198 protein-coding genes and 5 pseudogenes (2 of these 203 cut by a window edge) are annotated in these 226,531 nt (G+C 73.1%); 98 read left to right on the top strand and 105 right to left on the bottom strand.

Features of this window, described 5'->3' with window-relative positions; translation table 11 throughout:
* On the top strand, positions 1 to 575 hold the 3' portion of the coding sequence (locus CP967_RS04715) for a Gfo/Idh/MocA family protein (RefSeq protein ID WP_150486718.1). Its footprint begins 430 nt before the window's first position; the window shows 575 of its 1,005 coding nt (coding positions 431-1,005); the start codon falls outside the window, past its left edge; the stop codon is at positions 573 to 575.
* Between the two features lie 301 nt (positions 576 to 876).
* On the opposite strand, the gene CP967_RS04720 is transcribed toward CP967_RS04715, so the two are convergent.
* The 3 genes from CP967_RS04720 to CP967_RS04730 form a co-directional block, all read right to left on the bottom strand.
* Complete coding sequence (locus CP967_RS04720; RefSeq protein WP_150486719.1) at positions 877 to 2,049, bottom strand: cytochrome P450 family protein; 1,173 nt, start codon at positions 2,047 to 2,049, stop codon at positions 877 to 879.
* Positions 2,050 to 2,254: 205 nt separating this feature from the next.
* Positions 2,255 to 2,548, bottom strand: a complete 294-nt coding sequence (locus tag CP967_RS35185; protein ID WP_308436142.1) for a hypothetical protein — start codon at positions 2,546 to 2,548, stop codon at positions 2,255 to 2,257.
* A 453-nt stretch (positions 2,549 to 3,001) separates the two neighbouring features.
* Positions 3,002 to 3,928: a DMT family transporter gene (locus CP967_RS04730; protein WP_150486720.1), complete on the bottom strand. Its 927-nt coding sequence runs from the start codon at positions 3,926 to 3,928 to the stop codon at positions 3,002 to 3,004.
* Positions 3,929 to 4,185: 257 nt separating this feature from the next.
* On the opposite strand from CP967_RS04730, the gene CP967_RS04735 reads away from it, so the two are divergent.
* Together CP967_RS04735 and CP967_RS04740 are read left to right on the top strand one after the other, a co-directional pair.
* Positions 4,186 to 4,830: a TetR/AcrR family transcriptional regulator gene (locus tag CP967_RS04735; protein WP_150486721.1), complete on the top strand. Its 645-nt coding sequence runs from the start codon at positions 4,186 to 4,188 to the stop codon at positions 4,828 to 4,830.
* Positions 4,831 to 5,009: 179 nt separating this feature from the next.
* A complete protein-coding gene (locus CP967_RS04740; RefSeq protein ID WP_150486722.1) occupies positions 5,010 to 5,846 on the top strand; it encodes an aldo/keto reductase in 837 nt (278 codons plus the stop codon).
* 93 nt (positions 5,847 to 5,939) lie between these two features.
* On the opposite strand, the gene CP967_RS04745 is transcribed toward CP967_RS04740, so the two are convergent.
* Entirely contained in the window at positions 5,940 to 6,269 is a 330-nt protein-coding gene (locus CP967_RS04745; RefSeq protein ID WP_150486723.1) for a putative quinol monooxygenase, read from the bottom strand.
* Positions 6,270 to 6,436: 167 nt separating this feature from the next.
* Positions 6,437 to 7,789 (bottom strand): allantoinase AllB, encoded by a 1,353-nt coding sequence (gene allB, locus CP967_RS04750; RefSeq protein WP_150486724.1) that lies wholly within the window; start codon positions 7,787 to 7,789, stop codon positions 6,437 to 6,439.
* Between the two features lie 624 nt (positions 7,790 to 8,413).
* On the opposite strand from allB, the gene CP967_RS04755 reads away from it, so the two are divergent.
* Positions 8,414 to 9,214: an IclR family transcriptional regulator gene (locus CP967_RS04755; protein ID WP_150486725.1), complete on the top strand. Its 801-nt coding sequence runs from the start codon at positions 8,414 to 8,416 to the stop codon at positions 9,212 to 9,214.
* A gap of 47 nt (positions 9,215 to 9,261) precedes the next feature.
* Here the strand turns inward: CP967_RS04755 and CP967_RS04760 are convergent, their stop codons facing one another.
* Positions 9,262 to 9,945, bottom strand: a complete 684-nt coding sequence (locus CP967_RS04760; protein WP_150486726.1) for an ABC transporter ATP-binding protein — start codon at positions 9,943 to 9,945, stop codon at positions 9,262 to 9,264.
* Positions 9,942 to 11,069: an ABC transporter permease gene (locus tag CP967_RS04765; RefSeq protein ID WP_150486727.1), complete on the bottom strand. Its 1,128-nt coding sequence runs from the start codon at positions 11,067 to 11,069 to the stop codon at positions 9,942 to 9,944. Before CP967_RS04765 ends, CP967_RS04760 begins: the two co-directional genes overlap by 4 nt.
* A 110-nt stretch (positions 11,070 to 11,179) precedes the next feature.
* Here CP967_RS04765 and CP967_RS04770 point away from each other — a divergent pair, with 110 nt between their 5' ends.
* Both CP967_RS04770 and CP967_RS04775 read left to right on the top strand, forming a co-directional pair.
* Positions 11,180 to 12,511 (top strand): sensor histidine kinase, encoded by a 1,332-nt coding sequence (locus CP967_RS04770; RefSeq protein WP_150486728.1) that lies wholly within the window; start codon positions 11,180 to 11,182, stop codon positions 12,509 to 12,511.
* Positions 12,508 to 13,158 carry a response regulator gene (locus CP967_RS04775; protein ID WP_150486729.1) on the top strand — a complete coding sequence of 217 codons (651 nt, stop codon included), beginning with the start codon at positions 12,508 to 12,510 and terminating at the stop codon, positions 13,156 to 13,158. The genes CP967_RS04770 and CP967_RS04775 overlap by 4 nt, the downstream gene beginning before the upstream one ends.
* Positions 13,159 to 13,273: 115 nt before the next feature.
* On the opposite strand, the gene CP967_RS04780 is transcribed toward CP967_RS04775, so the two are convergent.
* Positions 13,274 to 13,594: a DUF5955 family protein gene (locus CP967_RS04780; protein WP_150486730.1), complete on the bottom strand. Its 321-nt coding sequence runs from the start codon at positions 13,592 to 13,594 to the stop codon at positions 13,274 to 13,276.
* A gap of 227 nt (positions 13,595 to 13,821) precedes the next feature.
* Here CP967_RS04780 and CP967_RS04785 point away from each other — a divergent pair, with 227 nt between their 5' ends.
* The 3 genes from CP967_RS04785 (at position 13,822) to aceB (ending at position 16,280) form a co-directional block, all read left to right on the top strand.
* Entirely contained in the window at positions 13,822 to 14,433 is a 612-nt protein-coding gene (locus tag CP967_RS04785; protein ID WP_190175085.1) for a nucleotidyltransferase family protein, read from the top strand.
* 98 nt (positions 14,434 to 14,531) lie between these two features.
* Positions 14,532 to 14,654 carry a hypothetical protein gene (locus tag CP967_RS35075; protein WP_280116535.1) on the top strand — a complete coding sequence of 41 codons (123 nt, stop codon included), beginning with the start codon at positions 14,532 to 14,534 and terminating at the stop codon, positions 14,652 to 14,654.
* A gap of 6 nt (positions 14,655 to 14,660) precedes the next feature.
* Positions 14,661 to 16,280 carry a malate synthase A gene (gene aceB / locus CP967_RS04790; RefSeq protein ID WP_150486731.1) on the top strand — a complete coding sequence of 540 codons (1,620 nt, stop codon included), beginning with the start codon at positions 14,661 to 14,663 and terminating at the stop codon, positions 16,278 to 16,280.
* Between the two features lie 84 nt (positions 16,281 to 16,364).
* Here aceB and CP967_RS04795 read toward each other — a convergent pair whose 3' ends face one another.
* The 4 genes from CP967_RS04795 to CP967_RS34510 form a co-directional block, all read right to left on the bottom strand.
* The gene (locus CP967_RS04795) at positions 16,365 to 18,524 is read right to left on the bottom strand and encodes a cellulose binding domain-containing protein (protein ID WP_150486732.1); all 2,160 of its coding nucleotides are present in this window, start codon (positions 18,522 to 18,524) and stop codon (positions 16,365 to 16,367) included.
* Positions 18,525 to 18,685: 161 nt separating this feature from the next.
* The gene (locus tag CP967_RS04800) at positions 18,686 to 18,910 is read right to left on the bottom strand and encodes a hypothetical protein (RefSeq protein WP_150486733.1); all 225 of its coding nucleotides are present in this window, start codon (positions 18,908 to 18,910) and stop codon (positions 18,686 to 18,688) included.
* Positions 18,911 to 18,934: 24 nt separating this feature from the next.
* Complete coding sequence (locus CP967_RS33855) at positions 18,935 to 19,096, bottom strand: hypothetical protein (RefSeq protein WP_167535329.1); 162 nt, start codon at positions 19,094 to 19,096, stop codon at positions 18,935 to 18,937.
* Positions 19,097 to 19,286: 190 nt separating this feature from the next.
* A complete protein-coding gene (locus CP967_RS34510; protein WP_229888369.1) occupies positions 19,287 to 21,152 on the bottom strand; it encodes an eCIS core domain-containing protein in 1,866 nt (621 codons plus the stop codon).
* Positions 21,153 to 21,467: 315 nt separating this feature from the next.
* On the opposite strand from CP967_RS34510, the gene CP967_RS04815 reads away from it, so the two are divergent.
* Positions 21,468 to 21,722 (top strand): DUF6332 family protein, encoded by a 255-nt coding sequence (locus CP967_RS04815; RefSeq protein WP_190175084.1) that lies wholly within the window; start codon positions 21,468 to 21,470, stop codon positions 21,720 to 21,722.
* A 160-nt stretch (positions 21,723 to 21,882) separates the two neighbouring features.
* Here CP967_RS04815 and CP967_RS33860 read toward each other — a convergent pair whose 3' ends face one another.
* Positions 21,883 to 22,056, bottom strand: coding sequence for a hypothetical protein (locus CP967_RS33860; RefSeq protein WP_167535330.1), 174 nt, complete (start codon positions 22,054 to 22,056; stop codon positions 21,883 to 21,885).
* A 527-nt stretch (positions 22,057 to 22,583) separates the two neighbouring features.
* Here CP967_RS33860 and CP967_RS04820 point away from each other — a divergent pair.
* Positions 22,584 to 23,015: a VOC family protein gene (locus tag CP967_RS04820; RefSeq protein ID WP_150486734.1), complete on the top strand. Its 432-nt coding sequence runs from the start codon at positions 22,584 to 22,586 to the stop codon at positions 23,013 to 23,015.
* A 72-nt stretch (positions 23,016 to 23,087) separates the two neighbouring features.
* On the opposite strand, the pseudogene CP967_RS04825 reads toward CP967_RS04820, so the two are convergent.
* Positions 23,088 to 23,282 (bottom strand): annotated as a pseudogene (locus CP967_RS04825) (transposase); the annotation flags it as partial.
* Positions 23,283 to 23,290: 8 nt separating this feature from the next.
* Here CP967_RS04825 and CP967_RS04830 point away from each other — a divergent pair.
* The 7 genes and pseudogenes from CP967_RS04830 to CP967_RS04860 form a co-directional block, all read left to right on the top strand.
* Positions 23,291 to 23,356 (top strand): annotated as a pseudogene (locus CP967_RS04830) (hypothetical protein); the annotation flags it as partial.
* 479 nt (positions 23,357 to 23,835) lie between these two features.
* Entirely contained in the window at positions 23,836 to 24,522 is a 687-nt protein-coding gene (locus CP967_RS04835; protein WP_150486735.1) for a fascin domain-containing protein, read from the top strand.
* 129 nt (positions 24,523 to 24,651) lie between these two features.
* Positions 24,652 to 24,724: pseudogene (locus tag CP967_RS04840) on the top strand.
* Between the two features lie 97 nt (positions 24,725 to 24,821).
* Positions 24,822 to 25,958, top strand: coding sequence for a leucine-rich repeat domain-containing protein (locus CP967_RS04845; protein WP_150486736.1), 1,137 nt, complete (start codon positions 24,822 to 24,824; stop codon positions 25,956 to 25,958).
* Complete coding sequence (locus CP967_RS04850; protein ID WP_150486737.1) at positions 25,955 to 27,715, top strand: ankyrin repeat domain-containing protein; 1,761 nt, start codon at positions 25,955 to 25,957, stop codon at positions 27,713 to 27,715. Before CP967_RS04845 ends, CP967_RS04850 begins: the two co-directional genes overlap by 4 nt.
* Positions 27,712 to 28,926 (top strand): sigma 54-interacting transcriptional regulator, encoded by a 1,215-nt coding sequence (locus CP967_RS04855; protein WP_150486738.1) that lies wholly within the window; start codon positions 27,712 to 27,714, stop codon positions 28,924 to 28,926. The genes CP967_RS04850 and CP967_RS04855 overlap by 4 nt, the downstream gene beginning before the upstream one ends.
* Before the next feature lie 6 nt (positions 28,927 to 28,932).
* Positions 28,933 to 30,105, top strand: a complete 1,173-nt coding sequence (locus CP967_RS04860; RefSeq protein ID WP_150486739.1) for a vWA domain-containing protein — start codon at positions 28,933 to 28,935, stop codon at positions 30,103 to 30,105.
* Between the two features lie 209 nt (positions 30,106 to 30,314).
* On the opposite strand, the gene CP967_RS04865 is transcribed toward CP967_RS04860, so the two are convergent.
* The 4 genes from CP967_RS04865 to CP967_RS04880 all read right to left on the bottom strand — a co-directional run bounded on the left by CP967_RS04865 (position 30,315) and on the right by CP967_RS04880 (position 34,238).
* Positions 30,315 to 31,727, bottom strand: coding sequence for an alpha/beta hydrolase (locus CP967_RS04865; RefSeq protein WP_150486740.1), 1,413 nt, complete (start codon positions 31,725 to 31,727; stop codon positions 30,315 to 30,317).
* 122 nt (positions 31,728 to 31,849) lie between these two features.
* The gene (locus CP967_RS04870; protein ID WP_150486741.1) at positions 31,850 to 32,422 is read right to left on the bottom strand and encodes a QsdR family transcriptional regulator; all 573 of its coding nucleotides are present in this window, start codon (positions 32,420 to 32,422) and stop codon (positions 31,850 to 31,852) included.
* 134 nt (positions 32,423 to 32,556) lie between these two features.
* Complete coding sequence (locus tag CP967_RS04875; protein WP_150486742.1) at positions 32,557 to 33,537, bottom strand: fibronectin type III domain-containing protein; 981 nt, start codon at positions 33,535 to 33,537, stop codon at positions 32,557 to 32,559.
* Positions 33,538 to 33,689: 152 nt separating this feature from the next.
* Positions 33,690 to 34,238, bottom strand: a complete 549-nt coding sequence (locus CP967_RS04880) for a peptidoglycan-binding domain-containing protein (protein ID WP_150486743.1) — start codon at positions 34,236 to 34,238, stop codon at positions 33,690 to 33,692.
* A 291-nt stretch (positions 34,239 to 34,529) separates the two neighbouring features.
* Here CP967_RS04880 and CP967_RS04885 point away from each other — a divergent pair, with 291 nt between their 5' ends.
* Positions 34,530 to 35,333, top strand: a complete 804-nt coding sequence (locus CP967_RS04885; protein ID WP_150486744.1) for a chitosanase — start codon at positions 34,530 to 34,532, stop codon at positions 35,331 to 35,333.
* 142 nt (positions 35,334 to 35,475) lie between these two features.
* Positions 35,476 to 36,369, top strand: coding sequence for a chitosanase (locus tag CP967_RS04890; RefSeq protein ID WP_150486745.1), 894 nt, complete (start codon positions 35,476 to 35,478; stop codon positions 36,367 to 36,369).
* An 86-nt stretch (positions 36,370 to 36,455) separates the two neighbouring features.
* Here CP967_RS04890 and CP967_RS04895 read toward each other — a convergent pair whose 3' ends face one another.
* The 7 genes from CP967_RS04895 to CP967_RS04930 form a co-directional block, all read right to left on the bottom strand.
* The gene (locus tag CP967_RS04895; protein ID WP_167535331.1) at positions 36,456 to 37,928 is read right to left on the bottom strand and encodes a nucleobase:cation symporter-2 family protein; all 1,473 of its coding nucleotides are present in this window, start codon (positions 37,926 to 37,928) and stop codon (positions 36,456 to 36,458) included.
* A gap of 241 nt (positions 37,929 to 38,169) precedes the next feature.
* Positions 38,170 to 39,558, bottom strand: a complete 1,389-nt coding sequence (locus CP967_RS04900) for an 8-oxoguanine deaminase (protein ID WP_150486747.1) — start codon at positions 39,556 to 39,558, stop codon at positions 38,170 to 38,172.
* Positions 39,559 to 39,795: 237 nt separating this feature from the next.
* Complete coding sequence (gene pucL / locus CP967_RS04905; protein WP_150486748.1) at positions 39,796 to 40,719, bottom strand: factor-independent urate hydroxylase; 924 nt, start codon at positions 40,717 to 40,719, stop codon at positions 39,796 to 39,798.
* 7 nt (positions 40,720 to 40,726) lie between these two features.
* The gene (gene uraH / locus CP967_RS04910; protein ID WP_150486749.1) at positions 40,727 to 41,119 is read right to left on the bottom strand and encodes a hydroxyisourate hydrolase; all 393 of its coding nucleotides are present in this window, start codon (positions 41,117 to 41,119) and stop codon (positions 40,727 to 40,729) included.
* Positions 41,120 to 41,172: 53 nt separating this feature from the next.
* The gene (uraD, locus tag CP967_RS04915) at positions 41,173 to 41,679 is read right to left on the bottom strand and encodes a 2-oxo-4-hydroxy-4-carboxy-5-ureidoimidazoline decarboxylase (protein WP_150486750.1); all 507 of its coding nucleotides are present in this window, start codon (positions 41,677 to 41,679) and stop codon (positions 41,173 to 41,175) included.
* A 352-nt stretch (positions 41,680 to 42,031) separates the two neighbouring features.
* On the bottom strand, positions 42,032 to 42,352 hold the full coding sequence (locus CP967_RS04925) for a helix-turn-helix domain-containing protein (protein ID WP_150491710.1): 321 nt from the start codon (positions 42,350 to 42,352) through the stop codon (positions 42,032 to 42,034).
* 116 nt (positions 42,353 to 42,468) lie between these two features.
* Complete coding sequence (locus CP967_RS04930; protein ID WP_150486752.1) at positions 42,469 to 42,720, bottom strand: YkoF family thiamine-binding protein; 252 nt, start codon at positions 42,718 to 42,720, stop codon at positions 42,469 to 42,471.
* 150 nt (positions 42,721 to 42,870) lie between these two features.
* On the opposite strand from CP967_RS04930, the gene CP967_RS04935 reads away from it, so the two are divergent.
* From CP967_RS04935 to CP967_RS04945, 3 genes are all read left to right on the top strand, one after another.
* Positions 42,871 to 43,704 carry a TIM barrel protein gene (locus CP967_RS04935; RefSeq protein WP_150486753.1) on the top strand — a complete coding sequence of 278 codons (834 nt, stop codon included), beginning with the start codon at positions 42,871 to 42,873 and terminating at the stop codon, positions 43,702 to 43,704.
* 37 nt (positions 43,705 to 43,741) lie between these two features.
* Positions 43,742 to 44,635, top strand: a complete 894-nt coding sequence (locus CP967_RS04940) for a 2-hydroxy-3-oxopropionate reductase (RefSeq protein ID WP_150486754.1) — start codon at positions 43,742 to 43,744, stop codon at positions 44,633 to 44,635.
* A 179-nt stretch (positions 44,636 to 44,814) separates the two neighbouring features.
* Complete coding sequence (locus CP967_RS04945) at positions 44,815 to 46,272, top strand: catalase (protein WP_150486755.1); 1,458 nt, start codon at positions 44,815 to 44,817, stop codon at positions 46,270 to 46,272.
* A gap of 542 nt (positions 46,273 to 46,814) precedes the next feature.
* Here CP967_RS04945 and gcl read toward each other — a convergent pair.
* Positions 46,815 to 48,599: a glyoxylate carboligase gene (gene gcl / locus CP967_RS04950; protein WP_150486756.1), complete on the bottom strand. Its 1,785-nt coding sequence runs from the start codon at positions 48,597 to 48,599 to the stop codon at positions 46,815 to 46,817.
* Between the two features lie 254 nt (positions 48,600 to 48,853).
* On the opposite strand from gcl, the gene CP967_RS04955 reads away from it, so the two are divergent.
* Both CP967_RS04955 and CP967_RS04960 read left to right on the top strand, forming a co-directional pair.
* Positions 48,854 to 49,576, top strand: a complete 723-nt coding sequence (locus tag CP967_RS04955; protein WP_150486757.1) for a hypothetical protein — start codon at positions 48,854 to 48,856, stop codon at positions 49,574 to 49,576.
* A 395-nt stretch (positions 49,577 to 49,971) separates the two neighbouring features.
* Positions 49,972 to 50,193, top strand: a complete 222-nt coding sequence (locus CP967_RS04960; RefSeq protein ID WP_150486758.1) for a hypothetical protein — start codon at positions 49,972 to 49,974, stop codon at positions 50,191 to 50,193.
* A 71-nt stretch (positions 50,194 to 50,264) separates the two neighbouring features.
* On the opposite strand, the gene CP967_RS04965 is transcribed toward CP967_RS04960, so the two are convergent.
* On the bottom strand, positions 50,265 to 51,890 hold the full coding sequence (locus CP967_RS04965) for an AMP-binding protein (RefSeq protein WP_150486759.1): 1,626 nt from the start codon (positions 51,888 to 51,890) through the stop codon (positions 50,265 to 50,267).
* Positions 51,887 to 53,563 (bottom strand): AMP-binding protein, encoded by a 1,677-nt coding sequence (locus CP967_RS04970; RefSeq protein ID WP_150486760.1) that lies wholly within the window; start codon positions 53,561 to 53,563, stop codon positions 51,887 to 51,889. Before CP967_RS04970 ends, CP967_RS04965 begins: the two co-directional genes overlap by 4 nt.
* Positions 53,564 to 53,676: 113 nt before the next feature.
* Here CP967_RS04970 and CP967_RS04975 point away from each other — a divergent pair, with 113 nt between their 5' ends.
* Complete coding sequence (locus CP967_RS04975) at positions 53,677 to 54,522, top strand: helix-turn-helix transcriptional regulator (protein WP_150486761.1); 846 nt, start codon at positions 53,677 to 53,679, stop codon at positions 54,520 to 54,522.
* Positions 54,523 to 54,687: 165 nt separating this feature from the next.
* Positions 54,688 to 55,557 (top strand): DMT family transporter, encoded by an 870-nt coding sequence (locus CP967_RS04980; RefSeq protein ID WP_190175083.1) that lies wholly within the window; start codon positions 54,688 to 54,690, stop codon positions 55,555 to 55,557.
* A 111-nt stretch (positions 55,558 to 55,668) separates the two neighbouring features.
* Here the strand turns inward: CP967_RS04980 and CP967_RS04985 are convergent, their stop codons facing one another.
* Together CP967_RS04985 and CP967_RS04990 are read right to left on the bottom strand one after the other, a co-directional pair.
* Positions 55,669 to 56,730, bottom strand: coding sequence for a glutathione S-transferase family protein (locus CP967_RS04985; RefSeq protein WP_150486763.1), 1,062 nt, complete (start codon positions 56,728 to 56,730; stop codon positions 55,669 to 55,671).
* Positions 56,727 to 58,229: an MFS transporter gene (locus CP967_RS04990; protein WP_150486764.1), complete on the bottom strand. Its 1,503-nt coding sequence runs from the start codon at positions 58,227 to 58,229 to the stop codon at positions 56,727 to 56,729. Before CP967_RS04990 ends, CP967_RS04985 begins: the two co-directional genes overlap by 4 nt.
* 265 nt (positions 58,230 to 58,494) lie before the next feature.
* On the opposite strand from CP967_RS04990, the gene CP967_RS04995 reads away from it, so the two are divergent.
* Positions 58,495 to 58,875, top strand: a complete 381-nt coding sequence (locus tag CP967_RS04995; protein WP_150486765.1) for a VOC family protein — start codon at positions 58,495 to 58,497, stop codon at positions 58,873 to 58,875.
* Positions 58,876 to 59,173: 298 nt separating this feature from the next.
* Positions 59,174 to 61,564: an endonuclease/exonuclease/phosphatase family protein gene (locus CP967_RS05000; protein ID WP_150486766.1), complete on the top strand. Its 2,391-nt coding sequence runs from the start codon at positions 59,174 to 59,176 to the stop codon at positions 61,562 to 61,564.
* Between the two features lie 45 nt (positions 61,565 to 61,609).
* On the opposite strand, the gene CP967_RS05005 is transcribed toward CP967_RS05000, so the two are convergent.
* The 3 genes from CP967_RS05005 to CP967_RS05015 are packed head-to-tail and all read right to left on the bottom strand — an operon-like array spanning position 61,610 to position 64,050.
* Positions 61,610 to 62,533, bottom strand: coding sequence for an alpha/beta fold hydrolase (locus CP967_RS05005; protein ID WP_150486767.1), 924 nt, complete (start codon positions 62,531 to 62,533; stop codon positions 61,610 to 61,612).
* A gap of 18 nt (positions 62,534 to 62,551) precedes the next feature.
* Positions 62,552 to 63,820, bottom strand: a complete 1,269-nt coding sequence (locus CP967_RS05010) for a beta-ketoacyl-[acyl-carrier-protein] synthase family protein (protein ID WP_150486768.1) — start codon at positions 63,818 to 63,820, stop codon at positions 62,552 to 62,554.
* Complete coding sequence (locus CP967_RS05015; RefSeq protein ID WP_150486769.1) at positions 63,817 to 64,050, bottom strand: acyl carrier protein; 234 nt, start codon at positions 64,048 to 64,050, stop codon at positions 63,817 to 63,819. The genes CP967_RS05010 and CP967_RS05015 overlap by 4 nt, the downstream gene beginning before the upstream one ends.
* Before the next feature lie 218 nt (positions 64,051 to 64,268).
* On the opposite strand from CP967_RS05015, the gene CP967_RS05020 reads away from it, so the two are divergent.
* The 3 genes from CP967_RS05020 to CP967_RS33865 all read left to right on the top strand — a co-directional run bounded on the left by CP967_RS05020 (position 64,269) and on the right by CP967_RS33865 (position 67,208).
* Entirely contained in the window at positions 64,269 to 65,000 is a 732-nt protein-coding gene (locus CP967_RS05020; protein ID WP_150486770.1) for a nitroreductase family protein, read from the top strand.
* A 245-nt stretch (positions 65,001 to 65,245) separates the two neighbouring features.
* Positions 65,246 to 66,793, top strand: coding sequence for a peptidoglycan-binding protein (locus tag CP967_RS05025; RefSeq protein WP_150486771.1), 1,548 nt, complete (start codon positions 65,246 to 65,248; stop codon positions 66,791 to 66,793).
* Between the two features lie 244 nt (positions 66,794 to 67,037).
* Positions 67,038 to 67,208 (top strand): hypothetical protein, encoded by a 171-nt coding sequence (locus CP967_RS33865; protein WP_167535332.1) that lies wholly within the window; start codon positions 67,038 to 67,040, stop codon positions 67,206 to 67,208.
* Between the two features lie 221 nt (positions 67,209 to 67,429).
* Here the strand turns inward: CP967_RS33865 and CP967_RS05030 are convergent, their stop codons facing one another.
* The 12 genes from CP967_RS05030 to CP967_RS05085 all read right to left on the bottom strand — a co-directional run bounded on the left by CP967_RS05030 (position 67,430) and on the right by CP967_RS05085 (position 82,718).
* Positions 67,430 to 68,185 carry an urease accessory protein UreD gene (locus tag CP967_RS05030; RefSeq protein ID WP_150486772.1) on the bottom strand — a complete coding sequence of 252 codons (756 nt, stop codon included), beginning with the start codon at positions 68,183 to 68,185 and terminating at the stop codon, positions 67,430 to 67,432.
* Positions 68,182 to 68,892: an urease accessory protein UreG gene (gene ureG / locus CP967_RS05035; protein ID WP_150486773.1), complete on the bottom strand. Its 711-nt coding sequence runs from the start codon at positions 68,890 to 68,892 to the stop codon at positions 68,182 to 68,184. Before ureG ends, CP967_RS05030 begins: the two co-directional genes overlap by 4 nt.
* Entirely contained in the window at positions 68,885 to 69,550 is a 666-nt protein-coding gene (locus CP967_RS05040; protein ID WP_150486774.1) for an urease accessory protein UreF, read from the bottom strand. The genes ureG and CP967_RS05040 overlap by 8 nt, the downstream gene beginning before the upstream one ends.
* On the bottom strand, positions 69,550 to 71,277 hold the full coding sequence (locus tag CP967_RS05045; RefSeq protein ID WP_150486775.1) for an urease subunit alpha: 1,728 nt from the start codon (positions 71,275 to 71,277) through the stop codon (positions 69,550 to 69,552). Before CP967_RS05045 ends, CP967_RS05040 begins: the two co-directional genes overlap by 1 nt.
* Entirely contained in the window at positions 71,277 to 71,618 is a 342-nt protein-coding gene (gene ureB, locus CP967_RS05050) for an urease subunit beta (RefSeq protein ID WP_150486776.1), read from the bottom strand. The genes CP967_RS05045 and ureB overlap by 1 nt, the downstream gene beginning before the upstream one ends.
* Positions 71,615 to 71,917 carry an urease subunit gamma gene (locus CP967_RS05055; protein WP_150486777.1) on the bottom strand — a complete coding sequence of 101 codons (303 nt, stop codon included), beginning with the start codon at positions 71,915 to 71,917 and terminating at the stop codon, positions 71,615 to 71,617. The genes ureB and CP967_RS05055 overlap by 4 nt, the downstream gene beginning before the upstream one ends.
* Before the next feature lie 262 nt (positions 71,918 to 72,179).
* Positions 72,180 to 75,827 (bottom strand): S8 family serine peptidase, encoded by a 3,648-nt coding sequence (locus tag CP967_RS05060; RefSeq protein WP_229888383.1) that lies wholly within the window; start codon positions 75,825 to 75,827, stop codon positions 72,180 to 72,182.
* 197 nt (positions 75,828 to 76,024) lie between these two features.
* Positions 76,025 to 77,143, bottom strand: coding sequence for an XdhC family protein (locus tag CP967_RS05065; protein WP_150486779.1), 1,119 nt, complete (start codon positions 77,141 to 77,143; stop codon positions 76,025 to 76,027).
* Between the two features lie 42 nt (positions 77,144 to 77,185).
* Complete coding sequence (locus CP967_RS05070; RefSeq protein ID WP_150486780.1) at positions 77,186 to 78,643, bottom strand: NCS2 family permease; 1,458 nt, start codon at positions 78,641 to 78,643, stop codon at positions 77,186 to 77,188.
* A gap of 174 nt (positions 78,644 to 78,817) precedes the next feature.
* Complete coding sequence (locus CP967_RS05075) at positions 78,818 to 81,247, bottom strand: xanthine dehydrogenase family protein molybdopterin-binding subunit (RefSeq protein ID WP_150486781.1); 2,430 nt, start codon at positions 81,245 to 81,247, stop codon at positions 78,818 to 78,820.
* The gene (locus tag CP967_RS05080) at positions 81,244 to 81,825 is read right to left on the bottom strand and encodes a (2Fe-2S)-binding protein (protein WP_150486782.1); all 582 of its coding nucleotides are present in this window, start codon (positions 81,823 to 81,825) and stop codon (positions 81,244 to 81,246) included. Before CP967_RS05080 ends, CP967_RS05075 begins: the two co-directional genes overlap by 4 nt.
* Positions 81,826 to 81,827: 2 nt before the next feature.
* Positions 81,828 to 82,718: an FAD binding domain-containing protein gene (locus CP967_RS05085; RefSeq protein WP_150486783.1), complete on the bottom strand. Its 891-nt coding sequence runs from the start codon at positions 82,716 to 82,718 to the stop codon at positions 81,828 to 81,830.
* Positions 82,719 to 83,080: 362 nt separating this feature from the next.
* Between CP967_RS05085 and CP967_RS05090 the strand changes: the two genes are divergently transcribed.
* Together CP967_RS05090 and CP967_RS05095 are read left to right on the top strand one after the other, a co-directional pair.
* Entirely contained in the window at positions 83,081 to 84,829 is a 1,749-nt protein-coding gene (locus tag CP967_RS05090) for a PucR family transcriptional regulator ligand-binding domain-containing protein (protein ID WP_150486784.1), read from the top strand.
* Between the two features lie 217 nt (positions 84,830 to 85,046).
* On the top strand, positions 85,047 to 85,832 hold the full coding sequence (locus CP967_RS05095; protein WP_150486785.1) for a hypothetical protein: 786 nt from the start codon (positions 85,047 to 85,049) through the stop codon (positions 85,830 to 85,832).
* Positions 85,833 to 85,856: 24 nt separating this feature from the next.
* Here CP967_RS05095 and CP967_RS05100 read toward each other — a convergent pair whose 3' ends face one another.
* The gene (locus CP967_RS05100) at positions 85,857 to 86,633 is read right to left on the bottom strand and encodes a GntR family transcriptional regulator (protein WP_229888368.1); all 777 of its coding nucleotides are present in this window, start codon (positions 86,631 to 86,633) and stop codon (positions 85,857 to 85,859) included.
* A gap of 202 nt (positions 86,634 to 86,835) precedes the next feature.
* Between CP967_RS05100 and CP967_RS05105 the strand changes: the two genes are divergently transcribed.
* Both CP967_RS05105 and CP967_RS05110 read left to right on the top strand, forming a co-directional pair.
* Positions 86,836 to 87,681, top strand: a complete 846-nt coding sequence (locus tag CP967_RS05105; protein ID WP_150486787.1) for a (2Fe-2S)-binding protein — start codon at positions 86,836 to 86,838, stop codon at positions 87,679 to 87,681.
* A gap of 227 nt (positions 87,682 to 87,908) precedes the next feature.
* Positions 87,909 to 88,994, top strand: a complete 1,086-nt coding sequence (locus CP967_RS05110; protein ID WP_150486788.1) for a DUF2637 domain-containing protein — start codon at positions 87,909 to 87,911, stop codon at positions 88,992 to 88,994.
* Between the two features lie 20 nt (positions 88,995 to 89,014).
* On the opposite strand, the gene CP967_RS05115 is transcribed toward CP967_RS05110, so the two are convergent.
* Positions 89,015 to 89,437 carry an ATP-binding protein gene (locus tag CP967_RS05115; protein ID WP_150486789.1) on the bottom strand — a complete coding sequence of 141 codons (423 nt, stop codon included), beginning with the start codon at positions 89,435 to 89,437 and terminating at the stop codon, positions 89,015 to 89,017.
* A gap of 252 nt (positions 89,438 to 89,689) precedes the next feature.
* Between CP967_RS05115 and CP967_RS05120 the strand changes: the two genes are divergently transcribed.
* Together CP967_RS05120 and CP967_RS05125 are read left to right on the top strand one after the other, a co-directional pair.
* A complete protein-coding gene (locus tag CP967_RS05120) occupies positions 89,690 to 90,088 on the top strand; it encodes a guanyl-specific ribonuclease (protein WP_150486790.1) in 399 nt (132 codons plus the stop codon).
* Between the two features lie 138 nt (positions 90,089 to 90,226).
* Positions 90,227 to 90,622, top strand: coding sequence for a barstar family protein (locus CP967_RS05125; RefSeq protein WP_150486791.1), 396 nt, complete (start codon positions 90,227 to 90,229; stop codon positions 90,620 to 90,622).
* 30 nt (positions 90,623 to 90,652) lie between these two features.
* Here CP967_RS05125 and CP967_RS05130 read toward each other — a convergent pair whose 3' ends face one another.
* Both CP967_RS05130 and CP967_RS05135 read right to left on the bottom strand, forming a co-directional pair.
* Positions 90,653 to 92,395, bottom strand: a complete 1,743-nt coding sequence (locus CP967_RS05130) for a pyruvate dehydrogenase (protein WP_150486792.1) — start codon at positions 92,393 to 92,395, stop codon at positions 90,653 to 90,655.
* A 124-nt stretch (positions 92,396 to 92,519) separates the two neighbouring features.
* Positions 92,520 to 94,067 carry a protein phosphatase 2C domain-containing protein gene (locus CP967_RS05135; protein WP_150486793.1) on the bottom strand — a complete coding sequence of 516 codons (1,548 nt, stop codon included), beginning with the start codon at positions 94,065 to 94,067 and terminating at the stop codon, positions 92,520 to 92,522.
* Positions 94,068 to 94,331: 264 nt separating this feature from the next.
* Here CP967_RS05135 and CP967_RS05140 point away from each other — a divergent pair, with 264 nt between their 5' ends.
* Together CP967_RS05140 and CP967_RS05145 are read left to right on the top strand one after the other, a co-directional pair.
* On the top strand, positions 94,332 to 95,318 hold the full coding sequence (locus CP967_RS05140; protein WP_150486794.1) for a helix-turn-helix domain-containing protein: 987 nt from the start codon (positions 94,332 to 94,334) through the stop codon (positions 95,316 to 95,318).
* A 126-nt stretch (positions 95,319 to 95,444) separates the two neighbouring features.
* The gene (locus CP967_RS05145; protein WP_150486795.1) at positions 95,445 to 95,927 is read left to right on the top strand and encodes a DUF456 domain-containing protein; all 483 of its coding nucleotides are present in this window, start codon (positions 95,445 to 95,447) and stop codon (positions 95,925 to 95,927) included.
* Here the strand turns inward: CP967_RS05145 and CP967_RS05150 are convergent.
* Together CP967_RS05150 and rsgA are read right to left on the bottom strand one after the other, a co-directional pair.
* The gene (locus CP967_RS05150; RefSeq protein WP_150486796.1) at positions 95,873 to 97,282 is read right to left on the bottom strand and encodes a bifunctional transcriptional activator/DNA repair enzyme AdaA; all 1,410 of its coding nucleotides are present in this window, start codon (positions 97,280 to 97,282) and stop codon (positions 95,873 to 95,875) included. The genes CP967_RS05145 and CP967_RS05150 overlap by 55 nt on opposite strands.
* A 179-nt stretch (positions 97,283 to 97,461) precedes the next feature.
* Positions 97,462 to 98,628: a ribosome small subunit-dependent GTPase A gene (rsgA, locus tag CP967_RS05155; protein ID WP_150486797.1), complete on the bottom strand. Its 1,167-nt coding sequence runs from the start codon at positions 98,626 to 98,628 to the stop codon at positions 97,462 to 97,464.
* A 360-nt stretch (positions 98,629 to 98,988) separates the two neighbouring features.
* Here rsgA and CP967_RS05160 point away from each other — a divergent pair, with 360 nt between their 5' ends.
* Positions 98,989 to 99,489 carry a DUF5949 family protein gene (locus CP967_RS05160; RefSeq protein WP_150486798.1) on the top strand — a complete coding sequence of 167 codons (501 nt, stop codon included), beginning with the start codon at positions 98,989 to 98,991 and terminating at the stop codon, positions 99,487 to 99,489.
* A 157-nt stretch (positions 99,490 to 99,646) separates the two neighbouring features.
* Here the strand turns inward: CP967_RS05160 and CP967_RS05165 are convergent, their stop codons facing one another.
* The 6 genes from CP967_RS05165 to CP967_RS05190 form a co-directional block, all read right to left on the bottom strand.
* Complete coding sequence (locus CP967_RS05165; RefSeq protein ID WP_150486799.1) at positions 99,647 to 100,054, bottom strand: rodlin; 408 nt, start codon at positions 100,052 to 100,054, stop codon at positions 99,647 to 99,649.
* A gap of 103 nt (positions 100,055 to 100,157) precedes the next feature.
* A complete protein-coding gene (locus tag CP967_RS05170; RefSeq protein ID WP_150486800.1) occupies positions 100,158 to 100,346 on the bottom strand; it encodes a hypothetical protein in 189 nt (62 codons plus the stop codon).
* Between the two features lie 126 nt (positions 100,347 to 100,472).
* A complete protein-coding gene (locus tag CP967_RS05175; RefSeq protein ID WP_150486801.1) occupies positions 100,473 to 100,883 on the bottom strand; it encodes a rodlin in 411 nt (136 codons plus the stop codon).
* A gap of 180 nt (positions 100,884 to 101,063) precedes the next feature.
* Complete coding sequence (locus CP967_RS05180) at positions 101,064 to 101,351, bottom strand: hypothetical protein (protein WP_150486802.1); 288 nt, start codon at positions 101,349 to 101,351, stop codon at positions 101,064 to 101,066.
* 243 nt (positions 101,352 to 101,594) lie between these two features.
* Entirely contained in the window at positions 101,595 to 101,828 is a 234-nt protein-coding gene (locus CP967_RS05185) for a chaplin (RefSeq protein WP_190175403.1), read from the bottom strand.
* A gap of 225 nt (positions 101,829 to 102,053) precedes the next feature.
* Positions 102,054 to 102,455, bottom strand: a complete 402-nt coding sequence (locus tag CP967_RS05190) for a rodlin (protein WP_150486803.1) — start codon at positions 102,453 to 102,455, stop codon at positions 102,054 to 102,056.
* A gap of 286 nt (positions 102,456 to 102,741) precedes the next feature.
* On the opposite strand from CP967_RS05190, the gene CP967_RS05195 reads away from it, so the two are divergent.
* The gene (locus tag CP967_RS05195) at positions 102,742 to 103,542 is read left to right on the top strand and encodes a chaplin (protein ID WP_150486804.1); all 801 of its coding nucleotides are present in this window, start codon (positions 102,742 to 102,744) and stop codon (positions 103,540 to 103,542) included.
* A 60-nt stretch (positions 103,543 to 103,602) separates the two neighbouring features.
* On the opposite strand, the gene CP967_RS05200 is transcribed toward CP967_RS05195, so the two are convergent.
* From CP967_RS05200 to CP967_RS05220, 5 genes are all read right to left on the bottom strand, one after another.
* A complete protein-coding gene (locus CP967_RS05200; RefSeq protein WP_150486805.1) occupies positions 103,603 to 104,538 on the bottom strand; it encodes a dihydrodipicolinate synthase family protein in 936 nt (311 codons plus the stop codon).
* Positions 104,535 to 105,542: an ABC transporter ATP-binding protein gene (locus CP967_RS05205; RefSeq protein WP_150486806.1), complete on the bottom strand. Its 1,008-nt coding sequence runs from the start codon at positions 105,540 to 105,542 to the stop codon at positions 104,535 to 104,537. Before CP967_RS05205 ends, CP967_RS05200 begins: the two co-directional genes overlap by 4 nt.
* Positions 105,539 to 107,512, bottom strand: coding sequence for a dipeptide/oligopeptide/nickel ABC transporter permease/ATP-binding protein (locus CP967_RS05210; protein ID WP_150486807.1), 1,974 nt, complete (start codon positions 107,510 to 107,512; stop codon positions 105,539 to 105,541). The genes CP967_RS05205 and CP967_RS05210 overlap by 4 nt, the downstream gene beginning before the upstream one ends.
* 1 nt (position 107,513) lies before the next feature.
* Positions 107,514 to 108,464 carry an ABC transporter permease gene (locus tag CP967_RS05215; RefSeq protein WP_150486808.1) on the bottom strand — a complete coding sequence of 317 codons (951 nt, stop codon included), beginning with the start codon at positions 108,462 to 108,464 and terminating at the stop codon, positions 107,514 to 107,516.
* 118 nt (positions 108,465 to 108,582) lie between these two features.
* Entirely contained in the window at positions 108,583 to 110,178 is a 1,596-nt protein-coding gene (locus CP967_RS05220; RefSeq protein WP_150486809.1) for an ABC transporter substrate-binding protein, read from the bottom strand.
* Between the two features lie 178 nt (positions 110,179 to 110,356).
* Here CP967_RS05220 and CP967_RS05225 point away from each other — a divergent pair, with 178 nt between their 5' ends.
* The 5 genes from CP967_RS05225 to CP967_RS05245 all read left to right on the top strand — a co-directional run bounded on the left by CP967_RS05225 (position 110,357) and on the right by CP967_RS05245 (position 115,603).
* A complete protein-coding gene (locus CP967_RS05225) occupies positions 110,357 to 111,073 on the top strand; it encodes a FadR/GntR family transcriptional regulator (RefSeq protein ID WP_150486810.1) in 717 nt (238 codons plus the stop codon).
* A gap of 135 nt (positions 111,074 to 111,208) precedes the next feature.
* On the top strand, positions 111,209 to 112,228 hold the full coding sequence (locus tag CP967_RS05230) for an acetylxylan esterase (protein ID WP_150486811.1): 1,020 nt from the start codon (positions 111,209 to 111,211) through the stop codon (positions 112,226 to 112,228).
* A gap of 201 nt (positions 112,229 to 112,429) precedes the next feature.
* The gene (locus CP967_RS05235) at positions 112,430 to 113,887 is read left to right on the top strand and encodes an exo-alpha-sialidase (RefSeq protein WP_150486812.1); all 1,458 of its coding nucleotides are present in this window, start codon (positions 112,430 to 112,432) and stop codon (positions 113,885 to 113,887) included.
* 61 nt (positions 113,888 to 113,948) lie between these two features.
* A complete protein-coding gene (locus CP967_RS05240; RefSeq protein WP_150486813.1) occupies positions 113,949 to 114,653 on the top strand; it encodes a hypothetical protein in 705 nt (234 codons plus the stop codon).
* Between the two features lie 152 nt (positions 114,654 to 114,805).
* Positions 114,806 to 115,603, top strand: a complete 798-nt coding sequence (locus CP967_RS05245; RefSeq protein WP_150486814.1) for an SDR family NAD(P)-dependent oxidoreductase — start codon at positions 114,806 to 114,808, stop codon at positions 115,601 to 115,603.
* Between the two features lie 285 nt (positions 115,604 to 115,888).
* Here the strand turns inward: CP967_RS05245 and CP967_RS05250 are convergent, their stop codons facing one another.
* Positions 115,889 to 116,596: a FadR/GntR family transcriptional regulator gene (locus CP967_RS05250; RefSeq protein WP_150486815.1), complete on the bottom strand. Its 708-nt coding sequence runs from the start codon at positions 116,594 to 116,596 to the stop codon at positions 115,889 to 115,891.
* A 164-nt stretch (positions 116,597 to 116,760) separates the two neighbouring features.
* Between CP967_RS05250 and CP967_RS05255 the strand changes: the two genes are divergently transcribed.
* The 4 genes from CP967_RS05255 (at position 116,761) to CP967_RS05270 (ending at position 120,892) form a co-directional block, all read left to right on the top strand.
* Positions 116,761 to 117,720, top strand: a complete 960-nt coding sequence (locus tag CP967_RS05255; RefSeq protein WP_150486816.1) for a dihydrodipicolinate synthase family protein — start codon at positions 116,761 to 116,763, stop codon at positions 117,718 to 117,720.
* Positions 117,717 to 118,679 carry an ROK family protein gene (locus CP967_RS05260; protein WP_150486817.1) on the top strand — a complete coding sequence of 321 codons (963 nt, stop codon included), beginning with the start codon at positions 117,717 to 117,719 and terminating at the stop codon, positions 118,677 to 118,679. The genes CP967_RS05255 and CP967_RS05260 overlap by 4 nt, the downstream gene beginning before the upstream one ends.
* Positions 118,676 to 119,356 (top strand): N-acetylmannosamine-6-phosphate 2-epimerase, encoded by a 681-nt coding sequence (locus CP967_RS05265; RefSeq protein ID WP_150486818.1) that lies wholly within the window; start codon positions 118,676 to 118,678, stop codon positions 119,354 to 119,356. The genes CP967_RS05260 and CP967_RS05265 overlap by 4 nt, the downstream gene beginning before the upstream one ends.
* A gap of 63 nt (positions 119,357 to 119,419) precedes the next feature.
* A complete protein-coding gene (locus CP967_RS05270) occupies positions 119,420 to 120,892 on the top strand; it encodes a sialate:H+ symport family MFS transporter (protein ID WP_229888646.1) in 1,473 nt (490 codons plus the stop codon).
* Between the two features lie 119 nt (positions 120,893 to 121,011).
* On the opposite strand, the gene CP967_RS05275 is transcribed toward CP967_RS05270, so the two are convergent.
* The 4 genes from CP967_RS05275 to CP967_RS05290 form a co-directional block, all read right to left on the bottom strand.
* A complete protein-coding gene (locus CP967_RS05275) occupies positions 121,012 to 121,470 on the bottom strand; it encodes a MaoC family dehydratase (RefSeq protein WP_150486820.1) in 459 nt (152 codons plus the stop codon).
* Between the two features lie 37 nt (positions 121,471 to 121,507).
* Positions 121,508 to 122,854, bottom strand: coding sequence for an MFS transporter (locus CP967_RS05280; RefSeq protein WP_150486821.1), 1,347 nt, complete (start codon positions 122,852 to 122,854; stop codon positions 121,508 to 121,510).
* Positions 122,855 to 123,024: 170 nt separating this feature from the next.
* Positions 123,025 to 124,254: an acetyl-CoA C-acetyltransferase gene (locus tag CP967_RS05285; RefSeq protein ID WP_150486822.1), complete on the bottom strand. Its 1,230-nt coding sequence runs from the start codon at positions 124,252 to 124,254 to the stop codon at positions 123,025 to 123,027.
* A 103-nt stretch (positions 124,255 to 124,357) separates the two neighbouring features.
* On the bottom strand, positions 124,358 to 125,260 hold the full coding sequence (locus CP967_RS05290) for a LysR substrate-binding domain-containing protein (RefSeq protein WP_150486823.1): 903 nt from the start codon (positions 125,258 to 125,260) through the stop codon (positions 124,358 to 124,360).
* A gap of 162 nt (positions 125,261 to 125,422) precedes the next feature.
* Here CP967_RS05290 and CP967_RS05295 point away from each other — a divergent pair, with 162 nt between their 5' ends.
* From CP967_RS05295 to CP967_RS05315, 5 genes are all read left to right on the top strand, one after another.
* Complete coding sequence (locus CP967_RS05295; RefSeq protein ID WP_150491712.1) at positions 125,423 to 126,340, top strand: CoA transferase subunit A; 918 nt, start codon at positions 125,423 to 125,425, stop codon at positions 126,338 to 126,340.
* A 68-nt stretch (positions 126,341 to 126,408) separates the two neighbouring features.
* On the top strand, positions 126,409 to 127,188 hold the full coding sequence (locus CP967_RS05300; protein ID WP_150486824.1) for a CoA-transferase subunit beta: 780 nt from the start codon (positions 126,409 to 126,411) through the stop codon (positions 127,186 to 127,188).
* 109 nt (positions 127,189 to 127,297) lie between these two features.
* A complete protein-coding gene (locus CP967_RS05305; RefSeq protein ID WP_150486825.1) occupies positions 127,298 to 128,872 on the top strand; it encodes a 3-hydroxyacyl-CoA dehydrogenase in 1,575 nt (524 codons plus the stop codon).
* 137 nt (positions 128,873 to 129,009) lie between these two features.
* Positions 129,010 to 130,821, top strand: a complete 1,812-nt coding sequence (locus CP967_RS05310; protein ID WP_150486826.1) for an FG-GAP-like repeat-containing protein — start codon at positions 129,010 to 129,012, stop codon at positions 130,819 to 130,821.
* Between the two features lie 75 nt (positions 130,822 to 130,896).
* Entirely contained in the window at positions 130,897 to 131,301 is a 405-nt protein-coding gene (locus tag CP967_RS05315; RefSeq protein ID WP_190175402.1) for a VOC family protein, read from the top strand.
* On the opposite strand, the pseudogene CP967_RS05320 reads toward CP967_RS05315, so the two are convergent.
* Together CP967_RS05320 and CP967_RS05325 are read right to left on the bottom strand one after the other, a co-directional pair.
* Positions 131,229 to 132,028: pseudogene (locus CP967_RS05320) on the bottom strand (helix-turn-helix domain-containing protein). The gene CP967_RS05315 and the pseudogene CP967_RS05320 sit on opposite strands and share 73 nt — an antisense overlap.
* 5 nt (positions 132,029 to 132,033) lie before the next feature.
* On the bottom strand, positions 132,034 to 133,233 hold the full coding sequence (locus CP967_RS05325; protein WP_150486829.1) for a YihY/virulence factor BrkB family protein: 1,200 nt from the start codon (positions 133,231 to 133,233) through the stop codon (positions 132,034 to 132,036).
* A gap of 17 nt (positions 133,234 to 133,250) precedes the next feature.
* On the opposite strand from CP967_RS05325, the gene CP967_RS05330 reads away from it, so the two are divergent.
* From CP967_RS05330 to CP967_RS05395, 14 genes are all read left to right on the top strand, one after another.
* Positions 133,251 to 134,888, top strand: coding sequence for an acyl-CoA dehydrogenase family protein (locus tag CP967_RS05330; RefSeq protein ID WP_150486830.1), 1,638 nt, complete (start codon positions 133,251 to 133,253; stop codon positions 134,886 to 134,888).
* Positions 134,889 to 135,191: 303 nt separating this feature from the next.
* The gene (locus CP967_RS05335; protein WP_150486831.1) at positions 135,192 to 136,466 is read left to right on the top strand and encodes a GAF domain-containing protein; all 1,275 of its coding nucleotides are present in this window, start codon (positions 135,192 to 135,194) and stop codon (positions 136,464 to 136,466) included.
* 163 nt (positions 136,467 to 136,629) lie between these two features.
* Positions 136,630 to 137,244: a GNAT family N-acetyltransferase gene (locus CP967_RS05340; RefSeq protein WP_150486832.1), complete on the top strand. Its 615-nt coding sequence runs from the start codon at positions 136,630 to 136,632 to the stop codon at positions 137,242 to 137,244.
* 218 nt (positions 137,245 to 137,462) lie between these two features.
* A complete protein-coding gene (locus CP967_RS35350) occupies positions 137,463 to 137,546 on the top strand; it encodes a putative leader peptide (RefSeq protein WP_349817346.1) in 84 nt (27 codons plus the stop codon).
* A gap of 116 nt (positions 137,547 to 137,662) precedes the next feature.
* Positions 137,663 to 139,357, top strand: a complete 1,695-nt coding sequence (locus CP967_RS05345) for a nitrite/sulfite reductase (RefSeq protein ID WP_150486833.1) — start codon at positions 137,663 to 137,665, stop codon at positions 139,355 to 139,357.
* A complete protein-coding gene (locus CP967_RS05350) occupies positions 139,354 to 139,533 on the top strand; it encodes an IS1 family transposase (protein ID WP_150486834.1) in 180 nt (59 codons plus the stop codon). Before CP967_RS05345 ends, CP967_RS05350 begins: the two co-directional genes overlap by 4 nt.
* Positions 139,530 to 140,246 carry a phosphoadenylyl-sulfate reductase gene (locus CP967_RS05355; protein WP_150486835.1) on the top strand — a complete coding sequence of 239 codons (717 nt, stop codon included), beginning with the start codon at positions 139,530 to 139,532 and terminating at the stop codon, positions 140,244 to 140,246. Before CP967_RS05350 ends, CP967_RS05355 begins: the two co-directional genes overlap by 4 nt.
* A 23-nt stretch (positions 140,247 to 140,269) precedes the next feature.
* Positions 140,270 to 140,815, top strand: coding sequence for an adenylyl-sulfate kinase (cysC, locus tag CP967_RS05360; protein ID WP_150486836.1), 546 nt, complete (start codon positions 140,270 to 140,272; stop codon positions 140,813 to 140,815).
* A complete protein-coding gene (cysD, locus tag CP967_RS05365; protein ID WP_150486837.1) occupies positions 140,812 to 141,747 on the top strand; it encodes a sulfate adenylyltransferase subunit CysD in 936 nt (311 codons plus the stop codon). The genes cysC and cysD overlap by 4 nt, the downstream gene beginning before the upstream one ends.
* Before the next feature lie 2 nt (positions 141,748 to 141,749).
* Entirely contained in the window at positions 141,750 to 143,087 is a 1,338-nt protein-coding gene (locus CP967_RS05370) for a sulfate adenylyltransferase subunit 1 (protein WP_150486838.1), read from the top strand.
* A 234-nt stretch (positions 143,088 to 143,321) separates the two neighbouring features.
* Entirely contained in the window at positions 143,322 to 144,431 is a 1,110-nt protein-coding gene (locus tag CP967_RS05380; RefSeq protein ID WP_150486840.1) for an aliphatic sulfonate ABC transporter substrate-binding protein, read from the top strand.
* 49 nt (positions 144,432 to 144,480) lie between these two features.
* Entirely contained in the window at positions 144,481 to 145,272 is a 792-nt protein-coding gene (locus CP967_RS05385; protein ID WP_150486841.1) for an ABC transporter ATP-binding protein, read from the top strand.
* Entirely contained in the window at positions 145,259 to 146,137 is an 879-nt protein-coding gene (locus CP967_RS05390; RefSeq protein WP_150486842.1) for an ABC transporter permease, read from the top strand. The genes CP967_RS05385 and CP967_RS05390 overlap by 14 nt, the downstream gene beginning before the upstream one ends.
* 10 nt (positions 146,138 to 146,147) lie before the next feature.
* Entirely contained in the window at positions 146,148 to 146,915 is a 768-nt protein-coding gene (locus CP967_RS05395; RefSeq protein WP_150486843.1) for a sirohydrochlorin chelatase, read from the top strand.
* 59 nt (positions 146,916 to 146,974) lie between these two features.
* Here the strand turns inward: CP967_RS05395 and CP967_RS05400 are convergent, their stop codons facing one another.
* The 10 genes and pseudogenes from CP967_RS05400 to CP967_RS05445 form a co-directional block, all read right to left on the bottom strand.
* Positions 146,975 to 147,610: a DsbA family protein gene (locus CP967_RS05400; RefSeq protein WP_150486844.1), complete on the bottom strand. Its 636-nt coding sequence runs from the start codon at positions 147,608 to 147,610 to the stop codon at positions 146,975 to 146,977.
* A gap of 229 nt (positions 147,611 to 147,839) precedes the next feature.
* Complete coding sequence (locus CP967_RS05405) at positions 147,840 to 148,757, bottom strand: S1 family peptidase (protein ID WP_150486845.1); 918 nt, start codon at positions 148,755 to 148,757, stop codon at positions 147,840 to 147,842.
* A 526-nt stretch (positions 148,758 to 149,283) separates the two neighbouring features.
* A complete protein-coding gene (locus CP967_RS05410; RefSeq protein ID WP_150486846.1) occupies positions 149,284 to 150,051 on the bottom strand; it encodes an SDR family NAD(P)-dependent oxidoreductase in 768 nt (255 codons plus the stop codon).
* A gap of 167 nt (positions 150,052 to 150,218) precedes the next feature.
* Positions 150,219 to 150,608 carry a nuclear transport factor 2 family protein gene (locus CP967_RS05415; RefSeq protein WP_150486847.1) on the bottom strand — a complete coding sequence of 130 codons (390 nt, stop codon included), beginning with the start codon at positions 150,606 to 150,608 and terminating at the stop codon, positions 150,219 to 150,221.
* Positions 150,601 to 151,149 carry a DUF1697 domain-containing protein gene (locus tag CP967_RS05420; RefSeq protein ID WP_150486848.1) on the bottom strand — a complete coding sequence of 183 codons (549 nt, stop codon included), beginning with the start codon at positions 151,147 to 151,149 and terminating at the stop codon, positions 150,601 to 150,603. The genes CP967_RS05415 and CP967_RS05420 overlap by 8 nt, the downstream gene beginning before the upstream one ends.
* 96 nt (positions 151,150 to 151,245) lie before the next feature.
* Complete coding sequence (locus CP967_RS05425; RefSeq protein ID WP_150486849.1) at positions 151,246 to 152,448, bottom strand: S8 family peptidase; 1,203 nt, start codon at positions 152,446 to 152,448, stop codon at positions 151,246 to 151,248.
* Positions 152,449 to 152,730: 282 nt separating this feature from the next.
* Positions 152,731 to 153,921 (bottom strand): annotated as a pseudogene (gene mgt / locus CP967_RS05430) (macrolide-inactivating glycosyltransferase); the annotation flags it as partial.
* A 54-nt stretch (positions 153,922 to 153,975) separates the two neighbouring features.
* On the bottom strand, positions 153,976 to 155,280 hold the full coding sequence (locus CP967_RS05435; RefSeq protein ID WP_150486851.1) for an ABC transporter substrate-binding protein: 1,305 nt from the start codon (positions 155,278 to 155,280) through the stop codon (positions 153,976 to 153,978).
* Positions 155,280 to 156,119, bottom strand: coding sequence for a carbohydrate ABC transporter permease (locus CP967_RS05440; RefSeq protein WP_150486852.1), 840 nt, complete (start codon positions 156,117 to 156,119; stop codon positions 155,280 to 155,282). Before CP967_RS05440 ends, CP967_RS05435 begins: the two co-directional genes overlap by 1 nt.
* Entirely contained in the window at positions 156,116 to 157,054 is a 939-nt protein-coding gene (locus CP967_RS05445) for a carbohydrate ABC transporter permease (protein WP_150486853.1), read from the bottom strand. Before CP967_RS05445 ends, CP967_RS05440 begins: the two co-directional genes overlap by 4 nt.
* Positions 157,055 to 157,180: 126 nt before the next feature.
* On the opposite strand from CP967_RS05445, the gene CP967_RS05450 reads away from it, so the two are divergent.
* Positions 157,181 to 158,047, top strand: coding sequence for a phosphotransferase enzyme family protein (locus CP967_RS05450; protein ID WP_150491713.1), 867 nt, complete (start codon positions 157,181 to 157,183; stop codon positions 158,045 to 158,047).
* Positions 158,048 to 158,153: 106 nt separating this feature from the next.
* Here CP967_RS05450 and CP967_RS05455 read toward each other — a convergent pair whose 3' ends face one another.
* Entirely contained in the window at positions 158,154 to 158,864 is a 711-nt protein-coding gene (locus tag CP967_RS05455) for a 3'-5' exonuclease (RefSeq protein ID WP_150486854.1), read from the bottom strand.
* A gap of 280 nt (positions 158,865 to 159,144) precedes the next feature.
* A complete protein-coding gene (locus tag CP967_RS05460; protein WP_150486855.1) occupies positions 159,145 to 160,377 on the bottom strand; it encodes an SAV2148 family HEPN domain-containing protein in 1,233 nt (410 codons plus the stop codon).
* A gap of 383 nt (positions 160,378 to 160,760) precedes the next feature.
* Here CP967_RS05460 and glgX point away from each other — a divergent pair, with 383 nt between their 5' ends.
* The 3 genes from glgX (at position 160,761) to CP967_RS05480 (ending at position 167,998) form a co-directional block, all read left to right on the top strand.
* Positions 160,761 to 162,929, top strand: coding sequence for a glycogen debranching protein GlgX (gene glgX / locus CP967_RS05465; RefSeq protein WP_150486856.1), 2,169 nt, complete (start codon positions 160,761 to 160,763; stop codon positions 162,927 to 162,929).
* Positions 162,930 to 163,070: 141 nt separating this feature from the next.
* Positions 163,071 to 165,446, top strand: a complete 2,376-nt coding sequence (gene treY / locus CP967_RS05470) for a malto-oligosyltrehalose synthase (protein WP_150486857.1) — start codon at positions 163,071 to 163,073, stop codon at positions 165,444 to 165,446.
* A gap of 521 nt (positions 165,447 to 165,967) precedes the next feature.
* A complete protein-coding gene (locus tag CP967_RS05480; protein WP_229888473.1) occupies positions 165,968 to 167,998 on the top strand; it encodes an FG-GAP-like repeat-containing protein in 2,031 nt (676 codons plus the stop codon).
* Between the two features lie 63 nt (positions 167,999 to 168,061).
* Here the strand turns inward: CP967_RS05480 and CP967_RS05485 are convergent, their stop codons facing one another.
* Both CP967_RS05485 and CP967_RS05490 read right to left on the bottom strand, forming a co-directional pair.
* On the bottom strand, positions 168,062 to 168,628 hold the full coding sequence (locus CP967_RS05485; protein ID WP_150486859.1) for a DUF1707 and FHA domain-containing protein: 567 nt from the start codon (positions 168,626 to 168,628) through the stop codon (positions 168,062 to 168,064).
* A 268-nt stretch (positions 168,629 to 168,896) separates the two neighbouring features.
* Positions 168,897 to 170,456 carry a class I adenylate-forming enzyme family protein gene (locus CP967_RS05490; protein WP_150486860.1) on the bottom strand — a complete coding sequence of 520 codons (1,560 nt, stop codon included), beginning with the start codon at positions 170,454 to 170,456 and terminating at the stop codon, positions 168,897 to 168,899.
* Positions 170,457 to 170,615: 159 nt separating this feature from the next.
* On the opposite strand from CP967_RS05490, the gene CP967_RS05495 reads away from it, so the two are divergent.
* Positions 170,616 to 171,569, top strand: a complete 954-nt coding sequence (locus CP967_RS05495; RefSeq protein WP_150486861.1) for a GNAT family N-acetyltransferase — start codon at positions 170,616 to 170,618, stop codon at positions 171,567 to 171,569.
* On the opposite strand, the gene CP967_RS05500 is transcribed toward CP967_RS05495, so the two are convergent.
* A complete protein-coding gene (locus tag CP967_RS05500; protein ID WP_229888482.1) occupies positions 171,527 to 172,999 on the bottom strand; it encodes a GH1 family beta-glucosidase in 1,473 nt (490 codons plus the stop codon). The two genes, CP967_RS05495 and CP967_RS05500, sit on opposite strands and share 43 nt — an antisense overlap.
* Positions 173,000 to 173,238: 239 nt before the next feature.
* Here CP967_RS05500 and treZ point away from each other — a divergent pair, with 239 nt between their 5' ends.
* Complete coding sequence (treZ, locus tag CP967_RS05505) at positions 173,239 to 174,999, top strand: malto-oligosyltrehalose trehalohydrolase (RefSeq protein WP_150486862.1); 1,761 nt, start codon at positions 173,239 to 173,241, stop codon at positions 174,997 to 174,999.
* Between the two features lie 41 nt (positions 175,000 to 175,040).
* Here treZ and CP967_RS05510 read toward each other — a convergent pair whose 3' ends face one another.
* The 3 genes from CP967_RS05510 to CP967_RS05520 form a co-directional block, all read right to left on the bottom strand.
* Positions 175,041 to 175,715, bottom strand: coding sequence for a hypothetical protein (locus CP967_RS05510; RefSeq protein WP_190175140.1), 675 nt, complete (start codon positions 175,713 to 175,715; stop codon positions 175,041 to 175,043).
* A gap of 110 nt (positions 175,716 to 175,825) precedes the next feature.
* Complete coding sequence (locus CP967_RS05515) at positions 175,826 to 176,965, bottom strand: aminopeptidase P family protein (protein ID WP_150486863.1); 1,140 nt, start codon at positions 176,963 to 176,965, stop codon at positions 175,826 to 175,828.
* Between the two features lie 172 nt (positions 176,966 to 177,137).
* Entirely contained in the window at positions 177,138 to 177,770 is a 633-nt protein-coding gene (locus CP967_RS05520) for a nucleoside/nucleotide kinase family protein (protein ID WP_150486864.1), read from the bottom strand.
* Between the two features lie 257 nt (positions 177,771 to 178,027).
* Between CP967_RS05520 and CP967_RS05525 the strand changes: the two genes are divergently transcribed.
* Together CP967_RS05525 and CP967_RS05530 are read left to right on the top strand one after the other, a co-directional pair.
* Entirely contained in the window at positions 178,028 to 178,414 is a 387-nt protein-coding gene (locus CP967_RS05525; RefSeq protein ID WP_150486865.1) for a VOC family protein, read from the top strand.
* A 214-nt stretch (positions 178,415 to 178,628) separates the two neighbouring features.
* On the top strand, positions 178,629 to 179,357 hold the full coding sequence (locus tag CP967_RS05530; protein WP_150486866.1) for a sporulation protein: 729 nt from the start codon (positions 178,629 to 178,631) through the stop codon (positions 179,355 to 179,357).
* Between the two features lie 57 nt (positions 179,358 to 179,414).
* Here the strand turns inward: CP967_RS05530 and CP967_RS05535 are convergent, their stop codons facing one another.
* Positions 179,415 to 180,074 (bottom strand): response regulator, encoded by a 660-nt coding sequence (locus tag CP967_RS05535; RefSeq protein WP_150486867.1) that lies wholly within the window; start codon positions 180,072 to 180,074, stop codon positions 179,415 to 179,417.
* Positions 180,062 to 181,291, bottom strand: a complete 1,230-nt coding sequence (locus CP967_RS05540) for a sensor histidine kinase (RefSeq protein WP_150486868.1) — start codon at positions 181,289 to 181,291, stop codon at positions 180,062 to 180,064. Before CP967_RS05540 ends, CP967_RS05535 begins: the two co-directional genes overlap by 13 nt.
* A gap of 181 nt (positions 181,292 to 181,472) precedes the next feature.
* Between CP967_RS05540 and CP967_RS05545 the strand changes: the two genes are divergently transcribed.
* Positions 181,473 to 182,198: an ABC transporter ATP-binding protein gene (locus CP967_RS05545; RefSeq protein ID WP_150486869.1), complete on the top strand. Its 726-nt coding sequence runs from the start codon at positions 181,473 to 181,475 to the stop codon at positions 182,196 to 182,198.
* Positions 182,195 to 184,792 (top strand): ABC transporter permease, encoded by a 2,598-nt coding sequence (locus CP967_RS05550; RefSeq protein WP_150486870.1) that lies wholly within the window; start codon positions 182,195 to 182,197, stop codon positions 184,790 to 184,792. Before CP967_RS05545 ends, CP967_RS05550 begins: the two co-directional genes overlap by 4 nt.
* 69 nt (positions 184,793 to 184,861) lie before the next feature.
* Here the strand turns inward: CP967_RS05550 and CP967_RS05555 are convergent, their stop codons facing one another.
* The 7 genes from CP967_RS05555 to CP967_RS05585 form a co-directional block, all read right to left on the bottom strand.
* The gene (locus CP967_RS05555; protein ID WP_150486871.1) at positions 184,862 to 185,767 is read right to left on the bottom strand and encodes a LysR family transcriptional regulator; all 906 of its coding nucleotides are present in this window, start codon (positions 185,765 to 185,767) and stop codon (positions 184,862 to 184,864) included.
* 143 nt (positions 185,768 to 185,910) lie between these two features.
* The gene (locus CP967_RS05560; RefSeq protein WP_150486872.1) at positions 185,911 to 187,104 is read right to left on the bottom strand and encodes a glycine C-acetyltransferase; all 1,194 of its coding nucleotides are present in this window, start codon (positions 187,102 to 187,104) and stop codon (positions 185,911 to 185,913) included.
* 58 nt (positions 187,105 to 187,162) lie between these two features.
* Positions 187,163 to 188,191, bottom strand: a complete 1,029-nt coding sequence (gene tdh / locus CP967_RS05565; RefSeq protein WP_150486873.1) for an L-threonine 3-dehydrogenase — start codon at positions 188,189 to 188,191, stop codon at positions 187,163 to 187,165.
* A 226-nt stretch (positions 188,192 to 188,417) separates the two neighbouring features.
* Positions 188,418 to 190,556 (bottom strand): bifunctional serine/threonine-protein kinase/ABC transporter substrate-binding protein, encoded by a 2,139-nt coding sequence (locus CP967_RS05570; protein WP_150486874.1) that lies wholly within the window; start codon positions 190,554 to 190,556, stop codon positions 188,418 to 188,420.
* A gap of 1 nt (position 190,557) precedes the next feature.
* The gene (locus tag CP967_RS05575; protein ID WP_150486875.1) at positions 190,558 to 192,681 is read right to left on the bottom strand and encodes a bifunctional serine/threonine-protein kinase/ABC transporter substrate-binding protein; all 2,124 of its coding nucleotides are present in this window, start codon (positions 192,679 to 192,681) and stop codon (positions 190,558 to 190,560) included.
* A gap of 9 nt (positions 192,682 to 192,690) precedes the next feature.
* Complete coding sequence (locus CP967_RS05580) at positions 192,691 to 193,518, bottom strand: hypothetical protein (RefSeq protein ID WP_150486876.1); 828 nt, start codon at positions 193,516 to 193,518, stop codon at positions 192,691 to 192,693.
* A 177-nt stretch (positions 193,519 to 193,695) separates the two neighbouring features.
* Positions 193,696 to 194,145 (bottom strand): MarR family winged helix-turn-helix transcriptional regulator, encoded by a 450-nt coding sequence (locus CP967_RS05585; protein ID WP_150486877.1) that lies wholly within the window; start codon positions 194,143 to 194,145, stop codon positions 193,696 to 193,698.
* Between the two features lie 136 nt (positions 194,146 to 194,281).
* Between CP967_RS05585 and CP967_RS05590 the strand changes: the two genes are divergently transcribed.
* The 6 genes from CP967_RS05590 to CP967_RS05615 all read left to right on the top strand — a co-directional run bounded on the left by CP967_RS05590 (position 194,282) and on the right by CP967_RS05615 (position 202,741).
* On the top strand, positions 194,282 to 194,752 hold the full coding sequence (locus CP967_RS05590; RefSeq protein ID WP_150486878.1) for a MarR family winged helix-turn-helix transcriptional regulator: 471 nt from the start codon (positions 194,282 to 194,284) through the stop codon (positions 194,750 to 194,752).
* 166 nt (positions 194,753 to 194,918) lie between these two features.
* On the top strand, positions 194,919 to 196,514 hold the full coding sequence (locus tag CP967_RS05595; RefSeq protein ID WP_150486879.1) for an MFS transporter: 1,596 nt from the start codon (positions 194,919 to 194,921) through the stop codon (positions 196,512 to 196,514).
* A gap of 224 nt (positions 196,515 to 196,738) precedes the next feature.
* Entirely contained in the window at positions 196,739 to 199,162 is a 2,424-nt protein-coding gene (locus CP967_RS05600) for a GTPase-associated protein 1-related protein (RefSeq protein WP_150486880.1), read from the top strand.
* Between the two features lie 112 nt (positions 199,163 to 199,274).
* On the top strand, positions 199,275 to 201,560 hold the full coding sequence (locus tag CP967_RS05605) for a DUF6571 family protein (RefSeq protein WP_150486881.1): 2,286 nt from the start codon (positions 199,275 to 199,277) through the stop codon (positions 201,558 to 201,560).
* A 2-nt stretch (positions 201,561 to 201,562) separates the two neighbouring features.
* Complete coding sequence (locus CP967_RS05610; protein WP_150486882.1) at positions 201,563 to 202,126, top strand: hypothetical protein; 564 nt, start codon at positions 201,563 to 201,565, stop codon at positions 202,124 to 202,126.
* A gap of 135 nt (positions 202,127 to 202,261) precedes the next feature.
* Positions 202,262 to 202,741, top strand: coding sequence for a hypothetical protein (locus CP967_RS05615; protein ID WP_150486883.1), 480 nt, complete (start codon positions 202,262 to 202,264; stop codon positions 202,739 to 202,741).
* Between the two features lie 87 nt (positions 202,742 to 202,828).
* Here CP967_RS05615 and CP967_RS05620 read toward each other — a convergent pair whose 3' ends face one another.
* Positions 202,829 to 205,177, bottom strand: a complete 2,349-nt coding sequence (locus CP967_RS05620; protein WP_190175141.1) for an ABC transporter permease — start codon at positions 205,175 to 205,177, stop codon at positions 202,829 to 202,831.
* Complete coding sequence (locus CP967_RS05625; protein ID WP_150486884.1) at positions 205,174 to 205,881, bottom strand: ABC transporter ATP-binding protein; 708 nt, start codon at positions 205,879 to 205,881, stop codon at positions 205,174 to 205,176. The genes CP967_RS05620 and CP967_RS05625 overlap by 4 nt, the downstream gene beginning before the upstream one ends.
* A 271-nt stretch (positions 205,882 to 206,152) precedes the next feature.
* On the opposite strand from CP967_RS05625, the gene CP967_RS05630 reads away from it, so the two are divergent.
* The 4 genes from CP967_RS05630 (at position 206,153) to CP967_RS05645 (ending at position 210,999) form a co-directional block, all read left to right on the top strand.
* Positions 206,153 to 207,421, top strand: a complete 1,269-nt coding sequence (locus CP967_RS05630) for a sensor histidine kinase (RefSeq protein WP_150491716.1) — start codon at positions 206,153 to 206,155, stop codon at positions 207,419 to 207,421.
* The gene (locus CP967_RS05635; RefSeq protein ID WP_150486885.1) at positions 207,418 to 208,116 is read left to right on the top strand and encodes a response regulator; all 699 of its coding nucleotides are present in this window, start codon (positions 207,418 to 207,420) and stop codon (positions 208,114 to 208,116) included. Before CP967_RS05630 ends, CP967_RS05635 begins: the two co-directional genes overlap by 4 nt.
* 131 nt (positions 208,117 to 208,247) lie before the next feature.
* Positions 208,248 to 208,796 (top strand): TetR/AcrR family transcriptional regulator, encoded by a 549-nt coding sequence (locus tag CP967_RS05640; RefSeq protein ID WP_150486886.1) that lies wholly within the window; start codon positions 208,248 to 208,250, stop codon positions 208,794 to 208,796.
* 40 nt (positions 208,797 to 208,836) lie between these two features.
* Entirely contained in the window at positions 208,837 to 210,999 is a 2,163-nt protein-coding gene (locus CP967_RS05645) for an MMPL family transporter (protein WP_150486887.1), read from the top strand.
* Between the two features lie 138 nt (positions 211,000 to 211,137).
* Here CP967_RS05645 and msrB read toward each other — a convergent pair whose 3' ends face one another.
* From msrB to CP967_RS05665, 4 genes are all read right to left on the bottom strand, one after another.
* Positions 211,138 to 211,545, bottom strand: coding sequence for a peptide-methionine (R)-S-oxide reductase MsrB (gene msrB, locus CP967_RS05650; RefSeq protein ID WP_150486888.1), 408 nt, complete (start codon positions 211,543 to 211,545; stop codon positions 211,138 to 211,140).
* Between the two features lie 9 nt (positions 211,546 to 211,554).
* Positions 211,555 to 212,949 carry a UDP-N-acetylmuramate--L-alanine ligase gene (murC, locus tag CP967_RS05655; protein WP_150486889.1) on the bottom strand — a complete coding sequence of 465 codons (1,395 nt, stop codon included), beginning with the start codon at positions 212,947 to 212,949 and terminating at the stop codon, positions 211,555 to 211,557.
* Between the two features lie 73 nt (positions 212,950 to 213,022).
* The gene (locus tag CP967_RS05660; RefSeq protein ID WP_190175143.1) at positions 213,023 to 213,475 is read right to left on the bottom strand and encodes an indole-3-glycerol phosphate synthase; all 453 of its coding nucleotides are present in this window, start codon (positions 213,473 to 213,475) and stop codon (positions 213,023 to 213,025) included.
* Between the two features lie 168 nt (positions 213,476 to 213,643).
* A complete protein-coding gene (locus tag CP967_RS05665; protein ID WP_150486891.1) occupies positions 213,644 to 214,450 on the bottom strand; it encodes a pyrimidine reductase family protein in 807 nt (268 codons plus the stop codon).
* Positions 214,451 to 214,531: 81 nt separating this feature from the next.
* On the opposite strand from CP967_RS05665, the gene zapE reads away from it, so the two are divergent.
* The 8 genes from zapE (at position 214,532) to CP967_RS05705 (ending at position 223,963) form a co-directional block, all read left to right on the top strand.
* Positions 214,532 to 215,635: a cell division protein ZapE gene (gene zapE, locus CP967_RS05670; protein WP_150486892.1), complete on the top strand. Its 1,104-nt coding sequence runs from the start codon at positions 214,532 to 214,534 to the stop codon at positions 215,633 to 215,635.
* A gap of 86 nt (positions 215,636 to 215,721) precedes the next feature.
* On the top strand, positions 215,722 to 216,147 hold the full coding sequence (locus tag CP967_RS05675) for an OsmC family protein (RefSeq protein ID WP_150486893.1): 426 nt from the start codon (positions 215,722 to 215,724) through the stop codon (positions 216,145 to 216,147).
* 310 nt (positions 216,148 to 216,457) lie between these two features.
* Complete coding sequence (locus CP967_RS05680; RefSeq protein WP_373300404.1) at positions 216,458 to 217,363, top strand: polyphosphate polymerase domain-containing protein; 906 nt, start codon at positions 216,458 to 216,460, stop codon at positions 217,361 to 217,363.
* Positions 217,360 to 218,037, top strand: coding sequence for a DUF4956 domain-containing protein (locus tag CP967_RS05685; RefSeq protein ID WP_150486895.1), 678 nt, complete (start codon positions 217,360 to 217,362; stop codon positions 218,035 to 218,037). The genes CP967_RS05680 and CP967_RS05685 overlap by 4 nt, the downstream gene beginning before the upstream one ends.
* Positions 218,037 to 219,866: a CotH kinase family protein gene (locus CP967_RS05690; protein ID WP_150486896.1), complete on the top strand. Its 1,830-nt coding sequence runs from the start codon at positions 218,037 to 218,039 to the stop codon at positions 219,864 to 219,866. The genes CP967_RS05685 and CP967_RS05690 overlap by 1 nt, the downstream gene beginning before the upstream one ends.
* Before the next feature lie 226 nt (positions 219,867 to 220,092).
* Positions 220,093 to 220,812, top strand: a complete 720-nt coding sequence (locus CP967_RS05695) for a response regulator transcription factor (protein ID WP_150486897.1) — start codon at positions 220,093 to 220,095, stop codon at positions 220,810 to 220,812.
* Positions 220,813 to 220,904: 92 nt separating this feature from the next.
* Positions 220,905 to 222,434, top strand: a complete 1,530-nt coding sequence (locus CP967_RS05700) for a HAMP domain-containing sensor histidine kinase (RefSeq protein ID WP_229888475.1) — start codon at positions 220,905 to 220,907, stop codon at positions 222,432 to 222,434.
* Between the two features lie 152 nt (positions 222,435 to 222,586).
* Positions 222,587 to 223,963: an alkaline phosphatase PhoX gene (locus tag CP967_RS05705; protein WP_150486899.1), complete on the top strand. Its 1,377-nt coding sequence runs from the start codon at positions 222,587 to 222,589 to the stop codon at positions 223,961 to 223,963.
* A gap of 213 nt (positions 223,964 to 224,176) precedes the next feature.
* Here CP967_RS05705 and CP967_RS05710 read toward each other — a convergent pair whose 3' ends face one another.
* The 3 genes in view from CP967_RS05710 to CP967_RS05720 are tightly spaced (at most 5 nt apart) and all read right to left on the bottom strand, a layout consistent with a single transcriptional unit that may run on beyond the window.
* Positions 224,177 to 224,764, bottom strand: coding sequence for a TetR/AcrR family transcriptional regulator (locus CP967_RS05710; protein ID WP_150486900.1), 588 nt, complete (start codon positions 224,762 to 224,764; stop codon positions 224,177 to 224,179).
* Between the two features lie 5 nt (positions 224,765 to 224,769).
* Positions 224,770 to 225,579: an ABC transporter permease gene (locus CP967_RS05715; protein ID WP_150486901.1), complete on the bottom strand. Its 810-nt coding sequence runs from the start codon at positions 225,577 to 225,579 to the stop codon at positions 224,770 to 224,772.
* On the bottom strand, positions 225,576 to 226,531 hold the 3' portion of the coding sequence (locus CP967_RS05720) for an ABC transporter ATP-binding protein (protein ID WP_150486902.1). 10 nt of this gene lie beyond the right edge of the window; only the last 956 of its 966 coding nucleotides appear in the window; its start codon lies off the right edge, out of view; its stop codon occupies positions 225,576 to 225,578. Before CP967_RS05720 ends, CP967_RS05715 begins: the two co-directional genes overlap by 4 nt.

Raw genomic sequence — 226,531 nt, forward strand, 5'->3', positions numbered from 1 at the left:
TGCGGGCGGTGACGTCCGACCCCGCTCCCCCGCCGGCCGGTTATCTCCCGCTCTCCGGGGGGCTGTTCAGGGACTGCCTGGTACACGACTTCGACGTGCTGCGCTGGGTGACGGGCCGTGAGGTGGAGGAGGTGTACGCCACCGGGTCCGACGCCGGGCTGCCGGCCTTCCGGGACGCGGGTGACGTGGCGACGGCGGCGGCTCTGCTGACCCTGGACGACGGCACCGTGGTGACGGCGACGGCCGGCCGGTGCAACGGCGCGGGATACGACGTGCGGATGGAACTGGCGGGTGATCTGGGGCAGGTGACGGTCGGTCTCGACCACCGTACGCCGCTCACCTCGGCGGAGCCGCAGGGCCCGCCGGCCCCCGCCGCGCCGTGGCCGGGCTTCCTGGAGCGCTTCGGCCCGGCCTACGAGGCGGAACTGGACGCCTTCGTCCGGGTGGTGCGCGGTGAGCTGGCCAACCCCTGCGACGGGCGGGAGGCCCTTCAGGCACTGCGGATCGCGGAGGCCTGCGAGCGCTCCCGCCGGGAGCGCCGGCCCGTGCGGCTGGCCGAGGTCCCCGGGGGCTGACGCGGGGCCGGCACCGAAGGCCGGTGCGGGGCCGGGCCCGGGGGCCGGGACCAGACCCCGGGGCCACGGTCCCCGGGACCGGGCGGTGGCGCGCCGTCAGCCGGCGCGGGCCGGCGGCACGGCCACCGGGCCACCGGGCCACCGGGCCACCGGGCCACCGGGCCACCGGGCACAGGATCTCGGTGGCCTCGGCGTCCCCGGACCGGGTGGGCCTCGCGCCGTGCAGCTCGCCGAACGGCCGGTCCGCCGGCACCTGCCGGGCGTTCTCCAGAATGGGTTCCGCCCTGTCCGCCTTCCTGTCTCACCACCGGACGGGCAGCCGCCGCACTCCTCTGATCAGCAGGCCCGGCAGCCAGTCCGGTGCCCCGCCGTCCGGGTCGTACCTCAGCCCGGGGCAGCGTTCCAGCAGGGCCCTGATCGCGATGCGCCCTTCCATCCGGGCCAGGGGGGCGCCCAGGCAGAAGTGCGCCCCGTGGCCGAACGCCAGGTGCCCTCGCGGATCCCGCCGGATGTCGAAGGTGTCCGGATCCGGGTAGCGGCCCGCGTCGCGGTCGCCGGATCCGAGGGCCACCAGGACCGCGTCGCCCCTGCCGATGGTCACGTCGCCGATCGTCACCTCTTCCCGGGCGAAGCGGAACGTGGCGGTCTCCACCGGGCCGTCGTAGCGGAGCATCTCCTCGACGGCCCCGTCGATCAGCTCCGGTTCGGCCTTCAGCAGGGCGAGCTGGTCGGGGTGGTCCAGCAGCGCGCGCACCCCGTTGGATATGAGGTTCACGGTCGTCTCGTGGCCGGCCACCAGCAACAGGAAGGCCATGCCGACGAGTTCGTCGGACGACAGCCCGCCGCCCTCCTCGTCCCGCGCCTGGATCAGCGCGCTCATCAGGTCGTCGCCGGGCGAGCGGCGCTTCTCCTCGATGAGTTCGGTGAGATAGGCGCCCATGGCGTGGACGGCGTCGCTCTCCGCCTCGGGCGATTCGGGGGCGACGATCGCGTTGGACAGCTTCCGGAACGCGTCCCGGTCCACACCGGGCACGCCGATGAGTTCGCAGATCACCGTCATCGGGAGCGGGAACGCCAGGGCGTCGACGAGGTCGGCGCCGCCCGTGGGGCCCATCGCGTCGAGGAGTCCGCCGGTGATCTCCTCGACGCGCGGCCGCATCGCCTCGATCCGCCGGGCGGTGAACTCCCCGGCCACGAGCCTGCGGAGCCGGGTGTGGTGCGGCGCGTCCAGCTCCAGCATGTTGGCGTTGATCGGGCTGTCCGACGCCGCCCAGTTGTCGGAGGTGCGCCACTCCTTGCTCAACCGCTGGTCGGCGAGGGCCGCGCGGGCCTCCTCGTAGCCGACGACCAGCCAGATCCGCTCGAAGTCGTCGGTGCGGATGGCGTGCACCGGCCCTTCGGCACGCATCTTCGCGTAGTACGGATACGGATTCGCCGTGAAGTCCTTCACCCCACGCAGATCGACCACGGACATCGGTCCGCCCCCTTCCGGTCTGATGCCGTCACCTTCCGGCCCGGCTCCGGTCAGCCTAAGGGCTGTCCCGTAATCCCTGGCGGGCGCGCGACGACAGTCACGGCACCTCGCGGCGTTGTCGGAACATCCGCATACATCCAGTATGCGAACGTCCCTCCGCCTTGCGATGCACCGCGCCTGACGTCGCACGCTGATCCACCACGGATTACGGGACAGCCCTTAGGACGCCGGGTGATCCGGCGTCGTCGTCCGGAAGGCCGGTGCCACGCGCCGGCAGTGCGATCCGGACACGGCCGTGGAGGCCGGGGCGGGTGGGGGTCCGGGGGGCGTACGCCTCGACGGTGGCGGCGCCCGGGTGGAGCGAGGCGGCGGTCCCCGCGTCGGGGCCGCCCCGCCCGGCGGCCGCGGCCGCCTCCCGCTCGTACTCCGCGAGCTGCGCGAACCGTTGCCGGGCGCGGGCCGGGCGGTCGTCGGGGGCGCTGCCCGCGGCGTGGGCCATGAGGCGGCGGACGACCGCTGGGGGAAGGACCGGTCCGCCGGACGCGACCCGCCGGACGGCCTCCACGATCCGGGCGGGCGGGGTGTCTTTCAGGACAAAACCCGCCGCTCCGGCGCGGATGGCCCGCAGCACCCGCTCGTCGGCGCGGAAGGCGGTGAGGACGACGGCTCCGGGGCCCCGGGTGGACTCCGCGGCGCTTCGGCCGCGGCCGGCCCGTCCGCGCCGGGCTTCGGGATGTCCATCAGTACGGCGCCGGAGCGGGGCCGGGCCACCGGTTCCGCGGCCTGCGGACCGCCGGCACCCTCACCGGCGATGCCGATGCCGCCGGCGCCGCCGGCCCTCAGGGCGAGCCCTGCTCCGGCGGGCGGGTCGGCGGCGACGGGCAGCCGGACGGGCGGGGGCCGCCGGAGGGGCGGGGCTTCCGGACCACGCCCCGGGACGGGCCGGGAGCGGTCAGGGGCTTCCCGCCGCGCTGCGCCGCCCCCAGGCGGTGCCCGCCAGGACCAGCAGCGCGCCCAGTGCTCCGAGGACGCCGAGCCGTTCGCCGCCGATCGCGATGCCGACGGCCGCGGCCCACAGCGGTTCCGTACCGAGCAGCAGGCTGACCCGGGACGGGGAGGTGCGGCGTACGGACCACATCTGGACGAAGAAGGCGAACAGCGTGCAGAAGACGGAGAGGAAGGCGAGCCCCGCCCATTCGGCCGCGCCGAAGTCCGCGGCGACCGCCCAGGGCGAGGGGCCGGTCCCGGGCAGCGCGGCCAGTACGGCGAAGACGGCGACGGCGCTGCCGAGCTGCACCGTCGTCAGGGACAGCGAGTCCGCGTCCTGAACGGCTTTGATGCGGGCCATGGCCAGGACGTGGACCGTGCGCGCCAGGGCGGCGAGCAGCATCAGCAGGTCGCCGCCCGAGGGGCTGGTGAAGCCTCCGCCCTGGGTCAGCAGCACCACACCGGCGACGGAGAGTCCGGCCGCGGCCAGGAAGGCCCGGGGCGGGCGGACCCGGGTCACGGCGGCCTCGGCGAGCGGGGTGAAGATCATGGTGAGGCTGATGATGAGGCCGGCGTTGGTGGCGGAGGTGTGGACGAGGCCGTACGTCTCCAGCAGGAAGATCCCGCCGAGCACCAGTCCCAGCAGTCCGGCGCCCCGCCACTGGGGTGCGCTCAGCGCCGCCAGCCTGCGCAGGCCCGCCGCGGCGAGGACGGGGAGCACGATCGCGAAGCGGAGCACGAGGACGGCGATCACCGTGTGGGCGGTCGTGATGCCCTTGGCCGCGAGATAGCTGGCGCCCCAGACCACGGCGACGAGCAGTACGGGGACGTCCGTGACCCAGGCGGGGCGGGCGGGGGCGGGGGTGACGGCGGGCAGCGCGGCCGAGGACACGTGGTGCTCCTGATTCTCCGGAGCCCCGGAGCTGCCCGAGGGGGCGGGGGGCACGGCGGGAAACGGTGTCGAGACCTCTCCGGCTCGCACGGGACGATCACCGTATCCGAACGTGCGCACCGATCGGGAACCTCCGTCCAGGGGGCGGACCCGTCCGCCCTCCCGCCGGGCTCCCCCACCCGGGAGTTGGCGCGGAGAGGGTGCCGGTCCCTCCTAGAATGCCGGTCTTGAGAAGTTCGCGGACACGGAGTTGGCATATGGGTGCAGAGCGGCCGGACGGACGGGTCGAGCGAGGGAACCAGACGCGGCAGCTGGTCCTGACGCGCGCGGTCCAGGTCGCCTCGACGGAGGGCCTGGAGGGCCTGTCGCTCGGGCGGCTGGCCCTGGAACTGAAGTTGAGCAAGAGCGGTGTGTTCGCCCTGTTCGGTTCCAAGGAGGAGCTTCAGCTGGCCACCGTGCGGGCCGCGGTGGCGATCTTCGTCGACCATGTACTGACCCCGACCAGGGCCGTCGCCCCGGGTCTGGGCCGGGTGTGGCGCATGTGCGAGAGCTGGCTCACCTATTCACGCACCCGGGTCTTCAGGGGCGGCTGCTTCTTCTACGCCACCATCGCGGAGTTCGACGCCCGCAAGGGCAAGGTCCACGACGCCCTCGCGGCCACGCAGACGGGGTGGGTGACCTTCGTGGAGGAGATCCTGGAGGAGGCCCGGGTACGGGAGGAGATCGCGGCGGACACGGACGTCCACCAGCTGGCCTTCGAGCTGATCGCGTTCATGGAACTGGCGAACGCCGAGTCGGTGCTGCACGACAACGCTCCCGGGTACACCAAGGCGGCGCGGGCGATCCTGGGGCGGCTGCGGGCCGTCGCGACGGACACCTCGGACCTGCCGCCGATGCCCTGAAGGGAAAAATTCGCACGACCGTTCGTGTAGTCATGCGTTCCCCTCCGGGTCCGCGCCCCCACCGGCACGGACCGTTCCGCCCGTGGGAACTCACCGGCGCGCCCGGTGCGGTCCTCGCCGCCCCTTCCCGCACCGCCCTACGCTGGGCGCGACCACACCGCGAACGAAAAGGGAGACCCATGCCCGCGACCCCGCCCCCGGTCCGCACCCTCGACGGCGGCCACGCCCTGCCCGCCGTGGGTCTCGGCACCTGGCCGCTCGACGACGCGGCGGCCCAGGAGGCCGTCTCCGGCGCGCTGGGGCTCGGTTACCGGCTGGTGGACACGGCGCTGAACTACGGGAACGAGACCGGCACCGGACGGGGCATCGCCAGGAGCGGGGTGCCGCGCGAGGAGGTCTTCGTGACGACGAAGGTGCCGGGACGGCACCACGGTTACGAGGAGACCCTGGCCTCCTTCGAGGAGTCCCGGAGCAATCTCGGGCTCGACTACGTCGACCTCTACCTCATCCACTGGCCGCTGCCCCGGGTGGACCGCTACGTGGACACCTGGAAGGCGATGATCAAACTGCGCGAGGACGGCCTCGTGCGCTCGATCGGCGTCTCCAACTTCACCGCCGGGCACCTGGACCGGCTGGAGCGGGAGACCGGGGTGCTGCCCGCCGTGAACCAGATCGAGCTGCATCCGCTGCTGCCGCAGGAGGAGTTGCGGAAGGTGCACGCGGCGAAGGGCATCGTCACGGAGAGCTGGAGCCCGCTGGCCCGGGGACGCCAGGTGCTCGACGCGCCGGAGGTCGTGGCGGCGGCCGAGGCCCACGGGGTGACGCCGGCCCAGGTGGTCCTGCGCTGGCACGTCCAGCTGGACGCGGTGCCGATCCCGAAGTCGGCCGACCCCGGGCGGCAGCGGCAGAACCTCGACCTGTTCGGGTTCGAGCTGACACCCGGGGAGATGACGGCGATCGGGTCCCGCCCACCGCACCGCTTCGGCGGCGACCCGGAGACCCACGAGGAGTTCTGAGGGCCCCGGGGAGCCCTGACGGGCGGCGCGGCCCGGGGCCGGGAGCCGCGCCGCCGGGGCCGGGCTGCGCGGCACCCGGCGCCCGCCCGGCGCTCAGCGGTTACGCGGGGTGACCTCGGCCATCCGCGACCAGTCGTCGCCGGGCACCTGGACGTTGATGATCTCCGGGATCTCCGCGACGAGTTCGGACATCGTGTCGATCGCCGCCTTGAAGTGGTCGGAGTTCACGTGCGCCACGCCGGCCTCCTCGTCGGCGAAGGCTTCGAGCAGGACGAACTGGTCCGGGTTCTCCACGCTGTAGGACCACTCGAAGAAGAGGTTGCCCGGCTCCTGGCGGGTGGCGAGGGTGAAGGCGTCGACCGCCGGAAGCCAGTTGTCGCGCTCGGCGGCGCGGACGGTGAACTTGACGGCGATGAAGATCATGAAGGCTCCCTGATCGGTCGGGTACGGGCCCGACCAGGCTGCCACAGGGTCACACAGCGGACAGGAGCGGCACACCCGTACGCCGTCGGCCCGCTCCCCCGCCCGGACCCGGGCGCACCGGCCGGCGTACGGGTCCGTGCCGCCGGTGGAGCGGGGGCGCGGGGCGGTCAGCGGTCCCTTTCGAGGAGACGGCCGGCGGGCGCGGCGAGTCCGCCGCCGTCGGCGATCCGCCGGCCGCGCAGCCAGGTGGACCTGACCACGCCGTACAGGGTCCGGCCCGCGTAGGCGGTGACCTGGTTGCGGTGGTGCAGCGCGGCGGGGTCGACGGTGAAGGCGGCGTCGGGGTCCAGGACGGCGAAGTCGGCGTCGCGGCCGGGTTCGACGGCGCCCTTGCGGGTGAGTCCGGCGAGGGCGGCGGGGGCGGCGGACATCCAGCGGGCGATGTCGTCGAGGGTGTGGCCGCGCCTGCGCGCCTCGGTCCAGACGGCGGGCAGACCGAGCTGGAGGGAGGAGATCCCGCCCCAGGCGGAGGCGAAGTCGGGTGTCTTGAGGTCGGTGGTGCAGGGCGAGTGGTCCGAGACGACGCAGTCGATGGTGCCGTCGGCGAGCCCGGCCCAGAGCGCGTCCTGGTTGGCCGCTTCCCGGATGGGCGGGCAGCACTTGAACTCCGTGGCACCGTCCGGCACTTCCTCCGCCGTCAGGGTGAGGAAGTGCGGGCAGGACTCGACGGTGACGCGTACGCCGTCGCGTTTGGCCGCGGCGATCAGCGGCAGGGCGTCGCCGGAGGAGAGGTGCAGGACGTGGATCCGGGCGTCCAGCCGCCGGGCGTGGGCGATGAGTCCCTCGATCGCGGTGTTCTCGGCGTCGCGCGGCCGGGAGGCCAGGAAGTCGGCGTAGGCGGGCCCGCTTCGCCGGGGCGCGGACGAGAGGTGGCCGGGGTCCTCGGCGTGGACGATCAGAAGGCCGCCGAATCCGGCGATCTCGGCCATGGCGCGGGCCAGTTGCTCCTGGTCCAGCTCGGGGAACTCATCGACTCCGGACGGCGAGAGGAAGCACTTGAAGCCGAAGACCCCGGCTTCGTACAGGGGACGCAGGTCCTTGGTGTTGGCGGGGACGGCGCCGCCCCAGAACCCGGTGTCGATGTGCGCCTTGGGGGCGGCCACCGCCTGTTTGGTGCGCAGGTGGCCGACGGTGGTGGTCGGGGGGAGGGAGTTGAGGGGCATGTCCAGCAGGGTGGTGATGCCCCCGGCCGCGGCGGCGCGGGTGGCGGTCCAGAAGCCCTCCCACTCGGTGCGGCCGGGGTCGTTCACATGGACGTGGGTGTCGACCAGTCCCGGCAGGACGACGTCGTCGCCGAAGTCCTCCTCCCGGGCGCCGGGCACGTCCGCGTCGTAGGGCAGGACGGCCTCGATCACCTCTCCCGCCACGACGACCGCCGCGGCGCGGGTGCCCTCGGGGGTGACGACGCGCGTCGAGCGCAGTACCAGCTTCGCGTCCGTCTCCGGCTGCGTATCGGACACCCGTGCTCCTCACTCGGACCTGGCGGGCCCCGGGGCCCGACGACCTGTTGGATCCCGTCCGCCGGGGGCGGTGGGACAGCTCTCACGACCTCGCCCGGAAGGGGCGGGAGGATCGATTTCAACGAACTGTTGAAGGAGTCTTCACTCGCCGGACCGGCCCGTCAAGACCTCTCCCCCTCCCCCTCGGGCCGAGCGCATCAGGCGCGCCGACGACTGGCCGTTTCCACAAAGTAAAAGACCGATTTCGCCTGACGGAACGTAGGATGGTCCAGGGCGGCGTCGCCGGGCAGGTGCCGACCCGCCGCGCAGGAGCGCCGGCACCGGGGCGGAACAGGTCCTGACCGGCGAGGACGCCGCACCGGGAGCAGTGGGCCGATCGGGAACAGCCCGGTAGGGTGCTGCCTCAGAGTTGTCCCGCGATCCCGGCGGGCACACGACGACAGCAACGGCGCCTCGCGACGTCGCCGGGACGTCCGTATACATCCGGTATGCGAGCGTCCCCCGCCTTGCGACGCCCCCCGCGGCCCGGACGGCGTGGGAGGTGCCCCACCGTCCGACGCCGCGTGCCGATCCGCCACGGGTCCAGGGCCGACCCTTCGCCTCCGCTTCGAAAGGACCGTTGACGTGCCGCCGTCCCACGCCAGCACTTCCGACTCCAAGCCCGCCGGCGCCAGTGGCGGGGTGCAATCCCTCGAGCGCGCCTTCGACCTGCTGGAGCGCATGGCGGATGCCGGGGGCGAGGTCGGGCTCAGCGAACTCTCCGCGAGCAGCGGTCTCCCGCTCCCCACCATCCACCGCCTGATGCGCACGCTGGTGCTCTGCGGGTACGTACGCCAGCAGCCCAACCGCCGTTACGCGCTGGGTCCGCGTCTGATCCGGCTCGGTGAGTCCGCGTCCCGGCTCCTGGGCACATGGGCGCGCCCGTACCTCCAGCGGCTGGTGGAGGAGACCGGCGAGACCGCCAACATGGCCCTGCTCGACGGTGACGAGATCGTGTACGTCGCCCAGGTGCCGTCGAAGCACTCCATGCGGATGTTCACCGAGGTGGGCCGCCGGGTGCTGCCGCACTCCACCGGGGTGGGGAAGGCCCTGCTCGCCGACACCCCCGCGGACGAGGTGCGCGCTCTGCTGGCCCGTACGGGCATGCCGGCGGCGACCGAGAAGACGATCACCACTCCGGACGGTTTCCTGGACGCGCTGGAGCAGGTGCGCCGGGCCGGGTACGCGGTGGACGACAACGAACAGGAGATCGGGGTGCGCTGCCTCGCGGTGTCGGTGCCCGACTCCCCCACGTCGGCGGCGATCTCCATCTCGGGTCCGGCGGGCCGGGTGACGGAGGCGGCGACGGAGCGGATCGTCCCGATCCTCCAGCAGACCGCCAGGGAGCTCTCCGCCGCCCTGGCCAGCAGCGGCACCGCCGGCTGAACCGCCCGGCGCGGGCCGCTGCGGGCCCCGTGCCCCGGCGGCGGGCGTCAGGCCGTGCGCCCCCCGGCGGTGAGGCGGCCGTCCTCCATGGTCACCGTGGTGTCCGCCCGGTCCGGGTGGGTCCGGTCATGGGTGACCAGGACGGTGGCCGTCGCGCGCTCCCGGGTGAGCGCGAGCAGCAGGCCGAGCACCGCGGCTCCCCGCTCGTGGTCGAGCGCGCTGGTCGGCTCGTCCACGAGGAGGACCGCGGGCTCGTTCATCAGGGCGCGGGCGATGTTGACCCGCTGGCGCTGGCCGCCGGACAGCTGGTGGGGTCTGCGGTCGGCCTGGCCGGACAGGCCGACCGCGTCGAGCAGTTCCTCCGCCCGGCCGCGGGCGGCCCGGGGCCGGATGCCCGACAGGTGGGCCATCACCTGCACCTGTTCGACGGCGGTCAGGGACGGCAGCAGGTTCGGCTGCTGGAAGACGACGCCGATGCGCTCCCGGCGCAGGGCCGCCTGCTCGGCACGGCTGAGCCCGGTCGTCTCCGTACCGGCGACGACGACGCGTCCGCGGTCGGGGGCGACCAGCGTCGCGGCGACCGCGAGCAGGCTGGACTTGCCCGAGCCGGACGGTCCGACGACCGCGGTGAGCGTGCCGGCCGGGACCTCCAGCGAGACCCGGTCGAGTGCGGTGAGCCGGGCGTCCCCGTCGGGGTAGGTGAGGGTGACGTCGGTGAGGGTGAGGGTCATCGGGCACTTCCGAGTGCGGTGAGCGGGTCGACGGCGGTGATCCGCCGGATGGACAGGGCGGCCCCGAGTGCCCCGAGGGCGGTCATGACGCCGGCCGGCACGAGGACCGTGGAGAGGTCCAGGACGAACGGCACGGCGCCGCTCTCCGGATCCTGTCCCGCACCGCCGATCAGCGCGCCGGTGCCGGCCGCGAGCGCGGCGCCCGCGGCGGTACCGGCGACGAGCATCACGACGGCCTGTCCGAGCGCGTCGCGCAGCAGATAGGGGGTGGAGGCGCCGAGCGCCTTCAGTACGGCGACGTCCCCGCTGCGCTGGATCGTCCAGACCGTGAAGAACGCGCCGACGACCAGGGCGGAGATGGCGAAGAGGAAGCCGCGCATCAGTTGCAGCGAACCGTTCTCGGCCTGGTAGGAGCCGATCGCGGTGAGGGAGTCGGCCAGGGTCAGGGTGGAGGTGCCGGCCGCCTCGTCGCCGGCCGGGACATCGGCGCCGGCGTCCGTGGTCAGGGCGATCACCGTGGCCCGCGTACCGCCCCGGTCCCCCTGCGCCTCACGCGCCCCGCCGCCCGCCGCCAGCCGCTGCCAGTCCTCCAGGGTGGTCCACACCACCGGTGTGTGGCTGTACGAGGCGTCACCGGTGACCGCGCCGACGCGCAGTCCGGTGCCGCCCAGGGTGACGGTGTCGCCGGGGCCGGCGCCGAGTGCGGCGGCGGCCCCCGTGGAGAGCACCGCCCGCCCGGGGCCGACCGTTCCGGGCGCGAGTCCGCCGCCGGGGCGTACCCCGAAGGCGGAGACGGCGGCGGTGCGCCCCTGGTCACCGGACTCCGCGTTCAGCGTCCGGATGCCGAGGGGCTCGGCGGCGCTGACGCCGGGGCGCCCGGCCCAGGTGCGCCACGCCTCCTGGGGGACGGCCGAGTCGGTGAACGACACCGACCGGCCGTCCGGCGGGGCGGCGAACGCGATGCGGTCGGCGTCCAGTCCGGTGACGGCCGAGGTGTTCTCCCTGGCCAGGCCGGCCGTCAGCCCGGACAGCAGTCCCACGAGCAGGGTGATCAGTACGACCACCGTGCCCATCAGCGCGAACCGGCCCTTGGCGAACCGTAGGTCTCTCCATGCGACGAACATGCCTCCAGCCTCGGGCGCCCGGCGCCCGGCGGCATCGGACGCCGGACGGGGCGGACATCAACCTTTCGGTTGACCGCCCGGGTCTTCGCCGCCTCTACCCTGGAATGACCATGAATGCCCGTTCGCACACCCCTGTCACCACCGGACTGCGGCTCTGCCTGCACGGCCTGCTGGTGGGGCTGCTCGTCCTCGCGGCGGCCCGCGCGGCCGGCGGGCACGCACCGCGTTCCACGGCCGTCGTCGTCCTGGCGGGTGTGATGGCGGTGCTGTACGGGGCGGGGGTGGCGGCCCGTTCCGTACAGCCGCGCACCCGGGCCTCGGCGCTGTGGCTGGCCGGGCTGGGGGCGGTCTGGCTGTCGCTGCTCGCCCTGTCGCCGGACGCCCTGTGGGTGGCCTTCCCGCTGTACTTCCTCCAGCTGCACCTGCTTCCGGCCCACTGGGGCCTGCCCGCGGTGGCGGCCACCGCCGCCGCGGCGATCAGCGGCTTCCTGCTGCACGGCCAGGAGATCACCCCGGGGACGTTCGTCGGACCGCTGCTGGGGGCGGCGGTGGCGGTGGCGACCGTGCTCGGGTACGAGGCGCTGTTCCGGGAGAGCGAACGGCGCCGGGAGCTCATCGAGGAGCTGGTCTCCACCCGGGCGGAGCTCGCCGCCGCGGAACGCACCGCGGGCACCCTGGCCGAGCGGGAACGGCTGGCCAGGGAGATCCACGACACCCTGGCCCAGGGGCTGTCCAGCATCCAGTTGCTGCTGCGGGCCGCGGAGCACACCCTGCCGGACGACGCGCCGGCCGCCGCCCACGTACGGCGGGCCCGGGAGGCGGCCCAGGAGAACCTCGCCGAGGCCCGGCGCTTCGTACGGGCCCTGACACCTCCCGACCTGGAGCACGGTTCGCTGGCCGGTGCCCTGGCCCGGCTGTCGGCCCGTACCCGCACGCCGGACCTCGCGGTCCGGTTCGCGGTCAGCGGCACGCCGGTGGAACTGCCCACGCCGTACGAGGTGGCGCTGCTGCGTACCGCGCAGTCGGCGCTGGCCAACACGGTGCGGCACGCGGACGCGCGGCGGGCGGAGGTCACGCTGACCTACATGGACACCTCGGTCTGCCTGGACGTGGTCGACGACGGCCGGGGTTTCGACGGCGGCCTGGATCCCGGCAGCGGCCGGGGCTTCCACGGGAGCCGTAGCAGGCCCCCGGACGGCGGCCACGGGACGGACGGCCACGGCGGCCACGGCGGCCACGGCGGCCACGGGCCGGACGGTGTCCGGGAGGGGCGTGGCGCGCGCGAGGACCGCGGCGGTTTCGGGCTTCCGGCGATGCGGGCGCGGGCCCGTTCGCTCGGCGGCACGCTCAGTGTGGAGTCCGCTCCCGGCCAGGGCACGGCCGTCGCGGTCACCCTGCCGCTGCCCGCCGCCACCACCTCCCCCGGAAGGAGCGCCGCGTGACCTCCCCCGGCTCCCGCCCCGCCCCCGTCAGGCTCCTGCTCGCCGACGACCATCCCGTCGTGCGGGCGGGGCTGCGCGCCGTACTGGACACCGAACCGGATTTCGAGGTGTCGGCGGAGGCCGCCACCGCCGAGCGGGCCGTGGCCCTCGCCGCGACCGGTGCCTTCGACGTCGTCCTGATGGATCTCCAGTTCGGTGCGGGCATGCACGGAGCCGAGGCGACGGAGGCGATCACGGCCGCTCCCGGGGCGCCCCGCGTGCTCATCCTCACTACCTACGAGTCGGATGCCGACATCCTGGCCGCGGTCGAGGCGGGCGCGGCCGGCTACCTGCTCAAGGACGCCCCTCCCGAGGAGCTGGCGGCAGCCGTCCGGACCGCCGCCGCGGGCCGTTCGGCGCTCGCCCCGGCGGTCGCGCACCGGCTGATGAACCGGATGCGGACGCCCGCCCGGGCGCTGACCAAGCGCGAGCTGGAGGTGCTCCAGCTGGTGGGCGAGGGGCTGTCCAACCAGCAGATCAGCAAACGCCTCTTCCTGAGCCAGGCGACGGTGAAGTCCCATCTGGTGCACATCTACGCCAAGCTGGGCGTCGACTCGCGTACGTCGGCGGTCGCGGCGGCCACCGCGCGCCGGCTGATCCGCCGCTGACCGGGCCGGCACCGGCGTCCGCACCGCCCCGGCGGCCCGGCGGCCCGGCGGGGGCGCGTACCGGACCCGGTGGCCGTCAGGACGGTGCGGTGACGCGGTGGTGCGACGGCGGCGGCTACCGGCGGGGCGGCTCGCCGAAGAGGTCGACGGCGACGCGTACCTCCCGCAGTCCGCCGGCCAGGGCACTGACCGAGCCGATCGAGCCCGCGACCAGCAGTAGCGAGCGCCGCAGCCGGGGGATCTCAAGTACCCCGGCGAGCGCCATCGCGTCCAGCGCCGCCAGTTCGTCCTCGGCTATGCCCCGGTCCGGGAACTCGGCCGGGTGACCGGCCAGTTCGCGGCGGAGCCGGGACACGGCCGCTCGCAGCCCGGCCACCCGGGGGTCCGTACCGCCGTCGTTGCCGGTCAACCGCTCCCGCCCCACGCTTCGCAACAAAGGACTCCCCCTCGCACGTCTTCGTGCCGGTGCTCCGACCTGGCGAATGAACCCCGGACCACGGTCAACTGCCCGGAGTAGTGGGCAAGTTAACGCCATGACGGGCAGTGTGCGCCACCGTGCGGACAGAGATCGGAGCTCCGCCCCCGCGGACGGCGGGGCACCGTCGGCGCCCGGGGGCGAGCACCCTTCCGCCCGCGGGCGCGCGGCAGTGGTATCCAGGGCACATGGCTCAGACACGACAAGATCCCGTGGTCGCCGGAGTAGTGCTCGCCGCGGGCGGCGGGCGCAGACTCGGCGGCCGGCCGAAGGCCCTCCTGGTCCACCACGGCCGCCCCCTGGTCGAGCACGCGGCCCGGGCCCTGCGGGACGGGGGCTGCGGCCCCGTCCATGTGGTGCTCGGCGCCGCCGCCGGGGAGGTGCGGGCCACGGCCGGCCTGGCGGGGTACGGCGTGACCGTGAACCCCGCGTGGGAGGAGGGGATGGGCTCCTCGCTCCGGGCGGGTCTCGCCGCGCTGGCCGGCACGGACGGGCCGGTGGACGCGGCGCTCGTCGTCCTGGTCGACCAGCCGGGCATCGGTGCGCGGGCGGTGGCACGGGTGCGGTCCGCGTACCGGGACCGGATGACGCTGGCGGCCGGGGCGTACGACGGGGAGCGCGGCCATCCGGTGCTGTTCGGGGCCGGCCGGTGGGAGGGGGTCGCCGAGGCCGCCGTCGGGGACCAGGGGGCGCGGGCGTATCTGCGGGCGCACCGCGACGCGCTCACCCTGGTGGAGTGCGGGGACGTGGCGCAGGCCTTCGACATCGACACGCCCGGGGACCTCGGGCGTCTGGCGTGAGGCCCGGCACCGGCCTTCTGTCGACCCGGAGAATCTCGATATCAACAAAACATTGAACTTCCACCATGAGGAAACTAATATCCACTGATCAGAAGCCCATGGTTCCGTTCCGGGACCCGGGCACCACCGCGCGGCCGTATCCCGGAGCCCTGGCACCCCGTGCCGTCCTGGGCGACCCGGCGGCCGTGGGTGGCGCCGTACCGCCCTCGCTGAAGGAGTGACAGCTCATGTCCGCACCAGCGCCGTCCCCGCTGGCCATCGTCGACGCCGAGCCCCTGCCGAGGCAGGACGAGGTCCTGACCGATGCGGCCCTCGCGTTCGTGGCCGAGCTGCACCGGCGGTTCACCCCCCGGCGTGACGAACTGCTCGCCCGCAGGAGCGAGCGGCGCGCCGAGATCGCCCGCACCTGCTCCCTGGACTTCCTGCCCGGGACCGAGGCGATCCGGGTGGACGACACCTGGAAGGTCGCCCCGGCTCCGGCCGCGCTCGACGACCGCCGGGTCGAGATCACCGGCCCCACCGACCGCAAGATGACGATCAACGCCCTGAACTCGGGCGCGAAGGTCTGGCTCGCCGACTTCGAGGACGCGTCCGCCCCCACCTGGGAGAACGTGGTCACCGGCCAGCTCAACCTGATCGACGCCTACACCCGGAACATCGACTTCACCGACCCGGTGTCGGGCAAGTCCTACGCACTGAAGCCGGCCGGGGAGCTCGCGACCGTCGTCACCCGCCCGCGCGGCTGGCACCTGGACGAGCGCCACCTCCAGCTGGACGGCACCCCGGTGCCCGGCGCGCTGGTCGACTTCGGCCTGTACTTCTTCCACAACGCCCAGCGCCTCATCGACCTCGGCAAGGGCCCGTACTTCTACCTCCCGAAGACGGAGTCGCACCTGGAGGCCCGCCTCTGGAACGACGTCTTCGTCTTCGCCCAGGACTACGCCGGCATCCCGCAGGGCACGGTCCGCGCGACCGTCCTGATCGAGACGATCACCGCCGCGTACGAGATGGAGGAGATCCTCTACGAGCTGCGCGACCACGCCTCCGGGCTGAACGCCGGCCGCTGGGACTACCTCTTCTCCATCGTCAAGAACTTCCGTGACGGCGGGGCGAAGTTCGTCCTCCCGGACCGCAACCTGGTCACGATGACCGCCCCGTTCATGCGCGCCTACACCGAGCTACTGGTCCGCACCTGCCACAAGCGGGGCGCGCACGCGATCGGCGGCATGGCGGCCTTCATCCCGTCACGGCGGGACGCCGAGGTCAACAAGGTCGCCTTCGAGAAGGTCAAGGCGGACAAGGACCGGGAGGCGAACGACGGTTTCGACGGCTCCTGGGTCGCCCACCCCGACCTGGTCCCGATCGCGATGGAGTCCTTCGACGCGGTCCTCGGCGACAAGCCGAACCAGAAGGACCGGCTGCGTGAGGACGTCTCGGTGTCGGCCGGCGACCTGATCGCCATCGACACCCTGGACGCCGAGCCCTCGTACGACGGGCTGCGCAACGCGGTCGCGGTCGGCATCCGCTACATCGAGGCATGGCTCCGGGGCATGGGCGCCGTCGCCATCTTCAACCTGATGGAGGACGCGGCCACCGCGGAGATCTCCCGTTCGCAGATCTGGCAGTGGATCAACGCGGACGTGGTCTTCGAGAACGGCGAACACGCCACGGCCGACCTGGCCCGCGCGGTCGCCGCCGAGGAACTGGCCGCGATCCGCCGGGAGATCGGCGACGAGGCCTACGCGGCCGGCAAGTGGCAGCAGGCCCACGACCTCCTCCTCCAGGTCTCCCTGGACGAGGACTACGCGGACTTCCTGACCCTCCCCGCGTACGAGCAGCTGGGCTGAGCCCGCCCGTCACCTCCGGTGCGCGGCAGGCCTCCCGCGTACCGGTGGCCCGCCCCTTCAGCGGGGCGGGCCACCGGGGGTGGATCAGGAGGTGCGGCAGACCGTGCCGTTGAGGGTGAACGCCGTCGGTGCGGGGTTGGCGCCGTCGTTGGCCCCGACGAAGCCGAAGGTGGCCGTGGAGCCGCCACGCGGGGCCAGTTCGGCGTTGGCGCCGTTGTCGGTCACATGGACGCGCGTGCCCGAGCCGGTGACGTTCGCGTTCCAGGAGCTCTGCACGGACTGGCCGGCGGACGGCCAGGTGAAGTCCAGGGTCCAGCCGTTGACCGGGGCGTCGCCGACGTTGGAGACCGTGACGGTGGCGACGAACCCGTTGCCCCAGCCGCTGTCCACCCGGTAGTTGACCAGGCAGCTGCTGTCACGCGGAGCCGTGGTGGCGAAGGTCAGCGGCTCGGAGGGGCGCGAGAGGCGGCCGTCGGCGTCCCGGGCGAGGACGTTGACCGTGTGCTCGGAACCCGGCGGCAGGTTGTGCAGCGTCGCCGAGGCGGAGGTCGAGGTGGCGAGCAACTGGGCGTTGGTGCCCAGGTGTTCGTACACCTCGTAGCGCACCGCCTTGCCGTTCGCGGGGGCCGTCCAGCTCACCGTGGCGGTCGAGCTGCCCACGGCGGTGGTCCTCGGCGCGCCGGGCGCGCCGACCGAGGCCGCGGCGGCGTGCGGGGCGACGGTGATCGTGGTGATCGAGTACGGCGGCAGCACCTGGCCGCCCCCGGCGGTGGCGGCCACCCGGGTGACATCGGTGTCACCGCGGCCGTAACGGTGCACGACCGGCGCCTGGGCCGTGGGGGTGTATCCGGCGTAACCGATGTCCGCCGTACGGGGGTTCAGCGGGTCCTTGTTGATCAGCATCACGCTCAGCGTGCCGTCGGCCCGGTGCACGGCGTGCGCGGAGACCTGGTCGCTGTCGGTGGAGGAGGCGACCATCGTGTCACCGGGGCGCCCCAGCTCGGTCAGCGACTTGATGCCGAAGTACGGGTGGAACGGCGTGTTCACGGCCGGCTGGCAGACGTCGCCGACGCAGCCGCCGCTGGAGAGCAGGCCGAAGTCGTTGAAGTCGGTGTCGCCGTCCACCGTCCCCACCTCGGTGGGCCCGTTGTGGACGTTCCACCAGTCGACGTTGAAGACGCCGTTCTCCAGCGCCGTCATGTAGGTGTCCGCGGCGAACAGGCCGTTGGGGCGGCTGTTCATCTGGACGTTGGAGTTGACCTCGGTGAGCGCGATGCCGATCTCCGAGGAGCGGTCCCCGGCGTACCGGTCGATCTGCCGGCGGACCTCGCGGAGCTGTCCGGGCAGCCGGGCGGTCCGGTCCAGGGCCTCGTCGGCGGTGGCGCCGCCCGGGTAGGAGTGCACGATGGCGAAGTCGATCGTCCCGGCGACCGCGGACAGCACGGTGTGGTTCCAGTCGGCCGAGTCACCCGGGCCGATGATGCCGTCCGGCCAGTCGCCCGGCGTGGTCAGCACGGCGCCGATCTTGATCGTCGGGTCGACGGCCTTCATCGCCTCCGCGTAGGCGAGGACGTTGCGGGCGTACTCGCGCGGGCTCTTGTCCGGGTGGTCGTCGGCCTCCCAGCCGCTGCCGTAGTGGCCGTTGCCGTAGATCTCGTTGCCGATCTCCCAGTACTTCGCCCCGTAGCCGCGGGTGACGTTGGCGTACCGGACCCACTCGGCGGCCTCCTGCGGGGTGCCGGTGCCGTAGTTGGCGATGATCATCGGCTGGGAGCCGGAGGCGCGGACGCTGCCCATGAACTCGTCGAAGGTGGTACCGGGAGCCACGTAGCCGCCGGGGGCGGTGTGGTCCTTCCAGTGGTAGATGTCGCCGTAGGAGCCGCCCGGGTAGCGCATCACGCCGATGCCCGCCTCATCCAGCAGGCCGGTCACCTCGGGGTCGTTCATGTGCGAGTCCCAGAGCGCGTGGTTGACCCCGAACGCCGCCTTGTCGATCGTGCCGAGCCCCACCCCCGCGTTGACGAAGACCTCGACGGCCGACGCGTCGTCGGCGGCCGTCGCCGCCGCGGCCGGGTCCGCGGCGGCCCGGCCGGTCGCGGCGGGCGCCGGGGGCGCGGCGGCGAGGGCGGCGACCGCGGCCAGGGCGCAGACGAGCGCGGCGGCGGGGCGTCTGCCCGCGGTCCGTCCGGCTCTGCGGGGCGGCCGGTCCGGCCGGCCGGTGGCGGGGAGGTGAGCGAGCGGCATGACGTGTCCTCCTCGGGCGGGCGTCGCGCCGGTCGGCAGGACGCCCGGTGTGAGTGGTCGGTGTGCGCCTTCGGTACGGCACGCCCGTGGGAGCGCTCCCGCGATGATGCAGGGGAGGCATGACCACGTCAATGGTGTGGACGAGGGTGGCCCGCTTCCCGTCACCCGTGCCGCCGTGCGGCGAGCCGTTCGGCCTCCGCGTGCCACCAGGCGGGCGGCGACGGACCGGTGACGCGGGCGGCCGGCTGGTCGGGGTGCAGACCCAGCCGGCGCAGGGCCTCGGGTCGGACGCGGATCTCTACCGTGCACCGCCGGGCGCCTGTCCCGTCGTCAGGGCCGGGGTGCTGGAGGAGGTCCAGGCGGACCTCCCCGGCGGCGAACGGCATCCAGTCGACACCGCGCTCGCGCAGTCAGGCGCGAAGGGCCGCCGGCGGGCGCGGGGTGCCGGCGGTGTTCCGGTGTGCGGCGACGAGGATCCACACTTCTCCGTGGGCGGCTTCGGCGGAGGCGGAGGCGTCAAAGGCGGAGGCTTCGGCAGAGACGGAGATGGAGGCGGCGTCGGAGGCACTCATACGGCAGTGATGCCCCGGACGCGCCGTGCGACGAGGCGGGTCCTGCGGGCCGGGCCGCCCCGCCCCGCAGGCGGCAGGCGCGGCTCCGGAAGCGACCGCTCCCGACCCGCCGGGCCCCCGGCCGCACCCCCGTCGGCGGGCCACCGGCCGGAAAGCCGCGTGATCCGCCGGACAGTGCCTGCCGAGCCCGTCAGGCGGAGGGCTGCCGCAGGCGGTCCGCGGCGGTCCGCAGATCCGTCAGCCACCGGTGGTAGTTCCCGAACGTCTCGACGAAGTACTCCAGCTTGCCGATCCACTCCTCCTTGCTGTTCCCGTGCTTGCTGAGCACGGTCTGCAACGCCACCCGCGTGACACCGGAGAGGCGGACGGCCGAGTTGGTGAGTTCGTACAGCTGGGCGGCGTCCCCGGCGATGAGGATCCCGCCCGCGCCGGCGGCCACCTTCCCCTGGGCCTCGGTGACCGCGTTCTGCACGTCCTTCGGCGCCTTGCGCTTCTTGACCGCCTCACCCGCACCGGTGACGATGCCCAGGTGCTTGTGGGCCAGGCCCTTGTAGACCGCACCGGCCTGGCCGAACCTCCTGTCGCCGTCGGCCGGTTCCAGGTCGAGCGGACGGCCGGAGGTCCTGCCGATGCGCGCGTCGCTCATGTCGGTCGCGGACGCCAGGACCTCCTGGCCGAGGATCTCCCAGCCGTTCGGCCCGAAGCTCAGCATGTTCGTGACCTCGGGCAGCGTCCTGTCCGCCCCGGGGCCCATGTACTCCTCGTCGCCGAACCAGTCCATGGTGCCCTGGGCATGCTGGAACTCCAGCGCGTCCGCCATCCGGCTGCCGGGTGACTGGTAGTGCCAGGCCCGGAACATACCGGGCCCCTGGGAGCTCCCGGTGACGGCGAAGGCGCACCCGTTCATCGTGGCCGTGAAGACGAGCCCCGCGCCCGGAGCGTTCCCCGGCTCCCGCGGGATCTCCGTGTGGCCCACCTGCGTCTCGGGGTTGCTCGCGCCACCCGTGAGGTAGGGGACGTACGAGGAGTGGAGATAGCTGCTCCCGGGCTGGACGGGCGGCAGGTCCGGGTGCCCGACGAGCGCCTGCAGGAACGGGTACGCCGCCTGGTACTCCTGGTCGGCCACGTACATCTCCAGGGCCGGGGTCAGCAGGTACGCCGGGCCGGAACCCTGTCGCCGCGGGTCGGCCGTCAGGACGAACCAGTGCCGGGTGAGGCCGCCCAGGATCGCCCCGAGGCTGTCGTAGGCGGCGTTCAGGGCCGGCCGGCTCCAGCGCGCCTTCATGCCCGCCACCACGTCCATGGAGAGCATGTTGGCCGCCAGGAAGCCCCGAGGATCGGCGGTCAGGTCGTCCTCCACCGTGCGCTGCACCATGACCTCGGACGGCCCCGGGACGGTCCGGAGGGGCGCGGCCTCGTGCGCGGCGTCCTCCGTCCGGCGCTGGACCGGGGCCGGGCCCGAGACGACGCGCGCCGCGTTCGCCTCGGCTTCACGCTCGAAACGGTCGGAGGGGTCCGAGATCCGCAGCCCCGAGCCGTTGTCCGTTCCCGCGACCGGGCCCCGGCTCTGCTGGATCACATGGGTCAGCTCGTGGGCCATGGTGCGCCGGTCGGCCCCGCCCTTGCCGATGACGATGTGGTTGCCGGCGGTGTAGGCGCGGGCCCCGACCTCGGCGGCCGACGCCTGGGCGGCGGCATCGTCGTGGACCCGGACGCCGGAGAAGTCCGCGCCCATCCTGGGCTCCAGATCGGCGCGGAGGGCCGGGTCCAGCGGACGGCCGGCCCCGCGCAGCACGTCGGACACGGCCGAGCGCTGCACCGCGGGCCGCTGCGCGCTCCCGTGGCCGCAGCCCGCACCGTGCCGGTGCTCCTCCTCCTGCGCCCCCGGGTGTCCCGCCTGCCGGAGCATCTGCATGACAGCCCGGTTGCCGAGGCTCGACTGGAGCGGGAGCAGACTGCCGGCGTGCGGCGCGGCGGATGGCTGACGCCGCCCGGAGTCCGCCGCCGCTTTCGTGCCGGACCGCTCGTCCGCGTTCTCCCGGCCGCCCACTCGCACAACAAACTCCTCGCTCACTGCGGCGGTCCCCGCTCGCAACCGGATCCGGACGCGCGTCAGTGTCGGACAGCACGGGTCAACTCCGAAGCCCCACCAGGGTAGCCTGCTGGAAAGCCCCTTCAGCAGGCGGTACTTGTCCCCTCGGGCAATGCCGTTCCGGAGCCGGACAGGGGAACCGGACCGGCGGTGGAACGGAAGCCGGCCGCGCTGCGGCGGAGGCCGCCCGGAACCCTCACCACCCGCACGCGCCTCGTCCGGAACGTTCAGGAGGACGACGCGCATCCGATGGCTTGACCGCGATGTGAGACTTACGGCATGGGCAGGGGACGTGAGTCGCGGTGGGAGAAGGATGCGATGACGGTGGAGATCGTTTTCGCCCTGGTGACCGCCGCCGTGGCGGCCGGGGTGGTCTTTGCCGTCGCCTGGGCTCTCGCCCTCCTCCTCGGACTCTCCGGCTCGGCGGAGAGAGGCGTGACGGCAGGGGGCGCGCTGCTCGGAGCGGCGGCCGGAGTGTGGCGTCCGGTGCGGGTGCTGCTCCGGTTCGACGAGCAGCGCCGGATGGGCCACTGATTACAGGTCTTCCCCGGGAACGCTTCCGTGGCACCGGTGCCCTTGCGGCCCCTCGGGCCGCGCTTGAGATCCGCCCACAGGGAAATCGGCCGGGGGCTACGTGTTCCACGGCACGGTCACGGCCGCAGTGATCCGACTCGGGCTCCGGCCCTGAGCGGGCTCACTCCTTCCGAGACGATGCCCGGTAGAACAGCAGCAGCACGACGAACGAAACAACGGGGTAGACGCCCGCGCTCCACGGTTGCGGCACGGTCTTCCAGGCGGCAACCACTGCCACTGCGAACAGAACCCAGCTCGCGCCCAGCCACGGACGCTTGGACAGCGTGCTGCCCACGAAGGCTGAACAGCTCCGGAAACCGTCCCCCGTCGATCCCATGGCCAGACCATGACCTCAGCGGGGAGCACCCTCCGAGGTCCGCCTGGCAGGATCTCCTGGGCTGTCCCGGGCCTACGGGTTCCAGGGGCTGCTGCGAGATCGCGGTCCGTCCGGAAAGCCGGGCCGGCCCGGACTCGGGGGTGCATGCCCCGGTTCGGGCAGGGAGTGAACGCAGCGCAGGCACGGTCTCGGTGATCATGTGAGTGCCGAAGGCCCATGAAAAATCGGCGAGTCCGTGCCTGCTTCTGCATCGTCTGAAGACCACCGCCTTCGCCCGCCTCGACCAAGGGCTGTCCCATAACCGATCTTTGTGAGCACGAGAGTGGCTGGCCGGGATCGCATCCCAGGTTCCCTTCGGGGAGGAACTGACCTCGGTCAACCCGTGCGGCCGCACGACACAACAGCGGAGGGCAGGGGCCTTCCCGCCGGCGACGTGCGCACCTATCACCGGGGAAGATGAGCACCGCCCCTGTTATCGTGCGCCGATGTCAACGATCAAGCAGTTCCAAGTGACCTTCGACTGCGCGGAGCCTGCACGCCTCGCCGCCTTCTGGTGCGAGGTACTGGGGTACGTCGTACCGACGGTCCCGGAGGGCTTTGCCACGTGGGAGGAATACCACCGCTCGCTGCCGCCCGAGGACGAGATCTACTTCGCGTGTACTGATCCCTCGGGTGTGGCCCCGCGCCTGCTCTTCCAGCGAGTTCCCGAAGGCAAGGTCGTCAAGAACCGGGTGCACCTCTGTGTGCGGGCCGGCGCCGGGCTCGTGGGTGACGAGCGCCTGGCCACACTTGAGGCCGAATGCGCGCGGTTGACGACGCTGGGTGCGAAACACGTGCTGACGCAGCGCGCCGATGGCGACAACGAGTCGTGCATCACGATGCAGGACATCGAGGGCAACGAGTTTTGCCTCGACTGATCCTCCCCAGAGCATGCGAGGCGGGGAGCCGTCTCCCGTGGCCTTCTCAGGTCCCGCATGCGGCGGAAGCCATCCCGTGAGAGCGAGGTCGTACAGGCGGGCGACGCCGTGCGTCGCGTGGTGTACGCCGTTGCCTCCCAGGCGGCGGTCGCGCAGGATCTTCCAGGTCTTCATGCGGGCGAAGGCGTGCTCGACGCGGGCGCGGACCCGTTTGCGGCTCTTGTCGTGGGCCTGTTTCCAGCACCGTCCTCGTACGCGACTCCAAGGACCACGACGGCCCCGTGCTCTCCCTGACCCCGCACGGCTGGTCCGCCTTCGTCGCCCATACCGCCGGGAACTGACGCACCGACAGTCGGCAGTCCGGTGCGCGGACGGCCGGCCCGGCAGGCGGACCGGGCCGCCTGCGCACCGCCGTGGGCCCCGTCAGGTGACGTCGAAGGAAACTCGGAATTGCGGGGAACTTAACCCGGAATTGCGGAGAAGATGATTCCACGCCGCCCCCGAAAGCCCTTTCCGAGACGCTTCGAAAACATTGGCGGACCGCGCATTCCGCGGTTAATCTGAGCTCGCTCCGCCTGAGGGCGCAGCGGCTGCCGAAGCACTCCTGGGGAGGGGTGTTCCATGCGGCCATCGGGGGGCGGGGATTCGGGGGTGTTTTCGTCGCCCGGGGCCACGCGGGGGGAAAGGCCCCGGTGCGCCGGTGTGCCTGGCTTTTCGCACCGCTTCTTCCCGGTGCGGACGGACGGAATTCACGTGCGCACCGGCCGTTTCCCCGCTCCCGGTTTCCCGGAATCCACTGGTCGAAAAGTGAGGAATACCTGTGCGTCGCACGACTTCCGTCCTGCTGTCCCTGAGCACCCTGCTCGCCGTCTCCGCTCTGGCCGCGCCCGGGGTCCAGGCCGCCACTCCGAAGGCCGACGGCCCGGTAGCCGTTCCCAGCGGCTGGGAGGCGGTGGACGGCACCGAACTGGCCCGGATCGCCGGGGAGTCCGAGGAGCCCGGAGCCGGGCGGGCCCCGTTCGCCGCCGACGGCGGTGTCTCCACGACGGCCGTCGAGCCGGAACTCCTGTCCGTGCGGTCGGCGCGCAACGGGAAGTTCGTCGCCACGGAGGCGAGCTACCCGGCTCCGGACACCGGGGTGCTGCGGGCCCGTTCCGCCCAGGTCGGCGGGGGCTGGGAGGGCTTCGCCTTCGAGTGGGACGAGGCGAGCCAGACGTACGCCCTGCGGTCGCTGGCGAACAACCTCTACGTGGCGGTGGAGAAGAACTACACCGGCAGCGCGCAGAACGCGCTGCGGGCGCGTTCCGCCACGGCGGGCGGCTGGGAGCGTTTCGCCCTGTACTACAACGAGGGGCTGGACCGCTGGGCGCTCCAGTCCACGCTGAACGGGAAGTTCGTCGCCATGGAGAACGGCTACACCGGTTCGCTCCAGTACGCGCTGCGCGCCCGGTCGGCCGAGATCACCGGTTCCTGGGAGGAGTTCTCCCTCCAGGGTTACGGCGCCTGAGGCGCCCGGTCCCTCGCGTGGCGCCGGCGCCCCGGGGCCTGAGCACCGCGCCCCGGGGGGCTTCGGCCCGCCCCGAGCGACGTACAACTGTGCGAATTGTCGGTGGGGGTCGCTATGATCACGCGTGGCAAGGCTGTAGCGCAGAGGTCGTCGCGCCCACGCATCAAGCTGGAGGACGCCGGTTCGAATCCGGCCGGTCTTGCCGCCTGTTCATGGAGGGATGGCGCCGGCGTCCTGGGCGGGATGCGGACGTCACCGTCCGTCCCTGCCGGATCCCGGCCAGGGACTGGGGAGTTGTGATGTCGCAGCCGATGCCGGTGCGCTGTCCCGTGATCGAGCACCCGGATGTGCCGCTCGCCGACACGGCCCTGCTGGAACCGCTGCTGGGGCGGCTCGCGGCAGAACCGGGTGTCGAGGCCGACGAGGTGTTCCCGGTGGGGACGCTGCGGGCGGACGGGCGGGTCGACCTGTGCAAGCAGGGGCTCGGGGCCGCCGGTGCGGCCCGGGTGGTGCCCGCGCTCGCCGCGTCACCGCACGCCGTACACGCGCTGCTGGGCACCAACTCCCTCGGGGACGAAGGGGCCCGCTCGGTCGCGGAGGCGTTGCGGGAGCCCGGTCACGGGCTGCGGACCGTCTATCTGGGGTGCAACCGCATCGGGGCCGGGGGCGCCGCGGCGCTCGCCGGTGCGCTCGGTGCGGACGACACCGTCCGGGCCCTGTGGCTGAAGCGCAATCCGCTGGGTGACGCGGGGGTCCGGGCGCTGGCGCCGATGCTGGCCCGCAACACGTCGCTGCGCACCCTGGACCTCGTCAACACCGGGGTCGGCGCCGGGGGCCTGCGGGTGCTGCTGGAGGCCCTGCGGGAGCGGGAGCGGCCCGTGGAGCGGCTCTTCCTCGGCGGCAACGGACTCGGCGCGGACTGCGCGCCGCTGCTGGCCGCGCTGGTCCGCGAGGCGGGTGTGCGGGAGCTGTACCTGCCGGCCAACCACCTGGGGGACGCCGGGGCCGCGGTGCTCGCCGGGGCGGCCGACCCGGCCCGCCCGGTGCGCTTCGGGCTCGGCGGCAACGGCATCGGACCGGCGGGGGCGGACGGGCTGGCCGGCGCGCTCGGCGGGATCGAGGCGCTGGACCTGGGCCGCCCGATGTCGCAGCGCACTCTCGGGGCGCGGGGGAACACCATCGGTGACGCCGGTGTGCGGGCGCTGGCCGGTGCGCTGGCCGGTTCGCCGCTGCGGCGGCTGGAGCTGGCCCACACCGGGCTGACGGGCCGGGGCGCGAAGGACCTGCTGGCGGCCGTCGGCGACCGTTCGCGGCTGGAGTACGTGGGGCTGGGCCCGGGTCTGCCGCGCCGGGTGAAGCGGTCCTTCGCCGCGCGGCTGCGCCCGGACTCCGGCGCGCACGCGGACCTGCGGGCGATCCGGAGCGTCTACCGGTGAACCCGCTCAGGGGGGACGGCAACCTGACGCCGGAGGAGCGGGCGAACCTGCTGCGGGTGCGGCGGTACGCGGTGCCCCGCTGGATGATCGAGCGGGCGACCGGGCGGCGGCTCGCCGGGGACTGGCGGGGGGCGCTGGCGGCGGCCCGTGTCCGGGTGGCCTTCGACCCGGCGGAGGTGGCCGGCGCCTACGGGGCCGCCGTGGCCGGGGCCCTGACGGCCGATCTCCACCACCTGGTGCCCGATCTGGTGCGCTGGCACCTGCCCCGGGTGATGGGCGGCCGCTCGACGATCGCCACCGGCCGCACGGTGGTCCTGGCGGGGTACGGCGACGGTCCGGGGGCCGGCCTGCCGCGCTCGCCCTACCTGTACGTGGTCACCCCGGCGATGCAGGACGGGCCGCAGCGCCTCGTGCTGTGCTTCGGGCCCGTCGCGGGGAGCACGCCCTCGGGCACGCTGCCGGCCTCGGCCGACGACTGGCGCCCGCTGCGCCATCTGTGGGACGCCCGGTGCACGGCCGGGCTGCGCGCGGCGGCGACCGGGGGCGCGGCGGGGCGGATCCCGTTCCTGGACGACGCGGGCGCCCCGTACTCCCACCGGGACCCCGGGGCTCCCACGGACGACGCCGCGGCCCGGTCCGAGCGGGTGACGCTGCTGTTCCAGGACACCGGGACGGCCGAGGCGTTCGCGGAGGCGGGGGTGGAGTGGGACCCGGAACCGCCGGTGACGAAGCGCAGATGGCAGAGCGTGGACCCCGGGTCGGTCATCCGTCACCTCGCACCGGACATCCCCAGGCTGGAGTGGAGCGTACGGCGCTGGACGGCGGTGACCGGCACGGACCGCTTCCGGATCGGGGCCCACTGGTCGGCCCACGTCCTGCTGGAACTGACGGACCACGCGAACGGCGGGCGGCTGCGGGTGCGCACCGTCGCGAAGGAGGCGGCGGAGGGCCTCCCCTGTCTGCCGGGTCCGGCCTGGCAGCCGCTGCCCGACCTGCGGCTGCTGCGGGCCGGTGCGCTGCCCGCGCGCTGGCTGCACCCGCTGGTCGCCGGGGCGCTCTTCCCGCGTCTGGAGGGGCCGTTCGGCGCGCCGGGTCCGACGCCGCCCGCCCCGGTACGGGTGCGGTGCCGCGGTGAGTGGCACGAGGTCGTCCTCCGGGACGGGGTGCTGCGTTCCCCGCACTCCGAGGAGGAGCGGCAGCGGGAGGCCGCCATGCGGGCGTTCGGCGGTGCGGTCGCCGGCTGCTTCGCGGCCGAGCACGCGCTGACCTCCGGCACGGGCCGCCCGCCGAAGGCCCTGCGGGCCCAGCGGCGGGAGCTGTTCCTGCGTGCCCAGCACGGGGACACCCCGGGGGTGCTGGAGATGCTGGACACCGGGATGGACGTCCGGGTGCGCGGTGGCGGGCGGCGCGGCCTCCTCCATCTGCTGCCTCTGCTCGACCACGAGGTGCTGCTGCCCCGGCTGCTGGCGGCCGGGCTGGACCTGGAGGCCCGGGACCACCGCCACCGCACCCCGCTGGCCGCCGCCGTGGGCGAGGGGGGTTCGCCCGCCCTGGTGCGGGCGCTCCTCGGCGCGGGGGCGCGGATCGACGTGGTGGACCAGTCGGACCATTCGCTGGACCAGTTGATCCGGGCCTACCGGCGGTCGGACCTGGGCTTCCTGCGTGAGCGGGTGGAGAGGGAGCATCCGGGCATCGGGGCCGACTGGTTCGAGGAGTGGCACGACGCCGATGACGACGAGGGGCACGGCACACAGTGAGCACCACCACCCGGTCCGCCTCCCCCGCTTCCCCGTCCGGGCCGCTGTCCGGTGCGGACGAGCTCAACCGGCGGTTGGGCGGCATCCGGACGGAGCCCGCCGAAAGCCCCCAGCTGGAGGCGCTGGCGCTCGCGGTGTCGGCCAATCAGCCGGTGCTGCTGTGGGGCGAGCCGGGCATCGGCAAGTCGGCCGGCCTGGGGCAGCTGGCGGCGGGGCTCGGGCTGGAGCTGGAGACGGTCATCGCCAGCGTCCACGAGCCCTCGGACTTCGCCGGGCTGCCCGTCGTGGGTGAGGACCCGGCGGCGACCGGGGTGCCGATGGCGCCGCCGGACTGGGCCGTCCGCCTGGCGCGGGCCGGGCAGGGGCTGCTCTTCTTCGACGAGCTGTCCTCGGCTCCGCCGGCCGTGCAGGCCGCCCTGCTGCGGGTGGTGCTGGAGCGGCAGGTCGGCAGTCTCCGGCTGCCTTCGAGCGTACGGATCGTGGCGGCGGCCAATCCGCCGTCCAGCGCGGCCGACGGCTGGCACCTCAGTCCGCCGCTCGCCAACCGCTTCGTCCATCTGCGGTGGACACACGACCCGCGTACGGTCGCGCGCGGCATGGCCGGTACCTGGCCCGAGCCGTCCGTACCGGTGGTGGACCCGGGCAGGGTGCCGGGGGCGGCGGCGCGTGCCCGCGGCGCGATATCCGGCTTCCTGACCGCGCGGCCCGGCCTGGTGCACCACCTCCCCGCCGACGCGGAGAACCGGGGCCGGGCCTGGCCCTCCCCCCGGACCTGGGACATGGCACTGCGGCTGCTGGCCACCGGTTACGCCACGAAGGCGGGCCGGGAAGCGGTCGCCGCCGCGCTGACGGGGGCCGTCGGGGACGGAGCAGGTCTCGAACTCCTGTCCTATCTGGAGCATCTGGACCTGCCGGACCCCGACCGGGTGCTGGCCGACCCGGACGCCTTCGCGCTGCCCGAACGCGGGGACCGCCAGCTGGCGTTCCTGATCGCGGTGGTCTCCGCCGTGCGGGACGGCCTGACCAGGGAGCGCTGGGAGGCGGGCTGGGCGGTGCTGGCCAAGGCGGTGGACGCGGGCGTACCGGACGTGGCGGCGCGGGCGGCGGTCGATCTGGCGGCGATGCGCAGTCCCAACTGGCCGGTTCCGGCCGGGATCGACGGGTTCCTGGACCTGCTGCGGCAGTCCGGTGCCCTGCCCTCGGGGGGCTGAGCCCGCGTGGCGGGTCTGGACACGACGAAGCTGCTCGCGGCCCGCTACCGGGCGGCCGCCGACCGCCCGTACCTCGCCTCGGCGCTGTACGCGCTGACGGTGGTGGAGAGCGAGCGGGTCCCGACGATGGGTGTGGACCGGTACTGGCGCTGCTACGTGTCGCCCGCGTTCGTGGACCGTACGCCGGTGGCGGAGCTGGCGGGGGTGTGGGTGCACGAGGTGGCGCACCTGCTGCGCGACCACCACGGGCGGGCCGGACGGCTGCCGGCCGCCGACCAGCGCGACCGGCTCCGGGTCAACGTGGCCCAGGACTGCGAGATCAACGACGACCTGCTCGCGGACGGGCTGGCGCTGCCCCCGGGGCGGGTGGAGCCCCGGCTGTTCGGGCTCGCGGACGGGCAGCTCTTCGAGGCGTATCTGCCGGGACTCCCGGCGTTCCCCGAGATCCATGACTGCGGGCCGGGCGCCCACGGGCAGCCGGTGGAGTGGGAGGCGGGCGGCAAGGGCGGCCCCACCCGGATCGGTCCGGCCGAGGCGGACGCGCTGCGCCGCCGGACCGCCGAGGAGATGCGCGCCCACACGCGTGCGCGGGGCACGCTGCCGGGGGGCTGGAAGCGGTGGGCGGACGAGGTGCTCGAACCCGCCGTCGACTGGCGGCAGATGCTCGCCGGCGCGGTGCGGGAGGCCGCCGCCTGGGCGGCGGGCGCCGTGGACTACACCTATCGCAGGCCGTCCCGGCGCGGTGCCGCGCTGCGGGGCGTCGTCCTGCCGGGTCTGCGCCGGCCGCTGCCCCGGGTGGCGGTGGTGATCGACACCTCGGGGTCGATGGGCGAGGAGGAACTGGGGTCCGCGCTGGCCGAGGTCACCGGGGTGCTGCGGGAGGTGGGCGTCCGGGGCAACCGGGTCACCGTGCTGGCCTGTGACGCCGATGTGCGGGCGGTGTCGCGGGTGGCGGCCACGGAGCAGATCACGCTGGACGGGGGCGGCGGGACGGACATGCGGGCGGGGATCACGGCGGCCCTGGCCGGCCCGGAGAGGCCGGGGGTGGTGATCGTCCTGACGGACGGGTGCACCCCGTGGCCTCAGGAGCCGGTCTCGTGCCGTGTGATCGCCGCCCTGATCGGCCCGTCGGCGCCCCCGCCGCCCGCGTGGGTGGAGACGGTACGCGTCCCGGCGTGAGCCGGCGGAGGAGGGCCGCGGGACACGGGCGGGGGTACGGGCGGAACGGACGCCCGGGGTGCGGGACGGCCCGCGGACCCGACCGCCCCGCACCCACGGCCCGTGGAGCTGACCACCCCGCACCCGCGGCCCGCGGGCAGGGCCGCGCCGCACCCCCCTTTGCCCGCGGGCAGGGCCGTCCGTGCCTCCGGGGCCGCTCCCGGGCGGGCCTACCCGCCGGTCAGGGCGGAGGGGATGTCCACGTAGTCCTTGAACTGGACCGAGACCGTGTGCCGGTCCGCGGACCAGTTCCGGACGGTCAGGGTCTCGCGCACGCCGTCCGCCCCGCGCGGGGTCTGGGTGACGGCTACGGAGCCGTCGGCCTGTGCGGTGGCCGGGAGGGAGAGGTCGGTGGCCGTCAGGAACGGGACCCGGTCGAAGGGCGGGAGCGCGGCGTCCAGGTGGCTCTGCCCGTCGCAGTCCTTGTCGAACGCGAACAGGCCGAGGATCTGCCGGAGCCGTGGTGAGACGGCCGGGTTGAGCACGTCCGTCCCCCCGATGCTCAGCCGGTCGTCGTCCGCCGTGCCCGACCACCACTCCTTCGCCCGGACGACGGTGAGCGCCGTACGGCCGGGGCAGGCGTCGATCCGGTCCGCGACACCGCCGGGCGGGGAGACCAGCAGCCGGACGAAGTGGTCGCTGCGTTCGAACGGTTCGGTGTAGAAGTGGTTGGTCCGCTCCCCCGGGCGGACGAAGGCCAGTTCGTAGTGTCCGCGCCCGTCGACGCCCAGCGGCCCGAAGGCACCGTCCGCGCCGGTCCGTACGACGCGCAGCGGCAGGAGCCCCCGGCGTGCTCCGGTGGCCGGGTCCAGCCGCCAGAGTTCGAGGCGGCCCGCGAGGCCGGTGTTCTGCGGGAAGTGCGCGACCCGGCCGGAGATCCGGACCCGGTCCGGCGGTTCGGGCAGGACCCGGGTCGTCAGGGGCGGCCTGCCGCGGAGGAACGCGTAGACGTGCGCGAAGCTCTCGGCCGAGGTCGCGCTCTGGGTGTGCGCGGCGTCCGGCTCGTACACGTTGACCGCTCCGCCGATCGATCCCTCCGGCTGGAGGCTCGACCAGATGGCGAGGGTGGGTACCCCGCCCGGTGGCGCGTCGGCGCTGCGGCCGTCCAGGTTCACGTATCCGGCGACCTCCGCCGCCCGTGCGGGGTCGGCGAGGTAGGCGTGCGCCACGCGGGTGCCGCGTGAGTGCGCCAGGAGGTCCACCCGGTCGGCACCGGTACGGGCCCGTACGGAGTCGACCAGGTGCTCCAGGGACTCGACGGCGTGGTCGTCGGTGGCGGCGGAGGTGTCCCACTCGTGGACGTACAGCTGGTCGTCCCGGTAGCCGTTGCTGGAGAACCGCTTCGCCTGCGACTCCCACTGCTGTGCCGAACCGTGCTGGCCGTGCACGAAGATCACCGGGTTGACCGCGGACCGTACGGCGGGAACCGGCCCGGTGACGGCGGCGGGTCTTCCGGGTGCGGCGGCTCCGGTCGCGGCGGCGGTGGGGGCGGCCGGCGCCGCGAGGGCTCCGGCGAGCGCCAGGAGCACCGCGAGCAGGGCGATCCGGCCGGGGTGGCGATGGATGGTCGGGGGTGCGGGCATGTTCTCCTCCGGGTCGCGTCGTGGGGCGCGTGTCGGAGTCGGAAACTACGGCCGGGGCCCGCCCGTCCACCAGGCGTCGGCGTGAGGCTGAGACGGCGGTCTCAGCCGGTGCGCGGTGGCGCTCAGCGGGTTTGCCGGAGCACCGCGCGGGCAGCGCGTTCGGCGAGTCCGAGGCCGAGCCGGCGGCTGCTGAGGAGTTCGGCGTAGAGCGCGGACTCGACGATCCGCACGTAGAGGTAGGCCAGTTCGTCGGCGCCGGCCGCCGTCCAGAGCGGTGTGCCGTCCCCCGCCTCCAGCAGGATGTTCCGCTGGGCGAGGACGGCCCGCCGGTGTACGCGGCCGCCGGTCAGCAGGCGCCGCGCGGTGTCGGGTTCGGCGCGCAGGAAGGACCGGAAGGGGGCGGAGCCCCGCAGGGCGGTGACGAAGTCGCGGGTGATCTCCAGGACCCCGTCGACACCGGTGCGGGTGCGTCTTCCGCGGGCGCGGGCCAGCAGCCGGTCCGCCAGCGCCCACAGCACGTCGGCCAGGAGCCGGTCCCGGCTGCCGACCACGCGGTAGAGGGTCGCCCGGCTGATCGCGAGGTCCCGGGCGACCGCGTCCATGTCGAGGGTGCCGTGCCGCACGAAGTACCGGCAGGCGCTGTGCACGACGTGGGCCCGGCTCACCACGCGCCGGGAAGGTGCCGTACGCGGCATGGCAGGCTCGCCTTCTGTGACGGCTCGCCCCGGCGGCCCCGGGCGAGGGCCGGTGTACCTTACCGTGCGCCCGCCGGCCGGTACGGGCGTTTCCCGGGCCCGCGCCCGCCGGACCCGGCTCCGCGCCGCCCCGCTCAGCCCGGCAGCACCACCGTGCGCTGGGCCGAGAAGTCGCCCCAGGTGCCGTCCGGCAGCTTGGGCCGGAGCTTCAGTGAATAGCGGGTGCCGGGCGGGTCGGTGAGGGTCAGCCGGTAGGTGGCGCGGCCGGCCGGCGGGGTGCCGCCCCAGACGATGGTGGTGGTCAGCTCGCCGTCCAGGTACAGCTGGTAGGCGGGGATGGTTCCGCCGGTGTCCGGCTGGTCCCAGGACAGGTCCACGACGTACTCCCCGCCCTCGGCCGCCGTCTTCGTCCGGAGCCCGGTGGGGGCGGTGCTCGCGGGGGCGCCCGGGGCGGACGGGGTGGTGAGGTCGAGGGGTTCGCTGTCGGGCGAGGAGCGGTCGGAGGCGTCGCGGGCGCGGACGGTGAAGGTGTAGACGGTGCCGGGCCGCAGTCCGGTGAGCTCGGCCTTGGTCGCGGTGGCCGCGACGCTGTGGATCCGGGAGTCCTCCTGGTAGACGTCGTACGAGGTGACGCCCACGTCGTCCGTGGAGGCGCCCCAGGTCAGCGTGGCCGTACGCCCGTCCTTCCCGGCGGTGCCGCGCACCTTCACCGGGGCGGTGGGCGGTTTCTCGTCGGCGGGAGCGGGCTCCGGGGTGGTGACGGAGACGGCGGCGCTGCGGGCGGAGAGGTTGCCGGCGGCGTCCCGGGCGCGGACGGTGAAGGTGTAGGCGGTGGAGGCGGTCAGCCCCTCGACGTCGATCATCCGCTTGGTGGCGGGGACGGACACGGCCTTCTCGCCCTCGCGGTAGACCTCGTAGCCGGTGACCGCCTCGTTGTCGGTGGCGTGCTCCCACATGACGTGGACGGTGGTGGCGCTGCTCGCCTGCGCGGTCACGTCCCTGGGCACCGTCGGCTTCTCCGTGTCGGCCGGCTCGGAGGTCTGGCAGGCGGTGAGCGAGGCGAGCAGCAGGGCCGTGGAACAGGCCAACGCGGTGCGCAGGGGGGAGCGTTGCATGGGGGGCCTTCCCTCGGACAGCAATGGTCCAGACCTATATGCCATGCAGGGGGCGGCGCCGACAAGGGGGTGGACCGGAACGTTCCGCAATGTCCGGCGGGGCCGGGGCCCTCCGGGGCGGACCTGGGAGCCCGCCCCGGAGGAGAACCGCGTCAGCAGGTCCGCGTGTTGTAACCGGCCGTCTCGATACCGCCGTTGGCCGAAGCGAACTCCCAGTTGCCGCCCGCGTCCGCGCGCCGGACCATGAAGGTCCAGTTCTTGCCGTGGTACCCGCCGTACCGCTTCCCTCCGCTCACTCCGTCGAAGGAGATCTTCTTGCCCGCCTTGCCCCAGGTGAGCTTGCCGGCCGAACCGTCGGCGGCCAGCCCCCGGTCCCGCTGCCAGGCCACCGTGGCGGCGCGGGTCTGCGGGCCGAACGCCCCGTCGGCACCGGAGCGGGGCAGGTAGCCGTCCGCCCACAGGATGGTCTGCCACAGGCAGGTGGCGTTGGAGAGGCGGTTGGTGGTGGTGTTGACGGCGCCCTCGTCGTTCAGGTCGTCCAGCATCGTGCCGGTCCCGTAGACGTAGGCCCGGCCGTTGTAGGAGTTGCTGGCCGCCGCGGGGGTGGCGGCCGTGGCCGCGATACCCAGGGCCAGTGTCGCGGCAGCAAAGGGAACAGCGGCTCTGCGCAGCGGACGGAACCGGCTGACGGTTGAGTACATGAAGGGTCCTCCCTGAGAAAAAGGTTTGCTGGTGCGATCGCTGAATGGACGGTACGAGCCGATCGCGCCGTCAGTGAACGGCCCGGGCCTTCTTGTTACCGGGTGATCGGCTGACGCGGACGTTCCGGGGACACGGCCACAACTCCGCGACAGACCGGGCCGGTCGGCGGCTGGAACGGGCCGGGCGGGCACCGGTGCGGGCGGTGCGGCCGCCGGTGCGGCGGGGGCGCCGCCGGTGCGGGCGGGGCGGCCGGTGCGGGCGGAGCTTGCCGGTCCTGGCACGCTGGGCGGGTGAAGCCCAGATGTCTCGTTCTCGCCGGTGCCCTGGCACTCGTCCTGTCCGGCTGCTCCCCGTCCTCCTCCGGTGCGCCCGAGAAGAACCTCGACGACCCCGCGAAGAAGGACATCGCCATGCGGCTGGTGTCCAGCGCGGAGAACTCGACCCTGGACTGGGAGGCGCAGTACGGCTACATCGAGGACATCGGCGACGGCCGGGGCTACACCGCCGGCATCATCGGCTTCTGCTCCGGCACGGGTGATCTGCTGGAGGTCGTCACGCGCTACACCGAGGCCCGGCCCGGCAACGCGCTGGAGCGCTTCCTCCCCGCGCTGCGCGGGGTGCTGGGCACCGACTCGCACGAGGGGCTCGGTGACGCCTTCACCGGCGCGTGGGCAAAGGCCGCGTCCGATCCGGTCTTCCGCCGGGCCCAGGACGAGGAACGCGACCACGCCTACTTCGGGCCGGCTCTCGTCCGCGCCCTCGACGACGGGCTCAGCGCGCTCGGCCAGTTCATCTACTACGACGCGTACGTGATGCACGGGTACGCCGACGCCAAGGGCACGGTCGGCTTCCGCACCATCAGGGCCGGGGCCGTCGAAGCGGCCGCCCCGCCGTCCAGGGGCGGCGACGAGGAGGAGTACCTGAACGCCTTCCTCGACGCACGGGTGGAGGCCATACGCCGTGAGCCCTCCCACAGCGACACCAGCCGGGTGGAGACGGCCCAGCGGGTCTTCGTCCGCGAGGGCAGGCTCCAGCTGGAGACCCCGCTGGCGTGGAAGGTGTACGGCGAGAGCTTCCGCATCGACGAGGAGTGAACCCCGGCACCGGTCCGCTCCCTGCGCCCGGCCCCGCCGGCGCGCGGCGCGCCCGGGCGTCGAGGGGGCCGCATACTTTGCCGTCAGGGCCGGGCAGAATCCCCGCAGAACAACGGAACAGCAGATTCCATTCGGAGGCCCGATGCGTCATTCCCCTCCGTGTGCCGTACGCCGTGACCGGCCGGCCCGCCCCCTCGTCCGCTCCCTCATCTCTTCCCTCGCCTGCGCCGGACTCGCGCTGACGGCCCTCGGGCCGGCGCCCGTCGCGGCGGCGGTGACCACCCGTACCGGGGCTTCCGTCCCGGCCGCACACCTGGAGGCAGCCGCGATCACGCTCGAGGACCCCGTGAAGAAGGAGATCGCCATGCGGCTGGTCTCCAGTGCCGAGAACTCGACCCTGGACTGGGAGGCGCAGTACGGCTACATCGAGGACATCGGAGACGGCCGGGGCTACACCGCCGGCATCATCGGCTTCTGCTCCGGCACCGGCGACATGCTCGACCTGGTGGAGCTGTACACCGCCCGCGCCCCGCGCAACGTCCTGGCGGGGTATCTGCCCGCCCTGCGCGCGGTGGACGGCACCGACTCGCACGAGGGGCTCGATCCCGGCTTCACCGGGGACTGGGCCGAGGCCGCGACCGATCCGGTGTTCCGGCGGGCGCAGGACGACGAGCGTGACCGGGTGTACTTCGGCCCGGCCGTACGCCAGGCCGTGAACGACGGGCTGGGCGTGCTCGGCCAGTTCATCTACTACGACGCGCTGGTCATGCACGGCGGCGGCAGCGACCCCACCAGTTTCGGGGCGATCCGCCGCACCGCCCTGGAACACGCCAGGTCCCCCTCCCGGGGCGGTGGCGAGACCGCCTACCTCGACGCGTTCCTGGACGCCCGGGTGTGGGCGATGCGGCAGGAGGAGGCCCACTCGGACACCAGCCGGGTGGACACCGCCCAGCGGGTCTTCCTCCGTGAGGGCAATCTGGACCTGGACCCGCCGCTGGTCTGGCAGGTGTACGGCGACAGCTACCGCATCGGCTGACACCGCCAGAACGCCGTGTGCGCGTACGGGGGTTCCGGGGCCCCCGGAGGTTCCGTACGCGCACCGGCCGGCGGCAGCGGCGGCCGTCAGGGGGTGACGGGCAGCGCCATGGGGTCCTTGGGCTGTCCGTTCCCCGCCGGCGCCGGGGGCGTCGCCCCGGGGTCCTCGTCCGGTTTCCGGCCGAGGTGGTTGAAGGCCAGGTTGAGCAGGATCGCCACCACGCATCCCGTGGAGATGCCCGAGTCCAGGACGACGAGCAGGTCCTCGGGGAAGGCGTGGTAGAAGCCGGGCGCGGCGATCGGTATGAGGCCGACGCCGAGCGCGGCGGCGACGATCAGCGCGTTCTCGCCCTTCTCCAGGGCGGCGGTGGCCAGGGTCTGGACGCCGCTGGCGGCGACCGAACCGAACAGGACGATGCCGGCGCCGCCGAGCACCGGCAGCGGGACGAGGGCGATGACCGAGGCCGCGACGGGGACGAGGCCGAGCACCACGAGGATCGCTCCGCCCGCCGCGACGACGAAGCGGCTGCGGACCTTGGTCATCGCGACCAGGCCGATGTTCTGGGCGAAGGCGCTGCACATGAAGCCGTTGAACAGCGGACTCAGCGCGCTGCCCAGGGTGTCGGCGCGCAGTCCGCCCTCGATGGTCCGCTCGTCGGCGGGGCGGCCGACGATCTTGCCGAGGGCCAGCATGTCCGCGGTGGACTCGGTCATGCAGACCAGCATCACGATGCACATGGAGATGATGGCGGCTGCCTCGAACTGCGGTGCGCCGAAGTGGAAGGGGGCCGGGAAGCCGATCAGGTCCGCGTCCCCGAGCGCTCCGAAGTCGGTGATGCCGACGGGTATCGCGATGAGGGTGCCGATGACCAGGCCGAGCAGGATGGCGATCTGCTGGAGGAAGCCGCGCAGCAGTTTGCGCAGGGCGAGCACGATCACGAGGGTGACGGCGGCCATCGTGATGTCGGTGGTGGAGCCGTAGTCGTCGGCCGCGGCGTTGCCGCCCTGCGCCCAGTTGAAGGCGACCGGCAGCAGGGAGACCCCGATGAGGGTGATGACGGTGCCGGTGACCACCGGCGGGAAGAAGCGTACGAGTTTGCAGAAGTAGGGGGCGAGGACGAAGCCGAGGACGCCGGCGACGATGATCGCGCCGAAGATGACGGCGATCCCGTCGTGCCCGCGGTCCTTGCCGATGGCGACCATCGGGGTGACACCGGCGAAGGAGACACCGTTGACGAACGGCAGCCGTGCGCCGATGCGCCAGAAGCCGAGCGTCTGCAGGAGGGTGGCGATGCCCGCGGTGAACAGGCTCGCCCCCATCAGGAAGGCGGTCTCCTTCGCGCTCAGGCCCACGGCGGGCCCGACGATCATCGGCGGGGCGACCACCCCGGCGTACATGGCGGCGACGTGCTGGAGGCCGCTGGTGAACATCCTCAGGGGCGGGAGCGTCTCGTCGACCGGATGTGTACCTTCCGGTACCGGCCCGGGTGGTGGGCCCGGCTCCGCTGCCGGTCCGGTTGCTGCGATTGCGTCCTTGCGAAACCTGGGCGTGGCTGCCACGGCGGCTCCTCCGGTCGGGTACACGTCGGCGACGCGGGTGTCAGGGAGGTGGTGCGGGTGGTGCGGGATGCAGGTCGTGCGGGCTGGTGCGGGCAGCTCGGATCGCCGGTCCGCGGGGCGCGCGCCTTCGGGCTGCGCGTCCCGCGGACCGGTTGCCGCGGACGTCTTCCGGGTCCACGGCGGCCGGCCGAGGGCCGTCCCCCTCGGCCGGCCGGTCAGGGGGTGTGCCGGCGGGGGGCCTTCAGGCCCCGGCGGCGATCTGCGCGAGCCGCCTGGCCTCGTCGCGGGTCGCGCGGGCGACGGCGTCCTCGTCCACCGTGGTGAGGTGGTTCTCCTCGACGACGGGTCTGCCGTCGACGAGGGAGAGGGTGACGGGGGCCGCCGCTCCGAAGACGAGCGCGGTCACCGGGTCGGCGATGGAGGCGTGTGCCAGGGTGTCCATCTTCCACAGGACGAGGTCGGCCAGCTTGCCCGCTTCCAGGGAGCCGATCTGCTCGGCGCGGCCGAGCACCCGCGCGCCCCCGTACGTACCGAGGCGCAGCGCCTGACGGGCGTTCAGGGCCTTCTCGCGGTGGGCGCCGAGGCGGTTGACCAGGAGGGCGTTGCGCAGTTCGGTGTGGAGTTCGCCGGACTCGTTGGACGCGGTGCCGTCGACGCCGAGGCCGACCGGTACCCCGGCGGCGAGCATGTCGGGGACGCGTGCGATGCCGGCGGCGAGGCGGGCGTTGGACGAGGGGCAGTGGGCGACTCCGGTGCCGGTACGGGCGAAGGCTGCGATGTCGGAGTCGTTCATGTGGACGCAGTGCGCCATCCACACGTCGTCACCGAGCCAGCCGGTCGTCTCGAAGTAGTCGGTGGGGCCCATGCCGAACAGCTCCTTGCAGAACTGCTCCTCCTCCCTGGTCTCCGAACCGTGGGTGTGCAGGCGCACCCCGCGCCGCCGGGCCAGTTCGGCCCCTTGCCGCAGGAGTTCGGTGGACACGGAGAAGGGCGAGCAGGGCGCCACGGCTATCCGGGTCATCGCGTCGAAGGAGGTGTCGTGGTGCGCGTCGATGGTGGCCTCGGTGGCGGCGAGGGCATCGTCGAGGGTCTCGACGGCGAAGTCCGGCGGGAGCCCGCCGTCCTTCTCGCCGCGGTCCATGGAGCCCCGGGCGAGCGTGAAGCGTACGCCCATGTCGCGGGCGGCGCCGATGATCGCGCCGGAGAGGTCGCCGGCTCCCCGCGGGTGGACGTAGTGGTGGTCCATCGCGGTGGTGACTCCGCCGCGGGCCATCATCGCGAGCGACCCCTGGGCGGCGGCGCGGACCATCGGCTCGTCGATGCGCGCCCAGGTGGGATAGAGCGCGACGAGCCAGTCGAAGAGGTTGTGGTCGGTCGCCAGGCCCCGGGTGATCCACTGGTAGAAGTGGTGGTGGGTGTTGACCAGGCCGGGTGTGGCGAGGTGGCCGGTGGCGTCGATCCGCCGTACGACACCGGTGAGGCCCTCCGGGGCCCGGCCGGCGCCGACGGACTCGATGCGGTTGCCCGCGACGACGATGTGGCCCGAGGCGTACTCGGTGTCCTGGGCGTCGACGGTGGCGACGGCGCAGTTCTCGATGACGGTACGCCGGAGGTCTGCCGGTGCTGCCATGGTGCTTCCTTCTCCTCGGAGGACGGCGGGCGGGCACGGCAGGACCCTGGGGATTTGAGTGCCACAGCGTGCGTGCGCGGCTGTGGGTGCCGAAGGGACGGGCCTGGGGGCCGGGCCGGGGGAACGGCGGGGCGGTGGGCCGACGGTCCGTCAGGAGCGCTTGCGGGCCGGGGGCCCGGGGTGCCCGGCCGGCTCCGCCCCCGCGGTGCGGAGGGGCGGGGCCGGCCGGGCGGCGGGTCAGAGATTGGTCATGTCGACCGGGATCCGGGGGTCCGCGCCGTCCCTGAGGACGGTCGCCTCGATGAGGCCGTAGGGCCGGTCGGCGGCGAAGTAGACCTCGTTGTCGTTCTTCAGCCCGAACGGCTCCAGATCGACGAGGAAGTGGTGGTTGTTGGGCAGTGAGAAGCGGATCTCGTCGATCTCGCTCCGGTTCTCGATGATGCGCGAACCCATCTGGTAGAGGGTCTGCTGGAGCGAGAGGGAGTAGGTCTCGGCGAAGGCTTCGAGCATGTGCCTGCGTGTCTGCGCGTAGGACTTCTCCCAGTGGGGCATGGGCTGCTCGTCGTCGGTCCAGCCGTAGCGCCACCGGGCGGAGACGTCCGTCGCCAGGATGCGGTCGTACGCCTCCTTCAGGGTGGTGTACTCGTCCTTGACGTAGCCCCAGAACTCCGAGTGGGTGGAGTTCAGTACGGTGAGGTCCTTGAGGCCGGAGACGACCTCCCACTTCTCACCGTCGTAGCGGACCTGGGCGGTGCGGGTCTCCTGGCCCTTGCGGACGAAGGAGTGCTTGATCTCGTCGGCGCCGATGAACTTCGAGTTGCCGTCGGAGGTGGCGATCCGCTCCCAGGCGTACTCCTCGATCCGGATCCGGGCGGCCTTGATCGGTTCCTGGGAGGTGACGAAGTGCCGGGCGAGGTGGATGCCGAACTGCTCGGCCGACTCGATGCCGTGTTCCTTGGCGAAGGCGAACACCGTGTTCTTGGTGGTGTCGGTCGGCAGGACGTTGGCGTTGGAACCCGAGTAGTGGACGTCGTCCATGTCGCCGGAGAGGGCGACCGAGACGTTGAGGTCCTTGATGTGGTGGGTGTCGCCGTCCCGCACGATCCTGACGACGCGGTTCTCTGCTTTGCCGTACTGGTTCTGGCCGAGAATCGTGGGCATCTGTCTGCTAGCTCCCTCGGTATACGGAGTAGCCGAACGGGTTGAGCAGCAGCGGTACGTGATAGTGCTCGCCCGGGGTGACCGCGAACGCGATCGCCACCTCCGGGAAGAACGCGCCGCTGTCCCTTACGCGGGGGGCGTCCTGCTGCGCCTCGGCTTGCTTCTCTCTGGCGAAGTACGTCTCCGTGTCGAACACGAGCCGTACGTGGGTGGTCCCTTCCGGCAGGGCCGGCAGGTCTTTGCAGCGCCCGTCCGCGTCGGTCGCGGACGTGCCGAGCGTCAGGTAGCGCCCGTCGCCGCCGCTGCGGGCGGCCAGGGAGACGGCGACGGCCTCGGCGGGGCGGCCGATGCTGGTGTCCAGGATGTGGGTGGACACCGATGCGGTGGTGTCGGTGCTCAAGTCCGTCACGCTCCTTGCTCTGTTCGGTACTCCGCCCGAAGTCCCGTGGGGCTTCAGGCGTCCTGTAGGAGGCGGGTCAGCCGGATCCGGTTGATCCTGCCCAGTTCGGCGCGCACGATCTCGCGTTCCCGTCCGGGCGGGTTGCCGAGCCGGGCCTTGAGGGCGTCGCGCATCTGCTCACCGGTGGCGCCGGTGGCGCAGATCAGGAAGACATGTCCGAACCGCTCCTGGTAGGCCAGGTTGAGTTCGAGCATCTCCGCCCTGAGGTCCTCGGACGCGCCGTCCATGCCCCGCTGTTCGCGGGCGGACGCCGGGTCCCCGGGCCTGGGCCGGCCGATCGGCGGGTGTCCCGCCATCGCCTCGTCCAGGTCCTCGCCGGTGAGCTCCGCCGTGGCGGCGTCGCCGGCCCGCAGGAGGTCTTCGGGGGTGGCGTACGGCCGCCGGGAGAGGATGGCGCTTCCCCATCGGACGCTGGCGCACACCTCGTGGAGTGCGGTGGTGGCGTCCTCGGCCGACTGGGTGTTGAACCGGGCGAGGCCCGGTATGGAGCTCGTAGTCACGGGAGCCTCCGTGGCCTGTTCTCGCTGCGCGCTGCCGGCGCGGGTCCGGCAGCGCGTCGAACCACTCGTCGGACTTTTCGTCGAACTGCTTGTCGGGCTGCGGATAGCTAACGCCCTCCGCAACACCACGTCAACAGTTTGTTGAAATTCCACGAACAGCCGATGCGGCCGCCCCGAGTTCGGGACGACGGCATCGGCACGGGCGCGGCCGGAGCGGGGACGCCCGGCGGATCGCGCCCGGAGTCGCGCCCGGAGTCGCGGCCTGAACCGCGGCCACGGCCGCAGCCGCGGTCACCCCGGGAGCCGCGGCCGCGGTGCGCCGGAAGTCCGCCCGCCGGCGCGGGTGAGGACGTCAGTCCCCCTTGGCGGCGTTCTCGCGGTTGAGGTAGTTGTACACGGTGAACCGGGAGACGCCGAGCGCACCGGCCACCGTCTCCACCCCGTGCCGCACGGAGAAGGCTCCGCGCGCCTCCAGGGTGCGCACGACACCCTGCTTGGCCTTGCGGTCGAGCTCGGCGAGCGGCACACCGTGGTGCCGCTCCATCGCGGCCAGGATGCGGTCCAGCGAATCCGAGAGCTGCGGCAGCCGGACGGCCACGACCTCCTCCCCCTCCCAGGAGAGGACCACGTCGTCCCCCTCGGCCCGTTCGGGGCCGAGCAGTTCGGCGCCCATGGCGTCGGCGAGCGGCCGCACCGCGGCGACCAGGGGGTGCCGGTCCACCGTGTGGGCGAAGGCGCGGTCCGCCGGGCGCCCGGACACCTGATCCGCCGGCCGGCCGGCCGGTACGGTCACGGGCCCTCCTCCCCGACCACGTTCACCTGGAGGGACACCCGGGTGGCACCGGAGGCCAGCGTCCGCCGCAGCAGCGAGTCCACCGCCGTGAGCACCCGGTCGGCACCGCCCTCGGCCGTGTTGCCGAAGGGGCCCACGTCCACCGCGTCGAGACCGGCCGCCTCGATGACCTCCCTCGCCACCAGGGCGTGGGCCGGCGCCTCGTCGAGATCGAAGGGCTCGGTGGTGAATTCCACCCTCAAGCGCACGGTGCCTCCCTCATGTCCCGCCGCGGACGTCGGGCTCCACGGCTCGCTTCGACCCTACGCAATCGGTACGGCCTCTTGACAGCCCAGCCACCGGCCATGCAACCTTCCATCACGCAGAAACTAACTTCCGCAATACGGAAGGAGCGCTTCATGGGTTACTCGGACCAGCGCTTCGATGTGAACCTCTCGATCCTCTTCACCGAACTCCCGCTCCTGCGGCGCCCGGCGGCGGCGGCCGCCGCGGGCTTCACCGCGGTCGAGCTCTGGTGGCCGTGGACCCGGACCCCCACCCCCGCGCGGACCGAACTGGACGCCCTGAAGAAGGCGCTCGACGACGCGGGGACCCAGCTGGTCGGGCTGAACTTCTACGCCGGCGAGCTGCCCGGACCCGACCGCGGGGCGCTCTCCCTGCCGGGCGCCGAGTCGGAGCGCTTCCGGGCGAACGTCGAGGTCGCCGCCTCGTTCGCGGCCGCGACGGGCTGCCGGGCGCTCAACGCCCTCTACGGGAACCGCGTGGAGGGCGTCGACCCCGCCCTCCAGGACGAACTCGCCCTGGAGAACCTCTCCCTGGCCGCCCGCGCGGCCCATGACATCGGCGCGACACTGCTGGTCGAGGCCCTCAACGGGCCCGAGTCACCGCGGTATCCGCTGCTGAGCGCACCGGCCGCGATCGAGGTCGTGGACCGGGTCAACGAGGCCACCGGTCTCGGCAACGCGGCGTTCCTGCTGGACCTGTACCACCTGTCCATGAACGGCGAGGACCTCTCCCAGGTCATCAAGGCGTACGCCGGCCGGACCGGTCACGTCCAGATCGCCGACAACCCGGGGCGCGGCGCCCCCGGTACCGGCTCGCTCCCGCTCGAACAGCTCCTCGACGAACTGACCGAGGCCGGTTACACGGGCAGGGTCGGCCTGGAGTACAAGCCGGGCGACGCCCCGAGCCAGGAGTCCTTCGGCTGGCTCCCCGCCGGCCACCGGGCCTGAGGCCCGCCCCGCAACCCCACTCACCGGAAGGCTCCCCATGAGCAGCAATCTCCCCAAGGTCGCCTGGATCGGACTCGGCATCATGGGCTCGCCCATGTCGGAGAACCTGGTCGGGGCCGGTTACGACGTCACCGGATACACCCTGGAGCAGGACAAGATCGACCGGCTGACCGCGGCCGGCGGCAAGGGTGCCGCCTCCGTCGCCGAAGCCGTGCGCGAGGCCGACGTCGTGATCACGATGGTCCCCGCCTCCCCCCAGGTCGAGGCGGTCGCCTACGGCCCGGACGGCATCCTGGAGAACGCCCGTCCGGGCACCCTGCTGATCGACATGTCGTCGATCACCCCCCGGACGTCCGTGGACCTCGCGGCGAACGCGCGGGAGAAGGGCATACGCGTCCTGGACGCCCCGGTCTCCGGTGGTGAGGCCGGGGCGGTCGAGGCGGTGCTGTCCATCATGGCCGGGGGCGAGCGGGCCGACTTCGACGAGGCGCTGCCCCTGCTCCGCGCCCTCGGGAAGACGATCGTGCTGTGCGGGCCGCACGGCTCGGGCCAGACGGTCAAGGCGGCCAACCAGCTGATCGTCGCCGTCAACATCCAGGCCTGCGCCGAGGCCGTGGTCTTCCTGGAGAAGTCCGGGGTCGACCTGGCCGCCGCGCTCGACGTCCTGAACGGCGGGCTGGCCGGCTCGACGGTCCTGACCCGCAAGAAGGACAACTTCCTGAAGCGCGACTTCGCGCCCGGTTTCCGGATCGACCTGCACCACAAGGACATGGGCATCGTCACGGACGCCGCCCGCGGCGTCGGCTCCGCCCTGCCCGTCGGCGCCGTGGTCGCCCAGCTGATCGCCTCGTCGCGCGCCCAGGGGGACGGCGGCCTGGACCACTCGGCCCTGCTGCGGTCCGTCGAGCGCCTCTCCGGCGACCGGGTCTGACCGCCCGCCCCCAGGGCCCCCGAACCCCGGGCCGTGGCGGCGCCGACACCTGTCCTGTCGCGCCCAGGCGCCGCCACGGCCCGGAACCACTTCCTCCGAATTCAACAAACTGTTGACGCGCTGTTCGCGCCGGACCTACGCTCCCCAGGCCGTCAGCAGCTCCCGTACGGAAGGTCCCCATGTCCCAGCGTGTGCTCACGACCGAGTCAGGCGCTCCGGTCGCCGACAACCAGAACTCCGCCACGGCCGGTCCCGGCGGGCCGATCCTGCTCCAGGACCAGCACCTGCTGGAGAAACTGGCCCGGTTCAACCGCGAACGCATCCCGGAGCGCGTGGTGCATGCCCGCGGTTCGGGCGCGTACGGCTACTTCGAGGTGACGGACGACGTCACCGCCTTCACCCGCGCCGGCTTCCTGTCCGAAGTGGGCCGCCGGACCGAGACGTTCGTCCGCTTCTCGACGGTCGCCGACTCCCTCGGCGGCGCCGACGCGGTGCGCGACCCGCGCGGCTTCGCCGTCAAGTTCTACACGGACGAGGGCAATTACGACCTGGTCGGCAACAACACCCCGGTCTTCTTCATCAAGGACCCGGTGAAGTTCCCCGACTTCATCCACTCGCAGAAGCGCGATCCCTTCACGGGTCGTCAGGAGCCGGACAACGTCTGGGACTTCTGGGCGCACTCCCCCGAGGCCACGCACCAGGTGACCTGGCTGATGGGCGACCGCGGCATCCCCGCGTCCTACCGCCACATGAACGGCTACGGTTCGCACACCTACCGCTGGACGAACGCGACCGGTGAGTCCTTCTACGTGAAGTACCACTTCAAGACCAACCAGGGCGTCCGCTCGCTCTCCGCCGAGCAGGCCGCCGAACTCGTCGGCCGGGACACGGCCTCGCACCAGACCGACCTGCTCCAGGCCATCGAGCGCGGGGTGAACCCGTCCTGGACCCTGTACGTCCAGCTGATGCCGGAGGCGGAGGCCGCCGGCTACCGCTTCAACCCGTTCGACGTCACCAAGGTGTGGCCGCACGCCGACCACCCGCTCCGGCGGGTGGGCCGGCTGGTCCTGGACCGCAACCCGGACAACGTCTTCGCGGAGGTCGAGCAGGCGGCGTTCTCCCCGAACAACTTCGTGCCCGGCATCGGCCCGTCCCCGGACAAGATGCTCCAGGGCCGGCTGTTCGCGTACGCCGACGCGCAGCGCTACCGCCTGGGCATCAACCACACCCAGCTCCCGGTCAACGCGCCGAGGGCCGCCACCGTCGACACCTACGGACGCGACGGCCTGCACGCCACCCGGTACGGCTCGCGGCACGACAAGAACTACGAGCCCAACTCGTACGCCGGACCGGCCGAGACGGGCCAGGCGCTGGCCGGCCCGCTCGCGGTGCACGGCTGGACCGGTACGCACGAGGCGCCCGCCCACACCAAGGACGACGACTTCTTCCAGGCGGGCGAGCTCTACCGGCTGATGTCGGCCGACGAGAAGGACCGGCTGATCGCCAACATCGCCGGCGGCCTCTCCCAAGTCACCCGCGACGACGTGATCGAGAAGAACCTCTCCCACTTCCACGCCGCCGACCCGGAGTACGGCAAGCGCGTGGAGGAGGCGGTCCGCGCCCTGCGCGAGGACTGACACCCCGCGCCCTCTCCCCCGAGGGCCCCGCCGTGCCGCGCATCCGGACGAGGGGTGCCGTGCGGCACGGCGGGAGGGGACCCGCGGCGGCGGACGACGCCAGTGCGGTGGCGTGGGGCCGGGCGGCCCGGACCTGACCTGAAGGACCGGACCGCCCGGCCCGCGTACCGCCGCCGCGGTCACGTGGGCGGCCCCGGCCGACCCCGGGGCCACGGAGCACGGGGAAGAGGGCGGAGCAGGGCACGGCGGCGCGGCGCACGGGCGGGACCCGTGCGCCGCGCCGCCGTTCCGCGCCCGCCCCTGTTCCGGTGCGCGCGGGGCGGGTCCGGACCGTGCGCACCGTCCGGGCCCGCCGGTCCCCAGGGTCTCTTCCGTGAACGGCACGGCCCGGACCAGGGCCTCCTCCGCCGCTCCCCACTCCCGGTGCCGCCGCAGCAGCAGGCCGGGATCCACGGCCCGCCGCCCGCCCGGACGCCGGAGCCCCCGGCCCCGGACACCGCGGGTGTCCGGGGCCGGGGGCCGGGCCGTCGCCTTCGTGGACGTCAGGAGGCGGCCAGGGGGCGGATCGCCGTAGGGGCGTGGTGGGGTTCGGTCGCGAGGTCCTCGAACTCGTTGACGGAGGCGATGTCCGTCCCGCTCATCGCGATGTTCGTGACGCGTTCCAGGATCGCCTCGACCACGACCGGCACCCGGTGTTCCGCCGCCAGTTTCTTCGCCTCCTCGAAGGCGGGCAGCAGGCCGTCCGGTTCCGTCACCCGGATCGCCCTGCAGCCGAGGCCCTCGACGACCTTGACGTGGTCCACGCCGTAGACGCCCAGCTCCGGGGAGTTAATGTTCTCGAACTCCAGGCTGACCTGGAAGTCGATGTCGAAGGCGCGCTGCGCCTGGCGGATCAGCCCCAGATAGGAGTTGTTGACCAGGACGTGCACGTAGGGGATGCGGTGCTGGGCGCCGACGGCCAGTTCCTCCAGCATGAACTGGAAGTCGTAGTCGCCGGAGAGCGCGACGACGGAGCCGTACGGGTCGGCCGTGGCGACCCCGAGCGCGGCGGGGATGGTCCAGCCGAGCGGGCCCGCCTGGCCGCAGTTGATCCAGTGGCGCGGCCGGTGGACGTGGAGCATCTGCGCCCCGGCGATCTGGGAGAGGCCGATGGTGGTGACGTAGCGGGTCTCCGGTCCGAAGGCGCGGTTCATCTCCTCGTAGACGCGCTGCGGTTTCAGCGGGACGTCGTCGAAGTGGGTGCGGCGCTGGAGGGTCGCCCGGCGCTCCTGGGTGGCGGCGGCCCAGCTCGTCCGGTCCTTCAGCCGGCCGGCCGCCTTGCGTTCACGGGCGATGCCGACGAAGAGCTCCAGGGCGGCCTTCGCGTCGGAGGCGATGCCGAGGTCCGGGGCGAAGATCCTGCCCAGCTGGGTGGGTTCGATGTCGACGTGGACGAAGGTGCGGCCCCGGGTGTAGACGTCCAGCCTGCCGGTGTGGCGGTTGGCCCAGCGGTTGCCGATGCCCAGGACGAAGTCGGATTCCAGGAAGTTCGCGTTGCCGTAGCGGTGCGAGGTCTGGAGGCCGACCATGCCCGCGTTGAGCGCGTGGCCGTCGGGGAGGGCGCCCCAGCCCATGAGGGTGGGGACGACCGGGACGCCGGTCAGCTCGGCGAACTCCACGAGGAGGTCCGGGGCGTCGGCGTTGATGACGCCGCCCCCGGCGACGATCAGCGGGCGCTCGGACGCCTCCAGCATGTCCAGGGCGCGCTCGATCTGCCTGCGGCTCGCGGCGGGCTTGTGCACCGGCAGCGGCTCGTACAGCTCGGGGTCGAACTCGATCTCGGTCAGCTGCACGTCGATCGGCAGGTCGACGAGGACCGGGCCCGGCCGGCCGGAGCGCATCAGGTGGAACGCGCGCTGGAAGACGCCGGGGACCTGGGCCGCCTCCAGCACGGTGGTGGCGGACTTGGTCACCGGGGCGGCGATGGAGGCGATGTCGACGGCCTGGAAGTCCTCCTTGTGGAGCACGGCCGTCGGGGCCTGGCCGGTGATGCAGAGGATCGGGACGGAGTCGGCGGCGGCGGAGTACAGGCCGGTGATCATGTCGGTGCCGGCCGGTCCCGACGTACCGATGCAGACACCGATGTTCCCGGCCTCGGCACGGGTGTAGCCCTCGGCCATGTGCGAGGCGCCCTCGACGTGCCGGGCCAGGGTGTGGTGCACCCCGCCGGCCGCCTTGAGCGCCGCGTAGAACGGGTTGATCGCGGCGCCCGGCACACCGAACGCGTGGGTGACGCCTTCGCGCTTGAGGATCTCGACTGCCGCGCGGGCAGCGGTCATACGGGGCATGGAGCACTCCTGCTCGGACGTGGTGGATTCGGGCTCTGTCGCGCCACCTGAGAGCACCACTTCCACAAATTCCGTATAGTGGAAGTTATGTTTTGCTATACGGAAGCAATCTAGGGCGGGCCCGAGGGAGCGTCAAGGGAAGGGAGAACACACGAAGTCGGCCAAGTCGCTGCCCCGGCCATCGCTCCTGGTGGACGATGGAGGTACGGAGAACAGGCGCCGCGGTGGCGGCGAGGGGGAAGGGGGCCCGGATCGTGGATTCCGTACCGGTGCGCTGTCCGGTCTGCCGCAGGGACCACGCGTACATCACACCGGTGTACCCCTGCCCGTGCGGCTCGCCCGTCGCCCCGCCGCTGATGCGGGGCGCGCCCGCCGAGCCGATCACCCACCGCACCTGGAACGACGACTGGGTGAGCGTGCGCTGCCACAGCTGCGGCCGCCGGGACCAGTGGCCCCACCCCGAACTCTGCTGTCCCTGCGGGGCCGTGCTGCGCGTCCCGGTCCGCCCGGTCGCCACCCGCGGCGGCGCGCACCGCCCCGCGGCCCGCCCGGCCGCCGCTCCCGTGCCCGTACCGCCGCCGCCCGCCGCGCGGGCGCGCCCGCCGTTCCGGCCGCTGGTGATACGTACGGCCCGTGACGCCGCCGGCGCCGCCGCGCTGTATCTGACCTGGCTGGGCTACCGCGACGTCGTCCAGCCGGAGGTGCGCCCGCAGTCCCGGATCGACCTGCGGGCCGCCGGACTCATCGCCCAGGTCGACCCGACCACCCGGCCGACCCCTCTGCGCGATGTCGAATGCCTGTGGCTGAACGCCCTCAACTCATCGGTGGCCGGTGTGTTCTTCTCGCTGGCCGGGTATGCGGCCGACGCCCGCGCACGGGGGGACCAGCTGGCCGTCCCCTTGTTCGTCATGGACCTCACGGGCACCCCGCAGCCGGTCAACGACCCCGCCGAGGAGCTCGTCAGCACCGGCCCCTGACGCCCCGGCCCGCCACGGCGGACTCCCGCCGCTCCGGGACACCGCGCGCCTTCGGTGAACCGCTCCGGCCGGCCGCCCGCGGACCGGGCGGGCGGGGGCGCACCTTTCGAGCACGCCTCCGCGGCACCGGCGGCCGGCCGCCGCTCCGGCCGTCCTCGCCGGGGCCCGCGGGACGCGCCGTACCGCGCCCGGCTCGGCTTCAGGCCACCGCCTCCGGACGGATTCGGCGGCGGTCTCTGCGAGTTCAGGGCCCCGGAGTCCGGACAGGGCCCGGACCGCGGATCCGTACGCGCCGCGAACCACCGGCGTACGCCGGGGCATGATTTCGGTCACCTGTGCGCTTGTGGGGGGCATATGCGCGGACTGTTGTCGGCGTGGGGACGTAGAGTGAAGGCATGGTCTTAACTCCTCGGCGTCCCGCCTTCCCCACGTCCCTCGCCCCGATGCAGCCGGTCCACCCCGCCGCCGTCGAGGCCAACGAGGCGATCCGCGCGCTCGTGGACGAGCGGGCCGGCCAGGACTGGTCGTCCGTGGAGTCCGCGCAGTACGAGGTCCTGCTCATCGAATGGGCCGCGGCGACCCGGGGCATGGCCGCCGGTGTCACCGAGGCCGCCTGAGGAGCTGCCGCCCGGTCCGCGCCCCCGAAGGCGCGCCGGGGGCGGCCCGCCCCGCGCCTCGGTGCCGGGGCCTACGCTCCGTATCCCTCCCGCAGTTCGATCTTGCGGACCTTGCCGCTGACCGTCATCGGGAACTCCGTCAGGATCCGCAGGGCGCGCGGGATCTTGTAGTGCGCCAGGCGCTCGCGGCAGTGGGCGGTGAGCTCCTCCAGTGTCGGCGGATCGGCCCGGTCGCGGGGGATGACGCAGGCCAGGATCTCCTCGCCGTACCTCTCGTCCGGGACCCCCACCACCTGGACGTCGGCGATCTTCGGATGGGTGTGGAGGAACTCCTCGATCTCACGCGGGTACACGTTCTCGCCGCCCCGGATGATCATGTCCTTGATCCGGCCGACGATCTGTACGTAGCCGTCCTCCCGCATCACCGCGAGGTCCCCGGTGTGCATCCAGCGGCCCGCGTCGACGACTTCCGCGGTCCGCTCCGGCTGGTCCCAGTAACCGAGCATCACGCTGTATCCCCGGGTGCGCAGTTCGCCCGGCTCGCCCCTCGGGACCGTCACCCCGGTGACCGGGTCGACGACCTTCACCTCCAGGTGCGGCATGACCCGGCCGACGGTGCCGGTACGCCGTTCCAGGTCGTCGTCCACGCGGGTCTGGGTGGAGACCGGGGAGGTCTCCGTCATGCCGTAGCAGATGGACACCTGGGCCATGTGCATCTCGGCGACGACCCGCTTCATCACCTCCGCCGGGCAGGGGGATCCGGCCATGATGCCGGTGCGCAGCGAGGACAGGTCCCAGGAGGCGAAGTCCGGCAGGTTCAGCTCCGCGATGAACATCGTCGGCACCCCGTAGAGCGAGGTGCAGCGTTCGCGCTGGACGGCCGTGAGCACGGCGGCGGGTTCGAAGGACGGGCAGGGGATGACGATGCACGCGCCGTGCGTGGTGGCGGCCAGGTTGCCCATGACCATGCCGAAGCAGTGGTAGAAGGGCACCGGCAGGCAGATCCGGTCCTGCTCGGTGTAGGAGACCAGCTCCCCCACGAAGTAGCCGTTGTTGAGGATGTTGTGGTGGGAGAGGGTCGCGCCCTTGGGGAAGCCGGTGGTGCCGGAGGTGTACTGGATGTTGACCGGGTCGTCGCAGGACAGCTCCGCCTCGCGGGCGGCGAGCTGCCCGGGGGTGACCGAGTCCGCGGCGGCGGTGAGCGCGTCGAAGGTCGGGTCGCCGATGTAGTGGGCGGACCGGAGCGCGGGGCAGGCGGAGCGGACCTGGTCGACCATGGCGCGGTAGTCGCTGGTGCGGTGGGTGAGCGAGGCCACCAGCAGGGAGATGCCGGCCTGGTTCAGCACGTACTCCAGCTCGTGCGCCCGGTAGGCGGGGTTGACGGTGACCATGACCGCGCCGATGCGGGCGGTGGCGTACTGGAGGAGGACCCACTCCGGGCAGTTGAGCGCCCAGATCCCGACCCGGTCGCCCCTGTCCACGCCCGAGGCCATCAGTCCGCGGGCCAGCCGCTCCACGTCGGCGCCGAACTCCGCGTACGTCCAGCGCCGTCCGGAGACCACGTCGACCAGGGCCTCCCGGTCGCCGAACGCCTCGACGGTGCGGGCGAGGCTGCGGCCGATGGTGTCCCCGAGGAGCGGGGTGGTGCCGGTGCCGTGCGCGTAGGACAGCTCGGTGGCCGTCGCGGGTGTGCTCATCGCAGGTCCCCCTCGTCGTATTCGGTGCCGGTGCCGCGGGCGGTCGCCTCGCGCAGTTCGATCCGGCGGATCTTGCCGGAGACGGTCTTGGGGAGCTCGGCGAACTCCAGCCTGCGGACGCGCTTGTACGGGGCGAGGACGGCCCGGGAGTGCTCGAACAGCACCTTGGCGGTGCCGGGTCCGGGCTCCCAGCCCTCGGCGAGGACGATGTACGCCTTCGGGATCGAGAGGCGCACCGGGTCGGGGGCGGGCACGACGGCCGCCTCGGCGACCGCCTCGTGTTCCAGCAGGGCGCTCTCCAGCTCGAACGGCGAGATCTTGTAGTCGGAGGACTTGAAGACGTCGTCGGCGCGGCCGATGTAGGTGATGTAGCCGTCCTCGTCCCGGGAGCCGATGTCCCCGGTGCGGTAGTAACCGCCGGCCATGGCCTGGGCGGTGCGTTCCGGGTCGCCGTGGTAGCCGGTCATCAGGCCGACGGGGGCGGTCGCCAGGTCGAGGGAGATCTCGCCCTCGGCGGCACCGGGTTCGCCCGTCACCGGGTCCAGGAGTTCGACCTTGTAACCGGGGCTGGGACGGCCCATGGAGCCCGTCTTCAGGGGCTGTCCCGGGGAGTTGGCGACCTGGACGGCGGTCTCGGTCTGTCCGAAGCCGTCCCGGATGGTGACGCCCCAGGCCCGCCGTACGGAGGTGATGACCTCCGGGTTGAGCGGCTCGCCCGCGGCGACGACCTCGCGGGGCGGTGTCCTCAGCTGGGAGAGGTCGGCCTGGATCAGCATCCGCCAGACGGTCGGCGGCGCGCAGAAACTGGTCACCCGCGAGCGGTCCATCTCGGCCATCAGCCGGGCCGCGTCGAAGCGGGTGTAGTTGAAGATGAAGACGGTGGCCTCGGCGTTCCACGGCGCGAACAGGTTCGACCAGGCGTGCTTGGCCCAGCCGGGCGAGGAGATGTTCAGATGGACGTCGCCGGGGCGCAGGCCGATCCAGTACATGGTGGAGAGGTGGCCCACGGGGTACGACACATGGGTGTGCTCGACCAGCTTGGGGCTGGCGGTCGTGCCCGAGGTGAAGTAGAGCATCAGGGGCTCGTCGGCGTCGGTCTCCCGCTCCGGCGTGAACGTCCGCGGCGCGTCGGCCGCCCCGGCGTAGGACGTCCAGCCCTCGACGTCGTCACCGACGCAGATCCGGGTGTAGCCGCCGGGCACCTCGTCGAACTTGGCGGCGTCGGCCGACCGTACGAGGACGTGGCGGACGGCGCCGCGCTCCACCCGGTCGCGGAGGTCGAGCGGGCCCAGCAGGGGGGTCGCGGGGATGACGACGGCACGCAGCTTCATCGCGGCGAGGGCGGTCTCCCACAGCTCGGCCTGGTTGCCGAGCATCACCAGGATCCGGTCCCCGGCCCGGACCCCCCGGGCGTGGAGCCAGTTCGCGGCCCGGTCGGACCGGGCGGACATCTCGGCGAAGGAGATCTCGGTGCGGGTGCCGTCCTCCTCGACGATGTGCAGGGCGGTGCGGTCGTTGTCCTCGGCGATGACGTCGAACCAGTCGAGCGCCCAGTTGAAGTGCTGCGGCCGGGGCCAGCGGAAGCCCTCCGCGGCGGCCGCGTAGTCCTCCCGGTGTTCGAGCAGGAAGTCCCGGGCCTTACGGAACTGCTCCGTCGCGCTGGTTGCCGACATGTGTCCTCCTTGGTGCGGACCGGCCTGTGGGCCGAGGCTTAACATCATGTGAACAGTGACCTGGATCTCACCACCCCCGGACGGGGGTACCACCGGGAGGGCGGGGCGGCGCCGTGGGCGAACCGGGCGAGGCGACGGAAGTACGGGCGGCGCTGCTGAGGCTGCGGCGCACGAGCGGGCTGCCGGTGGTCTTCGGAGGGCTGCTCTCCGACGCCCGCCACGCCCGCATCGCCGAGCTGAACGGCGCGCAGACCTCGGCGCTGCGCGGTCTGGTCATCGCGGCGGGCAGCGGGCTGGGCGGCAAGGCGATCGCCCTGTCCCGGCCGTGCGCGGTGACGGACTACGCGACGGCCCGGCACATCAGCCACGAGTACGACAGGGCGGTGGCGGCGGAGGGCCTGCGCTCGGTGGTCGCGGTACCGGTCGTCGTGCGCCGCAGGGTGCGCGGAGTGCTGTACGGGGCGCTGCGCGCGCCGTTCGCCCTGGGGGACCGCACGTTCGACGCGGCGGCGTCGGCGGCGCGTGACGTGGAGCAGGCGCTGGCCGTACGCGACGAGGCGCACCGGCTGCTGGCGGCCACCCGGGAAGAGGCGACGGGTGCGGCGGCGGGCGGCGGGGGCTGGGAGGACGTACGTGAGGCGCACCGCGAGCTGCGTGCGCTGGCGCCCAGGATCGCCGATGCCGCGCTGCGGGACGAACTGCTGGCGGTGTGCGGGCGGCTGGCGTCGGTGACGGGGGCCGCCCGGCCGGCCGGGACGGCGTCCGTACGGCTGGCACCGCGGGAGGTCGACGTGCTGGCCTGTGTGGCGTCGGGCGCCACGAACGCGGCGGCGGCCGGGCGGCTGGGGCTGCGCCCGGAGACGGTGAAGGCGTATCTGCGCTCCGCGATGCGGAAGCTGGGGGCGCACACCCGGCTGGAGGCGGTGGTGGCGGCCCGGCGGGCGGGCCTGCTGCCGTGAGGGACGGAGGGCGGCGGGCCGGGGCTCCGGGTCCGCCGCCCTGAGTGCACGTCACCCCTTGGCCACCCGGTACGGGTGCGTAACTGGAGGAAACCGGCGGATCCGACACTCGCGCCTGCCCGTGGTGCCACGGGTGCGGGCCTGTCCGCCCTCATGATGGTGCGGGTGATCAGTGTTCTGTTCGCCGTCCTGACCGCGCTCAGCAACGGCTCCGCGTCGGTCCTCCAGCGCAGGGCCGCCCAGAAGGTCCCCGACAGCGAGGCGATGCACCTGTCGCTGTTCGGGCATCTGCTGCGCCAGAAGGTGTGGCTGGCGGGTATCGGGCTGGTGATCGTCGCCGCCGTCTGCCAGGCGGTGGCGCTGGCCACCGGGCCGATCGCCGTGGTGCAGCCCATCTTCGTGATCGAGTTGCCGGCGACCCTGCTGATCGCCGGGTTCGTGTGGGGCGCCGGGGTCTCGCGCCAGGTGTGGGCCGGGGTGGCCGCGGTGACGGCCGGGCTGGCCGTCGGTATGGCGTCCGCCGCGCCGGTCGGCGGCCGTGAGGAGGTCTCCGACGGGACCTGGCTCTGGGCCCTGCTGGCGACCGGCGCCTTCGAGGTGGTGCTGATCGCCGCGGCGCGCGGCGCCCGGGGCGACGCGCGTGCCGCCCTGCTGGGTCTCGCGGCGGCCTGCGGGTACGCGCTGACCGCGGCGCTGATGAAGGACGCGGTGGCCCAGCTGGACCACGGGGGCGCCGCCGCGCTGCTGAAGGCCTGGCAGCTGTACGCCACCGCGGTCGCCGGGGTCGGCGCCCTGTTCCTCCTGCAGAACGCGTTGCAGGCGGGTTCGCTGGTGGCGGTGCAGCCGATGCTGACGCTGGGGGACGCCCTGATCAGCATCACCTACGGGGTGACGCTGTACGGCGAGCATGTGCGCACCGGGTGGTGGGTGCTGCCGCAGCTGGCCGGCCTGGCGCTGATCGCCTGCGGCTGTGTGGTGCTCGCCCGCTCCCCGCTGGCGTCCGGGGCGCCGGAACCCGCGCCCCGGGTCAGATGACCGGCCCGTACGGACACGGGCCGGGCGTCCGGCCCGGACCCGGCCCGGCGGCACGGCACGCCCCGGTCCGGGCCAGGGCGGGGCGGGACGGCACGGACCGGAGGGCCCGGGTCAGGGACGCCCTTCCGCCGGTACCTCCTCGCCGGGCGCCACCGGGCCCGGTGGTGTGCCGTCGCCGAACGGGCGGCCGCCGAGCTCCTCGCGGTGGTGCGGGGTCAGCCAGCCGGACAGGGCGGGGCCGAGCGGCACGATGCCGGTGGGGTTGATGCCGGTGTGCACCCGGTAGTAGTGCTGCTTGATGTGCCGGAAGTCGACGGTGTCGCCGAATCCGGGGGTCTGGTAGAGGTCACGGGCGTACGCCCACAGGACGGGGTCCTCGCTGATCTTGTTCCTGTTGCACTTGAAGTGGCCGTGGTAGACGGCGTCGAACCGCACCAGGGTGGTGAAGAGCCGGATGTCCGCCTCGGTGACGGTGTCCCCGACCAGGTAGCGCTGCCGGGTGAGCCGTTCGGAGACCAGGTCCAGGCGGCGGAACACATCGGCGTACGCGGCCTCGTACTCGCCCTGGCCGTCGGCGAACCCGGCGCGGTAGACGCCGTTGTTGACGTCCCGGTAGATGCCCTCCATCACCTCGTCGATCTCGGCGCGGAGGTGTTCGGGGTAGAGGTCGGGGGCGCCGGGGCGGTGCAGCGCCGTCCACTCGGTGGCGAGGTCCAGGGTGATCTGCTGGTAGTCGTTGGTGACCAGGGTGCGGGTGGGGATGTCGACGATCGCGGGCACGCTGACCCCGCCGGGGTAGCCGTGCTCGCGTGCGTCGTACGCCTCGCTGAGGTAGCGGATGCCGAGCACCGGGTCCCGGCCGCCCTCGTCGAGGGTGAAGCGCCAGCTGCGGTCGTCCTGGAGGGGGTCGGCGACGGCGAGGGAGAGGGCGCTCTCCAGGCCGAGGAGCCTGCGGGAGACCAGGGCGCGGCTCGCCCAGGGGCAGGCACGGCTGACGACGAGGCGGTAGCGTCCGGCCTCGACGGGACGGCCCTCACGGCCGTCGGCGGTGATCCGGTCGGCGAAGTGGCTGCGGGACCGTTCGAAGGGCTTGTGGCCGTACGAGGCGTTCCCGTTCGGGTCGTGTACGGCCGGGTCCCGGTCGTCGGGGGCGTTGCCGGGGGTGTCGTTCATCGGGTGCTCCTCGTCGGGCCGGGGGTTCCGGCGTTTTCCTGGGGGCCGCCGTCCCGTCCCCGGCCGCCGGCCACGACGTCGGCGAGGGCGACGGCGAGGGCGGCGACGACGAACGCGACGGAGACGATCAGCCCGTGGTCGTAGGCGTCGGCCCAGGCGTCGCGGCCGAGCCCGGCGAAGAAGACGGAACCGGCGGCGGCGATACCGATGGCCGAGCCGACCCGCTGGCTGGTCTGGAGGGTGCCTCCCGCGCTGCCCGCGTTGCGCACCGGCACCTCGGACAGGGTGAGGGTCTGGTTCGGGGCGATGACCAGTCCGCTGCCCAGTCCGGCGAGGAGCAGCGGGGCCGCCATCGCGAGGCCGGCGCCCCGGCCCGGCACCAGGTGGGCGGCCAGGGCGGTGAGCCCGAGTCCGGCTGCCACCATGACGAGTCCCACGACGATGAGCGGCCGTCCGAAGCGGTGGACGAGCCGCCCGCCGACGCTCGCGGACCCGCCGGCGCCGAGGGCGAACGGGGTGATGGCGAGCCCGGCCTCCAGGGCGCTGTAGTGGAGGCCGGACTGGAGGTAGAGCGTGGTGATGAAGAAGATCGAGGTGAAACCGGCGAAGTACAGCAGGATCATCAGGGAGCCGAGCCAGAAGGCGCGGATCCTGAAGAGCGCGAGGTCCAGGACCGGCTGCACGCTCCGCCGTGAGCAGCGCGACTCCCAGAGCGTGAACGCGGTGAGCAGCAGTACGGCCACGGGCACGAGCAGCCATTTGGTGTTCCCGGTCCACTGCTGGGCCTGGACGAAGGGCAGCAGCAGGGCGAGCACGCCGCTGCCGAGCAGCAGGACGCCGAAGGGGTCCAGGTCCCGGGGGCGGACCCGGCCGGCCGAGGGGGTGTCGGGGAGCAGCCGGTGGGCCAGCACCAGGCAGAGGACGCCGATGGGGAGGTTGACGTAGAAGACCCAGCGCCATCCTTCGGCGGGCCCGGCGGCCTGGATCAGCAGTCCGCCCAGCAGGGGTCCGACGGCGGTGGAGATCCCGACCACCGTGCCGAACATGCCGAAGGCGCGGCCTCGTTCACGGCCGGAGAACATCTGCTGGATCAGCGCGGAGATCTGCGGGGAGAGCAGCCCGCCGGCCGCGCCCTGGATCAGCCGGGCGACGACGAGCCAGGTGCTGGACTGGGCGGCCCCGCAGGCCGCTGAGGACAGGGTGAACAGGGTCAGTCCCGTCATGAACACCGCACGGCGCCCCCGGGCGTCCCCCAGCCTGCCGCCGGGGATGAGGACCAGTCCGAAGGCGAGCGCGTAGCCGGACAGCACCCACTGGAGGTCGGATTCCGGGGTGTCGAGCCCCTCCTTGATGGAGGGCAGCGCCACATTGACGATGGACACGTCCAGCAGGGTCATGAACCCCGCGACCAGGCAGACGCCGAGGGCACGCCAGCGGTGTGGGTCCGACGGGCCGGGTCCGGACGTGCCCGTGCCACGGTGCTCCGCACTCTCAGCCATGATCCGCACCTTAAGGGCTCGGCCGCGCTCCCCCGTGGATCAGCGCGGCGCTCGACAGGGTGGCGGGCCAGGACGCCCGGACCAGGACGATCCGCGCGTATCCGGCTGCCGCGGCCCGCCTACCCGCTGCCCGGGCCGTGAACCGTCGGTCCGGCGGCCGCCCCGGGGAGGGCGGGGAGCAGACGGGTACCGGCCGGTCACGGCGACTTCCCGCCTCCTCGGAGCGGTACCGCGTATGACGCCCTGTCAGGGGTATCCGTCACCCATGACTGTCGGGAAGACGAGTGTTCTGGTCCTGGACTGCGCCGAGCCCATGGAGCTCGCGGAGTTCTACGCCGCCCTGCTGGACGCCGAGGCGCACATCGGCCGCGACCCCGACTTCGTCGAGGTCGTCGGCAACGCCGGTGTCCATCTGGCGATCCGCCGCGATCACGGGTACGCGCCGCCGAGCTGGCCGCGTCCCGAGGACTCCCAGCAGGCCCATCTGCGCATCCTGGTGGACCGGGGGGACATGGACGAGGCCGAGCGGGAGGCGGTGGGCCTGGGCGCCCGGCCGGTGGACGCGAGGGACAACAACGGCCCGCGGGACGTCCGTGTCTACTCGGACCCCGCCGGGCACTCCTTCTCGCTGGCGGTCCGTCCCTGACGGCGGGGGCCTGCGCGATCCCGGCCCCCGCCCACCGGGGAGCGGGCCGTCAGGTCCCGCCCGGGAGCGGACCGTCAGGGCCTCTCCCGGCGGACGGGGAGCAGCCCCTCTCCCCGGGAGCGGTGCCGGCCGCCGGCGTCCCCGGAGTGTCACCGCGCGCGTGCGCTCACTCCCCCGGGGACGGTTCGCACAGACAAGCGACGAGGTGTTGCCAGGATTTAACCTCGTGATGCCTTGTCACCCGCGGTCTACGCGCATAGTTTTTGCCCCCTCACTTACCTACTTGGGGGCTGTTCCCGTGCACATAGCCAGATCCGGCTCCGCCCTGCTGGCCGGCGCCGTCGCCGTGACCCTGTCGGTGACCGCGCTTCCCGCCGCCTCCGCGGCTCCGTCGTCGACCGCCGTGATCTCCGAGGTGTACGGCGGGGGCGGCAACTCCGGCGCGACGCTCACCCGCGACTTCGTCGAGCTGGCCAACGCCTCGTCGGGCCCGTTCGCCCTGTCCGGCCTCAGCGTCCAGTACCTGCCGGGCGCCCCCTCGGCCGGTTCGCTCTGGCAGGTCACCCCGCTGTCCGGTTCCCTCGCGGCGGGCGGCCGCTACCTCGTCGCGCAGGCGGCCGGCACCGGCGGGACGGTGGCCCTGCCCACCGCCGACGCCACCGGCACCACTGCCATGTCCGCGACGAGCGGCACGGTGGCGCTGGTCTCCGGCACCACCCCGCTGACCTGCAGGACCGCCGCCGACTGCGCGGCCGACACCCGGATCGTCGACCTGGTGGGCTACGGCTCGGCCGTCGTACGCGAGGGCAGCGGTCCGGTGGCCGGGGCCTCCGCCACCGCCTCCGTGTCCCGTGGCGCCTCCCTGGCGGACACCGACGACAACGCCGCCGACCTGACCGCGGGCGTCCCGGCCCCGGTCAACGCGGCGGGCGAGACCTCCGGCGGTTCCGGTCCGGGCGAGCCCGAGGGGCCGACGGAGCCCGGCACCGTACGCGTGCACGACATCCAGGGCACGACCCGTGTCTCCCCGCTCGTGGGCCTGCCGGTGACCGGCGTCCCGGGCGTCGTCACCGGCGTACGCACCAGCGGTTCGCGGGGCTTCTGGATCCAGGACACCGCCCCGGACGCCGATCCCCGCACCTCCGAGGGCCTGTTCGTCTACACCGGCTCCACCGCGCCCACCGTCGCGGTGGGCGACTCGGTGCTGGTCAGCGGCAAGGTCGCCGAGTACTACCCGGCGGCCGGAACCCAGTCGCTGACCCAGCTGACCGGCCCGCTCACCACCGTGCTGTCCTCGGGCAACGCCCTGCCCGCGCCGGTGGTCCTCGACGCCCGCTCGGTCCCCGGCGCGTACGTGCCGACGGCGGGCGGCGGCTCGATCGACGCGCTGCCGCTGGAACCGGGCACCTACGCCCTCGACCTGTACGAGTCGCTGGAGGGCGCCCGGGTCACGATGTCCGACACCCGCGTCACCGGCGCGACGACGGCGTACGACGAGGTCTGGGTCACCGTCAAGCCGCAGGAGAACCCCACCCGGCGCGGCGGCACGCTCTACCGGTCCTACCAGGACCAGAACACCGGCCGGCTCAAGGTGATGTCCCTGGACGCCGCCCGGCCCGTCCCGGAGGCGAACGTCGGTGACGTGATCTCCGGCACCACCACGGGGGTCGTCGACTACGCCTCGTACGGCGGTTACAACGTGCAGGCCACCGAGCTCGGCACCCGTGTGGACAAGGGTCTGCGCCGCGAGGTCACCCGGAAGCAGAAGAAGAACGAACTGGCCGTCGCCACCTACAACGTGGAGAACCTCGACGCGCACGACGACCAGGCGAAGTTCGACACGCTCGCCGAGGGCGTCGCGGTGAACCTGGCCTCGCCCGACATCGTGTCGCTGGAGGAGATCCAGGACGACAACGGAGCGGTGAACGACGGCACCGTCGGCTCCGAGGCGACGCTGAAGCGGTTCACCGACGCGGTCGTCGCGGCGGGCGGCCCGCGCTACGACTGGCGTTACGTCGCCCCCGAGGACGGCAAGGACGGCGGCGAGCCCGGCGGCAACATCCGCAACGTCTTCCTCTTCGACCCGGAGCGGGTCGACTTCGTGGACCGCGCGGGCGGCGACGCCACCACCGCCGTCCGGGCCGTACGGACGAAGAAGGGCGCCGCCCTCTCGGTCTCCCCCGGCCGGATCAACCCGCTGAGCACGGCCTGGAACTCCAGCCGCAAGCCGCTGGCCGGCGAGTTCCGCTTCCGCGGCAAGCCGGTCTTCGTGATCGGCAACCACTTCGCGTCCAAGGGTGGCGACCAGCCGCTGCACGGCCGCTACCAGGAGCCCGTCCGCGGCTCGGAGACCCAGCGCGTACAGCAGGCGACGGAGGTCAACACCTTCGTCACCTCGCTGCTGAAGGCGGACAGGTCGGCCCGCGTGGTCGTCCTCGGGGACCTCAACGACTTCGCGTTCTCCCCGGCCGTGTCCGCGCTGACCGGCGGCGAGGTGCTCAAGCCGCTGATCACGACGCTGCCCGTGGGCGAGCAGTACAGCTATGTGTACGACGGCAACTCGCAGACGCTGGACCACATCCTGACCAGCCCCGCCGTCCGCCGCTTCGACTACGACGTGGTGCACATCAACGCGGAGTTCGCCGACCAGGCGAGCGACCACGACCCGCAGGTGGTGCGCATCAAGTGACCGTACGGGGGCGGCTCCCGCACCGGGTCCCGCCCCCGTGCCCCGTCAGCCGTGCCCGGCGGAGTGGACGGCCCGGCCGCCGGGGGCCTGGCGCGGGAGGCCGGGGCGGGCGGGTGCGCTCCCGGGCTCCCGCCCGGTGAAGAAGCCGGTGACGAGCGCGGCCACCTCCTCGGAGCGCTCCAGGATCACCCAGTGGTCCGAATCCGGGATCGTCAGGAAGCGGCTGCCCTCGATCGTCCCGGCGAACTCCCGCTGGCGCCCGGGAGAGGTCACCGTGTCGTGCTCCCCCGCGAAGACCAGCGCCGGCACGCCCGACAGCCCGCCGGAGAAGTCCGGCCGGTCGCCGAGTGCCCGGTGCAGGGACTCGGCGGTGTGCGGGGAACCGCTCCGGACCTCGTGCAGGAACGAGCGGCGCACATAGCGCCGGGCCAGTTCCCGGCGGTGGACGGGGCGTTCCGGGTCCAGGCACATCAGCCCGTCGGCCGCGAGTGCGGCGAACCCCTCCTCGTCCCCCGCCTCCAGCCGTGCCCTCGCCCGGTGCCAGTGCTCGCGCTGGACCTCACCGATGTGCACGGGCACGCCGCCGAGGACGAGCCGGGCGACGCGCTCCGGGGCCTGCCGGGCCCAGCCGAAGGCGATGGCCGCGCCGTAGGAGAAGCCGAACAGGTTGATCCGGGGCGCGCCGAGGTCGTCGGTGATCGCGGTGACCGCGTCCCGCAGCAGGGCGGCGCCCGGCCCGGGCGGCAGCGGGTCGGCCGTGCCCATGCCGGGCAGGTCGGCGGTGACCACGTCGGTGACGGGTCCCAGGTGCTCGTCCATCTGCGGCCAGCCGAACATGCCCTGGAGCGCGCCGCCGAGGACGAGGGCCGGCTCGGTGGCCGGAGCGCGGCCTCCGCGCTCGCACGGCAGGACGCGGTAGGCGAAGCGCAGCCCGTGGACCGTCAGGTGCCGGATGATCTCCTGTGCCATGGTGTTCCTCCCCTCGTCTCAGGCCCGGGTCAGCACGAGGGCCGCGTTGTGCCCGCCGAAGCCGAGCGAGGTCTTGACGGCGCAGTCGAACCGGCCGTGCCTGGCCTCCTTGCTCACCACGTCCACCACGATCGCCGGGTCCGGGGCGTCGAGGTTGGCGGTGGGCGGTACGAGCTGGTGCTGGAGCGCGAGGACGGTCAGGGCGGCCTCGATGCCCCCGGAGGCGCCCAGGGTGTGTCCCGTCATCGCCTTGGTCGAGGTGACCAGGGGGTCTTCGCCGAGGACGCGGTGCAGCATCGTCGCCTCGATCAGGTCGTTGGCGACGGTGGAGGTGCCGTGCGCGTTGACGTGCCCGACGTCGGACGTGTGGAGTCCGGCGTCCGCGAGCGCGGTGCGCAGCGCCCGTTCGATCCCGCGTCCGCCGGGGTCGGGGGCGACGGCGGAGTAGGCGTCGCTGGAGGCCCCGTAACCGGCGATGTGGGCCCGGACGGCGGCACCCCGGGCGCGGGCGTGTTCGGGCCGTTCCAGGACGAGGAGGCCGGCGCCCTCCCCGACGACGAAGCCGTCCCGGTGGGTGTCGAAGGGCCGGCAGGCCGCCCGGGGGTCGTCGCGGCGGGTGGAGACGGCCCGCATCTGGCAGGCGCTGGCGATCAGCAGCCGGGAGCGGACCGATTCGGCACCGCCCGCGACGACGATGTCGCACGCCCCGGAGCGCAGCATCTGGTGGGCCGTGCCGAGGGCGACGGTGCCCGAGGAACAGGCGGTGGAGACGGCGAGGCTCGGCCCGTGCACACCGAGGTCCGTGGCGACACTGCTGGCCGCGCTGTTGACGACGGTGAGGGGGGCCAGTTTCGGTGAGACGCGGCGCGCGCCGCGTTCGGTGAGGACGGTGTGCTGTTCGTCGTAGAAGGGCAGACCGCCGTGGGCGGAGCCGATGACCACGGCGACCCGCCCGCTGTCCCAGACCGACGGGTCGAGGCCCGCGTCGGCGACGGCCTCGCGGGCGGCGATCACCGCAAGCTGCGAGAAGCGGTCCATCAGCCTCCGGGCGGCGACACCGAGCACCGCTTCCGGGTCGGTGCCGGTCACGGTGTACATGAAGTCGCAGGGGAGGCCGGCGAGTTCATCGACCGGGTGGACCGAGGGGGCGGCGGCCGGGTCGCAGACCCCGCGCCAGGCCGCGTCGGTCCCCGCGCCGGCGGCGGTGACCAGGCCGATGCCGGTGACCGCGGCGGCGAACGGCGCGGGCCGGTCCGCCTCGCGTGCGTGCGGCACCCGGGCGGTCACGCGCCGGCCTTGCCGCAGACGGCCTCGACGAGCCGGCCGACGGTGTCGCGCGAGGTGAGGACGACGTCCTCCAGGTCCACGTCCAGCCGGTCCTCGATGAGCAGCCGGAGTTCCTCCAGGGCCAGGGAGTCCAGGCGGAGCTGGCGCAGGGGGACCTCGGGCCGGATGGCCTCGGGATCCGTACCGAACCTTGCGACGAGCAAGGCGTTGATCTCTTCCGAGGTACCCATCCGACAATGCTCCTGCGCTCTCGCACGCGGTGGCGCCGGCCGCGTGGGTGGGGGACGAGGCCATCGGGGGCGCCGGCTGCTCCGGAGCCACCCTTTATACGCCCTTGTGGGCGGGGCCCCGGTACGCGTTCCCCCGGGAGAAGTGCCGGGCGGCCAGACGTGCGATTCCCGCGCCGCGCGGCACCGTCGCGCGGCGTCCGCCCGTACACTCCGCGCTCATGACCTTCGAAACGGTTCAGGCCGGCCCGGGCCCGTCCGACGGGCCCGCCCTCTTCTCCGTCATGTCCACCATGCGCGCGATGCGCCGCCTCAAGCCGGACCCGGTCCCGGACGAGGTCGTGGACCGGCTCATACAGGCCGCCGTCTGGGGCCCCAGCGGCGGCAACATGCAGGCGTACGAGTACGTCGTGGTGACGGACCGACAGGTGATGGCCCGTCTGGCACCGCTCTGGAAGCGGTGCGTGGACGCCTATCTGGCGACGACCGGCAAGCATGCTCCCCAGGGCATGGACGGGGCCGCCTACGGGCGGATGGTGGCGGCCATCGAGTACCAGCGCGACCACTTCGCCGACACCCCCGTGCTGATCGTCCCCTGCTACCGCTTCCCCGAGGCCCGGTTCGACGAGGAGGGGCTCGGGGTGTACGCCGAGTCGCTCGGTCCGGCGGGCCTGGAGCGCATGGCGGCCACCGAGCAGCGCTTCCAGGCGCTGGCGGAGGGCTCCTGCGTCTACCCGGGGGTCCAGAACCTGCTGCTCGCGGCCCGCGCGCTGGGGCTGGCCGCCAACATCACCATCTGGCACCTGATGCTGGAGCAGGAGTGGAAGGAGGCCCTCGGCATCCCGGAGGACACGCACACCTTCGCGGCCGTCCCCGTGGGATGGCCGCTGGGCAGCTTCGGGCCGGTCCGCCGCCGCCCGGTCTCCGAGGTCGTCCACCGGAACCACTGGTGATCCCGGGGGCCGCACCGCCGCGCGGCGGGGCGGCCCCCGAGCCGCACCCGCCACTCCCCCGGAAATTGACAGAGCGTCAGTTTTCATCAACTCCATTGGAGTGAAAGGGAGTTGAACACACCGAACACATCATTGTCATGCGCTAATCACATCGATAGCCTGTGCGAGCGTCACGGCCCTCGGCCCACCCCACCGGGTCCGGGGGCCTTGCTGTCCCCTCCACCCCCCACCCGACTGGAGCAGGTATGCCCCGACGTCCCGCAGGCCACACGGCAAGACGATCGGCGTTTCTGGCCGCCGCCGTCGTCACCGCCCTCGTCGCCACCGGCCACCCGGCCCCTGCCGCCCCGGCCGGCGCCCCCGGCCCGATGAACCAGGCCTTCGAACGGGCGGCCGAGCGATACGGCGTGCCCCGCGACCTGCTCGCCGCCGTCGGCTACGGCGAGACCCACCTGGACGGACACGCCGGACGCCCCAGCCAGGCGAACGGTTACGGCGTGATGCACCTGGCCGACAACCCCGAGAACCGCTCCCTGGAGAAGGCCGCCGAGCTGACCGGCAGGTCCAGGGCCGAGCTGCGGAAGGACACCGGCGCCAACATCCTGGGCGGCGCCGCCGTGCTGCGCGGCCACGCCGACGCGCTGGGGATGGACGCGGAGGACCGGGCGGACATCGACGCCTGGTACCCGGCGGTGGCCCGCTACAGCGGCGCGGACTCCCCGGTCGCCGCCCTGTACGCGGACACGGTGTACACCTTCCTGGCCCAGGGCTGGGCCACGACCGTCACCGGCGGCGAGCGCGTCTTCGTCACCTCCCGGCCGGTGTCCCCGCTCAAGGGCGACCAGGGTGCCGCCAGGGTCACGGCGCAGAGCCCCGACTACCCCTCGGCGCTCTGGGTCCCGGCCGACCCCGCGAACTACGCCACGGGGCGGACCGCGACGGTCGACAAGGTCGTCGTCCACGTCACCCAGGGCTCGTACGCCGGGACGATCAGCTGGTTCAGGAACCCCTCGTCCCAGGTCAGCTCCCACTACGTGGTCCGCTCCTCGGACGGCGAGATCACCCAGATGGTGCGCGACAAGGACACGGCGTGGCACGCCCGCAGCGCCAACGCCTCCTCACTGGGCATCGAGCACGAGGGCTGGGTCGACGACCCGTCGTGGTTCACGGACTCGATGTACCGGTCGTCGGCGGCCCTGACGGCGTACCTGTGCGACCGGTACGGCATCCCGAAGGACCGGTCGCACATCATCGGGCACAGCGAGGCACCGGGCAACGACCACACCGACCCGGGCGCCAACTGGAACTGGTCCTCCTACATGCGGCTCGTCGGGGGCAGTGACTCCGGCAGCGACGGCCTGACGTTCCCCTCGTACGCGGTGCAGCAGTCCGGCTCGACGGGCGCGCAGGTGCAGGCGGTCCAGCGGCTCCTCACCGACCAGGGTTACGAACCCGGCGCCGTGGACGGCGAGTTCGGGCCCGGCACCGAGGCCGCGGTACAGCGGTTCCAGACGGCGCGCGGACTCACCGCCGACGGGAAGGTCGGACCGAGGACCTGGACGGCGCTGCTCTCGGCCGGCACCACACCGACGCTGGTGACGGGCGCTTCGGGCGAGGCGGTGAAGCGGCTCCAGCGTGCGCTGACCGCCGCCCTCGGCACGACCGTGGCGGTGGACGGCGCGTTCGGGCCGGCCACGGACGCGGCGGTGCGCGGCTACCAGGAGGCCCGGGGCCTGGACGTGGACGGCAGCGTGGGCCCGGACACCTGGGGAGCCCTGCAGACCGGCCGCTGAGCCGCGGCAGGGCGGGGCGGCCGCCCGTCCGCCGTCTGGGCGGCGCCACCGGCCGCCGTGCGGTCGCGCGCGGCGCGCGTCCGGCGCGTGGGAGCCCCCCGCCCTCCCCGGCCCCGGTCCGGCGCCGTCCGCGCTCCGGAGTGCCCCGGCCGGGGCCGGCCGCGCCTTCCCGGGGGCGGGGCCGGCGGCTGATCCTGGGGCCTGTCCGGCACCGGGCCGGGCGGACGGCGAGGGGCGGGACGAAATGGCTCGTACGCAGCCGAAATGCGGGGCACTCACCCAGAAGGGCGCCCGCTGCGCGCGGCTGGCGATGCTGGGGGCCTCCCGGTGCGACCGGCACCGGGGCGACTGGTCGAAGTACACGGTGGAGCGGCGCAGGGCGCGGGAACGGGCGGCCCGGAACCGTCGCGGCTGACGGTCCGTGTGCCACGCGGACGGGCCCGCGGGCCGTCACGGGCGGGCGTCCGCGGGCCGTCACGGACGGCGGGGCCAGCCGCTCCTGTGGCGGCCGTGGCGCACGGCCCCGGGAGCGGGGGCGGGGGCGCGGGCCCCGGGAGCGGGGGCCCCGGGAGCGGGGGCGGGGGCGCGGGGCCGTGCGCCCCCGCACGGCCCGCGCGGGCCGTGTGGCCGCAGCGGTCACGGGGCCGCGGGGCCGCCGCCGTGGACGCCGGGTTCCCGCCAGCTCCGCCAGACGGCCGTCAGCTCCCGTTCCACGGCCGGTGCCCCGGTGGCGAGCAGCCGTACCTGCGCACCCGGGCCGGCGAGGTCCATGCGGGAGGGGTGCGGGGGGCCGCCGGGGTCGGCGCCGAGGGCGGTGACGGCGCCGATGACCCGGTGCGGGCCGAGGATGCCGGGGAGTTCGCGCAGGTCCGGGTCGGTGAGGTCCAGGTCCTCCACCAGCAGTTCGCGGCCGTCGTGGACGGCACGCGTCCTGGCCCGGATCCGGCCGCCGCGTTCGCCGGAGCGGCCCAGCACCAGGGTGTCGCGCCAGAGCATCCGGGCGCCCGGGGCCAGCGTCACGTCCATGTCGCGGGTCACGTCGGCCCCGGTGGACACCACGAACGGCTTCGAGTCCCAGGTGAGTTCACCGCCTTCGGCGATCTCCACCACGGCGTTCCAGGAGGAGCTGCCGCCCCGGTGGTCGTACGCGACCAGGCCGGCGGGTTCCCTGAGGTGCAGCCGGGCTCCCGGGCCGACGCTGATCCGGATGCGCAGGTCGTCACCGGCGAGCAGGCCCGCCGTGGTGCCGACCAGGGCGAGGTGCAGCCCGTCGGCGGACGGGGTCAGCGGGCGCGGGGCGAGGAAGGTGCCGGGGCTCAGGTCCCTCGCGACGTCCCGGCCGCCGCCGTCCCGGTGGACGGTGACGACGGTCGGTCCGCCGGCCGGGGTCACGGGTGCGGGTGGCTGTGGGGTGCCATCGGGCCCGGGTCGCTGGGGACGTGGCTGCCGGCCCGGTGGCGGGCCAGCACCGACCGCACCCAGTCCGCGAGCCGTGCGACGGAGTCCGTGTCGTGCTTGGACAGGGCGAGGACCGGAAGGCCGTCGCGTACGGAGGAGGCGTCGGCGACCATCCGCTCCACGTCGACCTCGACGTGGGGGGCGAGGTCGGTCTTGTTGATGACCAGCAGGTCGGCACCGGTGATGCCGGGGCCTCCCTTACGGGCCACGTCGCCGCCGCCCGCGACGTCGATGGCGAAGATCTGGGCGTCGGCGAGGGCCGGGCTGAAGGTGGCGGTGAGGTTGTCGCCGCCGCTCTCCACGAGCACCAGGTCCAGCGGGCCGTACGCCTCCTCCAGGTCCTCGACGGCGTCCAGGTTGGCGCTGACGTCGTCGCGGATCGCGGTGTGGGGGCAGGCGCCGGTCTCCACCGCGCGGATGCGTTCGGTGGGCAGGACGCCGGCGGAGCGCAGGAAGCGGGCGTCCTCGTCGGTGTAGATGTCGTTGGTGACGACCGCCATGGAGAGTTCTCCGGCCAGTTCGCGGCAGAGGGTCGCCAGGATGGAGCTCTTGCCGGTGCCGACGGGTCCGGCGACGCCGATGCGCAGGGCGCGGGGCTGGTTGAGGGGTGCGTGGAAGTGCTGGTTGTTCTGCTCAGGCAAGGAAGAGTCTCCGTTCGCTTCGTTCGTGGTCGAGTGCCCCCTGCTCGGTGAGCGGGGCGGTACGGGCGGGCAGGGTGTCCGGGGTGCGTACGGCGAGGGCGGTCCTCACCGCGTGTGCCGCGTCCGGTTCGGCGGCCAGGATCCAGGCGACCGAGTCGAGCGGGTCTCCGGGGAGCAGTTTCAGGGCCGCGGAGGTGATGGTCTGGAGTTCGTCGTAGACGACGGTGTACGCCAGGTCCTCCTCCGCCACGCCGAGCGCCGCCCCGAGCGCGCCGAGCGCCACCGGGCGCAGGGGTCTGGGCCGGACGTCCGCCAGGGCGAGGACCGCCGGGTGGTCCGGGGCGAGGCGCCGGGCGAGGCGGTGCACGCCCCGGCCGAGCGTGGTGGAGGCGGCCCGCAGCGGGGCCGCCGGGGTGCGGGCCTCCAGTGCCGTCTGGACCGGCCCGAAGTCCACCGGTTCCCGCCCGGCGGCCCGCAGGGCGAGGACGGCGGCGGCGGCCTCGGTGACGGCGGTGGTGTGCAGCCGGGCCCGCAGCAGGGCGGGGATCCGGTCGCGGGTGAGGCCCGCGGCGACGGCGGGTTCGAGTCCGGCGCTGTAGGTGTACGCGCCGACCGGGAGCCGGCCGTCGGCCAGGAGCAGGGGTCCGAGCGCGCCCATCAGAACATGCTGTACCGCTGGGCGAGCGGCAGTTCGGTGGCCGGGGCGGGTTCGACGAGTTCGCCGTCGATGCGGATCGCGAAGGTCTCGGGGTCCACGTCGATGGCGGGCAGCGCCGTGTTGTTCGGCAGGTCCGCCTTGGTCAGGTGGCGGGTGGGGCGCACGGCGACCAGCTCCCGTTCCAGGCCGAGCCGTTCGGCGAGGCCGTCCTCCAGGGCGGCCGGGGCGACGAAGCTCACCGACAGGCGGGCCGCCGCCCCGGCGGCGGCGGTGGGGCGCAGCAGGACGGGCTGGGTGGTGGGGATGGCCGCGTTGGCGTCGCCGAGCGGCGCGTGGACGACCATGCCGCCCTTGATGACGGCGGCGGGACGGATGCCGAAGAAGGCGGGGTCCCAGAGCACCAGGTCGGCCATCTTGCCGGGTTCGACGGAGCCGACGACATGGTCGATGCCATGGGCGACGGCCGGGCAGATGGTGTATTTGGCGACATAGCGGCGGGCGCGCGCGTTGTCGGCGGGGAGGGCGGGGCCGCCCGGGACCACTCCGGCCCCCGGGAGTACGCCGAACCGTTCCTTCATGACGTGGGCCACCTGCCAGGTCCGGCAGATGACCTCACCGATCCGCCCCATGGCCTGGGCGTCGGAGGAGGTGATGGAGAGGGCGCCGATGTCGTGCAGGACGTCCTCGGCGGCGATCGTGGTGGCGCGGATACGCGACTCGGCGAAGGCCAGGTCCTCGGGGACGCGCGGGTTGAGGTGGTGGCAGACCATCAGCATGTCGAGGTGTTCGGCGACGGTGTTGACGGTGTGCGGAAGCGTCGGGTTGGTGGACGCCGGGAGGATGTGGGGGTGCGAGGCGACGGTGATGATGTCGGGCGCGTGGCCGCCGCCGGCGCCCTCGGCGTGGAACACGTGGATGCCGCGTCCGCCGATCGCGTCGAGGGTGCCCTCGACGTAACCGGCCTCGTTGAGGCTGTCGGCGTGCAGGGCGACCTGGAGCCCGAAGGTGTCGGCGGCGCGCAGGGCGGCGTCGATCGCGGCGGGGGTGGCCCCCCAGTCCTCGTGGACCTTGTAGCCGCCGGCACCGCCGAGCGCGGCCTCGCGCAGGCCCTCCTCGCCGACGGTGGAGCCCTTGCCGAAGAGCATGACGTTGAGCGGGACCCGGTCCAGGGACCGGTGCATCATCGCGAGGTTCCACGCACCGGGGGTGACGGTGGTGGCCTTGGACCCTTCGGAGGCCCCGGTGCCGCCGCCGATGACGGTGGTGGTCCCGGTGGCGAGCGCCTCGTGGAGGGTCTCCGGCATCAGGAAGTGGACGTGGGTGTCGACGGCGCCGGCGGTGAGGATGCGGCCCTCGCCGGAGACGACGTCGGTGCCGGGGCCGATGACCAGGTCCGGGTGGACGCCGTCGCTGACGTCGGGGTTGCCGGAGCGGCCGAGGGCCACGATCCGGCCGGCGCGGACGCCGACGTCGGTCTTGACGACGCCCCAGTGGTCGAGGACGACGACGTTGGTGACGACGAGGTCCAGGGCGCCGCCGGCGCTCGGTGTGGTGGCCTGGGCCATCGACTCGCGGATGGACTTGCCGCCGCCGAAGACCGCTTCGTCGCCGCCGAAGCAGCGGTCCTCCTCCACCTCGATCCACAGGCCGGTGTCGGCGAGCCGGATGCGGTCACCGGCGGTCGGGCCGTAGAGCGCCGCGTAGGCGGCGCGGGTCAGCTGGGCCATCAGCCCTCTCCCGTCTCTTCGTCCTCGGTACGCGGGCTCCGGTACGGACGGGTACGCGGCACCAGGCCGGGCACCTCCCGCCGGCCGCCCAGGGCGACGAGCGCCACATCGGCGCCGACCCCCGGTTCGAAACGCAATGACGTTCCGGATGGAATGTCGAGGCGGAATCCTTCGGCGAGTACACGGTCGAAGGAAAGCGCGGGATTGGCGTCGGGCAGATGCAGGTGGGAGCCGATCTGAATGGGCCGGTCGCCTTTGTTGACGATGGTGACGTAACAGATCTCCCGGCCCGCATTGATCTCCAGAACTCCGGATCCGGTCCGGATCTCGCCGGGGATCACGGAATCGGGGAGGTGATCGTGACCAGCTTGCGCCCGTCGGGGAAGGTCGCCTCGACCTGGACGTCGTGCAGCATCTCGGGGATGCCTTCGAGCACGTCGGAGCGGGTGAGCACGGTACGTCCCGCGGTCATCAGCTCATGGACCGAAGCGCCTTCGCGAGCCCGCTCCAGCACCCAGCAGGAAAGCAGGGCGACGGCCTCGGGGTAATTGAGCAATACGCCGCGCTCCCGCCGGTCGCGGGCAACCATTCCCGCGACACTCAGCAGCAATTTCTCCGTGTCGGACGGAGTGAGAAACATGGGAAACCTCCATGGCGACATTTCCCGGAATCCCCGGAAGCGCCTGTGCCACGCTCCTCTTATAAGCCTCCGGACACGCCTCTGGCAACTCGCTCCGCACCGCAAAAAATCCCTTTCTGGGGTTATGACCCACCATATACGGGCGAAGTGGGCAAAATTTGATCTTCAAGAGCGCGTAAAAAGAGGTGGTCCCGCACCCCTGCGCGGGATGCGGGACCACCTCGACCAGGCGTTTCAGCCGGTCATCTCACAGCGGGTACCGTCACTTCAGGCCGAAGGCGCTGATGATCTCCTGCTCGACGGCCAGCCCGCCCGGTCCCTCGGCACGGGCCCTGAGCGAGACCGAGTCCGCGTGCCCGGGCGTCTTGAACTTCGCGGTCCACTCACCCGCGGCGCCCTTGCGCAGCTCCACCTCGCTCCAGGTGGCGCCCTCGTCGTAGCTGACCGACAGCGAGGCCCTCGTCGCCTTCACCACGCCGTCCAGCCACTCCTGGGTGCCGGAGGAGAGACCGATCTCGGTCTTCTTGCCGGCCTTGACGTCGCCCGCCAGGTCCGTGTCGACGTCGTAGTCGAGCTGGAGCAGCGGGATGTCCGCCCTCTGGGTGCCCTCGGGCAGGGCGCCGGAGACGAAGTCCCACGCGGTGTGCGTCCGCGTGGAGGTCTTCCAGGCGGCCTCGTCGCGCTCCGAGTCGACGACCAGGCGGTAGGGCAGGGCCTTCGCGGAGAGGTCCCAGGCGTAACCGGCCCGGCCCGCACCGTCCTTGATCAGGGTGTCGCCCTGGTAGAAGGCGTAGGAGGTGGTGTCGTACTCGTCGTCGGGCATGGCGCCGGAGTGGCCCTCGCCCGAGTCGGTCCAAGGGCTGATGTTGAACTGGACGTCGTTGTACGAGGTCCGGAACGGTCCCCAGTAGCCGGTGCCGAGCCGGGGCCGTGCCACCGGGGCGAACCAGTCGTCGCGGTAGGTCCGGCCGGCCGTGTAGTCCGTGTCGGTTCCGCGTACCTCCAGGGCGGTGCCGGAGCCGCCGGCACCGAGCACGGAGTGGTTCTCGTACCAGAAGGAGGCGCCGGGCAGCGGGGTGACCCACTCGGTACGGGTGCCCGGGAACTTCTCGTACTCGTCGAAGCCGACGCCCGGCCCGTACTCCGGGATGTCGTAGCGGTAGCCGGCGCCGAGCGCGTCCTGGTGGCCGTAGAAGGTGTTCTCCACCTTCGCCAGCTGCCGGGACGACGGGGCGAAGGACAGCGGGCGGTCCGGGACTGCACCGTCGTGGCGGTCCACCAGGTCGTAGACGTAGGAGGCGAACTTCTTCTGGTCGACGGAGAGCTTCTTGCCGCGCTGCGCCGCCTTGATCAGGGTCTCGCCCGCGGTCCTGCGCACCGAGGCGATCGGGATGGTGCTCTCCTCGCCGTAGGGCAGGTAGCTCTCCATCGCGACGCCGCGCCCGTCGTTGACGACGAAGAGCGCCCGGGCGCCGGCGGCCACCGCGTTGGCCAGCCGCTCGGCGGGTGTGACGGTCTCGCTGCGGGTGATCACGACGGCCTTGCCCTTGACGTCGAGGCCCTTGTAGCCGGCGGCGGCACCGTTGCCGGCGTAGGCGGCGGTCAGCTTGCGCTCGCTGTCCTCGGCGACGGCCGAGCCGCCCTGCACGGCGACGGGGATGTCCTTGCCGTCGGCGGTGAGGCCGATCAGTTCCTCGCCCTGGCGCCAGCGGGTGAGGAAGCTGAAGCTGCCTTCGGTGACCTTCTCCGTGGGGCTCGCCCACAGCTGGTCGTAGACCGGCGGGATCTGGTAGGCGTCGCGCTGGACGAAGCCGTCGGGCGAGACGCGCGCCATGTCGTACCGCAGCTGCCGGGTCTCGGTCTCCTTCGGGGTGCGCACGTCGATCTTGTGCGCCTTCGAGGCGTCGAGGGCGACGGTGGTGGAGCCGTCCAGCTTGATCTCGGGGGCCGAGAGGAAGGCCAGGCCCTGCGAGTCGGCGGTGTCCCCCTCGACGTCGGCGGCGCTCCAGGCGGTGTAGTTGCCCGGGGGCAGCCGCAGCGTGGTCTTCCCGGACACCGGGATGCCGGTGAGCTGCGGGTCGCCGAGCGCGCCGAAGACGATCTGTCCGTCCATCGGCTCGCCCGCGCGGTCGCGGAGTTCGAGCGTCAGGTCGTACAGCTCCTGCTCCTTCTGGAGGGCGAAGCCGGTGTGCGCGACGGTTTTCCCGGAGGAGTCGGTGGCGACGACCTGGCCGGAGAACCGGGTGTCGTTCGCGACCTTCGACGGGTCCAGGGTGAGGACGGCCTCGGCGGTGGAACCGGCCGGCACGGTCAGTGTGGGGGCCGACAGGGTGTAGGCCCCGGCGTCCGTGTCGGTGGCCAGGTTCAGCGTGACGTCCGTGTCACCGGTGTTGCGGTAGGTGATGGTGCGTTCGGCGGCCGGGTCCTCGGGGCTGTGCGGCCAGTCGTAGGCGGCGACCTCGACGGAGCCGGTGGCCTCGATCGTGGTGTCGATCGCCGCCTTCACGTCGAGCCGGCCGGTGCCCTGCTCGTACGGGGTGTAGGCGGGCAGTTCCCCGGAGGAGCTCATCAGCGCGTCCTTGATGCGCTGGCCCGGCCAGTCGGGGTGGCGCTGCTTCAGGATCGCGGCGGCGCCGGCGACGTGCGGGGTCGCCATCGAGGTGCCGTTCATCGACTGGTACATGCCCTCGATGCCGGGCACCGACTGCGAGGCGGCGGCGTTGATGCCGACGCCGGGCGCGGACAGGTCCGGCTTCAGGCCGTAGGAACGCACCAGCGGGCCCATGGAGGAGAAGTCGGCCCGGTTGTCGTCCTTGTCGACGGCGGCGACGGTGAGCGCCTTGTCCGCCGAGCCGGGCGAGCCGATGGTGCCGGCGCCGTAGGCGTTGCCCGCGGCGATGACGAACAGCGGACCGCCGTCGGCCGACAGGGCGTTGACCGCCTGCGCCATGGGGTCGGTGCCGTCGTCGGCCACCGGGGATCCGAGGCTCATGGAGACGATGTCGGCGCCTTCGGCCTTCGCCCACTCCATGGCCTCGATGATGCCCGAGTCGGCGCCCGATCCCCCGTCGCTCAGGACCTTTCCGACCATCAGGTCCGCCGCCGGGGCGACCCCCTTGTTGTCACCGCCGGAAGCGGCGCCGGAGCCGGCGATGGTGGAGGCGACGTGTGTGCCGTGGCCGTGCTTGTCGTCGACCTCCTCGCCGGGCACGAAGCTCCTGGCCGCGACGATCCGGTCCTTGACGTCCGGGTGGTCGACGTCGATCCCGGTGTCCAGGACCGCGACCTTGGTGCCCTCGCCGTCGAAGCCCTCGGCCCACGCCTGGGGGGCGTTGACCTGCGGCACGGATTCCTTGAGCAGGGCCTCGGAACGGCCGTCCAGCCAGAGCTTGGCGATGCCGTTGTCCAGCGAACGCGCCTTCGGCGTACGGGAGATGTCCTCCCAGAAGACGCGGGCGGTGTCCTTGCCCGCCGAGAGGGCGGCGCCGTGCACGGACTCCAGGGTGCGGACCTTCTTCGCACCGCGGGGGGCGGCGGGCAGCGACCTGGCTTTGCCCGCCGGGTAGGTGGCGATGAGGGGTATGCCGTCGGTGGCCTCGTCGGTGTAGCCCATCTTCACGAGGGCCGAGACGTTGAACAGGCGGCGGTCCAGCTTGCCGGCCGCGAGCAGCGCGGTCGCCTCGTCGGGCAGGACGAAGATCTCCTCGCCCGCCTGCTGGACGTGCACACCGCCGGTGGCGCCGTCGGGGCGGTCCACGGTCACGGTGTCCTGGGAGCCGGGCCCGTCCACGTAGTGCACGACGTCCCCGGTGACGAGGGTGACGTCATGGGTGCGTACGGAGGCCCCGGAACGGTCCTCGGCGGTGAGCGGCTGGGGGGCGGCGGTGGCGGACCCGGCGACGGGAAGCATCACACCGCTCACCAGGGCGACGGAGGTCGCCAGGAGCAGGGCTCTGCGTCCCGTACGGGCGGGTCGCGCCCGGCCGGAGCCGGAGGGGGAAAATGTCATGCAGCTGATCTATCGGTAAACCGGGGGCGGCAGACAGGTTCTCCCCTGGCGTGAAGCCGCCGTGGCGGCTACCCGCCTGACAGGCCCGGCCGGGCTGTTCAGACGGACTCGTGGTGGATCGGGGTATGCGCACCGGTCAGCGGCGCCCCACTGCCCCCGCGCCGCTCGGCGACGATCTCCGCGACGATCGACAGGGCGGTCTCCTCGGGCGTACGGGCGCCGAGGTCCAGGCCGATCGGCGAGTGCAGGGCGGCGAGCCGGTGTGCGCCCACCCCCGCCTCACGCAGGCGTGCCTCCCGTTCCAGGTGTGTGCGGCGGGAGCCCATCGCGCCGACGTATCCGACCGGCAGGCGCAGGGCCAGCTCCAGCAGCGGGATGTCGAACTTGGGGTCGTGGGTGAGGACGCAGAGCACCGTACGGGCGTCCACCTCGGTGGCGGCGAGGTAGCGGTGCGGCCAGTCGGTGACGACCTCGTCGGCTTCCGGAAAGCGGGCCTCGGTGGCGAAGACGGGCCGGGCGTCGCAGACGGTGACGCGGTAGCCGAGGAAGCGGCCGGCGCGCACCAGGGCGGCGGCGAAGTCGATGGCCCCGAAGACGATCATCCGGGGCGGCGGGACGCTCGACTCGACGAGCAGGGTGAGGGGGCTGCCGCAGCGGGAGCCCTCGGCGCCGATGGCGACCGGCCCGGTGCGGCCCGCGTCGAGCATGGCGCGGGCCTCGGCCGCGGCCGTCCGGTCCAGTTCGGGGTGTCCGCCGAGCCCGCCCTCGTACGTACCGTCGCCGTGGACGAGCAGGGGCCGGCCGAGCAGGTCGTCCGGTCCCTCCACGACCCTGGCCACCGCTGCCGCGACGCCTTCGGCGGCGGCGGTGAGGGCGGCGGTGAACACCGGGCGCGCGGGGTCGTCCGCGCGCACCGGGGTCACCAGGATGTCGATGACTCCTCCGCAGGTCAGACCGGCCGCGAAGGCGTCGTCGTCGCTGTAGCCGAAGCGCTCGCGCACGGTGGTCCCGTCCTCGATCGCCTGTCGGCACAGCTCGTACACCGCGCCCTCCACACACCCGCCGGAGACCGAGCCGACGGCCGTGCCGTCGCTGTCCACGGCGAGGGCGGCCCCCGGCTGCCGGGGGGCGCTGCCGCCGACGGCCACCACGGTGGCCACGGCGAACACACGTCCCTGCGCGGCCCACCGGTGGAGCTCCTCGGCGATGTCCAGCATGGCGTGGCTCCTTCTGACAGGGGTACGGGGGCGCGGCGGGCGTCAGCTGACGCCCAGCCAGCTCTCGATGGGGTGGAGGGCGAAGTAGACGGTGAAGACCAGTGTGAGGACCCACATGAAGGCGCCGACGTCACGGGCCCTGCCCTGGGCCAGCTTGATCGCGGAGTACGAGATGACGCCCGCGGCGACACCGGTGGTGATGGTGTACGTGAACGGCATCAGGACCACGGTCAGGAAGACCGGCACGGCGACGGAGCGGTCTGCCCAGTCCACGTGCCGGGCGTTCTGCATCATCATGGCGCCGATGACGACCAGGGCGGCCGAGGCGACCTCGGCCGGCACGATCGCCGTGAGCGGGGTGAAGAAGAGGCAGGCGGCGAAGAAGAGGCCGGTGACGACGGAGGCGAGCCCGGTGCGGGCGCCCTCGCCGACCCCGGTCGCCGACTCGACGAACACGGTCTGGCCGGAGCCCCCGGCCACGCCGCCGATCGCACCGCCCGCGCCGTCGATGAACAGCGCCTTCGACAGGCCCGGCATCCGGCCCTTGTCGTCCGCGAGTCCCGCCTCCGTGCCGACCCCGATGATGGTGGCCATCGCGTCGAAGAAGCCGGCCAGGACGAGCGTGAACACGATCATGCCGACGGTCATCACACCGACGTCGCCCCAGCCGCCGAACTCGACGTTCCCGAAGAGCGAAAAGTCCGGCGAGGAGACCGCGCCGCCGCTCAGCTCGGGCGGGCCGCTGCTCCACGCCCCGGGGTCGATGTCACCGACGGCGTTGACGACGGCCGCGGCCAGGGTGCCGGCGACGATCCCGATCAGGATCGCGCCGGGGACGCCGCGCGCCTGGAGCATGAAGATGAGCAGCAGGGTCACGGCGAAGACGAGGACGGGCCAGCCCGCCAGTTCGCCGGCGGGCCCGAGGGAGAGCGGGGTCGCCTCCCCCTTGTGGACGAAGCCCGCCTTGAACAGGCCGATGAGGGCGATGAAGAGCCCGATGCCGATGGTGATGCCGTGCTTCAGCGCGAGCGGGATCGCGTTCATGATCATCTCGCGGAGGCCGGTGACGACCAGGAGGCAGATCACCAGCCCGTAGACCACGCACATGCCCATGGCCTGGGGCCAGGTCATGGCGGGGGCGACCTGGGAGGCGAGCACCCCGGAGACGCTCAGCCCGGCGGCGAGCGCGAGCGGCACCTTGCCGGCGAAGCCCATGAGCAGGGTGGTGGCCGCCGCCGCGAGCGCGGTGGCGGTGATCAGCCCGGACCTGCCGAGCAGGTTCCCGTCGACGTCCTCGCCGCCCAGGATGAGCGGGTTGAGCAGGAGGATGTACGCCATGGCCATGAAGGTCGTGACGCCGCCGCGCACCTCGCGCGCGAGCGTCGATCCTCTTTCGGATATGTGGAAGTACCGGTCGGGCCAGGACCGTCCGGCGGGGACGCGCGGGCCGGGGCCCGCGTCCTCCGCGCTCGTCCCGGGTTCCACTGACTGCTGGGTCATGTTGCCTGACTCCCAAGGTTCACAGGGGCGCCCGCGTGAAGCTCTCGTGACCGCGGGACCCGGGATGACTGCGAGGCGCACGACCCGGGGGACGGCCCGAGGCGAACTGGTCTTGCGGGTGGGGCGGTGGTGCCCGTGGGCGGTGCGCGTACGGCGCGTACCGCCCACGGTCCGTCAGGCGCCGGTGATGTGCTCGGGGCGCACCGGTGTCCTGTCGAGTTCCAGCCCCGTCGCGTTCCGGATCGCCGCGAGGACGGCCGGGGTGGACGACAGGGTCGGGGCCTCGCCGATGCCGCGCAGCCCGTACGGGGCGTGGTCGTCGGCGAGTTCGAGCACATCGACCGGGATGGCCGGCGTGTCGAGGATGGTGGGGATCAGGTAGTCCGTGAAGGACGGGTTGCGTACCTTCGCGGTCTTCGGGTCGACGATGATCTCCTCCATGACGGCGATCCCCAGCCCCTGGGTGGTGCCGCCCTGGATCTGCCCCTCGACCGACAGCGGGTTGAGGGCCTTGCCGACGTCCTGGGCGCAGGCGAGCTCGACGACCTTGACCAGGCCGAGCTCGGTGTCGACCTCCACGACCGCGCGGTGCGCGGCGAAGGAGTACTGGACGTGGCCGTTGCCCTGCCCGGTGCGCAGGTCGAAGGGCTCGGTGGGCCGGTGGCGCCACTCCAGTTCGATGTCGACGGCTTCGTCCTGGAGGACCTCGGCGAGGGAGGCGAGCACCTCGCCGCCGTCGGTGACGACCTTGCCGCCCTCCAGGAGGAGTTCGGCGGTGGCCCAGGCGGGGTGGCAGGTGCCGAACCTGCGGCGGCCGATCTCCAGGACGCGCTCGCGGACGGCCTCGCAGGAGTGCTTCACGGCCCCGCCGGTGACATACGTCTGCCGGGAGGCGGAGGTGGAGCCGGCGGAGCCGACCCGGGTGTCCGCCGGCTGGATGGTGACCTGGCTGACCCCGAGTTCGGTACGGGCGATCTGGGCGTGGACGGTGACCCCGCCCTGTCCGACCTCGGCCATCGCGGTGTGCACGGTGGCGACGGGTTCGCCGCCCACGACCTCCATCCGCACCCGGGCGGTGGAGTAGTCGTCGAAGCCCTCGGAGAAGCCGACGTTCTTGAGGCCGACCGCGTAGCCGACACCGCGTACGACGCCTTCGCCGTGCGTGGTGTTGGAGAGCCCGCCGGGCAGGGCGCGTACGTCGACGGAGCTGCCCTCCGCGTCGGCCGAGAGCCACTGCCGTTCGGGCGGCAGGGGGCGGGCCTTGACGCGGCGCAGCAGTTCGGCGACCGGGGCCGGCGAGTCGACGCGCTGGCCGGTGGGCAGCAGGGTGCCCTGCTCCATGGCGTTGAGCCGGCGGAGCTCGACCGGGTGCATGTCCAGCGCGGCGGCCAGTTTGTCCATCTGCGCCTCGTAGGCGAAGCACGCCTGGACGGCGCCGAAGCCGCGCATGGCACCGCAGGGCGGGTTGTTGGAGTAGAGGGCGATCGCCTCGATGGCGACGTCGTCGACGGCGTACGGTCCGACCGCCAGCGAGGCGGCGTTGCCGACGACGGCCGGGGAGGCGGAGGCGTAGGCGCCGCCGTCCAGCACGATCCGGCACTTCATGTGCGTGAGCTTGCCGTCCTTGGTGGCGCCGTGCTCGTAGTGGAGCCTGGCCGGGTGCCGGTGGACGTGTCCGAAGAAGGACTCGAAGCGGTTGTAGACCATCTTGACGGGCTTGCCGGTGCGCAGCGCCAGCAGGCAGGCGTGGATCTGCATCGACAGGTCCTCGCGGCCCCCGAAGGCGCCGCCGACGCCGGAGAGGGTCATACGGACCTTGTCCTCGGGCAGGCCGAGGACGGGGGCGATCTGGCGGAGGTCGGAGTGCAGCCACTGGGTGGCGACGTACAGCTCGACACCGCCGTCCTCGGACGGCACGGCGAGGCCGGACTCCGGGCCGAGGAAGGCCTGGTCCTGCATGCCGAAGACGTAGTCGCCGGTGACGACGACGTCGGCGCGCCGGGCGGCGGCGTCCGCGTCGCCGCGGACGACGGGCTGGCGGTGGACGATGTTGGGGTGCGGGACGTGGGCGATGTGGTGGTCGGTGCGGCCCTCGTGGACCAGGACCGCGCCGGGTGCGGTCGCGGACGCCTCGTCCGTGACGAGGGGCAGTTCGGCGTAGTCGATCCTGATCTTCGCGGCGGCGCGGCGCGCCGTCTCGGGATGGTCCGCGGCGACCAGGGCGACCGGTTCGCCGTGGTGGCGGACCTTGCCGTGGGCGAGGGCGGGCGTGTCCTGGATCTCCAGGCCGTAGTTCTTCGTCGCGGCGGGCAGGTCCTCGTAGGTCAGCACGGCGTGGACACCGGGCGTGGCGAGGGCCTCGCCGATGTCGATCGACCGGATCTCGGCGTGCGCGACGGTGGAGCGCAGCGTGTGGCCCCACAGCATGTCCTCGTGCCACATGTCCGAGGAGTACGCGAACTCGCCGGTGACCTTGAGGACGCCGTCGGGGCGCAGCGTGGACTCGCCGATGCCCCCGCTGGTCCCCGATCCCTGGGTGAGCGTGGTGGGGACGCCGGCCGGGACGGACGCGGTGGCGGCTCGCGGGCGCGGTGCCGTGGTCATCGGGCCGCCTCTTCCTGCCGGGCGGCCGCGAGGCGGACCGCGTCGAGGATCTTCTCGTAGCCGGTGCAGCGGCAGAGGTTGCCGGAGAGCGCCTCGCGGATGTCCTGGTCGGACGGGGAGGGGTGGCTCTCCAGCAGTTCGTCGGCGGCGACCAGCAGGCCGGGGGTGCAGAAACCGCACTGCACCGCGCCCGCGTCGACGAACGCCTGCTGGACCGGGGAGAGTTCGCCGGCCTCGGCGCTCTGACCGTCCCCGGGTGCGCCGGCCGTCGCGCCGGCGGCGCAGGAGCGGGTGGCGCAGCCGGCGCCGGGGTGCGCGCTCTCGCGGTGGCGGGCGTAGTCGGCGAGGCCCTCGACGGTGACGACCTCGCGGCCCTCGGCCTGTCCGGCGGCGACGAGGCAGGAGCAGACCGGGACGCCGTCCAGGCGGACCGTGCAGGAGCCGCACTCGCCCTGTTCGCAGGCGTTCTTGGAGCCGGGCAGCCCCATCCGCTCCCGCAGGACGTAGAGCAGGGACTCTCCCTCCCAGACGTCGTCGACCTGCTGCTCGCGGCCGTTGACCGTGACGTTGACTCGCATGATCAGGCGGCTCCTTCGAGGGTGCGGCCCGTGGAGCGGTACTGCTCCCAGGTCCAGGTCAGCGTGCGGCGCGCCATGACGCCGACGGCGTGCCGGCGGTAGGCGGCGGTGCCGCGTACGTCGTCGATGGGGTTGCAGGCGCCCGCGGCGAGCTGGGCGAACTGCCTGGCCACGGACGGGGTGATGATCTTCCCGTTGTCCCAGAACCCGCCCTCCTCCAGCGCGGCGGCCAGGAACTCCTCGGCCGCGGTGGCCCGTACGGGCGTGGGCGCGGCCGAGCCGATGCCGGTGCGCACGGTCCGGGTCCGCGGGTGCAGGGCGAGGCCGAACGCGCAGACGGCGATGACCATGGCGTTGCGGGTGCCGACCTTGGAGTACTGCTGCGGTCCGTCGGCCTTCCTGATGTGCACGGCGCGGATCAGTTCGTCCTCGGCGAGGGCGTTGCGCTTGACGCCGGTGTAGAAGTCGTCGATGGGGATCATCCGGGTGCCGCGCACGGACGCGGCCTCGACCTCCGCGCCCGCGGCGAGCAGCGCCGGGTGGGCGTCCCCCGCGGGTGAGGCGGTGCCCAGATTGCCGCCGACCCCGCCGCGGTTGCGGATCTGGGGCGAGGCGACGGTGTGCGAGGCGAGCGCCAGGCCGGGCAGTTCGGCGCGCAGGTTCTCCATGATCGCGCTGTAGGGCACCGAGGCCCCCAGGCGTACGGTGTCCTGCCCCGTCTCCCACGCGGAGAGTTCGCCGATGCGGTTCAGGTCCAGGAGGTACTCGGGCCGCCGGTGGTCGAAGTTGATCTCGACCATCACATCGGTGCCCCCTGCGATGGGCACGGCCGTCGGATGCTCGGCCTTGGCGGCGAGCGCCTCCTCCCAGCTGGCGGGGCGAAGGAAGTCCATGCGCGGCTCTCTTCTTCTCGGTCGGGACGTTCGGGCGCCGGGATCCGGGCCGGGGCCCGGCGGGCGGGCCCCGTGGCCGGGATCTGCGGCCGGGGCGGGGGACGGCCGGCCCTCGGAATCGTTCTTGTGTTGTTCACGCGGCGTGTGGCCCAGTACACAAGGCTTGCTCCAGTCGGTGCAGTCACCGAAACCATGAAGGAATTCGCTGGTCGACCTCGTCGTCTTGTAGATTCGAACGAATGGCGGATGCCGGTAACCTCTCCGCAATCCACAGGTATCAGCCATCACCCCCGCACCACCTGAACCACGGTCCGAACCACCGGCGAACCACTCCCCACGAAGAAGAACGGCGGCTAACGACGATGCGGCTGCGCGCCCTCCTGGACACCGATGCGCTGGGCCTGCGGCTGCTCGGCGGCGAGGACGAGCTGGACCGGGCGGTCCAGGGCGTCATGACGACCGACCTGCGCGACCCCAGTCGCTACCTCTCCGGTGGCGAACTGGTGCTCACGGGGCTCGCCTGGCGCCGGGACGCCGCCGACTCCGAGCCGTTCGTACGGATCCTGGTGGCCGCCCAGGTCGCCGGGCTGGCGGCCGGCGAGGCGGAACTCGGTCCGGTGCCGGCCGATCTGATCGAGGCGTGCCGCCGTCACCGGCTGCCGCTCTTCGCGGTCAGTGAGACCGTCGCCTTCGCGACGATCACCGAGCACGTGGTGCGCCAGGTCTCCGGTGAGCGGGCCGGTGACCTGGCCGCCGTCGTGGACCGCCACCGCCGGCTGATGACCTCGGGTCCGGCGGGCGGCGGCCCCGACGTGGTCCTCGACCTGCTCACCACCGACCTGGACCTGCGGGCCTGGGTCCTGTCCCCCACCGGCCGGCAGATCGCGGGGTCCGGCCGGCCGCTGCCCGCCCCGGTGGGCGCGGCGCTGGCCGGGCAGCACCTCGCGGCGGCCCGCGCGGGCCGTCCCGGCCCGCACCGGGCGGAGGCGGAGGGCACCACCTACTCGCTGTTCCCGGTACGCGGTGAACGCGGCACCCTGCCCCCGGCGCCCCAGGACGCCCGCGCGGCGGCGCTCTCCGACTGGCTGCTGGCGGTAGAAGCGGATGCCGGGGACTGGCCGGCGGCCCGGCTGGACCTGCTCCAGGGCGTCACCCAGCTGATCGCGGTGGAACGCGACCGCCGCGACGCCGCCCGCACGGTACGCCGCCGGCTCGCCCAGGAGGTCCTGGAGCTGGTGCAGACGGGCGCGGCCCCGGCGGAGATCTCGGGCAGGCTGCGGGTGGCCGCTCCGGTCCTGCTGCCCGGCCTCGGCTCGGCACCGCACTGGCAGGTGGTCGTGGCCAAGGTCGAATGGGCGTCCCAGGAGGACGGCGGCCGGGAGTCCGGGGCCAACGGCGGCGAGGCCGCCCAGGCGGTGCTGGAGGAGATCCTGGCCGGCCCGTCGGCGGCCGGCTTCGACCCGGCGGAGCGGATCGCCGTCGCGCACACGGGCGGCGAGGCCATCGCGCTCGTCCCGCTCGCCGCGGAGGGCGCCTCCCGCGGCCCCCTGGACACCGCGCCGCGGGAGGCGGCGGCACCGGGCGCCGCGGCGGCGGACCCGGCGCAGGGGGACGCCGCGCTGCACGCCGGGGCGCTGCTCGACTCCGTCCGGGGTCCGCTGGCCGCCGGGCTCGGTGAGGACGGCCGCCTGACACTGGGTGTCAGCGCCGCCGTGCACTCCGCGGAGGGGCTGCGCGGCGCCCTGGAGGAGGCCCGGCACGCCCGCCGGGTCGCCGCGGCCCGGCCGGGCCGGGTCTGCGCGGCCGGCCACCACGAACTGGCCTCCCACGTCCTGCTGCTGCCCTTCGTGCCCGACGACGTGCGCCGCGCGTTCACCGCGCGGCTGCTGGACCCGCTCCGCGACTACGACCGGCGCCACCGCGCGGAACTGATCGAGACCCTTGAGGCGTTCCTGGACTGCGACGGCTCCTGGACCCGCTGCGCGGCCCGGCTGCACCTCCACGTCAACACACTGCGCTATCGCGTCGGACGTATCGAGCAGTTGACGGGACGTGACCTTTCCCGGCTGGAGGACAAGCTCGATTTCTTCCTCGCCCTGCGTATGAGCTGAGCGTTCGGCGATATCACGGCCCCGCGCCGGTCCGGGCGATTGTGAAATTTTTCACCTGACATCGATCCCGCCTCTTGGCCCGGCGTGCCAATCCGTGCTGAGATGCGCGCAGACCCGGAAACCGTGGCCCGGCTCACACAGGGGTCCCGGGGGACGGGTGGCAGCTTCTCAACAGCTCGATGGCGCGCTCGGGGAGGGCAATGTGGCGCATACCGCCATGTCTGGTTCCGGAACGACAGCAGATGACGATCCGCCGCTCCAGACCGCGGTATGGCGGCTGCGCTCACGCGCCTGCTGGACCGACGCGGCGGCGCTGCTCGAACCCCACGCGGCCACCGATCCCGCCCTCGCCCTCCAGCGCACCGCCCTGCTGACCGAGCGGTGCCTTTACACGGGCACGGGCTGGACCGACGCGGACGAGGCGCTGCGTACGGCCGAGGCGCTCGCCCACGACGACACCGGACGCGGGGCGGCCGCCTGTGAGCGCGGCTACCTGGCGTACGCCTCCACCCTGCTCGGCGCGCGCGACCGGGCCGACGAGGCGAGCGTGGCGCTGAGCCGGGCGGCGGCCCTGCTCCCTCCGTCGGCCCCCGGGCGTGCGCTGCTGTACTTCCGCCGGGGGCTGATCGCCCAGAACCTGGCCGGGGCACCGCAGTCGGCGCGGGCCGCCTACACCAGGGCGCACGCCGGGGCCCTGGACCAGCGGGACACGCTGCTGCTCTCCTTCACCTGGCGGCAGCTGGCCTCGCTGGCCTTCCAGGAAGGCGATCTGGCCCAGGCCCGGCACGGGTTCGCGCAGTCGCTGCGGATAAGGGAGGAGCTGGGCTATCTCGTCGGTACGGCCCCCGCGCTGATCTCGCTCGCCGACACGGAGACGGAGCCCGCGGAGGCGGCCCGGCTGCGGGCCGAGGCGGGCCGTCTCTTCCGTCTGCTGGGCGGGGTGCCGACCTGGCTGGCCCCTCATCTGGAACCGCCGGACCCGCACACCGCCGAAGCCAACTGACCCGGGCACGGGCCCGTGCGGGCCTCAGCCCTCCGCGCCGCCGAAGTGGTCGCGCACCAGCGTCCGGACGGCGGTCAGGTCGCCGGCGACGAGCGCGTCCAGCAGCGCGGTGTGCTCAAAGGCGTCGGCCACCAGGTCCGCCCGCCGTCCGGCCGGGCCGCCGGCCGGCCACTGGGAGCGGCGGTGAAGGGCGTCCGCGACCGCCAGGAGCTGTTCGTTGCCCGAGAGGGCGAGGACGGAGCGGTGGAAGGCGCGGTCGCGCTCGGCGTAGCCCGCCAGGTCCCCGGTGGCGGCCGCCTCGACCGTGGCCTCGGCCATCGGGCGCAGGGTGTCCCACCGGCCGGACGGGACGGTACGGGCGAGCCGCAGCATCACGGGGACCTCGATCAGCGCGCGCACCTCGGCCAGTTCGGCCAGCTCACGGGGGCCGCGTTCGCTGACCCGGAACCCCCGGTTCGGTAGGACCTCGACCGCGCCTTCGAGGGCCAGCTGCTGCATCGCCTCGCGCACCGGGGTGGCGGAGACGCCGAGGCGGGCGCCGAGCGCGGGTGCGGAGTAGACCTCACCGGGGGTCAGCTCGCCCTCGACCAGGGCGGCCCGCAGGGCGTCCAGGACCTGGCCGCGCACCGAGTGGCGGCGCACGGCGCCGGACGCCGCACGGGGCGCGGGCGGCTCGCCGTGGGCGTGCTCGCCGCGCGCCTGTCCGGGCACCCGGCCACTCGCCCGGTCCGGCCCGGGCGAGTGGCCGGCGAGGACGCGCGCCGGCGTGGCGGCGTCCCCTCGCGTTCCGGCCTGCTCCACCGGTACCTCCTCGATCGTGTCCGCACGCTTCCCGTCCGCCCGCGGGCCGGGACGTCGCGGGCCCGATCCGGCCCTGCCGGGACCGGCTCGCGTGCCTCCGGTCCCCTGTGCACGATAGGCGGAGCGGCCCTCAGTTCAAACACCGGTCGATTCGGGTAAGGTAAGGCTTACCTGTAAACGATCGCGATTCGGTGGTCCCTGCATGGCCGTCCCCGCACTCCTCGCCGCCGCCCCGTCCCCTGTGGCACCGGCCTACGCGCGCCTGACCGAGGTCTTCCCCGGGCTCCGCGCCGAGGTACTCGCCGACGACGCCGGCGCACCCTCGGACAGCGGCTGGGTGAGCGCGTCCGGCCTCGCCGCGGGCGGCGCCGCCCTGGACGCCTTCCTGGCCTTCGACGAGGCCCAGGTGCTCCGGGACTACGGCACCCGGGCCCGCCCGGACGTGGTGGCCAGCTTCGGCCTCCACCGTTACGCCTGGCCGGCCTGCCTGCTGGTGACCGTGCCGTGGTTCCTGGACCGGCGCGTCCCCCGCATCCCGGCGGAAGGCGTCTTCTTCCACCGGGCGCTGGGCCGCCTCGCCGTGCGGACCCCCTCTTTCGCCTGCCTGCCCGACGACCCCGCGGCGGCGCTGCCCGGCGCCCGGGTGGTGCCCGACGAGGCCGCCCTGCGGTCCGAGGCGCTCGCCGCCGTCGCGGAGCACCTCGGACCGGTGCTGGACGGCTTCGGGCCCCGGATGCGCCGCGGCAGGCGGGCGCTCTGGGGCATGGCGACCGACGAGGTGGTCGAGGGCCTCTGGTACATCGCCCATCTGCTCGGCGAGGAACGCCGCGCGATGGCCGAGCTGGAGCTGCTGCTGCCCGGCACCGTCAAGCCGTACGTGGGCACCGCCGGCTTCCGCGAACTGACCGGCCCGAACGGCGAGTCGCTGCCCACCCGCGACCGGGCGAGCTGCTGCCTCTTCTACACCCTGCGGCCCGAGGACACCTGTGTGACGTGCCCCCGCACCTGCGACGCCGAGCGCGTCCGGAAACTGACGCCCGCCCCCTGAACCAGCGGTCCGCCCGCCCGGCCGGCCGGCGGCTCACGCCGCCCTGCCGGGTGACATCGACTCGAACACAACACGGTTGACTCGTTCGGAAGTTCGAGAAGATTCCGCCCATCGGTACAGGGAATCACCACGATGGCGTTCACTTACCCCGAAAGTCCCTGAGCGAGGCGGTCTCTTCCGTCACGATGGCGCCCGAAAAGCCCTTCCGTGACAACAAGGAACCGCGCATGAGACTGACCGACATATCGCTTGACTGGCTGCTTCCGGGCGCCGTGCTGCTCGTAGGGGTCATGGCGGCGGTGACGGTGGTCGCGCGCGGCAGGCGCGCCGCTGAGAAGGCCGCGGCCGACGACAGCTGGGAACGGAGCGAGGAGCGCCGCAGACGCAAGGAGGCGCTGTACGCCACCGCTTCGTACGTTCTGCTGTTCTGCTGTGCCGCGGTCGCCGCCGCCCTCTCCTTCCACGGGCTCGTCGGCTTCGGCCGGCAGAATCTGAGCCTCTCCGGGGGCTGGGAGTACCTCGTGCCCTTCGGGCTCGACGGGGCCGCGATGTTCTGCTCGGTGCTCGCCGTCCGGGAGGCCAGCCACGGGGACGCCGCTCTGGGGTCCCGCCTGCTGGTGTGGACCTTCGCGGGCGCCGCGGCCTGGTTCAACTGGGTGCACGCACCGCGCGGCCTGGACCACGCGGGCGCCCCGCACTTCTTCGCGGGGATGTCGCTCTCGGCCGCGGTGCTCTTCGACCGCGCGCTGAAGCAGACCCGCCGTGCGGCGCTGCGCGAACAGGGCCTGGTACCCCGTCCGTTGCCGCAGATCCGTATCGTCCGGTGGCTGCGGGCCCCCCGGGAGACCTTCGGTGCCTGGTCGCTGATGCTCCTGGAGGGCGTACGCACCCTCGACGAGGCGGTCGACGAGGTGCGTGAGGACCGCAGGGAGAAGGAGCAGGACCGGCACCGCCGACGGGACCGGGCGAAGCTGGAGCGTGCCCGCATCAAGGCCCTCAACCGGCAGAACCGGGCCTGGGGCCGCGGCGGGCGCGGCGGACGCCAGGTCGAGGTGCAGCAGGCCATCGCGCCTCCGTCCGGCGGCACACCGGCCATAGCGGAGCCGGCCATAGCGGAGCCGGGACAGCTGCCCCTGCGCCCCCGGCCGTCCCTGCAAGCCGTGAACGGCCCCGACTCCAGAAGCACTTCGGCCCGGGGGGCGGGTGGTGACCCCGTGACCGTCGACCTCACCGCCGAGGACGACACCCAGACCCTGCCCCGGCTCGACTCGCTGGAGCAGAAACTGAAGGATCTGGAGCAGCAGTTCGGCTGAGAGTCCATGTCCCGCGCCTGTCAGGCCCTCCCCCCGGTCAGTTCGAACCAGACCACCTTCCCCAGCGTCTGGGCCAGGACTCCCCAGGAGTCCGCCAGGCTCTGCACCAGGAGCAGCCCCCGGCCGTGCGTACCGTCGTCGGCGTTCGGTACGTACGGCGCGGGCTGCCCCTCCGTCATGAAGTCGCGCACTTCCACCCGTAGCCGTCCGGGCGCCGAGGTCACCGTGACGGCGGCCCCGTTGCGGGTGTGTATCAGCGCGTTGGTGACCAGTTCGCTGAGCAGCAGTTCGGCGGTGTCGGTCTCCTCCGGGCCCGAGCGGTGACGCAGGAATCTCCGCAGTTCGCCCCGCACCTCGCCCACGGCCGAGAGGTCGGTGTGCCCGACCCGCCGGTACAGCCGCTCCGGCCGGCTCCTCCCCCGTGGTGCCGCGTCCCCTGCCATGAGCCGTTCCGTCTCCCCCGCTCGCACCTGTGTGCACACTCCTTCGTTTCCGTCAGTTGTCGAACGCCTACACGGGATGCATGCCCCACCGGCGGGCGCTCACGCGTTCCCCGACGCCAAGCCCTGAACGCGGCGGGCGCCGGCCCGGGTGCGGACACACCGGCGGCACCGTTCGTATTCACAGACAACTCCCAGAAGATTCACATGGGTTGGCGTTGACGAACCGATGTCTACGCGCGTCATCATGGATACATGCGAATCCCCCCACGGTTCACCACCCTCGGCGGCGTCGCCGCCCTCCTGTCCGTGTTCCTCGTCGGCGCCCCCACCGCCGCGACGGCCGCCACCGCCCCTTCCGCCGCATCGGTCGGCAGCGTCTGCTACTCCGCTCTGCCCTCCCAGGCGCATGACACGCTCGGCCTCATCGAGGAGGGCGGCCCGTTCCCCTACACCCAGGACGGCACCGTCTTCCAGAACCGGGAAGGCGTCCTGCCGAGCCGGTCGACGGGGTACTACCACGAGTACACCGTCATCACGCAGGGCTCGGACACCCGTGGTGCCCGGCGGATCGTCACGGGCGAGGCGGCCGAGGAGGACTACTACACCGCGGACCACTACGAGTCCTTCGACCTGGTCGACCACGGCTGCTGACGGCACCGCCCCGGTCCGGTCCGCGCCGCCGTCCCCCACCGGCGGCGCGGACCCGCGGGTCCGGCGCCCGGCCGGAGCCGTGGCCGTCCGCGCCCGTTCACGTCCGTCCGCCGGCGGCCCTCCCTGTACCCTCGCCGCATGACCGCGACCGTGACCTATGTGATCGAAGGCTCCGAGGTCACCGGCCTGGCACGTTTCTTCGAGCTGTTCGGCGAGGCGGTGAACGGCCCAGGAGGCTACTTCGGCCGGAACCTCGACGCGTTCGCGGACTGTCTGGGCGGTGGCTTCGGTACTCCGGACGACGGTTCCTTCACCATCGAGTGGCGCGACCACGCGCTGTCCGCCCGTGCCCTGGGGCACGAGGAGACCGCCCGCCGGCTGGAGGCCCTGCTGCCCCGTGTCCATCCCGCGAACAGGGCGCGGACCGAGCGGGAGCTGGCCGAGGCCCGGGCGGGCCGGGGGCCGACCCTCTTCGACGTCCTGGTGGAGATCATCACCGACCGGACCGCGCCCGGGACCCTGCGCCTGCGCTGAGGCCGTCCGGCGGCGGCCCGGCCGCGGAACTCAGGGGCGCGGCACGTTACGGAGGTTGGAGCGGGCCATCTGGAGCATCCGCCCCACTCCCCCGTCCAGCACGATCTTGCTCGCCGAGAGGGCGAAGCCGGTGACCATGTCGGCGCTGATCTTCGGCGGGATGGAGAGCGCGTTCGGGTCGGTGACCACGTCGACCAGCGCCGGACCCTTGTGCTTGAAGGCGTCCCTGAGCGCGCCTTCCAGCTGCTTGGGCTTCTCCACCCGTACGCCGTACGCCCCCGCCGCCCGGGCGACCGCCGCGAAGTCGGGGTTCTTGTTAATCGTGCCCGAGGACGGGAGGCCGGCGACCAGCATCTCCAGTTCGACCATGCCCAGGGAGGAGTTGTTGAACAGCACGATCTTCACCGGCAGGTCGTACTGGACGAGGGTGAGGAAGTCCCCCATCAGCATGGAGAACCCGCCGTCGCCGGACATCGACACGACCTGCCGGTTCCGGTCGGTGAGCTGGGCGCCGATGGCCTGGGGAAGGGCGTTGGCCATCGAGCCGTGGCTGAACGAACCGATGACCCGGCGCTTGCCGTTGGGCGTGAGGTAGCGGGCCGCCCAGACGTTGCACATCCCGGTGTCGACCGTGAACACCGCGTCGTCGTCGGCCAGTCCGTCGAGCACGGACGCCACGTACTCGGGGTGGATCGGCACGTGCTTGTCGACCTTGCGGGTGTATGCCTTGACGACGCCCTCCAGCGCGTCGGCGTGCTTCTTCAGCATCCGGTCGAGGAACTTGCGGTCCTTCTTGACCTGGACGCGGGGCGTCAGGCAGCGCAGCGTCTCCTTCACATCGCCCCAGACCGCCAGGTCCAGCTTGGAGCGGCGGCCCAGGCGCTCGGGGCGCACGTCGACCTGCACGATCTTCACATCGGTGGGGAGGAAGGCGTTGTACGGGAAGTCGGTGCCCAGCAGGATGAGCAGGTCGCACTCGTTGGTCGCCTCGTAGGCGGCGCCGTAGCCGAGCAGTCCGCTCATCCCGACGTCGTACGGGTTGTCGTACTGGATCCACTCCTTGCCGCGCAGCGCGTGTCCGACCGGGGCCTTCACCCGTTCGGCGAACTCCATCACCTCCGCGTGCGCCCCGGCGGTACCGCTGCCGCAGAACAGCGTCACCCGGTCGGCGGCGTCGACCAGCCGGCAGAGTTCGTCGATCTCCTCGTCACCGGGCCGTACGGAGGGCCGTGAGGTCACGAGGGCGTGCTCGACGGACTTCTCGGGGGCCTGCCGGCCGGCGATGTCCCCGGGCATCGAGACGACGCTGACCCCGCCGCGTCCGACGGCGTGCTGGATGGCCGTCTGGAGCAGCCTCGGCATCTGCTGCGGGTTGGAGATCATCTCGTTGTAGTGGCTGCACTCCTGGAAGAGGAGTTCGGGGTGGGTCTCCTGGAAGTACCCCAGCCCGATCTCGCTCGACGGGATGTGCGAGGCCAGGGCGAGGACCGGGGCCATCGAGCGGTGGGCGTCGTAGAGGCCGTTGATGAGGTGCAGGTTCCCGGGCCCGCACGATCCGGCGCACACCGCGAGGTTCCCGGTGATCTGCGCCTCGGCACCGGCGGCGAACGCGGCGGTCTCCTCGTGCCTGACCTGGATCCAGTCGATGGCGGCGTTGCGCCGAACGGCGTCGACGACGGGGTTCAGGCTGTCGCCGACGACGCCGTACATCCGCTTGACGCCTGCTCGGACCAGGATGTCGACGAACTGTTCCGACACGTTCTGCTTGGCCATGGGTGCGCACCCTCTCTGCCTGTGTTCCGTGCACATGCGGCTGTCCCGGCTCCGGAGCCCGAAACACCGGCCCGGGAAACCGTCCGGGCGGACTCCGTTGTCCATCAACCCATGGTGTGCGCGGTTACGCCTCCCAGACCGCGGCGGCCGTACGGTCCTCCGCGTACCCCTTGGTCCGCAACTGGACGTCGGCGAGATAGGCGGGCAGTCCCGGCGGTTCGCCGGCCGTCCAGCGGCGGGCGAGTTCGTCGGAGAGCGCCGGGACGTCGTGCATCGGCTCGGCCAGCCCCCGGCCGCAGAGCAGCAGGATGTCGCCGGGCGCGGCGACGGAGGCACGGAACCGGAAGGGCTCCGCGGGCGGTGGCGGCGGGCCCCCGGCGTACGGGGACAGGGGTGTGGTGATCCGCAGGTCCATCGTCAGCCGGTCGCCGCCGGCCGTCTCCTCCCGCTCGTCCGCCGTGGCGGGGACGAGGGGTTCCAGGTCCTGCCAGGTGCCGTTCCGCAGCCGGAAGAGCCCTCCGGCGCCGACCCCGAAGAAGACCCGGGTGCGGCAGCCGGGGTCGGCGGACAGCAGCAGGCAGCGCAGGCCGGCGGTGTACCCGGACGGTTCCAGGCCGAGATCGGCGGCACGGGCGCGCAGTCTGCCGTAGGTGCGGTCGGTGAGCCGGTGGAGCCCCGACTTCAGGTCGCCCCGGCGGCCGGCCCGTATGTCGTCGGAGAGCCGGGCGTGGCTGCGGGCGACGGAGCCGCCGATCCACCGGCAGGCGTCGGTGGCGGCGAGGTGCGTGTGGGCGGTCCCCCGGGCGCCGCAGGCCACCGCGACCAGGACGAGGGCGCTGTCGCCCGTGCCGAAGCGCGCGGTGAGCAGGGCTTCCCGGCGGGGCTCCCCGCGGAAGCGGGCGGAGTCACCGCGTACGGAGGCGGCCCGGAGGGTGTACGTCCCGTACCGGGCGCCGTCCAGGGCGGTGTCCGGTACGAGCCCGTCCAGGTCGTCGGCGCCGGACACGGGCAGGGCGGCGGGCTCGGCGTCGTAGGTGGGCGGCCGGTCCCCCACGTGTCCGACGACGGGCCGCGGGCCGGCCGGGGGTCCGGTCCCGCTCCCCGCGCCGGCCTCGGCATCCGCTCCGGAACCGGACCGGGCGGAGGGCGGCGCGGGCGGTGGTGGCGCGGCGAAGGTCCGGGGCCCCGGAGCCGCCCCCCGGGCGCCGGGTGCCTCCCAGGGCGCGGGCGGGAGGGCCGGCGCGGCGGTGGGCGGTACGGGCGGCGGCGCGGCGGTGGGCGGGGCCGGGGGGAGTCCGGCGGCCGCGGGAGGCGGGGCGGGGGGAGGCGGAACCGCTGAGGGAGGCGGAGGTACCGGTGCGGGCAGTGGTGCCGGGGGTGGCGGCGGGGTGCGCGGGCCGGGAACCGGTGTCGCCGTGACCGGGTGGTCCAGCGGGTCCGGCGCCCCGCCCTCCTCTTCCGCCTCCCCCTCGGCTCCGGCGTCCCCGGCCGCATCCGTCCCGCCCGCCGCGTCCGTCCCGCCCGCCGCTGAGTCGAAGCGGTCGTCGGTGCTGCCGGTGCTGCCGGTGCTGCCGGACACGCTGCTCGGTTCTGTGTCCGAAGTGGACTCCTCGTACAGCCGGCGCCACCAGTCGTCCTCGTGGGCGGCGGGCTTCTCCCCCTGCTGGCTCATGCCCCCCAGTGTCCACCGCACGGCCCGTGGGCGGCCTCGCCATCCGGGAAACCGGGCCGGAATTGACGCACCGGCAGGTGACCGGGCAGGTCCGTGCCCCCGGGCCGTCGCCGCGCGCCGCGGTGCACGGGCGCTGACCAAGGGCCGGACGGCACGGGGCATGATGGGCCCCCGGCGGGTTTGTGCCGTGGCTGTTTTCCGCCACGGCCTGTGGCCGTACGAGCGCGGCGACGCGTGCACCGACACCTGGGGAGGGCCGGGAAGATGCTGGCAGCGATAGGTCTCGACGAGAGGCAGGAAGCGGCCTACCGCGCCCTCGTCGCCGTGGGCGCGGCGGAACTCCCCGATCTGGCGCGCCGGCTGGCCCTGCCCGAGGGGGAGACGGAACGGGCGCTGCGCGGGCTGGAACAGCAGGGGCTGGTCGCCCAGTCCTCCGCGCGGGCGGGGCGCTGGGTCGCGGCGCCGCCCGGGGTGGCGCTGGGTGCTCTGCTGACACAGCAGCGGCACGAGCTGGAACAGGCCGAACTGGCTTCCGCCCTGCTGGCCGAGGAGTACCGGGCGGAGAGCGCCGAACCCGCGGTGCACGACCTGGTGGAGGTGGTGACCGGGGCGAGCGCGGTGTCCCACCGTTTCCACCAGTTGCAGCTGGGGGCCACCACGGAGGTGTGTGCGCTGGTCACGGGCAAGCCGATCGCGGTCTCCGGCATGGAGAACGAGTCGGAGGAACGGGCCGCGATGCGCGGGGTCTCCTACCGGGTGGTCGTGGAGCGCGACGTGCTCGCGCTGCCGTCCGGGATCATCGAGCTGTCCGCCGCGCTGGGCCGCCACGAGCAGTGCCGGGTGGTGGACCGGGTGCCGACGAAGCTGGTGGTCGCCGACGGGACGCTGGCGATGGTCCCGCTGACGAGCCGGGCCGCCGAGCCCGCCGCGCTGGTCGTCCACGCCAGCGGGCTGCTGGAGTCGCTGACGGGGCTCTTCGAGGCGGTGTGGCGGGAGGCGATGCCGCTGCGGCTGGGCGCAGGCGGTGTCCAGGAGGAGTCCGGCCCGGGTCCTGACGCCACCGATCTGGAGATCCTCTCCCTGCTGCTGGCCGGTCTGACGGACGCCAGTGCGGCGAAACAGCTGGACCTGGGTCTGCGGACGGTGCAGCGGCGGGTGAAGGGGCTGATGGAGCTGACGGGCGTCTCGACCCGGCTGCAGCTGGGCTGGCACGCGTACGAACGGGGCTGGGTGGCCCGCGCGCCCCGCTGACCGGCCGCCGGGCCCCGGCCGGTCCGTCCGCTTCCCGCGCTCCTCCCGCCCGGGGCCGCGCGGCCCGCCCGGTCGCCGCCGCCCCGCTGACAGGCAGGACCGGCCCGGCTCCGGCACGCTGGTCGGATGAGTGTGTGGCAGCTCGTTGCCGTCGCCGCGGTGATGCTGCTCGGCCTGGTCGGTGTGCTGGTGCCGGGGGTCCCCGGGCAGGCGATCGTCTGGGCGGCGGTGCTGTGGTGGTCGTTGACGGACCCGTCACCGGTCGCCTGGGGCGTGCTGATCGGGACGACGGGGCTGCTGCTGCTGAACCAGGCGCTGAAGGCGCTGCTGCCCGCCCGCCGGCCGAGACGGTCGGGGGCGCCCCGCAGGACCTTGCTGCTGGCCGGTCTCGTGGCGGTCGCGGGTTTCTTCGTGGTGCCGGTGGCCGGCGGTGTGCTGGGGTACACCGGCACGGTCTACGGCGCGGAGCGGCTGCGGCTGGGCAGCCACGGCGCGGGGCGCACATCGCTCAGGTCGGTGATGCGGGCGTCGGGGTACTCGGTGCTGCTGGAGCTCTACTGCTGTCTGCTGCCGGTGGGGGCGTGGCTGGGCGCGGAGATCTGGGCCTGAGCCCGGCCGAGCCGCAGATGGCGCACGGCGTACGAACGCCACGGCCGCAGCCCCCCGGTGCCCGGCGTGCCGTACGGGTCCACGTCCGGGTCGCCCAGCGCCCGCATCCGGATCAGGGCCGCGGTCCGCGGGCCGGTCCCCGGCAGGCCGCACAGCGCCCGCTCGGCCCCGTCCCTCTCGGCCCCGGCGTCCAGCCGCACCGTGCCGTCGGCCAGCGCCGTCGCCAGGGCCCGCAGCGCGGGGTCGTCCGCCGCGTCCGCCAGTACCGCCGGCTCCGGGAACAGGTGGGTCAGCCCGCCGGTCGGCGCGTCCAGCGCCTTGCCGAACCGCTCCACCAGGCCGCCGGCGGCCGCCGGGCCCACCAGGGCGCGTACGGCGAACTCCTCGGGGTCGGCGGTGCCCGGGGAGCGCAGCCCCGGGCGGGCGGTGACCAGCGGTGCCAGGCGCGGATCGGCGGCCAGCGCCTGGTCCACGGCGTACGGGTCGGCGTCCAGGTCGAACAGCCGGCGCAGCCGCTGGACGGCGGTCGTCAGGTCGCGCAGGTCGGTGAGGTGGATCCGGGTCTCCAGCCAGGGGCCGGCGGCGGACTCGGCGACGGCCGCCACTCCGGTGCCGTACGGGAGCCGCAGGGTGCGCCGGTACGTACGGAAACCGGTGGTACCGGTGACCTCCTCGATCCGGGGCACGGCCTCTTCGGCCAGCAGGTCGAAGGTCTCGCGCACCGCGTACGGGCCCCGGTGGGCGAGCCTCAGCGGCACACCCGCCCCGCTCCCGGCGGAGGTGCCGGGGCGCGTACCGCTCCCGGTCTCGGAGCGCAGGGCGGTGGGGGTGCGGGCGTAGATCTGCCGGATGGTGTCGTTGAACTGGCGCACGCTGGCGAACCCGGACGCGAAGGCGATCTCGGTGACCGGCAGGTCCGTGGTCTGCAACAGGACGCGGGCGGTGTGGGAACGCTGGGCGCGGGCCAGGGCGACGGGACCGGCCCCCACCTCCGCGGTGAGCTGGCGCTGTACCTGCCGGGCGCTGTAGCCGAGGCGGTCCGCCAGTCCCGGGACGCCTTCCCGGTCCACCACGCCGTCGCCGATCATCCGCATGGCGCGGCCGACGACATCGGCGCGGACGTTCCACTCGGCGGAGCCGGGCACGGCGTCCGGGCGGCAGCGTCTGCACGCCCGGAAGCCGTGGCCCTGCGCCGCGGCGGCGGTCGGGAAGAACCGCACGTTCTCCCGTTTGGGGGTGACGGCGGGGCAGCTCGGCCGGCAGTAGATGCCGGTGGTCGCGACGGCGAAGAAGAACTCCCCGTCGAAACGCGCGTCGCGGCTGCTCACCGCCTCGTACCTGGTGCGTTCGTCCATCACACCGTCCAGTGTGCGCCCGTCGGCCGAGCCTCACCAGCGGTTTCCGGACACCGTGTACAGGGTGCCGACCAGCGGTTTCCGGACACCGTGTACGGGGCGCCGGCCCGCGGTTTCCGGACACCGTGTGCGGGGCGCCGCCCGCCCCCGGGGGGCTGCCGGCGCCCCGGCCGGTCCCGCTACCGGAAGCGGCCCCGCTTGGCCTTCGCGGCGGCCTTCCCCTCGGCGCCCCGGCGCTTCCACTCGCGCAGCGTCTCGCTGCGCAGCCTGGCGTCGGACCTGGCCTCGATGCGCCGGTTCTCCCGGAGCAGCTTGCGGTAACTGTCCAGCCGCCGCTCGGCGAGGGTGCCGTCCTCGACGGCGCCCAGTACCGCACAGCCCGGCTCGGTTTCGTGGGCGCAGTCGTGGAAGCGGCACCGGGCCGCCAGTTCCTCGATCTCGGAGAAGACCTGCCCGACACCCGCCCCGGCGTCGTAGAGACCGACACCGCGCAGCCCGGGGGTGTCGATGAGCACGCCGCCGCCGGGCAGGACGAGGAGGTTGCGGGTGGTGGTGGTGTGCCGTCCCTTGCCGTCCACGTCGCGTGCGGCCTGGACCTCCATCGCCGGCCGGCCGAGCAGGGTGTTGGCGAGGGTGGACTTGCCCGCGCCGGAGATGCCCAGCAGGACGCTCGTGCCGTCGGCGACGACCGCCCGGAAGTCGTCCACGCCCTCCCCGGTGACGGAGCTGACGGGGAGCACCCGGACGCCGGGGGCGACGCGTTCGACGTCCTGGACGAGATGGGACAGCGTCGTGGCGTCCGGCACCAGGTCCGCCTTGGTCAGCAGCACGATCGGGTGCACCTCGTGCCGCCGGCCCCCGGCCCCGTCACCGAGCAGCGCGGCGCCGTCGGTGCTGGACATGGCCAGCGCGAGGAAGCGTTCCAGCCGTCCGGGGTCCAGCTCGACGGCGAGCGAGGCGCAGATGACGACACGGTCGATGTTGGTGGCCAGCACCTGGCCCTCGGACCGCTGCGAGGAGGTCGAGCGGACGAACGCGGTACGCCGGGGCAGCAGGGTCCGGACGAATCGCGGATCGCCGTCGGGGTCGACGGCCACCCAGTCGCCGGTGCACACGATCCGCATGGGGTCGCGGGGCACCACGAACGCGGTGTCCGCACTGAGCGTGCCGTGCGCCGTGACCACGTCGCACCGCCCGCGGTCCACCCTCACCACACGGCCCGGCAGGAGTCCCCGCTCGGCGTAAGGGGCGAAGACCGCGGCCAGGTCCGCGTCCCAGCCGTACGGAACCAGCGGGTGCGAAGCGGCGGAAGGAGAAGAGGAAGCCGGAAGAACGGGGAGAGACAAGGGAAACCCTTCACAGGGTGGCCCCGGCGACGCGCGCTCGGGCGCGAAGGAACGAAGGTCGGTCAGCCGGCGGCCACGGAGGTGGGAACGGTGTGCTTCGGGTCGTGGGCGGTGCCCACCGCGACGACGGTCATCACTGTCCTCACCTCCGGTCCTGTCGGATCTCCTCGAACTCGGCACACCATAACGGGGAACGGTCCGCCGGCGTCAACGCGTTTTTTCCGGCCGCCCTCCCGCGGATACCCCGGCGCCCGCGCTTTGCGGTCCTGAAGTACGGTTTGACTCCGGTATCGGCAAATCTCCCTCGATCAGGTGATAGCCACATACATGACCTGGTCCAGGAGCATTAGGGTGCCGGACATGACCTCTTCTCGGACCGCCACCAGCACATTCACACAAGCCCAGTTGGGCACCCAGGCCCTGATCGGCTGGAGCGGTGAGCACCCGGACGGCGACCGCGGTGTCGCCTTCCTCCTCGCCTACTCGCTCGGCGACGGCCAGGACGGCCCGGAGACCGGCGAGCTGGCCCTGCGTGCGGCTCTGGAACGCAGCGGACTGCGGATCGGCGGCGAGACACTGGACGGCTCCCAGCAGCCGGGCCTTCCGGTGAAACTGGTCGTCCAGGCAGGCCAGGCGGTGCTGACGATGCCTCACTTCAAGGCCCAGTACACCGTTCCGCGGGAATGGCTGGCGGTTGCGCGGTCGGAGGGCGTGGTGCACGGCATGTTCGCGACGCGCCCCTGGCCCGCGGCCGTCCCCGGGCAGCCGGTCGGCGAAGAGCTGCTGCGCTCCTTCGTCTGCGACCCCGAGACCGTACGGACCTCCGCGCACTGCCTGCTGCCGGTACGCAGCCTGGGCTGACCACCCGGCCATGACGGACAGGGCGGCGCATCCCCGCGCCGCCCTCACGGACACGACGATGCCCACCACCCCCGTGGGGTGGTGGGCATCGTCGTGAACGGCGCCGTACGACGGGGAGGCGGGCCGCTCCGGAGCGGCCCGCCTCCCGGGAACGGCGTCAGCCGTTGGCGATACCGTTGCCGGAGAGGAGCGGGATGTCCGACAGGATGTGCGACAGCGGCTCGTCGCCCTTGGCCTGGGTGGAGTTGTCCGTGCACTGCTGGTTCTGCGGGTTCGACAGGACGTTGACGTCCTGGACCGTGATCGGGACGAGGCCGATCAGCGACCCGACGTTGGCCTTGGCCGGGACGCCGAGGCAGAGCTTGTTGAGCGAGCCCTGCACCAGGCTGAGCTGCGGGCTCATGTCGCCCTCGGTCTCCGAGGTGCCGAACTCCGACTCGGAACCGTTGCCGTTGACGACGGTGGTGCCCATGTCGTTGCCGATCGCCATGGCCGAGGGGGCCGCGGCGGCGGAGATACCGAGCAGGGACACGGCCACGGCTGCGCCGGCCATCATCTTCTTCATGACGTCTCACCTTTCGACGCGTCCTGTGGGGACGCAGTAAATGAACCGGGACCGGCGCCCCGTCGCACCGGTCGATGTGGTGCCGGCGTTCCCGGCTGCGGACCTACGTCCTGCGGGCTGCCGGGACGAAGGCCCTTGTGTGCTCCTGTGCCGCCACCGCCGGTGTCTCCCGCCCGGGTTCACGCCCCTTCTCCCGCCATTCGGCGAGCAGCCGGTCGTAGATCGGCGTGGGCGTGGGGTGGCGGGAGACCCCGGCGGTGGCACGCCGGAGCTGTTCTTCGTACGGGTCCATGGGGTGGCCCTACCCGGCAGGCCGGGCCTCGTCTGCCGCGGATACGGCAACCGGACCAATGCCCGCACCAAAGGACTACTCCGCTCACACGGCCGGCCCCACGTACCGGCGGCCGTGCGCCGGGCGTCAGTTGTTTCCGGCGCCGTTGGCCGAGAGAATCGGGATGTCGTTGAGGATGTGCGACAGCGCCTCGTCACCCTTGGCCTGGGTGGAGTTCTCGGTGCACTGCTGGTTCTGCGGCGAGGACAGGATGTTGATGTCCTGGACCGAGATCGGAACGAGGCCGAGGAGGGAACCGATGTTGGCCTTGGCCGGCAGCGCGATGCAGGGCTTGTTGAACGACCCCTGGATCAGGCCGATCTGAGGGCTCATGTCACCCGAGGTGCTGCTGTTTCCGTAGTACTGCACGGCACCGTTGCCGTTGACCGCCGTGGTGCCCATGTCGTTACCGGTCGCCATGGCGGCGGGAGCCGCGACGGCGGACACGCCCGCGACGGACGCGGCCATGGCCGCCGAAGCCAGAATCTTCTTGATCATGAGAGAGCCCTTCTGGATGTGCTGTTGCTCGGCCGGACCGGACACGCGGAACACGCGCGCCGCACTGGCCGAAGTGATGCCACTTCACTCGGACGGTGCCGTCTTCGGCCGGGCGGGAGTGCCTGGCCTGGCACCGGAGAACATGCGCTGAATGGAGGGATGCTGTGAGGGGTGCGGGAGTCAGCCCCCGACGGGCAGGCCGCCGAGCAGCGGGGCGGCCTCCGCGGCCACACCGGTCGCCTCGTCCGCCAGCCTGCTCACGGTGCCGTCCTCGTGGATCTGGCGTGTCACGCCGCCGACCGTGTCGACCAGCGGGTCGACGGCCTGCGGGGTGCTGGCCATGAGGTGGTTCACGCCGGTGGTGAGACTGAGCGTGGGAGAGGTGGGAGCAACCGCGAAGGCGGGCGCAGCCGTTCCGAGGGCGGCCACGGAACCGGCAACGAACGCGGCGGTCTTCGCGTACTTCACTTCTGTTCTCCTTCCACAGCGGCGTGGTTTCCGGTCGCGTTCCCGCGCCGCACAAGCCTTCTGCACCTGTGGCATCCACCGCTTTCACCAGGTACAACGATCGGAGCACGTACCGGAAACTGTGCGATGCGCATTTTTTTCGCGAAGTTCATGAACCGGGATGATGCGGGCACGGAAACGCCCCGCGACCGGTTGCGCGGTCCGGGGCGTTCCGGTGACTGCGATCGGCTCGGTGCGAGCCGGTCAGCTGTTGACGCAGGTGTTGCCGAAGGCGGGGTTCAGCAGACCGATGATGTTGATGCTGTTCCCGCAGACGTTCACCGGGATGTGGACCGGCACCTGCACGACGTTGCCGGACAGCACGCCCGGGGAACCGGCCGCGATGGCACCGGCGCCCGCGTCGGCCATGGCCGGGGTGGCGGCGCCCAGCGCCATGAGGGCTCCGGCGGCGATGGCGGCGACCTTGGTGTACTTCACTTTTCGTCCCTTTCTGCTGCGGAGTCCTGACGCGGACACGTCTTTCGTACCGCGCGGGCGCCCTCAGGAGGGACACATCCGTGACTCCGGAGCTGCAATCCGTAACGAATCAGCGGGCGGCGGGTGACTCCCCGGAGGGGGTTTCCCGGAAATCCGCCCGAATGCCACAGGACCGGGCCGCACGATGGAGGAATGTCGGCGGCCCGGACCGGTCGTGGAGGCTGCTCAGCTGTTGCCGGCGCCGTTGCCGGAGAGGAGCGGGATGTCCGACAGGATGTGGGACAGCGGCTCGTCGCCCTTGGCCTGGGTGGAGTTGTCCGTGCACTGCTGGTTCTGCGGGTTCGACAGGACGTTGACGTCCTGGACCGTGATCGGGATGAGGCCGATCAGCGACCCGACGTTGGCCTTGAGCGGCAGACCCACACAGGGCTTGTTGAGCGAGCCCTGCACCAGGCTGAGCTGCGGGCTCATGTCGCCCTCGGTCTCCGAGGTGCCGAACTCCGACTCGGAACCGTTGCCGTTGACGACGGTGGTGCCCATGTCGTCGCCGATGGCCATGGCGCTGGTCGCGGTGAGACCGAGGATGGAAGCGGCGACGGCACCCGTAGCCAGAACCTTCTTGATCACGATTAACCCTTCTCGTACCGAGTGCTCCGCGGCGGAGCTTCCTGATCAACTCCCGGCCCCGCGTTTGGTTTCCCCCATTCATCCGAATGCCGGGCACGCGACCGGCGCACGACAGGGCGCCCGGAGCGCACGAACGCGCGCACTTAACTCTTTCGAGTGGTTACAAAATTTCCACGACTCTCCGAGTTTCCCCGTAGCCCCTCGATCGTTATGCAGTCGTCCGCGTACATGGGAATGACTTTCCATCCGGGTCACCGCCCGCGCGAATTCCAATGAAGGGCAAGTAATGCGACAGGTTCTGAACAAAAGCATGGTCGTCATGGCGGCCGCGTCGGGGATCCTGGCCGCCGCCGGCGGCTACGCCCACGCCGATGCGTCGGCCGACGGTGTGGCGGCGGGTTCGCCCGGCGTCGGCTCGGGCAACGCGGTGCAGGTGCCGGTCCACATCCCGGTGAACGTCTGCGGGAACACCGTCGATGTGATCGCGCTGCTGAACCCCGCATTCGGCAACACCTGCGCCAACGTCGGCTCGGGTGACCAGCACGGCTCCGGCCACGGTCACGGCTCCGGCCACGGCTCCGGCCACGGTCACGGCTCCGGCCACGGCTCCGGCTCCGGCTCCGGAGCGGACGCCGAGGCGGTGGCCGCGGGTTCACCGGGCGTGCTGTCGGGCAACCTGGCCCAGGTCCCGGTGGACGTCCCGGTCAACGCCTGCGGCAACTCGGTGGACGTCGTGGGTCTGCTCAACCCGGTGTTCGGCAACACCTGCGTCAATGACAGCGGCCACGACGGTGGTCACGAGATCCCGCCGGTCGACCCGCCCTCCCCCGAGCCGCCCACCACCGAGCCCCCGGCCCCCGAGCCGCCCACCACCGAGCCCCCGACCAGCGAGCCGCCCACCAGCGAGCCCCCGGTGCAGGAGCCCCCGGTCAAGGAGCCCCCGGCCGACCCCTCCGTGCCGAACACCCCCGACACGCAGCTCGCCGAGACCGGTGCCGGGCAGATCGGCCTGGCCGCCGGTGCGAGCGCCGCACTGCTGCTGGGCGGTGCGGTGCTGATGCGCCGTAACCGCGCCGCACGCGACTGACACCGCACGCGCGAAGGGGCCCCGGCATCGGGTGATGCCGGGGCCCCTTCCTTCGTACCGTCAGACGCGGGAGAGTCCCGCGCGGTCCAGGTACGCCGCGATCATCGCGGTCTCCGTCCCGTCCAGGCGGCGCATCGGCGGGCTCATGACGTTCGTGGCGATGACGCCGCGCAGCATCAGGGCCGTCTTGAACGCGCCGAGACCCGCCGCGGTGGCCGATGCGGTACCGGGGACCGCCGCCCCCACGATGTCGAACAGGGCCACGAGCCGGTCCTGTTCGGCGGCCGCGGCCGCCCAGTCACCGCGTACGGCGGCCTGGTGCAGCCGTACGTAGCCGTGCGGGTCCACGTTGCCGAGGCCGGGGACGGAGCCGTCCGCACCGCTCAGCATCATGGCGTCGACGACGAGTTCGTGGCCGGTCAGGACGGAGAACCCGGGCAGGTCCCTGGCTCCGATGGCCAGCCGCCGGAAGGCTCCGTCGTCACCGCTGGAGTCCTTCACCCCGGCGAGCACCCCGTCCGCGGCGAGCGGCAGCAGCAGCTCCGGGTCCAGTTTGCTGTGGACGCAGACCGGCACGTCGTAGGCCAGCAGCGGGGCGTCCACCGCGGCGGCGATGTCCCGGAAGTGCCGGTCGATCTCGGTGGGGTGGGTGCGGGTGTAGAACGGCGCGGTGGCGACGACGGCGTCGGCACCGAGGGCGATCGCCGCGCGGGCCCGCTCGACGGCCCGGTTGGTGGTGGTCTCGATGGCGCCGACGAGGACGGGCACCTGGCCCGCCGACGCCTTGGTGACGACCTCGATGACCTCGTCCTGCTGGGAAGGGGTCAGATAGGCGGTCTCGCCGGAGCTGCCGAGGGCGAAGAGGCCGTTGACACCGCCGTCCAGGAGGTGGCCGACGACCCTTTCCAGGGATCCCCGGTCCAGTGCGCCGTCCGCGGTGAGCGGGGTGACGACGGGCGGGATCACTCCGGTGAAGGGGGTGGCGGGGGCGGTCATGCGGTGCTCCTTGCGGGCGGTACGGGGGCCCGGTCCCCGGCGGGGGACCCGGGGGTCTGGGGGTGGACGCAGTGCCAGCGGTGTCCGCCGGGACCGGAGGTGTTCGGAGGGAAGACCGTGGCGCACGCGTCGTCGGCCTTCCAGCAGCGGGTGCGGAAGGGGCAGCCGGACGGCGGGTTGGTGGCCGAGGGCACCGGTCCGGTGAGGATGATGCGCTCGGTGGCCTCCATCAGGCTGGGGGTCGCGGAGAGCAGTGCCTCGGTGTACGGGTGCCGGGGCGCGCCCGCCACGTCCGCGGCGCGCCCCTCCTCGACGATGCGGCCGAGGTAGAGGACGGCGATGCGGTCGGCGAGGTAGCGCACGGTCTGGATGTCGTGCGAGATGAACACCATGCCGAGGCCCAGGCGTTCGCGCAGGTCGACCAGGAGGTTGAGCACCTGGGCGCGCACGGAGACGTCGAGCGCGGAGGTCGGTTCGTCGGCGACGACGATCTCCGGTTCGAGGGCGAGGGCGCGGGCGATGGCGACGCGCTGGCGCTGTCCGCCGGAGAGCTGGCCGGGCAGGGCTTCGAGGGTGTGTCCGGGCAGTCCGACGAGGTCGAGGAGTTCGGTGACGCGGGCTTCGCGGGCCTCACGGGTGCCGCGCCGGTGGACGTCCAGGGGGTCCCGCAGGATCTGGCGTACCGTCAGTCTGGGGTTGAGCGCGGTGGAGGGGTCCTGGAAGACGACGCCGACGGCGGATCCGAAGTCCTTGCGGCGTTCGGCGGCCGGCATGTCCCAGAGGTCGCGGCCGTGGAAGAGGACCTCGCCCTCGGTGGGCTTCTGGAGGCCGGTCAGGACCCGGGCGAGGGTGGACTTGCCGCAGCCGGACTCCCCCACCAGGCCGACGATCTCGCCGCGGGTGACCTCCAGCGTGGCGTCGGTGAGCGCGTGCACGGCGTCGCGGCTGAAGAGTCCTCCCCCGCGTGCCTTGTGGCGTACGTGAACGCCGTCGAGCCTGATCACAGGGCGCTCCCTTCCAGCTTCTTCGCGGCGGCCCCGGCCGGGTGGTGGCAGGCGTAGCCGTGGTCCGTGGTGGTGGTGTGTCCGGTGAGTGCCGGGGCGGTGGTGCGGCAGAGGCCGGTGGCGGCGGCGCAGCGGCCGGCGAAGCGGCAGCCCTCGCCGAAGCCCTGGGGGGCGGGGACGACGCCGCGGATCTGGTGCAGGCGCTCGGCGCCGGCTTCCAGGGAGACGACGGAGCCCAGGAGGCCGCGGCTGTAGTGGTGGGTGGGGGCGGTGAGGACGGACCGGGTGGCGCCGATCTCGGCGAGGCGTCCGGCGTACATGACGGCGACGCGGTGGGAGAGGTCGCCGACCAGGGCGAGGTCGTGGGAGACCAGGACCATGGCGAAGCCGAGTTCGTCGCGGAGCTCGACGAGGAGTTCGACGACCTGGGCCTGGACGGTGACGTCGAGGGCGGTGGTCGGTTCGTCCGCGATCAGCAGGCGCGGGCTGCGGGACAGGGCCATGGCGATGAGGACGCGCTGGCGCTGTCCGCCGGAGAGCTCGTGCGGGTAGCTGCGCAGGATGCGTTCGGGTGAGAGGCCGACGAGTTCGAGCAGTTCGGCGGGGGTCTTGGTGCCGCCGCGTGAGGTGAGCTGCTTGAGCTGGGTGCCGACGAGGACGGAGGGGTTGAGGGAGGAGAGCGCGTCCTGGTAGACCATGGCGATCTCGGGGCCCATCAGGGCGCGGCGCTCCCTGGGCGGCAGCTTCAGCAGGTCCCGGCCGCGGTAGAGGATCTCGCCGCTGACCTCGGCGTTGCGCGCGAGGAGGCCCATGACGGCGAGGCTGGTGATGGACTTCCCGCAACCGGACTCGCCGACGAGGCCGAGGGTCTCGCCCTCGTGGACGGTGAAGTCGAGCCCGTCGACGACGGGGATGTCGCCGTAGCGGTCGGGGAAGCGGATGGCGAGGTCGCGTACGACGAGGAGTTCGGCGGCGTCCTCGCGTACCGGGGTGAGGGCGGGTCCGGTGGCTTCGATGTGCCGGGCGAGCCTGGCGAGGGCCGCGTCGACGTCGACGGTGGAGGCGGCCTCGACCGGGTCGGGGGCCGTGGTGCTCTCGGGTCCGGCCGCGGGGCGGGCGCTCTTCGGTGCGGCGGAGGCGTCGGTGAGGCCCTCGGAGAGGACGTTGAGCGCGAGGACGGTGACCAGCAGGGCGAGGCCGGGGAAGAAGGTGGCCCACCAGCCGCCCGCCAGCAGGATCTGCCGGCCGTAGGCGAGGACGCTGCCCCAGCTGGGGTCGGGGTCCTGCACGCCGGCGCCGATGAAGGAGAGGCTGGCCTCGAAGATGATCGCCTCGGCGACCATGACGGTGGCGAACACCATGACGGGGGCCATGCAGTTGACGGCGACGTGGCGGAGCACGATGTAGCCGCGCCGGGCGCCGATGACCTTCTCCGCGGCGACGTAGTCCTCGCCGTACTGGGCGAGGACGTTGGCGCGGACGACGCGGGCGAGGGAGGGGGTGTAGACGAAGGCGATGGTGAAGATGATCACCGGGATGCTGGTGCCGAAGACGGCGACCAGGACGGCCGCGAGCGCGATCGGCGGGAACGACATCACGATGTCGAGGGTGCGCATGACCGATTCGTCGCCCAGCTTGCGCGAGGTGGCGGCGAGCGAGCCGAGGACCGCTCCCGCGACGAGGGCGACGGCGGTGGCGCCGAGGCCGATGACCAGCGAGTAGCGGGCGCCGTGCACCACGCGGGCGAAGACGTCGCGTCCGGCCCGGTCGGTGCCGAACCAGTGGTCGGCGCCGGGTGCCTGGACGGGCGTGCCGGTGGTCAGCGGGTCCTGGGTGAGCAGCGGGGCGAGTACGGCGCCGAGGAGGACGAGGACCAGGACCCCGAGGGCGACGCGGGAGGTGGCCGGGAGCGCGCGGAAGGCGATGCCGGGTCGGGAGAGCTTTTTGGCCAGGCGGCCCGTGGCGAACATGTCACACCGTCCTGATGCGCGGGTTGACCAGCAGGTAGAGCAGGTCGACGATGACGTTGACCACCAGGAAGGCGATGGCGATGGTCAGTACGGTGCCCTGGACCAGGGCGACGTCGCCTCCGGTGACACCTTCGAGGATGAGCTTGCCCATGCCGGGCAGGTCGAAGATCGCCTCGATGACGACGGCGCCGCTGAGCAGGTAGCCGACCTTGACGCCGAGCACGGTGAGCGGGGTGACGAGCGCGTTGCGCAGCACCGAGCGGATCACCAGGAAGACCGGCAGGCCGTTGCCCCGGGCGGTGCGGACGTAGTCGCGGTCGAGTTCGGCGACCATCGAGGTGCGTACGAGGCGGGCGAGCGACGCGGCGACGGGGACGGCGAGCGAGATCGCGGGCAGGGCCATGGTGGTGAGCCAGCCGCTGAAGGAGTCGGCGGGGTTGGTGTAGCCGCCGGTCGGGAAGATCCGGGTGTTCAGCGCGAACTGCTGGATGAGCAGCACCCCGAGCCAGAAGGAGGGGATGGCGACCCCGGCCATGGACAGCACCCGGAAGAGCTGGTCGGGCCAGCGGTCGCGGTACATCGCGCCCAGTACGCCGCCGGCGACCGCGAGGACGACGGCGAGGAGGAGCCCGAGGAGGGTGAGCTGGAGGGTGAGCGGGAAGGCGGCGGTGATCCGGTCGATCACCGGCTGGCTCGGCGGGACGGTCATGCCGAGGTCGAAGTGGAGCAGTTGGCCGAGGAAGTCGAAGTAGCGTACGGGCAACGGGTCGTTGAGTCCGTTGGCCTCGGCGAAGGCTTCCCTGGCCTCGGGACCGGCGCTCTCCCCGAGCGCGTTGTAGGCCGGGTCGGCCGGCGAGAACTGCAGCACCACGAAGACCAGCAGCGCGATGCCGAGGATCATCACCGGCATCATCGCGACGCGGCGCAGCGCGAGCCGGAGAAAAGCAACCATCGTCGGGTTCCTTGCGGTTGGGCGGGCGGCGGGTCCGGGCCGCCGGGGGGTGGCGGGCCCGGACCGGTGGGCCCGGGCCGCCGGGGGGAGGCGGGCCCGGGGGCCGGGGGGGCGGGCGTCAGGCGCGGCCGACGTCCACGAACGACAGGCCGGTGGTGGGCAGCGGTTCGAAGCCGGGCAGGGCCTTCTCGTTCCAGGCGGTGGGCAGTTTGCGGTGGAGGACGGGGTAGAGCGCGGCCTCGTCGGCGACGAGGTCGGTGGCCCGGCCCCACAGCTCCTTGCGGGTGGCCTCGTCGGCCGCCTTGGCCGCCTTGTCGAGGAGCTGCTTGACCTGCTTGTACGCGGGGGACCTGGACCAGGCGTAACGCTTCTCCGGCCAGAAGCCGTAGTAGAACCAGCGCATCAGCAGGTCCGTGTCGTTGCCGAAGACGGAGGGGTCGCCGGGTGCGACGAGGACCTCGAAGTCGCCGCTGTCGACCTTGGCGTACTGGGCCGGCGACTGGGCGATGTCCAGGGTGGCCTCGATGCCGGCGGCGGCCCAGCTCTCCTTGAGCAGCGGGGCGATGTCCTTGACCCAGCCGGTGTCGGTGGTCAGGACGGTGAAGGCGAGCTTGCCGACGCCGGCTTCGGCGAGGAGCTTCTTCGCCTTGGCCACGTCGTGGGTGTAGACGGTGGCGGCCTTGTGGTACTCGGGGTGGGTCGCGGGGACGTATCCGGTGGCGGCGGCCGCGTTGCCGACCATCGCGGTGGAGATGATCTTCTCGGTGTCCAGGGCGTAGTGCAGGGCCTGGCGGACCCGCTTGTCGGCGAACCGCTCGTCGGCGGTGTTGAACATCAGGAAGAGCAGGCCGAAGGACTGCACGGACTCGGTCCTCGCGGTGGCGGAGAGCCGCTTGACGTCGATGTACGGGACGTCCTCGATGGCCTGGACGCGGCCGGACTCCATGGCGCTGACGCGGGCCGACTGGTCCGAGATCAGGCGCCAGATCATCTTCTCGGCCTTCGCCGGGTGCGGGCCGTTGTACGCCTTGTGCTTCTCGAAGACGATCTTGTCCTCGCGGGTCGCCGAGACGAACCTGTACGGGCCGGAGCCGACGGGCTCGGCGTCGAAGCCCTTGACGTCCGCCTCGACGATCTTCTTCGGGACGATCCGGACGACGGCGATGCGGGAGGGGAAGAGGGCGAAGGCGTGCTTGAGCTTGAACTCGACCGTGGCGGCGTCGACCGCGGTGACCGTGTCGACGAACGGCACGAACTGGGCCATCAGGGAGGCGTTCTCGGGGTCCAGGACGCGTTCGAAGCTGAACACCACGTCGTCGGCGGTGACCGGCGAGCCGTCGTGGAAGGTGGCGCCGTCACGGAGGGTGGCCCGGTAGGTGGTGGCGTTGATCTTCTCCGGCATCCCGGTGGCGAGCGCGGGGCGGGCCACGAGTGTGGCCGGATCGAGATCGACCAGGCCCTCGAAGATGTGCATGTTGGCGGCGTACGGAGTCGCGCCGGAGGTGATCATGGGGTCGAACCCGGTCGAGAGAGGGTAGGAGAGGCCGGCTTCGATGGTGCCGCCGCCCTCCCCCTTGCCCGCGGCGCCGTCGGCGGTCGAGGAGGGTCCGCCGCACGCGGAAAGGCTCGCCGTGATGGCGGCGGCCGCGCCGATGACGCCGGTGTAACGCAGGAAGGTGCGACGCTCGACACCGGCTGGCCTCAGCTCGGGCACGGGTCCTCCAGAGGGGAAGTCGAAAAGGGCAGAGGGGGGCGTGGGCGGGAACAGCTGGTTCGGCCGTGATCGCGACGGCCGCCGCCCACTTGGCATCAGACGTCAGATGTCTGATGCCTTGATAGCGTGGGAACGTAGCTTGACAATCGAGAGGGGTCAAGAGGTGGGGAGTTCACATATGTCCGGCACCCGGTCCGGGCGCACCCTGCTGCGGCAGGAAGTCGTCGAGGGCATCAAGCGGTACATCCTCGACGAGCGGCTGCGCCCCGGCGACCCGCTGCCCACGGAACCCGCCCTGTGCGAGGCGCTCGGCGCCAGCCGCTCCAGCGTCCGCGAGGCCGTCAAGATCCTGAACGCGCTCGACATCGTGGAGGTGCGCCACGGCCACGGGACGTACGTGGGCCGGCTGAGCCTCTCCGCCCTGGTGGAGAGCCTCACCTTCCGCGGGCTCCTCTCCCCCGACGACGACTTCCAGGTGATGGCCGACCTGGTGGACGTACGCGAGCTGTTCGAGCGCGGGATGGCCGACCGGATCGTCTCCTCGCTGAACACCGAGCAACTGGACACCCTGGACGGGCTGGTGGAGACCATGCGGGCCACCGGGTCGGGCGACGGGCACGGCTTCGTGGCGGCGGACCGGGCGTTCCACGCCCTGCTGGTGGCACCGCTGGGCAACGACCTGATAGGCCAGCTCTCGATGGCGTTCTGGGACGTCTACGCGATCGTCGCCCCCCACCTCGACGGATTCACGCACGCCGACGAGCGGGAGACCGTCAACGCGCACCAGGCCATCGTGGACGCGGCCCGGGCCGGTGACATCCCGGCGTTCCTGACGGCGGTCGGCGAGCACTACGCCCCGGTCAGGCGGCGGATCGCGGAGGCCCGGGCCCGCTGAGCGGGCCGGGCCGCACCCCCGTCCCGGCCGGGCGCCTCTTGACGTCCGGCCGCGGCGCTCCCTAGGGTCCGGTTGCCACCAGGACATCTGACGTCTTCTGTCCTGTCGCTTCCCGTACCCCTGGAGGGCACAGCCATGCCGTCGGCCGATCTCACCCTCGCGGAATGCCGCGCCTACCGGCCCGAACTGCCGCTGCCCGGCGACTTCGACGCGTTCTGGGACCGCACCCTGGGCGCCGGTCCGCACGGAAGTGGCCCGGGCGGGGGCGAGCCGGAGAAGCCGCGCTTCGAGGAGGTCGACGCCGGGCTGTCCCAGGTGCGCGTCCACGACGTGAGCATCCCGGGATACGACGGCCGGCCGGTCCGCGGCTGGCTGCGGATGCCCGCGGGCGCGACCGGACCGCTGGGCTGTGTCGTGGAGTTCCTGGGGTACGGGCGCGGCCGGGGCCTGCCCCACGAGCAGTTGACGTGGGCCTGCGCCGGTTACGCCCATCTGGTGATGGACACCCGCGGCCAGGGCTGGTCGTCGGCGGGCGGGGTCACCGCGGACACCGACCCGGGTGCCTCCGGTACCGTGCCGGGCTTCCTGACCCGGGGTGTCGAAAGCCCCGGGACGCACTACTACCGGCGGGTGTTCACCGACGCGGTCCGCTCGGTCGAGGCGATGCGCGAGCACCCCGGGGTGGACCCCGGCCGGATCGTGGTGACCGGGGTCAGCCAGGGCGGCGGTATCGCGCTGGCCGTGGCGGGGCTGGTGCCGGGGCTGGCCGGGGTCATGCCCGATGTGCCGTTCCTCTGCAACATCCCCCGGGGCGCCCGGATCACGGGGCTTCCCCCGTACACCGAGATCGCCGCATACCTGCGGCTGTACCGCGACCGTACGGACTCGGTGTTCCGCACGCTGTCGTACTTCGACGCGGCGCACCACGCCACCCGTGCCACGGCGCCCGCGCTGTTCTCCATCGCGATGATGGACGAGATCTGCCCGCCCTCCACGTGCTTCACCGCCTACAACCGCTACGCGGGCCCCAAGGACGTACGCGTCTACGAGTTCAACGGGCACGAGGGCGGTACCCAGCACCACCAGGCGGAGCAACTGGCCTGGGTCCGCTCCCTGTTCGCCGGCCTGTCGGCCGGGCCGGCCGCCCGCACCTGACCGGAGGTCGCCCCGCCCTTCCCGCCACGGCCGCGGGGCCGCCGGTCCGCCCGCCCCGGCGGGTGCCCCGGCCCCGTCGGCCAGGGGTCCGCACCCCGTCCGCCCCCCGACCCGCGCGGGCACCGCACTCCCGCGCGCTCTGCTCCACCCGCGTCACGCACGTCTCCCCCTCACGCCCCTCCACGAGAAGAGAGATCGTCCATGCAGCGCAGAGTCACCGTCTCCCTGCTGTCCGCCGCCGTGATGGCGGCCACCGCCGCCACGGCCCACGGCGCCCCCGCCGCCGGCGCGGCGGCGACCGCCGCCCCCGGTCAGCTGACCTCCCAGGACATCGCGACGCAGGGCGCCGGGTCGCCGTACTACCGCATCCCCGCCCTGACCACCTCCACCGAGGGGACCCTCCTCGCCGCCTACGACGCGCGTCCCACGCTCGGGGACCTGCCCGGCAACCTCGGTGTCGTCCTGCGGCGCAGCACCGACGGCGGGACGACCTGGCAGACCCAGCAGGTGGTCCGCAAGGAGGCCGCGCCGAAGGGCTTCGGGGACCCGAGCCTGCTCGTGGACCGCATCACCGGCCGCATCTTCGTCTTCTACGCGGCCTCCGTGAACCAGGGCTTCTTCGGCTCGGCCACCGGCAACGACGAGAGCGACCCGGACGTCCTCCAGGCCGACTACAGCTACTCCGACGACGACGGGGTCACCTGGACCCACCGCCGGATCACCGGGCAGATCAAGAACCCCGCGTGGGCGGGGATGTTCGCGGCCTCCGGCGAGGGCATCCAGCTGCGCCACGGCACGTACAAGGGGCGGCTGATCCAGCAGTACGCGATCCGGAACAACGGGGCGAACTACGCGGTCAGCGCCTACAGCGACGACCACGGCGCGACCTGGAAAACGGGCACCCCCGTCGGCCCGGGCGGCGACGAGAACAAGACGGTCGAGCTGAGCGACGGCCGGATCATGCTGAACAACCGCTCGAAGCCGTACCGCACGATCGCCCACTCCACCGACGGGGGCGTCACCTACACGCCCTTCACCCAGGACAAGAACCTGCCCGACCCGGCGAACAACGGCTCGGTCATCCGGTACGCCCCCGACGCGGCGCCCTCCGATCCGAAGTCCTCGTGGCTGCTGTTCAGCAACACGGAGAGCACCTCCTCCCGGAGCAACCTCACCGTGAAGATGTCCTGTGACAACGGGAAGTCGTGGCCGATCAGAAAGGTCGTGGATTCCGGCAGCGCCGCGTACTCCACGCTCACGCCCCTGCCGGGCGGCCGGGTCGGACTGCTCCACGAGCGCGACGGCTACAGGAACATCACCTACTCCTCCTTCGACCTCGCGTGGCTCGGCGGCACCTGCGCGGACATCACGATCACCCCGCCGGCCACCCTGAAGGCCGGTACGGACACGGAGGTGACGGTCCGGGTGGTCAACAGGATGGATGTGACGCGCGACGCGGGCACGCTCGGCCTGACGGTGCCGTCCGGATGGGCGGCCCGGCAGGTCTCCTTCCCGGCGCTCCGTCCGGGCGAGGGTGCGAACGTCAGGGTCCCGGTCACGGTGCCGGCCGGCGCCTCGGGCGAAGCCGTGCTCACGGCCGTCTACCGCTCCACCGGCAAGCAGGCCTCGGGGAGCCGGACGGTGACGGTCACGCCGTAGGAGTCCTGCCGTTCCCGCCGGCCCGGGCGGTACCGCGCAACCCGCTGATAACGTCGGACACATGTCCGCACCGGCCGTCCCTCCCACCGTTCCTGAGGCAGCGTCAGGCGGTGCGCTGCCTCTCCGGCATCTGACCGTCGTCCTCGGGCTGCTGCTCCAGTTCGGCGGGGCCACCCTGCTCATCGAACTGTTCAGCAGGGTGGGCGATCCCGCGGACTGCGGATACCGGGCCTCCGGTGCCTGCGAAGCGGGGACCGCGATACTCGCCCTCGGGGCCCCGGCCTTCCTCGCCGGCGTCCTGGTCCTCGGCCTCCTCGACCACAGGCCCGGGTGGTCGGGGCCCGCGATGCTCTTCGGCGGGTTCTCCCTGATCTACGGATCGGCGGGAGCCGGGGCCGCCTTCGCCTGGAGCGCGTTCACCGCCGACAGCGTCCCCTTGTCGGTCCTGACGGGGCTGGTCGCCCTTCTTCCGCTCTGGGCAGCCGCGTTCCTGGTCAAGGGGTTCCTCAAGGGCATCCTGCGGAACGGTGTCGGGCCATGGGCGAGGGAAGCCTTCTGGATACTCGAGGAGCTGCCCCGATCGAAGCGCCGGCGGAGGAAGATGCTCCGGGCCAGAGGGCTGGGGGCCGCTCGCGGCCACAACGGCCGGCTGGTGCCCGAGACGCCCCGGGAGAAGGCCCAGTGGGCGCTGTTCGTCGGCGAATCGTGCGTGGCCCTGGCGGGAGGCGTGCTGGCCGGGTGGCTGTGCATCGTCCACCTGGCGTGAGGGGCGGGGTCCTCCCGCCCGGTCCCGCCGGGGCCTCCCGCCCGGTCCCGCCGGGCCTCCCGCCCACCGGGACCGGGCCTGCCGCACGCCGTCGTGCGGGTATGGGATGGGGCTCCCGTCCGGCGCGCGACCGGCGGGAGAGAGGGGGCCTCATGCGGCTCGGAACCACACCTCCCGGCGGTGACCGGCTCGAAGGGCGGGTCGCGGTCGTCACCGGGGCCGGTGCCGGTATCGGTGCCGCGGTCGCCCGGAGGCTCGCCGCCGAGGGGGCCAGGGTGCTGGTCGCGGAGAGGGACGAGGAGACCGGGCGGGCCACGGCCGAGGAGATCGGCGGCCGCTTCGTGCGCACCGACGTCAGCGACAAGGCGCAGGTGCTGGCCATGATCGGCACGGCGGTACGGGAGTGGGGCGGTGTGGACATCCTGGTCAACAACGCCTGGGCGGCCGGTGATGTCGGCCGGGTGGAGAACAAGACCGACGCGATGCTGGCCCACGGCCTGGGCATCGGTTTCTACGGGCCGTTCTGGGCGATGCAGGCGGCCTTCGGGCACATGCGGGAACGCGGATGGGGCCGGGTCGTCAACATGTGCAGCCTCAACGGCGTGAACGCCCACATGGGGACCCTGGAGTACAACGCCGCCAAGGAGGCCCTGCGCACCCTGACGCGCACCGCCGCCCGGGAGTGGGCCCCCTCGGGGGTGGTGGTCAACGCGGTCTGCCCCGGCGCGAAGAGCGCGGCCTACCGCCTGAGGATGAGCGAGCATCCCGAACTGGAGGCCCAGGTCGGGGCCATGAACCCGATGGGGCGCATCGGTGATCCCGACGAGGACATCGCCCCGGTGGTCCTGTTCCTCGCGGGCGAGGGCGCGCGCTACCTCACCGGCAACACCCTCTTCGTCGACGGCGGTGCGCACATCAACGGTGTCGCCTGGGCACCCGAGCTGCCGTGACCCCGTCCTGACCCCGTCCTGACGGACACCGCGACGGCCGGGTGCCCCGGCTCCGGTCGCGGTGTCCGCCTGCCGTCCGGCCCCCGGGGCTGCGAGGACGCGCGCCGGTGTGCCCCGGAGCGCGGGCGGTGCCGGACCTGGCCGGGGCGGAGGCGTGGCGCCGGGCCGCACCGGCGGGACCGGTCAGCTGTCTCTCCGGGCGGCAGCGGCGGCAGCGGCGGCGACGGCCGCTGAGCCCTCCCCCGCCGGCGGCCGGTCCGTGCCCGTCGGCGGCCACCTCCCCCGTCAGCGGCCGGTCCGCGCCCGCCGCGGTTCCAGCCGGCTCCGGATGCCGTCGAAGTGGGTGCGCATGGCGCGTGCCGCGCGCTCGCCGTCGGCCGCCGCGAGCGCCTCGACGATCTCGTGGTGCTGGGCACAGGTGACGGCAGGGTCCTGGTGCCCGTCGTCCATGTCCGCGCGTACCCGGTCCATGGCCGCCCAGAACGCGTCCAGCACCTCGCTGAGCAGGTGGTTGTCGAGGGTGGCGTACAGGGCGAGGTGGAAGGCGCGGTCGGTGGCGCGGGCGACCCGGCCGTCCCGGCCGGCCTCCGTCTCCATCGCGGCGACCAGGCCGCGCAGGACGGCCAGGTCCTCGTCAGGTACGCCGGCGGTGACCGCGCCGACCAGGCCGGTCTCCAACGCCTCGCGCACCCGCATCAGTTCGAGGAGGCCCGGTTCGCCCTGGCACTGGCGGACGGCCGCCCGGAAGGCCAGCCCCTCGGCGAACGCCGAGAGGGAGAGCGGGCCGACGAAGGTGCCGAAGCCGCGCCGGATCTCGACGACGTCCACGGCCTGGAGCGCCTTGAGCGCCTCGCGCACGGAGACCCGGCCGACGCCGAAGAGCTCCATCAGTTCGGCCTCGGTGGGCAGCGGGTCACCCGGGCCGAGTCCGCGCTCCAGGATCAGCTCCTTGATCCGGCGCTCGATGTCCTGGGCCATGGTAGGGCGCGCCACAAGGGTCCTCCTGGGGTGTCGCCGGCGGCCGGCACCTCTTGACCGGCCGCCGGGGCATCTGTTTAAGGTACGTCGAGACATAGGACATCTTACGTCTCATGTCTCGGCCACGTCTCCTTTTCCGGGCGGCGGACCGGCCTCACCGAACGAGCTGGAGTCCCACCATGTCCCTGACCGCACCGCTGCACGGTGTCGTACCGCCGGTCTGCACCCCGCTGGACGAGCGCGGGGAGGTGGACACGGCCTCCCTCACCCGGCTCGTCGGGCACCTCGTGGACGGCGGTGTGCACGGCCTGTTCGCCCTCGGCTCGACCAGTGAGGTCGCCTACCTGACGGACGCGCAGCGCGCCACCGCCCTGGAGACGGTGGTCGCGGCGGCGGACGGGCGGGTCCCGGTCCTCGCCGGGGTCATCGACACGACGACGGCCCGGGTGGCCGAGCACGCGCGGACCGCGGCCCGGCTGGGCGCGGACGCCCTCGTGGCGACGGCGCCCTTCTACACCCGTACGCACGCCAAGGAGATCGCCGGGCACTTCCGGCGGCTGCGCGCGGAGGCCGGTCTGCCGCTGTTCGCCTACGACATCCCGGTGGCGGTGCACTCCAAGCTCTCCCCCGCCCTGGTCCGCGAGCTGGCCGAGGACGGCACGCTGGCCGGTCTGAAGGACAGCAGCGGCGACGAGGGCGGGCTGCGCAGGCTCGTCGTGGAGCTGGGGGGCCGGGAGGGACGGGCCGAGGGCCCCGCACCGCACTTCAGCGTGCTGACCGGTTCCGAACTCACCGTGGACGCGGCCCTGCTGGCCGGTGCGGACGGGGTCGTCCCGGGCATCGGCAACGTGGACCCGGCCGCGTACGTGCGGCTGTACGAGGCGGCGCGGGCCGGTGACTGGGCGCTCGCCGCACACGAACAGGAGCGGCTGGTCCGGCTGTTCGCGATGGTCGACGCCGGTCCGGAGCCGGACATGGGCCGCAGCTCCTCGGCGCTCGGGGCGTTCAAGGCGGCGCTGTACCTGCTGGGTGTCATCGAGAACGGCGCCACCGCCCTCCCCCAGGTCCCGCTGTCCGCCGAGTCCGTGGCCCTGGTCGCGCAGCGGCTGCGCGGCGCCGGCCTGACACCGGTCCGATGAGCGGTACCCCCGTGACGGCCGCTCCCGCCACGGGCACCGTGGTGACCGGTCTGGACCTGGGCGGCACGAAGATCGCGGCCGCCCTCTTCGCCGCCGACGGCACCGTGCTGGCACGGCACACCCGCCCCACCCCCGCCCGTGAGGGCGCGCCCGCGGTGCTCGACGCGCTCGCCGCCGCGGCGGCGGCGGTGGACCCGGGCGGGCTGGCGGGCGTGCTCGGGGTCGCCGCGGCCGGGGTGATCGACCCGCGCAGCGGCATGGTCACCAGTGCCACCGACTCGATCCGCGGCTGGGCGGGCACCGCGCTCGGCACCGGCCTCGCGGACCGTACGGGCCTGCCGGTGGCCTGCGACAACGACGTACGCGCCACCGCGGGGCCGGAGCTGGCCGCGCTGCCGGGCGGCCGGGGGTCCCTGCTGTTCGCGGCCGTCGGCACGGGGGTGGGCGGCGCGCTCGCCGTCGACGGCCGGATGCTGCACGGCGCGTCCGGGGTCGCCGGTCATCTCGGGCACCTGCCGAGTGCGGAGGCCGCCGGACTCCCCTGCACCTGCGGCGGTTCGGGGCATCTGGAGGCCATCGCCTCCGGTCCCGGCATCACCGCCCACTACGAGCGGCTCACCGGCACCCCGGTGGACCGGCTCGAAACCGTCGCCGTCCGCGCCGCGGAGGGCGACGAGGCCGCCGTACGCGCCGTCACCACCGGTGCGGCGGCGGCCGGGCGGGTCCTCGGCGGTCTCGCCAACGCGCTCGGCCCCGACCGGGTCGTCGTCGGCGGCGGTGTGCCGCGGATCGGCGCGCTGTACGGGGACACGCTGGCCGCGGCCTTCGCCGCCGAGCTGATGGAGCCGCTGCGCGGGCTTCGCCCCGAGCCTCCGCTGTTCGGGCACGACGCCGCCGTGCTGGGCGCGGCGGCCCTGACCACCACCCTTCCCCTCCATCACCCGGGAGCACACCGATGACCGCACAGGATCTCGCCGACACCCTGAAGGGCCGGCTGATCGTCTCCTGCCAGGCGCCCCCCGGGGACCCGATGCGGGAGACCTCCACCCTGGTCCGCCTCGCCCTCTCGGCCGCCGCCGGCGGCGGCGCGGCGATCCGCGCCAACGAGCCGGAGGTCGTCGCCGCGATCGTCCGGGCCGTGGACCTGCCGGTCATCGGCCTGTGGAAGGACGGGGACACCGGCGTCTACATCACCCCGACCGTCCGGCACGCCCTGGCGGTCGTCGAGGCGGGCGCGGCCGTCGTCGCCGCCGACGCCACGGACCGGCCGCGCCCCGACGGCTCCACCTTCGCCGAGCTGGTCGCCGCCGTGCACGGGGCGGGCGCCCTGGTGATGGCCGACGTCTCCACGCTCGCCGAGGGGGTCGCCGCCGCGGCGCAGGGGGCGGACTTCGTCTCGACGACCCTGTCCGGCTACGTGCCGGGCACCCCGGAGCAGACCGGTCCGGACCTGGACCTCGTGGCGTCCCTCTCGGCCGCGGTCTCCGTACCGGTCGTCGCCGAAGGCCGTATCCACACCCCCGAGGAGGCGGCCGAGGCCGTCGCCCGCGGCGCCCACAGCGTCGTGGTCGGTACGGCGATCACCGCACCCACCGCCCTGACCTCCCGCTTCGTCGCCGGGCTCGCCCGGCCCTGAGCGGCCCCCACCACGCGGGGCGGCCTCGCCGACGAGCCGCCGCCCCGCCCCCTGGAGCGCACCGTGCAGAAAACACACCCCGCCCTCCCCTGGTACCGCGAGGTGAGCGGCACCCAGTGGAAGTCCTTCTTCGCCGCCTGGATCGGCTACGTCCTCGACGGCTTCGACTTCGTCCTGATCACGCTCGTCCTCACCGAGATCAGTGACGACTTCGGGCTGAGCACGGTGCAGGCGGCCAGTCTGGTCTCCGGCGCCTTCATCACCCGGTGGCTGGGCGGGGCGGTGCTGGGCGCGCTCGGCGACCGGTACGGGCGCAAGCTCTCCATGGTGCTGAGCATCCTGCTGTACTCCCTGGGCACCTTCGCCTGCGGGTTCGCCTGGAACTACCACAGCCTCTTCGCCGCCCGCCTCGCGATCGGCATGGGCATGGCCGGCGAGTACAGCGCCAGTGCCACGTACGTCATGGAGAGCTGGCCGGCCCGGGTGCGCGGCCGGGCCAGCGGCTTCCTGATCTCCGGCTTCTCCGTCGGCTCGGTCCTCGCCGCACAGGTCTACGACTGGGTGGTGCCCTCGCTCGGCTGGCGCTGGATGTTCTACCTGGGCCTGATACCGATCGCGGTCGCGCTGTGGATGCGGCGGGCCCTGCCCGAGGCCGAGGAGTGGACCGCGGACGTCGCGGAGCGGGGCGCCAGGCCCAACCCCTTCCGGCCGCTGTTCCGGACCCCGCGCCTGGCGCTGGTCAACACCGTCCTGGCGGTGGCCGCCACGCTCTGCCTCTTCATGGCCTTCACCCCGGGCGGCGCGGGCATGGTGCCGGTGCTGTCGGTGGTCGCGGGACTCTGTCTCGTCGCGTTCGCGGTGCAGATGGGAGGGCGGCGCGGCTGGCTGCTGTACGTGTCGATGATCGTGACGCTGTTCTTCGCCTTCCTCTACTCCTGGCCGATCCAGGCGCTGCTGCCCACCTATCTCAAGTCCGACCTGGGCTACAGCACCGAACAGGTCACCGACGTCCTGTACTTCGCGGGCTTCGGCACCATGGCGGGCTGCTGGGCGGCGGGGTTCCTGGGCGACCGGATCGGTGCGAGGAAGGCGTACGCGCTGACCCTGCTGGCCTCCCTCGCCTTCGTCTTCCCGGTCTTCGCGGTGGACGACAACCTGGTACTGCTGGGCTGCCTGCTCTTCCTCCTCCAGGCGACGAGCTTCGGGATCTCGGGGCTGCTGCCGCGCTGGATCGGCGGCCACTTCCCCACCGCGAGCCGTGGTGCCGCGCTGGGCTTCACCTACAACGTGGGGGCGCTCGGCGGGGCCGTGGCCCCGGTCCTGGGGGCGCACCTGGCGTCCGGGATGGATCTGGGGCAGGCGCTGGCGGTCCTGACCTTCGCCGGGACGGTCGTCGTGGTGCTGCTGGTGGGCCTGGGCGTACCGGCCCGGCTCAACCGGCTGGCCGACCCGGACGCGGTGGAGGACCACCTGGCCGCCGCTCCGGGGCACACCGCACGGCCGGCCCGGGAGCCGGACCGGGACCCGTCACGGTGATCCCGGTGCGGTGATGCCGGTGCGGTGATGCCGGTGCGGTGATGCCGGGGAGACGCCGGGCGGTGGAAGACGCCCGGCCGCTCCCGGGCCGCTGTGTTCCCGGTACGCGGGCGCGGGTCTCACGGCTGGAAGTGCGTGAGCGACTCCGCGACGCAGGCCGGTTTCTGCGAGCCCTCCAGTTCGAAGGTGAAGGACCGGGTCATCCGGACGCCGCCCCGGGCGGCCTCCTGCACCCCGGTGACCGTGGCGTGCAGGCGCACCCGGCTGCCGACGGGCACGGGGGCGGGGTACCGCACCCGGTCGAGCCCGTAGTTGAGGGCGCGTCCCACGCCGGTCACCTGGAGCAGTTCGCCGAACATCGGGATGCCCCAGCTCAGCACCATGTAGCCGTGGGCGATGGTGCGGCCGTACGGGCCCCGGGCGGCGCGTTCCACGTCGGTGTGGATCCACTGGTGGTCCCCGGAGACGTCCGCGTAGGCGTCGATGAGTTCCTGGGTGATCTCCTTCCACCCGGAGTGTCCGAGGTCGCGTCCGCCGAGGGTGAGGATCTCGTCGATGCCGTGCACGGTGAGGGGCATGGGCCGTGGGCTCCGTTCTGTTCGTACGGGGAGGTGGTCAGGCCGTGGCGGGGGTGGTGGCGCGGGGCGCGGCCACCGGCGTGGCGGCCTGCTCGTCGTGGTCGGGGCGCTTCAGCAGCAGGAGCATGCAGCCCAGGGTGAGGGCCACCTGGAAGACGGCGTACGCGATGACGGCGGTGATGGATCCGGTCCGGTTGAGCAGGAACTGGCCGATGATCGGGGTCGTTCCGCCGAGGAGGGTGCCGCAGAGCTGGTAGCAGAGCGAGATGCCGGTGTAGCGGACGTGCGCGGGGAAGCGGCTGGCGAGCATGCCGGCGAGGGCCGCGTAGTAGAGGCAGTGCGGGATGGTGGCGACGGAGACGCCGAGCATGGCGAGGCCGTAGTTCTCGGTGCTGATGAGGACGAACATCAGCGGCATCAGGATCAGTTCGGGCACCAGCATCACGGTGACGGCCCGCGACCAGCTCTTCATCCTCGTGGCGATGACCGCGCCGAAGGGCTGGACGATGATCTGGGTGATGTTGGCGACCAGGATGATCGTCAGGAACGAGCTGCGGTCGAAGCCGAGGGAGCTGGTGGCCCAGGACAGGGCGAAGGTCGACTTGAAGTAGGTCGCGGAGAGGCCGATGGTGCAGGCGCCGATGCCGAGGACGATCAGCATGGGGTGGCTGCGCAGGACCTCGGACAGCGGGAGCTTGGCGACTGCCTTCTTCTTGATGAGTCCGGCCATGGCGGGCGACTCGGCGACCTTCAGGCGGACCAGGAGACCGACGAGGACCAGGGCGGCGGAGGCGAGGAACGGCACCCGCCAGCCCCAGGAGACGAAGGCCTCGTCGGGCAGCTGGCTGATGGCCAGGAAGCTGACCGTGGACAGGGTGTTGCCGACGGGCGAGCCCTGCTGGGCGAACGCCCCGTAGAGCACCGACTTGCCCTTGGGGGCGTGTTCGGAGGCGATGAGGACGGAGCCGCCCCACTCGCCGCCGAGTCCGATGCCCTGGATCATGCGGATGCAGACCAGCAGGATGGGGGCGGCGATGCCGATGGAGGCGTAGCCGGGCAGCAGGCCGATGGCGGTGGTGGAGACGCCCATCATCAGCAGGGTGATGACGAGGGTCTTCTTGCGGCCGAGGCGGTCGCCGTAGTGGCCGAAGATGATGCCGCCGAGGGGGCGGGCGAGGAAGCCGACCCAGAAGGTGGCGAACGCGACGAGCGTGCCTATGGCACCTTCGAGTTCGGGGAAGAACACCTTGTCGAAGACGAGGGCCGCCGCGGTCCCGTAGATGTAGAAGTCGAACCATTCGATGGTGGAGCCGATGAAGGCTCCGAATCCGGCACGGTTGGCGGCTTTCGTCTTCTCGCGTGCGGTTGCGGTGGACGCACTCATGGGTGGCTCCCGGGCATCGTTGATCGAGACGGATGGGTGGGGCTGATGGGGACGGTGGGGCCGCCGGCCGGACGCCGCCCCGGAACGCCCCGCGCCGCGGGGGTGGGGGTGGAAAGGGGACGGCGACGGGCCGGCGGGAAGGGGAGGCGGTCCCAGGCGGGGACGCGGTCTCAGGCGGGGATGCGCTCGAAGACCGCGGCGAGGCCCTGGCCGCCGCCGATGCACATGGTCTCCAGGCCGTAGCGGGCCCGGCACCGGTGCATCTCGTGGGCGAGGGTGGCGAGGATGCGGGCGCCGGTGGCGCCGACCGGGTGGCCGAGCGAGACCCCGGAGCCGTTGACGTTGATCCGCTGTTCGTGGTCCTTCTCGCCGAGGCCGAGTTCGCGGGTGCAGGCCAGGACCTGGGCGGCGAACGCCTCGTTGATCTCGATCAGGTCGAGGTCGGCGAGGGTGAGTCCGGCGCGGCCGAGCGCGGCGTGGGTGGCCGGTACGGGGCCGAGGCCCATGGTGGCGGCGGGGACGCCCGCGCGGGCGAAGGAGACGAGGCGGACCATCGGGGTGAGGCCGAGGCGTTCGGCGGTGGCGGCGGAGGTGACCAGGCAGGCCGCGGCGGCGTCGTTCTGGCCGCTGGCGTTGCCCGCGGTGACGGTCGCCCCGGGGTCGCTGCCGGCCATGATCGGGCGCAGCGCGGCGAGTTGTCCGGCGGTGGTGCCGGGCCGGGGGTGCTCGTCCGCGGTGACGGTGGTCTCGGCCCCCTTACGGGCGCGTACGGTGACGGGCACGGTCTCCGCGTCGTAGCGGCCCTCCGCGAGGGCGCGGCCGGCGCGGGCCTGGGAGCGCAGGGCGAGGGCGTCCTGGTCGGCGCGGCTGATGGAGTAGGCGCGGCGCAGGTTCTCCGCGGTCTCGATCATGCCGCCGGGCACGGGGTGGTGGACGCCCCCGGCGGTGACCCGGCCCCGGGCGAGGGAGTCGTGGAGCTGGAGGCCGGGGCCCTTGATGCCCCAGCGGCCGTCGTGCGTGTAGTAGGGGGCGGCGCTCATCACGTCGACGCCGCCCGCGATGACGACGTCGCTGAAGCCGGCCCGGATCTGCATCGCGGCGTCGAGTACGGCCTGGAGGCCGGACCCGCAGCGGCGGTCGGTCTGGAGGCCGGTCACGGTGTCGGGCAGGCCCGCGTCCAGGGCGGCGACCCGGCCGATGGCGGGGGCCTCGGAGGTGGGGTAGGCGTGACCGAGGATCACCTCGTCGACCCGGTCGGGGTCGATCCCCGTGCGGGCGACGACCTCGGCGATCACGCGGGCGGCGAGCGCGGCCGGCGTCTGCTGGGCGAAGGCCCCGCCGAAACGGCCGATGGGGGTGCGCAGCGGTGCGCAGATGACGACGTCGCTCTGTTCGGGCACGGCAGGACACCTTTCGGCGGTTCGGGTGTGTGGGCCGACCTTCGCACCCGACCACTGAGTCGGTCCAATATCGAATTTCCCGGTCTTTGAGACGTCTGCTGTCTCAATCGACGGGCGGAGGCGTCGGCAGGGCCTGTTCGGCGACGGCGAGTACGGCCCGGAGCGCGGCCGAGGGGTTGTCGGTGCGCCAGGCGAGGGCCGCCTGGCGCCGGACGGGCGCCCCGGCGAGGGGCCGGTAGACGAGCCCGCCCTGCTGGATGTGGCGGACCGAGGAGACGGTGAGGGTGACTCCCACCCCCGCCGCGACGAGGGCGAGGATCGTGTAGGAGTCGGGGGCCTCCTGCACCACCCGGGGGTGGAACCCGGCCGCCTCGCAGACCTGGACCGTCGTGTCGCGCACCGAGGAGCCGGAGTTGGCGGGGAAGGAGACGAAGGGCTCCCCGGCGAGGATGGGGAGGGGGATGCTGTCGAGACCGGCCAGATGGTGGTCGGAGGGCAGGGCGCAGACCAGCTCCTCCTCGTCGATCACCCGGCAGGCCACGCCCGGCTGGCTGACGGGGAGACGGACGAACCCCAGGTCGAGGGTGCCGTCGGCGACCCGGGACAGGGCGACGTTGGCGTAGGTCTGGCCCTTCATGACCAGTTCCAGGGCGGGGTGGGCGGCCCGCACGGCCCGGGTCAGCCGGGGCAGGGTCTCGTGGCTGGAGGCTCCGGCGAAGCCGATGGTGACCCGTCCGTACTCGCCGCGCCCGGCGGCCTTGGCCGCCCGTACCGCCGTGTCGAGGTCCTCCAGGACCGTGCGGACGGGTTCCAGGAAGGACTCCCCCGCGCTGGTGAGCCGCACCGAGCGGGTGTTGCGTTCGAAGAGCTGGACGCCGAGCTCCTTCTCCAGCTGGCGGATCTGCTGGCTGAGCGGGGGCTGGGCCATCTGCAGCCGCTTCGCGGCCCGGCCGAAGTGCAGTTCCTCGGCCACGGCGGTGAACGCGGTCAGATGTCGCAGTTCCATCAGGCACCCATTCATTACTCAGCGGTCTTGATCCGACCTTAATTCGGTATTGGACAGCAATCAATGCTCCTGGAAGCGTAGGGGCGACCCGCACGCACTCGCCGAGGAGCACCGTTGAGCACCGAGGAACGGACGGACACGGCCGACGGAGCCGGCAAGGTCATGCCGATGAGGGAGGCCATCGCCTCCTTCGTGCACGACGGCGCCACCGTCTGCATCGAGGGCTTCACCCACCTCGTCCCCACCGCCGCCGGGCACGAGATCATCCGCCAGGGCCGCCGTGGCCTCACGGTGGTGCGGATGACGGCGGACATCGTGGTGGACCAGATGATCGCCGCGGGCTGCGTCTCCCGGCTGGTCTCCTCCTTCGTGGGCAACTCCTCGGCCGGTTCGCTGGGTGAGCTGCGCCGCAGGGTCGAACGCGCCGATCCGGCGCCGCTGGCCTTCGAGGAGTACAGCCACTACGGGATGGTCTGCCGCTACCTCGCCGGATCGCAGCGGCTCCCCTTCTACCCGCTGCGCAGTTACGGCGGGAGCGACCTCCCGGGCGTCAACAGCGACCTGCGCAAGGTGACGTCGCCCTATCCCGGGCCGGACGGCGAACCCGAGCAGATCTATGTCGTACCGCCGGTCAACCCGGATGTGACAATCATCCACGCGCAGCGCGCGGACCGCCGGGGCAACATCCAGATGTGGGGCCTCACCGGCGTCCAGGCGGAGGCGGTGTACGCGGCCCGCAAGGCGGTCGTCGTCGTGGAGGAGCTCGTCGACGACGCGGTGATCCGCTCGGACCCCAACCGCACGCTGGTGCCGGCCCACGCGGTGGACGCCGTCGTCGTCTGCCCGCGGGGCGCGCACCCGTCCTTCGCCCAGGGGTACTACGACCGGGACAACGCCTTCTACCGCGCCTGGTCGCACATCAGCAAGGACCCGGTCCGGCTGCGGGAGTGGCTGGCGGAGTGGGTGTACGGGACGGCGGACCACGCCGGGTACACCGCGAAGATGGGTGAGGAGTCCTGGGCGCGGCTCGCGGTCGGCGAGGCGCTGAGCGAGCCGGTGGACTACGGGCGGCGGCTGTGAGCGCACCGCGGCACGGGCAGGACCGGACACCGCAGGAAGAACGACCGCGACAGGGAGGGGAACGGGCCGTGAGTGTTGTCCAGGCACCGGACCAGGTGACATCGTCCGAGCTGCTCTCCGTCGTGGCCTCCCGCGAACTGGCCGCGCGGCGGACCGTGTTCGCGGGCATCGGGCTGCCGACGCTCGCCACCGAGCTGGCCCGTCTGACGGTCGCCCCGCGGATCGAGGTGGTCTACGAGTCCGGGGTGTGCGGCGCGCACCCCTCGCACCTCCCGGAGACCATCGCCGACTCGGTGCTGATCACCGGTGCCGAGGCGGTGCTGTCGATGCCCGCGCTGTTCGGCTGCGTGCTCCAGGGCGGGCACATCGACGTCGGTTTCCTCGGGGCCGCGCAGATCGACCGGTGGGGCAACCTCAACACCTCGGTGATAGGGGACTGGGAGCGCCCGGACGTGCGGCTCCCCGGCTCCGGCGGCGGGGTGGAGGTGATGGCCAACTCGCGCGAGGTGTTCGTGGTGATGCGGCGGCACAATCCGCGCTCCTTCACCGCGGAGCTGGACTTCTGCACCACCCCGGGCCCCGACCGGGCGCTGGCCGAGGGCATCCGCCCGCTGGGCGTCGGGGTCACCCGGGTCATCACCGAACTGGGCATCCTGGCCCGTGAGGGCGTCGGCGAGGAGCTGCGCCTGGTGGCCGTGCACCCGGGGGTGACGGTGGATCAGGTGCGGGAGGCCACCGGCTGGGAGCTGAAGACGGATGAGACGGTGGGGACGGTCCCGCCGCCGGCCGCGGCGGAGCTGCGGCTGCTGCGCGAGGACGTGGACCCGGGGCGGGTCTACCTGCGCTGACCCTTCTCCGCTCCGCCCCGCCACTCCGCTCCTTGCGCCTGCTCCACCCGCTCCGCCCGTTCCACCCGTTCCGCCCGTTCCGTCCGTTCAACGAGAGGACCCACCCGTCATGCGAATCAGGATCGTCGGCGCCGGGGCCATGGGCCGTGGCATCGCCCAGTGGGCGGCCACCGCGGGGCACACCGTCGAGCTGTGCGACGTACGGCGGGAGGCGGTGACCGCGGCCGTGGACTTCGTCGGCTCCATGCTGGAACGTGCGGTGGCCAAGGGGCGGATGTCCGACGAGGACCGGACGGCCGCCCTGGAGCGGCTGGTCCCGCTGGACGACCCGTGGGCCGCCGGACCGGAGGTCGGCCTGGTCGTCGAGGCGGTACGCGAGGACCTGGACACCAAGGCCGAGGTCTTCGGCAGGCTGGCGCGGGTCCTGCCCGCATCCACCGTCTTCGCCACCAACACCTCGTCCCTGTCGGTGACCAGGATCGCGGCGACGCTGGAGGACCCGACACGGCTGGCCGGGCTGCACTTCTTCAACCCGGTGCCGCTGATGAGGATCGTGGAGGTGGTGCCGGGCGCGGCCACCCGGCCGGACATCCCGCCGCTGCTGACCGAGCTGGTGACCGGTTGCGGGCACCGGGCGGTCACGGTCTCCGACACGCCGGGCTTCCTGGTCAACCACGCGGGACGGGGGCTGGTCACGGAGGCGCTGGCGCTGCTGGAGGAGTCGGTCGCCGAACCGGTGGACGTGGACCGGATCGCCCGGGACGTCCTGGGGCTGCGGATGGGCCCGTTCGAGCTGATGGACCTCACGGGACTCGATGTCACGGCGGCGGTGATCGACTCGATCTGGGAGGGCTTCCGCCACGAGGACCGGCTGCGCCCCTCCTACCTCACCCCGAACCGGGTGGCCGCCGGACTGCACGGCCGCAAGACCGGCCGCGGCTGGTACGCCTACGGGCCCGACGCCCCGGCGCAGGCCCCCGAACCGGCGGTGACCGGCGACCCGGACCGCCCGGTCTTCGTGGCCGGCACCGGTACGGACACCGGTGCCGCCGCCGTGCGGGAGGCGCTGGCCGCCGCCGGGGCCACCGTCGAGGACGGCCCGGAACCCTCCGGCCGCGCGGTGGTCCTGGTGCCCGTGTGGGGCACCACGGCCGCGTCCGCCGTCGCCGCGCTGGGGCTGCCCGCCGCCCGGACCTTCGGGGTGGACCCGCTGCCCGCGGCGGGCAGGCGCCGGGTGCTCGCGGTGACGCCCGCGTCCGATCCGGCCGCCGCCCGGGACGCGCGCGCGGTGCTGGCCCGTGCGGCGGCCGGGGACGAGCCGTACGCGGTGTCGGTGGTGCGGGACACCGCGGGCTCCGTGGCGCAGCGGCTCCTGGCCTCGGTGGTCTCCGTCGCCGCGTCGATCGCGGAGCGCTCCCTCGCCGCCCCGGCCGACATCGACCTGGCCGTGACGGCCGGGCTGGGCTATCCGGTGGGGCCGCTGGCCTGGGGCGACCGGATCGGTGCCGCCCGGGTGCTGGAGCTCCAGCGGGCCCTGTACGCCACGACCGGCGACCCGCGCCACCGCCCGGTCCGCTGGATCACCGAGCGGGCCCAGCTGGGGCTGGGGCTGACGGAGCCGGGCACCTCCCCCGCCGCCTGCTCGGAGACCGCCGCCCGCCCGGACGCCGCCGTGTCCCCGTGAGATCCGGCGGCATGTGACGCGCCGTACGCCCCGTCGGGGCCGGCCCGCCGTCCCTATACTCCCCATGATCCGGGGCGGGGGACACCGCTCCGAAAGGACTGTCCGCGGCCGGCACGGCCCCGGACCGGGGGGAACAGATGAGAAGAGTCATCGGGGCGGCGGCGGGCCTGGCGGTCGCCGGGTCCCTTCTGTTCGGCGTACAGGTACAGGCGACGGCCGCGGACGGCACCGGCGTACGGGCGACGCCCGCGGACAGCACCGGCGTACGGGCGGCCTCGCCGGCCACCGCCCCGTACCCCGGCGAGCTGCGCGTCGTCACCTGGAACATCTGCGGGGAGGCGGGCAGCCCTCGCGGGCAGTCGGGTTACTGCGCCTACCGGAACGAACCGGACCGCAAGGCCGAGCAGGTCGCGCAACTGGCGGACGAGCACCGGGCGGACGTCCTGATGCTCCAGGAGGTCTGCGGGTACGACGAGGCGGTCCCGGAGGCGGAGCGCCGCCCCAACTGGGCCAGGAGCCACATGGCCCTGCTCAAGGAACGCCTCGGTGAGGGCTGGTCCTTCGCGCACGCGCCCGGCAACAGGGAGTCCGACCTCGACTCGCGCTGCCGTGGTGACGCCCTCGGCGGTGACCTGGGGGTGATGCTCGCCGTCAGGGGGACGTTCGCGGGCGGGATCGAACGGGTCGAGACCGTGCCCGCCGGCCTCTCGTCACGCGAACTGCCGTTGCTGTGCGTGCGGATGGCCGGCCGGGCCGGGAAGATCTGCACGACCCATCTCGTCCCGGGCGAGAGCGCGCTCGCGCTGCGCCAGTCGGAGTTCATCCGCGACTACCTGGAGGACGACGCCTCCGGCGGGGTCGTCCTGGGCGGCGACTTCAACCGCAACCCCGCGGCCCCGGAACTGGCGCCGATCACCGATGCGCTGGACCTCTGTGTCAACGGCGACCACACCTACCAGTACTGGGCCGCGGACGCGGCGGCCCCCAGCCGGCACCGGCTCGACCACGTCTTCACCACGAAGCGTGCCGCGGGCCCCCGGTTCGTCGCCTGCACGGTCGACCGGTCCCGGATGGACACCACGCGGAACACGGGAACGGACGCGAGCAACCCGCCCGACGGTTACTCCGACCACGCCCCCGTCATCGCGTATCTGCGCGACGCCCCCGTCCCGGGTGACATGACCGGCGACGGCCGGCCGGACCTCGTGGCGGTCGACGACGAGGGGAAGCTGAGGCTCTACCCCGGCACGGGCACGGGCGGTCTCGGTGCGTACGGCCTCATCGGTTCGCGCGGGTGGACCACCGCGTCCGTGGCGCACCGGGGCGACTGGACCGGTGACGGCACGGAGGACGTGGTCGCCCGGGTCGGCGGTGAACTGCGCCTCTACCCCAACACCGGGGGCGGTGCGCTGGACGCTCCGGTCGTGCTCACCGACGGGCTGCCGTCCGGCGCGAGGGTCGTGGGCGTCGGCGACGTCACCCGCGACGGGCACCCGGACGCGGTCGTCGCGTCCGACGACAGGCTGTGGCTCTACGCGGGAGTGCGCGGCACCACGCCGTCCGTCGCCGTGCCGGTCCTCGTCGGCAACGGCGGGTGGGACGTCATGACCCTGGCCTCTCCCGGCGACGCCGACCACGACGGCCGGGCCGACCTCCTGGCCCGGGACACCCGCAACGGCGACCTGTGGCTCTACAGGGGCCGCGACGGCGGCCGCTTCGATGACCGCACCCGGTACGGCCACGGGTACGGCGTCGCCAACCGGCCGCTGCTCGCGGGAGCGGCCGACGCCGACCGTGACGGGGTCGCCGACATGTGGGCCACGACGGACGACGGGACCGGCACCCTGATGTACTACGCGGGCGGGACCGGCTCCGCGGGCGACCCGGTGGACGGCGCCCGTACGACGGTCGGGCAGAGCGGCTGGAACACCATCCGTTCCATCAGCTGACACCGGTCCCCCGCCCCGCTCCTCATGACCGTTTTCTGCAAGACGGCCATGAGGAGCCCCGCGTACGTTCGGGGCATGACTCCACGACTCGACGCCTTCTCGATCACCACCGCCGACCTGGCCGCCTCGCTCGCCTTCTACCGCCGGCTGGGCATCGGCATCCCCGACGGGGCGCAGGACGCGCCCCATGTGGAGGCCGTGCTCCCCGGCGGGCAGCGGCTGCTGTGGGACACCGAGGACGTCGTCCGCTCCTTCGACCCCGGCTGGGAGGGGGCGAAGGGCGGTGAGCGTCTCGGTCTCGCCTTCCTCTGCGACAGCCCGGAAGAGGTGGACGCGGTGTACGCCGATCTGACGGGCGCCGGCCACGAGGGCCATCTCGCCCCCTGGGACGCCGTCTGGGGCCAGCGCTACGCGGTCGTGCTGGACCCCGACGGCTCGGCGGTCTCCCTCTTCGCCCCCTCGGCTCCGCAGGGGTCCTGACTCCCCTTTCCGTCCGGGGTTCTCAGCCGGTCGCGGCCAGGTACCCGCCGAGCGTGGTCCCGGTCAGGTCCTTCATCTCCCGGGCCAGATGGGCCTGGTCGGTGCACCCGACGGCGTACGCGGCCTCCGCGTACGCCGTCCCGGCGCGTACGAGGGCCAGCGCGCGCTGGAGCCGCAGGATCCGGGCCAGCGTCTTCGGGCCGTAGCCGAAGGCGGCGAGGGACCGGCGGTGCAGCTGCCGGGCGCCGAGGCCGGCCTCGCGGGCGACGGCGGCGACGGGGCGCCCCTGTCCCAGCCGGAGAGCGGCCAGGGCCGTCAGCGGGTCCGGGGGGCCCGCGTCCACGGCCCTGCCCAGGGCGATGTCCTCCAGGACGGCGGACGGGTCGGCCGCGTCCCCGGTCCGTTCGGTGAGGCGGCGCACCCGGGCGCCCGGCCAGAGCGCGTCGAGCGGCACGCGCCGGTCGCGCAGTTCGTGCGCCGGTACGCCGAGGAGCGCCGGGGCCGTGCCGGGCGCGAAGCGGATACCGGCGCGGGTGGCGCCCTCGGCCCCGGCGGGGTGGAAGGCGCGGGTGTCGGGGCCGGCGACCAGCAGAACGCGGCCGGTCCAGAGCAGGTCCATGCAGCCGTCGGGCAGGACGGGCCGGGCGGGGTCGCGGGGGCCGGACCAGGTCCACAGGACCGCCCCGTCCAGACGGGAGGCCCGCTCGGCGTACGGTGTACCGCCCATGGGCCTCAGTGCCCGCGTCCGTCGCGGCCCTCGCGCGGTTCCCTCGTCTCACGCGCCTCCCGGGGGTCCTTGCCGTCCCGCCCGGTGTGCAGCCGGGACTTCACGTCGTCCGGGGGCAGGAAGCGCGACCAGCGCTCGGGGAACTCGGAGGGCATGGAGACGTCCTCCTCCTCGTCGCCGTCCGGGTCGTCGTCCGCGTAGGCCGTCCAGCTCGCCGCCTGGGCGCGCGCGACGAGTTCCGCGGCCTGGGCGGTGCGGGCGCGTTCGGTGGCGGCGCGGGCCAGCGCCGTCGCCATCGACGGCCAGACGTGGTCGATCGCGGCGTTCACCGCGGCGCCGACGAGAACGGCGAAGGCGGAGATGCCTATCCAGAGCAGGACGGCGATGGGCGCGGCCAGCGAACCGTAGATCGTGGGGCCTTCGACCGTGCTCGTGAGGTAGATCCGCAGCAGGAAGCTGCCCAGCACCCACATCGTGAGCGCGACGAGCGCCCCTGGTACGTCCTCTATCCAGGGGGAGCGGACGGGCACGGACACGTGGTAGAGCGTCGTCAGGAACGCGATCGACAGCACGATGACCAGCGGCCAGTACAGGACCGACAGGACCTCGGTGCCCCAGGGGACGAACTCCACCACCCGGTCGGGTCCGACCACCAGCAGGGGCAGCACCACGGATCCGAGGACCAGCGCGACGACGTACAGCAGGAAGGCCAGCAGCCGGGTCTTGACGATGCCCCGGTGGCCGTCGAGGCCGTACATCACGGTGATGGTGTCGATGAAGACGTTGACGGCCCGCGAGCCCGACCACAGGGCGATCGCGAAGCCGATCGAGATGACGTCGGGGCGCGCCCCGTTGGTGACGTCGTCCATCAGCGGTCTGGCGATGTCGTTGACGCCGCGCTCGGAGAGCACGGTCTGCACGGCGTTGAGGATGTTGCGCTCGATGGACTCGACGGTGGCCGTGTCCGTCCAGGCGTCGACGTACCCGAGCAGCCCGATCAGTCCGAGCAGCAGGGGAGGCAGGGACAGCAGGGTGAAGAAGGCGGCCTCGGCCGCAAGGCCGAGGATGCGGTACTCGATGCACGAATTGACCGTGTCCTTGAGCAATTGCCACGCCATCTGCCGCTTGGACACGTTGCGGTAGAGGACGCGGGCCCGGTGGAGCCGACCTGGTGGGCGCTCAGGTGTTTCATTTGCTGCCTGCACCTCTTTACCGTATCGGCATGGCAGCAACCACCCACACAGTGACCAACCAGGTCCCGCCGCTGGTCGGCTACGACGTCTTCGCCGCCGACCGGGTGCTGGCGGAGGCCGTCGGACGGCATCTGGAGCCCGGACTCCTCGACGAGGCCCGCCGGGAACTCGGAGAACTCGGCCGCGCGGCCGGTTCGGCCCAGGCACAGGCATGGGGCGGGCAGGCGAACGAGTACCCGCCGAAGCTGCGCACCCACGACCGGTACGGGCACCGCCTCGACGAGGTGGAGTTCCACCCCGCCTGGCACCGGCTGCTGGGGCACGCCGTGTCGGCCGGGCTGACCGACGCGTGGGGGCGCCCCGGAGGGCATGTGCGGCGGGCCGCCGGGTTCCTCGTGTGGACCCAGGCCGAGGCGGGGCACGGCTGCCCCCTGTCGATGACGCACGCGGCCGTGCCGGCGCTGCGGACCGACCCGGTGCTGGCCGCCGAGTGGGAGCCCCTGCTGACCTCGCACGTCTACGAGGAGGGGCTGCGGCCCGCCCGGGAGAAGCCCGGGGTGATCTTCGGGATGGGCATGACGGAGAAGCAGGGCGGCACGGACGTACGCGCCAACACGACCCGGGCCGAGCCGCTGTCCGTGGACGGGGAGTACCTCCTGACCGGGCACAAGTGGTTCTGTTCGGCGCCCATGTCCGACGGGTTCCTCGTGCTGGCGCAGGCGCCGGGCGGGCTGAGCTGCTTCCTCGTCCCGCGGGTCCTGGCGGACGGCGCCCGGAACGTCTTCGCGATCCAGCGGCTCAAGGACAAGCTGGGCAACCGGTCCAACGCCTCCGCCGAGGTCGAGTTCGACGGGACCTGGGCCCGCCGGGTCGGTGAGGAGGGGCGCGGGGTGCGCACCATCATCGAGATGGTGGCCGCGACCCGGCTGGACTGTGTGCTCGGGTCGGCGGCACTGATGCGGCAGGCGGTGGCGCAGGCCGTCCACCACAGCGCGTATCGCAGCGCGTTCGGCGGGCTGCTGATCGAGAAGCCGCTGATGCGCAACGTGCTGGCGGATCTCGCGGTGGAGTCGGAGGCGGCGACGACCCTGGGGCTGCGGCTGGCCGCCGCCTACGACGCGGACACCGAGCAGGAGCGGGCGTTCCTGCGGATCGCCGTGCCGGTCGCCAAGTACTGGGTGACGAAGCGGTGCTCCGCGGTCGTCGGCGAGGCGCTGGAGTGCCTGGGCGGCAACGGTTACGTCGAGGAGTCCGGGATGCCCCGGCTGCTGCGGGAGGCGCCGCTCAACTCGATCTGGGAGGGTTCGGGCAACGTCCAGGCGCTGGACGTGCTGCGGGCGATCGGGCGGGAGCCCCGGGCGCTGGACGCCTTCCTCCAGGAGGTGGGCGAGGCCCGCGGCGCGGACCACCGGCTCGACGCGGCGGTCAGGGACCTGCTGACCGACCTGGCGGACCTGGGCTCCGCCGAGACGCGGGCGAGGCGGCTGGCGGAGCGGATGGCGCTGGTGCTCCAGGGTTCCCTGCTGCTGCGCTGGGCTCCGGCCGGGGTCGCGGACGCGTTCTGCGCCTCACGGCTGGGCGGGGACTGGGGTTCGGCCTTCGGGACGTTGCCGCACGGTCTGGACCTGGCCTCGGTGGTGGAGCGCGCGCGGCCGGTGGCGGACTGACGGTCCGAAGAGCGGGGCGCGGGGCCGGGAGCCCCGGGGGAGGCGGACAAACGACGGAGGGTGATGCTGCGCCGACACGGCACCACCCTCCACGCTTGTGCAACGCCGTGCGGCGGAGTCGAGGACGCCGTCGCAAGGCGTTCTGACACTCTCGTACGGTCCGCGCCCTCTCACCAGAGTTGCAAAGGGTTGCAACCATTGTGCGGAGTGCGAGGTGGGAAGGGTCCCGGCGCGGCAGGATGGGCCCCGAGTCCGGCACGTCGCTGCCGGACGGAGCACGTACTCGTGTTGGGGGAAGCCGCCATGGAGACACGTCCTGCCGTCCGGCCCGCCGTCGGTGGCCCGGACCGCCCGGTGCACCGGGCCCGTGAGGCCAGGCTGGGGGGTGACCGGAGGGTGCCGGCGCCGCGTGCCGAGATCGACGCGTCCTGGGAGCGGATGCTGCGCAGCGGTGTCGACCCGGAGAAGTCCCCGGAGAGCGAGCTGCTGGAGGCCGACGAGATCGAGCACCGGCGCAGGAGCACGGTGCTCGGCGAGGTGATGCCGCTGCTGCGTGAGGGGCTGGCCTCGATCGCGGACGCCGCGCAGCAGATCCTGGTCGTCACCGATCCCGAGGGGCGGGTCCTGTGGCGGCAGGGCCACCCGGCCGTGATGCGGCTGGCCAAGGACATCTGCCTGGAGGAGGGGGCCGCCTGGTCGGAGACGACGACCGGGACGAACGCCATCGGGACCTCGCTCGCGACCCGGACGCCCGTCCAGGTCCATTCCGCGGAGCACTTCGTCCGCGCCCTGCACGGCTGGACGTGCGCGGCGGCCCCGATGCGTGACCCGCGGGACGGGCGGCTGATCGGCATCGTCGACATCAGCGGTCCCGCGTCCACCTTCCATCCGGCGACGCTCGCCCTGGTCGGCTCGGTGGCCGCACTCGCGGAGAGCGAGCTGCGCGCCCGGCACCTGGTGGCGATCGAGCGGCTGCGTTCGGTGGCCGCCCCGCTCCTGTGCCGGCTGGAGGGGGGCGCCATGGCGGTGGACACCCACGGCTGGCTGGCGGCGGTCAGCGGGATGCCGCCCGTGGACCGGCTGCCGCTGCCGAAGTCGCTCCGGCCGGGCCCGGTCTGGCTGGCGTCCCTGGGGATGTGCCAGGTCGAGCCGCTGCCGGGCGGGTGGCTGGTCCGGGTGGCGGAGGACCGGGACGAGCCCTCCCCGCGCCGGGTGGTGCTGGACCTGAGCCGGGACCGGGGGTTCTCGGCCCATGTGGTGGGGCCGGTGGGCACCTGGACGGTGCGTCTCTCGCCCCGGCACGCGGAACTGCTGTACGCGCTGGCACTGCACCGCCAGGGGCGTACCGCCTCGGAGCTGGCCCAGGACCTGTTCGGCGACCCGACCAGGACGGTCACGGTGCGGGCGGAGATCTCGCGACTGCGGCGCAGCATGGCCGAGGTGCTGTCCCACCGCCCGTACCGTTTCGGGGAGGGGGTCGAGGTGGAGGTGGTCCACCCCGACCAGCCGGCCGACCTGTTGCCGCGTTCGACGGCCCCGGTGGTGGTCAGGGCGCGTACGTCCGCGGAGCGGGTCTGAGGCGGGGCGCCCGGCGAAGGGCCCGGCCGTACGGATGCCGGTGCGGGGACGCCCCGTACGCACGCCCGGCATCCGGCCCCCGTACCGGGCTCGGGGCCGGGGCACCGGTCCGGACCGGTGCCCCGGTGGCGGCCGGTGCGCCGGGGCGTGGTTGTCTGACGGCATGAGCGACAGCACCGCCCCCGCCTCCCCCGGGGTCCCCGCCTCCGAGGTGACCGTCTGGTCACTGGAGCAGACCTCCCCCTCGGATCTGCGCCCGTCCGCCGCACCGGGCGACGGTGTACGGATCGTCCGGTCACAGACGCCGCTGCCCGAGTTCAGCCGCTTCCTCTACACGGCGGTCGGCGGGGACATCCGGTGGACCGACCGGCTGGGCCTGACCTACGCCCAGTGGGAGGAGATCCTGCAGAGGCCGGGCGCCGAGACCTGGGTGGCCTACGAACACGGCACGCCCGCCGGCTTCATCGAACTGGACGCCCAGGACGACGGCGTGGTCGAGGTGGCCTACTTCGGGCTGATCCCCGCCTTCCGGGGCCGCCGGATCGGCGGGCACCTGCTGTCGTACGGCGTGGCCCGCGCGTGGGACCTGGCCGAGCGGCACGAAGGCCGGAAGCCGACGGCCCGGGTCTGGGTCCACACCTGTTCCGACGACGGTCCGTACGCGATGGACAACTACCTGCGCCGGGGGTTCCGGCTGTTCGACACCAGGACCGAACCGGAATCCGCCGCCGCCGCCCCCGGCCCCTGGCCCGGTGCCCACCCCGCCGCGGACGCCTGAACCGGCCAACGGGGCCGAAGGGCCCGCCTGGTGACGCCTCCCCCGTCGGGCCGCCGTGGCCCGTCGGGCCGCCGTCCGGCCACAGCTGTCCGATTGAACCGGCTTTGTCGATCGAGCCGTACGTGACAGAGACCACAACGTCTCATCCTCCGAGACCATCGCGTCCACATGATGGATCGTGGTGGACTGGCCAGAGATGCGCGTGACACGCTTCCGTCATGTCTGGAACTGGAATTGCCTTGGTGAGTCGGCGGCACGTCGACCTCGGCCGCATGTCCAGCGCCATCTGTCCGGTCCGCTGAGAACGTCCAGCACCGCCGCGATCCTCCTCTCCGTCTGACCCCTGCGCACCGCCGCGCCTCACCGCGAGTGTGCAGTTGAAAGCCGCCCTCCTGCAGTCCCGAAGGACGTATTTGCCATGGCCAGCACCGAACAGCCTGCCTCCGTCACGCCCCGCCGCAAGGCCGGGCGGCATCGCGGTGAGGGTCAGTGGGCCATGGGGCACTTCACCCCGCTCAACGGGAACGAGCAGTTCAAGAAGGACGACGACAGTCTCAATGTGCGGACACGTATTGAGACGATCTACTCCAAGCGCGGCTTCGACTCGATCGACCCCACCGACCTCCGCGGCCGGATGCGCTGGTGGGGCCTGTACACGCAGCGCCGGGCGGGCATCGACGGCGGGAAGACCGCGATCCTGGAGCCGGAGGAGCTCGAGGACTCGTACTTCATGCTGCGGGTGCGCATCGACGGCGGGAAGCTGACGACCGCTCAGCTGCGGGTGATCGGTGAGGTCTCCGAGGAGTACGCCCGCGGCACCGCCGACATCACCGACCGGCAGAACATCCAGATGCACTGGATCCGCATCGAGGACGTCCCCGCGATCTGGGAGAAGCTGGAGGCGGTCGGCCTCTCCACCACCGAGGCGTGCGGTGACTGCCCGCGTGTGATCATCGGTTCGCCGGTGGCCGGTATCGCCGCGGACGAGATCATCGACGGCTCCCCGGCCGTCGACGAGATCCACGAGCGGTACATCGGCAGCCCGGAGTTCTCCAACCTGCCGCGCAAGTTCAAGACCGCGATCTCCGGTTCCCCCGTGCAGGACGTGGTGCACGAGATCAACGACATCGCGTTCGTCGGGGTCGACCACCCGGAGCACGGCCCCGGCTTCGACCTCTGGGTCGGCGGCGGCCTGTCCACCAACCCGCGGCTGGCCGAACGCCTCGGCGCCTGGGTGCCGCTGGACGAGGTCGCCGACGTGTGGGCCGGTGTCGTCGGCATCTTCCGCGACTACGGCTACCGCCGGCTGCGCAACCGGGCGCGCCTGAAGTTCCTCGTCGCGGACTGGGGCGTCGCGAAGTTCCGCCAGGTGCTGGAGGACGAGTACCTGAAGCGCCCGCTGCTGGACGGCCCGGCCCCCGCGGAGCCCTCCTCCCGCTGGCGCGACCACATCGGCGTCCACCAGCAGCAGGACGGCCGCTTCTACGTGGGCTTCGCGCCGCGCGTCGGCCGGGTGGACGGCTCCACCCTGGCCAAGATCGCGGACCTGGCCGAGGCGCACGGGTCGGGCCGGGTGCGGACCACCGTGGAGCAGAAGCTGATCGTCCTGGACGTGGAGCAGGACCAGGTGGAGTCGCTGACCGCGGGCCTGGAGTCGCTGGACTTCCAGGTGCACCCGTCGCCGTTCCGGCGCGGCACCATGGCCTGCACCGGCATCGAGTTCTGCAAGCTGGCGATCGTCGACACCAAGGGCCGGGGCGCCTCGCTCATCGACGAACTGGAGCGCCGCCTCCCGGACTTCGACGAGCCGATCACCATCAACATCAACGGCTGCCCCAACGCCTGCGCACGTATCCAGACCGCCGACATCGGTCTGAAGGGCCAGCTGATGCTGGACTCCGACGGCAACCAGGTCGAGGGGTTCCAGGTGCACCTCGGCGGCGCCCTCGGCCTCGACGCCGGCTTCGGCCGCAAGGTCCGCGGACTGAAGGTCACCTCCGCCGAACTCCCGGACTACGTCGAGCGGGTGCTCGGGAAGTTCCAGGAGGAGCGCGAGGAGGGCGAGCGCTTCGCGACCTGGGCGGCCCGCGCCGGTGCGGAGTCGCTGTCGTGAGCGGACGAGCCGCGCCGTTCCACTGCCCGTACTGCGGCGAGGAGGACCTGCGCCCGCACGAGGCGGGTCACGGCGCCTGGGAATGCGCGTCCTGCAATCGTGCGTTCCAGCTGAAGTTCCTGGGCCTGCTGACCCGAGGACTCGCGCGCAACGACGTTGAAGAGGACGGGACATGACGAACACTCAGGTCACCGGCGAGCTCACCGACGAGGCCCTGGAGGAGCTGGCCGCACAGGTCGGCCGCGAGCTGGAGGACGCCTCCGCGTCCGACATCCTGAAGTGGGCCGCCGACACCTTCGGGGCGCGCTTCTGCGTCACCTCCTCGATGGAGGACGCGGTCGTCGCACACCTCGCCTCGCGGGTGTTCCCCGGGGTGGACGTGGTGTTCCTGGACACCGGCTACCACTTCGAGGAGACCATCGGCACCCGTGACGCGGTCGACGCCGTGATGGACGTCAACGTCATCACGCTGACGCCCCGTCAGAGCGTGGCCGAGCAGGACGCGGAGTACGGCCCGGAGCTGCACGACCGGGACCCCGACCTGTGCTGCGCGCTGCGCAAGGTGCGGCCGCTCCAGGACGGGCTGAGCGGTTACACCGCGTGGGCGACGGGTCTGCGCCGCGACGAGTCCCCGACCCGGGCGAACACCCCGGTGGTCGGCTGGGACGCCAAGCGCCGCAAGGTCAAGGTCTCCCCGATCGCCCGCTGGACGCAGGACGACGTGGACGCCTACGTCGCCGAGCACGGGGTGCTGACCAACCCGCTGCTGATGGACGGTTACACCTCCGTCGGCTGCGCGCCCTGCACCCGCCGGGTGCTGGAGGGCGAGGACGCGCGGGCCGGCCGATGGGCCGGACGCGGCAAGACCGAATGCGGGCTGCACGGCTGATGACGACTGATCAGGAGATACCGATGAGCGTGACGGAGACGGGAGCCACCGTGTGGCTGACCGGTCTGCCGAGCGCGGGCAAGACCACCATCGCCTACGAGCTGGCCGCCCGGCTGCGCGGCGAGGGCCACCGGGTGGAGGTGCTGGACGGTGACGAGATCAGGGAGTTCCTCTCCGCGGGTCTCGGCTTCTCCCGCGAGGACCGGCACACCAACGTGCAGCGCATCGGCTTCGTCGCCGGACTGCTCGCGGCCAACGGTGTGAAGGTGCTCGTCCCCGTCATCGCCCCGTACGCCGACAGCCGTGACGCGGTCCGGGGGCGTCATCTGACCGAGGGCACCGCCTATCTGGAGGTGCATGTCGCGACTCCGGTCGAGGTGTGCTCGGTCCGTGACGTGAAGGGGCTGTACGCCAGGCAGGCGGCGGGTGAGATCAGCGGGCTGACCGGGGTCGACGACCCCTACGAGGCCCCCGAGTCGCCGGACCTGCGCATCGAGTCGCACCGGCAGACCGTGCAGGAGTCCGCCGCGGCGCTGCACGCGCTGCTCACCGAGAGGGGTCTGGCGTGAGTGCCGTCGTCACCGTGCCGGAGGGCACCGATCACCCGTACGCGCTCAGTCATCTGGACTCGCTGGAGTCGGAGGCGGTGCACATCTTCCGTGAGGTGGCGGGGGAGTTCGAGCGGCCGGTGATCCTGTTCTCCGGCGGCAAGGACTCGATCCTGATGCTGCATCTGGCGCTGAAGGCGTTCGCTCCGGCGCCGGTGCCCTTCTCGCTGCTCCATGTGGACACCGGGCACAACTTCCCCGAGGTCCTGGAGTACCGCGACCGTACCGTGGCGGAGCACGGGCTGCGGCTGCACGTGGCCTCGGTCCAGGAGTACATCGACGCGGGGAAGCTGCGGGAGCGTCCCGACGGGACGCGCAACCCCTTGCAGACCGTGCCGCTGACCGAGGCGATCCAGCACCACCGCTTCGACGCGGTGTTCGGCGGCGGGCGGCGTGACGAGGAGAAGGCCCGCGCGAAGGAGCGTGTCTTCTCGCTGCGGGACGAGTTCTCCCAGTGGGACCCCCGCCGTCAGCGCCCCGAGCTGTGGCAGCTCTACAACGGCCGCCACGCCCCCGGGGAGCATGTGCGGGTCTTCCCCCTCTCCAACTGGACCGAGCTGGACGTGTGGCAGTACATCGCCCGGGAGGGCGTCGAGCTGCCCGGCATCTACTTCGCCCACGAGCGCGAGGTCTTCGCCCGTAACGGGATGTGGCTGACCGCCGGCGACTGGGGCGGCCCCCGGGACCACGAGAGGACCGAGGTCCGCCAGGTCCGCTACCGCACCGTCGGCGACATGTCCTGCACCGGCGCCGTCGACTCCGACGCCACCACCCTGGACGCCGTCATCACCGAGATCGCCGCCTCCCGGCTCACCGAACGCGGCGCCACCCGCGCCGACGACAAGATGTCCGAAGCCGCGATGGAAGACCGCAAGCGCGAAGGGTACTTCTAGCCATGACCGTCACCGAGCAGCTCTCGGCCACCACCCTCCTGCGCTTCGCGACCGCCGGTTCCGTCGACGACGGCAAGTCCACCCTGGTGGGACGCCTGCTCCACGACTCCAAGTCGGTCCTGACCGACCAGCTGGAAGCCGTCGAGCACGCCTCCCGCAACCGCGGCCAGGAAGCCCCCGACCTCGCCCTGCTCACCGACGGACTGCGCGCGGAACGCGAACAGGGCATCACCATCGACGTGGCCTACCGCTACTTCGCCACCCCCCGCCGCCGGTTCATCCTCGCCGACACCCCCGGCCACGTGCAGTACACCCGCAACATGGTCACCGGCGCCTCCACCGCCGAACTCGCCGTCGTCCTCGTCGACGCCCGCAACGGCGTCGTCGAACAGACCCGCCGCCACGCCGCCGTCGCCGCACTCCTGCGCGTCCCGCACGTCGTCCTCGCCGTCAACAAGATGGACCTCGTCGACTACGCCGAACCCGTCTTCGCGAAGACCGCCGAGGAGTTCACCGCATACGCCGCCTCCCTGGGCGTACCCGAGATCACCGCCATCCCGATCTCCGCACTCGCCGGCGACAACGTCGTCGAACCCTCCGCCCACATGGACTGGTACGGCGGCCCGACCGTCCTCGAACACCTGGAGACCGTCCCGGTCAGCCACGACCTGACGGAGTGCCCGGCGCGCTTCCCGGTCCAGTACGTGATCCGCCCGCAGACCGCCGAGCACCCCGACTACCGGGGATACGCCGGGCAGATCGCCTCCGGTGTGCTGCGGGTCGGCGAGCAGGTCACCGTGCTGCCCTCGGGACGTACGTCGACGATCGCGGGGATCGACGCCCTGGGCGAGAGCGTGGACATCGCCTGGGCCCCGCAGTCGGTCACCCTGCGGCTCACCGACGACCTGGACATCTCGCGCGGCGACCTGATCGCGCCGGGTGCGGACGCCCCGGCCGTCACCCAGGATGTCGAGGCGACCGTCTGCCATGTCGCGGACCGGCCGCTCACCGTCGGCCAGCGGGTGCTGCTCAAGCACACCACCCGCACCGTCAAGGCGATCGTCAAGGACATCCCCTCGCGGCTCACCCTGGACGACCTCTCCCAGCACCCCGCCCCCGGACAGCTGGTCGCCAACGACATCGGCCGGGTCGTGATACGCACCGCCGAACCCCTCGCCCTCGACGCCTACGCCGCCTCCCGGCGCACCGGCTCGTTCCTCCTGATCGACCCCGCCGACGGCACCACACTCGCGGCCGGCATGGCGGGCGCCTCGTTCGCCGCCGTGACCGGCCAGGACGCCGACGGTGCCGCCCTCGACGACGCGGAGTGGGATTTCTGATGCGCAAGGACTTCTTCTCGACCTTCGCGAAGGAGGGCGGCCGCGTCGGCAGCGGTGCCCTCGGCAGCGGCCAGGGCGGGGTCGGGCGATGTGCGGCATGACGTACGCGCACTGCCTGCGCGCCCGCCCGTACCACCCGCATGACCGTGTCCGACGAAGACCAGCCGACGACCCGGCCACGCCCCCGCCTTCCCGGGGGACGTGAGGACCGGGCCGACGAGAGGAAAGCCTCCCGTGTCTGTCCCCCGTACCACCCTGCGCCGCAGCCTCGCCGCTGCCGCCGCCCTGCCGCTGCTCGCCGTGGCGCTCACCGCCTGCGGTTACGGTTCCGAAGCGGAGGAGGACGACACCAAGACCGTCTCCTCCGGCGGGAAGAAGCTCTCCGCCGACACCGTGAAGATCGGGTACTTCCCGAACCTCACGCACGCCACCGCCCTGGTCGGCATCCAGGAAGGCATCATCGCCAAGGAGCTGGGCGGCACCGAGGTGAAGGCCTCGACGTTCAACGCCGGCCCCTCCGAGATCGAGGCGCTCAACGCGGGTTCGATCGACATCGGCTTCATCGGCCCCTCCCCCTCGATCAACGGGTACACCAAGTCCAAGGGCCAGAACCTGCGTATCATCGGCGGTTCGGCGTCCGGCGGTGTGAAGCTGGTCGTGAACCCGGACAAGATCAAGACCCTGGACGACCTCAAGGGCAAGAGGATCGCCACCCCGCAGCTCGGCAACACCCAGGACGTGGCCTTCCTCAACTGGATCTCCGAGAAGGGGTGGAAGGTCGACGCGCAGAGCGGCAAGGGCGACGTCTCCGTGGTCCGCTCGGACAACAAGGTGACGCCGGACGCCTACCGGTCCGGTTCGCTGGACGGCGCCTGGGTCCCGGAGCCGACCGCGTCCAAGCTGGTCTCCGAGGGAGCCGAGGTGCTCCTCGACGAGTCGACGCTGTGGCCCGGCAACCAGTTCGTGATCACGAACATCATCGTGTCGCAGAAGTTCCTCGCCGAGCACCCGGACGTCGTGGAGGCCGTGCTGCGCGGCACGGTCGGCACCAACAAGTGGATCAACGCCAACCCGGAGGAGGCGAAGGCCTCCGCCAACAAGGCGCTGGAGAAGCTGACCGGCAAGCCGCTGGCCGCCGGGATCCTCGACCCGGCCTGGGAGTCCATCGAGATCACGGACGACCCGCTGGCCGCGACCCTGGACGCACAGGCCGAGCACGCGGTGAAGGCGGGTCTCCTGGAGAAGCCGGACCTGGCCGGCATCTACGACCTGAAGCCGCTGAACAAGATCCTCAAGGCCGCGGGGCAGCCCGAGGTCGCCGACGCCGGCCTCGGCGTCAAGTAACCCACCCACTCCCCGACCGGATTCGCGAGATTCCCAGGAGGTGACGACCATGGCGACCACCACCCTCACCAAGGCCGAGGACCGTACGGCGGTCGAGCACGCCGCTCGTATCACGCACGTCTCCAAGTCCTTCGCCGGCCCCTCGGGGCAGCAGCTGGTCCTGGACGACATCACACTCGATGTCGCCCCGGGCGAGTTCGTCACCCTCCTGGGGGCCTCCGGGTGCGGTAAGTCGACGCTGCTCAACCTGGTCGCGGGGCTCGACCGTCCGTCCGCGGGGTCCATCGAGACCCCCGGCGGCCGGCCGGCCCTGATGTTCCAGGAGCACGCCCTGTTCCCGTGGCTGACCGCGGGCAAGAACATCGAACTCGCCCTGCGGCTGCGCGGGGTGCCGAAGCCGGACCGCCGCACCGAGGCGGAGCGGCTGCTCGAACTCGTACGCCTGGGCGGGGCGTACGGGAAGCGGGTGCACGAGCTCTCGGGCGGTATGCGCCAGCGGGTGGCGATGGCGCGGGCGCTCGCCCAGGACAGCCGTCTGCTGCTGATGGACGAGCCGTTCGCCGCGCTCGACGCCATCACCCGCGATGTGCTGCACGACGAACTGACCCGTATCTGGCACGAGACGAACGCGGCGGTCCTCTTCGTCACCCACAACGTGCGCGAGGCGGTACGGCTCGCCCAGCGGGTCGTCCTGCTGTCGTCGCGGCCCGGCCGGATCGCCCGTGAATGGACGGTCGGCATCGAACAGCCGCGCCGTATCGAGGACCCCGCCGTGGCGGAGCTGTCCGTCGAGATCACCGAAGAACTGCGTGGGGAGATCCGCCGTCATGGCCAGCACTGACACCAAGTCCGACGACCTGGCCGGCCTGGAGGCCGGGCTGGACGCCCTGGACGCCGTACAGGTGCGGCGCACCCCCGTCCGGGAGGTGCTGGTCAGGAAGGTCCTGCCGCCGGTGGTCGCGGTGGTGCTGGTGGTCCTGGTCTGGCAGCTGCTGGTCTGGGCGGAGGTCACCGACGACTACAAGCTGCCACCGCCTTCGGCGGTCTGGGACAGCCTGAAGGACATGTGGCTCCAGGGCACCCTGCTGGAGGTCGTCTGGACCAGTGTGTCCCGCGGTCTGCTCGGCTTCCTGATGGCCGTCGCGATCGGTACGCCCCTGGGTCTGCTGGTGGCCCGGGTGAAGGTGGTCCGGGCGGGCATCGGCCCGATCCTGTCCGGGCTGCAGTCCCTGCCCTCGGTGGCGTGGGTGGCGCCGGCCATCATCTGGCTGGGGCTCAACGACAAGACGATGTACGCGGTGATCCTGCTCGGCGCGGTGCCGTCCGTGGCCAACGGACTGGTGTCCGGGGTCGACCAGGTGCCGCCGCTGTTCCTGCGGGCCGGCCGTACGCTCGGCGCGACCGGGCTGCGGGGCACCTGGCACATCGTCCTGCCGGCCTCCCTGCCCGGCTACCTGGCGGGGCTCAAGCAGGGCTGGGCGTTCTCCTGGCGTTCGCTGATGGCCGCCGAGATCATCGCGTCCTCGCCCGATCTCGGCCTGGGGCTCGGGCAGTTGCTGGAGAACGGGCGGAACAACTTCGACATGCCCGGGATCTTCCTGGCGATCCTGCTCATCCTGTTCGTCGGTATCGCGATCGACCTGCTGATCTTCAGTCCGCTGGAGCGGCGGGTGCTGCGCGGCCGCGGTCTCCTGGTGAAGAGCTGAGCCGGCCGGTATGACCGCTCCCGTCCTCCTCGTCGTCGCCCACGGCAGCCGCGACCCCCGGCACGCGGCGACCGTGCACGCGCTCACCGCGCGGGTACGGTCGCTGCGGCCCGGACTGCGCGTGGAGACGGGCTTCCTGGAGTTCAACGCCCCGTCCGTGCCCCGGGTGCTGGAACGCCTGGCGGCAAAGGGCGCGGGGGAGGCCGTCGCGCTCCCCCTGCTGCTGACCCGGGCCTTCCACGCCAAGTCCGACATCCCCTCGGTCCTGGAGGGGGTGCGGACCCGGCTGCCCCGGCTGTCCGTCCGCCAGGCCGCCGTCCTCGGTCCGTCGCCGCTGCTGAACGCGGCGCTGGAACAACGGCTGTACGCGGCGGGCCTCTCCCCCGCCGACAAGGGTTCGACCGGGCTCGTCCTGGCCTCGGCGGGCTCCACAGACCCGGAGGCGATCGCAGTGATCGCTGAAATCGCGCGGGAGCTGCGGCACACCGGTTGGTGCGCCGTGCGGCCTGCGTTCGCCTCCGCCTCCCTTCCCCGCACCGCCGACGCGGTCCGCGCCCTGCGGGCGGAGCAGGGCGTACGGCGGGTGGCGGTCGCCCCGTACGTCATCGCCCCCGGCCGCCTTCCCGACCGCATCGCCGCCGGTGCGGCCGAGGCCGGGGCCGAGGTGCTCTCCGGGGTGCTGGGCGCCTCGCCGGAGCTGGCCCGGCTGCTGCTCACCCGCTACGACGAGGCCGTCCGGACCCCGGCGGGCAGGGCCGCGGAGCCGCTGAGCGCGTAGGGCCTGACCCGCCGGACGGGGCCGGTTCTCCGGTCAGGGGCCCGGGACCGGGCCGCCCGTCAGTCGATGACGAGGCTGCCGGTGCGTTCCCGCTTCAGCTCGAAGAAGTCCGGGTGCCCGGCGAGGACCCGGAAGCTGTCGAAGAGCCGGGCCGCCTCCTCGCCGCGCGGCACGGAGTTGAGGACGGGACCGAACCAGACGGTCCCGTCGACGTGGACCGTCGGCGTGCCGACGTACGACCCCGCTGCCGGGTCCATGCCCCGCTCGTGGCTGAGGCGTACGGCCTCGTCGTGGGCATCGGTGTGCGCGGCGGCCGCGAGTTCGCCGGGCAGGCCCAGTTCGGCGAGGGACTCGGCGACGACGGCGTCGAAGTCCTCGTTCTTCTCCCGGTGGATGCGGGTGCCCAGGGCGGTGTAGAGGTCGCGGAGGACGCCCGGTCCGTGCGCGGCCTCCGCGGCCGCGGCGACACGGACCGGCCCGACCGACCGGTCGACCAGGTCGCGGTACCAGCCGGGGAGTTCGTTGCCCGCGTTGTGGAGGTGGAGGCTCATGACGTGGAAGCGGAGCTCGATATCGCGGTGCCGTTCCACCTCCAGCATCCAGCGGGAGGTGATCCAGGCGAAGGGGCAGGCCGGGTCGAAGTAGAGGTCCACGGCCGTGGCGCCGCCGGCCGTGCTGTTCACGTGGGTGCTCATGCCAGGATCCTAGGAAGGCGGTGGCCCGCCGTCCTGGGCCATTGGGCCGCCGTCCCGCTGGGCCATCGGGCCGCCGCTCCGTTCACCGGCGGGTTCGCGGTCCCGGAGGAACGCGACAGCGGGCCGCGCTCGCCGAGCGCGGCCCGCCGGGGGTGAGCCGGGTCGATGGTGCCGGGGTCCCGCCGGGGAGGGTCTGGCCCCTCCCGGCGGTTTCACCCCGTCGCACTGCTCAGAAGACGCTCACACCGTAGGCGTTGAGGGCCTCCACGACGGGCTGGAAGAAGGTCGTTCCGCCCGAGGAGCAGTTGCCGCTGCCGCCGGAGGTGAGGCCGAGCGCGGTGCTGCCGGAGAAGAGCGAGCCGCCGCTGTCGCCGGGCTCGGCGCAGACGTTGGTCTGGATCATGCCGTAGACGATGTCACCGCTGCCGTAGTTCACGGTGGCGTTGAGGCCGGTGACCGTGCCGCTGTGCACACCGGTGGTGGAGCCGGAACGCTTCACCGCCTGGCCGACCGTGGGGTTGGCGGCCGAGGTGATGTCCTGGTAGGTGCCGTTGTAGAGGTAGACCCGGCCGTCCGCGTTGGCGGAGTTGGAGTGCCGGATCAGGCCGTAGTCGTTGGTCGGGAAGCTGCTGCCCGCACGCGAGCCGAGGACCGTGGTCCGGCCCGAGTTGGTGTACCAGGTGCTGCCGATCTCGGTGCAGTGTCCGGCGGTCAGGGCGTAGTAGGTGCTGCCGCTGCGGACGTTGAAGCCGAGTGAGCAGCGTCCGCCGCTGGCGTAGATGGCTTCGCCGCCGGCGATGAGCTTGTTGAACGTGCCTTCGGTGCGGTTGATGTCGACCTTGGCGCCGGAGCCGGTCACCGACTTCTTGATGGTGGCGATCTCGGCGTCGGAGACGGTGCTGTCGACGGTCACGACGAGCTTGCCGGTGTCCGCCTCGGTGTACCAGGCGGTGCCCGCGATGTCGGCGCTGCGTACGGCGGAACTGGCGGACGCGAGTTCGGCCTTGGTGACGGTGGTGTCCTGGGCGGGCTGGGCGGTCGCGGTGGGGGCCGCGAGCGCGACCGCGGCGGCCATGCCGGAGGTGACGGCGATGAGCCGTGCGCGTCTGGAGACGGAGCCGAGGGGGGCGAAGCGCTTGAAGGTCACAGATCCTCCAGGTGTGGGGGTGTCGCGGTCCGCTGGGGACGGGCCGCGGATGCGCGGCCGTACCCGACCGGGGAACCCTGGTCGTGCACCTGCCAACCGCACGTCTCGAATCCTCGGCTCCGCCCGATCCGCTGACAAGGCCGCGTCCCCGGCCCGTGACGGAAAACGGACGGTGGACTCCGATACACGGCGAGAGCGTCCCGGGATGATCCCGTCCGGTGAACGGACGGGCCGCACCGGCGCGTTGCCGCGAGCGCCGCACCACCGCCGCGACGACGGCGCGCGCCCGTCGGCGGCGCGGACACGCGCCGTCCGGCGGGCCGCCCGGCACGGGCCGCGGTCCGCCCGGGACATGATCGCGCCCACAGGGTGAGACACCCTCGCGCCGGTCCCCACCGGCCCGGCACACGGCTGCGATTGGCCGAAACGGGGCGGTTCCGGAACCGGCCTCACGGATCGCTCCGGAGGGGTGCCGAAAGCCCCGGGGGGTCACCCCGCCCGGGGCCCGTACGGCGGGTGCGCCGGCTCAGACGGCCGCCCAGCCGTTGTCGACCGGAAGGATCACACCATTGATGTTGCCGGCCGCCTCCGAGGCGAGGAACACGATGGCGGCGGCCTGCGTCCCGGCACCGGCCGGCTGCCCCACATTGCCCATGTACGCCCGCAGGGCGCGCGGGCCGAGCGCGTCCGGGTCGGCGTTCACCTGGATGTTCGTCGCGGTGCCGCCGGGCGCGATCGCGTTGGCCCGGATGCCCGACTGCCGGTAGGTCACGGCGATCGACTTCGTCAGGCCCGCGATGCCGTGCTTGGCGGCGGTGTAGGCGGCCCCCGCCGCCGAGCCGCGCAGCGACGCCTCGGACGCGGTGAACACGATCGAGCCGCGCCCCGCCTCCAGCATGTGCGGGAGGACGGCCCTGGTGAGCAGGAAGGGCGCGGTCAGGTTGACGCGCAGCAGCCGCTCCCACTCGGCGTCGGTGACGTCGCCCGCGGCGGACATGCTGTCCATGATGCCCGCGTTGTTGACCAGGACGTCGACGCCCCCGAAGGTCTCCACGGCCGTGGTGACGAGTCCGTCGACCACTTCCTGGCCGCTCAGATCCCCGACGACCGCGACCGCTTCCCCGCCCGCCGCCCCGATCTCGCGGACGACGTCCGCGGCGCCCTGGGCGTTCAGGTCGGCGGCGACCACCCGCGCGCCCTTCTCGGCGAAGGCCAGGGCGGTGGCGCGGCCGATGCCGGACCCGGCGCCGGTGACGATCACACTGCGGCCGGCGAATTCCTTGTTGCTGCTCATGAGCTGTCCGATTCGTGAGGGGTGACCGGTCGGACACGCGGGCCCAGGACGCCCGGGGCCCACCGCCGACACGCGTGCACCATACACTTCATATGCATAAAGCATGCGTAATGCATCATGCACACAACAGACCGGCGCTCTCCGGTCCGCGGGGGCCGGTGTGCCGCTCAGACCTCCGCAAACGGGTCGTCGATGAACGGGGTGGCCTGGTGGAAGTAGAGGCGCCAGCCGGTGCCGGTCAGCCGCCACAGGGAGCTGCGGTGCGAGCGCAGCCCTCCGGTCTCCGTGTCGAAGGTCAGGTGCACCAGGTCGTCGGCGAGCTGTTCGCCGTGCATCCGGGAGGCGGTGAGCGGGCCGGGACGCGGGGCGCCCGGGGCGGGGACGGTGAGCGCCTCGATGATGGTGTCGCGGTCCCAGAGCCGGCCGCTGGTGCCGATCTCCCGGAAGTCGGGGTGCAGCATGGCGGCCAGGATGGCGGCGGACTCGCGCACGACGGGATCGAGGAGGCGCAGCTCGCCCTCGATGGCCGCGGCCACGGCGGGCGAGGGCTCAGTCATCGGTCATCTCCACCAGCTTGACCACGGTGTTCCAGTTGCGTGAGGTCGCGACGAGCCCGCGGTTGAGGGCGGGCCGTCCGAGCACGTCGGCCAGCTTGGAGCGGCCGAGCCCGTCGGGGGCGTACAGGTAGAGCGCCCGGTCGCCGAGGCCGAACTCCTCGGGGAGGTGGGCGGACCGGTCCACGGAGGCGAAGCGGTCCGCTCCGGGAGGGGCGTCGAAGAAGGTGACGTGCAGTTGCCTGCCCTGGAGCCGGCCGGCCGGGAAGGGGCAGGCGTCGACGATCGCCGCGAAGTAGCGGCCGGGGCGCACGATGATGTCGGCCCGGAAGCCGAAGTGCGCCTCGACGGCCCGCTCCAGTCCGGTCCGCAGCGCCTCCTCGTCGTCGAGGCCGCTGCGGAAGACGGCGTTGCCGCTCTGGAGGTGGGTGGCGACGTCCTCGTGCCCCAGCCCCTCGATCAGCGTGCGGAGTTCCGGCATCGGGACCTTCCGGTGCCCGCCGACGTTGATCCCCCGCAGCAGCGCCGCGTACTTCGTGCTCATGACCCCACCCTAGGACGGTCCGGCGTGACGGTGACGGCCGCCGCGCCCCGTGGGGGGAGAGCGCGGCGGCCTCGGTCACCTTCGGTCTCGGTCCGGTTATTCTACGATCTTGAGGAGCTTGTTCGGAGTGCCCTCGGTCGCGTCGGAGACCGCGCCCGGGGTGGCCCCCTCGGTGAGCGCCGAGGCGACCTCGTCCGGGGCCGCCTCCGGGTGGCCCGCGAGGTAGACGGCCGCGGCACCGGCCACGTGCGGGGCCGCCATGGACGTACCGGAGATGGTGTTGGTGCCGTCGTCGCTGTCGTTCCAGGTGGACGTGATGTCCGAGCCGGGCGCGTAGAGGTCCACGGCGGGACCGTGGTTGGAGAACGAGGACTGCCGGTCGTCCACGGTGGACGAGGCGACCGTGATGGCCTCCGGCACGCGGGAGGGGGAGCCCTCGCCCGCGTCGCCCGACTCGTTGCCCGCGGCCACCGCGAAGGTGACGCCGGACGCGATCGCCTCCTGGACGGCGGCGTCCAGCGCCGGGTCCGCGCCGCCGCCGAGGCTCATGTTGGCGACGGAGGGGCCCTCGTGGTGGGCGGTGACCCAGTCGATGCCCGCGATGACCTGCTCGGTGGTGCCGGAGCCGTTGTCGTCGAGGACCCGGACGGCGACGATCTTCGTCTTCTTGGCGACCCCGTGCGAGGCGCCGGCGATGGTTCCGGCCACGTGGGTGCCGTGGCCGTTGCCGTCGTCCGCGTCGTCGTCGTTGTCCACGGCGTCGAAGCCCGAGGCGGCCCGGCCCTCGAAGTCGTCGTGGGTGACGCGGACACCGGTGTCGATGACGTACGCCGTGACGCCCTCACCGGCGGCGTCCGGGTAGGTGTACGCGCCGTCGCCGGCGGTGCCGGTCTGGTCGATCCGGTCCAGGCCCCAGGACGGCGGGTCGTCCTGGGTGGCGTCGATGTGGAACTCCTTGTTCTGCACGACCTTGGCGACGGCCGGGTCGGCGGCGAGGCGTCGGGCCTCGGTCTCCGAAAGGCCGTCGGCCGAGAAGCCGTTGATGGCCGAGCTGTAGTCGCGCCGGAGCTCGCCGCCGTACTCCTCGGCGAGCTCGGACTTGTCGGCCTTCTCGTCCAGCATGACGATGTAGCTTCCGGCCACGGCTGTGGCCGCGTCCGCGCCGTGGACGATGCCCGTCGCGGGGGCCGGGGCGGCTCCCGCGGACGACGCGCCGAACAGGGTGACACCCGCCGCCGCCGCGACGGCGGTTATGGAGGCGGTGAGCTTGGTCCGGCGTACGCGCTTGTGAATGGCCATGAAGAGAGGGCCTCCTCGTCATTCTTTGTGGGGGGATCGGCCCCCGGCCGGAAGATCTCCGGGGGCTGCTTCGAAACCCTGGTCGATTGACGCGCACAGATCAAGACCTTCATGTAGCCGTCACGCAGTCGGCCGCTTCTCTCCACAGGAAGGACAGGAACCCTCCCGATCATGACCGGAAGCAGGCCCGGACGGGCCCGGCCCGGCCCGGCCCCCGGGAGGCTTCAGCGGCCGGACGGGCCGGGCCCGCCGGGCGGGCGGCGGCCCGGGTCCCCGGCCGGGCAGTTCCGCCTCGATCAGATCGGCGGCCCGCCGGGTGCCGCCCTCCCGCGCCATCCGCTCCCGGATCCGCGCCAGCCGGGCCGCCACCCCGGGGTCGTCCACCAGGGCGAGGACGGCCTCGCGCAGCGCCTCGGCACCGGCCTCCTCCTTCGGCAGGTGCCGGGCCACCCCGAGCGACCGGAGCATGTCCGCGTTGCCGAACTGGTCGACCGCCTGCGGTACCGCGACCATCGGCGTACCGGTGGCGAGGCCCTCCTGGCTGCCGCCCGCGCCCGCGTGGGTGATGAAGGCGTCCGCCTGCCTCAGCACGGACAGCTGCGGCACCCAGGAGTGCACCTCCACGTTGTCCGGCACCCGGCCGAGTTCCGCCGCGTCGACGTGTGCGCCGATCTGGAGCACGACGTGCCAGCCGGGCAGGTCGCCGAACGCCTTCACACAGGCGCAGTAGAAATCCGGCTCGTCGGTGAAGGAGGAACCGAGCGAGACCAGCAGCACCTTCTCCGCGCCGGCCGGACGCACCCACTCCCCCTGGTCGGCCCGGTCGCCCTGGCAGGCGCCGACGAAGGTGTAGACGGCGCGGTCCACCCGGTCGGCGTTCGGCTGGAGCGCCTCGGGGATGAGGACGAGGGCGCGGCGGGGCCGGGAGACGAAGTCGTCGGCGGCCAGGTCCCCCAGGCCGTTCCCGGCCAGCCAGTCCTGGAAGCGGGTGTAGTACGCCCTGCCCCGTTCGGTCTGCCGCAGCCCCTCGGCCATCGGGGCGGCGATCTCCTCCTCGTACCCCTCCCACGGCACGAGGTTGGGCCAGAGGGACACGGCGGGGACGCCCCAGCGGTGGGCGAGGATCCTGGCCGGGTAGGAGGTGATGTCGTGCAGCACCAGGTCCGGCTCGTCCCCCGCGAAGGCGTCCGCCAGTTGCGGGAGGGCCTGGATGCCGTCCTCCAGGAACGGCTCGATGTTGTCGATGAGTTCGGTGCCCCACTCCTCGGGGCTGTCCTCGGTGGGCAGTACGGAGGTGTAGATCACGGGTTCGGCGCCGGTGGCGGCGACCTTCCGGGCGAAGGAGGCCGGGACGGCGTAGCTCACCCGGTGCCCGCGGGCGACGAGTTCCCGGATCACTTCGAGACTCGGGTTCACGTGCCCGTGGGCGGCGATGGAGAACATGGCGACATGGGCGCGCGGCGAGGTGGTCATGCGCACACCTTAGGCGAGACGAGACGTCTCGTGCAATGTATTGCCGCCGTCCGCTCAGCGCTGGTAGCGGGCCAGCACTCTGTTCCCGTCCTCGACCAGGCGCTCCTCCAGTTCACCGATGCCGATGGCTCCGCTGTAGTACTCCTGGAGCGCGGGGGTGGCGACCTTGTCCTTCCACTCCGGGTAGCCGCGCACGGTCTGCGCGGGCGCCGGCCTCAGCGCGGCGGCGAGTGCCGTGCCGGTGGCCCAGCCGTTCTCGGCGGTGTGCAGCGCGGGGTCGGCCAGCGCCTTCGTGCCGGTCGGCAGCATCCAGTCGCCCTTGGCCAGCCGGACCATGTTCTCCGGGCGCAGCAGGAAGTCGATGAACCGCACGGCCTCCTTCTTGTGCGGGCTCTCCTCGGCGACCGAGAGGGTCTGCGGGCTCACCCCCTGGGCGAGGCCGTCGCTCCCGGCCGGGGCTGGCAGGACGCTCCACTCGAAGCCCTCGGGTGCCTGCTCGGCGACCTGCTGGCGGTAGGAGAAACCCAGCGGGACCATGGCGTACCTCCCGCCGAAGAAGCCGGGCAGGGTGTCCGAGCCGCTCATGCCGAGGGCCGTACGGGCGGCGCTGCGGTCGGTGCCGACCTGGTCGTGGACGGTCGCGGGCATCACCCGGTCGCCCTTCTCGAAGCGGATGACGGCCTTGCCGTCCGCGTCCCGGTGGAAGAGCCGCCCGCCCGCCGAGAGTCCCAGGTTGAGGGTCACCGAGACGGGGTCCTTGAGCGGCCAGGCGACCCCGTACCGGCCCTCGCCGGTCAGTTCCCGGGTGACCTGCCGGAACTCCTCCCAGCTCCAGGGCCGTTGCGGCGTCGGGATCCGGACGCCGGACTCCCGGAGGATCCCGGTGGCGGCGATCAGGACGCGTGGTTCCTGGAGGAAGGGGACGCCGTAGACGCCTCCGTCGAAGGTGGTGGTGCTCCAGGACCGCTCGGGGATGTCCTCGGTGAGCCGGCCGGGCAGCAGGGGCCGCAGGTCGGCGAGGTAGCCGCCGTAGGCGAAGTCGGCGAGGTCGTCGGAGGCGTCGTGGATGATGTCGGGCGCCTCGCCGCCCTCGAAGGAGGTGAGCAGCTGGTCGTGCACGTTGTCCCAGCTGCCCTGGACGTAGTCGACCTGGACGTCGGGGTGGGTGGCGTTCCACTCCTCCACCAGGGCCTTGTTGGCGTCGACGGACTCCTTCTGCCAGGCCAGCGACTGGAAGCGGAGGCGGATCGTGCCGTCGGGGCCCCGCCCGCCGTCCGGTCCGCCGGAGCAGCCGGCCAGCAGGAGGGCGAGGGCCGCGACCGTCGCGGTGACCGCCGCCCCGAGGCGGGAGCGGCGCATCAGTCCTTCACCGCCCCGGCCGCCAGGCCGCCGGTGATCCGCCGCTGGATGAGGGCGAAGACGACGAGGGAGGGCAGGGTGGCGAGGAAGGCTGCGGCGGCGAGCGGCCCGAGGTCGGCCACCCCCTCCGCGCCGAGGAAGTGGGTGAGGACGACCGGCAAGGTCTGCTTCTCCGGGGTCTTGAGCAGGACGAGTGCGAAGAAGAACTCGTTCCACGCGGTGATGAACGCGAAGAGGGCGGTGGCGACGATCCCGGGCGCCAGGAGCGGTGCGGTGACCGAGACCAGGGTGCGCGCCTTCCCCGCCCCGTCGACGGCGGCCGCCTCCTCCAGTTCGGGCGGCACCGCCCGTACGTAACCGGTCAGCATCCAGAGCGCGAAGGGGAGCGACCAGACGACGTAGACCAGGATCAGCCCGGCGAGCGAGTTGATCAGGTGCAGCTTCTTCAGGACCAGGAAGAGCGGGATGATGATCAGGACGAAGGGGAACGCCTGGCTGACCACCACCCAGCCGGTGGCCGCCCTGGACAGCCGCCCCCGGTGGCGGGCCGTCACATAGGCCATGGGGGTGGCGATCACGACGGTGATCAGTGCGGCGCAGAGCGCGGCGGTGAGCGAGTTGCCGGCGGCCCCCAGCAGCGGCTGTTCCTCGAAGGCCTGCCGGAAGTTGTCCAGGGTGGGGTTCTCGGGGATCCAGGACGGATGCAGCGAGCCCAGTTCCCGGGCGGGCTTGAAGGCGGTGGAGACCAGCCAGAGGAACGGGAGGGCGAGGAAGAGGAGGTAGCACAGCAGCGCGGCGTACTGTCCGGTCCGCGCGGCCTTGCCGGTACGGGTGTTCACGTCTCCTCGCCTCCTTTGAGCCGGCCGGCGAGGTGGACGGCGAGGAGCACCGCGATCACGGCGACCATCACACAGCCCATGGCGGCGGCGTAGCCGAACTGGCCGTAGCGGAAGGCCTCCTCGTAGGCGAAGAGCATGGGCAGCCGGGTGCGGCCGCCCGGCCCGCCGGCGGTCAGCACGTAGACCAGGGCGAAGGAGTTGAAGTTCCAGATGAAGTTGAGGGCGCTGATCGCGAGCGCCACCGGCTTGATCGCGGGCCAGGTGACCGTACGGAAACGGCGCCAGGCGCCGGCGCCGTCGAGGGCGGCCGCCTCGTGGAGTTCCTGGGGGGTGTTCTGGAGTCCGGCCAGCAGGGCCACCGTGGTCTGCGGCATGCCCGCCCAGACGCCGACCAGGATCACGGCGGGCAGCGCGGTCGCCAGTCCGGTCAGCCAGTCGCGGCCGTCGCCGAGGTGGAGGTCGCGCAGGGTCTCGTTGAGGATGCCGGCGTCCGGGTTGTAGATCAGGCGCCACATGATGCCGACGACCACCTCGGGCATCGCCCAGGGGATGATCGCCAGCGCTCTGGCCAGCCAGCGCATACGCAGGCGCGCGTTCAGCAGCAGGGCGAGGCCGAGGGCGAGCACGAACTGCGGGACGGTGACGCCGACCGCCCACAGCAGGCCGATCCGGAAGGACTCCCAGAACAGGGTGTCGTGCAGCAGGTCCTGGAAGTTGAGGGTGCCGACCCACTGGGTGGAGCGGGTGCGGCCCGACTGGGCGTCGGTGAACGCCAGCACGATGCCGTACAGCAGGGGCCCGACGCTGAGGATCAGGATCGGGATCAGCGCGGGCAGGACGAGGAACCAGGTGGCCGGGTCACCGCGGCGGCGGCCCGGCGGACGGCCGCGCGGGGCCGTGCGGCCCGAGGAAGCCGTCAAGCCCGTTAACGTCATGAATTCGCCCCCTTTTCACAGTTAGGCATACTTCACCCGTGTATGGCCGAATGCGCGGCCCTCGTCATCGTGCTGACGGGCGGTCCGTTCGTCAAGGTGGCCTGCACGGGTGCGAAAATCGGGTGTATGGACGAGACGCGTGCCCGTGAGGTACTGACCGCCGCCGGGCTGCCCGCCGGAGCCGAACTGCTGGCGCTCGGCGAGAACGCCGTGTTCGCCGTCGGTGACTTGGTGGCCAAGGTGGGTCGGGAGGCCTCCACCTACCCGGAGCTGCGGGAGCGGGCCGAGCGCGAGGTGGCCGTCGCCGAGTGGCTGGCCGCCTGCGGTGTACCCGCCGTGCGCGCCGCCGAACCGGCCGCCCGGCTGGTCGAGGGGCACCCCGTGACACTCTGGCACCGGCTGCCGGAAGCCGTGCGCCCGGCCGAGCCCCGGGACCTGGCGCCGCTCCTCACCCGGATCCACGCACTGCCCCTCCCCGAGCACTTCACGCTGCCGCGCCGCGAACTGCTGGGCGGGGTGGAGCGCTGGCTGCGGCTGGCGGGCGACGCCATCGATCCGGCCGACGCCGACTACCTGCGGGGCCGGCGCGACGGCTTCGCCAAGGCCGCCTCGGCCCTGGCTCCGCACCTCACCCCGGGCCCCATCCACGGCGACGCCCTGCCCCGCAACGTCCACATCGGCCCGGACGGCCCGGTCCTGGTCGACCTGGAGACCTTCTCCGCCGACTTCCGGGAACACGACCTGGTCGTCCTCGCCCTCTCCCGGGACCGCTACGGCCTGCCCGCCGGGGCCTACGACGCGTTCACCGCCGCCTACGGCTGGGACGTACGCGAGTGGGCGGGGTGCGCGGTGCTGCGCGGCGCCCGCGAGACCGCGAGCTGCGCCTGGGTCTCCCAGCACGCGCCGGACAACCCGAGGGCACTGGCCGAGTTCCGCCGCCGGGTGGCCTCGCTGCGCGAGGACGACCCGGAGGTGCGGTGGTATCCGTTCTGAGGGCGGCGGGGCTCCTCCCGCGTACGCGCGCCGGGAGGGCGGGCGGCCGGGCCCCGGGCACCCGGGGCCGCACCGGCACCGGGCCGACGGGCGGCCCCCTTCCCGCTCACCCCTTCCGCGGGACCAGGGGCCAGGCGGCCTCGACCACGGCGGAGGGGTCCGTACGCCGGAAGTACGCCTGGAGGGAGGCGGCCTGCTCGGCCGCCGCACGCACCTGAAGAGCGTGCAGTTCGGCCAGCGGCATCCCGCCGAAGGACTCGTACTTCTCGCCCATGCGCCGCACCACCCGGGCCGCCGCCACAGCGTCCGCCCGCGCGTCGTGCGCGTCGTCGAGCGCCACGCCGTAATGCGCGCACAGCGCGTGGAGCGCCCGCTTGCCCCTCCGGTACCTGTCGACGTGCTTGTCCATCACCAGAGGGTCGATGACCGGCAGCGGGGCACCGCCCAGGCGTTCGCCGAGCGGCTCGACGCCGTACCGCCCGCACTCGCGGTCGAGCAGGGACAGGTCGTACCGGGCGTTCATCACCACGAGGGGTGTTCCCCTGAGCATCCCCTCGGCCACCGCCGCGGTGATCTCCTCGACCGCGGTGGCGGGCGGCGCCCCGTGGCTGCGGGCGCGCTCCGTGGAGATGCCGTGGATCGCCGACGCCTGCTCCGGTATCTCCACCCCCGGGTCGAGCAGCCAGGTCCGCTCGTGCGCGACGGCGCCGTCCGGGTCCAGCCGGACCACCGCCGCGGTGACGATGCGGTCGGTCTCGATGTCGGTGCCCGTGGTCTCCAGGTCGAAGGCCACCAGGGGCCCGCTGAGCCAGCTCATCGCACGGCCCCCGTCCCGGCGCGCGCCACGGCCCGCGCGCCGGTGGCCGAGGGCCCTCCGGCGGGCCCGGCCGGCACCCTCGCGCGGGCGGCCCCCCGGCCCCTCCCGCCTCGGCGCTCCGTGTACCGGTTCATCGGCATACCTCCTCCTGTGACGCTTTCCCCCGTATGACGACCACCTTCGCACGCGCCACTGACAACAGAGGAGAGGGCCTCGGCGAGCGGGGCGGGAAGAGAGGCGGGGAACAGGGCGGGAAGAGGGGCGGGGAGCAGGGTGAACGTCAGGACACAGGGCGTGAATCGGTCCAGACCGACTCGAATTCCTCACGGTAGGTCTCGAAGAGCCCGTGCTCGCTGTCCTGGCCCGCCCGGACCACGGCACGGCCGCCGCCCCGCAGGACGAACACGGGCGCCTCCATGCCCCGTGCGCGCCGCAGATAGGGCTGCACGACCCCGACGGCGTCCGGCCCGTCGCCGTCCACCAGATAGGCGGTGAAGCGCGGCGTCTCGTCGAAGACCTGGATCTGGAAGGCTCCGGGGTCGCGGAGCCTGGAGCGGACCCGGCGCATGTGGAGGATGTTCATCTCCACGGTGCGGCTCAGCTCGCCCTTCTTGAGCCCGAGCTCCCGCTCCCTGCGCTTGACGGCACTGCTGGCCGGGTTGATGAAGAGCAGGCGCACCCGGCAGCCCGACTCGGCGAGCCGGACCAGCCGGCGGCCCGAGAAGTTCTGGGTGAGGAGGTTGAGGCCTATCCCTATGGCGTCCAGCCTGCGGGCCCCGCCGAAGAGGTCCTCGGCGGGCAGCTGGCGCTGGAGGCGCACCCGGTCGGGGTGGACGGAGACCACGTCGGCGTACCGGTCGCCGACCAGTTCCTCCACGGCGTCCACCGGCAGCCGGTCCGCGGAGGGGACCGCGGCGCCGCTGCCGAGGATCTCCAGCAGCCGGGCGGAGGCCCGCTCGGCCTGGGCCAGTACCGCCTCGTTCAGGGCGCGGTTGCGGGAGACGACGTTCCGGGCCACCTCCAGCTCGTCCAGCGCCAGCTCCACCTCGCGGCGGTCGTCGAAGTAGGGCTCGAAGCACGGCCAGTGCTGGACCATCAGCTCCCGGAGCTGGGGAAGGGTCAGGAAGCTGAGGACGTTGTCGTCGGCCGGGTCGAGGAGGTAGCCCTTGCGGCGCGACACCTCGCGCACGGCGACGGCCCGCTGCACCCACTCCTGGCCGGCGGGACCCGCGGCGGCCACCACCCAGTCGTCGCCGTGCACCGGCTCGTAGATGGGCCGGATCACGGCGGAGACCACGGCACGCAGCCGCTGTTCGACGAGATTCAGCCAGATATAGGCCCGCCCGGCCCGCTGGGCCCGGGTGCGCACCTCGTTCCAGGCGTCCGCTCCCCAGTCCAGCTCCACGCCGATCTCCATGGGCTGTGCGAGGGATACCGCCCCCGGCGGGGTATCGGTCGGCTCCCCCTCGTGACCTGTGTCACCTGGGGGCAGCTCGAACCCTCCCGAGCTCACCCGCGTACCGCCTTCCACTCCCCCACCAATCGATCAAGGAAGGGTACTCCGGGAGCGGGAGCCGGTGCAGCCCGATGCACAGGACGCTTTCTCAACCCGCCCGGGGAGCAGGCGGGTTCCCCGAGGCGAGATCGGGGGGAGTGAGCCGATTCATAGGGTTGTGCAACCCCCTCGCACCCGGCATACCGGGCACAGGGGGCGGCCCCGCCGCCCGCGTCACCCTCCGGGCGTCGCGGCGGTGTCCGAAGTTGACCGGCCGGACACCCCCGCCATCGCCGGAACCCGCCCGTACGGGTCGGCGTACTAGGTACAGAGGCCACTTTCGGGGATCATCGGGGCGACGACCCCTCAGCACCCGGATCAGAAGTGGAAGGGGCCCATCGATGCAGGTCTGGCCGGGACAGGCTTATCCCCTCGGCGCGACGTACGACGGCGCCGGCACGAACTTCGCGGTCTTCTCGGAGGCCGCCGACCGGATCGAGTTGTGCCTGCTGCACGACGACGGTTCAGAAACGGCGGTGGAACTCCGCGAGACGGACGCCTTCGTCCGGCACGCCTACCTGCCCGGTGTGATGCCGGGACAGCGGTACGGCTTCCGGGTGCACGGCCCGTACGAGCCGCAGCGCGGGCAGCGCTGCAACTCGGCGAAACTGCTCCTCGATCCGTACGCGCGTGCGATCTCCGGGAAGATCGAGTGGGGCGAGGCGGTGTACGGCTACCCCTTCGGCAGGCCGAACGAGCGCAACGACCTCGACTCGGCCCCGCACACGATGAGCTCCGTCGTGGTCAACCCGTACTTCGACTGGGGCGACGACCGCCGCCCCCGTACGGACTACCACCGCACCGTGATCTACGAGGCGCACGTCAAGGGCCTGACGATGCTTCACCCGGCCCTGCCCGAGGAGCTGCGCGGTACGTACGCGGGGCTGGCGCACCCGGAGATCATCGCCCATCTGACGGAGCTGGGGGTCACCGCGATCGAGCTGATGCCGGTGCACCAGTTCGTCCAGGACCACCGGCTGGCCGACGCGGGCCTCGCGAACTACTGGGGCTACAACACCATCGGCTTCTTCGCCCCGCACAACGCCTACGCCTCCTGGGGCGACCGCGGCGAGCAGGTGCTGGAGTTCAAGCAGGCCGTGAAGGCGCTGCACCAGGCGGGTATCGAGGTGATCCTCGACGTGGTCTACAACCACACCGCCGAGGGCAACCACCTGGGGCCGACGCTCTCCTTCCGGGGGCTGGACAACGCCTCGTACTACCGGCTCACCGACGACCCGCAGTACTACATGGACACCACGGGCACCGGGAACTCGCTGCTGATGCGCTCCCCGCACGTGCTCCAGCTGATCATGGACTCGCTGCGCTACTGGGTGACCGAGATGCATGTGGACGGCTTCCGCTTCGACCTGGCGGCCACGCTGGCGCGCCAGTTCCACGAGGTGGACCGGCTGTCGTCCTTCTTCGACCTGGTGCAGCAGGACCCGGTGGTCAGCCAGGTCAAGCTGATCGCCGAGCCCTGGGACGTGGGCGAGGGCGGTTACCAGGTGGGGAACTTCCCGCCGCTGTGGACCGAGTGGAACGGCAAGTACCGGGACACGGTGCGCGATCTGTGGCGCGGCGAGCCGCGGACACTGGCGGAGTTCGCGGGCCGGCTCACCGGTTCCTCCGACCTCTACCAGGACGACGGCCGCCGCCCGCTGGCCTCGATCAACTTCACCACCTGCCACGACGGCTTCACCCTGCACGACCTGGTCTCCTACAACGACAAGCACAACGAGGCGAACGGCGAGGGCAACCGGGACGGCGAGAGCCACAACCGCTCCTGGAACTGCGGTGCGGAGGGTGACACCGAGGACAAGGAGGTCCTGGAGCTGCGCAGCCGCCAGATGCGCAACTTCATCGCCACCCTGATGCTCTCGCAGGGGGTGCCGATGCTGAGCCACGGCGACGAGTTCGCCCGCACCCAGCGCGGCAACAACAACGCCTACTGCCAGGACAACGAGCTGTCCTGGGTGCACTGGCCCGATCCGGCCGCCGCCCGCGGGCGGGACGCCGGGGGGAAGGACCCGAAGGCCGCGGCGGACGGCTCGGACACCAGCCTGCTGGAGTTCACCCGGTCCATGGTCTGGCTGCGCCGCGACCACCCGGTCTTCCGGCGCCGCCGGTTCTTCCACGGACGGCCGGTGGAGGGCACCCACGACGAACTGTCCGACATCGCCTGGTTCACCCCCCGGGGTGAGGAGATGACGCAACGGGACTGGCAGGCGGCTCATGCCAAGGCCATGACGGTGTTCCTGAACGGGCACGCCATCTCGGAACCGGGGCCGCGGGGCGAGCGGATCTCTGACGACTCGTTCCTGCTGATGTTCAACGCGAGCGCGGACACCCTGGAGTTCACGGTCCCGGTGCATCACGGGCGGCGGTGGCAGGTCGTCGTGGACACGGCCGTCCCGGACGGGGTGCCGCCGGGGGCGGGGCCGAAGGTGTCGGCGGGCGAGCGGGTGACGCTGATCGGACGCAGCCTGACGGTGCTGAAGCGCCCGGCGTGAGGCCGGCCGCCCCTCCCGGGGAGGCGGCCGGCCCGGTTCTTCACCCGTTCGGGTCACCGGTGCGGGCCCGGCCCTGGACCGGTCGGCTCCCGTACCCCGTCGGGTGACACAGAACCCGCGCGGCTGGGTACGTACGGCTGTATGACCCCCACCGCCACCTACCGGCTCCAGCTCCAGCCGGACTTCCCGTTCGCCGCCGCGGCCGAGGCCGTGCCCTATCTCGCCGGGCTCGGTGTGTCCCATCTGCACCTGTCCCCGGTCCTGGAGACCGTGCCCGGTTCGCGGCACGGGTACGACGTGGTCGACCACGGCCGGGTGCGGGCCGAGCTCGGAGGTGAGGAAGGGCTGCGGGAGCTGTCCGCCACCGCCCGTGAACACAGTCTCGGGCTGGTCCTGGACATCGTGCCCAATCACATGGCGGCCGCGCCCCGGTACAACCGCCCGCTGCGGGAGGTGCTGCGGGACGGCCCGGAGTCGGCGTACGCCCGGTGGTTCGACATCGACTGGGAGGCGGGCGGCGGCAAGGTGCTGCTGCCCGTCCTCGCCCGCCGGATCGGTGAGGAGGCCGGCCGCTTCGAGGTCGCCGCCGGGGACGACGGCTCCCCCGTGCTCCGTTACGGCGAGCAGGAGTTCCCGCTGCGGGCGGGCACCGACCGCCTCCCGCTGCCCGCCCTGCTGGATGCCCAGCACTACCGCCTGGGCTGGTGGCGCCTGGCGCGTACGGAGCTGAACTACCGGCGGTTCTTCACCGTCTCCGATCTGATCGGGGTCCGGGTCGAGCATCCCGAGGTCTTCGAGGCCACGCACGCCAAGATCCTCGGACTGGTCGCCGACGGTGTCGTCGACGGGCTGCGGGTGGACCACCCGGACGGGCTGGCCGACCCGGCCGCGTACCTGGAGCGGCTGGACAAGGCCACCGCCGGGCGGTGGACGGTGGTGGAGAAGATCCTCACCGCCGAGGAGAAGCTGCCGGCCGGCTGGCGGGTCGCGGGGACCACCGGGTACGACGCCCTGCACCGGATCGACGGGCTGTTCACCGATCCGCTGGGTGCGGCGGACCTGCTGGGCCGCTACCGGGACTTCGCCGGCCCGCCCGGGGACCGCGGCGGTTACTGGACGGCGACCGTGCGCCGGGCCGCCTACCGGGTGGCCACCCATGAACTGGCAGCCGAGACGAAGTGGCTGACCCGCCTCGCCGTCCGGGTCTGCGCCCAGGACCTCGGCCTGCGCGACCACGCCCCCTGGGCACTGGACACGGCGATCCGGGAGCTGCTGGTCCGGGTCCCGGTGTACCGGCCGTACGTCACGGCGGGCGGTCCGCTGTCGGAGGCGGCTGGATCGACGCTGCCGCCCGAGGCGGTACGCGACGCGAAGGCGGCCTTCCCGGTGCCGCAGGAGGCGACTGCGGTGGACGTGGTCCGCGAGCTGGCGCTGGGCAGGCTCGGCGACGGGCCGGAACACAGCGCGTTCTGCGCCCGGTTCGCCCAGACGGCGTCGGCCCTGCACGCCAAGTCGGTGGAGGACACGGCGTTCTACCGCTACGTCCCGCTGGTCTCCGCGACCGAGGTGGGCGGGGACCCCGGCCGGCCGGCGGTGAGCACGGAGGAGTTCCACGCCTACTGCGCACGTGTCGCCCGTGACTGGCCGGCCACCGGCACGGTGCTGACCACGCACGACACCAAGCGCAGCGGTGACGTGCGGGCCCGGATCGCCGTGCTGTCGGAGTGTCCGGAGCGGTGGTCCGCGCTGGTGGCACGGCTGACCCGGGCGACGGGGGTGGCGGCGCCGGACCCGCAGCTGGCCTGGCATGCCTGGCAGACGGCGTTCGGCTGCGCGGGGCTGCCGGCCGGGGAGAGGGCGGGCCGGCTGGAGCCCGCGCTGCTGAAGTCGGTCCGTGAGGCGGGGCTGTTCACCAGCTGGACGGAGCCGGACCCGGCGTACGAGCGGGCGGTGACCGACTTCGTGGCGGCGGGCCCCGGCAGTGACACGGGCGAGGCCCAGGAGGCCCTGGCCCGGTTCACGCGGGAACTGGAGCCGTATCTGCGCGCCAATGTGCTGGGGGCCGCACTGGTGCACCTGACGATGCCGGGGGTACCGGATCTGTACCAGGGCACGGAGCGGGAGTACATCGCGCTCGTCGACCCGGACAACCGGCGCCCGTTCGCCCGGCCGTCGGAGCGTGACGCCAAGGCGGAGGTCACCGCAGCGGCGCTGGCGCTGCGCCGGGACCGTCCGGAGCTGTTCGACGAGTCGGGGACGTACGCCCCGCTGCACGCGCGGGGTCCCGCGGCGGCCCACTGCGTGGCGTTCTGCCGCTCCGGCGAGGTGGTCACGGCCGTGACCCGGCTGTCCCTGCGGCTGGCCGAGGACGGCGGCTGGCGCGACACCGCGCTGTCCCTTCCCGATGCCGGGCCGTGGCGTGATCTGCTGGCACCGGGGCGGGAGTTCGCCGGGGCCGAGGTGGCGGTGCGTGAGCTCTTCGCCGGGCGCCCGGTGGCGCTGCTCGTACGGGCCTGAGCGTACGGCGGGGTCCGGGCGGGCCCCGCCCGGCGTGCACCACCCGGCCTTCGGCCGATCCCGTGCCGTACGCGAGGCCGAGGCCGTCGGGCGTGCTTCGGGCAGCATCCGGCCGCCGGCGGACGGCGCGCCGCCCTTTCCGAGGGCGCGAACGGCGCAGGGCCCGGTGAGAAGGCGGAGCTCCTCGTCGTGACCGCCCCCGGGGCCGAGCGCTCCGAGCGCTTCCGGCCTCTCGAACGCATCGCCTCCGGTGGGATCCCGCCGGAAAGCCCGCCGGAGGACCAGGAGTTGTACGACGTCTGTTCCCCGCGGAGCGACGCCTGGGCCGCCGCCCGCGACGGTGACCCGGCCACCGGCGGTTTTACCGAATCAAGGGGGTGGTTCCCGGCAGGAAGATGATCTCCTGTGGGACGGCGGAACGGAGCGCGCCCGCGGAAGCCGGGCGCGTTCTTCCGTGCGCCGGGAGTGTTCCATCAACAGCGACAAGGGACTTGGACAACCGGATGAAGAGACCGTGGGGAATGAAGAGACCGCTGGGGACGACGAGCGCCGTTGTCGTGTGCGCCCTGCTCGCCCTGCAGGCGGGCGCGGGAGGCGCGAGCGCCGTGACGGGCGGGGAGCCGGCGGCGGCTGTCGCGTCCGCCGCCGGCGACCCGGACGGAGCGCGGTGGCCCGAGGTAGCCGCCGCCCCCGCCCGGCCCGGTGACGGGGCGCGAATAACCACCGTACGGGCCGACGGCACCGCTCCCCGCCACGATTACGACGGCGACGGCCGGAGCGACATGGCCGCCTGGTACGACTACTCCGAAGGCGACGACGCCGTACACACCTTCACCGCCAGGGCGGACGGCGGCTTCCTTGCGCCGGTGGCGGGCTGGAGGACGGGCACAGGCAACTTCTGGGCCGAGCACATGAAGCGTGTCACCGGCGACTTCAACGGGGACGGCATCGGGGACATCGCCGCCTTCTACGGCTACGACGACGGGCGCGTCTCCCTCTTCACCTGGCTCGGCACGGGCGACGGCTCGTTCGCCGACTACACCACCTCCTGGGCCGTGCCCTCCGGCCAGTGGGCCTTCGACGCCATGACCGTCCAGGCCGGTGACTTCGACGGCGACGGCCGCGACGACGTCGCCGTCTGGTACGACCACCGCAACGGCGACAAGCTCTTCACGTTCCTGGCCGACGCCGACGGCGGTTTCGCCGCCCCCTTCTCGTCCTTCGAGCGCTCCGCCGCCGACGGGTGGGAGGTCGGGCACATGAAGTTCGCCACCGGCGACTACGACGGCGACGGCCGCGACGACATCGGTGTCCTGGACAGTTACACCGCCGGCACCGTGAGGCTGATGCACTTCCCCGCCGGGCCCGACGGAGGGTTCGGCGAGCCCGTGCGCGGCTGGGAGTCCACCGGCTGGCAGTTCGTCCGGACGAGCGTGCACTCCGGTGACTTCGACGGCGACGGCCGCGACGAACTCGCCGCCTGGTACGACTACGCCGACGGACACGACGCCGTGTTCGGCTTCGGCCTCACCGCCGCCGGTGCCTTCGGCGGCAAGCACGAGATGCTGAACTCTCCGGAGGGCTGGTACACCCGGGCCCGGATGTACCTCGTCACCGGTGACTACGACGGCGACGGCCGCGACGACCTCGGTGCCCTCTACGGCTACACCGACGGACGGGTGAAGACCCTCACCTTCACCGCCGGGGCCGACGGCACCCTCGCCGAAGCCCTGCACAGCTGGGAAACGCCCCGTCCCACCGACTGGACCTTCGGCCGGGCCCACATGATCGAGCGCCACACCAACCCCCTGCCCCTCTGCCCGACGGTCTACGGACACGGCGGCTACCCCACCGGGGCGAACGCCGGGGAGCGGGACCAGATCCGCCAGCCCAACCACCCGACGGGCCTCGCCCAGCAGAAGAGCTGGGGAGCCGGCGGTGTGGAGGCTGACCTCCGGCTCACCAGGGAGGGCACCAAGGCCGTGATGTGGCACAACGAGTCGACCAGGGGTCTGACGGGCACCCAGCGTCCCGTCGCGGACATCTGGTGGGCCACCGGTACCGACCGGCTCAAGGGCCGCACGATCGACACCGGTCCCTACAAGGGGGAGACCGTGTACACCTTCCGTGAATGGCTCGACAGCGCCCGGGCGCAAGAAATGGCCGCTTTCGTGGAACTCAAGAAGGAGAACAAGCCGACGCTGACCAGCAATGACACGGCCATACGCGAGAACGCGTGGAACGAGGTCATCGCTCCCATCACGGAGCGCGCCTCCCGGCAGAAGATCATGATCTACGCGTCCGACGTGACTCTGCGGGCCGAACTCACCGAGCGCATGGAGGCGGCGGGTCTCGGCGCCGCCCTCGCGGACCACCCCCGCTGGATCGACGACGGTTCGGTCGGCTGGGAGGAGCCCCCTCCGTCGGTCCGCGGCCACTACGCCATGTGGCACGAAAAGCTGAACCAGTACGGTTCCTCGATCGCCCCGGCGCAGATGGTCACCACATGGACGAAGGAATTCACGGCCTGGCTGGACGGGAAGTGCCGCTGAGGGCTGCTCCATGGCCGGTGAGGAGTGATCCTCCACGGCTCCGCGGGACGCTGCCGGGACCTCTCACGCGGGTGGTCCCGGCAGCGGTGCGGAGAGCAGGAAGGTCATGTGGCCGAAGCTCACCTGGTCGCCGTCGCGCACGGTCACGGCGCCGATGACCCGGTGGCCGTTGACACAGGTGCCGTTCGTCGAGCCGAGGTCCCGCAGGATCCACCGGCTGCCGTGCGCGGTCAGTTCGGCGTGCCGCCGGGACACCGTCTCGTGGCTGAGCCGCAGCCCGTTGCCCGGGTCACGGCCGATGTGCAGCGGGTGGGGCCCCGGTTCGGGCAGCAGCAGTTTGGGCAGCCGCTCGGACTGCCAGGCGCGGCGCAGTCTCGCGGGGAACGCCGAGACGCCCCCGACGGCGCGGAGCAGTCCGCCGGACCAGCGTCCCCTGTTCTCCAGGTCGGCGGTGAGCGCGAGGAGTTCCTCGGAGCGCCGGGCGGCCAGGGCTATCTCCATCCGCCGCAGGAAGGTGTCGTGGGAGAGCTTGCCCTGGGCGGCGCCGTCCCTGAGCACACCCAGGACGCGGTCGCGCTGGGCGTCCGACAGCCGCGCGGGGTGCGTGGAGTGCTCGAAGGAAGAGGTCACGGTCCGATTGTCGGTCCGACAGGCCGGGGGTGTCCAGAAGGGACCCTGTTCCGGCCCCGCCGGCCCGGAACGCTTGGCGGGCACGCTCGTTGACGGCGGGTGGACGTGCCGGCGCCGGCGGAGGCTCCCCCGTGCACCACGGGATGACGGTCCGGCCGTCGAAGGCGGCGTCCACGGCCGGCGTCCCGTCCGTACCCCGGAGGGAGTCCGTACCCCGGAGGGAGCGTCCGCGGACCGGGGGGAGCGTCCGCGGACCGGGGGACGGCGGTCAGCGGGTGCGCAGGGCACGCTTGTCGATCTTTCCGGCGCCGGTTCTCGGCAGGCTGGGGACGAGCACGATCTCCCGGGGGGTGTAGAGCTCGCCCAGCTCAGCGGTGATGGCCTCGGCGACGGCGGCGGTGTCCGGGCCGGTGCCGTCCTCGGCGACGAGGAAGAGCCGGACCGCTTCACCCACCGCGTCGTCCGGCACCCCCACGGCGGCGGCCTCCCGTACTCCCGGCAGGCCGGAGGCGACGTCGTCCAGGAGACCGGAGTAGACGTTGCCACTGCCGCGGCCGGTGACGATGACGTCCCGTACCCGGTCGACGAGGTACAGGTACCCCTCCTCGTCGAGGAACCCCGAATCGCCGGTGCGCAGCCAGCCCTCGCGCACGGCCTCCCCGGTGTTCTCCGGGCCCTCCAGGTATCCGAGCATCATCGCCGGGCCGCGCACGCACACCTCCCCGGTCTCTCCGGCCCGCAGGACGGCGCCCTCCGCGTCGCGGATCTGCACCTCGGTGCCCGGAAGCGGGCGCCCGCAACTGCGCCACCGCGGGGACTCCCGGTCGGCCGGCAGTTCCCGCGCGGGAAGAGAGGTGATGCCCAGGCACTCGGACTGCCCGTAGCCCTGGCTGATGACCGGTCCGAACACTTCCACGGCCTGCCGCAGCCGGGCAGAGCTGATGGGCGCGGCCCCGACATGGATCTGCCTCAGGTCCGGCAGGGCCCCGGGGCGGCAGCGGGGATCGTCCAGCAGGTCGCCCAGCATGGGCGGAACCAGCGCGGCGGCGGTGATGCGCTCGTCGCGCAGCACGTCGAACGCCGCGGCCGGGTCCCACGCCGGGAGCACCACGAGGCAGGAGCCGGTCAACAGGGTGTTGAGCATGACCAGATGCCCGCTGCCGTGGGTCAGCCGGGTGGCGGCGAGGACCCGGCCCCCGCCCGGCGCCGTCGCCGCGGACGCGGCCATGGCGTCGTACAGCGTGCGTCCGTGCGCCGGGAGTTTCGGCCGGCCCAGGGTCGTCCCTCCCGTGTACAGCACCGTGACGGCGTCACCGGGGAGGGGGCCGGGCACGGTCTCCGGAGGGCCGGCCGGGCAGGCGGCCGCAAGCGCCGGCAGATCGTCCGCGCCGGGCGGGCCGCCGGGGCCCATGCTCAGCAGTACCGGAGCGGTGCGGCAGCGCCCGACGGCCTCCTGGGCCTTCTCGGACAGGAGCGGGTCGACCACGACCGTGCGGCAGTCCGACCGGTCGATCAGTGCGGCCAGTTCACCCGGGCCCGGTTCCGGCGGCAGGAACACCAGGCGGCAGCCGATCAGATGCACGGCCAGGTGCACCAGGACGGCCTCCGCCCGGTTGGAGGTGAACGCGCCCACGCTCGCGCCCGGGCGCAGGCCCTGCCGCCGCAACGCTGTCGCCGTCCGGAAGAGCTGCCGGCGGGCGTCCACGCGCCGCAGCCGCTCGCCGCAGCCCACCAGGGTCTCGGCTTCGTCATCGGCCGCCCAGTGGGACAGGATGACGTCGAGATACGAACCCCGGGTTTTCGTAGGGTGATCAGTCACGTACGCCATGTAACCACGCACCCCTGTCACCCGGTTGCCCGTCGTGCGCGGGTGCTCCGGCGGCCGGGAGGAGCTCCGGGCAAAAGAACGCGCGCGCGGGAGAAGGGGTTGTTACCGTCACGCGCGCCGCGTGCCGACCGTACGCGGCACGCACACCGAGGAGCCTTTGTGACGCCTGTACCACCGGAACTGACCGCCCGTCCGCTCAACGGAGCCGACGAGCTGGGTCTCTTCCTCCGTCTCACCTACGTCCTGGACCACGAGCTGGCCGGCGACCTCGCCGCCGGCCGCCGCCGGCCGGAGTGGATGTGGGTGGCCCTGCGGGGTGAGCGGGTCGTCGCCCGGCTCGCCTGGTGGACGAACGAGCGCGGCGGCGCCCCGATGTTCCTGGACTTCTTCGATCTGGACGACACCCTCCCGGAGCCGGAGCGCGGCGAGACGGGGCTGCGGCTCCTGGAGACGGCGTCGGCCGCCGTCCTGCCCGCGGGGGCGCCCCGCCCCGAGTACGGCCGGTACGTCCCGCCCGGCTGGCGGGAGGATCCCGCCGTCCGGGAGGCCGTGGAGGCGCGGCAGCGGGTCATGGAGGCGAGCGGCGCCCGGGTCCTGGTGGAACGGCTGCGTCTGGAGTGGCGGGCCGGCACCCCGGTCCCCGCGGACACGGGGCGCCTGAGGTTCCGTCGGGTGCGGGACCGGGAGGACCTCCTCGCCCTGATGGCACCGGTGATGGAGGGCACCCTGGACGCGCACGGGCAACAGGACCTGGCGTCCGGGCTGACCGCCCGCGAGGCGGCGGAGAAGCACTACGACGAGGAGTTCGCGGGGCTGCGGACCCCGAAGGAGTGGTGGCGGATCGCGGAGCTGCCGGACGGTACGCCGGTGGGCTTCGTGATACCGGCCCGGAACAACTACCACCCGATGATCGCGTACATCGGGGTGCTGCCCGCCCACCGGGGGAAGGGCTACGTCGACGACGTCCTGGCCGAGGGCACCCGGGTGCTCGCGGCCGAGGGCGTCGAACGGATCAGGGCCGCGACGGACCTGGGCAACGTCCCGATGGCGAAGTCGTTCGCGCGCCTGGGCTACGTCAACTTCGAGCGCGCCATCGACATGGTGTGGGACTGACCGGCGAGACGGACCCGGCCCGCGGGTGACGCCTGGCCCGCGGCCGGTTCCAAACCCGCGGGCGCCGCCCCCTCGGGCGCCGTCGCCGTGTGCTGGGCGCGGATCACGTCGCGGTACCAGGCGTACGACTCCTTGGGGGTGCGCCGGAGCGTCTCGTAGTCGATGTGGACGAGCCCGAAGCGCTTGCTGGCGCCCTCCGTCCACTCCACGTTGTCGGTCAGCGACCAGGTGAAGTACCCGCGTACGTCGACCCCCGCGTCGATGGCGGTGCGCAGCGACTCCAGGTGTCCTTCGAGGAAGGCGATGCGGCGGCCGTCGGCGAGGGGTTCGTCGACGGCGCAGCCGTTCTCCGTGATGTAGACGGGCGGCAGCCGGTCGCCGAAGCGGTCCTTCAGCCGGCCGAGCATCTCGGAGAGTCCTTCGGGGACGACGGGCCAGCCGAAGTCGGTGGTGTCGTAGCCCTCGATCTCCCGGATCCCGAAGGGGAGCCCCTCCGGGATCGTGTAGCCGGAGAAGGCGGCCGGCGCCTCGGGCTCCGGGGCGCCCACCAGGGTGGGGTTGTAGTAGTTGACCCCGTACCAGTCGAGCGGCGTGGAGATCACCTTCAGGTCGTCCTCGACCGGTCCCGGCATGAGGGCCGCGAAGCCCTCGTCGGGGTAGCGGCCGGTGAGCACCGGGTCGGCGAACAGCCAGTTGGTGAGGGTGTCGTAGAGCTCCGCGCCCATCCGGTCCTCGTCGGAGTCCCCGGCCGTCCAGACGGGGCTGTGGGAGAGGGCGAGGCCGATGTTGCCCGCACCGGCGGCGCGCAGCGCCCGTACGGCCAGGCCGTGGGCGAGGAGCTGGTGGTGGGCGGCCGGCAGCGCGTCGAAGAGCAGGGTGCGGCCGGGAGCGTGCTCGCCGAGGGCGTAGCCGAGCAGGGTGACCTCGGCGGGTTCGTTGATGGTGATCCACATGGGCACCCGGTCGGCGAGGCGCTCGGCGACCATGCCCGCGTACTCGGCGAAGCGGTAGGCGGTGTCCCGGTTGAGCCAGCCGCCCTCCTTGTCGAGGTCGAGCGGGGTGTCCCAGTGGTAGAGGGTGGGGGCGGGCGTGATGCCGTGCGTACAGAGCTCGTCGACCAGGCGGTCGTAGAAGTCCAGTCCCGCCGGGTTGAGGGAGCCGCTGCCGCCGGGGACGACCCGGGGCCAGCTGATGGAGAAGCGGAAGGCGTCCGCGCCGAGTCCGGCGAGCAGGGCGACGTCCTCCCGGTAGTGCTCGTGGAAGCCGGTGCCCCGGGTGGTGTCGGTGCCGTCCTTGATCCGGCCCGGCTGCGCGGCGAAGGCGTCCCAGCCCGAGGGCCCCTTGCCGTCGGCGTCGTAGGCCCCTTCCGTCTGGAAGGCGGACGCGGAGGCTCCCCAGAGGAAGCCCGGTGGGAACGTCGGCACGGTCATCTCGGCCTCCAGCAGCCGTCGGGTGGACCTGGTGGTTCTCTCCTCTGTCACCGCCCGGCAATCCGGTATTACTGCCCGGGTCCCTCACGTATGAGCGGAACCCGGTAGGGCAATGATCAGGACCAGACCCTAGACGCCGGTTGCGGCATCGCTCCAGCGTCCCAGGTGAGCGGGCCCGGTGTCGCCGGTCACGGGGATCCGGGGCGGCCTTTCACGGACGAGTGGACGAGGAGTGGCGGATGCTGTTCGAGGTGTGGGCCCCGAGGGCCGGGTCGGTCCTGCTGAAGACCGCGGACGGGTGTCGGCCGATGGAGTGCGATCCGCTGCGGGCCGGCTGGTGGACCGCGGAGGCCGAGGCGGCGGACGGCGACCGCTACGGCTTCGTCCTCGACGGCGGCCCGGTGCTCCCCGACCCGCGCTCCCGCCGCCAGCCGGACGGCCCGGACGGCGAGAGCGCGGTGGTCGACCAGGAGGCGTACACCTGGCGCCACCCGTGGGCGGGGCGGGGGCTGCCCGGCGCGGTGCTGTACGAGCTGCACATCGGTACGTTCACCGGGGCGGGCACCTTCGACGCCGCCGCGGCCCGGCTCGGGCACCTGGCGGACCTGGGTGTCACCCATGTCTCGCTGATGCCCGTCTGCCCCTTCCCCGGTACGCACGGCTGGGGGTACGAGGGGGTGTCGCTGTGGGCGGTGCACGAGCCGTACGGCGGCCCCGCGGGGCTGAAGCGTTTCGTGGACACGGCGCACGGTCTGGGGCTCGCCGTCGTGCTGGACGTGGTGCACAACCACCTGGGGCCCTCGGGGAACCACCTGCCGTCCTTCGGGCCGTACTTCACCGACACCCACCACACGCCCTGGGGCTCGGCCGTCAACCTCGACGCCCCCGGTTCGGACGAGGTGCGGGCCTTCCTGCTGGGCAGCGCGCTGGCCTGGCTGCGGGACTACCGGCTGGACGGGCTGCGGCTGGACGCGGTGCACGCGCTGGCCGACGGGCGGGCGCTCACCTTCCTGGAGGAACTGGCGGCCGGTGCGGACGCGCTCGCCGCGGAACTCGGCCGCCCGCTGCCCCTGATCGCCGAGTCGGACCTGTGCGACCCGCGGACGACCACGCCCCGGGCGGAGGGCGGGCTCGGGCTGCACGCCCAGTGGAACGACGACTTCCACCACGCCCTGCACACCGCGCTGACCGGTGAGTCCCAGGGGTACTACGCGGACTTCGCGGCCGCCCCGCTGGCCGCCCTGGCCAAGACGGTGACGGCCGCCTTCTTCCACAACGGCACGTACTCCAGTTTCCGGGGCCGCCGCCACGGGCGGCCCGTCGACATCACCCGTACCCCTGCCCACCGCTTCGTGGGTTACGCGCAGACCCATGACCAGATCGGCAACCGCGCCCTCGGCGACCGGCTCTCCGCCTCCCTCTCCCCCGGCCTCCAGGCGTGCGCGGCGGCCCTGGTGCTCACCGGGCCGTTCACCCCGATGCTCTTCATGGGCGAGGAGTGGGGCGCCCGCACCCCCTGGCAGTTCTTCACCGACCACACCGACCCCGCCCTCGCCGAGGCCGTCCGCGAGGGCAGGCGCCGGGAGTTCGGGGCACACGGCTGGGCCGCCGAGGACATCCCCGATCCGCAGGACCCGGCGACCCGGGACCGTTCGTGCCTGGACTGGGAGGAGGCGGAGCGCGAACCGCACGCCGGGCTCCGCGCCTGGTACCGCGAGCTGATCGCGCTGCGCCGCGCCCTGCCCGACCTGTCGGACCCGGACCTGGCCTCGGTACGGACGGCGTACGACGAGCGGGCACGCTGGTTCGTCTGCCGGCGGGGCGACCTGCGGATCGCCGTCAATCTGGCGGGGGCGGCGGCCGCGATCCCGCTCGGCAGCGGCCGGCACCGCTCGCGTACGGGCCGGGTCCTGGCCGCGTGGGCACCGGTCGAGGCGCCGGGCGCCGACGGTGTGCTGCACCTGCCCGCCGAGTCGTGCGTCGTGCTGGCCGACGAGTGAGGACGCGGGTCCGTCCCGGGGCCGGCCCCGGGACGGGCGGGTCAGTCCTTCCGGTCGTCCCAGGGGGTGCCGATCCAGCCGTCGAAGGACGGGAGCAGCGCCGCCAGGGCCGCTCCGAGCCGCCAGTCCAGCTCCGGCGCGTGCAGGCGCACCCCGTCGTCGGAGGACCTGAACTCCAGCGGGACCCGTCCGCCCGCGCGCCAGATGACGCGGCGCGGGCCGCGCGGGAAGTCGCCGCCGCCCCCGCCGAACAGCGCGCCCACGAGCATGAGCGGCACCAGGGGTGAACAGAGCCACCACAGGCCCCACCAGAAGAGCCGCCCCTTGTACCCCACCGCTTCGAGGCCGCCGGGAGCGCTCACCGTCCAGCGCGTCCGCAGGCCCCGGCTGAACGCCTTGTCGCGGGTGACCGTGCCGAGGAGTTCACCGTGCGCGCCGAGCACCTGGAACTGTGCCCGTCCGCCGTGCGCGGCGACGGTGACCAGGGTCGCGACCCGGTCCCGGCGGTGCGGGTCCGCCCACAGGACGAAGGAGCGGGCACCGCTCTTCCGGGCCGCGCGGTAGGCGGGGACGCCGCCCGGCGGCAGCTCGCGTTCCACATGGGCGACCGGCCGCGCGGTGTCCGGCCCGTCCGAGAAGTCGACCCGGCAGTCGAGGTACCCCTCGGGACGGTCTCTCAGCGATCGCAGTATGCGCAGGGTCAGGGTACTGGTCACCCGGCGGGCTCCTTCGGAGGTTTTCTGTGCGGGGGGTCAGCACCAAGGAACGCCTGTACGCCCCCGGTGGTTCCGCCTCCGCCCGTCCGGCCTCCGGCGGGGCCCCGCGGTCACTCGACCTGTGCCAGCTCCCGCGCGGTGGTGTTCAGCCTCCGGCCGCCGTCCGGGGTGACCGTGACGATGTCCTCGATACGGACCCCGAACCGGCCGGGGAGGTAGATGCCGGGCTCCACCGAGAAGCACATGCCCTCCACCAGCGGCTGTTCCTCGCCCTCGATCATGTAGGGCGGTTCGTGGGTGGTGACGCCGATGCCGTGGCCCGTGCGGTGGATGAAGCGCTCGCCGTACCCGGATCCGGTGATGACGGCTCGGGCCGCCCGGTCGATGTCCTGGCAGGCGGCCCCGGGGCGTACGGCGCGGACGCCGGCCTCCTGGGCCTCCCGCACGATGTCGTGGACCCGCTGTTCCTCGGCGGTGGGCTCGCCGACGTGCACCGTACGGGAGGTGTCGGAGCCGTAGCCGTGCTTCAGGCCGCCGAAGTCCAGGACGACCATGTCGCCGTGCCCGATGGTGCGGTCGCCTGCCTCGTGGTGCGGGTTCGCGCCGTTCGGGCCGGATCCGACCACGGTGAAGTCGACCTGCTCGTGTCCGTGTTCCCGCAGGAGGGATGCCAGGTCGGCGGCGACGTCGGTCTCCCGGCGGCCGGAGAACCGTACCTTCAGGATCTGCTCGTAGGTGGCGTCGGCGGCGGCCCCCGCGGCCGCGAGGCGCGCCAGTTCGGCGGCGTCCTTCACCGCGCGCAGCATCGGGAGCGCCTCGGTGAGCGAGGCGTAGGAGGTGTCGGGGAGGCGCTGTTGCAGGGCGAGCAGGTGCAGGGCCCAGGTGTTGTCGCTGACTCCGAACCGCCCGTCGGGAGCGAGCAGTTCGGCGGAGAGGGCGTACGGGTCGGCGGCGTCGGTCCAGTCCCGCAGGGTGAGGGCGCCGGCGCCCGCGGCGTGTGCGGCGTCGGCCGCCTCCAGCGCGGGGACGACCAGGACGGGGTCGTGTCCGGCCCGCAGGACGAGCAGGGTGAGGCGTTCGGTGGCGGCCGTGGGCCGGTAGCCGGTGAGGTGGACCAGGTCGGGGCCGGGTGCGACGAGGACGCCCGCGAGTCCGGCGGCGTCGGCGTCCTCGGCGGCGCGGGCCATCCGGGCGCGGTAGTCGTCGGCGGTGAAGGGGGCGAGGGGCGCGGGCCGGTCGGGGCTGGTCATGAATCCTCCTGGCGGGTCGGCGGGATCGGCAGGGCAGCGGGTCGGCGGGGCAGGGCAGCGGCGGGGCAGCCGGTCGGCAGACAGCATCCTGCCCTTCCGCCCCGGCGGAGGCGAGCACAGCGGGGCACCTCAGGGCCCCTCAGGTCCCCTCAGGTCCCGGACCGGTGCGGCCTCACCCCACCCGCACCACCAGGTCCGCGCGGTCACGGCCGCGCTCCACGAGCCGGGCGTTGCGTTCGTCGGAGCCGGCGACCCAGTGTTCAGCCTGCGGGCGGGGCCTGCCGAACCGCACGTGCCGGTCCACCAGCCGGCGCACCCTCGTCCCGGGGTCGGCGTCCAGGAACCAGACCTCGTCCAGCAGCCCGTGCACCTCGGCCCAGGGCCCTTCGTCCAGCAGCAGGTAGTTGCCTTCCGTCACCACCAGCGGTACGCCGTCCCCCACGGCCACGGACCCGGCGACGGGTTCCTCCAGCCGCCGGTCGAACACGGGCGCGTAGACCGGTTCCGGGCCCCGGGGGTGCCGCAGGCGGCGCAGCAGTGCGACGTATCCGGCCGCGTCGAAGGTGTCGGGGGCGCCCTTGCGGCCGGACCGGCCGAGCCGTTCCAGCTCGGCGCCCGCCAGGTGGAAGCCGTCCATGGGGACGAGGACGGCGTCCCCGTCGAGCGCTTCGACCAGCCGGGCCGCCAGGGTCGACTTCCCGGCTCCGGGCGGCCCGGCGATCCCGAGGACGCGGCGTGCGCCGGGGGCGGTGAGGCGCCGGGCGCGGGCGGTCAGGGCGGGGAGGCCGGGGTCGCTGGTGTCCATGCGGGGCATTCTCCCGCGCACCGGCGCACCACGTTAAAGGCTGTCCCGTAATCCGTGGTGGAGCAGCGTGCGGCGTCAGACGCGGTGCATCGCAAGGCGGAGGGGCGTTCGCATACTGGATGTATGCGGACGTTCCGACAACGCCGCGAGGTGCCGTGGCTGTCGTCGCGCGCCCGCCAGGGATTACGGGACAGCCTTTAGTGTTACGTATGACTTACGCGGTGGGACCCCGCCGTCCCGAGGAAACCGGAGGACCCATGTCCCTTGTCGCCCTGGTCACGCTCGTCGTCCGCGATTACGACGAGGCCGTCTCCTTCTACACGGGCGCGCTCGGGTTCGAGCTGGTCGAGGACACCGGCCGGGACGACGGCTCCCGGTGGGTCGTGGTGCGTCCGCGTGGCACAGCCGGTACCGGGCTGCTGCTGGCGCGCGCCGACGGCGAGGCCCAGGCCGCCGCAGTCGGCGCGCAGACCGGCGGCCGGGTCGGCTTCTTCCTGCACACGGACGACTTCGCGGGCGACCACGCGCGGATGACGGCCGCCGGAGTCCGCTTCCTGGAGGAGCCCCGGCACGAGGCGTACGGCTCGGTGGCGGTCTTCGAGGATCTGTACGGCAACCGGTGGGACCTGTTGCAGCCCGCGTGACCCCTTCCCGGACGGTGACGGACCGGCGTGACGGCTCGACGTGACGGACCGGCGTGACGGACCGGCGTGACGGCCTCGTGTACCGGCTCCGTGGGACGGCCCGGGGACGCGGTGTCCGAAGGTGCGGGCGCCGGCCGGCCGGGGGGCGGGGGGCGGCCCAGGGGCGGGCGGATACAGTGCGCGCGGAACATACGTGCCGGACAGGGGGGTTCCCATGGCATTCCGCAGGTTTCTCAGTTCGCTCGGCGTCGGCGCGCCCGAGGTGGAGACGGTCCTCGACCGCCACCAGGTGCGTCCGGGTGAGCGTGTGACCGCGACGGTCACGGTCAGAGGCGGCGACGCCGACGTGGAGATCGAGCACCTGACGGTCCGTCTGGCTGTCCGGTTCGAGTCCCACGGGGAGAACGAGGTCCGTTACATGCACCCGATGGCGGAGCGGACCCCCGCGCGGGACTTCACCCTGGGAGCCGGTGAAGTACGTACCGAACAGGTGCACTTCGACCTCCCCTTGGGGATGCCTCTCACCCACACCGACGGGCGCCCGCTGCCGGCCGCGTACTCCGCGGTGGTCACCGAGCTGGCCGTCGACCGTGCGGTCGACCGCGGGGACGAGGACGTGCTGGAGGTCCACGCCCTGCCCGCGCAGGCCGCCGTGCTCGGGGCCCTGGACGGCCTCGGCTGCCGGATCCACCAGACGGAGGTCAAGCACGGCCGTGCCAACGCCCGCCAGGAGGTGGACTGGTGGCAGGAGCTGGAGATGAGATTCCCCGCCGCCTACGGTGTGGGGAACGTCGAACTGACCCTGGTCACCCTGGAGTCGGAGCTGGACGTCTGCCCCGGCAGCTATGCCGCCCCGCTCGCCCTCACCTACGCGGAGACCGAGGACAGGGCGGAGCTGGCCGGCCGGATCGACGCCTATCTGCGGAAGACCTTCCCGGCCTGACGGGCCCCGGGGCGGGGACGGGTCCCCGGCCGCCCGGTCCGCGCGGCGGGCGGGGCCTCAGCGGCCGTCCCTGCCCTCCAGGTAGGCGAGGACGGCGAGCACCCGCCGGTGCACGGTGCCGTCGTCGGCCTCCAGGCCCAGCTTGGCGAAGATCGAGCCGATGTGTTTGCTCACCGCCCTTTCGGTGACGACGAGTTCGGCGGCGATCGTGCCGTTCGCCTTGCCCTGCGCCATGTGTTCGAGGACCTCGCGCTCCCGTGCGGTGAGGCTCCGCAGCGGCTGGGCGGACGCCTTGCGGGTCAGCAGCTGGGAGACCACTTCGGGATCGAGGGCCGTACCGCCGTCGGCGACGCGCTCCAGGGCCTGGAGGAACTGGTCGACGCGGCCGATCCGGTCCTTGAGCAGGTAGCCGATGCCCTGGGCGCCCTGGGCGAGCAGTTCGGCGGCGTAGGTCTCCTCGACGTACTGGGAGAGGACGAGGATCGGCAGGTCCGGCATCTCGGCGCGGGCGGCGAGTGCGGCGCGCAGGCCCTCGTCGCGGAAGGTCGGCGGCAGGCGTACGTCCAGGACGGCCGCGTCGGGACGGTGCTCCAGCAGGGCGGGCAGCACCTCGGGGCCGGTGGCGGCGTCGGCGACCACCTCGTGCCCCGAGCTGGTGAGCAGGAGGACGAGCCCCTCCCTCAGCAACGCGTTGTCCTCGGCGATCACGATCCGCACGGCAGCTCCACCTCGATGTCGGTCGGGCCCCCTGCGGGGCTGCTGATCCGGGTGGTCCCGTCCAGGGCGGCGATCCGCCGCCGGATCCCGACCAGCCCGCTGCCGGCGCGTTCGTCCGCGCCGCCGCGCCCATCGTCCCCGACGCGTACGCGCAGGACACCGGCGCCCCTGCTGATCCGTACGCTCGCCGTGCTCGCCCCGCTGTGCTTGCTGATGTTGGTGAGGGCCTCGGCCACGACGAAGTAGGCGGCGGCCTCGATCGCGGCGGGCAGGCGGCGGCCGTCCTCCACCTCGCCGAGTTCGGCCTCGACGGGGACGCTCGCGTCGGACGCCAGCGCCCGTACGGCGCCCGCCAGTCCACGGTCCGTCAGGATCGGCGGGTGGATGCCGCGCACCACGTGGCGCAGCTCGGCCAGGGCCGCGTCGGCGCCGTCCTGGGCCTCCTCCAGGCGGGCGCGTGCCGCCGCCGGGTCCCGGTCCAGGAGCTGTCTGGCGAGGCCGATCCGGAGCGACAGGGCGACGATCCTGGCCTGGGCCCCGTCGTGGAGGTCCCGTTCGATGCGGCGCAGTTCGGCGCCGTGGGCCTCGACCGCCCCGGCGCGGCTCTCCGTCAGTTCGTCGATGCGTTCGGCGAGGTCCGCGGTGCCCCGGGCGGTGAGGAGCGCGCGGCTCCAGCCCGCGCAGAGGTCGGCGAGGAAGGGGTGCCAGCGCAGCACCCAGCCGGGACGGGCGGGCGGCGGGGTGCCGTATTCGTCGGTGCTCCGCCGGTCCACGAGGCGGACGGCGGTCAGGGCCGCTCCGTCCACCAGCAGCCCGATGGGCCACAGCACCATGGCGAGGCAGGCGGCCGCGGTGCTGGCGAGGGCCTGGAAGGGCAGCCAGAGGACGTCCCGCCAGGCCGTCGGATCGGTGAGGACGCGGCGTACCCGCTCGGAGAGTTCCCCGGAGCCGGCGGACGGGTACGCCGCCGGCCGGCAGGGGACGCCCAGCCGGGCGGCGGCCCGGCGGCGCTCGGACTCGGTGACCCGGCGCAGCAGCTTCATCGCCTCGGGCAGGGCGGGCAGGCCGATGAGGACGGCGGCGAAGAGCAGGGCCGCCACCACGAGGGCGGCGCCGAGGTAGGCGAACAGGCCCAGCAGGAGGCCGGTGAAGAGGTAGCGCGAGGCGTCCCACGAGCGTATGAGGGCGCTCGTCAGCGGGGCGGGAGGGTGACTCATGGCAGACCACCGTACGGGGGTTCTCCCCCGGGCGGAGTGGGGTGCTCCCCCCGCCCGTGGTGGTGCCTGCTGAACCCCGGTTCCGGGAGCGCGCACCCTCGCCCGCGCCCCCTCCCCCCGACTAGCGTTTACGCAGGTCAGGACGGATACGAGAAGCATCGAGCAGGACGGGAAGAGACGGGTGGAGTCGACGGTGGACACGCTCACGGCGGTGCGGGCGGCCGCGCTGAGTCTGGAGTCGGTGAGCCGGCGGTACAAGCGCCGCGGGCGCGGCGGCCGGGAGGCGACGGCGCTGGACGCGGTCAGCTGCGCGGTGCCGGTGGGGAGTTTCACCGCGGTGGTGGGGCCCTCCGGGTCGGGGAAGAGCACGTTCCTGCAGTGCGCCGCGGGCCTGGACCGGCCGACGTCGGGGACGGTGCGGATCGGCGGTACGGATCTCGGGTCGCTGTCCGAGGCGGCGCTGACCCGGTTGCGCCGGGACCGGGTCGGTTTCGTCTTCCAGTCCCACGCGCTGAACCTGGTGCCCTCGCTGAGCATCGAGGAGAACGTCGTGCTCCCCCTGGTCCTGGCGGGCGCGGACCCCGGGTCGGCCACCGTGCTGGACCGGGGCCGGGCGCTGCTGACCCGGGTCGGCCTGGCGGGGCGCGGGTCCGACGGGCCCTCGACGCTGTCCGGCGGGCAGCAGCAGCGGGTGGCGGTGGCGCGCGCGCTGGTCACCGAACCCGACGTGATCTTCGCGGACGAGCCGACGGCCTCGCTGGACCCCGAGTCGGCGGGGCTGGTGCTGGGCCTGCTGCGGGACGCGGTACGGATCGACGGCCGCACGGTCGTCATGGTCACCCATGATCCGGCGGCGGCCGGCTGGGCCGACAGGGTGCTGACGATGGACGGCGGGCGGCTGCGATGAGTACGACGGAGGCGCGGGCCGGGCGGGAGCGGGAGGCGGCGTCGCTGCCCGTGGCGCGGGCGGGGTCGCGGCGGGCGTCGGCGTTCCTCGCGCGGCGTTCGCTGAAGGCTCACCGCCGGGCCTGGGCGGCGGTGTTCGCCGCGGCGGGTGCCGCGGCGGCTCTGCTGGGCGCGTTCGCGCTGGTGATCGGTTCGCTGCTGCTGGCGCAGCCGCCGGTGGAGCGGTACGCCGGGGCAGACGCGGTGGTCGCGGCCGGGCAGAAGGTGTCGTACACCGCGAAGCCGTGGGGCGGCGAGCCGGCCACCGTGACGGCCTATCTGCCGGAGCGGGTGCGGCTGGACCGTGGCCTGGTGGCGAAGGCCGCGGCGGCCGAGGGGGTCGCCTCGGCGGTGGCGGACGACTCGGTTCCGGTGGTGCTTGGCTCCGGGGCCGCCGCGACCGGCCGGTCCTGGCCGTCGGCGGCGCTCACCCGGTACGAGCTGACCGGGGGCCGGGCGCCGGGCACCGCCGACGAGGTGGTGCTGGACACGGCGCTGGCGCCGGCGGGTACGGGGCCGGGCGACACCGTGCTGCTGCGGGCGGGCGGTCCCGCCCGGCCGTACACCGTCAGCGGGCTCGCCCGGTCGGACCGGGACGCGGGTCCCGCGGTGTTCTTCACCGAGGCGCGGCTGACGTCGCTGGGCGGTCATCCCGGGACGGTCGACGCGATCGGTGTCGTCGCCGCGCCGGGAGTCTCGCCCGCGGCGCTGCGGGCCTCGCTGGACGCCGCCCTGCCCGGGAGGGCCGGCGGCGGTGAGATCCGGGTCCTGACGGGCGCGGAGCGCGGTGAGGGCGAGCACCTGGACGCGCTGGGCGGCCGGGGCGACCTGCTGGCGCTGCTCGGTTCCGTCGCGGGCACGGTGGTGATGGTGGCCCTCCTGGTGATCTCCTCGACGCTCGCCCAGGCCGTGCACCAGCGGTCGGCCGAGCTGGCCCTGCTGCGCGCGGTGGGCGCCTCGCCGCGCCAGCTCAGGTCGGCGATCGGCCGGGAGGCGGGCAGGGTGGCGGTGTCCGCCGCGGTGCTCGGCGGGATCGGCGCGGTGCCGCTGGGGTTGCTGATGCGGTCGGTGCTGACCACCGAGGTGCTGCCGCTGCCCGTCCCGGTATGGCTGCCGTTCGCCGCCGGCGCGGTGGGTGCGGCGCTGGTCGCGCTGGCCGCGCGTCCCGTGGCGATGCTGGCCGCGCGCCGGATCACCCGGCTGCGGCCGTCCGTGGCGATGGCCGCCGCGGGCGCTCCCGAGCCGGGCGATCCGGGACGGGTGCGTACGGTCGCCGGGCTGCTGCTGGCCCTGGCCGGGGCCGGCTCGGCGGGGTTCGCGACCACGCAGGGCGGGCAGGCGGCGGCGGTCGCCGCGTCGGGTTCGGCGACCTCGCTGGTGATCGCCGTGGCGTTGCTGGGGCCGCGGACGGCCCGGGTGGCGGTACGGGTGCTGGGGGCGCCGCTGCGCCGGGGTGCCGGGGTCTCCGGGTTCCTCGCGGCCAGGTCCACCGCGGCGCACGTCCGGAGGCTGGGCGCGGCCCTGACCCCGGTGGTGCTGGTGACGGCCTTCGTCTGTGTGCAGCTGGGCGCCTCCTCGACGCTGGAGCGGGCCGGGGACCGGCAGGCGGCCGCCGCGCTGCGGGCGGACCTGATGGTGACGGGGCCGGCGGGCGGGCTGCCGTCCGGGGCCGCCGACGCGGTACGCGCCACGCCGGGGGTGGCCGCGGCGACCGGGGTGCTCCGGTCGGCCGTGGTGCTCGCCCACCGCGAGGCCGGCGAACCGGTGCTGGAGCGGCTCCCCGTCCTGGGGGTGACGGCGGATCAGCTGGAGGGCACGCTGGACCTCGGCGTCACCGCGGGCGGCCTCGGGGCCCTCAGGGGTCCCGGGACGGTCGCGGTCGGCGCGGACCGTGCCGGTTCCCTCGGCGCGGGCGTCGGTGACACCGTGGAGCTGCGCCTGGGCGACGGCACCCGGGTCGCGCCGAAGATCGTCGCCGTCTACGAACGGGCCCTGGGCGTGGGTGACTTCGTCTTCCCCCGGGAGGCGCTGACGGCTCATGTGTCGGCCGTCCGCGACCAGGCGGTGCTGATCCGCACGGACGGTCCGGGCAGCGGCCCGGTGGCCTCGGCGCTGCGCGAGGCCCTCACCCCGTACGGCGCGGTCCGGGTCGGTCCGGCGAGCGACGGCGCCGTGCGTGCCGCGCCCGCCACCTCCGGCGAGGACGACGCGATGATCGTGATCGGGGTCGGGGTGATCGGCGGCTTCGCGCTGCTGGCGGTGGTCAGCACCCTGGCACTGATCTCCGTGGGCCGGCGCCGTGAGCTGCGGCTGCTGCGGCTGGTGGGCGCCGGGCGGGGGCAGGTCACCCGGATGCTGCTCCTGGAGACGGCGCTGGTGGCGGGGGCCGGGCTGGCGCTGGGCACCCTGGTCGCCGCGGTCCCGCTGACGGCGTTCTCGGTGGCGCTGGCCGGCTCGGCACCGTACATGGAGCCCGCCCGATACGGGGTGCTGGTGCTCGCGGTGGTGGTGGCGGCCGCGGCCGGGACCCTGCTGCCGGGCCGCCGGGGGCGCTGAGCCCGGCCGGCGGCGGGGGCCGGGTGAAGGGGCCGACGGGGCCGGGCGAAGGGGGCCGGCGGGGCCGGGCTACGCCGGTCCCGCCGCCGCCCGCAACGCGTCCAGGACCGGTTCGATCAGCGGGTGCCGCTCCGTCCCGCGCCGGACCGCGGCGAACACCCGCCGGGTCGGGGCGGCGCCCTCCACCGGGCGTACGACGACCCCGCCGGCCTCCGTGCCGCGCAGCGCCGACCGGGGCACCAGGGCGACCCCGGCGCCCGCCCCGGCGAGGGCGACGACCGCGTGGAAGTCGTCCGAGGAGTGCTCCAGCCTCGGCTCGAACCCCGCGTACTCGCAGGCCAGGACGACCACGTCATGGCAGGGGTTGCCGGGGTAGGGGCCGATCCACGGGTCCTCGGCGAGGTCGGCGACGGCTATCTGCGCCCGGTCCGCGAGGCGGTGGCCGACCGGCAGCACCGCGTCGAACGGTTCGGAGTACAGCGGCAGGCGGACCAGCCGCCGGTCGTCGTCGCCGGGCGCGCCCCGGTATTCCACGGCGACCGCCACGTCGACCTGCCGGTCCAGCACCATCGGGACGCTCGCGTCGCCCTCGGCGTCCTGCACCCTGACCCGGATGCCGGGGGCGGTCCGGGCCAGCCCGGCGATGGCGGGGGCGAGGACGAGCCCGATGCCCGTGGCGAACGCGGCGACGGTGACCGTGCCGGCGCTGCCCCCGCTGTAGGCGGCGAGTTCCGCCTCCGCGCGCTCCAGCTGGGCGAGCACCTCGTTGGTGTGGGTGAGCAGGATGTCCCCGGCCGCCGTCAGCCTGGCCCCCCGCGCGCCGCGTTCCACCAGCCGGTGGCCGGTCTCCTGCTCCAGCGCGGCGAGCTGCTGGGAGACGGCGGACGGGGTGAGGTAGAGCGCGGCGGCCGCGGCGGTCACCGTACGGTGGTCCGCCACCGCACGCAGGACGCGCAGCCGCCGGGCATCGATCATGGGCCCATTCTCCCAGGTCGCGGGGGCCGCCCCGGCCACCCGCCGGCCCGGCCCGCTCCCCGGCCGTCCGCCGCCCCGGCCCCGCGCCGGCCCCGCGCCGGTCCGCCGGGGCGTGCCCGTGCACCGGCGGGCGGGGCCGTGTCTCAGGCCTCCAGAGCCGCGCGGGCGGCGACGAAGGCGTCCACGGCCCGGTCCACGTCCTCGGTGGAGTGGGCGGCGGACAGCTGCACCCGGATCCGGGCGGCGCCCTGCGGGACGACGGGGTAGGAGAAGCCGATCACGTACACACCGCGTTCCAGGAGCAGTTCGGCCATGCGGGCCGCCTTCGCGGCGTCCCCGATCATCACGGGGGCGATCGCGTGGTCGCCGGGCAGGATGTCGAAGCCCTCCGCGGTCATCCGGGAGCGGAAGAGCGCGGTGTTGGCGTCGAGCCGCTCGCGCAGCTCGCCGGCGGACTCCAGCAGGTCGATGACCTTGAGGGAGGCGGCGGCGATGACCGGAGCCAGCGAGTTGGAGAAGAGGTACGGGCGCGAGCGCTGGCGCAGCAGGGCGACGATCTCGGCGCGCGCCGCGACGTAGCCGCCGGACGCGCCGCCCAGTGCCTTGCCGAGGGTGCCGGTGATGATGTCGACGCGGTCCATGACGCCGTGCAGTTCGGGGGTGCCGCGGCCGCCGGGGCCGACGAAGCCGACGGCGTGCGAGTCGTCGACCATGACCATGGCGTCGTAGCGGTCGGCGAGGTCGCAGATCTCGGCGAGCGGGGCGACGTAGCCGTCCATGGAGAAGACGCCGTCGGTGACGATCAGCCGGCGGCGGGCACCGGACGCCTCCGCGAGCCGCTGCTCCAGGTCGGCCATGTCGCGGTTGGCGTAGCGGTACCGCTTCGCCTTGGAGAGGCGGATGCCGTCGATGATGGAGGCGTGGTTGAGGGCGTCGGAGATCACCGCGTCCTCGGGGCCGAGGAGGGTCTCGAAGACGCCGCCGTTGGCGTCGAAGCAGGAGGAGTAGAGGATCGTGTCCTCCTGGCCGAGGAAGGCGGAGAGCCGCTGCTCCAGTTCCTTGTGGACCTCCTGGGTGCCGCAGATGAAGCGGACGGAGGCCATTCCGTAGCCCCACCGGTCCAGGGCCTCGTGGGCGGCGGCGACGACCTCGGGGTGGTCGGCGAGGCCCAGGTAGTTGTTGGCGCAGAAGTTGAGGACCTCGCCGGCGCGCCCGCCGGAGGTGACGGCGACGTTCGCGGACTGCGGGGTGCCGATCACCCGCTCGGGCTTCTGGAGTCCGGCGTCGCGGATCTCGTCGAGGGTGGTGCGCAGGCCGTCGCGGACGGAGTCGAACATGGGGCGGTCTCCCGGGGGTCGTGGGCGCGGGTGTGCAAAGGGGTGGCGCGGGGCCGGTTCAGGCGGTCCAGTCCAGGATGACCTTGCCGCCCAGGCCGCTCGCGGCGTCGTCGAAGGCGGCCTCGTGGTCGCGGTAGCCGTACCGTCCGGTGATGACCGGGGAGAGGTCGAGCCCGGCTTCCAGGAGGACGGACATGGCGTACCAGGTCTCGTACATCTCGCGGCCGTAGATGCCCTTGATGGTGAGCATGGAGGTGACGACGCGGGCCCAGTCGACGGGGAACTCGCCGGACGGCAGGCCGAGCATCGCGATCCGCCCGCCGTGCGTCATGTTCGCGATCATGTCCCGCATCGCCTCGGGGCGGCCGGACATCTCCAGGCCGATGTCGAAGCCCTCGCGCAGGCCGAGCCGGCGCTGCCCGTCGGCGATGGTCTCCCGGCCGACGTCCAGGGCGAGGTCCACGCCCACCTTGCCGGCCAGTTCGAGGCGGGCCCGGCTGACGTCGGTGATGACGACGTTGCGGGCACCGGCGTGCCGGGCGACGGCGGCGGCCATGATGCCGATCGGGCCGGCGCCGGTGATCAGGACGTCCTCGCCGACCAGCGGGAAGGACAGCGCGGTGTGCACGGCGTTGCCGAACGGGTCGAAGATCGCCGCGACGTCGAGGTCGACCTTGTTCCGGTGCACCCACACGTTCGACGCCGGGAGCGCCACGTACTCGGCGAACGCGCCGTCCCGGCCGACACCGAGGCCGAGCGTGGAGCGGCACAGATGGCGCCGCCCGGCGAGGCAGTTGCGGCACTTCCCGCAGACCAGGTGGCCCTCGCCGCTGGCCAGGTCGCCGACCTGGATGTCGGCGACGTCCGCGCCGGTGCGGACGACCTCGCCGACGAACTCGTGGCCCAGGACGAGCGGGGCGCGTACGGCCTGCTGCGCCCAGCCGTCCCAGGCGCGGATGTGCAGGTCGGTGCCGCAGATACCGGTACGCAGGACCTTGATCAGGACGTCCCCGGGGCCGGTCTCGGGTTCCGGCACGTCCATCAGCCGCAGTCCCGGCCCGGCCTTGTCCTTCACGAGTGCCTTCACGGCTGCGGCTCCTGTACCTGTCGCACGGTGGTGGTGTCCCGGCCGGCGGGCATGCCGGAGGCGGCCCGCGGGCCGGGTGGTTCGAGGGGTGGCGGGCGTGCGCGGAGAGCGGGGGTCCGTCCCGTGGACCGCCGCGATCGCCGCCTTGCGCCGCCACGGAGAAATCTGCCGCACCACGGGCCGCCCGGTCCATCGAGGATTTCTTAAGCACCGCCGCAGCTGTGCTTCACACCGGGCCGGGCCGGTCCGCCGTGACCTCGGCGTACGGGCCGAGCCAGCGGGCCCGGCCGTCCTCGATCCGGTAGAGGAACATGCCGGTCTCGGACCGTACGGTGCGGGTGCTGCGGAACGCGATCGGTCTGCTGACGCCCCGGTGCTCGGTGAGGAACAGCCGCTGGGCCACTCCGCCGCGTCCGGCGTCCGCCCCCGCGCTGGTGTCCGCCGCGGCCCGGGCGATGAGCCCGACGGCGTCGTACGCCTCGGCGGCCCAGTAGGCGGGCGGGGCGCCGAAGCGGCGCCGGTGGGCCTGCGCGAACCTCTTCGCCGAGGGGGCTGCCGACGGGTCGGTGTATGCCTGGGCGAAGACCCAGCCCTCCGCCGCCTCCCCGGCCTCCCGGAGGAAGACGGGTGAGAGGACGGGGCCCGAGGAGAGCCGGGTGCCGGTGTAGCCGGCGGCGGCGAGCGCGCGGGCGCACCGGGCGGCCCGCGCGGGGGAGCCGCCGGCGTGGACGACGGCGTCCGCTCCGGCGGCGACGGCCCGGCCCGCCGCCGGGCCGAAGCCCTGGTCCGCCTCCACGGGGTCCACGGTGACGGTGGCCGCGCCGAAGGTGACGTCCCGGACGGCGTGGGCGATCGCCCAGCTCAGCTCCTCGTCCTCCCGGTCCTCGACGACCCGGATGCGGGTGGCCGGGCGGACACGGGCCAGGTAGTGGATCAGGGCGGTGGAGAGCTCCTCGTCGGCCGGCCGGATCGCGCAGGGGAACCCTCCCGGTTCTCCGGCGGAGGTGGCTGTGGAGACGGTGACCACGGCGAGGCGGCTGCTCCCGTACCGGTCGGCGACCGTCTTGGGGACGGTGTCCAGGGTGGGTCCGACGACGGCGAGGACGCCCGTGTCGCGTATCAGCCGGGCGGCGGCCCGCTCCGCCCCGGCGGTGGTGCCCCCGTCGTCCTCGGTGCGCAGGGCGAGCCGGAAGGCCGCTTCGGTACGGGAGTTGTGGTCGGCGACGGCCAGCAGGACGCCACGCCGGTGGGCCAGCCCGAGCGCTCTGCCTGGGCCGCTCAGGTCGGCGTGGAGTCCGATGGTCCAGGTGGGGAGGGTGCCGGCGGTACCGGATGTGCCGCCGGTGCCGCGCCGGGCGGTGACCAGGGCCGCCGTGCCGCCTCCGGCGAGCAGTACGGCCCCCGCGGCACCCGCCAGCAGGAGGCGGCGCCGGGTGGCCGGCGGCGTGGCGGGCGCGGGGGGTCCGGAGGGTTCCGGGGGGCCGGGGTCCGGCAGAGCCAGGGCGGCGGCGGAGCGTTCGGCGATCACGGCGGACAGGCCGGGCACCCGCCATTCGGTGCCGGATCCGAAGGCCGCCAGCAACTCCTCGGCCTGCCGGGCGGTGGGCCGGGCTCCGGGGTCCTTGGCCAGGCAGGCGGTGACCGGGCCGCGCAGGCAGGGCGGCAGTCCCCGCAGGCGGGGCTCCTCGTGGACCGTGCGGAAGAGGACGCCCGCCGCCGGTCCGTCGCCGAAGGGGCGGCGGCCGGTCGCGGCGAAGGCGAGGACGCAGCCCAGCGCGAACACGTCGCACGGGGGCCCGCTCCTCTCTCCGGCCGCCTGTTCCGGGGCGAGGTAGCCGGGCGTGCCCAGCAGGGCGCCGGTCGCGGTCAGCGCGGTGGCACCGAGGTGGCGTGCGATACCGAAGTCGATGAGCCGGGGGCCGTCCCCGGTGAGGAGCACGTTGCCGGGTTTGACGTCCCGGTGGACGAGGCCCTCGCCGTGGGCCGCCGCGAGGACCCGGGCCAGCCGGACACCGAGGGTCCGCACGGTGCCGGGCGGCAGGGGGCCCTGGGCCGCGACCGTCTCCGCGAGCGAGGGGCCGGGGACGAACTCGGTGGCCAGCCAGGGCTGTCCCGCCTCGGTGTCGGCCCCGGTCACCGGCACCACCCCGGGCCCGGTGACACGCCCGGCTGCCTCGGCCTCACGGCGGAAGCGGGCGCGGAACGCCGGGTCGGCGACGTGCCCGGCGTGGATCACCTTCACGGCGGCCAGTTCCCCGGCGGGTGAGCGGGCCAGGTAGACGACGCCCATGCCCCCGGCTCCGAGCCGGGCCAGCGGGCGGTACGTGCCGATGGCCCGCGGGTCCTGCGGGGTGAGCGGCCGCATGTCAGGTGGCGGTGACCGGCGCGGGGCCGAGGTAGCGGTAGGCCCCCCGCTCGACGCCGTGGAGGTGGAGGCCGGAGGGGACGAGCAGCCGCTCCTTGTCGAAGGCGTACGTCCGGGAGACGCCCCGGTACGTGCCGGCGGCTATCCGGGCCACGAGGCCGGTGCGGGTGGGCCGCCCGCCCCGGCCGGCGGCGGCCGTGAGGGCCTTGATGACGAGGCCGGCCGCGTCGTACGCCTCGGCGGCCCAGTAGGCGGGCCCGGCCCGGAAGGCCCTGCGGTGGGCGGCGGCGAACTCCTCGGCGCCGGGGGCGGTGGCTCCGGTGTACGGGGCGATGAACTCCCAGCCGTCCGCGGCGGCACCGGCCTCCGCCAGGAACAGCGGGTCCATGGCGTTGTACATCGCCATCCGGGGCCCCTCGAACGGGGTCGCGGCGAGCGCGCGTGCCGCACGGGCGGCTCCGGCGGCGTCCCCGGCGTAGAAGAACGCGTCGGCGCCCCGGCCGAGTATGTCCGCGACGACCGGGGCGAGGTCCTCGGTCCCCGCGGGCACGACCCGGGGGTAGGACGTGCCGGTGGTGAGGATCGGGACGGAGAAATGGGTGAAGTAGCCGCCCGAGTAGGCGACCTGGCCGCCGGAGCGGTCGAGGAGCACACCGAGCCGTTCCGCCCCGGGCCGCAGCAGCAGCCGGTTGACGACCGGCGCGGCCTGCACCGCGTAGGAGGGGCCCGCCTGGAAGAAGGAGGCGCGGGAGCGGGGGGCGTAGGCGATCGCCAGCGAGGAGACGGTGACGAGGGGGAGCGCCGCCTCGTCGTACGCGGGCAGAGCGGCGGCCGTCTCGGCGTCCCCGGTCGGGCCGATGACGGCGAGCACGTCCCGGTTCCGGGCGAACTCCTCGGCGACGCGTGCGGCCCGCGCCGCTTCGCCCCGGTCGTCGAGCGCCGTGACTTGGAGGGTGAAGGCCCTGTCCTCACGGGAGTTGTGCTGCTCGGCCGCGAGCCGCACACCGCGTTCCTGTGCCTTGCCCGCGGCGCTCCGGGGCCCGGACAGGTCGGCCTGCACCCCGATGACCCAGTCGCGTCCGGCGGGTGCCGCGGCGGGTCCGCCGCCCAGGAGTCTCCAGGCCGCCCAGCCGCCCCCGCCCGCCACGGCGGCCGTACCGCCGGCCACCAGGGCGAGGACCCGGCGCCTGGCCGGAGGATCCGCCGGCGGGTCCACGGCGGTGGGTTCGGTTCCCGGCAGGGCGAGCAGCGCGGCGGACCGGTCGGCGATCAGCCGTACGACGTCCTCGGGCAGCCAGCCGGCGGAGCCGTCCGGGGCGTCCTCGGGGATGCGCGCGCCGGCCCGGGCGGCGGCCGGCCGGGCCGCCGGGTCCTTGTCGAGGCAGTCGGTGAGCAGTCCGCGCAGTTCGGGGTCGTCGATCCCGGTCAGATCGGGTTCGTCGTGCACGGTGCGGTACAGCAGCGCCTCCGCGGCGCCGCTGCCGAAGGGCGGCCGGCCGGTCGCCGCGTAGGCGAGGAGGCAGCCGAACGCGAAGACGTCGCCCGCGGGGGCCGGCGGGGTGCCCTCCCCGGCCGCCTGCTCGGGGGCGAGGAAGCCGGGGGTGCCGACGACGAGGCCGGGCCCGGTGAGCGCGGTGCCCTCGCCGGTACGGGCGATGCCGAAGTCGATGAGCCGGGGGCCGTCCGCGGTGAGCAGGACGTTGCCGGGTTTGACGTCCCGGTGGACCAGTCCGGCCGTGTGGACGGCGTCCAGGGCGCGGGCCAGCAGCCGGCCCAGCACCCGCACACTGCGGGCGGGCAGCGGCCCGCAGCGGGCGACGGCTTCGGAGAGCGCGGGTCCGGGCACGAACTCCGTTGCCAGCCAGGGCTGTTCGCCATCGGTGTCGGCGCCGGTGACCTGTGCGACCCAGGGGCTGCGCACGCTCCGGGCGGCTCGGGCCTCGCGGCGAAACCGCGCCCGGAACTCCTGGTCCTCGGCGTGTTCGGGCAGGATCACCTTGACGGCGACGGGTTTTCCCGCGTCCGTACGGCCGAGGTAGACCACTCCCATGCCGCCCGTGCCGAGGCGTCCGAGCAGCCGGTGGCCGCCGATGCGTGAGGGGTCGGTGGGGAGCAGCTCGTCCATCGGGCGGCCTCAGTCCTGCTTCTCGACGTCGGCTTCGAGGCGTACGAGCATGGCGGCGATCGCGTGGACCAGGAGCTCGGAGATCTCCGGCTCGGTGCGCCCGGCCGCCCCCTTGCCCGTCACCGCCAGGGTGAAGGGGCCGCTCTGCGCCTGCTGCCAGAGGTAGGGGTGGGGCCCGCCGAGGGCGGTGGCGTGGTAACTGCCGGACTCGGTCAGGCTGTCGTCCGAGGTGTGCTGGGCGCCCTCCCCGCTGAACAGCACCCCGGAGACGAGCGAGTCGACGCGTTCGTCCCGCCGCAGCCGCTGCGCGGGGCAGCGCATCGACTCCTCCAGCGACCGGGCCATCTCCCATCGCGCGCCGTCCGCGGTGCGGTGGACGGTGACGACCGCGGAGAGCCGCAGCGGCCCCTTGCCCCCTTCCGCGGGCACCTCGAAGGAGCGGGTGAGGGTGGCGAGCACCCCGTCCGGCGGTTCCGCCAGGCGCCAGACGCAGTCGGCGCCCAGCACCGGCCAGGTGTCCGGGGCGCTCTCGTAGGGGGTCCGCCGTACGACGCCGGGGCCGAAGCTGTCGGGGTCGGCGGCGACCCTGCCGATGAGCGCGCGCGCCGCGGCGCGGTCCCGGGGCAGCCGGGCGGGATCGGCGTCGAGGACGCCCCGGGACTGGTCCGCGCCGGGCGCCGGGGAGGCCGCCTTTGAGGGGCTGGGCTCCCGTCCGGCCCCTCCCGGGGGACCGGAGCCCTCGTCCGTGCCGCCGGAACACCCCGTCAGGAGCAGCAGGGACACCAGTGCGGGTATGCCGTGCCCGCGTAAGAAATCCGCGCCGCCGTGGTCTTTCATCGGTCCGCTCCCCCGTCCGCCGGCACCGCTCAGATCATAGGAGCCCGTACCCCGCGTGTACGGGAACCGGCCGGACCGGTACACACCGGTGCGGGAACCGGCACCCGCCCGTGACGTACGGCCGCCCCCGGCCGGGAACAGCGCCGGGCCGGGGGCGGGGCAGGGCCGAAGCCCGGGTCAGGGCCGGGGCCAGGGGCGCCCGTCGAGGTTCTCGATGCCGGTGTTGAAGCGCCTGAGGTACGCGGCGAAGCCGGCGACCTCCTCCGGTGTCCAGTCCGCCATGACCCGCTCCAGGCCGCTGACGTTCCCGGACCGGTCGGCCTCCAGGCGCCGTTCCCCCTCGTCGGTGATGCGGAACTTGCGGGCGATACCGCCCTCGGGGTCGGGGATGCGTTCCACCAGCCCCGCGCGCAGCATGGCGGCGGTCTGCCGGTTGAGGGTGGAGGTGTCCAGGCCGAAGGCGTCGCGGAGCTGGCCGATGGACATCGGCCCTTCCATCCTGATCCGGCTGAGCAGGGTGTACGCGCTGCGGTCCAAGTGCGCGCCGCTCCGTGCGCCCGCCTGGACGTACCGTCCGAGGAGCATGGTCTCGAACTCGACCAGGTGTGTGGGCTTGGGCTTGTCCATGGGGCCTTCTCCCGACCGTCCTCACGTGCACCGGGCACGTATCAGGGCTCTCACGTGCAGATATACCACTCCTGCCCGCCTGACAGGACTTTTAGGTATGTTGACATAGCTATATTGGTGTACCTATACTTCCGGCATGCCCGACTCCCGTGCGCCTCTCCAGGACATCGACCGCGTAGCCTCCGCGCTCGTGGCGTGCCTGCCTGCGCTGCACCGGGGTCTGGAGCGGCGGGTCGGGCAGGAGTTCCCGCACCCCCGGCTGCCGGACGGCCAGCTCGCCCTGCTGTTCCTCGTGGAGGAGCGCCGGGGCATCACCGTCCGGGAGGCCGCCGAGGCCCTGCTGATGAAGCCGAACAACGTCAGCGCCCTGGTGTCCCAGCTCACGGACCAGGACCTGCTGGAGCGCCGGCAGGACCCGGCCGACAAGCGGGTCGCCCATCTGCACCCGACCGCCACGGCACGGGAGCGGCTCGCCGAGGCGCGGCTGCTCAAGGAAGAGCACCTGGCGCGCGCCCTGCGCACCCTCACCGACGGTGATCTCGACGCCCTCGGTGCCGCCCTGGGCGCCCTGGAGTCCCTGGCCGGGCGCCTCCACCCCGCCGGCTGACACCCGCTGCTCCCCGGCCGGGGCCCGGCCGGCCCCGGCCCTCCGGCGTGCTCCGCCACGGCCCGGCGCGTCCCGCGCGCCGGGGCCCCGGCAGGTCCCCGCGGGCGGCCGTGAACCCCCAGAAGTACCCGGATCTCCGAAGTACCCATACAGACAAGGCACCTCCATGTCCTCCACCACCGTGGACACCTCTCCCCCGCCCGCGGGCTCCCCGCCGGGCGCCCCGAAGAAGAGCCGGCGCGCCAACCCGTGGCTCACGCTGATCGCCGTCGCCATCGGCCTGTTCATGGTCAACCTCGACGGTTCCGTCGTCGCGATCGCCAACCCGGAGATCGGCCGCGACCTGGGCGCGTCCACCGCCGATCTCCAGTGGGTGACGAACGCCTATCTGATCGCGATGGCCGCGCTGCTGATCCTCGGCGGCAAGCTGGGCGACCGCCTCGGACGGCACACCGTCTACATGGTCGGGACCGTCGGCTTCACCCTGGCCTCGGTCGCGATCGGCCTCGCGGGGTCGATCGAGGGCGTCATCGCCTTCCGGGCGGCGCAGGGCGTCTTCGCCGCCCTGCTCATCCCGAACACCCTCGGCCTGCTGCGCGCGGTCTTCCCTCCCCGGAAATTCGGCATGGCCGTGGGCCTGTGGGCCATGGTGGCGTCCTGCTCCACCGCGCTCGGACCGATCGTGGGCGGTCTGCTCATCGAGCACGTCGACTGGGAGTCGGTCTTCTACATCAACGCCCCCATCGGCGTCTTCGCCCTGGTCTTCAGTCTGCTCGTGCTGCCGAAGAGCAAGGACTCCACGGGCCACCACCGCTTCGACGTCCCCGGCGTGCTCCTGCTCGCCCTCGGTCTGGTCGCCCTGATCTTCGGCGTGGTCAAGGGGGAGACCTGGGGCTGGACCTCCGGCGGGACGCTGGGGTCGATCGCCGCGGGCCTCGCGGTACTGGCCGTCTTCTGCTGGTACGAGACGCGCCAGGAGCACCCGCTGCTCCCCATGCGCCTCTTCCGTAACCGTTCGCTGACCATCGGCACGCTCGTCACCGCGATCAACTTCTTCGTGATGCTCGGTGTCATCTTCTTCGTGATGCTGTACCTGCAGAACGTGCGTGGTTTCTCCCCGGTCGAGGCCGGTGTCCGGACCCTGCCGTTCAGCCTGGCGACCGTGGTGGCGGCGCCCCTCGGTGCCGCCCTCACCCAGCGTTTCGGCCCGCGGGTCACCATGCCCGCCGGCATGGTCCTCCAGGCCGCCGCCTCCCTGTGGATGCTGACCTGGGACGCCGGTTCCGCGTACACGGCGATGTGGCCGCCGTTCCTCGCCATCGGCCTGGGCGTCGGCATGGTGATGTCCGCGTCCTCCGACGCCATCGTCGGCAACGCCCCGAGGAAGGACGGCGGTGTGGCCGGCGGCCTGCAGGCCACCTCCCTGCAGATCGGCGGCGCACTCGGTACGTCCGTGCTGGTCTCCCTGATCAGCAGCAAGGTGGGCTCCACCCTCACCGGTGAACTGACCTCCGCGGGCGTCCCGGCGAAGGCCGCGGCCGGCTTCGGGGAGGCCAAGGACGCGGTGGCCATGGGCGTGTCCCCGGTCACCGGCTCCATGCCGGCCCAGCTGAGGGCCGCCGTCGTCGAGGGCAGCGGCAACGCGTTCATGAACGGTGTGCACAGTGCCGTCCTCGTCACCGCGGCGCTCTGCGTCCTCGGCGCGCTGCTGGCCGGGTTCGGCATGCACCGCAGCAGCGCACAGGCCCCCGACGGGAGCTGACGCCCCTCACCATCGCGGCCCGGCCGGGTGCGGAAGTCCCCGGACTCCCGTACCCGGCCGGGCCGTTCGCGTGAGGGCGGCCGTCCCGTCCGGATCCCGTCCGGGCCGGGAACACCGGCCCCGCCCCTTGATAGCGTCGCCCCCACGACAACGGACCGCTCCCCTTCGCGGAGCTGTGACCGTGGCGGGCCCGGACGGGCGTGGCAGCGAAAAGGACCAGGCAGATGAGCCTCGCGCAGTTGCACTACACCTCCACGGTCACGTCCGGGGCAAAGGACGGGGGCGCGGAAGGCCGGTTCACCGCGGCGGACGCCTCAATACCGGGGCCGGTGCGCGCGGAGGCCGCGGCCCTGCTCCGCTACGAGACCCCGGCCGGCGCCCCGGGCCACCCCGCCACCGGCGGACTCCTTTCCCCGCCGGTCGCGTTCAGCTTCAGCGCGCTGGCCGACGGCAGCCATCTGCTGAGCCGTACGGTGGCCTCGGGGGCGGGCGGTTTCCACGCCCACGCGGTCCATCTCCCTGCCGGTACGGCACTGCCGGGGCGGGCGCTGCCGGTCGACGCGTGGGGCGCGGCCGGGTGGCTCTCCTCGACCCCGGACCGGACGGTGCCGAGCCCGCTGAGCACTCCGGCGGACGGCCCGGCCCCCTCGCACGGCTTCCCCCGCGACGGGCTGGGTGACTTCGCGGTCTCGCGCGGCCCGTGGCTGGCCACCGTCCTCGGCGATCTGCGCCGGGCGAGCGAGGACGCGTCCGCGCCCGCGGTGGTGCTGGTGGAGCGGTACAGCGCGGACGTGGCCCGGTGGGTCGCCCTGGCCTGCGCCGCGCTGCCCCGGGAGTACGCGGAGCGGCTGACCTTCACCACGTACACCCGGCGGCCCGGCGCGGTTCCGTACCGGGTGCTCGGCGTCCTGCCCCAGGACGCCCCGGCGGACGGTGACGCGCGGTTCAGGGTGCACCGGATCGCCGGGCCGGCCCCGGCCGGGCCGGTGGACGACGCCTGGGCCCGGGCCGCCGCCCGGATCTGGCGCGGCCGGGCCCCGGAGCTGTTCGCGCGGGCGGCCGGGCTGCCGGGGGAACCGTTCGCCGCCGGCCCGCTCGCCGTGACGGCCCTCGGCGCGGGTATCGCGCTCGGCTCCGGGGAGCGGGCCGCCGCGGCCGACTGGGCGGCCCGGCGGCCGTACGCCCTGGACGACGCGGGGATGCGTCTGCTGACCGACGCGCTGACGGCGCCCGGGGAGCACCGCACCCCGGCCGAGTGCGCCGCCGCGCACCGGCTGCTCACGGCTCTCGACGGCCGCTCCCCCGCCTCGGTCACCGCCCCGCTGGCCGCGCTGCTGGTGACCGAGGCGGTACGGGGCGGTGACACGGCCCTGGAACCACCCGCGCGTTCCGCGTTCGCCGGGGATCCCGGCCGGGAGGCGGTCGCGGCACTGGTCACGGAGCTGGGCGACGATCTGCTGGCCGGACTCGCCGCCGGCACCGCGGGCGGCGTCCCCCGGACCGTCCAGCTGCTGCGGCTCGCACGCCTGCTGGACCTGGACTGCGAGCACCTCCTCCCGGGCGTCGTGCGGCGCCTGGCCCTGGCGCTGCGGGCCGACCCGGAGGCCGGAGCGTGCCCGGCGCTGACGGAGCTGCTGGACGAACAGTTCGACGTGCGTACGTCGCTGCTGGGCGAGCTGGACGCACTCGCCCCGGACGACCCGGCCGGCACGGAACGGCTGCTGGCCCGGGTCGACCTGCCGTTCACCGGCACCCAGTCCCTGCCGCACCTGCGGATGTGCGTGGCGGCGCCCGCCGCGAAGGCGCGGAGCGCCGGGAGGACGGCCGCCCTGCACACGGTCCTGCGGGCCGCGGGCGTGTCCCCGTTCGCCGAACCGCTGGTGCTGCGTACGGCGGTGGGCCTGGTGTGGGCCGGGGAGACCCCCACCCCGGGCGAAGGGCGGGCGCTGCTCGACGGGGCGACGTCGGACGCCCACCGCGCGGCGGGGACCTGGCGCCGCCTGGTGGACGCCGCGCTCACCGCCCCGGTCGGTGACGAGGACGGCCCCGCGCTCGCCCACGACCTGCTGCGGGGCTTCCCGCGGGAGCTGGACGAGGGGACGCGCACCGGCCTGCTCCTGCTGGACTTCGCACGCGGGATGCGGTCCGGCGACACCGGTCCCGGCTGGACGGACCGGGTCCGCGCCCTGCGCGAGGGCGCCGGCCCCCCGGCGTCCCGGGCCCTGGAGCACGCCTATGACGCGCTGGCCCGCCGGCTGCTCGAACCGGACCGGCCGGAAGCCGAGCTGTACGCGTTCGTGCACAGTGACGACCCTGAGCTGGCCGACGCGTACGACGCTGCGGCGCGCGGGGACGACGTGCGGTCCCGGCTGCGTACGGACCCCGCGTACACGGCGGACTGCTTCACCGTCTGGTCCGCGCACCCGCACGCCGGCCCGGCCTGGGCCCGGACCCGTACCGGGCTGCTCGACGAGGTGCTGCGGCCCGCCGTCCGCTCGCTGCCGCCGGACGGGGTCGCCGAGGTCGAACGGTACGTGCGGGAGCAAGGCACCAGCCGCACCCTGGACGCCTTCCGGGCCTGGAACCGGCCGTCCCGCTCGCTCGGCGGTCTGGGCCGGCGGATAGCGGGGCGGGTGCGCCGGGGATGAGCGGCCGGTAATCGCCCACGCTTTCCCCTTCGTGACGCTCCGTCATTAGGGTGGTGCGCACCGTTGATCGAACTGTTCGATCAGTTGGGCGACCATCCGGGGGGACACGGTCATGGAGTTCGAGGACGTCGTCAACGCACCCGTCGGCAGGCTCAAGCAGGCCGCCGACGACTGGGCGGAGATGGCCGCCCAGCTGGTCACGCTGGCCGAGGACGCCCGTACCGGCATGAAGGCGAAGTCGGACGGGGCCGACTGGAACGGCGTGAACGCGGGGGTCACCAAACCCTTCATCACCAGGACGGCCGCGGAGTTACGGGACGCGGCGGCCGAGGCCGAGGGCGTCAAGGCACTGCTCGCGGACGCGTACGCCTCGTTCAAGGCCGTCAGGGACGAGCTCGTCAGGATCAGGGACGAGGAGGCGGAGAGGGCCGGGGTCGTGATCAGCGCCACGGGGAAGGTGTCACCCCGGCACGACCTGAGGAACGACGCCGGCGCCCGCAGGGACCCCGGCTACCCGGACGCCCTGCACCAGCAGACGGCCGCCGTGGCCGCCTGGCAGAAGCGGATCGACCGGCTCGTGGAGGACTGCTCCGACGCCGACGACTCGCTGAAGCGCGCCCTTCTGGCCAATGTGCGGGAGGACAAGGACTTTGGAGCGCCCAAGTTCAGCAGCCTGGACGCGGAGCAGGTGGACCGCGCCGCCGGCCTGCTGAAGAAGGTCACGGGCGAGGGCGGCACCGCGCGCAACGTGGAAGCGCTCAGGGCACTCGAAGAGATCATCGACGACAACCGCGACGATCCGGAGTTCGCCACCGGTTTCTACCGCAGGCTCGGCGCGGAGGGAACGCTCGACGCCTACACGAGGATGTCGCTGGACGCGACGTCGCTCGGGCCGCAGGGCCAGGACCGGGTGGCCATGGTCCGCAACCTGCAGAACGACATGGGCGCGATGCTCGGCCTGGCCACCCAGCCCTCGTCACCGAACCATCTGGACGCCACCTGGACCACGCAGCTCCTGAGGGCGGGCCGCAAGGAGATCGACGTGTCGGGCTTCGCGGGCGTCAGCACCAAGGTCTACGGCTACCAGGCGCTCGGCGCCCTCCTCCGGGAAGGCACGTACGACAAGGGCTTCCTCACGGCGGTGGGCCGCGACATGGTGGCCATGGACAGGAAGGACCCGGAGATCTGGTCCCGGAACCTGCCGTACGACCTGGAGATGGCCGTCAACCTCGGCGAGTCCGGCGGCAAGGGCTTCAACCCGATGACCGGCCTCATGGAGGCGATGAGCAACAACCCCGCGGCATCGGCGGAGTTCTTCAACGAGCCGGTCCGCGAGGACACCGATGAGGACGGCATCGTCACCCTGTCGGACGCCAAGACCGAGGGCGAGGACGCCCTGAGCGTGGTCGATTACATGCTCGACAAGAAGCCGGCGGCGGACTGGTACGACACGGTGGCCGACGGGGAGTACAACCTCGGCCAGACGGCCATGGGCAACGCCCTGGAAGCGGCGGTCACCGGCCGGGTACCGGGTGACGACGACGCCCCGCCGGTCTCCCACAGCAAGGCCATGGCCGAGGTGATGGAGAAGGTCGTGGAGAAGATCGGAGCGAACCCCGCGCTGGTGTCCGCCACGCCCGGCGACCCCCCGGGACCGCTCAGCGGACTCGCCCCGCAGTTCGGCAACATGGCCGCGGAGTACATGCCGGACCTGCAGGCAACGGCGGAGAACGGGGCGGGCCAGATCAAGCCGTTCGGCGTGCCGGCGGAATTCGACAAGGGCCGGATGGCGGGCTTCCTCGGCAGCGTCGCCCAGGACCCGCAGGCGTACGGCGCCATCACCATCGCACAGCAGGCCTACACCACAGCCCTCGTGAGCGACGCGTTCAGCCATCCCGAGAAACACCCGGACATGGGAGAGGCGGTGCGTAACGCCGTCCATCCCGGGGGCGAGATCGCGGGGATGATGACCGAGGCGAGGGCTTACGCGGTGCATGAACTGCACGCCCATGAAGATGCAGAGTACAACAAGGCCACGGAGGAAAATGCGAATTGGACCAACCGCATCATATCGGCTGCCGGTGGGAAGTACCTCGAAATGATTCCCGGCGGGGGTGACGTGGCGGAATGGATGCAGGAAGACATCACGGAGGATTCCTTGGAGCGCGCGAGAAAGGACTCCTCGGCGGAAGGGAGCCGCGATTCGCTGGAAAGGTACGCTGAAGCAGAAAGGGCCATGAAGACCGCTGCCGCCGCCTCCGTCGAAACCGCAGGCAGAGCGGCTGGCCTCACACCCGATCAGTACAGGGATTACATGGGATCAGCTTCGACTGCGGCCGCCGGCGCACACTCCATAGGGCGCGACATGGTCAGCAGCTCTCACCCCAGGGGGAATTAGCCATGCGGCAACTCGCGAGGGTGGCAGCCACGTTGGCATCGACAGTGCTGGTCACGCTTCTCACCGGATGCTCCGAAAAGGTCGAGGCGGCCCCGGAACTTCCCGCGCGGATCTGCTGGGACGCCTTCGCCTCGAAAGAGGTGTCACCGCTCCTGCCACCCGGGAAAGAAGCCGAGTTCGACACCTACAGCATGCGCCCGTTCTTCCCTGTGGAGGAATCGGAGTACGCCACATGCGTCCTACAGATCGACGGTGCGGCAAGTTTCACGGCCGATGCCCGCAGGGTTGACTTCGAGGAACTGGTCGATTGGACCACATGGGAAAAATTGGGACCTGCCCCGATCGACGCCGGAAAGAAAGGCATCGTCTGGCACAACGGGGCCGCTTCGTACATCGTTTGCGAGCCCTCCAAGGGACCCGACACCCCGGGTAAGTATATCGACATGAGCCTCTACGTACACGATCTGCCGAAAAAGGGAGATCGAGCGGAGGAATCCCGCCGCATTTTCACCGACCTGATGAAACAGTTCGTCGCCTTCACCCAGAAAGAACTGAAATGCGGCTGACCTGAAGCCGGTGCGGGCCCGCCGCACGCAGGCGGGCCCGGAGCCAGGGACGGGTGCGGCGGCGTCGGCGGGTACCGTGGTCAGGACGATTTCGTGGGCCTCCTGACGGGCTGCGCGCGACCCAGGAGGACACGCATGACGACGAACCGCGGACGCAAGGACGTCATCAGGGACCGGATGGCCGCGACCGGCGAGTCGTACAACGTCGCGGCGCGCAATCTGAAGGCGATGAAGGACACGGCCGCAACCCGCGCCGCCGTACTGGTCCAGCGGTGGGAGCCGGCCGAGTCGCTCGATGTGCCCTGCCCGTGCGGCAGCACCTGCGAGCCGGGCGGGACGTGCGACCGCTGTCACGCCCGGCACCGGCATGTGAAGCGCTACCCCGGCAGTGTCACGGACGTGGAGGTGTGGGCGGACCGCTACGAGTGCCTGGGCTGCCCGGCCTCGTACACGCTGGCCGTCCGCCTGCCCGGCCGGCCGTGGGGCGTCGCCGGGGCGGCGGTCCGGGGCGGCGCGGGTGAGGAGGCCGTGCAGGCGCGGGTGTTCCCGGGGGTCGCTCATCCGCTGCTGCGGGCCGAGGTGGGTGCGGAGCGCGACGAGGACCGGGGGCGCTGACCCGCCCGGCAGGCCCTCCCCGGCCTCCCGGAACGGCAGGCCCCCCTGCCTTCCGGCGCCGGGCCCTCCCCGGCCGGGACCGGTCTTCTATTCGGTGCGCAGGGCCGTCGCGGTCCTGGTCCCGGCGGCCCAGCCGGCGGGCAGGAGCGCGCCCAGGACGGCGATGAGCAGGCCGCCGAGTGCGAGCGCGACCAGTTCGGTCCCGTGGTACACGGCGATGACGGAACCGGGGAGGCGGAGTCCCACGCTGTCGCCCATCGCGGGGAGGACCCAGCCGTGCAGGGCCACGCCCAGCGGCACGCCCAGTGCACCCGCGGCCAGTCCGGTCACGACGACCGAGGTGAGGACCGTCGTGACGGTCTGCCGGGGAGTCATGCCGAGGGCCTTGTGCACCCCGGTCTCCCGGACGCGCTCACGGGTGTCGAGCAGTACGCCGTTCAGCACGCCGAGCGCGGCGACGGCGACGAGCATCAGGGTGAGGAACACGGACAGCGCGTCGATCGTGACGACCATGTCACCCCCGGCGCCGAGCCCACCGGTACGGGCGGTGGCCCCCAGCGGTTCCAGTTCCTCGTTCAGCGCGTCGACGTAGCGGGACACATCGGTGCCCGGGGTGACCGCGATGTGATGGCTCGTCTCCGTCAGGCCGGGGCGCGCGGCCGTGAGTGTCGAGACGTCGGTGAAGACCTGCATACCGTCGTTGCGGGGGTCGAGGACCTCTCCGACGATCCGGACCGTGACCGGCTCGGCCATGCCTTCCAGGGTGAGGGTGTCGCCGGTGCGGGTTCCGGTGGCGGCCAGGAAGGGGGTCGGGACCACGGCCTCACCGGGCTTGCCGGTCCAGCGGCCCGAGACCATCGTGTAGCCGCCCCAGGAGGCGTCACCGGTGAAGGCGACCACGTCGACGGTACCGGTCAGGCCGGTCACGGCCGCCCGTACCCTGGCGGCACTGTAGTACCGCCCGGTCCCGGCGGCGGCTTCGAAGGCCGCGGCGACCGCTGCGGGATCGGCCTCGGACGGCTTCCCGGCGCGGGGGCCCCCGGGGCCGGAGTCCGGCGGGGGCGGGGGTACGACGACGTCGGCGGCCGCATGGGCCTTGGCCTTCATCACCTGGCCCAGTGAGGCGACCATCCCCGCGGTGAACGTGACGGCGACGGTGCCGAACAGGATCGCCGTTCCCATGGCCAGCGCGCGGGCGGGCCGAGCGAAGGGCCGGGCCAGGCCCAGGGCGACGGGCTGCGGCAACGGCAGCCGCCCGGCCAGGCGGGCCGCCCGTCGGCCGTACCCCGCCGGCGCGGTACGGCCGACGGCGAGTGCGTCGACCGTGCGCAGCCGCCCGGCCCGCCAGGCACTCGCCCACGCGGTCACCGCCACCAGTCCGAGCACCCCGGCGGTCACCGCCAGGTCGACCCGAAAGTCGATGCCCAGGGAGGAGGTGCCGTAGACCTCCCCGGCCTCGGCCAGTACGGGGACGGCGAGCAGGTGGCCCGCGAGGACGCCGAGAACCGTGCCGGCGGCGGACGGGATCAGCGCCTGAGCCGCGTAGGCCCGTACGACCTGGGCCGGGGTGAAGCCGACGGCCTTGAGGATGCCGATGCGGCGCGTTCCGGCGCCGACGGCCGACGCGACGACGTTGCCGACGACGAGCACCGACATGACCAGGCCCAGGGCCCCGAACGCGATGAGGAACGGGACGTAGAGGGCGGTCTCCTGCTCGGCGTTCTTCCTGACGGTGAGCCATGACTGCTCGCCGGCGGCCGCCCCCGGCGGCAGGGACGCGGTCACGGCCTCGCCGCCCGCGGCGATGTGCCCGGCGGTACCCGCCTCGGCGAAGCGGTAGAGCATCTGGTAGCCGCCGCTGCCGGACGCGGTGAGCGCGGGCATCTGGGACGGGACCACCCAGGCGTCGGCGGTCCGTGTGACCGAGCGGGCCACGCCGACCACCGTCAGCGCCGGATCGCCGGGCAGGGCGGGGAAGGTGACCCGTGCGCCCAGGACCGGGACGAGCGCGGAGTCGGCGGACAGCGCGATCTCACCGGTGCGTGCGGGCCACCGCCCGTCGAGCAGCGCCACCGCGTCCACGTCCCCTCCGGGTCCGCCCCGTCCGGCCACCGTCATCGGCCACCCCGGGTTCGGCCCGTCCGGCCGGGGGGTGACCGTCGCCGTGCGGAACGGCCCGGCCGCACCGCTGACCCCCTCGGCGTCCCCGGTCTCCTCCAGCCGCCCGGCGCTCACCTCGTCCGCGTCGAACCGCACGGACAGGTGCGCGCCGCGCTGTGCGGCGAAGGCGTCGTCGAAGGGCTCGCCGGAGACCACGAGCAGGGTTCCGCCGAGGACGGAGGCGGCCACCGCCATCATCGTGGCGAGCCCGGTCACCAGTGTCTGCACCCGGCGCCGTCCCACCCCCGAACGCACCACCCTGCCGAGCGCGCTCATCGGACGGCCCCGGGGGAGACGGTCCGCGTCCGGACGTCCTCGGTGATCCGGCCGTCGGCGATCCTGACCGTACGGTCCGTGCACGACCGGGCCAGGGCCGGGTCGTGGGTGACCACGAGGACGGTCTGACCCTCGGCGTTGAGGTCGGTGAGCAGCCTGCTGACGTCCTCCCCGGCAGCCGTGTCCAGGGCCCCGGTCGGCTCGTCGGCCAGGAGCAGTGCCGGCCGGTTGACCAGCGCCCGGGCCACCGCGACGCGCTGCCGTTCGCCGCCGGACAGCCGCCCGGGGTAGGCGCGGGAGTGCCGGGCGATGCCCAGCAGGTCCAGGAGTTCCGCCGCCCTGCGGTCCGCCTCGCCGCGTGCCGTACCGGCGAGGCGGGCGGGCAGGGCGACGTTGTCGGCGACGGTCAGGTCGTCGAGCAGGTGGAAGAACTGGAAGACCATGCCGACCTTCGACCGCCGGTAGAGCGCCGATCCGGCTTCGCCCAGCCGGTCCACCCGCACCCCGTCGACGGTGACGGTCCCCGTGTCGGGCCGGTCCAGGCCCGCGATCAGGTTGAGCAGCGTGGACTTGCCACTGCCGGAGGGTCCGAGGACCGCGACGGCCTCGCCGGGCCGCACGGTCAGCGACACCTCGTGCAGGGCGGGCGGGCCGTCGTCGTACCGGCGGCTCACCTCCCGCAGTTCGATCACCGGCATGGTCATGAGCGTCTCCTCGGTCACGGTCGGCAGGCCGGCCGGCAGACTGGGCCGGTCGGTCGGTCGCGTGAACGCTAGGAGCGGGCACGTCCCGCGCGCGTCGGCCGCCCGGACCCTTCGCGGTACCGCGCCGGGACGAGTGCCGGGGAGGTCATCCCTGCGATGTAGGCGGACGAGGTATCCGGTGCGGCGGGAACGGCCGCCAGGGCGGACGCCGGCGGGTCCGCGCGGCGGTGACAATGGACCGGTGACGGACGTGCGTACGACGCTGGAGCGGCTGCGGGAGGCCGCCCGCCGGGCGGTCCTCGGCGCCGGGCTCCCGAGCGGTCCGCCGTTGCGGCCCACCCGGCGCGCCTGGCGGTTCGACGTGCTGATGGCGCTGGCGCTCGCCGTCACCACCGTCTACTACGGCATCGACAACGCGGGCAACGTCGTGGTGCGGGAGATCGCCCCCGGTGTGCGGTACGTCGTGCCGCGTCCGGCCGGTACCGGCGGCCTGGTCTTCATGGTGGCCCTCGCGGTCGTCGCCTCGGGCGCCCTGGCGCTGCGCCGCCGCTGGCCGCTCGCTGTGCTGTGCGTCGTGACGGCCGCGACGCTGGCGACCCCGCACAGCGTGTCGCGGCTGACCTTCTACGCGTTCGTGGTCGCCGTCTACAGCGCCGCCGTGTACAGCCCGTACCGGGTGGCGACCCTGGCGGCGCTGCCGGTGTCGGTGGTCCTGGTCGGCACCACGGGGAGCCCGGTGACACCGATCGTCCCCAACGAGTACATCGCCCTGCTGATCCTGGTCCCGATGGCCGTGGCCGCCGTCGGCCTGCGGACGTGGAAGCTCCGGACCGACGAGGGCCGCACCCGGCTCTCCGCCCTGGAGCGCGAGCAGGCCGAGGCGCTTCGCCGGGCCGTCGAGCACGAGCGGGCCAGGATCGCCCGCGAACTGCACGACGTCGTCACGCACAACGTCAGCGTGATGATCATCCAGGCGGGCGCCGCCCGCAAGATCATGGGCACCGCCCCCGAGCAGGCCGGGGAGGCACTGCTCGCCGTGGAGGCGGGCGGGCGGGCGGCCATGACCGAGCTGCGCCACGTCATGGGTCTGCTCACCATGGACGACGAGGGCGCGGAGGCGGGCGCCGGCCCGGCGGACACCGCGGTGCCGGCCCCGCAGCCCGGCCTGGACCAGCTGGAGACACTGGTCGGACGGGTCCGGGACGCCGGACTGCCCGTCGGCCTGAACGTGACCGGCCCGTCCCGTCCCCTTCCGCCCGGCCTCGAACTCGCCGCCTACCGGGTGGTCCAGGAAGCCCTCACCAACACCGTGAAGCATGCCTCGGGCGCCACCGCCGCCGTGACCGTCGAGTACGGTCCGAAGCGGCTCCGGGTGGAGGTCACCGACACCGGCGGGCGTCCGGGCGGGGCCGCCGGGAGCGGCCGGGGGCTGATCGGCCTGCGGGAGCGCCTCGCCGTCCACGGCGGGAGTCTGAACACCGGCCGGCGTCTGACCGGCGGCTACCGTGTGGAGGCCCTGATCCCCTTGGAGACCCCGTGACCGAGCCGCTGCGTGTGCTCCTCGCCGACGACCAGACCCTGGTCCGCACCGGGTTCCGGCTGATCCTCGGAGCCGACGGCATCGATGTCGTCGCCGAGGCGACCGACGGGGCCGAAGCGGTCGAGGCGGTGCGCCGTACCCGTCCCGACGTGGTCCTGATGGATGTGCGGATGCCCGGGACGGACGGTCTGGAAGCGACCCGCCGTATCCTCACCGGCGCCCCCGGTGAGCCCCGTGTGATCATCCTGACCACCTTCGACCTCGACCGGTACGTCTACGCGGCGCTGTCCGCCGGGGCCAGCGGCTTCCTCCTCAAGGACGTCACCCCCGAGCACCTGACCGCGGCCGTCCGCACGGTCCGTACCGGCGACGCCCTCCTCGCGCCCGCCATCACCCGCCGCCTCGTGCAGCGGTTCACCCGGCGGGGCGGCGAGACCGCCGTCCTGCACCGTGACCTCGCCTCGCTCACCCCGCGCGAACTGGAGGTCCTCGGTCTGCTGGCCCGGGGGCTGAGCAACGCCGAACTGGCCGCCCGTCTCCATCTGGCGGAGGCGACCGTCAAGACGCACGTCGCCCGTGTCCTCGCCAAGCTGGGGCTCCGTGACCGGGTGCAGGCCGTCATCGCCGCCTACGAGACGGGGCTGGTCAGCGCCGGCGGGCACGAGGCCGCCGGGCAGGCCCCGGAGCAGCCGTAGAGCCGTCGTGGGCCGGATCCGGTCCGCGGCTGCCCGGGGCGGGGTCCGGATCCGGCCGGTCCCCCGCCGTCGTACGGTGCCGCGGCCCCCCGCGACACAAAGCTGACCGATCGGTCAGCTACGGTGTACCCATGCCACGCCCCCCGTCCCCGATGCGCCGTCACATCCTCGACGCCGCCCTGCGCCTCTTCGCCGAGCGCGGTTTCAAGGGAACCTCGCTCCAGGACATCGCCGCGGAGGCGAACTGCTCCAAGGCGTCCTTGCTGTACCACTTCGCGGGCAAGGACGCGATCCTCACGGAACTGCTGACCCCTCCGGCCGAGAGCCTCGCCGCCATGGGCGGGGAGCTGGCGGCGCTGAGCGGCGAGCAGGCCGTCGTACCGGCGGTGACGGCCTATGTCGGCCTGGCGATGCGCTTCCGGCTGGAGATAAAGATCATCTTCGCCGAACTCCCCGACATGCTCGGCCATCCCGCCCTCGCCGTCATCCCGCAGGACGTCGACCGCCTCGCCCACGCGCTGGCCGGCCGGTCAAAGGAGGCCCCGGCGCTCGTCCGGGCGCAGATGGTGATCGGCGGGGTGGCCGTCACGGTCGCCTCCGACGTGGCCGCCGACCCGGAGACGATGCGCGCCGAACTGGTACGGGGGGCGCTGAGAACCCTCGGACATCCCGACAGCTGACCGAAGACGTCCCGCCCGAAGAGAAAGACGCCTTTTCCGCATGGCTATCCTGCTGTACCGGCTCGGCCGGCTCTCCTTCCGCCGCCGGGGGCGTGTCGTCGCCCTGTGGCTCTTGCTGCTCGCTCTGCTGGGGGGCGGTGCCGCGGTCTTCAGCGGGCCCACCACCAGCAAGTTCTCCATACCCGGCACCGAGTCGCAGAAAGCGATGGACGCGCTCTCCCGGGAGTTCCCGCAGGCGGGCGGGGCGACGGGGTCCATCGTCGTCGCCGCGCCCGAGGGCGAAAAGCTCACGCCCGCCGCCGTGGCGCCGGTGACCGAGGAGGCCGCGAAGGTTCCCGGCGTCCTGGCGGCCGTCGACCCGTTCGTCTCCAAGGCCGTTTCCCAGGACGGCCGTTACGCCCTGGTGCAGGTGCAGTTCGACGGGGTCGTCGACGACATCACCGACGCGCAGCGGGAGGCGTTCTCCGAGGCGGGCGCCTCGGCCGAGGGGCTCCGGGTCGAGCACGGCGGCGAGATCATGCGGGGCGTGCCGGAGATCGGCTCGACCGAGGTCATCGGTGTCGCGGTCGCCGCCCTCGTCCTGGTCCTCACCTTCGGTTCCCTGGTGGCGGCCGGCATGACCCTGCTGAACGCCCTGATCGGGGTGGGGGCCGGTATGGCCGGGCTGTTCGCCCTCAGCAGCACCGTGGAGCTGACCAGCACCGCGCCCATCCTGGCGCTCATGCTGGGTCTGGCCGTCGGCATCGACTACGCGCTGTTCATCACCTCCCGTTACCGCCACTACCTCGCGGAGGGCATGGACGGGGAGGAAGCGGCCGGCCGGGCGACCGGGACCGCCGGTTCGGCCGTCGTGTTCGCCGGGGCGACCGTCGTCATCGCGCTGGCGGGTCTCGCCGTCGCGGGCGTGCCGTTCCTGACGGTCATGGGGCTGGCCGCCGCGGCCACGGTGGCCCTCGCGGTGCTGGTGTCCCTCACCCTGCTGCCGGCCGTCCTCGGTTTCGCGGGGGTCCGTGTCCTGCCCCGGAAGCAGCGGGCGCCGGGCGGGACGCCCGCGGCTCCCGCCGGGGCCGGCTTCGGCTTCCGCTGGGGCCGGACCGTGGCCCGGCTGCGCATCCCCGTCCTGGTCATCGGCGTGGTCGGTCTCGGTGCCCTCGCCCTGCCGGTGCAGGACATGCGCCTGGCCCTGCCCGACGCGGGCACGGAGGCGGTCGGGTCGCCCAACCGCGAGGCCTACGACCTGACCACCGAGGGGTTCGGCGAGGGATTCAACGGCCGTCTGGTCGCCGTCGTCTCCGGCGACAGCGCGCAGGCGACGAAGGCGGCGGCCGGGGAGACCGCGGCGCTCATCCAGGACACCGGCGGGGTGCTGGCCGTCGCCGCCCCGCAGATGAACGAGAAGGGCACCACCGCCCTGCTCGCCGTGATCCCCGAGACGGGTCCCACCGCCGCCGCGACCGAGGAGACCGTCCACGAGATCCGCGACCGGGTGGCGGGCGTCACGGGCGCCTCCGTCGCGCTGACCGGCGCCACCGCGGTCGGCATCGACGTCTCCGAGAAGCTGGCGGACGCCCTGCCGGTCTACCTCCTGCTGGTGGTCGGCCTGTCCGTCCTGCTGCTGGCGCTCGTCTTCCGGTCGTTGCTGGTGCCCCTCAAGGCGGCGCTGGGCTTCCTGCTCACCATCGGCGCCACCTTCGGCATCACCGTCACCATCTTCCAGGAGGGCCGCCTGGCGGACCTGGTCGGCCTCGACACCCCCGGCCCGCTGGTCAGCTTCCTGCCCATCCTGCTGATCGGCATCCTCTTCGGTCTGGCCATGGACTACGAGGTGTTCCTCGTCTCGCGGATGCGGGAGGACTTCGTCCACGGGGCCGACGCCCGTGAGGCCGTCGTCAGCGGTGTCGGCCACAACGGGAGGGTGGTCACCGCCGCCGCGGTGATCATGACCGCCGTCTTCGGCGGCTTCGTGCTGATGCACGACCCGATCATCAAGTCCATCGGGTTCGCCCTGGCGATCGGCGTGCTCATCGACGCCTTCGTCGTCCGCATGGCCCTCGTGCCCGCGCTCATGCACCTGCTGGGACGCGCCGCCTGGTGGCTGCCCCGGCCGGTCGACCGGGTCCTTCCCGACCTCGACATCGAGGGCGAGCGGCTGCACCGGGAGATCCCGGTCCAGCAGAAGCCGGCGGAGCTCGTGAAGACCTGAGGTGAAGGGCTGAGGTGAAGACCTGAGGCCCGGACAGACACCGGAAGGGGGCCGGCGGCGACAGCCGCCCGGCCCCCTTCCGGCATCCGGCACCTCCCGGCGTCCGGGCCCTTCCGGCGCCCGGCTCCCCCGGGACGCTCAGCTCGCGTCGGGCGTCAGCCGCAGCGAGATGGAGTTGATGCAGTAGCGCTGGTCGGTCGGGGTCGGATACCCCTCCCCTTCGAACACATGACCGAGATGGGAGCCGCAGCGGGCACAGCGGACCTCGGTGCGGACCATCCCGTGGCTGTTGTCCGGGATCAGCTCGACCGCGTCCGTGTCCTTCGGGTCGTAGAAGGACGGCCAGCCGCAGTGCGACTCGAACTTCGTGTCGGAGCGGAAGAGCTCCGCCCCGCAGGCGCGGCAGGAGTACACGCCCTCCGTCTTGGTGTCGGTGTACTCACCCACGAACGCGGGCTCCGTGCCGGCCTTGCGCAGCACCGCGTACTCGGCGGGGCTGAGCTCCGCCCGCCATTCCTCGTCCGGCTTCTCGACGTCGTACGACACGCTGGCTCCTCAGTTCGACAGGTGGTCCAGGATCTGCGGGCCGAGGTCGGTGACATCGCCCGCTCCCATGGTGAGAACCAGATCACCCGGCTTCGCCATTCCCGCGACGACGGCGGGGACCCGTGCCTTGTCGTGGACGGCCGTGACATCCGCGCCGGCGGCCTTCGCCGCGTCGATGATCAGGGCGCTGGTGACCCCCGGGAGCGGGTCCTCGCGAGCCGGGTAGATGTCCAGGACGGCACAGGCGTCGGCGAGCGCGAGGGCCTGGCCCATCTCGGCGCCCAGTTCCTGGGTGCGGGAGAAGAGGTGCGGCTGGAAGACGACCAGCAGCCGGGAGCCGGCCGCGGCCCCCCGCATGGCCTCCAGGTCGGCGGTCATCTCGGTGGGGTGGTGCGCGTAGGAGTCGATGACCTGTACGCCCGCCGCCTCGCCCTTGAGCTGGAGGCGGCGCTTGACCCCGGTGTACGTGCCGAGGGCGGCGGCCAGGTCGCGGGCGGGGATGCCGAGGGCGACACCCGCGGCGAGCGCGGCGACCGCGTTGAGCGCGTAGTGCCGGCCGGGCACGGAGACGGTGAAGACCAGGTGCTCGCCGCCCAGCACGACGGCGACCTCGCTGGTCAGCCCGTGCGGGGTGATCCCGTGCACCCGTACGTCGGCGTCCTCGGCCTCGCCGTAGCTGACGACGGTGAGGGAGTCACGGTCGCGGACCCGCCGGGTGAGCTCGACCGCACCGGCCTGGTCGGCGGAGACGACGAGGGTGCCGCCGGGGAGGATCTTGCCGACGAAGGTCTCGAAGGACTCGTGGATCTCTTCCATCGAGGCGTAGTTGGCGTGGTGGTCCAGCTCGGCGTTGAGGACGATCGCGACCTGCGGAGCGTAGGCGTGGAAGCTGCGGTCGCTCTCGTCGGCCTCGGCGACGAAGATGTCGCCCTCGCCGTGCGCGGCGTTGGTGCCGGGGCCCTGGAGGTCGCCGCCGATCGCGTAGGAGGGGTCGAGGCCCAGCCCGGAGAGGGCGACGGCGAGCATCGAGGTGGTGGTGGTCTTGCCGTGCGTACCGGCAACCGCGATGGCCCGCAGCCCGTCCATCAGGGAGGCCAGCGCGTCGGAGCGGTGCACGACCGGGAGGGACAGCTCGGCGGCCCGGACCAGCTCCGGGTTGTCCGGGCGGATGGCACTGGAGACGACCACGCAGGAGGCGTCGTCCGCCACGTGGCCCGCGGTGTGCCCGATGTGCACGGTCGCCCCCAGCGCGCGCAGGGCCTCGGCGGTGGCGGACTCCCTGGCGTCGCTGCCGGCGACCTTGGCCCCGCGCTGGGCGAGGATCTTCGCGATGCCCGACATCCCGGCGCCGCCGATGCCGATGAAGTGCGGCCGTTCCAGGGCGGCGGGGATACCGGGTGCCATCTGAGGGTCCTCCGAGGGTGGTGTGGGTTCCGTGGCCGCGGCCGGGAGCCGCCCGGATCCGCGAGCCCCCAGCCTATTCGTTGTGCGCGAAGAGCTTGAGCACCGGTACACCGACCTTGTGACGGGCCCGTGACGCCCAGTCACGGTGGAAGAACTCCTCGACGTAGTGCGGGGCCGTCAGCACGATGACCTCGTCGGCCCCGGATTCCTCGACCACGGTCTTCAGCGCGTCCAGGGGGTGGTCCTCGATCACCTGCCCGACGGCCTCCGCCCCCGCCTTGCGCAGCTCCTGGAGGGAGTACTCCAGCGCGATCGCGGCCGGTTCCCGCGCGGCCCTGCCCTCCGGCTCCTCGTTCTCCCGGACCGCGTCCTTGAGTTCACCGAGGGCCACGTCGTCGATCGCGCGCAGCAGTACGTCGGCCTGGTCGCCGCGGGGCTGCATGAGCACGACGAACGAGATCTGCTCCTCACCGTGGAGGGTGGTGACGAACTCCACGTCCTCGGGCGTCAGGGGCTTCTCGATCATCAAAACGCTTGTGAACACGACAGGCGCCTTCCGCTTCATCTCTTCGGTTCATCCCTGCGGCCGTGGGCGGCCGCTGTTGCCGAAACCATCCTTCCCCGCAATCGCACGGGGAGTCGGAGCCAAGTCTGCCCATCCGGAGCCAACCGGAGAGGCAAATTCCGGTACGTGTCAGATCTTTCCGTACCGGCTGAAAAGGAATCCTGCCTCTTCCAGCAGGGAAGTGAGACAGAAACGTTCCGGCACCTCCATGGCGGGCCCTCCCGCGATACGCTGAGCGCTTCCCGCGGTGAGCATCGGCGAGATCGTCAGGCAGAGTTCGTCCAGCACCCCGGCCGCCACGAACTGCCCGAGGAGCCGCGGCCCGCCCTCCGTCAGCAGCCGGGTGTGGCCCCGGGCGGCCAGTTCCGCCACCGCCCGCTCCGGCTCGACCGAGGCGCCTTCCCCGGCGATCAGCACCTCGGCACCCGCCTCGCGGGCCGCCCTGATGCGGTCAAAAGGCGCCGCCGCGCCGGTGATCACCAGGGTGGGCACCAGGGGCGAGACGAACAGCGGGAGCGAGAAGTCCAGGTCCATGCTGCCGGTCACGACGGCGATCGCGGGCGCGGGCGCCTGCCCGGCGGCCGCGCGCCGGGCCGCGAACGCCTCCCGGGCGCGGGCGGGGCGGTAGCCCTCCAGCCGTACGGTCTCGGCGCCGACGACGACGGCGTCGGCCAGCCCCCGCAGGGTGCCGAAGATCCGCATGTCCGCGGCGCAGGAGATGCCCTGCGAGCGTCCGTCGTGCTGGGCCGCGCCGTCCAGGGTGCTCACCATGTTGGCCCGCAGCAGCGGGCGCCCGTCCTCGGGGTAGGCGTAGGCGTCGGCCAGCTCGTCCAGGGTCCACTCGCGGTCGGCGGACCGGCCCGGGCCAGCCCCGGGGGCCTCGGGGGCCTCGGGGGCCGTACGTGTCAGATCCGTCACAGGGAGCAGGCGTCGCATGCGCAGCAGTCTGGCACGGTCCTCCACGGCCCCGCCCGCGCCGGGAGGCCGCTCACCGTCGCGGGCGAGGCCGTAAAGTGGATGGTTGTGTCGTCCTCCTCCACCGCCGTGCCGGGGCAGAGCCCCATATCCGAAACGGCCCCGCAGTCCCTGTGCGCCCGCGAGCCGCGCGTCCCCGCCGACCGTCTGGTCGCGGAGATGGTGCCGCCCCCACGGTTCGACGCGGTGCGCTTCGATACGTACCGGCCGGATCCGGACCAGCCGAGCCAGCACGAGGCGGTCGAGGTGCTCAGCTCGTTCGCGGCCGGGCTCGGCGGCGCCCACGCCACGGGGACGGGCAGGCGCCGCTGGTTCGGGAAGAAGACGGCGGCCGCCCCCGCCGGGACGCGCGGGGTCTACCTCGACGGCGGGTACGGCGTCGGCAAGACCCATCTGCTGGCGTCCCTCTGGCACGCCACCCCGGCGGCCCCCTCCCTCAAGGCGTTCGGCACCTTCGTCGAGCTGACGAACCTGGTCGGCGCGCTGGGCTTCCAGCAGACCGTGCAGACCCTGAGCGGGCACCGGCTGCTCTGCATCGACGAGTTCGAGCTGGACGACCCGGGCGACACCGTCCTGGTGTCGTCCCTGCTCAGCAGGCTCGTCGAGGCCGGTGTGGCGCTGGCCGCCACCTCGAACACGCTGCCGGGGAAGCTCGGTGAGGGCCGGTTCGCGGCCGCGGACTTCCTCCGCGAGATCCAGGGCCTCTCGGCCCATTTCCGGCCCCTGCGGATCGACGGCGAGGACTACCGCCACCGCGGGCTGCCCGAGGCCCCGCCGCCGTACTCGCCGGAGCAGGTCACGAAGGCCGCGTACGCCACGCAGGGCGCTTCGCTGGACGACTTCCCGGCCCTGCTGGGGCATCTCGCCCGGGTCCACCCGAGCCGGTACGGCGCGCTGACCGACGGGATCGCGGCGGTCTGCCTCACCGACGTGGAGCCGGTGCCCGACCAGTCGACGGCGCTGCGGCTCGTGGTGCTCGCGGACCGGCTCTACGACCGGGAGGTCCCGGTCCTCGCGTCCGGTGTCCCCTTCGACCGGCTGTTCAGTGACGACATGCTGAACGGGGGGTACCGGAAGAAGTACTTCCGGGCCATCTCCCGTCTCACCGCACTGGCGCGTGACGCCAAGGGGCTGGTGGGGCAGTAGGTTCGGGGGATGCGTGCCGTGTCCGTGGCGCTTCGAGGCGCCCGTACGCGACACGCGACCGCTTTCACCGTTCGAAGGGATCCAGCATGGCTACCACGCGTCAGGCCCACACCGTCTGGGAGGGCAACCTGCTCGAGGGCACGGGCGTCGTCACCCTCGATTCCTCGGGTATCGGGGAGTACCCGGTCTCCTGGCCGTCCCGCGCGGAGCAGGCCAACGGCAAGACCAGCCCGGAGGAGCTCATCGCGGCCGCGCACTCCAGCTGCTTCTCGATGGCGCTCTCCAACGGCCTTGCCTCCGCGGGCAATCCGCCGGCCCGGCTGAACACCAAGGCCGAGGTCACCTTCCAGCCCGGTACGGGCATCACCGGCATCCACCTCACGGTGGAGGGCGAGGTCCCGGGGCTGGACGAGGCGGGCTTCGTCAAGGCCGCCGAGGACGCCAAGGCCAACTGCCCGGTCAGCCAGGCCCTGACGGGCACGACGATCACGCTCACCGCGTCGCTGGTCTGATCCCAGGGACGGACCGCGGGGCCCCGGGGAGCGGCGAAGGCCGCTCCCCGGGGCCCCGCGCGTGTCCTGGGGCCGTACGGCCCGCCCCGGGACACTCCGACGTACGGCCCGCCTGGGACTCGCAGACGCCCCGCCGCCCCACCGCCCCGGGCAAAAGGGCACCGTCCGCGTCGGGCGGGACACCGTGTTCACCTTCCGGCCTTCTCGGATCCTCCTGCAATACACCCGCGTTTCTCATCGCTTCCTCATGCGCCGTTGGTTGCGTGTCACGGGCCGGCCGGTCCGGCACGTAGACGTAAGGAGGCGCATGGTGTCGCGACCCGACACGGCCCCGCCCCGGGAACCCGCCCCCGGGCCCCCGGAGGGCACCCCACCGCTGCATGTGGCGAGCAGGCTGCACGCGTTCAACAGATTCGAGCTCAAGTACCTGGTGCCGGTGGACCAGGCCGCCGAGATCCGTGACGAACTGTCCGAGCGGATGGACCGCGACCTGAACAGCCCGCCCGGCGGCTACGGCGTGTGGAGCCTGTACTACGACAGCCCGCAGCTGCGGTTCTACTGGGAGAAGATCGAGGGCCTGAAGTTCCGGCGCAAGCTGCGCATCCGGCACTACGGCGATCCGGCCGGTGTCACGGACGCGTCGCCCGTCTGCGTCGAGATCAAGCAGCGCGTCAACCGGGTCACCCAGAAGCGCCGCATCACCCTCCCCTACGGCACCGCCCGCCGGCTCTGCGACGCCCGGGAGACGGTGGAGCACGGGCCGAAGGAACGGCCCTTCGTGCACGAGGTGCTCGACCTGGTCGTCCGGCTGAACCTCCGGCCGACGGCGATCACCGGTTACCAGCGTGAGGCGCTGGTCGGGCGCGGCTCGGACACCGGACTGCGGGTGACCTTCGACCGGCGGGTGCGGGGCCGCGACCGCGACTTCCACTTCGGCCTGGCCGGAGCGGAGAACCGGTTCACCATCCCGCCGCACATGGCGGTGATGGAGATCAAGGTCGACGAGCGCACGCCGTACTGGATCACGGATCTGGCCGCGCGCCGGAATCTGAACCTCGTACGGATCTCCAAGTACGTGCAGTCGATCGAGGCGTTCGGGCTGGCACCCCGGTCCGTCTTCCACATCGGTGACGCGGACTGTCCGCCGCCGCCCGCCACCCCCCTCGACCCACAGCCGCCGGTGCACGAGGCGCCGGTGAAAGCAGGAGCACAGTGAACTTCGATCTGCAGGAACTCAGCGGGACGTTCAGCGTCGCCGACGTCGTCGCGGCCATGGCGCTGTCGTTCGTCCTGAGCACGGTCATCGGCTACGTCTACCGGTACACGCACCGCAACGTGTCGTACAGCCAGTCCTACGTCCAGACGCTGGTCGTCGTCGGCATGATCGTCGCCCTGATCATGCTGGTCGTCGGATCCAACCTCGCCCGTGCGTTCTCCCTGGTCGGCGCGTTGTCCGTGGTCCGGTTCCGTAACGCGGTCAAGGAGACGCGGGACGTCGGCTTCATCTTCCTGGCCATGGCGATCGGTATGGCCTGCGGAGCCCGCTTCTACACGCTGGCCGCCGTCGGCGCCGTCGTCATCTGCGTCGTGGTCGTCGTCATGCACAAGTTCAACTGGTTCGCGCTCGACGTCCAGCGCCAGGTCGTCAAGGTCCAGGTCCCGGCGGGCGAGGACTACACGCCGGCCATCCGCGACGTCCTGATCAAGTACACCAGCGAGTTCGAGCTGGTGAGCACCGAGACGATCCGGGGCGGGGCGCTGAACGAGGTCTTCTACACGGTCCGGATGAAGAAGGGCACCGAGCCGGGCGACCTGGTCACCGCCCTGCAGGAACGTACCTCCGGCCAGCGGGTCACCGTGCTGACCGGTTACGACACGACCGACCTGTGATGCGGGGCGGCGGTACGGCCCGCAGGCGCCGGCTGCGCGACCGCGTACCGGTGCGGCTGCGGCACCACTGGAAGCCCGCCGGCGCGCTGTGCGCGGGACTCGCGGTGATGGTGTACGTGTTCGGCGACGCCCGCGTCTCCCCGTACGTCACCTCCGCCTCGCGGGTCGAGGCCGACATCATCACGGACGACGTCGGGGGCACGGTCGGGCTGTACGACACGTCGGTGCGGCACTCCATCCAACTGGAGTACGACCAGACGGACTTCGACAAGATGATGAAGGAGTTCGAGGAGGACGGGTCCAAGGAGTCCATCGAGGCCGACCTGACCATCGACGGGGTCTACCTGGAGGACGTCGGGATCCGGCTGAAGGGGAACTCCACCCTGATGTCCCTGCGCGGCACCGGAGGGATGCCCGGTGGCGGCCGGGCCTCCCAGGGCGCCGCGCAGGGCGCCCCGCGGATGCCGCAGGGCGGCGGGGGCCAGGGCGGCGGCACGGCCGGCGCCGGGGGCGCGGCCCGGGGCGCCGCCGGTGCGGCGGACGGCGCCACCGGCGGCACGGAAGGCGGTACGGGCGCCGGGGGTGCGGCCACCGGTGGAGCCGCCGGGGGCGCGGCCACCGGCGGAGGCGCGCAGGGCGGTGGCCGGGGCGGCGGTATGACGCAGTACGACCTCTCCGCCGACAAGCCCGAGGAACTGCCCTGGCTCATCAAGATCGACGAGTACGTCGAGGGCCGCGCCTACCAGGGCGAGCGGGAGATCTCGCTCCGCCCCGGCAGCAACGCCCAGGTGCCGCTGAACGAGGCGCTGGCGCTGTCGCTGATGGCGGAGAGCGGGGAACCGGCCGAGCGGTACGGCTTCTCCACCCTGAAGGTCAACAACCGGCCCGCCGCGACCCGGCTGATGGTGGAGAACCCCGATACGGAGTACGCCGAGGCCGTCGGCGGTGACTCGGTGGTCTTCAAGGCGAGGGCGGACGGCAGCTTCGCCTACCGCGGGGACGACCCGTCCGACTACGAGACGTCCTTCCGCCAGCTGAACAAGGTCGGCAGCCAGGACCTCGAACCGGTGATGAAGCTCATCGAGTGGGTGGAGGAGGCGTCGGACGAGGAGTTCGCCGCGGACCTCGACGAGCACGTCGACGTCGAGTCGTTCGCCACGTACGTCGCCGCGCAGAACCTGCTGATGAACTTCGACGACATGGCGGGACCGGGCAAGAACTATCTGCTCGGCTACGACCTGGACACCGGGAAGTTCTCGGTCCTCGGCTGGGACTACAACCTCACCTTCAGCGGGGACCCGACCGCGGGGCCCGACGACGTGATGAGCATGGGCGGCGGCCCCGGCGGCGATCGCCGGGCCGGGGACGGGACCGGAGCCGGTTCCACGGCCGGAGCCGGGGGCGCGGCCACCGGCCAGCCCGGTGAGATGCCCCAGGACATGCCGGAGGGGGCGCCGGAAAACATGCCGGAGATGCCCGAGGGGTTCCCCGGGGGAATGCCGGACGGCATGCCGGAGATGCCCGAGGGATTCCCCGAGGGGATGCCGGAAGGCATGCCGGACGGACCGGGCGGACGGTCGGGGCACGTCCTGAAGGAGCGCTTCCTCGGACTCGACGCCTTCGACGACGTGTACAAGAAGGCCTACCGGGATCTGTACGAGACGTTCTACGCGTCGGGCGAGGCGACCGACGCCCTGGAGGACATCGCGGAGCAGGCCGAACGGGCCGGGGTCCCCGCCGCCGACGTCTCCACCGCCGTGAAGGCGCTGCGCACGACGGTCACCGAGCGCACCACGGCTCTGGCGAAGGACAAGGAGGTGACCGGCTGACACCGGGGCCCCGGGCCCCCAGGACGCGTCCACGCTCCTGGTGCCCGGGGCTCCGCCGTACGCGCGCCGCGCCGTACACCTTCCCGCCCGTCCGGGCACGGCACGAGAGGTCCGGGTCCGGGCCCCCGGGGGCCTCACAAGTTCGCCCGCTACCATCGCCGCGCACCGCCCGGCCCGGCGTGCCTCCTGTCCGTACCCCTCCGCGTTCTCCGAGGTGACCTGCCCGATGGCCGCTCAGTCCGCCCGGCACACCGTCCTGGTCGTCGAGGACGATCCGAGCATCCGCACCCTGCTCACCTCGGCCCTGCGGGCGGCCGGATACAGCGTCGCGTCGGCGGCGTCCGGGCAGGAGGCCGTGGCCGAGACCGGTCGCTGCCGCCCGGACCTGATCGTGCTGGACGTGATGCTGCCCGACACCGACGGCTTCGCCGTGACACGTGGCCTGCGCGCCCGGGGGGTCTACACGCCGGTTCTGTTCCTCACCGCCCGCACCGAGGTCGAGGACCGCATCATCGGGCTCAGCTCCGGCGGTGACGACTACGTCACCAAGCCCTTCCACATCCAGGAGATCCTGCTGCGCATCCGTGCGATCCTGCGCCGCACGGGAGGCACGTCGCCGGGCCCGGCCGAGGAGCCCCCGCTGCGGTACGCCGACCTCGTCGTCGACCGCGGCAAGCACACGGTGTGCCGGGCGGGCGGGCCGGTGGAGCTGTCCCCGACGGAGTTCCGGCTGCTGGTGTGCCTGGTGTCCCACCCGGAGAAGGTGCTGGAGAAGCGGGAGATCCTCCAGGAGGTGTGGCAGTACGGCTTCGCCGGGGACACCCGCATCGTCGACACGTACATCAAGAACCTGCGCCGCAAGGTGGACCGGGCCGGCCCGCCGCTGGTCCACACCGTGCGAGGCGTGGGGTACTGCCTGCGGCTGCCGCGCGAGGGATCGGCGTGAGGTCCCGGCCGCGCCTCCCGGGGCCGCGCCTCCCCCGGCCCCGCCTCCTCCGGGCGCGACTCCCCCGGCCCCGCTCCCTGCGGACCAGGCTCGTGCTGATCTCCACCGTGCTGGCGACGGTCGCCGTACTGGTGTCGCAGGCGGCCGGGCTGGTGGTCATGCGCTCCTGGCTGACCGGGCAGGTGGACGACCGCCTCACCGGCTTCCGCCCGCCGCCCCCGGCCGCCGTCCGCGCGGGCACCGGTGCTCCCCCCGGGCCGGCGCCGCACGCGGACGACGTGCTGCCGTCCGACTACCGGGTCTTCTTCTACGGGTCCGACGGGCGGCTCCTGTCCGGTTCGCTGGGCGACGGCGCCGGCGCCCCCCGGCTGCCCGCGACCGTGTCGGCGCTGACGGCCGAGGACCGGCGGCCCGCCACCCTGCCGGACGAGGACGGGGGGACGGACTGGCGGGTGATCGCCGACACCGGCCCCGACGGGCGGCGCGTCGTCGTCGCGCTGCCCCTGGACACCGTCGAGGGTGCGACGTCCAAACTGCTCTGGTTCAGTCTGGCCGTCGGCACCGTCGCGGCCGGCGGGGTGATGCTGCTCGGCAGCGCGGCGGTACGCCTGGGGCTGCGCCCTCTGGACCGTATGGAGCGCACCGCCCGGCGCATCACCGACGGTGAGCTGTCGCTGAGCCTCGCGGACACGCACCCGGGCACGGAGGCCGGGCGGCTCGGCATCGCTTTCAACACGATGCTCGACCAGTTGCGGGCGGCGCTGCGCCGGAAGGACGCGTCGGAGCAGAGGCTGCGGCGTTTCATGGCAGACGCGGGCCATGAGCTGCGTACCCCGCTCACCTCCATCCAGGGATTCGCCGAACTGCTGCTGGAACAGCCCCGCACGTCCGGGGCCCGGCGGCGCGAGGCGCACGAACTGATCGCCCGGAACGCCGGCCGGATGAGCCGGCTCGTGGACGACCTGTTCCTGCTGGCCGCCCTCGGCCACACCCCGGCCGTCCAGCGGGAGCCCGTGGACCTGCTGTCACTGGCCGCCGACGGTGTCAGCGCCGCCGGGGTCGCCCATCAGGGACGTGACATCGGCCTGGTCCCGCTCACGGCGGGCGCGCCCGGCGGGCGCCGTGAGCGGGACGAACTGGACGTGGTCGAGACCCTCGGCGACCCCCACCAGCTGGCCCAGGTGATCGCCAACCTGCTGTCCAACGCCTGCGTCCACACTCCGGCCGGTACGCGGATCGAGGTACGGGTGGGCACCGTACGCACGGGCCCGCACACCGGCGGCACCGAGCGGCCGGGCCGCAGCAGTGCCACCCGGCCGATGCCGGAGGGCGTCGCCGCGTGTGTCGTCGAGATCGCCGACGACGGGCCGGGGCTGGCGAAGGACACCGCTCAGCAGGTGTTCGAACGTTTCTACCGCGCCCCCCGCGCGACGACAACGGCAACGGCACGAGCGGGCTCCTCCGGGACCGGGACCGGCACCGGCCCGCACTCCGGTCCCCACCCGGGTTCCGGTCTCGGGCTGTCCATCGCCTCCACCATCGCCGAGGCGCACGGCGGACGGCTCGAACTCGACACCCGGCCCGGCCACGGCTGCGTCTTCCGGCTGCTGCTCCCCGCCTGACCGGGCCGGACGGCCGGACAGCCCGGCGGACACCCGGCCGGACCAGCCGGATCCGGCCCCGGGCGCCACGGCGACGTTCGGCGCGGTGTCCGATCGGGCAGAGGTGATCCCGACAACGTCATATCACCTGTCCGCCAACAGGGAGTTGCCTCATGTCATCCGCACCCAGACGTCTCGCGACACGACGACAGGTCCTGGCCGGGAGCGGCGCGGCCGTCGCCGCGATCAGCTTCTCCGGGGCCTTCGGCGAGCTCTTCGCCGGTACCGCGACCGCCCGCGGCCACGCCGGCTACGGCCCGCTCGTCCCCGACCCGGACGGCCTGCTCGACCTGCCGAAAGGTTTCCGCTACCGGGTCCTCTCCCGGGAGGGCGACCCGTTGCGCTCCGGCGAGGGCCTGGTGCCCGGCAACCACGACGGCATGGCGGCGTTCTCCGGCCGCCGCGGCCGGACCCACCTGGTCCGTAACCACGAGAACCGGCACACCGGAAGGATCGGCGTCCCGACGGCCGAAGGCCTCACGTACGACCCGATGGGCAAGGGCGGCTGCACCACGCTGGAGCTCGGTCCCGGTGGGGAAGTTCTCGGCGAGCGGGTCGCGATCGCGGGTACGGCCGTCAACTGCGCGGGCGGTCCGACGCCCTGGAACACCTGGCTGACCTGCGAGGAGACCGAGGACAGGGCGGGGACCAACGGGTACACGAAGGACCACGGCTTCGTCTTCGAGGTGGATGGCGCCGATCCCCGCCGCACCGGGGCCGTCCCGCTGACCGCGATGGGCCGCTTCCAGCACGAAGCGGTCGCCGTCGACCCGCGGAAGGGGATCGTCTACGAGACCGAGGACGCGTTCGACCATCCGTTCGGACTCTTCTACCGCTTCCTGCCGAGGAAGCCGCTCGGGGGTACGGGCTCGCTGCGGGCGGGCGGTGCCCTCCAGGCGATGCGGGTCCCCGGCGTGCCCGACCTGTCCGCCGTCCGGGAGACGGGGACCGCGTTCGACCGGGTCGAATGGGTGCCGGTACCCGACCCGCAGGCCTCCGGCACGCCGATCCGGCTGCAGGACTTCGGCCCGAAGGGGATCACCCACGCCCAGAAGCTGGAGGGGTGCTACTGGGGCGGCTCGTCCGTCTACTTCGTCTCCAGCTTCGCGCGCAGCACGGAGGGGTCGGCGGCCGACCACTTCGGCCAGGTCTGGCGGTACGAACCGGAGCGCCGCCGGCTGACGCTGGTGGTCGTCTTCGGGCCGGACACGGACATCGGCCTGCCCGGCGAGTCCCCCGACAACATCTGCCTGGCCGCCGGCGGCGGTCTGATGGTGTGCGAGGACGGCGGCGGCGCCCAGCACGTGTTCGGGGTGACCCGGCGCGGCGAGGTCTATCCGATGGCGCGGGGCAGGCAGAACACCGGGACCGAAGAGGCTCCGGAGTGGGGAGAGTTCGCCGGGGTCACCTTCTCGCCGGACGGCAGGACGATGTACGTGAACTGCTACACCCCGGGGACGACGTTCGCGGTGACCGGCCCCTGGCGCTGACGGACGGCGTGCCCGCGGTGCCGGACGACGAGCCCCTGTCCGGCACCGCGGGCGCCCGGCCGTGGTGCCGCACCGCGTGACGCTCCGCGGGAGGACCGGCGTCCGGCCAGGGGCAGCGGGGCGCGGTGCCGGGAATTCGCCGGGCGGCCCCGGCTCCTCGGACACCCGGGAACGCGGGGACTCGGCCGGGCAGCCGGGGGCCGGGAGTTCAGATCAGGGGGTGTCGGGGGCGGCTCCTCGCAGGAAGAGGTCGACGACGTCCTGGGCGAGGCGGTCGGCTGTGGCCGGGGTGCTGTCGTCTTGTGGGGGGCGGACGGTGGCGGCGAGTTCCATGAAGGCGGTGGCGAGGAATCCGGGGTCGGCTTCCCGTAGTTCGCCGGTGGCCACGGCCTGGGTCATGAGGTCGGTGACGGGCTGGATGAGGCCGCGGACGTAGGCGTGGGAGACCTCGGCGCGCCGGTCGTCGTCGAGGTGGCGGGTGGCGTAGTAGATCTGGTTGCTGAGTGCGGAGTTGTAGGTGCCCCGGGCGTAGGAGGCGGCGAGGGCGAGGAGTTTGTCGCGCAGGGTGCCGGGGGTGGCGAGGGCTCCCTGGAGGAGGGCTGCGGCTTCCTCGGTGTAGTGGTGGGCCACTTCCATGAACAGGGCGGGCTTTCCGCCGGGGAAGTGGTGGTAGAGGCTGGCCTTCTTCACGTCGACGGCTCTGGCGATGTCGTCGAGGGAGACGCCGGGGTAGCCGTGGTCGGCGAGGCGGCGGGCGAACTCGTCGCGGGCACGGGCGCGGGTGTCGGTCTGGCGGGGCATGGTGGTCAGACTCCTGTACGGGTGCGGCGGGTCAGGGCGAGGTGGGCCGCGGCTGCGCCCGCCGCCAGGACGGCGAGAGCGACGAGGACGCCCGGCAGCGGGTCCTGCTCGCTCCACGGTGAGGTGAGCAGGCCGCGCATGGCTTCCAGCGGCGGGGTGAGCGGGTTGATGTCGGCCGCGTGGGCCATCCAGCCGTCGAGCCGGTCACGCGGGACGAAGGTGGCGGTGAAGAAGGAGAGCGGGAAGAAGACCAGGGTCACGGAGCCGACTGCCGAGCTGCTGCCGGTGTGGAGGCCGACCGCTGCGGCCAGCAGCAGGAATCCCGTTCCCAGCAGCACGGTGGCGCCGATGAGGGCCGGCAGGGCCGGGGCTCCGGGGACGGGGTCCAGGCCCAGCAGCAGGCCGAGCCCGGTGAGCGCGGCGGCCTGGACGGTCAGGAGCAGGACCCCCGCCAGGACGGGCGCGGTGACGAGGACCCACCGGCTGACCGGGGTGAGCCAGAGCCGTGCGTGATAGCCCGAGCCGATGTCGCTCACGAGCAGCTGTCCCGCGGTGGCGCCGCCGGTGAAGGCGGTGGTGAGCAGGCACAACGGCAGAACGACATCGATGTAGCGGCCACCGGGAGCCGTCGCGGCCGCGACCGAGGACAACTGCCCTTCATAGATGATCATGAAGAACGCGCTGGTGAGCAGTGGCGAGAGGAGCAGGGCGGGCGTACGCAGGCAGGACTTGAGGGAACGGGCGGTCATCGGCCCCAGGGCCGCCCACGACGTCCGTGCGGCGGGCGGGCCGGCGGTGGCGGTGATCGTACTCATGCGGCGGCGACACCTTCCGGGGTGAGGGCCAGGCGGAGGAAGACGTCCTCCAGGCTGGGCTCGTCGACAGTCAGGGATTCGGCGTGCAGGCCGGCGGAGGCCAGGGTGAGCAGCGTCTCGCCGTCGGCTCCGGGACGGGTGAGCCGGATACCCACCGTGAGCGGGGCGGCTTCGGCCACGTGGAGCTGTTCGCCCCTGGCGGCGAGCAGCTCACGGGCCCGGCCGGCGGCGGAGGCGTCACAGAAACGCAGGGTCAGGACACGGTCGCCGGCCTCCCCCTTGAGGACGTGCGGGGCGGCGGAGGCGATGAGGCGTCCGGCGCGGAGGATGCCGACACGGTCGCAGAGCTGGTCCGCCTCCTCCAGGTACTGGGTGGTCAGCAGGACGGTGACGCCGTGGCCCGCGGCCAGGGCGCGGATCTCGTCCCACAGGCCCCGGCGGCTGGCCGGGTCGAGTCCCGTGGTGGGTTCGTCCAGGAAGAGGACGTCCGGGCGCTGGACCAGAGCGACGGCGAGGTCGACCCGGCGGCGCTGGCCCCCGCTGAGCTTGCCCACCGGGGTGTCCGCGAACGCTTGGGAGTCGAAGGCGGTGAGAAGTTCGGCGCAGCGCACGCGGGCCTGCCGGGAGGTGAGCGACTGGAGCCGTCCTTGCAGGCGCAGCAGTTCGCGGGCGGACATGAGGGGGTCGAGGGCGGTGCCCTGGAGGACGACCCCGGTGCGGCGGCGGACCGCCCCGGGGTCGCGCGTGATGTCGGCCCCGGCGACCTGGGCGCTGCCCCGGGAGGGGCGGAGCATCGTGGTGAGCATCCGGACGGTGGTGCTCTTGCCCGAACCGTTGGGGCCGAGCAGCCCGTAGACCTCCCCGGGGTTCACTTCCAGATCGAGCCGGTCCACCGCGGTGCGATCGGCGAAGTCCCGGCCCAGCCCGAGGGCACGGATGGACGGAGTGGCGG

The organism is Streptomyces nitrosporeus, assembly GCF_008704555.1.
In the GTDB taxonomy this organism is placed as follows: Bacteria; Actinomycetota; Actinomycetes; order Streptomycetales; family Streptomycetaceae; genus Streptomyces; species Streptomyces nitrosporeus.

What these genes read in the sequence shown, in the direction of transcription:
- CP967_RS35185 (WP_308436142.1), bottom strand. Translation starts at nt 2,548, where the DNA reads ATGGCCCACGCCGCGGGCAGCGCCCCCGACGACCGCCCGGCCCGCGCC.
- CP967_RS05605 (WP_150486881.1), top strand. Translation starts at nt 199,275, where the DNA reads ATGGAGTTCGAGGACGTCGTCAACGCACCCGTCGGCAGGCTCAAGCAG.
- CP967_RS05340 (WP_150486832.1), top strand. Translation starts at nt 136,630, where the DNA reads ATGAGCGACAGCACCGCCCCCGCCTCCCCCGGGGTCCCCGCCTCCGAG.
- CP967_RS05450 (WP_150491713.1), top strand. Translation starts at nt 157,181, where the DNA reads ATGGACGAGACGCGTGCCCGTGAGGTACTGACCGCCGCCGGGCTGCCC.
- CP967_RS05355 (WP_150486835.1), top strand. Translation starts at nt 139,530, where the DNA reads ATGACGAACACTCAGGTCACCGGCGAGCTCACCGACGAGGCCCTGGAG.
- CP967_RS33865 (WP_167535332.1), top strand. Translation starts at nt 67,038, where the DNA reads ATGGCTCGTACGCAGCCGAAATGCGGGGCACTCACCCAGAAGGGCGCC.
- CP967_RS04875 (WP_150486742.1), bottom strand. Translation starts at nt 33,537, where the DNA reads ATGCAACGCTCCCCCCTGCGCACCGCGTTGGCCTGTTCCACGGCCCTG.
- CP967_RS05070 (WP_150486780.1), bottom strand. Translation starts at nt 78,643, where the DNA reads ATGACCCAGCAGTCAGTGGAACCCGGGACGAGCGCGGAGGACGCGGGC.
- zapE (WP_150486892.1), top strand. Translation starts at nt 214,532, where the DNA reads ATGGTTGTGTCGTCCTCCTCCACCGCCGTGCCGGGGCAGAGCCCCATA.
- CP967_RS05095 (WP_150486785.1), top strand. Translation starts at nt 85,047, where the DNA reads ATGTCTGGTTCCGGAACGACAGCAGATGACGATCCGCCGCTCCAGACC.
- CP967_RS05175 (WP_150486801.1), bottom strand. Translation starts at nt 100,883, where the DNA reads ATGATCAAGAAGATTCTGGCTTCGGCGGCCATGGCCGCGTCCGTCGCG.
- cysC (WP_150486836.1), top strand. Translation starts at nt 140,270, where the DNA reads ATGAGCGTGACGGAGACGGGAGCCACCGTGTGGCTGACCGGTCTGCCG.
- CP967_RS05150 (WP_150486796.1), bottom strand. Translation starts at nt 97,282, where the DNA reads ATGGACGAACGCACCAGGTACGAGGCGGTGAGCAGCCGCGACGCGCGT.
- CP967_RS05715 (WP_150486901.1), bottom strand. Translation starts at nt 225,579, where the DNA reads ATGAGTACGATCACCGCCACCGCCGGCCCGCCCGCCGCACGGACGTCG.
- CP967_RS05125 (WP_150486791.1), top strand. Translation starts at nt 90,227, where the DNA reads ATGACCGCGACCGTGACCTATGTGATCGAAGGCTCCGAGGTCACCGGC.
- CP967_RS05560 (WP_150486872.1), bottom strand. Translation starts at nt 187,104, where the DNA reads ATGTTCGACTCCGTCCGCGACGGCCTGCGCACCACCCTCGACGAGATC.
- CP967_RS05060 (WP_229888383.1), bottom strand. Translation starts at nt 75,827, where the DNA reads ATGCTTCCCGTCGCCGGGTCCGCCACCGCCGCCCCCCAGCCGCTCACC.
- CP967_RS04960 (WP_150486758.1), top strand. Translation starts at nt 49,972, where the DNA reads ATGGTCTTAACTCCTCGGCGTCCCGCCTTCCCCACGTCCCTCGCCCCG.
- CP967_RS05385 (WP_150486841.1), top strand. Translation starts at nt 144,481, where the DNA reads ATGGCGACCACCACCCTCACCAAGGCCGAGGACCGTACGGCGGTCGAG.
- CP967_RS05455 (WP_150486854.1), bottom strand. Translation starts at nt 158,864, where the DNA reads ATGAGCTGGCTCAGCGGGCCCCTGGTGGCCTTCGACCTGGAGACCACG.
- CP967_RS04765 (WP_150486727.1), bottom strand. Translation starts at nt 11,069, where the DNA reads ATGTTCGTCGCATGGAGAGACCTACGGTTCGCCAAGGGCCGGTTCGCG.
- treY (WP_150486857.1), top strand. Translation starts at nt 163,071, where the DNA reads ATGACCCCCACCGCCACCTACCGGCTCCAGCTCCAGCCGGACTTCCCG.
- CP967_RS05145 (WP_150486795.1), top strand. Translation starts at nt 95,445, where the DNA reads ATGAGTGTGTGGCAGCTCGTTGCCGTCGCCGCGGTGATGCTGCTCGGC.
- CP967_RS05120 (WP_150486790.1), top strand. Translation starts at nt 89,690, where the DNA reads ATGCGAATCCCCCCACGGTTCACCACCCTCGGCGGCGTCGCCGCCCTC.
- CP967_RS05315 (WP_190175402.1), top strand. Translation starts at nt 130,897, where the DNA reads ATGACTCCACGACTCGACGCCTTCTCGATCACCACCGCCGACCTGGCC.
- CP967_RS05020 (WP_150486770.1), top strand. Translation starts at nt 64,269, where the DNA reads ATGACCTTCGAAACGGTTCAGGCCGGCCCGGGCCCGTCCGACGGGCCC.
- CP967_RS05210 (WP_150486807.1), bottom strand. Translation starts at nt 107,512, where the DNA reads ATGTTCGCCACGGGCCGCCTGGCCAAAAAGCTCTCCCGACCCGGCATC.
- CP967_RS05435 (WP_150486851.1), bottom strand. Translation starts at nt 155,280, where the DNA reads ATGCGCCGCTCCCGCCTCGGGGCGGCGGTCACCGCGACGGTCGCGGCC.
- CP967_RS05105 (WP_150486787.1), top strand. Translation starts at nt 86,836, where the DNA reads ATGGCCGTCCCCGCACTCCTCGCCGCCGCCCCGTCCCCTGTGGCACCG.
- CP967_RS05310 (WP_150486826.1), top strand. Translation starts at nt 129,010, where the DNA reads ATGAGAAGAGTCATCGGGGCGGCGGCGGGCCTGGCGGTCGCCGGGTCC.
- CP967_RS05570 (WP_150486874.1), bottom strand. Translation starts at nt 190,556, where the DNA reads ATGCGGCCGCTCACCCCGCAGGACCCGCGGGCCATCGGCACGTACCGC.
- CP967_RS05370 (WP_150486838.1), top strand. Translation starts at nt 141,750, where the DNA reads ATGACCGTCACCGAGCAGCTCTCGGCCACCACCCTCCTGCGCTTCGCG.
- CP967_RS05055 (WP_150486777.1), bottom strand. Translation starts at nt 71,917, where the DNA reads ATGTTTCTCACTCCGTCCGACACGGAGAAATTGCTGCTGAGTGTCGCG.
- CP967_RS05550 (WP_150486870.1), top strand. Translation starts at nt 182,195, where the DNA reads ATGAGTACGACGGAGGCGCGGGCCGGGCGGGAGCGGGAGGCGGCGTCG.
- CP967_RS05290 (WP_150486823.1), bottom strand. Translation starts at nt 125,260, where the DNA reads ATGGAACTGCGACATCTGACCGCGTTCACCGCCGTGGCCGAGGAACTG.
- CP967_RS04870 (WP_150486741.1), bottom strand. Translation starts at nt 32,422, where the DNA reads ATGCCGCGTACGGCACCTTCCCGGCGCGTGGTGAGCCGGGCCCACGTC.
- CP967_RS04735 (WP_150486721.1), top strand. Translation starts at nt 4,186, where the DNA reads ATGGGTGCAGAGCGGCCGGACGGACGGGTCGAGCGAGGGAACCAGACG.
- CP967_RS05490 (WP_150486860.1), bottom strand. Translation starts at nt 170,456, where the DNA reads ATGGCGTACGTGACTGATCACCCTACGAAAACCCGGGGTTCGTATCTC.
- CP967_RS05425 (WP_150486849.1), bottom strand. Translation starts at nt 152,448, where the DNA reads ATGGCCATTCACAAGCGCGTACGCCGGACCAAGCTCACCGCCTCCATA.
- CP967_RS05415 (WP_150486847.1), bottom strand. Translation starts at nt 150,608, where the DNA reads ATGACTGAGCCCTCGCCCGCCGTGGCCGCGGCCATCGAGGGCGAGCTG.
- CP967_RS05265 (WP_150486818.1), top strand. Translation starts at nt 118,676, where the DNA reads ATGACCGCACAGGATCTCGCCGACACCCTGAAGGGCCGGCTGATCGTC.
- CP967_RS04760 (WP_150486726.1), bottom strand. Translation starts at nt 9,945, where the DNA reads ATGACCCTCACCCTCACCGACGTCACCCTCACCTACCCCGACGGGGAC.
- treZ (WP_150486862.1), top strand. Translation starts at nt 173,239, where the DNA reads ATGCTGTTCGAGGTGTGGGCCCCGAGGGCCGGGTCGGTCCTGCTGAAG.
- CP967_RS04740 (WP_150486722.1), top strand. Translation starts at nt 5,010, where the DNA reads ATGCCCGCGACCCCGCCCCCGGTCCGCACCCTCGACGGCGGCCACGCC.
- CP967_RS35075 (WP_280116535.1), top strand. Translation starts at nt 14,532, where the DNA reads ATGGTTCCGTTCCGGGACCCGGGCACCACCGCGCGGCCGTATCCCGGA.
- CP967_RS05130 (WP_150486792.1), bottom strand. Translation starts at nt 92,395, where the DNA reads ATGGCCAAGCAGAACGTGTCGGAACAGTTCGTCGACATCCTGGTCCGA.
- CP967_RS04985 (WP_150486763.1), bottom strand. Translation starts at nt 56,730, where the DNA reads ATGAACGACACCCCCGGCAACGCCCCCGACGACCGGGACCCGGCCGTA.
- CP967_RS05520 (WP_150486864.1), bottom strand. Translation starts at nt 177,770, where the DNA reads ATGGACACCAGCGACCCCGGCCTCCCCGCCCTGACCGCCCGCGCCCGG.
- CP967_RS04940 (WP_150486754.1), top strand. Translation starts at nt 43,742, where the DNA reads ATGAGCAGCAATCTCCCCAAGGTCGCCTGGATCGGACTCGGCATCATG.
- CP967_RS05640 (WP_150486886.1), top strand. Translation starts at nt 208,248, where the DNA reads ATGCCACGCCCCCCGTCCCCGATGCGCCGTCACATCCTCGACGCCGCC.
- CP967_RS05260 (WP_150486817.1), top strand. Translation starts at nt 117,717, where the DNA reads ATGAGCGGTACCCCCGTGACGGCCGCTCCCGCCACGGGCACCGTGGTG.
- CP967_RS04800 (WP_150486733.1), bottom strand. Translation starts at nt 18,910, where the DNA reads ATGCCGTTCGCCGCCGGGGAGGTCCGCCTGGACCTCCTCCAGCACCCC.
- CP967_RS04900 (WP_150486747.1), bottom strand. Translation starts at nt 39,558, where the DNA reads ATGGCAGCACCGGCAGACCTCCGGCGTACCGTCATCGAGAACTGCGCC.
- CP967_RS05085 (WP_150486783.1), bottom strand. Translation starts at nt 82,718, where the DNA reads ATGGACTTCCTTCGCCCCGCCAGCTGGGAGGAGGCGCTCGCCGCCAAG.
- CP967_RS05240 (WP_150486813.1), top strand. Translation starts at nt 113,949, where the DNA reads ATGTCCGCACCGGCCGTCCCTCCCACCGTTCCTGAGGCAGCGTCAGGC.
- CP967_RS04990 (WP_150486764.1), bottom strand. Translation starts at nt 58,229, where the DNA reads ATGGCTGAGAGTGCGGAGCACCGTGGCACGGGCACGTCCGGACCCGGC.
- CP967_RS05660 (WP_190175143.1), bottom strand. Translation starts at nt 213,475, where the DNA reads ATGATCGAGAAGCCCCTGACGCCCGAGGACGTGGAGTTCGTCACCACC.
- CP967_RS05445 (WP_150486853.1), bottom strand. Translation starts at nt 157,054, where the DNA reads ATGACGTTAACGGGCTTGACGGCTTCCTCGGGCCGCACGGCCCCGCGC.
- murC (WP_150486889.1), bottom strand. Translation starts at nt 212,949, where the DNA reads ATGGCACCCGGTATCCCCGCCGCCCTGGAACGGCCGCACTTCATCGGC.
- CP967_RS05230 (WP_150486811.1), top strand. Translation starts at nt 111,209, where the DNA reads ATGCCGTCGGCCGATCTCACCCTCGCGGAATGCCGCGCCTACCGGCCC.
- CP967_RS05710 (WP_150486900.1), bottom strand. Translation starts at nt 224,764, where the DNA reads ATGCCCCGCCAGACCGACACCCGCGCCCGTGCCCGCGACGAGTTCGCC.
- CP967_RS04820 (WP_150486734.1), top strand. Translation starts at nt 22,584, where the DNA reads ATGTCAACGATCAAGCAGTTCCAAGTGACCTTCGACTGCGCGGAGCCT.
- CP967_RS05690 (WP_150486896.1), top strand. Translation starts at nt 218,037, where the DNA reads ATGCGGGGCGGCGGTACGGCCCGCAGGCGCCGGCTGCGCGACCGCGTA.
- CP967_RS05500 (WP_229888482.1), bottom strand. Translation starts at nt 172,999, where the DNA reads ATGACCGTGCCGACGTTCCCACCGGGCTTCCTCTGGGGAGCCTCCGCG.
- CP967_RS05345 (WP_150486833.1), top strand. Translation starts at nt 137,663, where the DNA reads ATGGCCAGCACCGAACAGCCTGCCTCCGTCACGCCCCGCCGCAAGGCC.
- CP967_RS05110 (WP_150486788.1), top strand. Translation starts at nt 87,909, where the DNA reads ATGAGACTGACCGACATATCGCTTGACTGGCTGCTTCCGGGCGCCGTG.
- CP967_RS04815 (WP_190175084.1), top strand. Translation starts at nt 21,468, where the DNA reads ATGGGCAGGGGACGTGAGTCGCGGTGGGAGAAGGATGCGATGACGGTG.
- CP967_RS05585 (WP_150486877.1), bottom strand. Translation starts at nt 194,145, where the DNA reads ATGGACAAGCCCAAGCCCACACACCTGGTCGAGTTCGAGACCATGCTC.
- pucL (WP_150486748.1), bottom strand. Translation starts at nt 40,719, where the DNA reads ATGCCCACGATTCTCGGCCAGAACCAGTACGGCAAAGCAGAGAACCGC.
- CP967_RS05420 (WP_150486848.1), bottom strand. Translation starts at nt 151,149, where the DNA reads ATGAGCACGAAGTACGCGGCGCTGCTGCGGGGGATCAACGTCGGCGGG.
- CP967_RS04795 (WP_150486732.1), bottom strand. Translation starts at nt 18,524, where the DNA reads ATGCCGCTCGCTCACCTCCCCGCCACCGGCCGGCCGGACCGGCCGCCC.
- CP967_RS05515 (WP_150486863.1), bottom strand. Translation starts at nt 176,965, where the DNA reads ATGACCAGCCCCGACCGGCCCGCGCCCCTCGCCCCCTTCACCGCCGAC.
- CP967_RS04925 (WP_150491710.1), bottom strand. Translation starts at nt 42,352, where the DNA reads ATGGGCGCCGAACTGCTCGGCCCCGAACGGGCCGAGGGGGACGACGTG.
- CP967_RS05245 (WP_150486814.1), top strand. Translation starts at nt 114,806, where the DNA reads ATGCGGCTCGGAACCACACCTCCCGGCGGTGACCGGCTCGAAGGGCGG.
- CP967_RS05390 (WP_150486842.1), top strand. Translation starts at nt 145,259, where the DNA reads ATGGCCAGCACTGACACCAAGTCCGACGACCTGGCCGGCCTGGAGGCC.
- CP967_RS05625 (WP_150486884.1), bottom strand. Translation starts at nt 205,881, where the DNA reads ATGACCATGCCGGTGATCGAACTGCGGGAGGTGAGCCGCCGGTACGAC.
- CP967_RS04785 (WP_190175085.1), top strand. Translation starts at nt 13,822, where the DNA reads ATGGCTCAGACACGACAAGATCCCGTGGTCGCCGGAGTAGTGCTCGCC.
- CP967_RS05090 (WP_150486784.1), top strand. Translation starts at nt 83,081, where the DNA reads ATGCGGCTGCGCGCCCTCCTGGACACCGATGCGCTGGGCCTGCGGCTG.
- CP967_RS04970 (WP_150486760.1), bottom strand. Translation starts at nt 53,563, where the DNA reads ATGTCGGCAACCAGCGCGACGGAGCAGTTCCGTAAGGCCCGGGACTTC.
- CP967_RS05575 (WP_150486875.1), bottom strand. Translation starts at nt 192,681, where the DNA reads ATGGACGAGCTGCTCCCCACCGACCCCTCACGCATCGGCGGCCACCGG.
- CP967_RS05025 (WP_150486771.1), top strand. Translation starts at nt 65,246, where the DNA reads ATGCCCCGACGTCCCGCAGGCCACACGGCAAGACGATCGGCGTTTCTG.
- CP967_RS05135 (WP_150486793.1), bottom strand. Translation starts at nt 94,067, where the DNA reads ATGAGCCAGCAGGGGGAGAAGCCCGCCGCCCACGAGGACGACTGGTGG.
- CP967_RS05410 (WP_150486846.1), bottom strand. Translation starts at nt 150,051, where the DNA reads ATGAGCAGCAACAAGGAATTCGCCGGCCGCAGTGTGATCGTCACCGGC.
- CP967_RS05335 (WP_150486831.1), top strand. Translation starts at nt 135,192, where the DNA reads ATGGAGACACGTCCTGCCGTCCGGCCCGCCGTCGGTGGCCCGGACCGC.
- CP967_RS05395 (WP_150486843.1), top strand. Translation starts at nt 146,148, where the DNA reads ATGACCGCTCCCGTCCTCCTCGTCGTCGCCCACGGCAGCCGCGACCCC.
- CP967_RS05610 (WP_150486882.1), top strand. Translation starts at nt 201,563, where the DNA reads ATGCGGCAACTCGCGAGGGTGGCAGCCACGTTGGCATCGACAGTGCTG.
- CP967_RS05195 (WP_150486804.1), top strand. Translation starts at nt 102,742, where the DNA reads ATGCGACAGGTTCTGAACAAAAGCATGGTCGTCATGGCGGCCGCGTCG.
- CP967_RS05225 (WP_150486810.1), top strand. Translation starts at nt 110,357, where the DNA reads ATGTCCGGCACCCGGTCCGGGCGCACCCTGCTGCGGCAGGAAGTCGTC.
- CP967_RS05255 (WP_150486816.1), top strand. Translation starts at nt 116,761, where the DNA reads ATGTCCCTGACCGCACCGCTGCACGGTGTCGTACCGCCGGTCTGCACC.
- CP967_RS04965 (WP_150486759.1), bottom strand. Translation starts at nt 51,890, where the DNA reads ATGAGCACACCCGCGACGGCCACCGAGCTGTCCTACGCGCACGGCACC.
- CP967_RS05165 (WP_150486799.1), bottom strand. Translation starts at nt 100,054, where the DNA reads ATGAAGAAGATGATGGCCGGCGCAGCCGTGGCCGTGTCCCTGCTCGGT.
- CP967_RS04935 (WP_150486753.1), top strand. Translation starts at nt 42,871, where the DNA reads ATGGGTTACTCGGACCAGCGCTTCGATGTGAACCTCTCGATCCTCTTC.
- CP967_RS05615 (WP_150486883.1), top strand. Translation starts at nt 202,262, where the DNA reads ATGACGACGAACCGCGGACGCAAGGACGTCATCAGGGACCGGATGGCC.
- CP967_RS35350 (WP_349817346.1), top strand. Translation starts at nt 137,463, where the DNA reads ATGTCTGGAACTGGAATTGCCTTGGTGAGTCGGCGGCACGTCGACCTC.
- CP967_RS04945 (WP_150486755.1), top strand. Translation starts at nt 44,815, where the DNA reads ATGTCCCAGCGTGTGCTCACGACCGAGTCAGGCGCTCCGGTCGCCGAC.
- CP967_RS04720 (WP_150486719.1), bottom strand. Translation starts at nt 2,049, where the DNA reads ATGTCCGTGGTCGATCTGCGTGGGGTGAAGGACTTCACGGCGAATCCG.
- CP967_RS05140 (WP_150486794.1), top strand. Translation starts at nt 94,332, where the DNA reads ATGCTGGCAGCGATAGGTCTCGACGAGAGGCAGGAAGCGGCCTACCGC.
- CP967_RS05580 (WP_150486876.1), bottom strand. Translation starts at nt 193,518, where the DNA reads ATGAAAGACCACGGCGGCGCGGATTTCTTACGCGGGCACGGCATACCC.
- CP967_RS04995 (WP_150486765.1), top strand. Translation starts at nt 58,495, where the DNA reads ATGACTGTCGGGAAGACGAGTGTTCTGGTCCTGGACTGCGCCGAGCCC.
- CP967_RS05705 (WP_150486899.1), top strand. Translation starts at nt 222,587, where the DNA reads ATGTCATCCGCACCCAGACGTCTCGCGACACGACGACAGGTCCTGGCC.
- CP967_RS05620 (WP_190175141.1), bottom strand. Translation starts at nt 205,177, where the DNA reads ATGAGCGCGCTCGGCAGGGTGGTGCGTTCGGGGGTGGGACGGCGCCGG.
- CP967_RS05645 (WP_150486887.1), top strand. Translation starts at nt 208,837, where the DNA reads ATGGCTATCCTGCTGTACCGGCTCGGCCGGCTCTCCTTCCGCCGCCGG.
- CP967_RS05600 (WP_150486880.1), top strand. Translation starts at nt 196,739, where the DNA reads ATGAGCCTCGCGCAGTTGCACTACACCTCCACGGTCACGTCCGGGGCA.
- CP967_RS05590 (WP_150486878.1), top strand. Translation starts at nt 194,282, where the DNA reads ATGCCCGACTCCCGTGCGCCTCTCCAGGACATCGACCGCGTAGCCTCC.
- CP967_RS04865 (WP_150486740.1), bottom strand. Translation starts at nt 31,727, where the DNA reads ATGCCCGCACCCCCGACCATCCATCGCCACCCCGGCCGGATCGCCCTG.
- CP967_RS05695 (WP_150486897.1), top strand. Translation starts at nt 220,093, where the DNA reads ATGGCCGCTCAGTCCGCCCGGCACACCGTCCTGGTCGTCGAGGACGAT.
- CP967_RS05275 (WP_150486820.1), bottom strand. Translation starts at nt 121,470, where the DNA reads ATGCCCCTCACCGTGCACGGCATCGACGAGATCCTCACCCTCGGCGGA.
- CP967_RS05525 (WP_150486865.1), top strand. Translation starts at nt 178,028, where the DNA reads ATGTCCCTTGTCGCCCTGGTCACGCTCGTCGTCCGCGATTACGACGAG.
- CP967_RS05400 (WP_150486844.1), bottom strand. Translation starts at nt 147,610, where the DNA reads ATGAGCACCCACGTGAACAGCACGGCCGGCGGCGCCACGGCCGTGGAC.
- CP967_RS05075 (WP_150486781.1), bottom strand. Translation starts at nt 81,247, where the DNA reads ATGACCACGGCACCGCGCCCGCGAGCCGCCACCGCGTCCGTCCCGGCC.
- CP967_RS33855 (WP_167535329.1), bottom strand. Translation starts at nt 19,096, where the DNA reads ATGAGTGCCTCCGACGCCGCCTCCATCTCCGTCTCTGCCGAAGCCTCC.
- CP967_RS05200 (WP_150486805.1), bottom strand. Translation starts at nt 104,538, where the DNA reads ATGACCGCCCCCGCCACCCCCTTCACCGGAGTGATCCCGCCCGTCGTC.
- CP967_RS05280 (WP_150486821.1), bottom strand. Translation starts at nt 122,854, where the DNA reads ATGAGTGCGTCCACCGCAACCGCACGCGAGAAGACGAAAGCCGCCAAC.
- CP967_RS05480 (WP_229888473.1), top strand. Translation starts at nt 165,968, where the DNA reads ATGAAGAGACCGCTGGGGACGACGAGCGCCGTTGTCGTGTGCGCCCTG.
- CP967_RS05005 (WP_150486767.1), bottom strand. Translation starts at nt 62,533, where the DNA reads ATGGCACAGGAGATCATCCGGCACCTGACGGTCCACGGGCTGCGCTTC.
- CP967_RS05305 (WP_150486825.1), top strand. Translation starts at nt 127,298, where the DNA reads ATGCGAATCAGGATCGTCGGCGCCGGGGCCATGGGCCGTGGCATCGCC.
- CP967_RS05045 (WP_150486775.1), bottom strand. Translation starts at nt 71,277, where the DNA reads ATGGCCCAGCTGACCCGCGCCGCCTACGCGGCGCTCTACGGCCCGACC.
- CP967_RS05065 (WP_150486779.1), bottom strand. Translation starts at nt 77,143, where the DNA reads ATGCTGGACATCGCCGAGGAGCTCCACCGGTGGGCCGCGCAGGGACGT.
- CP967_RS05675 (WP_150486893.1), top strand. Translation starts at nt 215,722, where the DNA reads ATGGCTACCACGCGTCAGGCCCACACCGTCTGGGAGGGCAACCTGCTC.
- CP967_RS05215 (WP_150486808.1), bottom strand. Translation starts at nt 108,464, where the DNA reads ATGGTTGCTTTTCTCCGGCTCGCGCTGCGCCGCGTCGCGATGATGCCG.
- CP967_RS05555 (WP_150486871.1), bottom strand. Translation starts at nt 185,767, where the DNA reads ATGATCGATGCCCGGCGGCTGCGCGTCCTGCGTGCGGTGGCGGACCAC.
- CP967_RS05170 (WP_150486800.1), bottom strand. Translation starts at nt 100,346, where the DNA reads ATGGACCCGTACGAAGAACAGCTCCGGCGTGCCACCGCCGGGGTCTCC.
- CP967_RS05080 (WP_150486782.1), bottom strand. Translation starts at nt 81,825, where the DNA reads ATGCGAGTCAACGTCACGGTCAACGGCCGCGAGCAGCAGGTCGACGAC.
- CP967_RS04845 (WP_150486736.1), top strand. Translation starts at nt 24,822, where the DNA reads ATGTCGCAGCCGATGCCGGTGCGCTGTCCCGTGATCGAGCACCCGGAT.
- aceB (WP_150486731.1), top strand. Translation starts at nt 14,661, where the DNA reads ATGTCCGCACCAGCGCCGTCCCCGCTGGCCATCGTCGACGCCGAGCCC.
- CP967_RS04890 (WP_150486745.1), top strand. Translation starts at nt 35,476, where the DNA reads ATGCGTCATTCCCCTCCGTGTGCCGTACGCCGTGACCGGCCGGCCCGC.
- CP967_RS05015 (WP_150486769.1), bottom strand. Translation starts at nt 64,050, where the DNA reads ATGGGTACCTCGGAAGAGATCAACGCCTTGCTCGTCGCAAGGTTCGGT.
- glgX (WP_150486856.1), top strand. Translation starts at nt 160,761, where the DNA reads ATGCAGGTCTGGCCGGGACAGGCTTATCCCCTCGGCGCGACGTACGAC.
- CP967_RS05040 (WP_150486774.1), bottom strand. Translation starts at nt 69,550, where the DNA reads ATGGGCGCGCTCGGACCCCTGCTCCTGGCCGACGGCCGGCTCCCGGTC.
- gcl (WP_150486756.1), bottom strand. Translation starts at nt 48,599, where the DNA reads ATGCCCCGTATGACCGCTGCCCGCGCGGCAGTCGAGATCCTCAAGCGC.
- CP967_RS05235 (WP_150486812.1), top strand. Translation starts at nt 112,430, where the DNA reads ATGCAGCGCAGAGTCACCGTCTCCCTGCTGTCCGCCGCCGTGATGGCG.
- CP967_RS05595 (WP_150486879.1), top strand. Translation starts at nt 194,919, where the DNA reads ATGTCCTCCACCACCGTGGACACCTCTCCCCCGCCCGCGGGCTCCCCG.
- CP967_RS05115 (WP_150486789.1), bottom strand. Translation starts at nt 89,437, where the DNA reads ATGGCAGGGGACGCGGCACCACGGGGGAGGAGCCGGCCGGAGCGGCTG.
- CP967_RS04880 (WP_150486743.1), bottom strand. Translation starts at nt 34,238, where the DNA reads ATGTACTCAACCGTCAGCCGGTTCCGTCCGCTGCGCAGAGCCGCTGTT.
- CP967_RS05295 (WP_150491712.1), top strand. Translation starts at nt 125,423, where the DNA reads ATGCCGATGAGGGAGGCCATCGCCTCCTTCGTGCACGACGGCGCCACC.
- CP967_RS05540 (WP_150486868.1), bottom strand. Translation starts at nt 181,291, where the DNA reads ATGAGTCACCCTCCCGCCCCGCTGACGAGCGCCCTCATACGCTCGTGG.
- CP967_RS05530 (WP_150486866.1), top strand. Translation starts at nt 178,629, where the DNA reads ATGGCATTCCGCAGGTTTCTCAGTTCGCTCGGCGTCGGCGCGCCCGAG.
- CP967_RS04770 (WP_150486728.1), top strand. Translation starts at nt 11,180, where the DNA reads ATGAATGCCCGTTCGCACACCCCTGTCACCACCGGACTGCGGCTCTGC.
- CP967_RS05160 (WP_150486798.1), top strand. Translation starts at nt 98,989, where the DNA reads ATGACCTCTTCTCGGACCGCCACCAGCACATTCACACAAGCCCAGTTG.
- CP967_RS04745 (WP_150486723.1), bottom strand. Translation starts at nt 6,269, where the DNA reads ATGATCTTCATCGCCGTCAAGTTCACCGTCCGCGCCGCCGAGCGCGAC.
- CP967_RS05330 (WP_150486830.1), top strand. Translation starts at nt 133,251, where the DNA reads ATGGCAGCAACCACCCACACAGTGACCAACCAGGTCCCGCCGCTGGTC.
- CP967_RS05665 (WP_150486891.1), bottom strand. Translation starts at nt 214,450, where the DNA reads ATGCGACGCCTGCTCCCTGTGACGGATCTGACACGTACGGCCCCCGAG.